We start from the raw sequence: 230,686 nt of genomic DNA, 5'->3' as shown, positions 1-230,686 counted from the left end.
CCCCAAATGCGCACTGGCCGAAGACGGCGACAGGCCCGCCAGCAACGCCAGCTCCTCGGTATGCCGTGCCGAGCCGTCCATCAAGGCCCACATCATTGCGCTGCGCTTTGGGTCAGCCAGCAATGTGGCGATCTGGCTGATGCAAGGTGCATGTTCCATGTATTCACTCCCTGTTGAATCGTTTCGTCTACTGCTCAGAGACATCTTGACCAGTAATGTGTCTTCGGCCAAGACGCGGAAACCGCCATAAGCCGGGCAAAGTCACCCACTCACCCAGACCATTGCTTCGCGGGTGCAGCGAAGGTCCGGTGATGACCATGGGTCTGACCGACTCGAACGTGGACTCGCCATTGCGAGATCGACGGTGCGTACATGAGGCGGGCGCTAGTATAAGCGGGTTAACCGCCGGTTCCTGCCCTCGGGAATCCCTTGATGGTGATAGTTCCTGACAGAAATTTCGCTATTTGCCTGCGACTAATGATCGACACCCGATATCAACGGAAATTGACTGCTTATTCGAGCGCATCGGCTGGCAAGCATTTCCCGCAAAAGGTTCACCGGCTTACTCAATTGTGCGCGATGGGCGCACAGCAAATTCAGCGGTGCGCGCTCGCAGAGCAGCTCAGGCATCAGCACTTTCAAGCGGCCGGCGAGCACATCGGCGGCGACATCGAGCCAGGACTTGTACGCAATCCCCGACCCCGCCACCGCCCACAGCCGCACCACATCGGCATCGTCACTGAAGCGATCGCCGCTGACGGTCAGGCTCACTTCGCGTTTACCATCGTGGAAACTCCAGTGATCGTGGACCCGGCCGCCGAGCATGAATAACAGGCAATTGTGCTGAGCCAGTTGCTCCAGATGCCGTGGTTCGCCATATCGCGCCAGATAACTTGGCGCAGCACAGAGCACGCGACGGTTGTGCGGGGCGATGGGCAACGCCACTAGGCTCGAGTCTTCCGGCTCGCCGTAACGCAAGGCAATGTCTACCGGTTGGCGGAACAGGTCGGCGATGCGGTCGCCCAGCAGCAACCGTACGGTGAGTTTCGGATGCTCGCGCTGAAACTCGTCGAGCCATGGCAACAGCAGGTTGCGCCCGAAATCCGAAGGCGCCGACAACTGCAAGATCCCGCTGACCTGATCCTGACCGCTGGCCAGCAAACGGCGGCCCTCATCGAGATTGCTCAAGGCGGCCCGGGCGTATTCCAGAAAGCCCTCGCCTTCAGCCGTCAGGCGCAGGCTGCGGGTGGAGCGGGCGAGCAAGCGCGCGCCGAGTTGCTGTTCGATGCGCTTCAACGCCGCGCTGGCCACCGCCGCCGACATGTCCATCACCCGTGCCGCCGCTGACAAACTGCCCAGGTCCGCCGCCCGAACGAACAACTGCAAGTCATCGAAACGCAACATCGTCAGCCCCGATTATCAAAAAAACATTGAAAGAGACTGCTCTTTTAGCGGGTTTTATCTTGCCGAGAAATAACCAATCATCTGTGCCATCGAAATCTTTCCCTTTCCAGGAGCCCACGATGAAAGCCATTGCCTACTACGCCTCCCTGCCGATCAGCGACGAAAAGTCCCTGCAAGACATCGAACTGCCAGAACCGGTCGCCGGCCCCCGCGACCTGTTGGTCGAGGTCAAAGCCATTTCGGTCAACCCGGTGGACACCAAGGTGCGTCAGAACGTCCAGCCTGAAGGTGGCGTGGCCAAAGTGTTGGGCTGGGACGTGGCGGGTGTGGTCAAGGCTGTCGGCAGCGAAGTGACCTTGTTCAAGGCCGGCGACAAGGTGTTCTACGCCGGCTCCATCGCCCGTGCCGGCGGCAACAGCGAACTGCATGTGGTGGATGAACGCATCGTCGGCCATATGCCGAAGACCCTCGGGTTCGCCGAAGCCGCCGCCCTGCCGCTGACCGCCATTACCGCGTGGGAACTGCTGTTCGAACGTTTGCAAGTGCGCGAAGGCAAAACCGACGAGGGCCAGAGCCTGCTGATCGTTGGAGCCGCCGGTGGTGTGGGCTCGATCCTCACGCAATTGGCCAGCCAGCTCACCGGGCTTAGAGTCATCGGCACCGCTTCCCGGCCACAAACCCAGCGCTGGGTGCGTGACCTGGGCGCCGATCAAGTGATCGATCACAGCCAGCCACTGAGTGAAGCACTCAAACGTGCCGGGTTCGAACATGTAACCCACGTTGCCAGCCTGACCCAGACCGACCAGCATATGGATCAATTGGTGGAGGCATTGGCGCCGCAGGGCAAACTGGCGCTGATTGATGACCCGAAGGCGCTGGACGTGACCAAGCTCAAACGCAAGAGCCTGTCGCTGCATTGGGAGTTCATGTACACCCGCTCGCTGTTCGAAACCGCAGACATGATCGAGCAGCACAAACTGCTCAACCGCGTCGCCGGGTTGATCGATGCGGGCACATTGAAAACCACGGTCGGCGAGCACTTCGGAACCATCAACGCCGCCAACCTACGTCGCGCCCATGAACTGCTGGAAAGCGGCAAGTCCAAGGGCAAGATTGTGCTTGAAGGGTTCTGACCCGAAGATCAAAAGATCGCAGGTGCGCCAGCGATCTTTTGCCGTCAGTCCGAGAGTTGACCGTTGTCACAATTGCGATCGTATTCGGGTCTACAATCGAAAACTCTGCGAACAATCTTTTACGTGATGTCTTTTACGAGACGTCTTTCACAAGAGGAACTCAGCAATGAAGATCCTGATAAAAGAATTGGCAACATCCCGCTGGCAGGTTCGCCTGGATCAACACGCTGTGACGTTCCGCAGTGAAGCCGAAGCCCTGGCCTTCACTAAAACGCTTGAAGCGCGCTTGCACGCGCCCCATCAGATTCCCGGCCGTCAGCAGCGTGCTGCTGGCTGAGTCCGTCCTCAGGCCTGGGCTTGTTCCAGCGCCCGGGCATTGTGCAAACGCCGGGTGAGCATCGCCACGCTCACCACCACAATTGCGCACAGGCTGATGACCATGGCCATCGGCATGGCACTGCCATCGTGCAAAACACCCACCAGCGCTGCGGCCCCGGCGGCGACGCTGAATTGCAGGCATCCAAGCATCGCCGAGGCACTGCCCGCCCGCGCGCCCTGCCCGTTCATGGCGCAGGCCGAGGCATTGGGCACAATACAACCCAGGCTGGCGATGCAGACAAAAAGCGGAATCAGCAACGGCCACAAATGCACGGTGTGCAACGAGCTGACCGCCAACAGGGCCAGACCGCCCGCCAGGTAGAGCCAGACGGTACGCGACAGTAGAAAGGCAGGACCGCGCTTTGCCAGCAGCCGGGCATTGAGCTGGGCCACCAGAATGAAACCCGCCGCGTTAATGCCGAACAACCAGCCGAAATGCTCGGCCGGCACGCCATAGAGTTTGATGAAGACGAATGGCGAGCCCGCGATATAGGCAAACATCCCGGCGATGGCAACGCCACCGGTGAGGGCATGGCCGAGGAATATCGGGTCCGCCAGCAACCGACCGTACTGGCGCAGCGCGCCCGACAACGGTTGGCGCGGAATATGGGCCGGCAGACTTTCCGGCAGCCCGAGGGCCACGGCCAACCCTGCCAGCGCACTGAAACCGGTCAGCACGATAAAGATCGACTGCCAGCCTGTGGTGTTGACCAACAACCCGCCCAGCATCGGCGCAAGAATCGGCGCCAGGCCCATCACCAGCATCAGTTGCGAAAAGACCTTCGCCGAACCCACCGCATCGCATTTATCGCTGACCACCGCCCGAGCGATCACCATGCCCGCGCAACCGCCCAGCGCCTGAACGAAGCGTGCGCCGATCAGCCACTCCAGATTCGGCGCATAGGCACAGGCCAGTGAAGCGGCAGTGAACAAACCGACGCCGGTCAGCAAGGGAATCCGTCGCCCAAAGCGGTCCGCCACTGGGCCGTACGCCAGTTGGCCGATGGACAAGCCGAGGAAATAAGCGGCGAGGGTCAGTTGAACGTGTTTTTCGTCGGTGCCGAAAGCGAGCGCCATGGCCGGGAATGCCGGCAGGTAGAAATCGATCGCCAGCGGACCGAAAGCGCTCAAGGCGCCGAGAATCAGGATTGTACGGAAGTTCATCAGGCGTCCAGGTTGGGCAGGCAGGTTAGCCATGGATCGGCAGGCTGACAGTCTAGCCGGGCGTGGACGCCTTGAACATTCAGTTAGGTCGCTAACTATTAAAAATAGCTCAGGCCTGTTTTACCTCGTAACCCTCTTCAGTGATGGCGGCGATCACCTGATCGGCTGTCAGCGCACTTTCTACGCCGACTTCTTTTGCCGCCAGGTCGATGCGCACGCTGGCTGCCGGATCCTTGGCTTGCAGTGCCTCGGTAATGGCCTTGACGCAGTGACCGCAGGACATGCCTTCAACGTTGAACACTTGCATGGGACGTCTCCTTTAATGAAGCCCTTACATGAGGGTTGCGCGCAGTCTCGAGCTTGCCACCATGGCAAGGTCAAGTTCTGAAGCAAACTGCCGGGCTGGCAATCGGCGTCGTGCTCGGCCAAGCTGCGCCCATCAATGACTCGACATCAGGAGATTCAGCCATGCGCTGGTCAGCTCTCAGCCTGTTTGGCTTCCTCAGCCTATTTGCCGCGACACCTTCGGTTCAAGCCGCCGGGGAGGACTACGGCGTGCTGATCATTTCCCGCGAGCGCCTGGAAGTGTCGACTTCCTGCGAAATTGGCGTGTACCTCCAGGATCAGCTCTCGGGGCGGCTGTTCCAGGAACAGAGCATCTCGTTCAACCTGCCGCCGGGCAATGTGTCCCTGCGCCTCAAACTGCTGCCGGGCCAGGCGCCGGGTTGCAACCCGGGCATGCTCGCGCCGGGCTCGCAAAACATCACAGTCAAGGCCGGGGACGTGTTGAAGTTCCGGATTGCGATGACGCAGGAAGGGATGTATCTCAAGCCGGCGGCTTTGGAGTACTGATCTTTTGATCTGAGACATGGCACTTGACCTTGCCTGCATGGCAAGGTTGATCCTGTAGGTAATTTCTACAGGGAGCGTGACCGATGTCCGAATCCACCACTTTCGATCTGCCGATTGCCGGCATGACCTGCGCCAGTTGTGCCGGGCGTGTCGAGCGTGCCTTGAGCAAAGTCATCGGCGCCACGGCCGTCAGCGTCAACCTGGCCACCGAACAGGCCCGGGTGCAAGCACCCAGTGACAGCCTGCCGGCCTTGATGGACGCGGTGCAGCAGGCCGGTTATAGCGTGCCCCAGCAGACCCTGGAATTGAGCATCGACGGCATGACCTGCGCCTCCTGCGTCGGCCGCGTCGAACGGGCCCTGGCCAAAGTGCCGGGGGTGAAGCGTGTCAGCGTCAACCTGGCCAACGAACGAGCGCACCTCGAACTGCTCGGGGAGGTCGATCCGCACACCTTGATCGGCGCCGTGACCAAGGCCGGATATTCCGCCCGCGTCTGGGAAGTCGAACACCCGCAAGCCGACAATCAGCAACAACGCCTGCACCGTGAACGCTGGGCCTTGCTGGCGGCCATCGCCCTCGCTTTGCCGCTGGTGCTGCCGATGGTGCTGCAACCCTTCAGCGTGCACTGGATGCTCCCGGCGTGGGTGCAGTTCGCGTTGGCTACACCGGTGCAGTTCATCTTCGGCGCACGCTTCTATGTGGCGGCGTGGAAAGCCGTGCGTGCCGGCGCCGGCAACATGGATTTGCTGGTCGCCCTGGGCACCAGCGCCGGCTACGGCTTGAGCGTTTACGAATGGGCCTTCGCCGTCGGCCGCCTGCCGCATCTGTATTTCGAAGCCTCGGCGGTGGTGATCGCCTTGGTATTGCTGGGCAAATACCTGGAAAGCCGCGCCAAGCGCCAGACCGCCAGCGCCATCCGCGCCCTTGAAGCCTTGCGTCCGGAGCGAGCCATTCAGGTGATCGACGGCCGCGAGCAGGAGGTTGCGATCAGCGCTTTGCGCCTCAACGATCTGGTCATGGTCAAACCCGGCGAACGCTTCCCGGTGGATGGCGAAGTGGTGGAAGGCCAAAGCCATGCCGATGAAGCACTGATCAGCGGCGAGAGCCTGCCAGTACCGAAACAACCAGGCGACAAGGTCACCGGCGGCGCCATCAATGGCGAAGGTCGGTTGCTGATTCGGACCTTGGCGCTCGGCGCGGAAACCGTGCTGGCGCGGATCATCCGCCTGGTCGAAGACGCGCAGGCAGCGAAAGCACCGATCCAGAAACTGGTGGATAAAGTCAGCCAGGTGTTCGTGCCGGTGGTTCTGCTGATCGCGCTGGCGACCCTGGTCGGTTGGTGGCTGTACGGCGCGCCGCTGGAAACTGCATTGATCAACGCCGTCGCGGTGTTGGTGATTGCCTGCCCTTGCGCACTCGGGCTAGCCACGCCGACGGCGATCATGGCGGGCACCGGTGTCGCGGCACATTATGGAATTCTGATCAAGGATGCCGAAGCCCTGGAACGCGCCCATGAGGTCAGCTCGGTGGTGTTCGACAAAACCGGCACCCTGACCTCGGGCACTCCGCGCATCGCACATTTGAGTGCCATCGAGGGTGACGAAGCCGCTTTGCTGCAAATGGCCGGCGCCCTGCAACGGGGCAGTGAGCACCCGCTGGCCAAGGCGGTGCTGGATGCCTGCGCCGAACGCGGCTTGACCGTGGTCGATGTCAGCGACAGTCAATCACTGACCGGGCGCGGCATTGCCGGCAGCCTTGATGGTCGACGGCTGGCCCTGGGCAATCGGCGTCTGCTGGAAGAAAGCGGTTTGAGCGCCGGGTCATTGGCCGACGCCGCAACCGTCTGGGAAACCGAAGGCCGGACATTGTCCTGGCTGATCGAACAAAACCCGAAATCTCGGGTGCTGGGCCTGTTCGCTTTCGGCGACACGCTCAAACCCGGCGCCCTGCAAGCAGTGCAACGCTTAAGCGCACGCAACATCAGCAGCCACCTGCTGACGGGCGATAACCGCGGCAGCGCCAAAGTCGTCGCCCAAGCGCTGGGCATCAAGGATGTGCACGCCGAAGTACTGCCGGCGGACAAAGCCGCCACCGTCGCCGCCCTGAAAAAGACCGGCGTGGTGGCAATGGTCGGCGACGGCATCAACGACGCCCCGGCCCTCGCTGCGGCAGACATCGGCATCGCCATGGGTGGCGGCACCGACGTCGCCATGCACGCTGCCGGGATCACCCTGATGCGCGGTGATCCTCGGCTGGTACCAGCGGCGTTGGAGATCAGCCGCAAGACTTACGCGAAGATTCGCCAAAACCTGTTCTGGGCCTTCGTCTATAACCTGATCGGCCTGCCGCTGGCGGCATTCGGTTTCCTCAATCCGGTACTGGCCGGAGCGGCCATGGCGCTGTCGAGCGTCAGCGTGGTCAGCAATGCGTTACTGTTGAAAACCTGGAAACCCAAAGACCCGGAGGACAATCGATGAACATTGGCCAAGCGGCCCGCCAGAGCGGTCTGAGCGCGAAGATGATCCGCTATTACGAGTCCATCGGCCTGCTCAAGGCGGCCCATCGCACCGACAGTGGCTACCGGGTCTATGGCGACGATGACCTGCACACGCTGGCGTTCATCAAGCGCTCTCGGGACTTGGGCTTTTCGCTGGAAGAGGTCGGCAAACTGCTGACCCTCTGGCAGGACCGCCAGCGCGCCAGTGCCGATGTGAAGGCCCTGGCCCGTCAGCACATCGACGAGTTGAACCAGAAGATTCGCGAACTTGGCCAACTGCGCGACACCCTGCAAGATCTGGTGGAACATTGCCAAGGCGATCACCGCCCGGACTGCCCGATCCTCAAGGAGCTGGCGTCGGGTTGCTGCGCCGAACCCGCTCATTCCTGAGCGCCAGCCCCTTCACCACGCAGGATGTCGCAGAAAAAACCCGGCCAAAGCCGGGTTTTGGGTCAACCGATCACTGCATCCACGGTGGAGGCGGTTCTTCGGTTTTGCCCGGTGGCGCATCGTCCGCCGCCCGAACCGCTTGGCGACGCTCTTCATCGAGACGGGCCGCCTCGATCTCGCGCATGATCCCGCCGACGTCCGCCAGTTCTTCCGGTTCGTCGAACTCGCCGGTCAATACACTGGCCGGGTGCAAGGTGCCGGCTTCGTACAACGCCCACATTTCCTTGGCGTACCGGGTGTGTTTCAACTCCGGTGCAAAGCGACCGAAGTAGGACGCCATATTGCCCACGTCCCGCTCCAGCATGCTGAACGCGTGGTTGTTGCCCGCCGCATCCACTGCTTGCGGCAGGTCGATGATGACCGGGCCGGTCGGCGTCAGCAGCACGTTGAACTCGGACAGGTCACCGTGCACCAGACCGGTACACAGCATCAGCACGATTTGCGAAATCAGGTAGGCGTGATATTCGCGCGCCTGGTCCGGCTCCAGCACCACATCGTTCAGACGCGGCGCGGCATCGCCGTACTCGTCGGCTACCAGCTCCATCAGCAGCACGCCTTCGAGGAAGTCATACGGCTTGGGCACCCGCACACCGGCATTGGCCAAACGGAACAGCGCCGCCACTTCGGCGTTCTGCCAGGCGTCTTCGGCCTCTTTACGCCCGAACTTCGAACCCTTGGCCATCGCCCGAGCCTGCCGGCTATTGCGCACCTTACGGCCTTCCTGATACTCGGCCGCCTGACGAAAACTGCGTTTGTTCGCCTCCTTGTAGACCTTGGCACAACGCAGCTCGTTGCCGCAGCGCACCACATAAACAGCTGCTTCTTTACCACTCATGAGTGGGCGCAGCACCTCGTCGACCAGACCGTCCTCGATCAGGGGTTCAATGCGTTTTGGAGTCTTCATCAGCTTTTATTGTGGGTCCTTTATTACCAAACACGCGAAAGTCATTCGTTATACGGCAATCCTCTCATTCGGGGGAGGGGTTGCCGACCTATGAACGTTCCCATGAACATCAAGAAGCACACAATGTGCCGGATTAATCAGGCAAAACTCATCGACCGCTCAGGATCATAGCTGAGCGAGAACCACTTGTTGACGAAGGAATGCCAAGGCATTTGCGACAGAATCTAACCTCGAGCCCTGGCTTTCGCAGGATTTTTCTCAACAGCCCTCAATTTCCCCGCGCCCCCGCCGAAGTCCTTAGAGAGAAAAGGAATTGTCTGACCAACGCCTCGACAACAATCAAGAAGGCGCGCTCAAGGATCGGGGCATATCAAACGTTTTCGGCTGCCAATAATCCGCGAGTCATCTGCACTGCGTGGGTCTACAAGAAGAACTGGAGCGCGCGGATGAACATCAAACAGAAGCTGACCTGGGCGTTTGCAATCATCGCCTGCTTGCCCGTGGTGCTGGTCGCCACCCTCGTGGTGCTGAACTTGCGCGGCGATGCCAAGGATAATTTTGTCGATGGCAGTGGCCGCGAGATTCGTCAGGTCAGCAATGCCATGCAGGTGTTTTTCGACGGCATCAGCCAGAACGTCGACTATATGGCCACCCAGCCATTGGTCAAAGCGGGCGACGCCAGCGTGAAGAGCCGGGTCAGCGCCGACGCCGCGCAACTTCCCGAAAGCGAGATGGATACAAAGCTGTTGGAGTTGTTCACTGGGATAGCCGCCAGCCACCCGGCTTATTCCTATGTGTACTACGGCTTGTCCAGCGGTGGTTATGCCGTATGGCCAGCTGACCCGAAATTGGCCAACTACGATCCACGTGTTCGCCCCTGGTACAAGACGGCCATGGCCAACCCTGGCAAGACGCTGCGCACTGCGGCCTATTACTGGGCCGGTGATGACTCCGTGCTGGTCAGTTCCGTGCGCACCGTGGCCAATCAGTTGGGGGCCCAGGGCGGTGTGGTCGCCATTGATGTGTCCCTCAAGCAGCTCACCGAAATCGTCAAACAGATCAAAGTCGGTGAAACCGGCTACCTGATGCTGGTGGAAAACACCGGCACGGTGCTGGTCGATCCGAAGCAACCGGAANCACGGTGCTGGTCGATCCGAAGCAACCGGAACACAACTTCAAAGCCTTGAGCAGCCTCGGCGACGGCTACGCGCAACTGGCCAAGGCCGGCAAAGGGCTGGTGGAAATCGAGCTCAATGGCGAGCGCTATATGGCCAACGTTTGGCCGTCAGAACAACTGGGCTGGACCTTTATCGGCCTGATCAAGCAGACCGACGTGATGAGCCCAGCCACCCAACTGACCTGGCTGATCGCGATCATCGCGGCGGTACTGGCGGTGCTCTTTGCCATCGTCGGCGCCAGTTTCGCCAGCCTGATCGTGCGGCCGATCCGCAGCGTGGCCAGCGGTCTGGAAGGCATCGCCCAGGGCGAAGGCGACCTGACCCAGAACCTGCACATCCGTGGCAGCGACGAAACCGCGCAACTGGCCAACTGGTTCAACCAGTTTCTGGCGGCGATCCGCAACCTGATTCAAAGCATCGGCGGCGCCGCGACCAAGATCCTCGCCACCTCCCAGAGCTCGACCCAGGTGTCCAGCGACATGGCCGAAGCCGCCGGGCGCCAGCGTGAAGCGGTGGACATGGTGTCCACGGCGTTCCACGAAATGGTCGCCACCGCCAACGAAGTCGCGCGCTCTTGCAGCCAGGCCGCCGAGTCGGCCGACAGTGGTCAGCGCCAGGCCCGTGAAGGTCAGCAGCAGATCGATGCCGCGGTGAGCAGCGTCGATCGCTTGAGCCAGGAAATCGAACAATCGGCGCAATCGATGCAACAGCTTGAGCGCGACAGCAACGACATTCAGTCGATCCTCGGGACCATTCGCTCGATCGCCGAACAAACCAACCTGCTGGCGCTGAACGCCGCCATCGAAGCGGCGCGGGCCGGTGAACAGGGTCGTGGCTTTGCGGTGGTGGCCGATGAAGTTCGCGCCCTGGCCAAACGCACGGCCGACTCCACGGCGGAAATCGACGGCCTGCTCGGCAACCTGGCCAAGCGCACCAGCCAGGTGACGCAGCAGATGCATGCGAGCCTGGAAGTGTCTCAGCAATCGGTGACCCGCATCGGTGAGGCGCGCAACAGTTTCGGGCAGATCCGTGAGTCGGTGGATGTGATTCGCGACATGAACACCCAGATCGCCACGGCGGCTGAGCAGCAGCATCAGGTGGCGGAAGACATCAATCGCCATATCAGCCAAATTCATGGCGATGCGCAATTGGTGGCGGAATTGGCGAACTCGGCGCGGCTGGACTCTCAGAGCCTGGCGGGGTTGTCCAATGAGCTGGATGGGTTGGTGCGCCGCTTCAGGACTTGAGTGCGCGATCGTTCCCACGCTCCGCGTGGGAATGCCTCAATGGACGCTCCGCGTCCGCTTCGGCAGGGACGCGGAGCGTCCCGGGCTGCATTCCTTTGCTGCGCGTGGGAACGATCATTGCCTAAACAGTTCGCCGGGGGTAAACCCGAACAGCCCCTTGAACGCGGCAATAAATGCCGACGTCGAGTCATACCCGCAAGACAGCGCGGCATTGGTCACGCTGTCCCCCTCCTCCAGCAAGCTCAATGACGACAGCAGCCGCATGCGCTGCCGCCAGCCGCGAAAGCTCAGCCCGGTCTCGCGCTGAAACAAGCGCATCAGGGTTTTCTGCGACGTGCCCAAACGCTCGGCCCATTCCTGCAAAGTCACCGTGTGCTCGGGGTTGTCGATCAGCTCGTTGCACAAGCCCAGCAGCCGCTCATGCCGGGGCAGCGGCAAGGAAAATCCCACCTCAGGCAGACTCGCCAACTGATCCAGCAGCACGCCCACCAATCGCGTCTCCTGGCTGTCGCCCTGTGGATATTCCACGGGAAGCAGGCAAAAACGCTTGATCAGTTCCCGCGCCAATGGCGTGACTTCCAGCACCCGGCAACGCCCGCCCGCCCATGGGCAGTCCTCGCGGCGCACGTACAGGCTGCGCATCTCGGCGCGCATCGAGGTCACGACCTGATGCTCCAGATCCGCCGGAATCCAGATGCCCCACTGTGGCGGCGCAAAGAAACTGCCCTCGGCGGTGTGTACGCCGAGAACGCCGCTGATGGCGTAGGAAAACTGCACCCAATCGTGACGATGAGGCGCCGTCCACGAGCCGGCGTTCAGGCTTTCCGCCCGCGCATACAACGGGCGCGGCAACGACGTTAGCGCCGGGATGGCTCGCTCGAGGGAACGTTGTCCGTTAGTCGGCATTGATTGGCCTTATGTCGCAAGACGGCTGATGGGAGCGACGTTAGGCTAAGTCATCAATTCTTACAATGTATTGGGTGCCCGGTCATGCATGCCTTCAAACACCTCAAACGCGTGGTTACCGACTGGTTCTTGTGCGGCATGCTGATCGCCACGCTGCTGGCGTATTTCTTCCCGGCCTTCGGCGCCACCGGCGGCGGGATGCATGCGGAGTACATGATCAACATCGGCGTGTTTCTGGTGTTCTTCCTCCATGGGGTCAACCTCTCCAGCGAGCAGATCCGCCATGGGTTGAAAAACTGGAAGCTGCACGTGATGGTTCAGGTCTTCACCTTTGCGGTGTTTCCACTGATCTGGCTGCTGAGCGACAAACTGCTGGGTTCGCACATTCCGTCACTGCTGATGCTCGGGTTCCTCTACCTCTGCGCCCTGCCCTCGACCATTTCCTCGTCCGTGGCCTTGACCGGCAGCGCGGGCGGCAACGTACCGGCAGCGATTCTCAACGCGAGCCTGTCCAGCGTGCTGGGGATTTTTCTGACACCGTTGCTGGTAAGTTTCGTGGTCGGCAGCGGTGCTGGCGGTATCGACCTGGGCTCAACCCTGCTCGACCTGTGCGCCATGCTGCTGTTGCCGTTGGTGCTCGGGCAATTGCTGCGGCCGTGGCTGGGCAAGTTTTTCGCTCGGCACAAGCGTTACACCAACATCGTCGACAAACTGGTGATCCTGCTGTTGGTGTATTCGGCGTTCTGCAACTCGATGGTCTCGGGGATGTGGCAGCAACAGGGCAACAGCGTGATTCTCATGGCGCTGATCGGCAGTGCGATTCTGCTGGCGGTCATCCTGTGGATGACCACCCGCACCGCTCGCGCGTTGAAGTTCGGCCACGCCGATGAAATTGCCGCGGTGTTCTGCGCCAGCAAAAAATCCCTGGCCGCCGGCGCGCCGATGGCGGCGCTGATCTTCGGCGCCAACCCCGGCCTTGGATTGATCCTGCTGCCGATCATGATCTACCACCCGTTGCAGTTGATCGTGTGCTCGGTGATGGCCGAGGGTTACGCCAACCGCAAACGGGAACTGGCTGCGCAGCTAAACGCGGCTCAACCCACAATAATCAGCGCTCGATAATCGCCGTCACACCCTGACCGCCGGCGGCGCAGATCGAGATCAACCCTCGGCCCTTGCCCGCCGCGTCCAGCAGCTTCGCCAGGTTGGCGACGATGCGCGCACCGGTGGCGGCAAACGGATGCCCGACAGCCAATGAGCTGCCTTTGACATTGAGGCGGCTGCGGTCGATGGAACCCAGCGGCGCATCGAGGCCGAGGCGGGTTTTGCAATACTCCGAATCTTCCCAGGCCTTCAACGTGCACAGCACCTGGGCGGCGAACGCTTCGTGGATTTCGTAGTAATCGAAGTCCTGCAAGGTCAGGCCATTGCGCGCCAGCAAACGCGGCACCGCGTACACCGGCGCCATCAGCAGCCCTTCGGCCCCCTTGACGAAATCCACCGCCGCCGCCTCGCCGTCACGCCAATAGGCAAGCACCGGCAAGCCGCGCGCCTTCGCCCATTCCTCACTGCCCAGCAGCACCACCGACGCACCATCGGTGAGTGGCGTGGAGTTGCCTGCGGTCAGGGTGCCCTTGGCGCTTTTCTCGAAGGCCGGTTTCAGTGAGTTGAGCTTTTCCAGGGTCAGCTCCGGGCGCAGGTTGTTGTCCCGGGTCAGGCCGAGGAACGGCGTCATCAGGTCGTTGTGCCAGCCTTCGGCGTAGGACGCCGCCAGCTTCTGATGGCTTTCGAGGGTCAGCCGATCCTGTTCATCACGCGGGATGCTCCAGGTCTGGGCCATTAACTCACAGTGTTCGCCCATCGACCGGCCGGTGCGCGGCTCGCCGATGCTTGGAAAATCGGGCATCAAGTGTCGGGGACGCAGTTGCAGGAAGGTTTTCAGTTTGTCGGCGGTGCTTTTGGCGCGGTTGGCTTGCAAGAGGATCTTGCGCAGACTTTCGTTGACGCCGATCGGCACATCGGAGGCCGTGTCGACGCCGCCGGCAATGCCACACTCGATCTGACCCAGGGCGATTTTGTTCGCCACCAGCAACGTCGCCTCCAACCCCGTACCGCAGGCCTGCTGGATGTCGTAGGCCGGCGTCATCGGCGACAACCGCGAGCCCAGCACGCATTCGCGGGTCAGGCCGTAGTCGCGCAAATACTTGAGCAATGCCCCGGCCGCCACTTCGCCCATTCGCACACCGTGCAGGTTATAGCGCTCGATCAGGCCTTCCAGCGCTGCGGTGAACATCGCCTGGTTACTGGCAGTGGCGTACGGCCCGTTGGACCGGGCGAAGGGGATACGGTTACCGCCGATAATCGCGACGCGGCGCAGCTGAGTCATGAAAAACTCCTTTAATCAAATGTGAACACCAAACCTGTAGGAGCGGGCTTGCCCGCGAAAGCGGTGTGTCAGTCAACAAAGATGTTGAATGGGCCGGCCCCTTCGCGGGCAAGCCCGCTCCTACAGGGGCTGCATTTCCTGAAAGACCTGCTAAACCCAAGCTCAAACCAACCTGCAATGTTCAAGCGTAGGCCTTATCTCGTGGATCGAAGGACTAATTGCCAATCATGGTCCACACTTTCAACCCCAGCCGCTGGAGCGTGATTCATGTCTGACCGCTATATCGACTTCGCCAATTCGTCCATCGGCCATCGTGTGGTCGGTGCCCTGGGTCTGCCGTCGCCGGTACGACTGGAACGCTGGCAAGCAGGTCGGCTGCGGCCTGTCGAGGGGGCGCTGTTGATAGGCGGTGGCCCGCTGACGGAAAAAATCAGCACCCTCGCCAACCGCTTGACCGACACGATTTACAGCTACGGCACCGACCCGACCCTGGCCACCGCGTGGATTCCCGGCCACGGTCAGAAACTCAAAGCCGTGGTGTTCGACGCCAGCGACCTGGTGCAGGTCGATCAGTTGAAACAGCTGCGCGAATTCTTCCAGCCACTGATGAAAAACCTCGATCACCATGCGCACCTGGTGATTCTTGGCCGGGCGCCGGAGACCTTGGGCGACCCGTTCGCTGCCAGCACCCAGCGTGCGCTGGAAGGTTTCAGCCGTTCGCTGGCCAAGGAACTGCGCGGCGGCGGCACCTTGCAGCTGATTTATGTCGGTGAAGGGGCTGAAGACCAACTGGAAGGCCCGTTGCGGTTTTTCCTCTCGCCCAAAAGTGCCTTCATTTCCGGGCAGGTCATACGCTTGAAGGCGTGCGATACGCAGGTGATGGACTGGACTCGCCCCTTGTCGGGACGCAAGGCACTGGTGACGGGCGCGGCCCGGGGCATCGGCGCCTCGATCGCCGAAACCCTGGCCCGGGACGGCGCCGAGGTGATCCTGCTCGACGTGGCACCGGCCAAAACCGATCTCGACGCCCTGGCCGCGCGCCTCGGCGGGCGCGGCATCACCCTGGACATCTGCGCCGAAGACGCCGCCACGCAACTGATCGAACAGTTGCCCGACGGCATCGACATCGTGGTCCACAACGCAGGCATCACCCGGGACAAAACCCTGGCCAACATGACCCCGGAATTCTGGGACGCGGTGCTGGCGGTCAACCTCAAGGCGCCGCAAGTGCTGACCAAGGCGCTGCTCGACAGCGGCACCTTGCGCGACAACGGCCGAGTGATCTTGCTGGCCTCCATCAGCGGCATCGCCGGCAATCGCGGGCAAACCAATTACGCCGCGAGCAAGGCCGGGCTGATCGGCCTGGCCCAGGCCTGGGCGCCGCTGCTGAGTGAACGCGGCATCAGCATCAACGCGGTGGCGCCAGGATTCATCGAAACCCAAATGACCGCGCACCTGCCCTTCGGTGTGCGCGAAGCCGGGCGACGCTTGAGTTCGTTGGGTCAGGGCGGCCTGCCGCAAGACGTCGCCGAAGCAGTAGCCTGGCTGGGGCAACCGGGCACCGGAGCGTTTACCGGCCAGGCGCTGCGCATTTGTGGGCAAAGCGTTTTGGGAGCCTAGCCATGAGTACTGACTGGCACATACTCTCTCGCGAACCCAACCTGCAGACGTTGTACGTGAAGGCGGCGATGCGCCGCAAAATCACCGGCACCGCATTGCCCGACCTGGGTTATCACTGCTGGGTCAATGTCGATGCGAAACGCCTGGCGGCTTATCGTCAGGTGTGTGGTTTCGCCGACAACGGCCTGCTGCCACCGACGTATCCCCACATCCTGGCGTTTGCCTTGCAGATGCAATTGCTTACGGCCAAGGCATTTCCCTTCCCGCTGCTGGGGCTGATTCACTTGAGCAACCGCATCCGCATCCTGCGCCCCATGGGTGGCGTGAGCCGCGTACGGGTCAGCGTGAAGGTGCAAAACCTGCAACCCCATGCCAAGGGGGCGACCTTCGAGTTAGTGACGATGCTCGACGACCAGTTGGGGCCGCTGTGGGAAGCTGAAAGCCAGATGCTCTGTCGCGGCGTCAAACTGGAAGGTGAACCCGTCGAGCAAGCGTTTGCCTCGACGCTGTCGCTGACCGAAGTGGCCCACTGGCCAGCGCCGGCGGACATTGGCCGCCGATACGCCAAGGTGTCCGGAGACTACAACCCGATTCACCTGAGTGCGATCAGCGCCAGACTCTTCGGTTTCCCCAGCGCCATCGCCCATGGCCTGTGGAACAAGGCGCGCACGCTGGCGGCTTTGGCCGATCACTTGCCGACGGCAAACGTCGAGATTGCGGTGCAGTTCAGAAAACCGGTGCGTTTGCCCAGCGAGGTGACGCTGATGTCGAGCGCGGCAGGGTCCAGCGGTGATTTCCAGTTGATGGGTGCGGGGGAGATTGAGCATATGGTCGGGCAGTGGCGGCCGGTTGCCTGATGGGTTGTGGCGAGGGGCTTGCCCCCTCGCCACAGGCCCACTCCCACAATGGATCAGCTGTGTGGCGCGGGTTTGGGTACGTCGACGTTATCCAGCACCCGATTCACCGCCAGCTCGGCCAGCATGATGACCTGCTGAATCGCCAGGAGCGCATGCCGCTGCGGGGCGTCGACATACGCGGCAATGTCGCTGGTCATGACGCTGGCCGAGGCCAGTGATTCGACTTCCGACGGACAACCTGAAAAAGGCGCGGGAAAGATCTGCACTCCGACACATCAATTAAACATTCAAAAACGGAACGCGGAGCGTCCCTGGCGGCGTTCCCACGCGGGAGCGTGGGAACGATCATTCAGGTACAGACGAAAGAGATGGGTCGGCTGCCAAGCCGCCATCGCGGGCAAGCCCTCTCCCACAGTGAAGCGGCGTACACCCACCAAACTACAGGCCGAGCGTTAGCTCGCCTGCCGCGCTTTTGATCTTGATTCACCCGCCCCTTCGGGAGGCTGAGTGGAGGTGTTCATCTGGGGATTGGCGCGCAGCGCCGTTCGACGCAGTCGAACACATCGCATGTAGGTTGAAGCGAAGCCAACCGTAGGGCGATGCCCCCAGATGGATACCGGAGCGAAGGAACCCCGAGCCTAGGCGAGGGGCCGTACGTTCGGGGCGAGACCTTTTGGTTACTTTTGGGGCGTTTGCCAAAAGTGACCCGCTGTAAGAGCGGAACCATAAGAGGCCGTTACCGCAGCAACGGATATGTACTCAATCAACAAGAGCATGGTCGGCTACAAGGCCGCCAAGATCAGTGCGCCGTAATTCGCCGACCGCCAGCGTTCCCGGGCGACAACGCCAACGCCACCTGCGTGCGATTATGCATATGCGTCAACCGCAACACCTGCGACACATAAAGCTTCACCGTGTTCTCGGTAATCCCCAACTCACAGGCAATCTGATAATTGGTCTGCCCCTTGCCCACCAACTGCGCCACCTCCAACTGCCGCGGCGACAGCTGATTGAACACCGCCGGCATCGCCACCCGCACCGTCTCACTGAGCACAGTGTCAACCGAACCTGACGCAAGCTCCGGGGATGCCCCCCGACGAACCTTGTCCAGATCCTGATAAAGCTCATCGATCGACTCACACAGGTACTGCAGCTTCCGACTCAAATGCCCCAACTGCAGGTTTCTCTGCCGCTCCTGCAAGGCCACCTCCTGACGCTGCAAACCTTCGAGCAACTCAGCCAGATCGATCGGCTTCTGATAGTAATCGGCGAACCCGGTGCGCAAAGCCTTGATCACATCTTGCTTGTCCGCATGCCCGGTGAGCATGATCGCCTCGAACGCCCGGTGCTTGCCGGACAACCGTTGCAGCGCCTGGACCATCTGGATGCCATCCATGTCGGGCATCTGCAAATCACACAGTACCAGACCGATATTCACGTCTTCGCTGAAACGCTCGATCGCCTGATGGCCGCACTGGCAAGGCACACAGCGATAGCCATTGCGCTCGATGAACTCGCAAAGCTCTTCGACAATCAACGGCTCATCATCGACCACAAGGACTTTTATTGCCGAGGTAAGCTTGTTCACATGCCACTCCATGCCTGGTCAGGCTTGACTGCTCCTGTACCGACAGCCACAGGTTGTGCAACTACTGTGTTGAAAGTAGACGCTCTTTCCAACTAATGCATCCAGGCCAGTGTGAGCAACATGCCCACCCGCACGAACGGCGCAAAGGGCTGTTTTTTTGACGTTCCAGGCCCCAGGTAGCGAAGACGTTCCCTAAGCCTCTGGCTCATATACAGCCAGAGGCTTGGCGCCAGCAGCAACCCGAGCGCACTGGCCATCCCGGCATCGATGAAACCGCCGAGCAGGTGCATACCGTCCGTCGCAAGGCCCAGCGTCGCCCGCTCTCGGGCATCCTGTGCTGCGCAAAGCGTCAGCCAGAGGAGTAGGACAACGCTCGGCATCCGGTTAAAAAACGTCCGTTTTAGCTGAATGATTCTATGCTGACATTACGCAGTAAATTGTCAGGGTAGACGCACTCATGAAAACAGGCCTCCCCCGCACCGCCCGATCGAGCCTGCAGTTTTGAGCTCCGGGGACAAACTCTTCGGGCGTCTGCTCAATCGCCATCCGCCGCAGCCCCCGAACACGCCAGACCCTGCGAGCGTGCAGCGTGTCGGTTTGCAGCTGCACCTGGATGACGAAGGTCGAGTGATTCACCTGAGCGGCCCGCTGTGGCATCTGCTGGCGCAGCAAATACCCGATGCGCAGTCACCGCACCTGCTCGATTACCTCATACCCCATAGCGCCCTGTCGGTCGAAGGCTCGCCGGCCGACTGGCAAGGGCAGATCCTGGACCTGGACTTTTTCACCCTCGTCGGACAACCGCTGCATCTGCGTGGCTGGGTGCAGCCGTTGGGCGAAAAATGGCTGTTGCAGTTGATCGACATTGGCGACCTGTTACTCGAACGCCGACAAGCGCGCAGCCGTGAACAATGCCAGTTGCTCGCGGCGCAGGTCAGCGAACAGTTGCGCCTGTGCAGCCTGACGCGCCTGCCCGAGGTGTTGGCGGAGCAACTGCAGGGGCTGGCCCTGCGTTTTCAGATCCCGTGCATGGCCATGGCCTTGCTCGACGAACAGGCGGAAGGTTGGCTGATCCACCAGCAGTACGCGGCCTTCGATGCGCCCCGATTGTGGGAAACCAATCAACGCCTGGGCTCCGGCCTCGACAGTTTGAATGGCTCTGTCCCCCAACAACTGACACCCAGCGAGCATCCGCGCCTGCAAAGCAGCTTCGGCAATGCCGAAGGCTTCGTGGTGCCTTATCACAATGCCCAAGGCGTGGTCGCCTGGTTGCTCTGTGGCTTCTGCCGGGTGCAAGAGCGTGCCCCGGATCTGAGCGAGCGCGACTGGCTGCAACTCACCGCGGCCTTGGCCGGGCCGCTGCTTGAGCGCCTGCGTGAGCATCAGCACCACCTGCAACTGGAGCGGCTGGAATTTCTGCAAGCCTTGCTCGACACCGGCTGGTGGGAGGTCTTCAGTGACGATGCCCAGGTGCAATTGGCGCCGTCGCTCGCCAATACGCTGAACCTGACAAGCGCCCGTATGCCGCTGCACGACTGGCTCGAACAGATCCACCCCGCTGACCGTGAAGAGCTGACGATTCGCCTGCAAACCTTGCGGGACGAGGGCACGCCTCTCCTGCTGTGCGTGCGCCTGCATCGCCCCGACATGGCGCAAACGCCGATCTGGTATCGCCTGCAAGGGCAGGCCCTGGGCATCGGCAGAAACCGGCGGCTGGTGGGCTTCATGCTCGACATCAGCGACATCAAAAACCAGCCTACCGCCCCGACCTGACTGTGACGATGAAGCTCCTGTAGGAGCGAGGCTTGCCCGCGAAGAACGATAACGCGTAATGCCTGAAAAACCGCGGTGTTTTCTTCGCGGGCAAGCCTCGCTCCTACAGGGTCGGTGGTGTTGAATCGTTCAGCGTTCAGCGCGGTGGATAGTTAGCCATTATCCGCCCGACCGTCTGGCGTATCGTATTGCTGCGGTCCTCTGGCTTGGGTGTGCGGCTGAGCGTCTGCTCGTCGCTGCCGCGCCACACCAGTTTGCCGTCCTTGCCGTCGAGCAGGTCGACCTGGATGGTCGCCACCTTATAGCTGACGTTGCGGGTTTCGGTGTACATCGGCCCGCCCCAGTAGCCGTACCATGGGCCGCCATAACCGCCGCCATAGTGGGTGGTCACTTGTTGCTGGCGATCTTCGACGATCAGGTAGGCCTGCACCTTCAGATCCGACCGGGCCCCGGCGGCGGCCGGACGCAAACCACGCTGATCCAGCTGATCGGCAACGGCTTGGCGGATGCGTTGTTCGGTCAGGTCACTCTTGATCCGTGGGTCGTCGGGACGGTATTGCACGGCGGGCTCTTTCCAGCTCCAGCTACGATAAGCGGCAAAGTCGCGGCTGGCATCGAAGTCATGATTGACCTGGTTGGCGGCGCAGGCTGTGAGCAGCGCGGCCATGGCCAGTAAAACGAGACGGCGGAACATGATTTTTCTCCGGTAGAAGACATGCACCTGCGGGGCACTCCCTTTACAGGGGAGCTAACTGGGAGGATACGCCGACATGGCCTTTTCGACAGCTTCGCGTAGGGCATCGGTACGCTCGCGCTGGTTGCCCTGGCTGGTGGTTTCGGCGCTGGCGCTCCACACCGGTTGACTGGTGCTCGCGTCGAACAGATCGACCCGCACCACCACGACTTGCACCTGATATGTACGGATGACCGGCACCGTGTTGTACAGGCCGTAACCGCTGCCGTAGCGGTTGTAACCACCGCCGTAATACCCTGCGCCGTAACCATAGTCGTCCTGAACCTGACGCAAGCGGGTTTCCAGATGCAGGTCGGCGCTGACCAGCAGGTCCGCCGGGCGATTGTCGTGCAACGGGCGCAAGCCGCGTTGGTCGAGGGCATTGCTGACGGCTTCGGCCACCTGCGCCGAGTCGGCCCAGGCCGTGCCCTGTGGCAGGTGCCCGTTGAGCCAGGCCCAGCTGCGGTAGCGGCCGTAGTCCCGTGGCGGCGCCGGGTAGGCGCTGCGATCGAAGGTGGTGGCGGCCTGGGGCGGTGCCGGAGGCAAGGGGTTGGACGTCGCGACATAAGGGTTGCTGCCCTGACAGGCCGCCAACCCAAGACAGATCACCAGTAGCCCTGAACGACTTTTCATTGCGCGCTCCGGTCAGATCGGCCGACAGATCCAGTGCAAGTAGCGCCCAAGCCCGGCGAAGCTTGGGTGCCGGCGGTGAGCCAGTTCCATTTCCAGCAAGTCCAGCAGTTCGGCGCGGGCCTGGAATTCCACCGGCATGTAGTCGTGAAAAACCCGCACTCCACTCTGGGTTTCGACTCGCCACAAGCCTTCAAGTTGCGCGGCGAGTTCCCGTGGATCAAGCGGTTGCTGCGGGGTCAGGCTCTGCTTCTCGCCGGCCATGTCGTTCTTGCGCATTTTGCGGAAATGGCCCTTGAGCAGGTTGCGGTAGATCAATGCGTCGCGATTGTAGAACGCCAGGGACAACCAGCCGTCCTGCTTCGTCAACTGATGCAATACCGGCAAGATTGCATGGGGTTCGGCCAGCCACTCCAGCACCGCGTGGCACAGCACCAGGTCGTAGGGTTCGGTGAGTTGACCGAGCAAATCCTGCCACGGCGCCTGAATGAACGTCGCCGTCTGCCCGGCTTCGGCGAAGCGCTGGCGGGCACCTTCAAGCATCGGTTCGGCGGGTTCGGCCAGGGTCACCTGATGACCGCGCTGGGCCAGCCACAACGACATGTGGCCCAGACCGGCGCCAATGTCCAGTACACGCAACGGACGGTCCGGCAAGGTTTCGGCCAGGTCCGCCTGCAGCACCGCGAGCCGGATCGCACCTTTGGCGCCACCGTAGATTTTTTCGGCGAAGCGGGTCGCCAGTTGATCGAAATGACGGTCGCTCATCAGCTGAACCGCCGTTCGCTGTCCGCGAGCTTGTTGCGCACCACTTCATTCATGTCCAGCCCCAACTCGCTGCACAGCAGCAATAGGTACAGCACGATGTCACCGATTTCCTGCCCGGCGTGGGCGAGTTTGTCCGCCGGCAACTGGCGCGACTGGTCTTCGCTCAGCCACTGGAAGATTTCCACCAGCTCGGACATTTCCACGCTCGCGGCCATGGCCAGGTTTTTCGGGCTGTGAAATTGCCGCCAGTCATTGCGGTCACGAATGGCGTGCAGGCGTTCGGTCAGTTCAACAAGGTTCATCGGGCTCTCCTGAAGGCGTATAGCTTCAGGGGGATGGCGGGTGAAGGCAAGTGGCAGCGTTGTGCCTGCGCACTTGCGCCATACTCAAAAAGATTGCAGCCTTCGGCAGTTCTTACGGGAACCCGGTAGCACGATCAACAGCCCAAGGCTCGGCTCCGCCAACCACGCACCACTCCATCAGGACGTACACATGCAGGTAGAAAGCTTTTTCGAATGGCTCGGCCAGGTCATCGGCTCGGCCATCCGCTTTATCATTGACGCCCTCAGTGGGCTGTTCAATCTGTTGAGCAACGCCGGCAGCAATTTTGTCGAAGGGTTGGCCCAGGCACTGGGCATGGACACTTCGATCATCAGCATCATCACGTTGATCCTCGGGCTGATGCTGCTGTGGGCGGCGATCCGCGCTTTCATGAACGCGTCGATCATCATGGGGATAATCTGGCTGCTGCTGGGGTTGTGGTTGCTGAGCTGGATCATTCACTAGCCCCATCCCTCCTGCCCTGATCGTTCCCACGCTCTGCGTGGGAATGCAGCCCGGGACGCTCCGCGTCCCTTCGCGATCATGACGCAGAGCGTCACAGGAGGCATTCCCACGCAGAGCATGGGAACGATCATACGGTGCAGATTCCGAGTGTGTCGCTACAATGCAGGCGCCCCCAAGGAGCCTGCATGCCCAACCTGATTGCCGACTGGCGCGACCGTCCGACCCATCGTCGCGTCTGGGCGCTCGCCGCCCCGATGATTCTCTCGAACATTTCCGTACCGCTGGTGGCGCTGGTCGACAGTACCGTCATCGGCCACCTGCCCCATGCCCATCAACTCGGTGCCGTCGCGGTAGGCGCCAGCCTGTATACCTTTCTGGCCTGGGCCATGGGCTTTCTGCGCATGGGTTCCACCGGGTTCGCCGCCCAGGCGGCCGGGCGCGGGGATGGCGCGGCGTTGCGGCAGATTTTGCTGCAAGGCCTGTTGTTGGCCGTGGGCCTGGCCATTCTGTTGGGCGCGTTGGGCGTGCCGTTGAGCGGGGTCGCGCTGCACTTCATGCAACCGTCGGCGGAGCTGGATCAACTGACCCGCGAGTTCTTCCACACGCGACTGTTCGGCCTGCCGGCGGCACTGGCCAGTTATGCGCTGGTCGGCTGGTTCCTCGGCACCCAGAACGCCCGGGCTCCGCTGGCGATTCTGCTGAGCACCAACCTGGTCAACATCGCGCTCAACTTGTGGTTCGTGCTCGGCCTGGAGTGGGGCGTGGTCGGTGCGGCGCGGGCCTCGGTGATCGCCGAGTGGACCGGCGCCCTGATCGGCCTGTTCATGACCCGCAAGGCCCTGCGCGCCTATCCCGGCCATATCGCCTGGGCCGCGCTGGCGTTGTGGCAGAGCTGGCGCCCACTACTGGCGGTCAACCGCGACATCTTCATCCGCAGCCTGGCGTTGCAATCGGTGTTTTTCCTGATCACCGTGCAAGGCGCGCGGCTGGGCGATGCCACGGTCGCCGCCAATGCGTTGCTGCTCAACGGCCTGCTGCTGACCGCCCACGCGCTGGACGGTCTGGCCCACGCCGTGGAAGCCCTGTGCGGACACGCCATCGGCGCTCGCGACCGCCAGGCCCTGCGCCGCTCGCTGGTGGTGGCGTGCGGTTGGTCGTTGTTGGCGAGTCTGGGGTTTGCCTTGCTGTTTCTGTTCGCCGGGCACCTGTTCATCCAGATGCAGACCAACATCCAGAGCGTGCGCGACACCGCCTTCATCTATCTGCCGTACCTCGCCGCGCTGCCGCTGATTGCGGTCTGGAGTTACCTGCTCGACGGCCTGTTCATCGGCGCCACCCGCGCCCGGGAAATGCGCAACGGCATGCTGTTGACCGTGATCCTGCTGCTGCCCTTCGCCTGGATGCTGCAAGGCTTGGGCAACCATGGACTGTGGATAACCTTCCTGTTGTTCATGATGCTGCGCAGCCTGACCCTTGGCACATTCGCCTGGTACTTGCGCAAGAACGACGGCTGGTTAAAAGGATGACGAGCGACACATCTACAACTCATTCAGGGTTGATCGTTCTGCCACAGATTGCGCAGGCTATCGAGACGCTCCTGCTGGGTGATTCCCGTCAACGGCTGCCCGGGCACTGCATCGGGGTGCTGCAAGCGCAGCCATAACCAGCCATCGAGCACCGGGCGTTCGCTGAAACCCAGCGCCAGCCCTTCCTGCAGGTGAGCCCACAAGCTGTTGTAGTCGGTGCCGGTGGATCGGCTCCAGCGCCAGGCATGCTGCTCCAGCAGGCAGGTCTGCAAGGTGTCTCGCTGACGCGGGCTGAGGTTTTCTTCGATGGCCAGCGGCCTGACGGCAAGCCGCGGATTGAATAACTGCTGCCAGCCCTGACAGCCAATGGCCCGGTCGGCCCAGGTACCGCCGAACCAGCGCAACTGATCGATCGGACCGAGCCAGCGACTCAGCTCCTGCGCATCGCAGGCATCGAAAAAATAGCTCGCTGTATGTGGATTGTAGTAACTCAACAAGGCCCGGTGATGCAGACCCAGGGTAACCGTGAGCATGCGCCGCAAATGCTCCAGCAGCTGCGATGACGTTGCTTCACTGACCAGCAGCAATCCGCCCCAGGCGCGCGGTTCATTCTGGTACAACTCAGCCAGTACCGGGCATTCGCGAAGGTCGACCAACGCCGGCCCGTGTTCACGCAACGGGTGAAACTCGGTGCCTTCGAACAGCCAGAACCATCGGGCATGAGCAAACTGTTGCCGCAGCCTCGCACCGGCCTGAGGCACGCCCGGCACATCGAGCAACAGCCATTGCGGAGTCGGGTCAGGCGCCTGAACGGCGATCATGCCGCACCGCTCTGGTCAAGCTGCGTCGCCGCCCGGCAGGTGCAGAAGGACTGCGCACAATGACTGAAACTCCCCCCACCAGGCAGCAGGCACAAAAGCACCAAGGGTTCGCTGGATTGCAGCAAGCCCGATAAACCATCGATTGCGCGGCTGGTTTCAGTCGTCGAGGCCGATAGCAGGTCGGGCATGACTGACTCTGTGCTGGAAAGTGGTCCAGGAAGAAATCCGCTGATCAAGGGTTGATCCGGATCGCCTTCGATAAAACTCACCAGCACCTGTGCGCCGTCACTCAACGGCATGGCGCCCGTGCCTTCCAGCCCGGGAGCCAACGGCAACCAGCAGTGGCTGGGCGCCGCGCCTTCGCCCTGGTAAAGCCAGTCAAACTGCACGGCAACCGGTCTGGAGGGATCGGGTCGAGATTCACCGACGTCGACCACCCACGCCCGCTGCACGCTGTGCATCCTGGGCTTCCCCACCGAATGAGCCGCCATGAAAGGCACCTCCTGTGCAACGACACGCAACTGATTGCGATAAAAAAACGCGGGCTCTTGCCCGCCCTGGTGCTCGACATGGGTCAATAGCCAGAGACGATTCCAGTCCGCACACGGATGGCCGGACAGCGGCATCAGTTGCCCGCTGCGCAGCGTCGCCAGGTTCGTCTGGCCTTCGGCAACCTGCCCGCAGCCGTGCAGCTTGAACCGATGCACTCCCGGCCGTTCGCTCTCGCCCTCGAAGACGCTCTCTTCGCCACGACGAAACTGCCCCAGGCCATCGCCGAAAACCAGACAGTGCCCGCGGACGCGGTGCTCAAAGTAATAATGAAGCCGTTCCTGGGCGCACAGACGCTGGAGAAACTGCAGATCCGATTCCCGGTACTGCGTACAAAAATCACGGGGCGGGTAATCGCCGCTCAGGTCGAAGCGGCGATCCTTGCCGGCGATGCCGTGCTCCTTGAGTACCTGCGCGAGAATCTGCGGCACCGAGCGATCACTGAAGATTCGCTGATTGAAGCGCTGGGCCAGACACGCCAGCCTGGGTCCCAGACGCGCACGACATAGTCTGGGTTCGACGCCATGGCCAAGCTGAACGAGGCCAAGCAACTGCCCGTGAATACCCTCCCCCTGCGGCCCGAAGTGCAAAAAGGCCGAGCGGTACAGCAGGCTTGCAAGGTCCAGGGTCGGGTCATCGTTCAGCAGATCCACGTCGAACGCAAAAGGCTCGCTGATCGCTTCACTACCGGTAAAGGCCAAGACCTCAAAGGAGTCGGGAAGACCCGCTATATCCAGACGAAATGACGGCTCGTTGACTGGATCGAACATTGGCGATTCTCTACAGGAGGGGCGGCCGGGGATTCTCGCTGAGAGACATGGCCGAGTAGAGTGCCGAAGTACAACTTAGGAAATGACCTACGCGAAAAGAAGACCACATCGCTTGGATAGCCCGGTCTGTGGGTCATTTCGCTTGAAAAAAGAGAAGCCCCGCACCAGGTCATCTGAAAATTCCGCAACGTGCAGAGAATTTTCAGACAACCTGATGGGCGCGGTGTCTTACCTCAAGAAGACAGGTAAGACGAACGGGTCAGGCCCAGACGCAAGGCGTCGAGGAACTGGGTGCGCTCGGCGGCGCTGATGCGGGCACTGGCGCACTTGTCACGGTAGTGGGTCATCAGCTCTTCCGGCGACAAGTGCACGTAACGCAGCATGTCTTCGATGGTGTCATGGGTTTCGATACCGGCGTGGTACACGCTGCCGTCGGCATTCTGGTAGATGTTCACCGAGTCGGTGTCACCGAACAGGTTGTGCATGTCGCCGAGAATTTCCTGGTAGGCGCCCACCAGGAAGATCCCCAGCAGGTAGTCCTCGCCATCATTCAGACCGTGTACCGGCAGGCTGGTCTCGATGCTCTGCTCGTCGACGTACTGCTTGATTTTGCCGTCGGAGTCGCAGGTCAGGTCTTGCAGCACGGCACGGCGCAGCGGCTCTTCGTCGAGACGGTGCAGCGGCAGAATCGGCAGGACCTGGCCGATGGCCCAGGTGTCCGGCAGGCTCTGGAATACCGAGAAGTTGCAGATGTACTTATCGGCCAGCTTGTCGTTGAGTTCGTCGAGCACCTGACGGTGGGAGCGCTGACGCGCCTTCAACGAGTTATGCAGGCGGCGGCACACGGCGAAGTAGCATTGCTCGGCCAGGGCTTTTTGCGCCAGGGTCAGCTTGCCATCGGCGTATTGGGTGGCCACGTCGCTCATGTAATGCGTGGCGCGCCAATAGGTCTCGGTGACCATTTCGATGTCGGTCGGGCCGAGCAGGTCAACCAGCCACTGCACGGTTTCCGGCAGCTCTTCCTTGTTATCGATCTTCGGCACGTCGTCGTTGTGTTTCTCGACGTCGGTCACCTGCACCACCAGCATGGCGTGGTGAGCAGTCAGGGAGCGGCCGCTTTCAGAGAAAATGTTCGGGTGCGGCAGGCTCTGCGCGTCGCAGAACTCCTTGAGCATCCCGACCACGACACCGGCGTAATCGTCCATGTCGTAGTTGATCGAACTGGCGTTACGCGAGTGAGTACCGTCGTAGTCCACGCCCAAACCGCCGCCGACGTCGATGTGATCCACCGGCAGGCCAAGGTTGCGCAACTCGCCGTAGTAACGGATCGCTTCCTTGAAGCCGTGCTGGTAGTCCGCCAGGTTGGCGATCTGCGAGCCCATGTGGAAGTGCAGCAGGCGAATGCCCTGATCCAGACCGGCAGCGCGGAAACGCTCGACCACCGACAGCAGTTGCGCCGCCGACAGGCCGAACTTGGATTTTTCGCCACCGGTGTCTGCCCACTTGCTCGACGCCAGGGACGACAGACGCACACGCAGACCGACCTGCGGCTTGACCTTGAGCGACGCCGCTTCTTCGATCACCAGGCCGACTTCGGATTCTTTCTCGATCACGATGAATACGTTGTGGCCCAGCTTCTGGCCCATCAGCGCCAGACGGATGAACTCACGGTCCTTGTAACCGTTGCAGACGATGGTGCCGCCCTTCGGCGCCAGGGCCAGTACCGCCAGCAGCTCCGGCTTGGAACCGGCTTCCAGGCCGATCGATACGTTCTGGGTGGCGATGATGTTTTCGATCACCGCTTCCTGCTGGTTGACCTTGATCGGGTACAGCGCGGTGTACTTGCTCTGGTATTCCAGGCGCTCGATGTTGGCGTCGAACGCGCCGGTCAGCTGACGCACGCGGTCTTGCAGGATGTCGGGGAAACGCACCAGCAACGGCAAGGACAAACCGCTTTTGCGCAGTTGGTCGACTTGCTCGAACAGGTCGATAGGCGAACTGGTCGGGCCGTTCGGACGAACTTCGACGCGACCGGCGTCATTGATCGCGAAATACCCGGCCCCCCAATGGCGAATCCCGTAAACACTGCGGCTGTCCGCAACTGTCCATTGGCTGCCATCGTCTTTGCGTGTGCGTCGTACGGACATCGAAGTCCCCTATAAAGAAGTCATAGAGCGTCGCCTTGAGTTCAGGCCGGCGCAGTCTAAAGAATGAAAATGACGGTTCGTCAACGAGGGGGTAGACCTCGCTGACTGCAGTGAGTTTAGAAACCGGTCATGAACAGGCTCTGTGAAAACCATGGTGACGACGCCAGCCCCGAATGAAATCGGGACTGGATCAAGCCGCGGGTGGTTTTCACAGAGGCTGCTAGCCGCCGGACTTCTTCGCTTTGAAACCGTGTTTGATCAGCTCGGCCAAGAGTAGCTCGACATGATCGCCCTGGATTTCGATGATCCCGTCTTTCAACGCCCCACCGGTCCCGCAACGTTTCTTCAACGTGGTGGCCAGTTCCTTGAGCGCGTCTTCGGCCAACGGCACACCGGTGATGGTGGTCACCGTCTTGCCGCCGCGGCCCTTGCTTTCGCGACGCACGCGAGCGATGCCGTCGCCGGCCGGGATGACGGTTTGTTTGCAGATGCAGGCATCCACCGGTTGACGGCAATCGGGGCAATGACGACCTGCGTCGGTGGAAAATACCAGGCCACCAAGGGCGGCGAAGGATGCGGCTTTTTTGGCCACCGGCAATCCTCTTGGGAGGACAAAGACTGGTCGCGGCACCCGGTGCCATCGACCGCGAAGCCCCACTCAGGCAGGGGCAGCGCTACTGAACCGCTCCTACATGGGGCACTGCCGGTTCAGTTTGAAAAGGTCGCGCAGTGTACCGGCAAAAAGCCGACTTGCTAAGAGCCAATCGGCGCCAATTTATACCTTCTTTGCGACGTTGCTTTGCTGAGCCTTCAGATAGCGCTTCAACGCCGCCAGAGAGTCCGGGCAGTAAGGCTTTTGCTCGATTTCCAGCATCACCTGTTCAACGGAAATGAAGCGCGCTTCGAGCACTTCTTCCGGCTGCAGGATCAACGGACCATCCCACACCGCCGAAAACGCTGAACACCAGAGCCGGTTGCCGGTGTCCTCGAAGAAAAAGTGATCATGGGCGGTCAGCTCCACACCGCTCACACCCAGCTCTTCCTCCAGCTCACGGGCCGCCGATTCGGCGTAGGTCTCGGTGGCCAGCACCATGCCGCCGGCCGCCACATCCCAATAACCGGGATAGATCGCTTTGCTCAGGGTGCGCCGGTGCACGCACAGCTCACCGGCAGAATTGAACAGCATGATGTAGGTGCCGCGCCCGATCAGCCCGCGTTCACGCAGGTCCGAGCGCACCAAGGCGCCGAGCAGGTTGTCCTGCTCGTCGACCCAGGCGATCTGTTCGGCATCGGAGGCCGCGCGATGGGCGGCCTCCCGCTTGCCATCGAGGGAGTTATCAACCATGACTCAGCCCTGATTGAGCAACTGACGCAAGTCAATCACCGCGGCGTTGGCCCGGGAGATGTAGTTGGCCATGACCAGCGAGTGGTTAGCCAGCACGCCGAAGCCGCTGCCGTTGAGGATCATCGGGCTCCAGACCGGCTCTTGCGAGGCCTCCAACTCACGGATGATCTGGCGCACGCTGACCGTGGCGTTTTTCTTCGCCAGCACATCGGCGAAGTCGACCTCGATGGCGCGCAACAGATGGGACAATGCCCAGGCCTGACCGCGGGCTTCGTAGAACACGTTGTCGATCTGCAGCCACGGGGTTTCGACGACTTCTTCGTCAACCTGCGGCACCTGGCCGAGCGCCGGGACTTCGGTTTTCAGCGCGGTGTTGAGCTTGACCCGGCCAACGCTGGCCGACAGCCGTTGCGACAGCGAGCCCAGACGGGTCCCCACATCACCCAGCCAGTTGTTCAGGTTGTCGGCGCGGGCGTAGAACAGCGCGCTTTTCTGGTCTGCCCCCGACAGGCGTGCCTGATAGCGGCTCAGAGAATTGATGCCTTCCAGGTACTCGGACTCACTGGATGGCAGCACCCAGCTCTTGTTGTCGAAGTTGAAGCGCGGCTCGGCCTTGGCCAGGTCGGCGTCTTCGGCGGACTGCGACTGGGAACGGGCGAAGTCTTTACGCAACGCACGGCTCAGGTCGCGGACCTGGACCAGCACGCCATATTCCCAGCTCGACATGTTGTCCATCCACAGACCCGGCGGGAAACGGTCGTTGGAAATATAGCCACCCGGCTTGGTCAGCAAGGTACCGGCGACGGTTTTGAGGGTTTCCACCGTGGTGTACCCGACCACCATCTGCTTGCCTTCTTTCTCGGCCGCCACCTGGGCATTCTGCTGAACCGGGAACAGCGCCGGCTCCTGGCTCCAGTACCAGCCCAGCGCGATTGCCACCAACAGGTAAAGGCCAATCAGGGTGGCCAACGCCCGACTGAACAACAGGCCGCCGAAATAACTGCGGGTGGCCGATTTTGGTTCAGCGGCGCGCTCAGGCGCGCTGCCCGTGCGGTTCTTCCAGTCCAGCATGGCGATATCCTTTCAATCACTTGAGTTCATCGGTTCGACCACAACCCTACGCCATCGTGCCTCATTTGCCGCGCATTAAATCCAGCGGGGCACAGCGAACCACGCAATGACTGCAATCGAGCCGCCACTATAAATGAAGCACAGCGTTGAGCCTATGCGACCAGTCGGTCAGAAACTGAATGAAGTCGCTTTGCAGATTATTGACATACGACACTCGTGCAATTGAAAAGAGGTGCTAGCATAGAGCCACCAGTCGATCTCAGCATGCACCCTAACTAGTAGTCAGGATATGACCGAGCCAGCAGACCCCAGCCGTGAGCGCCTCAAGCACCACTTTGCCCAGCGGGTCATTCATCAGGCTCGTCAGATACTTGAGATATGGCAACGCCTGCAACGCAACGAATGGTCCACCACCGACCTGTCGGAGCTGAGCGAGGCCAATCTGCGCCTGCTGCGCTTTGCCGAACGTTTCGAACAACCGGAACACACCCAGTTGGCGCGCCACATCGGGCAGTCGCTGGAAGCGGTGGATGCCAATCGCGGACGCCTGAGCAGCGATCTGATCACCGACCTCAATCGCCTGATGCAGCGCTTGTCCCGCACCGGCCTGCGCCATGGCGATCAGCTCGAACAAACCTTCCTGCCGCCGCTGCGCAAGCCGATCTACGTGATGCTGCAGGATCACGACCGGGCCGAGCGGCTGGCCAAGCAACTTGAATTCTTCGGGCTCAGCGCCCAATCCCTGGACAGTGTCGCCGCGTTCCGCTCCTCTATGGTCGAGCGCTTGCCGGCGGCGATTGTCATGGACGTCGACTTCGGTGGCGCCGGCATTGGCCTGAAACTGGCGGCCGAAGCCCAGGAAGGCCTGGACCAGCCCTTGCCGCTGTTGTTTTTCAGCCTGCACGAAACCGATACTCCGACCCGCCTCGCCGCCGTGCGCGCCGGCGGCCAGGAGTTTCTCACCGGCACCCTCGAAGCTTCGAGCCTGCTGGAAAAGATCGAAGTGCTGACCTGCGTCGCCCAGTACGAACCTTATAAAGTGCTGATCATCGACGACTCCCGTGCCCAGGCTTTGCACACCGAACGCTTGCTCAACAGCGCCGGGATCGTCACCCGAACGTTGATCGAACCGATCCAGGCCATGGCCGAACTGGCGGATTTCCAGCCGGACCTGATCATCCTCGACATGTACATGCCGGCCTGCACCGGTACGGAACTGGCCAAGGTGATCCGGCATAACGACCGCTATGTCAGCGTGCCGATCATTTATCTGTCGGCCGAAGACGATCTGGACAAACAGCTCGACGCCATGAGCGAGGGCGGCGACGATTTCCTGACCAAACCAATCAAGCCCCGGCACCTGATCACCACCGTACGCAACCGCGCGGCGCGGGCGCGTAATCTGAAAGCGCGGATGGTGCGCGACAGCCTGACCGGCTTGTACAACCACACCCACATTCTGCAATTGCTCGAAGACTGTTCATTCCGCGCCCGTCGCGAAAGCAAACCGCTGAGCTTTGCGATGCTCGACATCGACCACTTCAAACGGGTCAACGACAGCCACGGCCACCCCATGGGCGACCGGGTGATCAAGAGTCTGGCGTTGTTCCTCAAGCAACGATTGCGCAAGACCGACTTCATCGGCCGCTACGGCGGTGAAGAGTTCGCCATCGTCATGCCGGACACCGATCTCGAATCGGCCTACAAGGTGCTCGATGAAATTCGTCAGCGCTTTGCCGAAATTCACTACCCTGCTCAGCCCCAGGACCTCTGGTGCACCTTCAGCGCCGGCGTTGTCGAACTGCGCGAAGGCTCCGACAGCCTGCTGATGGCCAGCCAGGCGGACGAGGCGCTATACCGCGCCAAGGACGCCGGACGCAACCGCGTGCAAGCCGCGCGGGAATCAAAGCAAAGTGCCACCTTTTCATCGGAATCGACCGATTCAGTCATAACCCTGTAACACAAACGCAATAACTTCAGGCACTTACCATTCTGCCGTTGGTAGCCCGCAATGCGTCTGAAGCTGTTGACCAACCTCAATACCCTCCTTCTGGTCGCCGTGTGCGTGGCCCTTGGTGCCACGCTCTGGTGGTCGCAAAAAGCCCTGGAACGTCCCTATCTGTTGATGGAGCGTTACCTGGGACTGTCTCAGCAGTTTCAAAATGAAGTGGCGCGCAACGTCGAGGATTACCTGGCCAGCGGCGATGCCCTGCGCCTGAGCAGCGCCAGTCAGGCCATCGACAGCCTGCAAAAGGAGCTCGCAGAGTTGCCGCCGCCCCTGGCCGAGACCTTGCGTCCCAGCCTGTCGAACCTGGAAGAGTTCAGCAAGACGGACCTGCTGGCCGCTGGCAAACTCGCCGGCGATCCACAAGCCCTGTTGCTGCAAGCCGAACGCGAACTCGGCGCCAGCCTCGATCAGCTCAGCCAGTACGCCAGCAGCAATGCGTCGTACCTGACACCTTTGCTCGCGGCTTCCCTGCATCTGGGCAAGCTGTCTCTGGCCCGGGACAAGCTGGTCAGCAGCGGACGTAGCGAACTGGCCGCCGATGTCGAGCGCGAAGTCGCCAACATCCGCGTTCAGGCTGAACAACTGGACACCTTGCCATTGCTGGGGGTAACCACCAGCAGTGAATCGAACACCGATGATTTCGCCGCGATGATGGGCCTGGAGAACACCGAGAAAGCCGTCGCCGAAGATGCCGGCGTCAGCCTCAAGCGTGAACTCAACAGCCTGCTCACCCGCTACCCGGCTGAACTGGCGCGTACTCGCGAACAGATCCAGAAACGCGCCGACCTCAGCGCCGCGACGCACCTGAAAATCACCGCCGTGCAACAGGCCATCGCCGGGTTGGAGCCAGTGGTGCGGGCCCAGCACGGGCAAATCCAGGGCGAAGTGCGGCTGATGCAGGGGGTGATGATCGGGCTGATCCTGCTGATCGCCTTGCTCATCGACACCTTGCAGCGACGCCTGGCCCGAACCCTGACCAACCTGGCGCCAGCGCTTTCGACCTGGGCCGAGGGTGACTTCAGCCAAGACATTGAATTGGGCAAGACCAACCGCGAGTTGCATGACATTCAAGCCTCGCTCAATCGCTTGCGTGCCTATCTGGTCGACCTGGTGGGGACCATTCGGCTCAACGCCGAGCAGGTCGCCGACAGCAGCCGGACACTGGCCGAGTTGAGCAATGACCTGCACAGCGGCGCCGAGCATCAGGCCGGCGATACCGCGTTGATCCGCGACTCTCTCGGTGAACTCGAGGCGACGATTCAACAAGTCGCCGGTGACGCCAGCCAGGCCGCCGATGCCAGTCGCCATGCCGGACTGGCGGTGGAGCACGGTCAGCAAGTCATCGGCCTGAGCCTCACCGGGCTGCATGCGCTGGTGGGTGAAGTGCAGGGCAACGCGCAGATGATCGAACATCTGGCCGAAGAGTCGGCAACCATCGGCGGCGTACTGACGGTAATCCGCTCGATTGCCGACCAGACCAACCTGCTGGCCCTGAACGCCGCCATCGAAGCGGCCCGCGCTGGAGAAATGGGCCGAGGGTTTGCGGTGGTGGCTGAAGAAGTACGCTCACTGGCGCAACGCACCGCCGGTGCCACCGCCGAGATCCAGACCCTGATCGCCGGCCTGCAAACCGCTGCGCGGCAATCGGTCGAAGGCATGCGCGCCCAGGTCGAACACGCCGAGGCCACGGCCAGCCAGGCCCAGGCGGCCGACGGCGCGCTGGATAAAATCGTCGGAGCGATCCAGACCATTTCCGACACAGCGGTGCGCATCGCTGATGTCACCGCCCAGCAGAGCGGCGCTGTCAGCGAAATCCGCGATCACAGTGAGCGGATTCACCAATTGGGTGGGGATAACTTGCTGAGGATTGGTGAAGGGCGCAGCCAAGGCGAACATTTACTGACATTGGGTGGGCAGTTGCATACAGCGGTGCAGGCATTTCGGGTTTAAGGGCTCGGGCCTGAACGCTACCAACGAGCAAGATTATCGACACCTGAGTTCTTGTATGAAAACTCCTGTTTATCTATACGGTGCTTTTAGTCATCGTTTTGATGCTAGAGTTTAGCGCTTCAATCAATCGAGCGTGCACAGGAGTGCCCCGTGATAGTTCCAACGTCGCCCCCAGGCGTATCTGTGGAGGAAAACATGGCCATTGCCTTCCACAAGAAAAAAGTTTTGAAAGAGGGATCCGCATTCATTTACTCCTGGTTCTATAGCCAAGTCAGAAATCGCGGCCCTTGGGACTACAAAAACTATCCCCTGACTATGAAGCCTTTGGCAATTTCAATTACGGCGCGACCGGGATTGCTGCGGGGTTTTCCGAGAATGTTCTGTTACGTGCCGCCGGCCTTGCCCAGACACAGGCAAAAACGACAAAAGTAGAATTTGGAAGCTGGTGGAGCGAGGCTCCTTTTGGCGATGATCCTGCGGATCAGGAATGGATCAAGAAGGGAGTCAGGTATGCCCGTTTCAGGAACTACTAAAAACACTGCATACACAATCGTCGCCTCCTCCCTGCTAGCTGTATGCTTGGCTTACATCGGCTGGACATGGCTCATGTCTTCCGGCAACCCAGTGCTGACCGATGTAGTACTTAAACTACCCCTTGGCGAAAACGGCTTCATCTACGGCGTCAAAGATGATCGAGGCGGAGCAACAGTACCGTTCAGCTATCGATACTATGTCTATCGCGAACTGACATCCAACGAGCAAATAGCGTCTGAACTCAAGACCGCTGGTCCGTTTTTAGTCACCCGAGATCCAGCCATAAAGGTCGATATCCAAGGTTCAACTATCAATGTATCGACCAACCAGGAAGTCTATGAGTATCACAGCAGCACGCTGTTTCGACATACCAACAGTAACCACTACACCCCTATAACAATCAACTTGTGTAAACACTCCAGCGATCAACCAACAAAGTAAGCCCGAAGCCTGACTGAAACACCTCCCTGCAGGAGCTGCCGAAGGCTGCGATCATTTGATGTTGATCCTGGCGACGGATCGAGAGTTGAAGATCAAAGTCAAAATATCGCAGCCTTTGGCAGCGCCTACGGGAGATCGGCGTAGTCGCATACATTGCACACTCAGCTATCATGCCCCCACCTCCAATACGCGAGATTGTCATGCGCCGCTTGCTTTGCCTGCTGATTTTAGTGCTCGCCCTGCCGGCCTCCGCCGCCGGGTTGCTGGACAGTCGGCCCAGTTCCACCCTGGGCTCGATCAACAACAGCGCCGACTTCCTGCCGGTGCGCGAAGCCTTTCAGTTGAGCCTGGTAGAAAGCACGCCGCAATCGATCAAGCTGCGCTTTGTCGCCACCGAGGGTTACTACCTCTACCGCCATCGCTTCCAGTTTCGCGCCGATCCGGCCGACGTTGGCCTCGGCGCGGCTCAACTGCCCAAGGGCGAACAAAAGCACGATGAGTACTTTGGCGATGTCGAGGTTTACTACGGCATTCTCGATGTAGAACTGCCGCGTACCGATTCCCGCGCCTTTACCCTGGCCGTGACCTATCAAGGCTGCGCCGACAAAGGCCTGTGCTACCCGCCCGAGACTGAGCGCCTGAGCATTAATGGCAGCGGCGGCGCGACCACTACCTGGAGCTGGCGCGAACTGGCGCTGTTCTTCCTCGCCGGCCTCGGCCTGACCTTTACTCCCTGCGTACTACCGATGTTGCCGATTCTCTCCGGCGTGGTCTTGCGCGGGCAGGCCGGCGGTTTGCGCGGTTTCAATCTGTCGCTGGCTTACGTGTTGCCAATGGCCGTCTGTTTTGCGCTGCTCGGGGCTTTGATGGGCATGTTCGGCGCACAACTGAATCTTCAGGCGCGCCTGCAATCGGCCTGGGTGCTAGTACCGTTCGCGCTGTTTTTCGCGGTGTTTGCCTTGGCGATGTTCGGGGTATTCGAACTGAAACTGCCCCACGCCATCAGTAGCCGTCTGGACCGGATCGCCGGGCGCACCGAAGGCGGTTCATTGTGGGGCGCGGCGGTGCTGGGCGTGGTGTCGAGTCTGCTGGTTTCGCCTTGTGTGTCGGCACCACTGGCAGGCGCGCTGCTGTACATCAGCGCCAGCGGCGATGCGCTGGGCGGTGGTTTGAAATTGTTCATGCTCGGCCTGGGCATGGGGGCGCCACTGTTGCTGGTGGCGACCGGCGGCGCGGCCTGGCTGCCGAAAAGCGGTCCGTGGCTGATCTACGTGAAAAACGCGATTGGGGTGCTATTGCTGGGATTGGCGATCGCGTTGCTCAGCCGCGTGTTGCCGGGCCAGGTCACCTTGTTGCTGATCGGCCTGCTCGCCGGTGGCGTCGGGTTATTCATGGGCGCGCTGGAATTCGTCTACAAACCGCCACGGGAACGCCTGGGGCAATTGCTGGGGATGTTCCTGCTGTTTTACGCGCTGGCCTGTTGGTACGGCGCCTTCAGCGGTCAGACCGATCCGTTCAACCCCATCGGCCAGCCGCGCATCGTCACGGGCAATGAGCAAGCGCAATCCACCAGCGCCTGGCAAACCATCACCACTCCAGCCGAGCTGGACCGCGTCCTCGCCCAAGCCAAATCCTCCGGCACGCCGCTGCTGCTCGACTGGTACGCCGACTGGTGCATCAGTTGCAAAGTGATCGAACATGAAGTCCTCAACGATGCCAACGTCGTCGAGCGCCTCAAAGGCTATCGATTGATCCGCTTCGACATCACCGCCAGCAACGCCGAACAGCGTGCCCTGCTCGACCGCTACAAGCTATTCGGCCCTCCGGCGCTGATGTTTTTCGGCAAGGACGGGGTCGAACGCACCGATGTGCGAGTGATCGGTGAGATCAACGCCAAAGACTTCGCCGAACGTGTTGCGAAAGCAAATGACCGGATTTAATCACCCGGTCACATATTTCGCGCAAACATCGGCCATCGTGCCGGCTATTGCATAGAACTGGACAGTCACAAAGGCTTTGCGGCATAGTCGCCGGGTTCTGACAATTGCACACGGATAACAAAGGAGCAGCAGATGGCGACCCTATTGGTTTTGCACGGCCCTAACCTGAACCTGCTCGGCACCCGGGAACCGGGCGTCTACGGTGCAACCACCCTGGCGCAAATCAACCAGGATCTGGAACAGCGGGCGCGCAACGCCGGCCACCATTTGCTCTACCTGCAAAGCAACGCCGAGTACGAACTGATCGACCGCATCCACGCTGCTCGCGGCGAAGGTGTGGACTTCATTCTGATCAATCCAGCAGCTTTTACGCACACAAGTGTCGCATTACGTGACGCGCTGCTGGCGGTGAGCATCCCATTCATCGAAGTGCATTTGTCCAACGTGCACAAACGCGAACCTTTCCGCCATCACTCTTACTTCTCCGATGTAGCGGTGGGAGTGATCTGCGGCCTTGGCGCCAGCGGTTATCGACTGGCCCTGGAGGCCGCCCTAGAGCAGCTTGAAAGACAGGCAACAGCTTGAACAACAAGCTTAAACGCCCCTGACCGACCCTTGGGAGTTGATGATTCATGGATATCCGTAAAGTTAAGAAACTGATCGAACTGCTGGAAGAGTCCGGCATCGACGAGCTCGAGATCAAGGAAGGCGAAGAGTCCGTACGCATCAGCCGTCACAGCAAGACACCGGCTCAGCAGTACTACGCCCCGGCTCCGATGCACGCTCCGGCACCTGCGCCTGTCGCTGCAGCTCCGGTTGCTGCCGCCGCCGCTCCTGCGGCTCCGGCTGCCCCAACGCTGAACGGCAACGTTGCCCGTTCGCCGATGGTCGGCACTTTCTATCGCAAATCTTCGCCGTCCTCGCCGTCCTTCGTTGAAGTCGGCCAGACCGTGAAGAAAGGCGACACTCTGTGCATCGTCGAAGCCATGAAGATGATGAACCACATCGAAGCTGAAGCCAGCGGTGTGATCGAATCCATCCTCGTCGAAGACGGCCAGCCGGTTGAGTACGACCAACCGCTGTTCACTATCGTTTGAATCGCGGAGAGCCTTTGATGACTGCGAAGTTGGAAAAAGTTCTGATCGCCAACCGCGGTGAGATCGCCCTGCGGATTCTGCGCGCCTGCAAAGAGATGGGCATCAAGACTGTCGCCGTTTACTCCAAGGCCGACAAAGAGCTGATGCACCTGGGCCTGGCAGACGAATCCGTCTGCATCGGTCCGGCCTCGGCCGCGCACTCTTACCTGCACATTCCGGCCATCATCGCCGCGGCTGAAGTGACCGGCGCTACCGCCATTCACCCAGGCTACGGCTTCCTTGCGGAAAACGCCGACTTTGCCGAACAGGTCGAGAACTCCGGCTTCGCCTTCATTGGCCCGAAAGCCGAAACCATTCGCCTGATGGGCGACAAGGTATCGGCCAAGCACGCCATGATCGCCGCAGGCGTTCCAACCGTTCCGGGTTCCGACGGCCCACTGCCTGAAGACGAAGAAACCGCTCTGCGCATCGGTCGCGAAGTCGGTTATCCGGTGATCATCAAAGCCGCTGGCGGCGGTGGTGGTCGTGGCATGCGCGTGGTGCACAAGGAAGAAGACCTGATCTCCTCGGCGAAACTGACCCGTTCCGAAGCGGGCGCAGCGTTCGGCAACCCGATGGTTTATCTGGAAAAATTCCTGACCAACCCACGTCACGTGGAAGTTCAGGTGCTTTCCGATGGCCAGGGTCACGCCATCCATCTGGGCGACCGCGACTGCTCGCTGCAACGTCGTCACCAGAAGGTTCTCGAAGAAGCGCCGGCACCGGGCATCGACGAGAACGCGCGTGAGGAAGTCCTCGCCCGCTGCGTCAGGGCTTGCATCGATATCGGCTACCGTGGCGCCGGCACTTTCGAGTTCCTGTACGAGAACGGCCGTTTCTACTTCATCGAGATGAACACTCGTGTCCAGGTAGAGCACCCGGTATCGGAAATGGTCACCGGCATCGACATCGTCAAGGAGATGCTCAGCATCGCCGCCGGCAACAAGCTGTCGTACACCCAGGATGACGTGGTCATCCGCGGTCACGCGCTGGAATGCCGGATCAACGCCGAAGACCCGAAAACCTTCATGCCAAGCCCAGGCACGGTCAAGCATTTCCACGCCCCAGGCGGCAACGGCGTTCGCGTCGATTCGCACCTGTACAGTGGCTATGCCGTTCCGCCGAACTACGATTCGTTGATCGGCAAGCTGATCACCTACGGCGCAACCCGTGACGAAGCCATGGCGCGCATGCGCAATGCGCTGGACGAGATCGTTGTCGACGGGATCAAGACCAACATCCCGCTGCACCGTGATCTGACCCGTGACGAAGGCTTCTGCAAAGGGGGGGTGAACATTCACTACCTCGAGCACAAGCTGGCCGGCGACAAGCACTAAGCTTCAGCCGGAACATGACAAGGCCGCTTTCGAGCGGCTTTGTTGTTTCTGCGATCTTTTCGGCTTATACCCTATGGTCGTCTTCTGCCTCGCGCTCGCGTAAACTTGCGCGCTTCTCGCAGCCCGCTAGGCTGCAATCAATATTTTTCAAAGGTGCCCGCCATGCCTTGGCTGCAAGTCCGTCTCGCCATCAGCCCAGAACAAGCCGAAACCTACGAAGACGCTTTCCTTGAAGTAGGCGCTGTGTCGGTGACCTTCATGGACGCCGAAGACCAGCCGATCTTCGAACCGGAACTCAACACCACCCCGCTGTGGTCGCATACGCACCTGCTGGCGCTGTTCGAAGGCGGCACCGACGCTGCCAGTGTGCTGGCCCATCTCGAGTTGCTGACCGGCAGCCCGTTGCCCGAGCATCACAGCGAAGTGATCGAAGATCAGGACTGGGAACGCAGCTGGATGGACGGTTTCCAGCCAATGCGCTTCGGTCAGCGCCTGTGGATTGTCCCGAGCTGGCACGCAGCCCCTGAGCCTGACGCGGTGAACCTGCTGCTGGACCCGGGCCTGGCGTTCGGCACCGGCACTCACCCGACCACCGCACTGTGCCTGGAATGGCTCGACAGCCAGGACCTCAAGGACTGCAACGTGCTGGACTTCGGCTGCGGCTCGGGGATTCTGGCGATTGCTGCCCTGCTGTTGGGCGCCAAGCAAGCCGTCGGCACCGATATCGACGTGCAGGCCCTGGAGGCCTCCCGCGACAATGCCGGGCGCAACAACATTGCCGAAGAGCTGTTCCCGTTGTATCTGCCGGAAGATCTGCCGCAGGTTCAGGCCGATGTGCTGGTGGCCAACATTCTGGCCGGCCCGCTGGTTTCGCTGGCGCCGCAACTGTCCAGCCTGGTCAAGCCGGGCGGTCGTTTGGCGCTGTCGGGCATCCTCGCCGAACAGGGTGAAGAAGTCGCCGCAGCCTACGCTCAGGATTTCGATCTGGACCCGATCGCCAATCGTGATGGCTGGGTACGCATCACAGGCCGTCGGCGCTAGAATGGGCGCCTGCATAAACCGGATTGCCGCATGACCGACAGCTTCGTCACCCAGTGCCCTCATTGCCAAACCAGCTTCCGTGTCAGCCATGCCCAGTTGAGCATGGCCCGTGGGGTGGTTCGTTGCGGCTCATGCCTGCAGGTATTCAACGCCGCCAAACAGCTGCTTGAGCAACGGGCCGGCAAGGCCGCGGTCAAACCGGTTGCACCGCCTCCCGTGGAACCACCCGTGCAGCGAGCCATCAGCCAAAAGCAATGGACCGCCGCCGAAATGGATCTGGACAGCCTGGACCTGGATGAAGAACTCGCCCGGCTCGAACAGCGGGAAATCCAGCCAACGACGGAATTCGGTCGCCCCCGCGAGGACAGCCTCAGCGCTCGCCGCGATAGCGCCGAGCACGACGAAGCCCCCTGGTCCGACAGCCTCTTCAGCGAATCGGCCGCCGATCGCGCGCACGTGGCTGAAGAGCCCACGCCAGAACCGACGATCGAGCCGGGCAAACACTCGCGCACTGAGCCTTCGCTGTCCCTGGAACCCGTGGATCCGGGCGACGAACCCGAGATACAACAGCTGCGCCTACACGACCCGCTCGACGCCCCGATCCCCTTTGCAAGCCTGTCGGCGACCACCGATGACGATGAAATCGACGACGATCTACCCTCGGTCGAGCCCCTGCGCAAGCGACGCGAACGCAATGAACCGGCCCTGCGCGCCGAAGTGCTACAGGACCTGAGTGACGACCCGTTGCAACTGGATTGGCAAAGACGCCGTTCACCCTGGGGTCGGCGCTTCTTCTGGCTGCTGCTGATCCTGCTTGGCGCCGCCGGCCTTGTCGGCCAATACGTCGCCTATCACTTCGACGAACTGGCGCGTCAGGACCAGTACCGTCCGTGGTTCCAGCAACTGTGCCCGCACATCGGCTGCACCGTGCCATCCAAAGTCGACATCGCGAAGGTCAAAAGCAGCAACCTGGTGGTCCGCAGCCACCCGGACTTCAACGGCGCCCTGGTGGTCGATGCCATCATCTACAACCGTGCACCCTTCTCCCAGCCCTTCCCGCTGCTGGAACTGCGCTTTGCCGACCTCAACGGCCACCTGATCGCCAGCCGTCGCTTCAAGCCCGGCGAGTACCTCAACGGCGATCTCGAAGGCCTGGCGGAAATGCCGCCACAAACGCCGATCCATATCGCGCTGGACATTCTCGATCCGGGTCCCAAAGCGGTGAACTACAGCCTGAGCTTCCACTCCCCCGAGTGAAACGGCTCACCGTTACAGGCTTGATGGCGGATTTCTGACTTTGACCGTTCAAACCAAACCGCTGGCGATAACAGAATAGCTGTTCAGATTTTGTTCAATTCAGCCTTTATCCAGTCATCGAGCTCGGGTATCATGCCAACCCTTTTTCGAACTCTCATGATCCGGCCCCACAACAGGGAAGTCCTATGTCGGCGGTACGCATCGGTCCATATACATTGCACAACGGCTTGATTCTCGCCCCCATGGCGGGCGTCACCGACCAGCCCTTTCGTCAGCTGTGCAAGCGACTGGGCGCGGGTCTTGTAGTCTCGGAAATGGTCACCAGCGACATGAGCTTGTGGAACACCCGCAAATCGCGGATGCGCATGATCCACGAAGGCGATCCCGAGCCCCGCTCGGTACAGATCGCCGGTGGCGATGCACAGATGCTGGCGGATGCGGCCCGAGCCAACGTTGAGCTGGGCGCACAGATCATTGACATCAACATGGGTTGTCCGGCGAAGAAGGTCTGCAACAAGGCCGCAGGCTCCGCCCTGTTGAAGGATGAAGCATTGGTGACCGAGATCCTGCAGGCCGTGGTGGCCGCAGTCGATGTGCCGGTCACCCTGAAGATCCGCACCGGCTGGGACCGGGAGCACAAGAACGGCCTGACGGTGGCGAAGATCGCCGAACAGGCAGGCATTACGGCGCTGGCGGTGCATGGCCGCACCCGCGCCGATCTGTACACCGGCGAAGCCGAGTACGACACCATTGCCGCGATCAAGCAGGCGGTGTCGATTCCGGTCTTCGCCAATGGCGATATCGATTCGCCCGAGAAGGCCCGGTACGTGCTCGACGCGACCGGTGCCGATGGCCTGTTGGTGGGTCGGGCTGCCCAGGGGCAGCCGTGGATTTTTCGTGAAATCGACCATTATCTGCGTACCGGCGAAAAACTCCCGGCACCGGAACTGATCGAGGTGGAATGTATTCTGCTTGAGCATCTGGCCGCGCTGCATGCCTTCTATGGCGACGTCATGGGCGTGCGCATAGCTCGCAAACATGTGGGCTGGTATCTCGCAACCTTGCCGGGCGCCAGGGAGTTTCGCGCCCACTTCAATCGTTTGGAAGATACGGAAGCACAATGCGCCTACGTTCGGGCCTTCTTCGCCGAACGTTACAAGAGCCTGACAGGGGACGGAGAAGGGGTGGCCGCATGACGATGATGACCGAGACTTTAGTGAGTGGAACAACACCCGTGAGCGACAACGTGAATTTGAAACAGCACCTCAACACACCGAGCGAAGAAGGTCAGACCCTTCGCGGGAGTGTCGAGAAGGCGCTGCACAATTATTTCGCCCACCTTGAGGGCGCTGCCGTCACGGATGTGTACAACCTGGTGCTCTCCGAAGTCGAGGCTCCCCTGCTCGAGTGCGTGATGAACTACGTCAAGGGCAACCAGACCAAGGCCAGTGAGCTGCTCGGGCTGAACCGGGGCACCCTGCGCAAGAAACTCAAGCAGTACGATTTGCTGTAAGCATTCAATCAAACCAGAAAGGCGCCCGCGTAAAACCGGTCGCCTTTTTTGCTGACTCCTTTGCTTTTGATGGAAATTGAGATGACCGACCAGACCACCCGCCTGCCGATCCGCCGCGCCTTGATCAGCGTTTCCGACAAGACCGGGATCCTTGAATTCGCCAAGGAGCTCGAAGCCCTGGGCGTCGAGATCCTTTCCACCGGCGGGACGTTCAAGCTGCTGCGCGATAACGGCGTGGCCGCAGTGGAAGTCGCGGACTACACCGGCTTCGCAGAAATGATGGATGGCCGGGTGAAAACCCTGCACCCGAAAATCCACGGCGGGATCCTCGGTCGTCGCGGTATCGACGATGCCATCATGAACGAGCACGGCATCAAGCCGATCGATCTGGTCGCGGTCAACCTGTACCCGTTCGAAGCCACCATCAACAAGCCTGGCTGCGACCTGCCGACTGCGATCGAAAACATCGACATCGGCGGCCCGACCATGGTTCGTTCGGCGGCAAAAAACCACAAAGACGTGGCTATCGTGGTCAATGCCAGCGATTACGCCAACGTCCTGGAAAATCTCAAGGCCGGCGGCCTGACCTACGCTCAGCGTTTCGACCTGATGCTCAAGGCCTTCGAACACACCGCCGCCTACGACGGTATGATCGCCAACTACATGGGCACCGTGAACCAGGCGGCTGAAACCCTCAGCACAGAAGGTCGCAGCGAATTCCCGCGCACCTTCAACAGCCAGTTCATCAAGACCCAGGAAATGCGCTACGGCGAGAACCCGCACCAGAGCGCGGCGTTCTACGTTGAAGCCAAACCTGCCGAAGTCGGCATCGCCACCGCGACCCAACTGCAAGGCAAAGAGCTGTCGTACAACAACGTGGCCGACACCGACGCCGCGCTGGAATGCGTGAAGAGCTTCGTCAAACCGGCCTGCGTGATCGTCAAACACGCCAACCCGTGCGGCGTGGCCGTGAGCCCGGACGCCGAAGGCGGCATCCGTCAGGCCTACGAACTGGCCTACGCCACCGACACCGAATCGGCGTTCGGCGGCATCATCGCGTTCAACCGCGAGCTGGATGCTGAAACCGCAAAAGCCATCGTCGAGCGTCAGTTCGTCGAAGTGATCATCGCCCCGTCCGTCAGCGCCGAAGCCCGCGCCATCGTGGCCGCCAAAGCCAACGTACGCCTGTTGGCCTGCGGCGAGTGGTCGGCGGATCGCGTTCCGGCCTGGGACTACAAGCGCGTCAATGGCGGTTTGCTGGTGCAGAGCCGCGACATCGGCATGATCGGCAGCGAAGACCTGAAAGTGGTGACCAAACGCGCCCCGACCGAACAGGAAATCAACGACCTGATCTTCGCCTGGAAAGTCGCCAAATACGTCAAGTCCAACGCCATCGTCTACGCCAAGAACCGTCAGACCATCGGTGTCGGCGCCGGCCAGATGAGCCGCGTGAACTCCGCGCGTATCGCCGCGATCAAGGCTGAACACGCAGGTTTGCAGGTGCAGGGCGCGGTCATGGCGTCGGATGCGTTCTTCCCGTTCCGCGACGGCATCGACAACGCGGCCAAGGTCGGTATCACAGCAGTGATTCAGCCAGGCGGCTCGATGCGTGATAACGAAGTGATTGCGGCCGCCGACGAAGCCGGCATCGCCATGGTCTTCACCGGCATGCGCCACTTCCGTCACTGATTTCTTCTTGATCGTACCCACGCTCTGCGTGGGCACGCAGCCCGGGACGCTCCGCGTCCCTCGGACGCAGAGCGTCCGTAGAGGCATTCCCACGCAGAGCGTGGGAACGATCAGCCCCCACAGAATTAGCGTCATCCGAGGTTTTTGAAATGAATGTTTTGATCATTGGCAGCGGTGGCCGTGAACACGCCCTGGCCTGGAAAGTGGCTCAGGATCCGCGCGTGCAGAAAGTGTTCGTTGCCCCGGGCAACGCCGGCACCGCCATCGAAGCCAAGTGCGAGAACGTCGCCATCGACGTGCTGGCCCTCGAGCAGCTGGCTGACTTTGCCCAGAAGAACGTTTCCCTGACCATCGTCGGCCCGGAAGTGCCGCTGGTCGCTGGCGTTGTCGATCTGTTCCGCGCCCGCGGCCTGGATTGCTTCGGCCCGACCGCGGGCGCCGCGCAACTGGAAGGTTCGAAAGCCTTCACCAAGGACTTCCTGGCACGCCACAAGATCCCGACCGCCGACTACCAGAACTTCACCGAGATCGAGCCCGCCCTGGCTTATCTGCGTGAAAAAGGCGCACCGATCGTCATCAAGGCCGACGGCCTGGCCGCCGGCAAAGGCGTGATCGTGGCCATGACCCTGGCCGAAGCCGAAGACGCGGTGCGCGACATGCTCGCTGGCAACGCATTTGGCGATGCCGGTTCTCGCGTGGTCATCGAGGAGTTCCTGGACGGCGAAGAAGCCAGCTTCATCGTCATGGTCGACGGCAAGAATGTGCTGCCGATGGCCACCAGCCAGGACCACAAACGCGTCGGCGACGGCGATACCGGTCCGAACACCGGCGGCATGGGCGCTTACTCCCCGGCACCGGTCGTCACGGCCGAAGTCCATCAACGGGTCATGGACCTGGTGATCTGGCCGACCGTGCGCGGCATGGCCGAGGAAGGCAACGTTTACACCGGTTTCCTCTATGCCGGCCTGATGATCGACAAGGCTGGTAACCCAAAAGTCATCGAGTTCAACTGCCGTTTCGGCGATCCTGAAACCCAACCGGTGATGCTGCGTTTGCAGTCGAGCCTGGTATTGCTGGTCGAAGCGGCCCTGGCACAAGCGCTGGACAAGGTCGAAGCGCAATGGGATCCACGTCCGAGCGTCGGCATCGTATTGGCCGCTGGCGGTTACCCGGGTGACTACACCAAAGGCGTTGCCATCAACGGCCTGGATGCAGCCGCGGCACTGGAAGGCAAAGTCTTCCACGCCGGCACCGCACTCAAGGACGGTCAGGTGGTGACAGCCGGTGGTCGGGTGCTGTGCGCAACCGCCATGGGCACCAGCGTCGACGCAGCCCAGCAGCAGGCTTACAAGCTGGCAGCTAAAATCGACTGGGAAGGCTGCTTCTACCGCAAGGACATTGGCTACCGCGCCATTGCCCGCGAGCGTGGCGAAAATCAGGAATAAGCCATCCATTCGGCCAGGCAAGGGCTTGCGGCCCTTGCCTGACTATTCCGGCACCGCGCATAGTTATATTCTGGCATCAACCTACGAAGGGATTTCGCCGTGCGCTGGCTCAGGATTGCCATAGGCTTCACCGTCACTCTGCTGACCTTGCTCTGCATGCTCCCGGCCCAGGCCACGCAAGGCAGTGGCTGGGCGGTATTGCTCGACGAACAGGGCGACCTGCAGCTGAGCGACATCCGCTCCAGCCGCTACACCAATCAATTCAGCCCCATCGAACTCGAGCGCCTCACCGCGGCCGGGCCCGAGGGTGCGTTATGGCTGCGTTTCAGGCTCGCGCCTGGCAAACACGAACAGTTACTGCGGGTGTTCGCACCAGACCTGTCGCACCTCAATCTGTATGTGCTCGACGGCGACCAACTGATCGATCAATTGAATACCGGTACCGGGCAGCCTCAGGCTGAGCGCCCCCTGCCCAGCAGCGACTTCATGTTGCCGCTGCCACAAAGTGACAAAACCCTCGACGTTTATATGCGACTGGTCTCAGAACACCAGTTGCGGCCATACATCACCCTGCAATCGGCGGTCATGACCGCCGCCACTCAGAACCAGACGCTGATCTACGGCCTGCTCTTCGGCTGTATCGGGATGCTGATCCTGCATAACCTGACCCGTTACGCCTACACCCGCTCGCGCAGCAGCCTCTGGCTGGCGGCGTGCGAAGGGCTGCTGCTGCTCAGCCTGGTGTTGTTGCTGAACCTGGCGCGTCCATGGTTGCCGAACTGGTCCGCCGTGCAGACCCCCGGCACCTACCTCGCCTTGCTACTGACCGCGCCTTGCGGCCTGATGTTCGCCTACCGTTTCTTCGCTCCGCTAGGCCCGCACCCGCTGAACAAACTGCTGCTGGGGGACATCCTGCTCATCGTGGTCTGCGGCCTGCTGTTGCTGTTCGTCAACACACTGCCACTGAACCTGATCACCTATGGGCTGGTTGCTCTGGCCGGCCTGAGCATGTTGTTCGTCAGCGCCCATCACTGGCAAAAAGGTTATCGCCCGGCGCGTCTGTTCGTGGCGGCCATGGTGGTGTTCAACCTCGGCACATTGATTATCCTGCCGGCGCTGCAGGGGCTGACCCTTGTCGCCCCGCAAGGCTTGATCATCACCCTGCTGGTGTTTATCTGTATCAGTGGCCTGTTGATGAGTATTGCCCTGGGCGAGCGACAGCGCAGTATCACCGAAGACCGTTTCAGCGTCAGTCGCGACCTGGCCGCCAGCAACGCCGAGATAAACGCCAAGGCCGAGTTTCTGGCGAAAATCAGCCACGAAATCCGCACGCCCATGAATGGCGTGCTGGGCATGACCGAACTGCTGCTGGGCACACCGCTGTCGGTCAAGCAGCGCGACTATGTGCAGACCATCCATAGCGCCGGCAACGAATTGCTGACACTGATCAACGAAATTCTCGACATCTCCAAGCTCGAGTCCGGGCAGATCGAGCTGGACGACGTGCAGTTTGACCTCAATGCCCTGATCGAAGACTGCCTGAACATCTTCCGCGCCAAGGCCGAACAGCAGAACATCGAGCTGATCAGCTTTATCCAGCCGCAGGTACCGCGCGTCATCAGCGGCGACCCGACACGCCTGCGCCAGACCCTGCTGAGCCTGCTGGAAAACGCCCTGAAGAAAACCGACGAAGGCGAGATTCTGATCGTCGTCGCCCTGGATGAGCGCAGCGCCAAACCGCGGCTGCGCATCGCCGTGCAGGACAGCGGCCAGCCGATGGAGGCTGAAGAACGTGACGCGTTGATGCACGCCGAACTGCACAGCAAGCACTTCCTCTCGGCCACCAGCCTGGGGGGCAATCTGGGGTTGGTGATTGCCCGTCAACTGATCCGTTTGATGCAGGGTGAGTTCGGGATCAAGAGCGGCGCCAATCAGGGCAGCACATTGTGGCTGACCTTGCCACTGGATCCGGACCGTCTCGAACATCCGACTTCGGACCTGGACAGCCCGCTGCAAGGCGCGCGCGTCCTGGTCGTGGATGACAACGATACCTGTCGCAAGGTGCTGGTGCAGCAATGCAGCGCCTGGGGCCTGAACGTCAGCGCCGTGCCGTCCGGCAAGGAGGCCCTGGCACTGCTGCGCACCAAGGCCCACCTGCGCGATTATTTCGACGTGGTCCTGCTGGACCAGAACATGCCCGGCATGACCGGCATGCAACTGGCCGCCAAGATCAAGGAAGACCCGAGTCTGAACCATGACATTCTACTGATCATGCTCACCGGCATCAGCAACGCGCCGAGCAAGATCATCGCGCGCAACTCCGGGGTCAAACGCATCCTTGCCAAGCCAGTGGCCGGCTACACCCTCAAGACCACCCTGGCGGACGAACTGAACCAGCGCAACAAAGGCCCGACCACCTCGCAGAACCCACCCTCCGGCCCTGCCCTTCCGATCAAGGTGCCCAGCGATTTCCGCATCCTGGTGGCCGAAGACAACAGCATCTCGACCAAGGTCATTCGCGGCATGCTGGGCAAGCTCAACCTGCAGCCGGACACCGCCAGCAATGGCGAGGAAGCCTTGGTGGCGATGAAGGCCCAGCGTTATGACCTGGTGCTGATGGACTGCGAAATGCCGATCCTCGACGGCTTCTCCGCCACCCAGCAACTGCGTGCCTGGGAGGTCGGTAACCAGCGGATTCGCACCCCCGTGGTCGCGTTGACCGCGCACATCCTCGCCGAGCACAAAGAGCGTGCGCGTCAGGCGGGCATGGACGGACACATGGCCAAACCGGTCGAACTGTCGCAGTTACGCGATTTGATCGAGCATTGGGTTGCCCAGCGCGATCAGCAGAACCGGGCGGTTCAGACTTCCTGAGCCGACAGTCCCTACAGCGCCTGATAGACTCCCCCCTCGACTTCCCTCGCCAGTGAGCTTGCCCCATGCTCCACGTGTTGTTCAGCGTTTACCTGAAGATGCTGGTGCTCTACAGCCCGTTCTTCGTATTGTCCTGTTTCATCAGTCTGACCCGCGGCTATTCGCGCAAGGAGCAGCGACGCCTGGCCTGGAAAGTGGCAACCGCCACGCTGGTTTCCAGCGTCTTGCTGTACCTGTTCGGGCGGGTGATCTTCGACGTGTTCGGCATCACCGTGGATGCCTTCCGCATCGGCGCCGGCAGTGTGCTGTTCATCTCGGCCCTGGGCATGGCCCAAGGCAAGTCGGTGGTGCAGACCGACAACGTGCAGCAGGACGTGACCATCGTTCCGCTGACCATCCCGCTGACGGTCGGCCCCGGGACCATCGGTGCGCTGCTGGTCATGGGGGTGAGCCAGCCTCACTGGGATGACAAACTCACCGCGATCATCAGTATTGCCCTGGCCAGTTTTACCGTCGGCGTGGTGCTTTACTTGTCCAGCCGGATAGAACGGATTCTTGGCGACCAGGGCTTGCAGATTGTCAGCCGGCTGATGGGGCTGTTCGTCTGCGCGTTGGCTGCACAGATCATCTTTACCGGGGTAAGGGGCTATCTGGTGCCTTGAAACCGGAAAGAAAAAGACCGCCGACGGTAGCGTCGGCGGCCTTTTCGATCAATGACAATGAGTACCGAGACTCAACGGCATTCGTGCCGTCAACCGGCCACGCCGGCTTTCTCATTGACCGCCGACTGATCGATCAACGCCTTCAGCGTCATACTGTCGGTTTCTCCCTTGCGCCCCTGCAACCATTGCACCAGCTTCGACACTGGCCAACGCCGCAGTCCCTTGACGTCGAGAATCACGTCACCGCGCAATGCCGGATCGGTCGAACAAACATCCCGCAGAATCAGGCAGTGCTCACTGTCCGGGTCAACCAATACCAAGTGATCCTGAACAATGCCTAGCTCCAGCTTTTGCGGCTCGTCCAGCGACCAGAGCAATCTGCCCATGACAGCGGGAACCTCACCCAACGGGAACCGACAATCGACGATCACCGAGTCCAGCTTGCGCGTGACAGCCTGCGACAGGTGACACTTCACACTGCCCTGTCCCATCCGCAGCACCAGCGTGTGTACATCGTCGGGAATCAGCGGCATGAGGTCGTCCGTATCCATCTCCCCCTCGACCACCAATACCTCACCCTCGCGCTGGATGTAGTCGAATGGCCCCAACTGACGTGTGCCCGGGTAAATCTGAACAACACCTTCGCGCCGTTCATGCAACAGGACATCGGCGTATTGGCGTGAGCCGAGCAACTCAAAGTCCTCTGGTACCGTCGCGGCAGCAACGCTGATCAGACGCGCGCTGTGCGCGATGAACCACTGCAGGCTGCCAGAAGTCGAGCCCACCGACACAAACGGCCGATGGGCCTCTGTTTCCAGTAGAGACTGAAGATGTTCGATCAGGTGGTTGCTGTGAGCCGTCACCCAATCACCGCTGACTCCGGTAATCACCACCGGTTCCTGAAAACGCAACTCCAGTACGATGCCGTCGCGGGTTATCGCGCGCAGACCGACACCGTCGATCCAGGCATCGGAAAACCGCCAGGGCGCCCATTCGCGCTGTGCCTTGGGCAACAAGTCGACGGACAACAGTTGCGCTGCGCTGCCGAATGCCTGGTCAAGTGTCTGCGCAGCGATGAAGGGCTGACGCCAGATCTCTGCGCTCGACAGGTCGAACAGCCAGACCGACTGATTGTCCGGGGTGACACCGAGCAAACGGACCTCCTGTCCAGCACCGACCTCACTCAGCAGCAAACGATTGTCCACATACCAGGCAGACAGTCGTGCGTCGCCGGTAGCATTGCGTACACCGACAATCGCGAACTGATCAGCCTCGTATTGACGGGCTATCGACGCCAGCGCCAGCCACCATTGGGCACGGGTTGTGATCCATTGCTCATCGAGGCCGCCGAGCCGCACGTCACCGCCCTGGGTGATGTTGAAAAACAGCCCGTCCGTCGTGAGTGCCAGGTAACCACCCTCGACAGCCGTTACCTGCTTCAGGTTCTCTGGCTGCACCCAGCGACGGGACCAGCTCAGCTTGCCCTCGGCCCGCGAGCATTCGAGGCGACACAGCTTTTGCCAATGACGGTCGTAAACGACAAACACGTCGCTGTCATCGGCCATCGTCAGCAACATCAAGTCGCTCAGGTTCTGGATCGAGTCTGCCCAGCCACGCTCGTGATGGCGGCGTGGCTCTGGGCGGACCACCAGATTGTCACGGGTGCGAACCCAGGCCATGTCCCGAACTGGCTCCGCGATTTTCCAGCAGACAGAAACGTAGGGCGCGAATTGCCAGTCGACCACCGAAGATTCGCTCTTACCCTCAAGCTGCGGGCGCATATGGAAATCGCCCATCACCTTCGCCCAGTCCGTCAGGGGGACGCTGTTATCGAAGAGCGCCTCGAACTGCGGCTTCAAATCATGAGTGACCGAGCTGAGCAACAGTTTCCCGTCATGGATGAGGTAACTGAAACGCTCAACGGTCCCATCCTCTGCCACGTACTCCTGCATCACATGAATCACACCATGATCATCGGCCTCCACGCTGCGAATCGTGCTGTCGCCCTTGTACTTGAGCAGCAAACGATAGCGATGACTGAGCAAGCCAGTAACGGCATCGACCTGCCAGATATCGAACCCTTTGGGGTCATGGAAAAAAGCGGAGCCGCCGATCACTGCGGACAATACCGCATCATCGACCCACTCATTTTCATTGCGGATGTACAGGATCCGGTCCTCTCTGGCGTCATACCATCCGGTGGTGTAGCGCGGCGCCTCGGGATCCTCGAACGGAACCAGGTAATTGTGCACAGGCGTGTAACGCAATGCCAGTCGATGAGCCTTTGCCAGGTCTTGCAGGTGATCCTGCAAGAGTTGCCCGCCCTTCTCGCTGGAGCCGGATGCTTCGACGATCAGCAAGTGGTGGCTGGCGCCGATGTCGACCTCAAACATCGAACCATCAGCAATGCGCAGGAATACCTCATGCCGGCCTTGTCCGGAAAAAGTGAGCTTGACGCCCCCCACGAAGAACTCCCCGGCCGCTCCGAAACGCAGATCGGTTTCTTTCGCCCAGGTGGCGGACAGTACCCACCGGTTTGTCTGCCTCACCGGTGAATCCAGAACACAGCTGACACCGGGATTGAGTGCCAGCCAGCAGGCGGAACCCGCGCCGCGAATCCGGTAGGAGATCTTGTCGTGCCACGGCTTGGGCACCACCGGGACGGCCAGCGTACGCTCGCGGGCGTCGAGCGTGACACTGATCTCGATTGGCCGGTAATCGGGATACATGCGGTAGACGATGTAGTGGCTCGGAAAAGAATAAAAAGAAAACAGAAACAGCCACTGGCCGTCCGGCTTCTTTTTTTCCAGGCGCCGGGCGATATCGAAGCCTTTGTCGTGGCGTTGCGAGGCAAACGGCAATGCCTGGTACTCGTAGCGATAACAGGTGGGTGGCGTACACGGCAATACGATGAGTTGCCTGGGAGGCGGCGCGAAGTTCATCTCGCTGGCGAACCCCAACTCGTGGCTGATGTTGATGGCACGGGAATAATCAACGTCGTAATCCGGCACACCGAAATGATCGCGCAATGGGTATAGCTTCGTGCTGTCCAGCAGCAGTTTGCCCGTGCTCAGATCAATACTCTGGATGATCAGGGACGTTTGCGGCAGCCAGGCCCCCTGGCTGCCATCGTACCGATAGCCCTCCCCGCGATGAGCCTGCTCCTGCTCATCGAAAAACAGACCGACCGCTTTCGCCTCTTCGGCGATGATCGCATACGCCCGCGCAAGTGCAGCCGCGCCGATGGCCAGTCCGCCCAATATCACCCCGGCACCGCCCATGACGGCAGCGGCAGTGCCCGCGCCTGCCAGTGCAGCCCCCAAACCGGCACCACTCAACAGCAAGCTCGCGGAGTCGAATCCCAGTTGGGTGCCGAATTCAGCCTCTTCGACATCGTTCTGCGCCGTCGTCAACTGATAGATATCAAAACCGACGTTGGCCAGCCCCAGCACCGCTCCGACACCTTCGTTGGCCACGTGTCCCGCCACCGTGCCGATCGTTTTGCCGGTTAACGGCGCCAGCGCCTCGCCAACCACCGGAGCACAGGTGCGGGCAATGACTTTTTCTTCGCTCAGCGCGTTTCTGACCAGACCGATCAGACCGGCCACATCCACCGCGTTGCCGTGCACCAGTTGCGCATAATTGACATAGGCATGCCACCGCACGGCAGTGGTCAGGGTCCGGCCTTCCCCTTCGCGTCCACGCAGGGCGTTCATCAGGGCCTGGACCGCGAACCCGGCATTGAGGGTGTGGACACCTGCGACCTCGGTCGGATCTACCGGGGCACCCGTCTGGGGACGTTTGCGCGCCAGCGTCGAAAAAAGCTCGGACAGGTAGTTCTTGATCCGCAGCAGACGGCTGTCGCGACTGACGACCGTTACCACTTGCTCGGCGTTCTTCGGATTGATCATGCTCAGCCGATACGTCCCCTCGAGGGTCATCTCCAGCGAGTCGAACAATGGCACCAGTGGCGTCACCGACTCATGCCCCTCCTGCAATTGGGCCGTGGTCTGTGCGATCTGCTGCGCCCACCAATGGTTATCGAGCTGCATCAGAGAACTGCCCAACTGCGGATTCTCAACCAGCGAGCGCCCATGGGCACTGTTCAGCCGCTGGCGTACCCGCTCCAACGGCAAACCTGGCAGGGCATCGGCCTCAAGCAAATTCGCGACCTTGAACCCGGGCATCAGGTTCAGATCTGCAACCTTTTCCCCCTGTACATCAATCAGATCGAACATCGGCCTCTCAGGCTCGCCGTAGGCGACGTAGTACTTCGCCATGCCCGCTTCCTGGAAGAACTGCTCCAGTGCCGTTCGGAAAACGGCCGGCCCATCAAACTCGAACAAGCCAAAATTCGGATCGTAAAAGTGGTATTTGACCGTCCCCCCTCGCAGAGTCCTGGCCACCAGCATGGAGTGGTTGTCAGAGTTGACCATCAGCGTCCGGGTGCCAGTGGATTGCTCCAGGGTCGAGACGACCTTTGCCAGATCCCCCCGCCCGATGACCTCACCCGACTCGCCAATCTGCACACCCCGCAACTGCTCCAATGCATTCAAGAACGTGCCCGAATCCGATTGCGCCGGATCAAGTACCGCCAGATAGAAACGCTCGCGCAGTTGCCGGATGGCCGCGTCCCCCTGAGAAAGCGCCGCGCTCATCACCAATGCCAGGGGATAACAGCGTCCTGCGGCGGCGTCGCCCGGTCTGTGCATCAACAAGTCCTGCGGCACCTGCCCGAAGCCGCTGGCCTCGATCAGGTCAACGATCTGTTCCGTCCGTTCCTGTACCTGCTCGCGATGTTCAACCGTGGCGACATGCTGAATCCGCGCCATCAATTGTCCCCAGGCAAACTGTGTAGAGGCCTCGGAAAGCGCGGTTTTCTTCAGCCCCAGTGCGCTCGCCGATTGCGCCGGGAACTCATCGCCACGACTGGCCAGGCCAGCCATGAACGCCGGTGTTCGACGTTGGTACAGAAGCCTTTCGATCACTGCATAACGTCCCGAGGTCCCGTGCTCCTTTATGTTGTTGGCGAGGTTATCCATGTCGGTGGAGAGGGTCGTCATACTCACTGAATCGAGTGAACCGGCCCCCAGCAGGGCACCGAGCGTCAGGCGCTGCAATGGACTGAGGTGATCGAGCTGCATCGAACCACTGGCCAAGCGGATCAACACTTCATCAATCGGCAGGTTGCGGGTCTGTTCATTGCTCAAGGATTTCGGCGGTCGCAGTTTGATGTCTTGCTTGCCAATAGCCTGTCGATCGTCGAAGTTCAACGGCAACCTGTCTTCGAAAACCAGAGGGCCATCGTGGCCGTTCATCATCGCCTCGGTGAACCGTTTGCCGAGGCCATCAGCCATGCGCTGCAACAGATCGGTTTGCAATACATGGCGCCCTTCGATCACCGGCCAACCCAATTCGAACTCTACGGTCGAATGCTTGAGCAGTTCACCGATATCTCCGGCGTAACGGGTCTTGTATTGACCCTCGTGCCAACGCTGCTTTTCGTTTTCGACCCACTTTTGCAGATCGGCTGCGTTTTCTTTCCAGGAGTGGTCCAGCTCTTCTTCGCTCGAGCGGTTGACCGTGCCCAGGGGCTCGATGGCCGACTCCTCACGGGATGCTTGAGCGCCCCTCGGCGTGAAATGCGACCGCTCGTAATCACCCATGCCCTGTCGCATCGCAGCCGGGCCGGTCAGATAGATCGTCCCTTCGCTTTCAGGACGGATGCCGTCGCTGTAGTAACCGGCGACAGCGACCGCCAACTGGTGCATGGCAATCTCATCGGTATCCGACAGTTCGCCCAAGGGCCCAAGGCGTTTCTCCAGCGCTTCGAGCGCCAATGCATTCATCGATTCGAAGTCTTCAGGAGCAACGCCTTTGCTCGCAGCCGCCCTGGCCACGGCGTCAATCAGTTCATAGTTGAACCGAAAACGCTGCTTCACCGTCTGGAGCATCCCGGAGCCGGCATGAGCCATCAGATAAGCGTTGCTCAGCGAATTGCCTTCGGCTACGGCGCGCAACATATAAGGTCGGGCCAACCGGTCGGCCGGAACCTGGAACACCTGGTTCAGGGTCGGCCGACTTTTGGCGAACGCCTCCAGCGCCGCGCGATGCTCCTGGGGGATGCTGCTGGCGTAATCGCTGTATCGGCTGCGCAACGCCTGACGGCCTGGCATCCAGTGCGGGTTGTGGTCCAGCAACAGTTGCAGTATCCCCCGGTGGGCATCGCCCTTGAGGACACTCATGTCGACGCCTCCAACGACCTTCAACAAGGGCGGAAGGTTGTCGACGTCCGAATACATGCCGCCTTCGCTATCCAGGGCTTCGGCGCGCACCACATCGGACGCGGCGGCAAGATTGCCGCGCAAGCGCATTTCCCGATCGTAGATTGCCTGCAACGGCAAGGGTTGTGCGGCACCGGCCAGATCGCGCAATTGGAGATCCCCTCCGGCCAGCGTACGCAGGCTCTGCAGGTTCCTCTCCTTCAGTGCATGCAGATCCGGCGCTTGCTGACCGTAGGCTCGGCTCAACAGCTGCACCCTGGCCTCGTCGGCCGACGTGCCGCTTGCCAGTGCCTCGTCGATGTGCGCGAACATCTGCTGTTTCAGAACAATGGCACGCGCCTCATACATTTCACCCAGTTGCTCTTCGGAAGCACTATCGACTCCACCGTGTTGCATGGCGTGCGCTTTGGCGGCTTCGACAATGAGCCGGTTGGTTTGATAAGCCAGCAGTGCATCACTGTCATACCAGAGATTGATCTTGTATCCCTGCCCGGCCAGCACTTGTTTCCAAAGATTGATGTAATCGCGCTGAATGTCACCGACGCCACCGCCGAGCCAGACGAAGTGCAGGATTGCGGGCACTTCCGTGGCCGGGATTTTCATTTGTTCGACGCTGTAATGCAGACGCGACTCAAAGAGCCCGACTCTATCGCTGATTTGTAAAAGAGTGGGGGGCGTTTCTTTGTCAGGGCTCTGCGCTGGTTCCTTTTCCACTTCGCGCCGCACTCGACGCTTGCTCAACTCTCCCAACGCCTGCTTGAACAACGCCAGCGGTTGCAACAATCGCGGCGAATCAAGTAAACCGATGCAGGCAAAGTAGTAACGGATCACCGCGTCATATTGCTTGGTATTCTTGTATGGCAACAAAGCCTGTTCAAGATCGGACAACTTGAACAAATTGACAAACCTCACATAACCGTCATCGACGCCTTTAACTTTTGCTTCCTGCATAAAAATACCTTCCTTGAAACAATCAATCACATAAATAGGCCACTCCTGATCCAAACTAGAATAAAAAAACAACTCACACAAACACAAAGACATTCAAACAATGTCAAAAGCAACATCAAATAACATTTAACCGCTCAACCGAACAAGTTTGAAATATAAATCAGTGCCTATTACGCCGATATAAAAAAAACACTAGGCCGCGAATCAAAAATTCGCGGCCTAGTGTCTCATCTCGATATTTGAATGTGGCATCGGTACAAAACCGGGATATCAGCCAACAGGCTTTTCACCGTACCAGCGCGGTGTGTACACCCAGTCACGGCCATCGATGCGAGGAAAGGTGCAAGTGGTGGAGGATCCGATCAGCACCATCGTGCGCATGTCCACTTGATCCGGGGTCAACGCGCCCAGCGTAGTGGTGCGCAGGGTCTGGCCCGGCCGACCGATATCGCGCCCCAGAACCACCGGAGTTTCAGGGATACGGTGCTGTGCGACGATCTCCAGCGCTCGGCCCAACTGCCACGGCCGGGAGCGGGAAATCGGGTTGTAGAAGGCCAGCGCCAGGTCGGCTTCGGCGGCCAGGTCCAGACGCTTCTCGATGATCGACCAGGGTTTGAGGTTGTCCGACAGGGACATCACGCAGAAGTCATGACCCAGCGGCGCACCGGCCTGGGCGGCGGTGGCGAGCGAGGCGGATACCCCCGGCAAGATTTCCAGATCGACGTTGTGCCAGGCCGGATCGCTTGACTCGTGCAACGCTTCAAGCACCGCCGCCGCCATGGCGAACACGCCCGGATCGCCAGACGACACCACGATGACCGAACGGCCTTGGGCCGCGAGTTCGAAGGCGTGGCGAGCGCGCTGCATTTCTTCGCGGTTGTCGGTGCAATGCAGCACTTGATCTTCGCGAAACGGGCCGGCCATGCGCACGTAGGTTTCGTAGCCCAGCACATCGGTGGCCCGCGCCAGTTCGGCTTTGACGGCGGGCACCATCAGTTCAGCGGCGCCAGGCCCGAGGCCGATCACCGCCAGACGCCCGCGTGGGCGACCGATCCGGGTGACATCCAGCGGCCGTTCGGCCACGGCGATCGCCACGTCGTGAGCCGTCGCCATAATCGTCGCTTCAGGCACAGCGCTGAGCGCCATATCAGTGATGTTTTCCGCCGCCGCAACAAAACGCAACGGCACGCCCAACTCGAGCGCCGCTTCACGGAGCGCCGGGCTGGCCATCTGCTCATCAGCCGCCACGAGACAGGCCAACGCCTGCACCGCCACTTTCGCCTGCTGCAACGCCGCACGAATGGTGTCCGGCAAATCCGCCACCCCGGCGCTCACCGCCACCGCGACACTGCGTGGATAGATCAGCAATTCGTTGGCGCTCGATTCACGTTCGGCACAGCCGACATGAATCAAACGCTGCGCCTGCGGATCTTCCGGCAGTTGCGCCTGCTCAAGCCACGGCGCCGCGCCTTCGATGCGCACGCGGTGCCCGGCCAGCAGGTCGGAAACAAAACGCTTGCCCAGCTCCAGATCGCCCAAGGCATAGCCGCTGGGCGGATTGAGCAGGCAGGTGCCGAAACGCAGTTCGCCGCTGGTGGTGATCGCCGCCGCGACGTCGAGGCTGGCGGCAATCTCGCGCGCCATGACATTCACCCCACCAAGGCCACCGAGCAACGGCACCACCGCGCTGCCGTCTTCGGCCACCGCCAGCACCGGCGGCTCGGCGCCTTTTTCCAGCAGCACCGGCGCCAGGGTGCGAATCACGATCCCGGCGGCGCACAGCGCGATGATCGGCGTGTCCTGTTGATAAAGCTCACGCAGGGTCGCGCCGAACTCGTGATAAACACGATCCGCGCCCTCGACCCGTTCGGCCAGTCCATGGATCAGCGCACCGGGGTATAGCTGCGCAATCTTGCGTGCGGTCGCGAGGCTGCCATTGCCGAGAATGACAATGGCTGGAGTGGGATGGGCCATCAGCCTTGCCACCTTTCACCGGGAACGATGATCAGCGAGAAATACGGCGAGGACATCGGCTCAACCTGATCCAGCGGCACGATCTTCTGATTGGCCATGGTCGCGCGCTCCACGTACAGCGCACGCTGCGCCAGACCGAGTTCTTCCAGCACCTGGCGGACCTTGGGAAAATTGCGCCCCAGTTTCATGATCACCGCCGCATCGGCATCGGCCAGGCGCCGCTTGAGGTCTTCGTGGGGCAGCACTCCCGACAACACCGACAGGCTCTGATTGCGATACACCAGTGGCGCACCGAGTACCGACGCACCACCGAGCATCGAGCAGACACCCGGCACGACTTCGGCTTCGTAGCGCTCGGCCAGACGATCGTGCAAGTACATGTAGGAACCGTAGAAGAACGGATCGCCTTCGCAGATCACCGCCACGTCACGGCCCGCATCCAGATGCGCAGCGAGCTCTTCGCCAGCGGCATCGTAGAAATCGCTGATCACTTGTTCGTACGACAACGGCGCCGGCAGGGCTTCGGTGGTCACCGGGTAGACCAGCGGCAGCAGGGTTTGCGCGTCCTGCAAATGCGCTTCGATGATGCCGAAGGCGTTGCCCTTCTTGCCCTTGGCGACGAAGTACGCCACCACCGGCGATTCGCGCAGCAGGCGCAGGGCTTTGACGGTAATCAGTTCCGGATCACCGGGGCCGACGCCCAGGCCAATCAAACGTCCAGGTTGCTGCATCATTCGATCTCCGTGGCGAGGGCGTTGACGGCGGCGGCGGCCATGGCGCTACCGCCGAGCCGGCCTTGCATGATGACGAAAGGCACGCCACGGCTGTCCGCCGCGAGCATCGCCTTGGATTCGGCGGCACCGACGAAGCCCACCGGGAAGCCAAGGATCAGCGCCGGCTTCGGCGCACCGGCGTCGAGCATTTCCAGCAGATAAAACAGCGCGGTCGGCGCATTGCCGATCACTACCACGCTGCCCGCCAGGTGTGGGCGCCACAGCTCCAGCGCGGCGGCGGAACGGGTATTGCCCAACTCGCGGGCAAGTTCCGGCACGCTGTCGTCGCGCAGGGTGCAAATCACCGGGTTGTTGGCGGGCAAACGCGCGCGGGTCACGCCTTCGCTGACCATCCGCGCGTCGCACAGAATCGGCGCACCGGCGGCCAGCGCATCACGCCCGGCCTTGCCGGCGCCTTCGGAAAATTGCAGACCGTCGATGGCCTCGACCATGCCGCAGGCGTGGATCACCCGCACGGCGAGTTTCTCCAGATCGGCCGGAATACGCGCAAGGTTGGCCTCGGCACGAATGATCGCGAAGGAGTTGCGATAGATCTCCTGACCGTCGCGGATGTAATCAAGCATCAAGGGGGCTCCGTGAGCGGGCGTCGAGCAAGGCCGCGACCGCTTCAATAGTAAGGTTGTGTGCGTGCAGCGCGCCGAAACCCGGCTGCGCTGCATCGCGAAGATAGAGGTCGTAATGACCGGGGGCGACGGCAAGCAGCGTGACGGGCGCCACATGGGCGGCGGCGCAGGAACGCCGGCAGCCGGACAAATGCACGGTTTGATCGTGACGCGGCAACAGCGCGGCCAATTGCACAGCGTCGCGCTTGGTATCGGCCTGGCCTTTGCCGCAGCCAGCGGAACCGGTGCAGGCGATCAACCGAGAAAGAGGCTGATCAGTGTCACATAGCAGGCCCAGTGGTTCCAGGCGCCGAATGACTTCAAGCGCTCGCTCTTTGCGAATGTTGGGCAGCAGCAGACTTTGCCATGGGGTGAAACGCAGGCTCGCGTCGCCGAACTCGCGCGCCAGTTGTGCCGCGCCTCTGAGCATGGCGGGATCGAGCCGTCCCAAAGGAGGGACGGCCCCGATGTAAACGTGTTCCACTTCACGTTGCGGATGAACGCCGATGTGCAGAGCGTCCGGGGTCAACGAGCGCTGCCAATCCGTAATCGACTTCAAGGGCACACGCTCGGCCAGGCGAGCGAGAAATGCTGCGAGCGGATATTCGGCCAGCAAATGACGCATCCGTGTTTGATCGGGACGCGCCAGGTCGAGAAACAGTTCCAGCACCGCAACCACCAGCCCGTGCCCCTGCTCAAGTGACACCGCGCCGGCGGGCCTGTCCGAGGGACAACCCGCCAGACCGAACGCCAGCAATAACTCGCCGTTTCGTTCAACAGCAGACAACCACAGATCATGCGGGTGTTCGAGCATCGCCAACGCCTCGCCGCCATCGAGTTGCACGGCAAACTTGGCGCTGAGTTCGTGGAAGCGTTCGTGGCTTTGCAGGGTGACGAGGATCTGTTCGGCCAGCGCACGCGTGTCGAAGCGCATCTGCCGGTCAATCCCGGCGCTCGGGCTGAGCATCAGGTTGCGCACATCGTCGCCCGCCGCGGTACGCGGGCCCAATCCGGCGGCGAGCAGGCTGTCGATCAAGGCTGTCTGCTCACTGCCAATCCCGCGAATCTGCAGGTTGGCGCGGTTGGTCGCCTCGATCACGCCCCCGGCAAACCGTTCGGCCGCGCTGGCCACCGCTTCAGCCTGGGCCGCGCTGATCGAGCCGCCGTTCAATTTGATCCGGCAGATGCCGCCATCCAGCGCCGGGACGATACGTAGCAACCCCGGGCAGGCCGAGGGGCGTAAGGCGGTGGACATCGGACGTTCGTTCAAAAGGGTGGCCGGCTGTGTGGGAAAGGCGCTTCGCGGGCGAAGGCGCGGTATTATGCCTGCTTTGTCCGACGGCATGAAAAGCCTGCCCGTCGGAACAACCCCTTTGTGACATTTTTTTGAGGATTGCAGATGTCGCCCTGGCTGACAGTAGTAGGTATCGGTGAAGACGGCTTCAAGGGCTTGGGCAAGAACGCCCGTCGCGCCCTGCTGGGCGCTTCGCGGATCTTCGGCGGCCAGCGGCAACTGGATTTGTTGCCCATGTGCATTCGCGGCGAGCGCCAGCTCTGGCCCAGTCCGTTTACCCTTGAGCCGTTATTGGCACTGCGTGGCGAGCCGGTGTGCGTGCTGGCCAGCGGCGATCCGATGTTCTTCGGCGTCGGTGCCAGCCTGGCGCGGCAACTGCCGGGTACAGAAATGCTGATCCTGCCCGCCCCCTCTTCCGTATCGCTGGCAGCCGCTCGCCTGGGCTGGCCGTTGCAGGAGGTGGTGACACTGTCGGTGGTCGCCCGCCCCGTCGCCGCGCTCAACGCTCATTTGTTCAGTGGTGTGCGTCTGCTGGTGTTGAGCAACGACGGCCAGAGCCCGGCGGCTATCGCGGCGCTGCTGCGTGAGCGCGGTTTCGGACCGAGTCGCATTACCGTGCTGGAACATTTGGGCGGTGAGGCCGAACGTTGTATTGAGGGCGTCGCCAACGACTGGGGCGATCCGGTGATCGCCGATCTGAACCTGATCGCCATTGAATGCATCGCTGAACCGAACACGCCGCGCCTGTCCCGACTGGCCGGCCTGCCAGACTCCGCCTTCCAGCATGACGGCCAACTGACCAAACGTGACGTACGCGCCATTACCCTCGCCCGCCTCGCACCGACACCCGGCGAACTACTGTGGGATGTCGGTGCTGGCAGCGGTTCCATCGGCATCGAATGGATGCGCGCTCACCCGAGTTGTCGGGCGCTGGCCATCGAAGCGGATGAGGGACGGCAGTCGTTGATCGAACACAACCGCGATGCCCTGGGAGTTCCCGGCCTGCAACTGATTCGCGGCAGTGCGCCGCAAGCCCTGAACGGGCTCGAACGCCCGGACGCGATTTTCATCGGCGGTGGCGTCACTCGTGAGGGCGTGCTCGATACCTGCTGGGCGCAACTCAAACCCGGCGGTCGACTGGTGGCCAACGCCGTGACCCTGCAAAGTGAAGTGACCCTGATGGCCTGGCGCGAACAGCATGGCGGTGAGTTGACCCGCATTCACGTCGCTCAGGCGCAACCACTCGGCGAGTTCGACACCTGGCGTCAGGCGCTGCCGATCACCTTGCTGGACGTGACGAAACCCCTCGATGCGTGACGAAACCGCCGAACAACCCGCCCCGCTGCGCAGCGGCCTGACCACCGGCAGCTGCGCCACCGCCACCAGCCTTGCGGCGGCACGCCTGCTGCTCAGTGGCGTCGAAGCAGACGCCGTCGAAATCATTCTGCCCAAAGGCAAACGGGTGCAGATGCGCCTGGAATTCTGTCGGCTGACGGAAAACGGCGCCGAAGCCGGAACCATCAAGGACGCCGGCGACGACCCGGACGTGACCCACGGCGCCCTGCTCTTTTCCCAGGTGCGCCTGCACCGCGAACCGGGCATCCGCTTCAGCGCCGGCCGTGGCGTCGGCACCGTCACCCGGCCCGGGCTGGTGCTGAACGTCGGCGAACCGGCGATCAACCCCGTGCCGCGCAAGATGATCACCGATCACTTGACGTTGCTGGCCGAGGAGCTGGATTACCCGGGCGGCTTCGAGGTCACGGTGAACGTCGAGGACGGCGAAGCCCTGGCGCTGAAAACCATGAACCCGCGACTGGGCATTCTCGGCGGTTTGTCGATCCTCGGCACCAGCGGCATCGTCCGGCCGTTCTCCTGCGCGGCTTACATCGCCTCGATCCACCAGGGCATCGACGTCGCCAAAACCAACGGTTACCTGCACATCGCCGCGTGCACCGGCAACGCCAGTGAAGACACCATGCGCCGGGTCTACGACTTGCCGGAAATCGCCCTGATCGAAATGGGCGACTTCGTCGGCGCGGTGCTCAAGCACTTGCGCAAAGTGCCTGTGGATAAACTCAGCCTGTGCGGCGGCTTCGGCAAGATCAGCAAACTGGCGGCCGGGCACATGGATTTGCACAGTCGGCATTCGAGCATCGACCTGCCGCAACTGGCCGAATGGGCCGCAGCGGTCGGCGCCGATGCGGCGTTGCAACAGGCGATCCGCGAGGCCAATACCAGTCAGCAAGCGTTGGCGATGGCCAGCGCGGCCGGGATCGCCCTTGGCGACGCGGTGTGCCAGCACGCCCTGGATTTTGCCCGCAGCGTGGTGCCGGCGCAGGTTCAGGTCGAAGTGTTCGCCATCGATCGCCAGGGCGGGATTGTCGGCCATGCGGGAGTTCTTCAATGAAGCGCGTGTTGTTGCTCGGCGGTGTCACTGAGGCATTGGCCATCGCCCGAACCCTGGGGCTGGAGCACATCTACAGCCTGGCTGGCGTCGGTCGTGTGCCGACGGATCTGAACTGTCAGGTCCGCGTTGGCGGCTATGGCGGCGCCGAAGGTCTGGCGCAGTTCATCCGCGATGAAGGCATTGACCTGCTGCTGGATGCGACCCATCCCTACGCAGCGCAAATCAGCCAGAACGCCGCCACCGCCGCGAAGTTGAGCGGCATTGCGTGCTGGGCTTTGCGGCGTCCGGCCTGGCAACCACAAGCCGGGGATGACTGGCGCGAAGTCAGCGACTGGGCCGAGCTGATCGAAGCGCTGAAACCCTTTCGCCGACCGCTGTTCACCCTTGGGCGGGAGCCATTGCAGCACCTGCACGAAATCTCGCCGGAGCAATTCTGGACGTTGCGTGCACTGGATGTTTATCCGGGCAACGAGCGTTGCGAAGTGATCGGCGCGCGTGGGCCGTTTCTGATCGAGGATGAACGCGCATTGTTCGAACGGCGGCAGATCGACGTGCTGATCAGCAAGAACAGCGGCAGCACCGCCACCGAGCCGAAACTGGAAGTGGCGCGGGAACGTGGAGTGCCGGTGCTGGTGTTGAAGCGGCCGGTGTTGCCGGGGGTTGAGCGGGAGTTTGGGGCGGTGACTGAGGTTTTAACGGCCCTCACACAAAACTGGTAGCAGCTGGCGAAGCCTGCGTTCGGCTGCGCAGCAGTCGTAAAATCAAACACCACGGTCTGCCAGGTTGACTGCGGCGCATGGGATCACGACTGCTACGCAGCCGAACGCAGCCTTCGGCAGCTGCTACAGAGAATGTGCAACGCCCTACATATCCGTCGGACCTCACGCACAACATTATCCAAATCGGCTGACTTGTGGGCTCATAACCCCATCCCTATATTTCAGAGCTCCACGAATGTAGCGAGAAGTGCCGAATGCCCGAGAAATTCACACGCTTCGATATCACTGAGTTTCTCCTGGCACCTGCCGACTTGCGGAACTACATCAAGGCCTGCGAAGAGGAAGACCTGGGTGATGGGAGCTTCAATCGTGTAGCGCTCAGAGATGTCAAACACACAATCCGGGCAAGAATCCAAATCGACCCTCAATTCGCTCAGGCATTAAGAATCGAAGTCGCTACACTCTTTCAAAACGGCGAGGCTGAGCTTGCACGTCGGCTGCTCGACATGTTGACTGACGCACTGCGACACCAAACCGCACGCGGCCTTTTTACTTATCGCCCCTGATCAGGCTAAATAGCCGCGCCTGATCGCCCACTCAAACGGATCTGCCCCATGTCCCGACAACGGCTCGCATTTGCCTGGATCGCCTGCTTTGCAGTGCTGTTCAACATGCTCGCCATGCCGATGTCCGGAGCGATGGCGCAGACGGCGAAATCGCCGGCCGAGCAGTTGTTGTGGGGCAGTTTCTGCTCGTCCAGCGGCACAAAAATGGTGGCGATTTCCCTGGGCGACATTGAGCAGAAAGCCCCGCAGAACGACGATCATTCCAACATGCAGCATTGCTGGTGTTGCTCGGGGTCCGCGCCGTTGGTGGCGTTGCCGGGGCATGCGCCGCAGTTGTATTACGCGCGATTCGAGGCCAATCGAAGCGTGCCGCCTGCCACGCTCGACACACCGACACCGCGCCAGCAATGGCCCAGTCTCAACCCCCGCGCGTCCCCTCTGGTGTGATTCCTTCTCGCAATTGACCTGCGTTTTGAATCGTTCTGGAGAACTGCCATGTTGAACAAACTCATCGTCCTGGCTGTGTTGCTGCTGCCTGCCTGTTTTGCCAATGCCCACGAATACAAGGCTGGCGAGCTTGAGATCGCCCACCCGTGGTCGCAAGAGTTGCCGCCCAACGCGCCCACCGTCGCGGCGTATTTCGTGATTCACAACAACGGCAAAACCGCCGACCGGCTGCTCAGCGTCGAATCGCCAATTTCCGGTAAGGCCGAGTTGCACGAACATGTGATGCAACACGATCTGATGAAAATGCAGCCAGTGCCCAGCGTCGAGGTTCCGGCTGGCGGCGAAGTCACCTTCGCGCCGATGGCGTACCACGTGATGCTGCTGGAACTCAAAGACCGCAGCCTGTTGAGCGATGGCAAACGCTTCCCGCTGACGATGCACTTCGAGAAATCCGGTGATGTGACGGTCGAGGTTTCGGTGCAGAAAAAGGCGCCGGACAGCATGCAAGCGCACATGCACGCCCAGTAATCGCCCCCGTTGAAAACGCCTATGCACCCGCATAGCGCCAGGTCATCCGTGCGCCGCCGTCAGCCAATGAGCCTGACCCGCGGCAGCTGGATCAGCCTGTTCGCCATGCTGATGATCTTTATCGGCCCGCTGATTTCTCAGTCGATGCCGATGGATTCGCGCGCGGCTGCTTCTACAAACATGGCTACCAGCATGTCCATGAGCATGTCGATGGACATGGGCACGGACATGGCGGCGCTGGAGCACGCCGACCACGATGCACAAACCGCCGCCGAGCACTGCGCGCCAACAACCGAACATCACGCGCTGTGGGAAAAATGCGGCTATTGCAGCCTGCTGTTCAATTGCCCGGCACTCACCGGTGGCACTTCATTCACCGCGTTCGACACCCCGTCCGCCACCACCTTCACCACACCCGCCACCCGCCTGGGCCACGCCCGGCAAACCTTCTTCCCCGGCGCCCGCACCCGCGCACCGCCCCTCGTCGCGTAAACACCCACCTCCGATCTCACACGGTTTAGAAGACAGCCGCAGGCTGCCGGCCGTGTCGTTTACGACTGTTCGATGGAAATTGTCATGTCCAGGTTTTCTGCTGACACACGTTTGGGCGCTGCCCAGGCTTCTTTTGCGCTGAACGAATCGCGCGTTCGTTTCAGGCAGGCCACCGCCGTCCTTTGCGGCTTGTTGCTGACACCGCTGGTGCTCGCCGATGAACACGCCGGCCATACCGAAGAACTGAGCCCAACGGTAATCACCGCCATCGCGCCGAGCTCGCCGCTGACTGTCGTCACCAACCCCAAGGACCCGCGCCAACCGGTTCCGGCCAGCGACGGTGGCGATTATCTGAAAACCATCCCCGGCTTCGCCCTAGTGCGCAACGGCGGCACCAATGGCGATCCGGTGCTGCGCGGCATGTTCGGCTCGCGGCTCAACATCCTCACCAACGGCAGCATGATGCTCGGCGCCTGCCCCGGCCGGATGGACGCGCCGACCTCCTACATCTCACCGGAAACCTACGACAAACTCACCGTCATCAAAGGCCCGCAAACCGTGCTCTGGGGCCCCGGCGCATCAGCCGGCACCATCCTGTTCGACCGGGAGCCGGAAAGCTTCGGCGAACTCGGCACCCGGGTGAATGCCAGCGTATTGGCCGGTTCCAACGGCCGCTTCGACAAGGTAGTAGACGCCGCTGCCGGCGGGCCGCTGGGTTACGTGCGCGTGATCGGCAACACTGCGCATTCCGATGACTACAAGGACGGCAACAACGACACCGTGCCCTCGCGCTACGACAAGTGGAACGGTGACGTCGCAGTCGGCTGGACCCCGAACGCCGACACCCTGCTGGAGCTGACCGCCGGCAAGGGCGACGGCGAAGCCCGTTACGCCGGGCGCGGCATGGACGGTTCGCAGTTCCTGCGCGAAAGCCTGGGGCTACGCTTCGAACAGTCAAACATCGGTGAGGTGCTGGATAAGGTCGAGGCGCAGGTCTACTACAACTACGCCGATCACGTGATGGACAACTACACCCTGCGCACGCCGTCCGGCACCGGGATGATGGCCGGCCCCATGGCCTCCAACGTCGACCGCCGAACCCTCGGCGCGCGGATCAAAGCCACCTGGCGCTGGGCCGATGTACAACTGATCAGTGGCCTGGATGCGCAGACCAACGAACACCGCCAACGCAGCGCCATGGGCGTCGACACCTACAAGGGTCTGCCACGCAACAAGGACGCCGACTTCCACAACTACGGCGTGTTCAGCGAACTGACCTGGTACGCCGCCGACCGTGATCGATTGATCACCGGCGCACGCCTGGATCGCGCGTCGGCCAAGGATTATCGGCAGACCATCGGCTCCGGGATGATGGCCCGCCCGAACCCGACCGCCGACGACACCCGCGCCGACACCCTGCCCAGCGGTTTCGTGCGTTACGAGCATGACCTGGCCGACAGCCCGACCACCCTGTATGCGGGCCTGGGTCATGCCCAACGCTTCCCGGATTACTGGGAGCTGTTTTCGCCCAAGTCCGGCCCTGCGGGTTCGGTGAATGCGTTCGACTCGATCAAACCGGAGAAAACCACCCAACTCGACTTCGGCCTGCAATACAAGACCGCAGACCTCGAAGCCTGGGCCTCGGGTTATGTCGGGCAGGTGCGCGATTACATCCTGTTCAACTACACGCCGGGAATGATGGGCACGACCTCGCAAGCCGAGAACATCGATGCGCGAATCATGGGCGGCGAACTCGGCGCGGCCTACAAGCTGACGGCCCACTGGAAAGCCGATGCGACCCTGGCCTATGCCTGGGGCAAGAACAGCAGCGACGGCAGCGCCCTGCCGCAGATGCCACCGCTGGATGCGCGTTTCGGCCTGACCTACAGCGCAGACAACTGGAGCGCCGGCGCCTTGTGGCGGGTGGTCGCGGCGCAGAACCGCATCGACCAGAACAAGGGCAATGTGGTCGGCAAAGACTTCGACACGAGCTCGGGTTTTGGCGTGTTCTCGCTCAACGGCGCATACCGGGTCAATAAGCACTGGAAGGTCAGCAGTGGCGTCGACAATTTGTTCGGCAAGGCTTACGCCGAACACTTGAACCTGGCGGGCAACGCCGGTTTCGGCTTCCCGGCCAATGATCCGCAAGCCATCAACGAACCGGGGCGCACGCTCTGGACCAAGGTCGACATGAGCTTTTAAGAGCTTCGCGGGCAAGCCTCGCTTCTACAGGGATCGCGTCGTTTCGTTGATCGACACAAAACCTGTAGGAGCGAGGCTTGCCCGCGAACGACTGCGCAGCAGTCACCAGACAACAACAAAAGACCCAAGCCTAGCGGAGCACACAAATGCAACAACCCAAACCGAATTTCTACAACCTGGCCTGGCGTTGGCATTTCTATGCCGGCCTGTTCGTCGCGCCGTTCATGGTGATGCTGGCCCTGACCGGCATCGTCTACCTGTTCAAACCGCAACTCGACCCGTTGATGTACGGCAGCCTGCTGAACGTCCCCGCCGGTCATCACACCGTCGCCGCCGATGACCTGCTCAAACGGGTAAAAGAGGCGTATCCACAAGGCCGGATCAAACAATATTTACCGCCAGTGAATGCCGAACGCAGCGCGCAATTTGTGGTGATCAATGAAGGCCATGAACTGAACGTGTTCATCGATCCGTACCACGGCGACATCCTCGGCGAGCAGGATGCGAAGAACAATCTGCAAGCGCTCGCACGCTCGATTCACGGCGAGTTGATGATCGGCACCGTCGGTGATCGGCTGGTGGAACTGGCCGCCGGTTGGGGCGTGGTGCTGGTGGTCTCCGGAGTATTTTTGTGGTGGCCCCGTGGCCAGAGCGCCGGCATTCTCTGGCCGCGCCTGAACAGTCGCGGTCGCGTGCTCTGGCGGGACCTGCACGCGGTAACCGGGTTCTGGGGCGCGGCCTTGCTGCTGGTGATGCTGCTCAGCGGCATGACCTGGACCGGGTTCTGGGGCAAGCAATACGCCGACCTCTGGAACCGCTTTCCGGCAGCGATGTGGAATGACGTGCCCAAGTCCGACGTCGAGGCCCGCAGCCTCAACAGCGCCACGCGCCAGACCGTGCCGTGGGCCATGGAAAACACGCCGATGCCGATGTCTGGCGACCATGCCGAACACATGGCTCACACCAGCACGCAAACCGGCCCGGCGGCACCGACCATCAGCCTGCAAGACGTGCAAAACATCGCCGTGCAGCGCAAGGTCGAGCCCGGCTACAGCATCACTTTCCCCACCACATCCACTGGCGTGTTCACCATCGCCGTGTTCGCCGACGACCCGCGTAACGACGCCACCCTGCATGTCGACCAGTACACCGGCGACGTTCTCGCCGACGTGCGCTGGCAGCATTACAGCAACGTCGCCCGCGCCACGGAAGTCGGCGTGATGCTGCACGAAGGCAAGATGTTCGGCCCGTTCAATCAAATCATCGTGCTGCTGATCTGCCTGATGATTCTGCTCAGCGCCGTCAGCGGCGTGGTGATCTGGTGGAAACGCCGGCCACTGGGCAAGTTCGGTGTGCCGCCATTGCGTCACGACCTGCCGAAATGGAAAACCGCGATGGTCATCATGTTCGGGCTGGCAGTGATGTTTCCGTTGGTGGGGGCTTCGCTGGTCGTCGTGTGGCTATTGGATTGGGTGCTGCTGTCGCGCTTGGGCCGGCAAACTGAATCCACCTCACCTTCATCATGAAACAGGCGAGATACGCGTACGCGCAAAGCCAATACAATGCGGGCCGCGATCTTTCTTCGTCACCGCCGATTGATCGATTGATCGTTCCCACGCTCTGCGTGGGAATGCAGCCCGGGACGCTCCGCGTCCCAAAAGCGGACGCAGAGCGTCCATTGTGGCGTTCCCACGCGGAGCGTGGGAACGATCGTTGGGAATGAAATGACCTCGCTGAACCTCACCAACCTCGCCTGGACACCCCTGGGCCATGGCCACTGCCATCACCAGTTCCAGCTGCGTGACGCCTCCTTGCACGTGGCCGCCGGTGAGTTCGTCGGGTTGATCGGCCCCAACGGCAGCGGCAAGACCAGCCTGCTGCGGTGCGCTTATCGCTTCAGCAAACCGGAAAGCGGCGAAGTAAAACTCGACCATCACAACGTCTGGAAGCAGTCCTCACGCTGGTGCGCGCAACGCATCGCCGTGGTGCTGCAGGAATTCCCCGACGCCTTCGGCCTGACCGTCGATGAAGTGGTCGCCATGGGCCGCACGCCGCACAAAGGCCTGTTTGATGGCGACACCCTTGAAGACCGAAAACTCGCGACCCGAGCCCTCGAATCGGTCGGCCTCAAGGGCTTCGAAGACCACGCCTTCGCCACCCTGTCCGGCGGTGAAAAGCAGCGCGTGATCCTCGCCCGCGCCCTGACCCAGCAACCGCAATTGCTGATCCTCGATGAGCCGACCAACCACCTCGACCCGCGTTATCAGCTGGAACTGCTGCAGCTGGTCAAGCGCCTGCAGATCGGCACGCTGGCGAGCATCCACGACCTCAATCTGGCGGCGGCTTTCTGCGACCGGCTGTACGTGATCCATCACGGTCGCATCGTCGCCAGTGGCACCCCCAAAGAAGTCCTGACCACACACCTTCTGCACAACGTGTTCGGCGTCGACGCCCTGATCGATGACCATCCCTTGCACGGCTACCCACGAATCACCTGGATAACCCAACCATGACTTTGCGTTCCCTGCTTTGCGCCGCACTGTTGCTGGGCACCGCCCAAGCCTTCGCCGAGGCCACGAAATACCCGCTGACCGTCCAGAGTTGCAACCGCGCCGTCACCTTCAAGCAAGCGCCGAAACACGCGGTCAGCCACGACATCAACATGACCCAGATGATGCTCGCCCTCGGTCTCAAACCGAGCATGGCCGGCTACAGCGGCGTGACCGGATGGAAATCGGTGACGCCCCAGATGCAGACCATCCTCGACGGTTTGCCGGAACTGGCGGCCAAGTACCCATCGGTGGAAACCCTGCTCAACGCCAACGTCGATTTCTTCTTCGCCGGTTGGGACTACGGCATGCGCGTGGGCGGTGACCTCACGCCGCAAACCCTGCAACCGCTGGGCATCAATGTCTACGAGCTCACCGAGTCCTGCGCCTTCGTGATGAAGCGCCCGCCGGCCAGTCTGGAAGACACCTACAACGACCTGCGCAACCTCGGCAAAATCTTCGACGTGCAGGATCGCGCCAACGCCGTGATTGCCCGGATGCAGGCGCAAGTCGCCGACGTGCGCAAGGATCTGCCGGCGGACAAGCCGCGCGTATTTCTGTACGACAGCGGTGAGGACCGGGCCATGACCTCCGGACGCCTGGGCATGCCGCAAGCGCTGATCGACGCTGCCGGCGGGCGCAACATCCTCGATGACGTCGAGGCGAGCTGGACGCGGGTCAACTGGGAGAACGTGGTCGAGCGCAATCCGCAGGTGATCGTGATCGTCGATTACGGCGAAGTCAGCGCCGAGCAGAAGGCGCAATTTTTGCTGAACAACCAGGCCCTGCAATCGGTGGATGCGATCAAGAACCAGCGCTTTATCGTCATTCCTTACGTGCAGGCCACGCCCGGGATCGATAACGTGCTGGCGGTCGAAACCCTGGCCAAGGGTTTCCACGGCGAATGATCGACCGTCGCTATGCCTTGTTGCTGATGGCCCTCGGCGCGCTGTTGCTGGTGTCGTGCGTGGTGTCGCTGGGTTTTGGCCCGGCGCGGGTGCCGGTGGACGTGGTGTGGCGGATTCTGCTGCACAAGGCCTTCGGTCTTGGCGAGCAGAGCTGGGCGGCTGGCCAGGAACACATCGTCTGGCTGATCCGCGTGCCGCGCATGTTACTCGGCGCACTGGTGGGCGCCGGCCTGGCGCTGATCGGCGCGGTGCTGCAGGCGGTGACGCGCAATCCGCTGGCCGATCCGCACTTGTTGGGCGTGACCTCAGGCGCCACCCTCGGCGCGGTGATCGTGGTGCTGCATGTCGGTGAAATCGTAGGCCTGCTGACCTTGCCGATTGCCGCGTTTATCGGCGCGCTGCTGAGCATGTTGATCGTGCTGATGATCGCCAACCGTCATGGGCGACTGGACAGTGATCGGCTGCTGCTGTGCGGGGTGGCGGTGTCGTTCGTGATGATGGCGGTCGCCAACCTGCTGCTGTTTCTCGGTGATCATCGCGCCAGTTCGGCGGTGATGTTCTGGATGCTCGGCGGCCTCGGGTTGGCGCGCTGGGAATTGCTCGCCGTGCCAGCTGCCAGTGTGTTGCTGGGGTTGGTGTTGCTGCTGGGCATGGCCCGTCCGTTGAATGCGTTGATGGCGGGCGAACAGACCGCCGTGACCCTCGGCCTGAATGCCCGCACCGTACGCCTGCGGGTGTTTTTGATTGCCTCGCTGATGACCGGGGTGCTGGTGTCCATCAGCGGCTCGATTGGTTTTGTCGGGCTGATGGTGCCGCACATTGCCCGGCGATTGGTGGGTGCCGAGCATCGGCGGTTGCTGCCGGTGTGCGTGTTGTTGGGCAGCCTGTTCCTCGTCTGGGTCGACGTGGCCGCACGAACATTGATCGCCCCGGAAGACCTGCCCATCGGCGTCGCCACCGCCGCGATTGGCGGCCTGTTCTTCATCGGCCTGATGCGCCGGCGCTGACTCACCGCTCCCACAGGGTGATCGTTCCCACGCTCCCGCGTGGGAATGCCGCCAGGGACGCTCCGCGTTCCGCTTGATCGTTCCCACGCTCCCGCGTGGGAATGCCGCCAGGGACGCTCCGCGTTCCGCTTTTGAATGTTTAACAGATGTATCAGAACTCAGACCTTTCCCACGCATCTTTCAGGTTGTCCGTCGGAAGCGGGCTCTCTAGTCTTTGGCTGTCGCTGACAACTCAGCGATCGGGTGTGAGAAGCCCGGCAACTTATGGTCATCCAGTGTCTGTACACGCATAATCGCCGCCAGCTTGTTAGCTGCCTGCAAATGCGTTATGGCGGCTGTGTGCGGGCGGACCTCGGTCCGGCCGGGTGTCCATAACCGGTCTTCTCACCTCGCACATAGCTGCCACCTCTTCCCGTGTGAGAAGCGGCAAGTGGAGGCTCCAACGCTGGAGAATTTTTTCAATGGACAAATTAATTCCTGACCCACCCTTCAACACCACCACCCCCAACGCCGAAGCCTCGCGCAACGAAGAATTACTCAAGGATCGCGAAGCCATCAAACGCGCCCTCGACTACTACCTCGATCCCCCGGCGCCCTACACCGAAAAACCCCGCCGCCCCAGCACCATGTTCATCGTCGCCCCGAATATGGATACCGAAAGCCTGCTGGCCCACGCCTGTGAATCGTTGGCTACAGCGAGTGTCCTGGCCAGCGACTTCGCCAACAACCTGACCGGCCCGCAGCGCTACACGGCGCTGGCGATTCAACAGAGCATCATGCTGGCGGAGCTGGCGGTGAACCGGGCGCTGGATAACGTCGACCCGGCGTAAACCGCGTTATCAATCATCGCGGGCTTGCCCGCGATGGCTGCGTCGCCCCAATGTGGCGCATCTTCTCGCACCAACGCGCCAGCCCCGTCCCTTCATGGTGCGCCGCTCAAACCCCGCAACCGCTCAAATACGACATTTGCTTGCCCTTCCCCGACCGGGCACAGCCCTTGCAAAACAGCCTTCAGTCGTCCGCATCTGCCAACCATAAAAAACTTTAACGTTCATGGAGATCGCACAATGAAGCGTCGCAGTTTGATCAAGGCTTTCACACTATCGGCAAGCATTGCCGCGATGGGCATGGCCTGGACGGTCCAGGCCGCCGAGACCATCAAGGTCGGTATTCTGCATTCGTTGTCCGGGACCATGGCGATCTCCGAAACCTCGCTCAAAGACATGGCGTTGATGACCATCGACGAAATCAACGCCAAGGGCGGTGTGAACGGCAAGATGCTGGAGCCGGTGGTGGTTGACCCCGCATCGAACTGGCCGCTGTTTGCCGAAAAGGGCCGGCAGTTGCTGACCAAGGACAAAGTGGCAGTGGTGTTCGGTTGCTGGACCTCGGTGTCGCGTAAGTCGGTGCTGCCGGTGTTCGAAGAGCTCAACGGCCTGCTGTTCTACCCGGTGCAATACGAAGGCGAAGAGATGTCGCCGAACGTGTTCTACACCGGGGCCGCGCCGAACCAACAGGCGATTCCAGCAGTGGAATACCTGATGAGCGAAGAAGGTGGCAGCGCCAAGCGTTACTTCCTGCTGGGCACCGACTACGTCTACCCGCGCACCACCAACAAGATCCTGCGCTCGTTCCTGCACTCCAAAGGCGTGGCGGACAAGGACATCGAAGAGGTCTACACCCCGTTCGGCCACAGCGACTATCAAACCATCGTGGCCAGCATCAAAAAATTCTCTGCCGGTGGCAAAACCGCCGTCATCTCCACGGTCAACGGCGACTCCAACGTGCCGTTCTATAAAGAGCTGGCCAACCAGGGCCTGAAAGCCACCGACGTACCGGTCGTGGCGTTCTCCGTGGGCGAAGAAGAATTGCGCGGCATCGACACCAAACCGCTGGTGGGCAACCTCGCGGCGTGGAACTACTTTGAGTCGGTGGAAAACCCGGTGAACAAGAAGTTCGTCGATGACTGGAAAGCCTACGCCAAGAAACACAACCTGCCGGGCGCCGACAAAGCGGTGACCAACGACCCGATGGAAGCCACCTATGTCGGCATCCACATGTGGGCGCAAGCGGCGGAGAAAGCCAAATCCACCGACGTCGACAAAGTCCGCGAAGCCCTGGCCGGCCAGACCTTCGCCGCGCCGTCCGGCTACACCCTGACCATGGACAAGACCAACCACCACCTGCACAAACCGGTGATGATCGGCGAGATTCAGGCTGATGGTCAGTTCAACGTGGTGTGGCAGACCGAAGGGCCGATCCGCGCCCAACCGTGGAGCCCGTTCATTCCGGGCAACGACAAGAAGCCGGAGTATGCGGTGAAGAGCAACTGAGCCCAGCGATGCCGATCCCGGACGGACACCCGGGACCGACACAACCCCTGTAGGAGCTGGCTTGCCAGCGAAGCTTTTGACGTCAGTCAGTACGCCTTCGCTGGCAAGCCAGCTCCTACAGGGTCCGCGCATGACCAGGACATTTGACATGCCCACTGCCTTTTACCGCTTGATCCTCGCCATCACGCTGTTATTGCCGATGGCCGCCCACGCCGGCGACGCCGAAGACTTCGTCGCGGCCAATCCTGTGCAGCAAGCCAAGCTGCTGGAAACCTGGGCCGCGCAGCCCGATCCGGCCCGTATCGAACTGATCAACGCCTTGCAACAAGGTGGGTTGACCATCGATGGCCAAGCCAAAACCCTGCGCCTGAACAATCGCCTGCGGGGTCTGATCGACACCGCGTTGGCCAGCCACCAATTGCTCGCCGCCGACGCCAAAATCCGTCTGGCCGCTGCGCAGCAATTGCAAAAAAGCGCCAAACCGGCGCAGCTGAAATTCCTCGACCAGCAACTGGCGGGCGAACAAGACGAAACCGTTCATGCCGCCCTGAGCCTGGCGTTGGCCAATCTGCAACTGGTCGACAGTGACCCGACCGTGCGCCTCGCCGCCGTGCGTTTGCTTGGCGAAACCGGCGACCCGCTGGCCCGCACCCGCCTCGAAGGCTTGCTCGAACCCGGCGTTGAAGCCGACGCCAGTGTGCGCACCGCCGCCGAAACCAGCCTGGCCCAGGTCAAACGCAAACTGCTGATCGGCGAAATGCTCGGCCAGGCTTTCAGCGGTATGTCCCTGGGTTCGATTCTGCTGCTGGCCGCCCTCGGGCTGGCGATCACCTTCGGCCTGCTGGGGGTGATCAACATGGCCCACGGCGAGATGTTGATGCTCGGCGCGTACTCGACGTACGTGGTGCAGTTGATGTTCCAGCGTTTCGCCCCGCAAGCCATCGAGTTCTATCCACTGATTGCGCTGCCGGTGGCGTTTTTCGTCACCGCCGCCATCGGCATGGCGCTGGAGCGCACGGTGATTCGTCATCTCTACGGCCGCCCGCTGGAAACCCTGCTCGCCACGTGGGGCATCAGCCTGATGCTGATCCAGTTGGTGCGTCTGGTGTTCGGTGCGCAGAACGTTGAAGTGGCCAACCCGGCGTGGTTGTCGGGCGGAATTCAGGTGCTGCCCAATCTGGTGCTGCCGTACAACCGCATCGTGATCATCGCGTTTGCCTTGTTTGTGGTGGTGCTGACCTGGCTGCTGCTGAACAAGACGCGCCTTGGCTTGAACGTGCGCGCCGTCACCCAGAACCGCAACATGGCCGCCTGCTGCGGCGTACCCACCGGGCGCGTCGATATGCTCGCCTTCGGCCTGGGCTCGGGCATCGCCGGGCTCGGTGGCGTGGCGCTCAGCCAGATCGGCAACGTCGGCCCGGACCTGGGCCAGAGCTACATCATTGATTCGTTCCTGGTGGTGGTGCTCGGCGGTGTCGGTCAACTGGCCGGCAGCGTGTTCGCCGCCTTCGGCCTGGGCATCGCCAACAAGATCCTCGAACCGCAGATCGGTGCGGTGCTGGGCAAGATCCTGATCCTCGCGCTGATCATTCTGTTCATCCAGAAACGTCCGCAAGGCCTCTTCGCACTGAAAGGACGGGTGATCGACTGATGAATCAGCCTCTGATGCTCACAGCCAGCCAAAAGGCCGGCCCCAAAGTCACGATTGCCGTTGGTGCGGTGATCCTTGTTTTACTGTTGGCGCTGCCACTGCTGTCGCTGTTATCGCCCGACAGCACGTTTCACGTCTCGGCCTACACGCTGACATTGATGGGCAAAATCCTGTGCTACGCCATCGTTGCCCTGGCCCTCGATCTGGTCTGGGGTTACGCCGGTTTGCTGTCCTTGGGTCACGGTCTGTTCTTCGCCCTCGGCGGTTATGCGATGGGCATGTACCTGATGCGCCAGGCCTCGGGCGACGGCTTGCCGGCGTTCATGACCTTTCTGTCGTGGACCGAGTTGCCGTGGTACTGGACCGGCACCAGCAGCTTCCTCTGGGCCCTGTGCCTGGTGGTATTGGCGCCGGGTCTGCTGGCGCTGGTGTTCGGTTTCTTCGCCTTCCGCTCGCGGATCAAGGGCGTGTATTTCTCGATCATGACCCAGGCCCTGACCTTCGCCGGGATGCTGCTGTTTTTCCGTAATGAAACCGGATTTGGCGGCAACAACGGCTTCACCAATTTCCGCACCATTCTCGGTTTCGGCATCACGGAACCGGGGACTCGCGCGGTGCTGTTTTTCGCCACGGTACTGCTGCTGGTGGCGAGTCTGTTCATCGGTTGGCGGCTGGCGCAAAGCAAGTTCGGCCGGGTGCTGACCGCGTTGCGCGATGCCGAGAACCGCCTGATGTTCTGCGGCTACGACCCGCGCGGCTTCAAGCTGTTTGTCTGGGTGTTGAGTGCGGTGTTGTGCGGCCTGGCCGGCGCCTTGTATGTGCCGCAAGTCGGGATCATCAACCCGAGCGAAATGTCGCCGACCAACTCGATCGAAGCGGCTGTCTGGGTTGCCTTGGGTGGGCGCGGCACGCTGATCGGTCCGCTGCTGGGTGCTGGCGTGGTCAACGGCATGAAGAGCTGGTTCACCGTGGCGTTTCCGGAATACTGGCTGTTCTTCCTCGGCGCGCTGTTCATCATCGTGACGCTGTATCTGCCCAAAGGCGTGATCGGTCTGCTGAAGAAAAGGGGTGAATCATGAGAGTTACAGCAACGGCAGAGTTCATGCTCGAACCGGCCTTTTTTCCACCGCAGCCCAACAAGGACGCCGGCAGCAGCCGCGACGCCATCGGCCTCGGCCAACGCGTCGGCCCGGGCCTGAATACGCGCCACGGCACCATCCTGACCCTGGAAGACATCAGCGTCAGTTTCGATGGCTTCAAGGCCCTGAACGATTTGAACCTGTACATCGGCGTCGGCGAATTGCGCTGCATCATCGGCCCCAACGGCGCGGGCAAGACCACGCTGATGGACGTGATCACCGGCAAGACCCGCCCCAGCCACGGCAAGGCCTGGTTCGGTGAAACCCTGGACCTGACGCAGATGAGCGAAGTGCAGATCGCCCAGGCCGGTATCGGTCGCAAGTTCCAGAAGCCGACCGTGTTCGAAGCGCTGAGCGTGTTCGAAAACCTGGAGCTGGCGCAAAAAACCGACAAGTCGGTGTGGGCCAGCTTGCGGGCTCGCCTGAGCGGCGAACAAAGGGATCGCATCAGCGAGGTGCTGGAGACGATTCGCCTGACTGCCTCGGTCAATCGCCCGGCGGGTTTGTTGTCCCACGGGCAGAAGCAGTTTCTGGAAATCGGCATGCTGCTGATGCAAGACCCGCAACTGCTGCTGCTCGACGAGCCAGTGGCGGGCATGACCGACGCCGAAACCGAATTCACCGCCGAACTGTTCAAGCGCCTGGCCGGCCAGCATTCGCTGATGGTGGTGGAACACGACATGGGCTTCGTCGGCTCGATCGCCGACCACGTCACCGTGTTGCACCAGGGCAGCGTGCTGGCCGAAGGGTCGCTTGCACAGGTGCAGGACAATGAGCGGGTGATCGAGGTCTACCTCGGCCGATGATGATCGTTCCCACGCTCTGCGTGGGAACGCCGCCCGGGACGCTCCGCGTCCCGCTGACAATGCAGGGCTCAAGTCCTGTGCACGAGTGACGCGGAGCGTCACGGGATGCATTTCCACGCAGAGCGTGGGAACGATCACAGGGGGGAATTTTGAAGATGCTGCAAGTCGACAAGCTGCACCAGTACTACGGCGGTAGCCACATCCTGCGGGGCCTGACGTTTGAGGTGAAGGTTGGCGAAGTCACCTGCCTGCTCGGGCGCAATGGCGTGGGCAAGACCACCCTGCTCAAATGCCTGATGGGTTTGCTGCCGGCCAAGGAAGGGGCGGTGAACTGGGAAGGCCAACCGATCACCACGTTCAAGCCACACCAACGGGTGCATGCCGGCATCGCCTACGTGCCCCAGGGCCGGGAAATTTTCGGCCGGCTGACCGTGGAAGAAAACCTGCTGATGGGCCTGTCGCGCTTTCCCGGCTCCGAAGCCAAGGAAGTCCCGGCATTCATCTACGAGTTGTTCCCGGTGCTGCTGCAAATGAGGCAACGGCGCGGCGGTGATTTGTCCGGGGGCCAGCAACAGCAACTGGCGATCGGTAGAGCACTGGCCAGCCGGCCACGGTTGCTGATTCTCGACGAACCCACCGAAGGCATCCAGCCGTCGGTGATCAAGGAAATCGGCGCGGTGATCAAAAAGCTCGCAGCACGCGGCGACATGGCGATTTTGCTGGTGGAGCAGTTCTACGATTTCGCCGCCGAGCTGGCCGATCAGTACCTGGTGATGTCCCGGGGCGAGATCGTGCAGCAAGGTCGCGGCGAAAATATGGAAGCCGAAGGTGTGCGTGGACTGGTTACGATCTAACCTGCAGCCTCCTGACGATAATTAGACAATATGAATTCAGCTCTCCCCACTGCGCTGTTTACCCCGAGCTGGCATGCCGAGCTGGACCTGGGCTACGCCCGTTTCGGCGACAGCACACGCCCGGTGCAGCGCCGCCACAAAGGTCCGCTGAGGGTGCAAAAGCACCTGTACGCCGAAGGCCCCGAGGTGTGTCAGCACATCATCGTCCACCCGCCGGGCGGGATTGCCGGCGGTGATCGGCTGGACATCTCGGCCCGCGTCGGCGCAAACGCCTGGGCGCAAATCACCAGTCCCGGTGCCGCCAAGTGGTATCGCGCGGCCGGGCCGGCTTATCAGAAACTCGACTTGCGCGTTGGCGCCGGTGCTACGTTGGAGTGGCTGCCGCAAGAGACGATTATCTTCAGCGCTGCTCAGGCGGAACTCAGCACAAGCATTGATCTGGAAGGCGATGCGCGGCTGTTCTACTGGGACGTGGTGGCGCTGGGTCGCCCGGCCAGTGGCGAGCGTTTCGACCTCGGGCACTTTCAGGCGCACCTGGATATCCGCCGCGACGGGCAGTTGCTCTGGCACGAACGCCAGCGCATTGTCGGGGATGACGGCTTGCTGGATTCGCCGATCGGGCTGGACGGGCAACCGGTGTTTGCGACGTTGCTGGTGACCGGGGAGATTGATAGCCAATTGCTGGAGAGGTGCCGATCGCTGCCCAACGAGGTGCGCGGGGATCTGACCCAGTTGCCGGGGCTGTTGGTCGCTCGGTGCCTGGCCAGTGAGGCGCTGTTGGCGCGTGGTTGGCTGATCGATGTGTGGCGTTTGCTCAGGCCTGCATTGCTTGGTCGCGAAGCCGTACCACCACGAATATGGAGCACCTGAACACCGAACCCCGTAGGAGCTGGCTTGCCAGCGAAGCTTTCGTCGTCAGTAAGTACGCCTTCGCTGGCAAGCCAGCTCCTTCAGGGTTATGCATTCACAGATCCGAATACCTTTTTATCTGCCCGGATGGATTTCTACGATGGACCTGACCCCACGCGAAAAAGACAAGCTGCTGATCTTCACCGCCGGCCTCGTGGCCGAGCGGCGTTTGGCTCGCGGCGTGAAGCTCAATTACCCGGAGGCCATGGCCTATATTTCCGCGGCGCTGCTCGAAGGCGCCCGTGACGGCCAGACCGTGGCCGAGCTGATGCACTACGGCACCACCCTGCTCAGCCGTGAACAAGTGATGGAAGGCATCCCGGAAATGATCCCGGAGATCCAGGTAGAAGCGACGTTCCCCGACGGCACCAAACTGGTCACCGTTCACCAACCGATCGCCTGAGGCCGCGCCATGACTTACCACATCCGCGATGCGTTGCACGCCGATCTGCCGGCGATCCGCGACATCTACAACGACGCCGTACTCAACACCACGGCGATCTGGAACGATAAGACCGTAGACCTGGACAACCGCCAGTCCTGGTTCAGCGCCCGGCAGGCTCAAGGCTACCCGGTGTTGGTGATCGTCGACGGCGACGACAGCGTACTCGGCTACGCTTCATTCGGTGACTGGCGGCCGTTCGACGGGTACCGCCACACGGTCGAGCACTCGGTGTATGTGCGCAACGACCAGCGCGGCAACGGCCTCGGCCCGCAACTGATGGACGCGCTGATCGAACGCGCCAAAGGCTGCAACAAGCACGTGATGATCGCCGCCATCGAAAGCGGTAACGGCGCCTCGATCCGGCTGCACGATCGGGCCGGTTTCGTCGTCACCGGCCAAATGCCGCAGGTGGGTACCAAGTTCGGCCGCTGGCTGGACCTGACCTTCATGCAACTGATCCTCGACCCGGGCGCACTGCCACCCGGTCCCCACAAGGAGTGATACCCATGAACGCCGCCCAACTGCGCCGTGTCAACGTTGAAAGCTTTGCGCACTATCGTCAGGGTTTGATTGATCTGCTGCTCGACGCCGTCGGCTATGGCGCCAGCGTCGGCTTCATGGCGGATCTGGACGCCACCCAGGCCCGAGCCTATTTCGATGAGGTCCAGGAGAACCTGAACAAAGGCAACGTGCTGCTGTGGGTGGTGGTCAAGGACGAACAGGTACAGGCCAGCGTGCAACTGACGTTGTGCCAGAAAGCCAATGGGTTGAACCGCGCCGAAGTGCAGAAACTGCTGGTGCGTGAGCACGCCCGTCGTCGCGGCCTGGGCCAACAGATGATGCATGCCCTTGAGCTCGCCGCCCGCCAGCACAAACGCGGCATGCTCTACCTCGACACCGAGGCCGGCTCCCCCGCTGAAGACTTCTACAAGGCGATGGGTTACACCCGCGCCGGCGAAATCCCCGACTACGCCTGCGACCCGCACGGGCGCTACAAACCGACTGCCCTTTACTACAAGATTCTCCAAGGAGCCCAGTGATGATTCCCGGTGAATACCAGATCCAGCCCGGCGACATCGAACTCAACGTCGGCCGCCGCACCCTCAGCCTGAAGGTGGCCAACAGCGGCGACCGGCCAATCCAGGTCGGCTCGCATTATCACTTCTTCGAAACCAACGACGCCCTGACCTTCGACCGCGCCGCCAGCCGCGGCATGCGCCTGAACATCCCCGCCGGCACCGCCGTGCGTTTCGAACCGGGGCAGAGCCGCGAGGTCGAGCTGGTGGACCTGGCCGGGCATCGCCGGGTGTTCGGGTTTGCCGGCAGGATCATGGGCGACCTCGACTGACTGATCGTTGACTGATCATTCCCATGGTCCCCGTGGGAATGCATCCCGTGACGCTCCGCGTCACATAACGGCGGACGCAGAGCGTCCATGGCGGCATTCCCACGCAGAGCGTGGGAACGATCAAATACGCGATTTACGGGGAAACACGATCCCCCTGTAGGAGCTGTCGAGCGGAGCGAGGCTGCGATAGCGAGCGACGCGAGCGGTCTCAAACCCAATTGAATCCCAAGGCAAGCGCATGAAAATCTCAAGACAAGCCTACGCCGACATGTTCGGCCCCACCGTCGGTGACAAGGTCCGTCTGGCCGATACCGAACTGTGGATCGAAGTGGAACAGGACTTCACCACCTACGGCGAAGAAGTGAAATTCGGCGGCGGCAAAGTCATTCGCGACGGCCAGGGCCAAAGCCAACTGCTGGCCGCCGAGGTGGTCGACACCCTGATCACCAACGCGCTGATCATCGACCACTGGGGCATCGTCAAAGCTGACGTCGGCCTCAAGGACGGACGCATCGCCGCCATCGGCAAGGCCGGCAACCCGGACATCCAGCCGAACGTAACCATTGCCATCGGCGCCAGCACCGAAGTGATCGCCGGTGAAGGCATGATCCTCACCGCTGGCGGCATTGACACCCATATCCACTTCATCTGCCCGCAGCAGATCGAAGAAGCGCTGATGAGCGGCGTCACCACCATGATCGGCGGCGGCACGGGGCCGGCCACCGGCACCAACGCCACCACCTGCACTTCAGGGCCGTGGCACCTGGCGCGCATGCTCCAGGCCGCCGATGCCTTCCCGATGAACATCGGCTTCACCGGCAAGGGCAACGCCAGCCTGCCGGAACCGTTGATCGAGCAGGTCAAGGCCGGCGCCATCGGCCTCAAGCTGCACGAAGACTGGGGCACCACCCCGGCGAGCATCGACAACTGCCTGAGCGTGGCCGACCAGTACGATGTGCAGGTGGCGATTCACACCGACACCCTCAACGAGTCCGGTTTCGTCGAAACCACCCTCGCCGCCTTCAAGGGCCGCACCATCCACACCTACCACACCGAAGGTGCCGGTGGCGGTCACGCGCCGGACATCATCAAGGCCTGCGGTTTCGCCAACGTGCTGCCCAGTTCCACCAACCCGACCCGGCCGTTCACCCGCAACACCATCGATGAACACCTCGACATGCTGATGGTCTGCCACCACCTGGACCCGAGCATTGCCGAAGACGTGGCCTTCGCCGAAAGCCGCATCCGCCGTGAGACGATTGCCGCCGAAGACATCCTCCATGACCTGGGCGCTTTCTCAATGATCAGCTCCGACAGCCAGGCCATGGGCCGGGTCGGCGAAGTCATTACGCGCACCTGGCAGACTGCCGACAAAATGAAAAAACAGCGCGGCCCGCTGGCCGGTGACGGCGAAGGCAACGACAACTTCCGCGCCAAACGCTACATCGCCAAGTACACCATCAACCCGGCGATCACCCACGGCATCAGCCACGAAGTGGGTTCGGTCGAAGTGGGTAAGTGGGCGGATCTGGTGCTCTGGCGCCCGGCGTTCTTTGGGGTCAAACCGACGCTGATCCTCAAGGGCGGTGCCATTGCGGCCAGCCTGATGGGCGATGCCAACGCGTCGATTCCAACGCCGCAACCGGTGCACTACCGCCCGATGTTCGCCAGTTACGGTGGCTCGCTGCACGCCACCAGCCTGACCTTCATCAGCCAGGCAGCGCAGGAGGCCGGTTTGCCCGACGCCTTGGGCCTGAAGAAGAAAATCGCCGTGGTCAAAGGCTGCCGCGATGTGCAGAAAACCGATTTGATCCACAACGATTACCTGCCGGACATCGACGTCGATCCGCAAACGTATCAGGTCAAGGCTGATGGCGTTTTGCTGTGGTGTGAACCAGCGGATGTGTTGCCGATGGCGCAGCGCTACTTCCTGTTCTAGATTTTTCCGATAACCGGAGCGGGCAAGCCCGCTTCCACAGGGTCCGCGCCTTACTGGCCTTTGGGTAAGCCCCTCGCCACAAATGCATACAGCCCCGCGCATCTGCCCGAGTATTTGCTATCGTCCATAAGGGGCTAAGATGCGCCCCCAGCCCATTGCGCTCAAGGTAATCGCCCATGCGCCTCAGTGACTTCATCGTTCAGAACGTAAGCCGTATCGTCGATGAATGGGAGCAATTCGCCAAAACCATTACCCCCGCCGCCGAGTACATGGACAGCGGGGCCCTGCGTGATCACGCAAAAGCAATCCTGCTGGCCGCCGCCCGGGACATGACCAAGCCCCAGTCCGACAGCGAACAACAGGCCAAAGCCAAGGGCGAAGGCCCGGAAAAGACCCCGAGCCTGGACCAGGCCGGTGCCAGCCATGGCGAGCTGCGGCATACCGTGGGTTTTGACCTGGTGCAGATGACCAGCGAATTTCGCCATTTGCGCGCCTGTGTGATTCGTTTGTGGGTCGATAATCTGGAATCTCCCGACATCGCCTATTTTCAGGACATGATCCGTTTCAACGAAGCCATCGACGAAGCCTTGGCCGAATCCACCGCAGCCTATGCCGAGCAGGTCAATCATTCGCGGGATATCTTCCTGGCGATCCTCGGTCACGACCTGCGCGCCCCGTTGCAAGCGGTGAGCATGTCTACCGAAATGCTGATGCGCAAAACCACCCTTGAGGGCGATGCATTGACCTGTGCGCTCCATATCAAGCGTGGCACCCGCCACATGGCAGTGATGGTCAGCGACTTGCTGGAACTGGTCCGCAGTCGTCTGGGCAAGCGCTTGCCGATCGAACCGGCGCCCATGGACCTGGCCGATACGGCGCGTGAGGCGATTGCCCAAGCCTGCGCCGCTCATCCTCAATGCGATCCGACACTGAGCGTTGAAGGCGATACCCAGGGCGTATGGGATGGCCGAAGGCTCGCTCAAATGCTGCAGAACCTGATCGGCAATGCATTGCAACACGGTTCGAACCACAGCGCGGTCAAACTGACCCTCAGGGGCGAAACCGACAACGTTCGCCTCACCGTGCACAACGACGGTGCGCCGATTCCACCCGAGGCGCTCGGCACCATCTTCGATCCGCTGGTACGCAGTGCCGACGAAGAACTCGGCGGGCCGACCACCAGCCTCGGTCTGGGGCTGTTTATCGTCAAGGAAGTGGTTGATGCCCATGAAGGGACGATCGAGGTCAGTTCCAGCGCCGAGCAGGGCACGCTGTTTACCGTGGTGTTGCCACGCAAGATCTTAAGTCGACACTCTGTGTAGGAGCAGCCTTTGGCAGCGCCTACAGGATCACCAGCCGCCCCAACCGCTGCTTGAGCATGCGGTTCTCGGCCCGCAGTTGCCGGACTTCTTCAAGCAGGTCCAGCGCCAGCGCGACGCCTTCCCATTCCAGCTCCAGGTCGCGCCGCAGCTTGGCGGCGCGCTTGGCCAATGTCAGTTCATAGTCGGTGAAACGCCAATCCTTGGGCTCTGTCCCCTGTGGTTCGAGGATGCCGTGTTCGACGATCTCGATCACATGCACGTCCGACAACTCGGTCGCCTCACAGAATTCTGCCAGGTCCAATAGAACGATCACGGGCTCGCTCATGATTGGCTTCTCCTTATCTCTCAATCAAAAATTCTCTCGCGGGTCGAAAGCGGCTTTTTTCGCCAGTTCCTCCCACAACGCCTTGACGTCATGGTCGAGTTTTTTCGGCATCACCACCTTAAGCTGCACGAACAGATAGCCACGGTGACCGGCCTTGTGCAGCAGGCCGTGGCCCTTGGCGCGCATGCGCTGGCCATTCTGGCTGCCGGCCGGCACCTTGAGGTTGATCTTGCCGGTCAGGGTCGGCACCGCGACTTCGGTCCCCAGCGCCAGCTCCCACGGTGCCAGCGGCAAGGTGATGATCAGGTTCTCGCCTTCGACGTCGAATTTGGGGTGCGGCGCAAAACGAATGGTCAGGTACAAGTCGCCATTGGCCCCGCCACCGATGCCCGGTGCGCCCTGGCCCTTGAGGCGGATGCGCTCGCCGTCGGCCACGCCGGCGGGGATCTTCACGTTCAGGCTTTTGCTGGTGTTGCTGACATGCTGGCCGGCCGCGTTGTAATGCGGCACCTGAAAGCTGACCTTTTTTGATTCGGTCGACAGGGTTTCTTCCAGAAAAACAGGCAATTCCATTTCCACGTCTTGTCCCCGACGTCCGGCGCTGCGACGCGACTGTCCACCTCCAAAACCAGGCCCACGGTTGCCGAAGATCGAACTGAAGAAGTCCGAGAAATCGCCCGTGTCCTGACCACCGCCACCGAAACCACCACGACTCTGCCAACCCGGCGGGCCCTGGAACGGCTGGCCGTGGTGACCGTATTTGCGCAAGTTGTCGTATTCGGCGCGTTTGTCGGCGCTTTTCAGCGCTTCATAGGCTTCCGACGCGTCCTTGAATTTGGCCTCGGCGTCCTTTTCCTTGCTGACATCGGGGTGGTACTTGCGCGCCAGCTTTCGATAGGCGGCCTTGATCGCCTTGTCGTCCGCGGTCGGCTCCACACCGAGAATCTTGTAATAGTCTTTGAAGTCCATCGAGGGAATCACCATCCATTATCGAAATCGCGCCACTGGGTACAGCATGCTCTGGTTTACAGCGTCTTGATTGATCAATCTCAACTTTGTGACCGGGCAGCGCATCAGTAGTTTATCGGCAGCCGGGCGCAGTTCTTGCTGTCGCCCAAGGATTGCCAAACCTATGCAGGGAAGTTTGGGGGTGATGGCGCATCTTTCAAGCGCAGATCAATGTGATTTAACAGATAGTCGGCCTTCGAATCTGCGCCGCACTGACATACACTGCGCGGCCGTTTTTTAACCGGAACTTGAAAGACATGAAAAACGCATCTCCAGCCCGTGCCTGTGGTATCGACTTCGGCACGTCCAACTCCACCGTCGGCTGGCTGCGCCCCGGCATGGAAACGCTGATCGCGCTGGAGGACGACAAGATAACCCTGCCCTCGGTGGTCTTCTTCAATATGGAAGAACGCCGCCCGGTATATGGCCGGCTGGCGCTGCACGAGTACCTGGAAGGTTACGAAGGCCGGCTGATGCGCTCGCTCAAGAGCCTGCTGGGCTCCAAGCTGATCAAGCACGACACCAGCGTCCTGGGCACGGCGATGCCGTTCAAGGACCTGCTCGGGCTGTTCATCGGCCAGTTGAAAAAGCGCGCCGAAGCCGCCGCCGGTCGGGAGTTCGAGGAAGTGGTGCTGGGCCGTCCGGTGTTTTTCGTCGATGACGACGAGGTGGCCGACCAGGAAGCCGAGAACACCCTGGTGGACGTGGCCCGCGCCATCGGTTTCAAGGAAGTCTCGTTCCAGTACGAGCCGATTGCCGCGGCGTTCGACTACGAGTCGACCATCGAAAAGGAAGAGCTGGTACTGATCGTCGACATCGGCGGTGGTACGTCGGACTTCTCGCTGGTGCGCCTGTCCCCTGAGCGTCGCGGTCACGACAACCGTCACGACGACATCCTCGCCACCGGCGGCGTGCACATCGGCGGGACCGATTTCGACAAGCAGTTGAGCCTGCAAGGCCTGATGCCGCTGTTCGGCTATGGCAGCCGGATGAAAAGCGGTGCCTACATGCCCACCAGTCACCACATGAACCTGGCGACCTGGCACACCATCAACTCGGTGTACTCGCAAAAGTCGACCCTGGCTCTGGGCAGCATGCGTTACGACATCGAAGACACCGGCGGCATCGATCGCCTGTTCAAGCTGATCGACCAGCGCGCCGGGCACTGGCTGGCGATGGAAGTGGAAGAAACCAAGATCCAGCTGACCCACGCCGACAGCCGCCAGGTGCCGCTGGATCGCATCGAGTCCGGTTTGAGTGTGGAACTGACTCGTGCGCTGTTCGAATCAGCCATCGACAACTTGCTGGAGCGGGTGCGCACCAGCGTGACCCAGTTGCTCAGCGACGCCAACGTGCGGGTCGATCAAGTGGACACGGTGTTCTTCACCGGCGGTTCGAGCGGGATCCCAGCACTGCGCAACAGCGTCTCGGCGATGTTGCCGAATGCGCAGCATGTGGAAGGGAACATCTTCGGCAGCATCGGCAGTGGGTTGGCGATCGAGGCGGCCAAGCGTTACGGCCCGATGGATTGACCTGAAACCCTGTGGCGAGGGGGCTTGCCCCCGTTGGACTGCGCAGCAGTCCCTTCTTTTGGAGATAAGGGGGGCCGCTTCGCGACCCAACGGGGGCAAGCCCCCTCGCCACAGTAGATAATGATCGTTCCCACGCTCTGCGTGGGAACGATCGGGCGGGGTTACACCATCCCCGCCAGCTTCAACTCACTCTTCAGGTACGCGTAATAAATCGGCCCCGCCACCACCCCCGGCAGGCCGAACGCGGCTTCGAACACCAGCATCGCCAACAGCAACTCCCACGACTTGGCACTGATCTGCCCGCCGACGATGCGCGCGTTGAGGAAGTATTCGAGCTTGTGGATAACAATCAGGTAACCGAGCGCCGCCACTGCCACCCAGATCGACAGCGACAGGCCAACGATGGTGATCAGGGTGTTTGACATCAGGTTGCCGATCACCGGCAGCAGGCCGAGCAGGAAGGTCAGTACGATCAGGGTTTTGGTCAGCGGTAGCTTGATCCCGAACATCGGCAGGACCACCGCGAGGAATATTCCGGTGAAGAAAGTGTTGAGCAGGGAAATCTTGATCTGCGCGAAGACGATGTTGCGAAAGGCCTGGACCAACAGGTGCAAGCGATCGAACAGCGCCGCGGCCAAGGGCTTGCGTTTGGTCACGTCCGGCGCTCGCTGCAAGGCGATGATCGCCCCCAGCACCATGCCGATCAGCAGCGTCACGAACATGTGCGCCGCATCCTTGCCCACCAGTTGCAAGTCGCTGAGGTGCTTGCTCATCCACTCGCCGATCGCCACCCGGAACTCGGCGGCACTGGCCGGCAGATAAGCGTCGATGAACGGCGGCAACTGCCCGCGCGCGCGGTCGACCACGCCCATGAATTTGTCGAGAGAAGCGCCGGGGTTTTCCGCCTCGTGCAGCAGAAAACTGATTGCACCGGCGAAGATCAGCGCCAGCACACTGACCACCAATGTCCCCAGCAACGCCACCGCCAGCCAACGCGCACGGCGGCCTTCGATCAGGCGCTGCAGTTGCGGCGTGAGCATGTTGACCAGCTCGAACACCAACAACCCGGCCAGCAGGCTGGGCAGTAATCGAAGGGGGATCACCAGCAGCAATCCACCAAAAATGATGACCCAACTGATGAGCAACAAAACGTGACGCTGAGAAAACGCTGACATACAGCCTCAAAACGAACGACGTAAAAGGATTGGCAGTCTGCCAGCGTTCCGGCGCCGAAGCGAGCGATGGCCCGCAAGCGGCGTCGCGGTAACAAGATCGCAGCCTGCGGCGGCTCCTAAAGGGATCGCGATCTGTTGATGTTTATTTTTTCTTCAGGCACTCGCTCATAAAGGCTTTGCGCGCATCGCCCTTGAGGGCCTGGGTAGCGGCGTCGGCGTTGCAGGTCTTCATCTTTTCCTGCTGAGGGGTCAGAGGCTTGGCGGCATCGGCGGCCGGCGCGGCTTTGAGGCAGGTGCTCATGAAGGCTTTACGCTCCTCGCCCTTGAGGCTCTTTGCGGTGGCGTCGGCATTGCAGGTGGTCATTTTGTCCTGTTGGGCAGTGGCGGCGAAACCCTGGGAGCAGAGCAGCAAACCGATCATCAACAACGGGGCACGCAACATCTTCATGGAGTTTTCTCCTTGTTGCCGCACCGATGAGTACGGCCTCGCTCTGGAGTGTAGACAAAGCCTGTTACACGTTCACCTGCTATTGAGGGGTCTAAACCCCGGCCGCCTTCAACCGCGCCGCATGCTCGACAAACAACCGCACCGGCTCCGCGCCCTTGCCCACCAGCCCCAGGGATTGGTTAACGCTATCGAAGTGGTCCATCGGGTATTGATCGCCAATCACCGTCCCCAGATGCGAGCTGTAACGCCCGACCATCCCGTCACACTGCCCCGCTTCACGCACGAAGGTTCTGGCAAACAACCGGCAACTGCGGTTGGTCCCGTCGAACAGGTTGCAGCCGCGATTGGTCTTGCCCGGCTGCAAGGTGCCGGACCAGGAGTAATAGCGCACGCCATTGACCACTTCCGGACCGTGCCCACCCCAGGTGTCAGGCAGCCCCTGTGGATAACGCTGATTGAACAGCGCCACGCCGGCCGTGGTCAGCGACTGGTGCGAAGCCGGGATATCCACCGGCAGTCTCGGCCCGCGATAACCGGTTTCCAGCAGGCACATCAACGCGCTGATCAGCCACAGCAGAAAGCTGAGCAAACGGCCCCTGGCGCTGTCAGCCGGATAGTGATCGTGCAGGTAGTCCGCCAGCTCCGAACCGTGATTCGGTCCGGCCACCGAGGTCACCGAAGCGACCTGATCCGGGCGTTTGGCTGCGGCATAACGGGCGGTCAGCGAGCCCTGGCTGTGGCCGATCAGGTTGACCTTCTCGGCCCCGGTATCGCGCAAAATTTCCTCGATCCGCGCCAGCAACTGTTCGCCACGCACCTCAGTGGAGTTGAGCGGCGAGACCTGCACCGCGATCACCGTCGCCCCATCCCGGCGCAACGCCGGAATGATTCCGTACCAATAAGGGTAAAGCAGCAGACGGATGAACCCGAGCATCCCCGGAACCAGCACCAACGGGTAACGCGTGGCGGAGCCTTGCGACATGGATGAACATCCTTGCGGTCGGTGAGATGAAGCAAGGCTGGATGCAAGGCCTCAGCCAAGCATCGCCACCCAAGATGACAACTCGACGACCAGTCTATGACATCCCCTACTTCAACCCCACCACGCCCGCCACAATCAGCCCGACCGACACCAGCTTGAGCGCGGTCAGGCTTTCACCCAGCAGCGCAAAGCCGAGAAACACCGTGCCCAGTGAACCGATGGCGGTCCAGATCGGGTAGGCAATGCTCACCGGCAACTCGCGCATGGCCAGGGTCAGGAAGTAAATCCCGCCCACTGCAGCGATCACCGTCATCACCGAAGGCCAGAGCCGGGTGAAGCCTTCGGCGTATTTCATGCCCATGGCGAAGGTGACTTCAAACCCGGCGGCGATCAGCAAGAACAGCCAGGCCATCTAGAACTCCCTGGCCAGCGCCAGCAAACGCTGCTCGGCCTCGGCCACGGAAACCTGGAAGGTGCGCTCGGCGGACTCTTCGCCCTCGGCCGCGACCACCGTGACGTCGGTGATGCCGATGAACCCCAGTGCCGTGCGCAGCAACGGATCGGCATGGTTCATCGCTTCAAGTTCACCGCCGGGACCAAAACCGAACCCGCCGCGGCTGGTGACGATCAACGCCTTCTTGCCCCGCACCAGCGGCTCGTACTGAGCGATGCCGTTGTCCAGGGTGTGGTTGAACGTCAGCCCGAGCCGCACAATCTGGTCGATCCAGGCCTTGAGGCCGCTGGGCACGCTGAAGTTGTACATCGGTGTAGAAATCACCAACAGGTCATGGCCGAGTAATTCCCCCACCAACTCATCGCTGAGCGCCAGGTCGGCCTGCATCGACAGCGGTCGCGCTTGAGGCTGCGGATGAAAAGCGGCCGCCACAAACGCTTCGTTGACAGCCGGGATCAACGCCCGGCCGACTTCACGGCGGGTCAGTTGCGACTGCGGGTTGCGGTGCTGCCAGGCCGAAAGAAACACCTCGGCCAAGCGCCGCGAATGAGAACGTTCGCCACGGGGGCTGGCGTGAATGGCAAGAATTGTGCTCATCTGAATCTCCTTAAAGGCTAAACTGAAACGGCTTGTGCTTGCAGCTTGAAGCGCGTAGCCGCTCGTCTTCAAATGAGAAAAAATCAATCTGGATGAATTTATTTCATCCATGGAGTTTTAAATGTTTGCCTCGTTGCCGCTGACCGCCCTGCGATCCTTCGAATCCGCCTCGCGCCTGCTGAGTTTCAAGGCCGCCGCCGAAGAGCTGTCCGTGACGCCGACGGCGGTTTCCCATCAAATCCGTTCCCTGGAAAACTGGCTCGGCGTACCGCTGTTCGAACGACTGCCACGGCAGGTGCGCCTCACCGAGTGCGGCGAACGGCTGTTCCGCAGCCTGCATGGCGCCCTGCTGGAAGTAGCACAGAGCGTCGATACCTTGCGCCCGCAACGCAGCGGCACGAACCTGACGATCTCCACCACCGCCGCTTTCGCCGCCCTCTGGCTGGTGCCTCGGCTGGGACGGTTTTATGCCCGGCATCCGAACATCAACGTGCGGCTGGACACTCACTGCGAAGTCATCGATTTGCATCAGGACGCCAGTGTCGATCTGGTGCTGCGTTACAGCCTCGACGATTACCCGAACTTGTATGGGCTGTGCCTGTTCGACGAATCCTTCGGGGTTTATGGCTCGCCTGAACAAGTGGCCCTGGCGGCCAGTCGGGTGCCGACCCTGATCAGCGTGCGCTGGCACAATTCCAAACTGTATGCCCATGGCTGGGAGGCCTGGTGTGCGCAGTCCGGCGAAACCTGGCTGACCGGGCAGCCGGCGGTGCGCGAATACGACGAAGAGCATTACGCCCTGCAAGCCGCCATCGCCGGGCAAGGCCTGGTGCTGGCGAGCAATATTCTGGTGTCGGAGAGTGTGGCCAGCGGTCTGTTGCGGCCTTACCGGGGCGAGATTCAGGTCGACGGGGCCGGATACAGCGCACTGTGCGTACCGGGCCGTGAACGGCATCCGCCGGTGCGGGCGTTTTTTGCGTGGTTGCAGGAGGAGGCTCGATTGTCTGGTCTGTTGCCAAGATCGCAGGCTGCGGCAGCGCCCACAGAGGCTGCGATCCTTTGATCTACCGGGTAGGCTTGACCGTCACCGGTGCCTTGCCCGCCTTCATCTGCTCCAGCAACGGCGCACACTCATTCGGCGCCCCATTGCTCGGCGCTATCAGCGCCAGCAACCCCGCCGCCGGCGCGGCAATCACGCCCAGCGCCACCATTCCGGCCCCGCGCAGCATCAGCGGCACCGGTTTGACCCCCGCTTCCGGCTTGATGAACTTGCCCCGCACATACAGCGGCGAACGCAACGAAATCAAGCGCCATCCCTTGGATTCCGGGGTGATGGTCAGGTCCAGTTGCTCGGTCGCTATGTTCGCGGTGCCATCGACATAGACGATTGCGGTCTCGGTATCGAAGACAAACAACTGCGTGGTCGCCAGACCCGACTTGATGTCGAAACTGGCCGCCGCGCAGTTGATCCTCACTTCCTTGTCGCCAAAGATTTTGCCCACCACATAGTTGCCAACGTTGAGCCCGGCCAGCTCCATCAACTCGCGACTGATCGCGCCGTCATTGATCAGCATCTTCAAGTTGCCGTCGGCGGTGCCCAGCAGCTTGGCCACCGAGTTGCCACGACCTGTCAGGTCAGCGTCGCCATTGAGCTCGCCGAAACTGGTTTTCATCCGCTCGATGGAAGGGAACAACTGTTTGAGCTTGAACTTGCGCGCGGTCAGTTTGGCCCGGCCTTCCAGCGGCTCGGCACGCCCGTTGAGACGAATCTGCGCATCCAGATTGCCGCCCGCCACGCCGAAACGCAGGGGCTCGAGATTGAGCACACCGTCGGTCAGCACCAAATGGGTGTAGAGATCGTTGAACGGCAGTTTTTCGCTGTGGACAATGCGCTTGCCGGTGAATTCGACGTCGGCATCCATATCACGCCAGCGCTCGGTCTTGAACTCCTCGACCGGCAACACCTTGTCCGCCGGCTGCTTGCTTTCACCGCCACGGACCCTTTGCTTGGCATTAGAGTCGGCGCCGATCAGCGGGGCCAGGTCGGTAAACAACAGTTGATTGGACACCAGCGCCCCACTGAGCTTGGGCCTTGGCTGACTCGCGACATAGGCCAGGTTGCCGTGGATGTCACTCTCGCCGATCGTGCCGTTGAAGTCCTCATAGCGGTACAGCGCCCCGCCCGGCTCCTGCAGCTTGGCCATCAAGTGCCCGTCGGTGGCGTACGGCGGGGTGTCCGGAAGCGTCACGCCGATCAGCGGATAGAGATTGCCCAGGCTGGCACCGGCCAGTTTCAGGCGCAAATCCAGGGCGCCGAGGTTCAATGGATCGGTGAGCGTGCCGGCCAGTTCGACGCGGGTGTCGGCGATTTTCATTTGCGCCTGAAGCGGGAACGGCCGGGTGGCGTCCTGTAATGCCAGCAGGCCGCCCACCTTGCCCTGCCCCGCAAGATTCTGACCGTGGTATAGGCCTTTGACCTTTAACCCAAACGCATAATCCTGCGGCGAACCGCCCTTCTCAAGCGTGGTTTTCGCTGCTTTGTCGCCGACGATATCGCTGAATGGAATCGGTTTGCCCAATGGATCGATGAGCAGATCAAGCTGAGTCTTCAGGCGCTGGTCATCGAGCATGACGCGGCCCTTGTCGAAACCAATGGCACCGATGTCCAACACCCAGTTCGAAGGCTCGGCGTTCGGGTCTTTGGGGTCGAACTTGAACGTCCAGTTGGCGCGGCCGTCGGCCAGGCGCTGCAGGTCGGCATTGGGCTCGGTCAGGTCAATGCGCGGGATCACCACCCGCTGCGTCAGCAAGGCCAGCGGCGAAATGCGCAGTTCGACGCGTTTGAGGGTGGCCATCTGCGGTTGCTTCGACCAATCCGGGTTGCCCAGGCTCAGGTCCTCGGCCACCACATGCGGCCACGGCACCCAGGCCCGCCAGCCGCCCTCGTCGGGCTCGCGCTGCCAGACCACCGCGAGGTTGCCATTGATGGCGAACGGACGGTGCAGTTCTTCGGAGACTTTGGCGTTAAGGGGCGGTTTGATCCGGTTCCAATCGAAGAACGCGATGAGCAGCACCAGGATGGCCAGCAGCACAACGAGGCTGGCGAAGATCCATGCGAGAACTTTACGAGTGCGCGTCATTGCACAGGGCTCCTGAAAAACGACTGAGCGCCCGGACAGCGACGCACCTGATGAAACGTTAGGCCAGAACCGGCCTGCCATGAAATGTAGGACTGGAAAATGGTCCGCAAGGTTTAATCCGTTCGAACGCAAATAACCAGGGGCGCACTCTTGTAGCAGCTGGCGAAGCCTGCGTTCGGCTGCGCAGCAGTCGTGAATCCGGCTGATGTGGTCTGTCTGACGCACCGCGAGTTCTGGTTTTACGACTGCTGCGCAGCCGAACGCAGGCTTCGCCAGCTGCTACAGATCGCATTTCGGCCCCGCGCTTTTGCGAGGCAAAAATGGGTCGAAACTACCCACCTCAGTGCAGAAACGCTCGCCGGAAACGCCCGCTCTAGAGCCTCTCAGCGAAACAATCAATTCCGTTGATTATTACCATTGCGCTTATGAACTTTTATATCGACTTATCGAGAGTAGCATTGCCTCCGTACCCACTTTATCGCCCTCCCAAGGAGCAACCATCATGAAACGCGAATTACTGCTTAGCCTGACCCTCTCGATGTTAGCCAGCACCGCTTTTGCTCTGCCGGCCGCCGATCAGGCCACTCCACAAGTCAAAGACAGCCACTCGGTGTTCAGCCAGACCGTTGCCGCTGATGGTTCCGCCCGCACCCCACAGGGTCAGACCCTGGCCGAAGGTGGTAATGACCGCCTGAAAGAAAAAGGCCTGATCACTCAGGATGGTTCGGATCGCACTCCACAAGGCCAAACCCTTGCCGCTGACGGTACCGACCGTACCCCACAAGGCCAAACCCTTGCTGAAGGTGGCGGTGACCGTGTGATCGAACGCAACAGCGCTGTGAGCTAAGCCCATGGCGGCCTGGAAAAAAAGCCCAATCTCCGGATTGGGCTTTTGACTTTATAGAAGCTGCATTTTCCCCGCGTGATCCCCGATAGTCGTTCGACGCCAGCGAAGCCGATTTGTTAGAGTGCGCCGCTGTCCCTGTCTAGAAAACACCCTTGCGATGCTGCCCCGCGCCGAACAGAAACAACAAACCCGCAACGCCCTGATGGACGCCGCCCGACACCTGATGGAAAGCGGCCGAGGATTCGGCAGCCTGAGCCTGCGCGAAGTGTCCAGAACCGCCGGGATCGTGCCCACCGGTTTCTACCGGCATTTCGCCGACATGGATGAACTGGGCCTGGCACTGGTGAGCGAAGTCGGTCAGACCTTCCGCGAAACCATCCGCCTGGTGCGCCATAACGAATTTGTCATGGGCGGCATCATCGACGCCTCGGTGCGGATCTTTCTCGACGTGGTCACCGCCAATCGTTCGCAGTTCCTGTTTCTTGCCCGCGAGCAGTACGGCGGTTCGCTGCCGGTGCGCCAGGCCATCGGCCGATTGCGCGAAGACATCAGCTCGGACCTGGCGGCCGACTTGTCGCTGATGCCAAAACTGCAGCATCTGGACATCGCTGGTTTGAGTGTCATGGCTGATCTGATCGTCAAAAGCGTGTTCGCGACCTTGCCGGACATCATCGATCCGCCGGCTGAGGCGTTACCTGAACATCTGACGCCACAAGCGAAGATTACCCAGCAGTTGCGGTTCATCTTTATTGGTTTGAAGCATTGGCAGGGACTCGGCAGTACCGAGTGAGAAAAGATCGCCACAAATTGGTGCGGCAAACCCACCCTCGCACCAACTTCAATCAAATCCCTGCAACATCCTGAGTCTCCCCCGTCGTTCCGACAGGCATTTCCCACGTCTCACCCGATTGGCAAGCCCCTTGCTCTAGCCTGAGCATTGTCCCTTGCTGGAAGCCTTCCGATGCTGGTGATTCATCGCAGAATCGACCCTCAACCCGTCTGGGCCGCCGAGTTGCACCTGGCCTTCGAAGCCAGGAGCAAAAGCCGCTTGCGCTGTTTCAGTGCCGAGGGTGAAGACGTCGGCTTGTTTCTGGAGCGCGGCCAGCCGCCGCTGTATGACGGCGAATGCCTGCAAGCCGAAGACGGGCGTGTCGTTCGCGTCTGTGCTCGTTCCGAGCAACTGCTGCACGTCACCTGCGCTAATGCGTTTGAACTGACCCGCGCCGCCTATCACCTGGGCAACCGCCACGTGGCCCTGCAAGTCGGCGACGGCTGGTTGCGCCTGCTCGACGATTACGTGCTCAAGGCCATGCTCGAACAGCTGGGAGCCAGGGTCGAGAGCATCGAAGCACCGTTCCAGCCGGAACATGGCGCCTACGGCGGCGGCCATCACCATTCGCGGCATGGCGACGAGGATTTCAACTACGCGCCGAAACTGCACCAGTTCGGCGTGCGTTTATGAATCCAGCCTGGGCGCTGCTGCGTCTGGCCAGCCCGCAGCTCCCTATCGGTGGCTACAGCTATTCCCAGGGTCTGGAAATGGCGGTGGATAACGGCCGGGTCAATGATCCCGACAGCGCGCGCCGCTGGATCAGCGATCAGTTGCTGCTGAACCTGGCACGTTTCGAAGCGCCACTGCTGCTCGCCCACTGCACCGCCGCGGCAGAGGAAAACTGGGGCGAACTGTTGCAGCGCTGCGAAGAGCATCGCGCCAGCCGCGAAACCCGCGAGTTGCATCAGGAAAGCCGGCAGATGGGCTATTCGCTGCAGCAATTGCTCAACGGCTTGCCGGAGCTGGACGCGCCGGCCCGGGCCTTTCTCGAGCAACGTCCCGAACCGCACCTGGCCCTCGGCTGGGCGCTGGCCGCTCGCGCCTGGCAGATCAGCCCGCAGGATGCGCTGGCCGCCTGGCTCTGGAGCTGGCTGGAAAACCAACTGGCGGTGTTGATGAAAACCCTGCCGCTGGGCCAGCAAGCCGCCCAACGCCTGACCAGCGAACTGCTGCCGTTGCTGCAACAAGCTCAGCAAGACGCCACCCGAATCAACCCCGAACACGTTGGCAGCGCCGCTTTCGGCCTGTCGCTGGCGTGCATGGCCCATGAGCGCCAGTACAGCCGTCTGTTCCGTTCCTAGGGCCTTTTAATTTGGAGAATCACATGAACACACAACCCCTGCGCGTCGGCATCGGCGGCCCGGTCGGCTCCGGCAAAACCGCCCTGACCCTGGCCCTGTGCCTGGCCCTGCGCGAGCGCTACAACCTGGCCGTCGTGACCAACGACATTTACACCCGCGAAGACGCCGACTTTCTGGTGCGCAACGAAGCCCTGGCGCCAGAGCGGATCATCGGCGTGGAAACCGGCGGCTGCCCGCACACGGCGATCCGCGAAGACGCCTCGATCAACCTCGAAGCCGTGGACCAACTGAACCGGCGCTTTCCGGGGCTGGACCTGATTCTGGTGGAGTCCGGGGGTGACAATCTCTCGGCGACCTTCAGCCCGGAACTGTCCGATCTGACCATCTACGTGATCGACGTTTCAGCCGGCGACAAGCTGCCGCGCAAGGGCGGGCCCGGCATCTGCAAATCCGACCTGCTGGTGATCAACAAGATCGACCTGGCGCCGCTGGTGGGCGCGTCGCTGGAAATGATGGACAGCGACACCCAACGCATGCGCAACGGCAAGCCGTTCGTCTTCAGCAACCAGAAAACCGGCCAGGGTCTGGAAGCAATCATCGCCTTCATCGAGCGTCAGGGCCTGCTGACTGCGGCCTGACCCTACTTATCAACAAGGAAGCTTATCCATGACACTGAAACGCATTCTGGGCGCCATGGCCCTGCTGCTGACTCCGGCCATCGCCTTCGCCCACCCGGGCCATGGCGACAACGGTTTGATCGCTGGCATCAGCCACCCGATCGGCGGCCTCGATCACTTGCTGGCGATGCTTGCCGTGGGGTTATGGGCGGCGCAGCAAAAAGGTGCCGCGCGCTGGGCGCTGCCGTGCACATTCGTGGGCTCCCTGCTGATCGGCGGCTTGCTGGGTTTTGAAGGGTTGAACCTGCCGGCGCTGGAAAGCGGCATTGCGGCATCGGTATTGGCGCTGGGCCTGGCAGTGGCTTTGGCGGTGCGTCCGCCGTTGAGCCTGGCGGTGGCGGCGACCGCGTCGTTCGCGTTGTTTCATGGCGTGGCCCATGGTCTGGAATTGCCGGACATGTCGAGTCCTTGGGCGTATGCCACAGGGTTTGTGGTAGCGACAGCGGCTTTGCATGCCGCGGGTTATGCGGTGGTTCGCGTCTTGCCTCAGGCCGCGGCGCCGCTGGTTCGGCTGGCGGGTGCGGCGTCGGCGGCGACCGGGGTTTGGTTGTTGGCGGGTTGATTCTCTAGCGTCTGAACTGGCCCCTTCGCGATCCGACTTGCCCGCGAAGGCGGCCTGACAGACACCGCATCTCTAAGGCCTGCTAACATGTCGCGCAATTAACCCTGCCGTGACGACGCCAGCCAATGCCACCTGTTTCCCGCTCTGCCTTCCAGCCTGAATTGACCGCCCTGTTCGCCTCGGTGCAACAGCACTTCCAGGACGTGATCGTGCCGCTCTGGCAAGGCCCCGGCTGGAACGCCGACATGGCGCTGCCTTATGAGGCGCTGGATGCCGAGCATCGACCGCTGCCCCCTCAGCGCTATCGGGCCATGGCCTGCGCCCGGCAGTTGTATCTGTTTTCCAGCCTGATCGGCCAAGTGCCCCAGGCCGACGCGCGTGCGGCGGCACTGTTCCGTTCCTTGCAGCGACATTTCCACGATGCCGAGCATGGCGGCTGGTTTTACAGCATCGACCCGCAAGGTTCGCCACTGGATCAGCGCAAAGATCTCTACACCCACGCCTTCATCCTGTTCGCCTGCGCCCACTATTGGGACAAGGTTCGCGAACCGCTGGTGGAGTCGGTACTCAACGCCGCGCTGGAAGTGGTGGCGCAGCGTTTCGCCACGGGCGACGGCCTCTACGAAGCCAGTCTGGATCGTGATTGGTCTTCGCTCGACTCTGGGCCACTGCAGAACCCTCTGATGCATTTGGCCGAAGCCTTCCTCGCCACTCTTTCCGTACGTGAAGACGCGGCTGTGCAGAACGTGCTCATCGAGTTATGCACAGCCATGCAAAAGCGTTTCATCGACCCGCGACATGCGGTGTTGATGGAGAAGCCGCTGGGAGCTGTGGATAACTGGTTCGAGCCGGGCCATCAGTTCGAATGGTATTTCCTGTTGCAATCCTCGCCATTGCTGCGCGGCTCGACACTGCATGCCTCGCTGGAGCGCGCGTTTGCGTTCACCGAGCAACGGGGTGTCGATCAGCAGACCGGTGCCGTGCGAGCGATGCTGGAACTGGATGATCACCCTCGCGACGCAACCCAACGCATCTGGGCTCAAGCCGAATACTTGCGCGCCCTGACCTTGCGCCCGGGCAGCGAAGCATCGGTGCAACGCCAATTGCAGGCGTTGCAACAGCGCTTTCTGCACGCGGACGGTTGGTATGAGTGTCGCGATGAGCAGGGCGAAGTAAGCCGCAAGGACATGCCTTCGACCACGCCTTATCACTTGGCAACCTGCTATCGCGGGCTGGCCGAGTATTTGCGCTGACTGAAAAATTGTTTTCGCGGGCAAGCCTCGCTCCTTGTATGTTGAATCGCGACTCTGCGAACAACACATAATCCGTAGGAGCGAGGCTTGCCCGCGAACAGCCGTTACTCGGTCTTACACCTTGGCATTACGCTCAATGGCAAACCCACTCCAGGTCTGGCTCACCGGCATCAGCTCAAGGCTGTTGATGTTGATGTGGGCCGGCGTGTTGAGCACCCAGAAAATGGTCTCGGCGATGTCTTGCGGCTGGATCGGATCGGCACCGGCGTAAGTGGCGTTGTAACGCTCCTGGTCACCGGCGAAACGCACCAGCGAGAACTCGCTCTCGCACAGGCCCGGTTCGATGTTGCTGACCCGCACACCAGTGCCTTGCAGGTCGCAGCGCAGGTTCAGGGAGAACTGTTTGACGAACGCCTTGCTCGCGCCATACACGTGGCTGCCCGGGTACGGGTAGTTGCCGGCAATCGAACCCAGGTTGACGATGCTGGCGCCACGACCATGAGCGATCAAACGCGGCAGCAACAGGCGGGTGCTGTACATCAGGCCTTTGATGTTGGTGTCGACCATGGTGTCCCAATCATCGAGATCGCACTTGGGCGCCGGATCCACACCCAGGGCCAGGCCAGCGTTGTTGATCAGCCCACGCAGCTTGGCGAAGGACGGCGGCAGGTTGGCAATCGCCTCCTCCATGGCCTTGCGATCCCGTACATCGAGCACCAGGCCATGGACTTCGGTCTGCTTCGACAACTCGGCGCACAGGGCATTGAGGCGCTCTTCACGACGACCTGTCAGCACCAGTTTCCAGCCGGCCTCGGCAAAACGACGGGCACAGGCTTCACCAAAACCGGAAGTCGCGCCGGTAATAAACAGGGTGTTGGACATCGAGTTCTCCTTGCTTGGGCCGACCGTCAGCCCTTGGAATAGAAAATCAACCGGCAGCATGCCCGGCCTTCTCCACAGCGGCAACCATGGCAAAAACCGTACAAAAAACGATCAATGCTGGCAACACCCCGTGTCCCGTGGCCTGCAGCCATGTACGCGCATCTTATCCACAGGCCGGTCCACAGTTTCCGGGGGCAAGTGGAAAAGCTGCAAGCCGCTGTCCACAAGGCTTTGCAGGCAGATTAGAAAGTTTTTTGCTTGACCCTCGGGTGCCAGCCATGTAGCCCCGGGCAATTTGCACGACCGAGCGGTCAAACCGGCAATGGCTCCAAGCCAGTAACCACGGCCCTCAGCCAAGTCTTTCCAGAGTTTAATCACAGACTTATCCACAGGCTTGCCCACCTCGATTCATGCCATGTTCGTCCATAACAAAAAGGTTGACAAAGCCGGGTCGACGCTCGGCAAAAACACCTGATCAAAAAACCACCACACCTCTGCAAGCCGCGGATTCAAAGGCTTGTAGCCAGCTACTCCCACGTTATTCACAGCCAGTTCCACAGCAAACGGGGACAAGTCAAAACCGTGACAAAACAGCAATTTGCAGCGGCTTTATGTCGCGCTTTGAGAGGTCATGAATATTGTTTTCCACAATTTCCCTTTACCTCAAACCACAGCCTCGTGTAGGGATTGTGCCAGGCATAAAAAAACGCCCTGAGGTTGAATTCATCAGGGCGTTTTCCGGGCTCTTGGTTTTAGTGGCCGCCGAGGTAGGCGTTACGCACCTCATCGTTCACCAGCAGCTCCTTGCCGGTGCCGCTGAGGCGGATCTCGCCGTTGACCATCACGTACGCCCGGTCCGACAGCTTGAGGGCGTGGTTGGCGTTCTGCTCCACCAGGAAAATGGTCATGCCAGTCTTGGCCAGTTCCCGCAGGGTCGCGAAGATCTGTTTCACCACAATCGGCGCCAGCCCCAGGCTTGGTTCATCGAGCAATAACAGCTTTGGCCGGCTCATGAGTGCCCGGGCGATGGCAAGCATTTGCTGCTCGCCGCCAGACATGGTCATGGCCCGCTGGGTACGCCGCTCTTCGAGCCGCGGAAACAGCTCGAACATGCGCTGCATATCTTCCTTGGCGTACTTGTCACCGATCGGGATGGTGCCCATCAACAGGTTTTCCTCGACGGTCATGTCGGGGAAAACCCGTCGGCCTTCCGGCGACTGAGCGATACCGTTGGAGGCGATGTAGTGGGACGATTTGTGAGTGATATCCACACCCTGATAGACGATTTGCCCGTCAGCCGCCCGTGGCTGGCCGAAAATCGACATCAGCAGGGTGGATTTGCCGGCACCGTTGGAGCCGATCAGGCTGACGGTTTCACCTTCATTGATGTGCAACGAGACTTTCTTCAGGGCCTGGATCGGTCCATAGAACACGTCCAGTTCCTTGAGTTCGAGGATGGGTGCACTCATACCACCTCCTCTTCTTCAGCGCCCAGATAGGCGGCAATCACTTTTGGATCGTGTCGAATCGCGTCGGGCCCGCCCTCGGCGATGACAACGCCGTGGTCCAGCACCACGATGTGGTCGGAAATACTCATTACCATGCCCATGTCGTGTTCGATCAGCACCACGGTCAGATCATGCTCGTCGCGCAGCAGCCGGATCATCGCGCTCAACGCTTCGGTTTCCTGAGGGTTGAGGCCGGCGGCCGGTTCGTCGAGGCAGATGATTTGCGGCCGGGTACACATGGCCCGGGCGATTTCCAGACGGCGTTGCTGACCGTAGGACAGTTCACCGGCCAGACGGTTGGCGCAGTCCACCAGGTCCACCACTTCCAGCCAGTAGAACGCGTGGTCCAGTGCATCGCTTTCGGCCTTGCGGTAACCCTTGGTGTTGAGGATACCGGCCAGCATGCCGCGGTTGACCCACATGTGCTGGGCCACCAGCAGGTTTTCCAGCACCGACATTTCCCTGAACAGGCGAATGTTCTGGAAAGTCCGCGCCAGACCGGCACGGTTGATCAGGTGCGTACCACCGAACATCTTGTAGTGAAGTCGGCCGATGAAGCTTTTCGGCGAAACGAAATCGGTTGCCTTGAACGGCTCACCGAGCATCTTGATGACGTCGGTTTTCACCCCACGGGTGTTGAGCTCGATATGCCCGCCGGATGCTTTGTAGAACCCGGTCAGGCAGTTGAACACGGTGGTCTTGCCTGCGCCGTTGGGGCCGATCAGCGCGAAGATCGAGTTGCGCTTGACCTTCAGGCTGACGTCACTCAGCGCCTTGATGCCACCGAAATGCATCATCAGATTCTCGACCGAGAGTACGACTTCGCTCATGGCGCTACTCCTTTACGCGGGGTCACACCGGTACGGCTGATCCGAATCAGGCCGCGCGGTCGCCAGATCATCATCAACACCATCAGGATGCCGAACAGCAGTACGCGGTATTCAGCAAAGCCGCGCAGCAATTCCGGGGCTACCGTCAGCACGAATGCCGCGATCACCACGCCAATGGTCGAGCCCATGCCACCGAGTACCACGATGGCGAGAATCAGTGCCGATTCGAAGAAGGTGAACGACGTCGGGTTCACAAAGCCTTGATAGGTGGCGAAGAACACACCGGCCAGACCCGCCGTCGATGCACCGATGGTGAACGCCGACAGCTTGACCAGTACATGATTCAGCCCCATGGAGCGGCAGGCGATTTCGTCTTCACGCAAGGCCTCCCACGCGCGACCGACCGGCATGCGGGTCAAGCGGTGCTTGATGTACAGCACAGCCAGCACCACCAGGAACAACACCGCGTAAATGAAGTAGAACTTCACATCCGGGTTATAGGCGATGCCGAAGAACTCATGGAACGGAACCCCGCCCTCTTTCGCTCGCTTGCCGAACTCGATGCCGAAGAACGTCGGCAACGGTGCCGCCATCCCGTTCGGGCCACCGGTCAGGGACAACCAGTTGTTGAGGATCAACCGGATGATTTCACCGAAGCCCAAGGTCACGATTGCCAAGTAGTCGCCGTGCAGGCGCAGTACCGGGAAACCGAGGATGCACCCGGCAAGCCCGGCGATGATTGCCGCCAGTGGCAGCACCGTCCAGAAGCCCAGCCCCAGGTATTGGTAACCGAGCGCCAGCCCGTAGGCACCGATGGCGTAGAACGCCACGTAACCCAGGTCGAGCAGCCCGGCCAGGCCGACCACAATGTTCAGCCCCAGGCCCAGCAGCACGTAGATCAGCCCGAGGATGACCACGCCCAGCAGGTAGGAGTTGGAGAAGAACGGAAACACTACGGCGATGACGATCATCACCGGAATGATCCAGCGCAGCCGCGACTTGTAGTCAGGCGCCAGTACATGCACCCCGGAACCGGTGCTTTCAAAGCCTTCGAGGATACTCAGGCCCTTGGGGGTTTGCAGGAACAGGCTCAAGGCAAAGCGACCGGCCATGACGATGGCGACAATCCACGCCACCCGGGTCGCTTCCAGATTGAAGCCATAGCCATCGAGGACCACGCCGACAATCGGGCCGAACACAATCAGGGCAACAAGGCCGGCGAGAATCGCATCAACCAGGCTTCTTTTGAGATCAATGGTTTTTTTAGTGGTTGAAGACATCGCTTACACCTTCGACACAAGAGGACGGCCGAGCAGGCCTTGAGGCCGAAAGACCAGAACAAGAACGAGCAGCGAGAAGCTGAAAACGTCTTTGTAGTCCGAATTGACCAGCCCGGAGAACAGCGACTCGGAAATCCCGAGGATGATCCCGCCGAGCATGGCACCCGGCAGCGAGCCGATCCCACCGAGTACTGCGGCGGTGAACGCCTTGATGCCAATGATGAAGCCCGCATAGAAATCGAACGTGCCGTAGTTCATGGTGATCAGCACGCCGGCCAGGGCCGCCATCGCCGCACCGATGATGAACACGTAGGAAATGACACGATCGGTATTGATCCCAAGGATCGAAGCCATCTTGCGGTCTTGCTGGGTGGCGCGGCACATGCGGCCGAGCTTGGTGTACTTGATGACATAGGTCAGCAGGGCCATACCGACGAACGCAGCAACCAGAATGAAGATCTTGGTGTAGGTGAGCTGGACGAAGCCACTCCCGACTTCAACTCGCCATGCTCCGGTCAGCAGTGTCGGCACACCCTGTTGACGGGCGCCCTGACTGATCTGTGCATAGTTTTGCAGGATCAGCGAAATCCCGATGGCGCTGATCAGCGGAGCCAACCGGGTGGAGTTACGCAAGGGTTTGTAGGCGACGCGTTCGATGACCCAGCCATACACCGCTGTGACAACGATGGTGAAGATCAGGGTACCGAGCATCAGCAGCGGGAAGGATTCAATACCGAAGTATGCCAGCAGAGCCAGACTGATTGCCGCGAGGTAAGCGGAAATCATGTAAACCTCGCCGTGGGCGAAGTTGATCATGCCGATGATGCCGTAGACCATTGTGTAGCCGATGGCGATCAGGCCATAGACCGACCCGAGGGTCAGGCCGTTGACCAGTTGCTGCAGGAAAATACCATCCATAACGCAATCTCACGCATTTGAGAGACTGCACAGAAACCGGGTGCAGCGGACTGGGGTTCAGCCACCGATGCAACACGGTTGTGTGCAGCTCTACGAGAAAAGACAGGTACTGCACGGACATGCACTTTGATTGCCCGGCGCACAACGCGCCGGGCAATCAGCAAGTCATATCACTTCTGTTTTTCCAGCTGGTGGTATTTGCCATCCTTGTCCCACTGATAAACCACGTAGTCGGAGACTTTCAGGTCGCCCTTGGCGTCCCAGGTCTTCTCGCCCATCACGGTTTTGACCGGGTTTTTCTTCAGCCACTCTGCGGCTTTCTCGCCACTGTTGGATTTGGAGCCATTGAAGGCTGCGGCCAGGGTCTGGACCGAAGCATAGGCGTACAGGGTGTAGCCTTCAGGCTCGGTACCTTTCTTGCGGAACTCGTCCACTACGGTCTTGCTGTCTGGCAGCAGGCGTGGGTCGGCGCCAAAGGTCATCAGCACGCCGTCGACGTATTGCGGACCGCCAGCGGTGGTCACCAGTTCGTCGGTCACGATGCCGTCATCGGACATGAATTTGACGTCTTTGAGACCTTGCTCACGAAGTTGACGAACCAGCGGACCGGCTTCCGGGTGCAGGCCACCGAAGTAAACGACGTCGGCGCCAGCGCCGCGGATTTTGGTAACAATGGTGCTGAAGTCTTTTTCGCCACGGGTCAGGCCTTCATACAGCACCGGCGTTACGCCGCGCTTGGCCAGTTGGGCTTTGGTGGCATCCGCCAGACCTTGGCCGTAGGTGTCCTTGTCGTGCAGAACCACGACTTTCTTGCCCTTGAGCACGTCGACGATGTAATCGCCAGCGACGATGCCTTGCTGATCGTCACGCCCGCACATACGGAACATGGCGCCCAGGCCGCGTTCGGTGACCGCTGGATTGGTGGAGCCTGGAGTGATCGCAATGATGCCCGCTTCGTCGTAGATCTCGGAGGCCGGAATGGTCGACGAGGAGCAGAAGTGACCGACGACGCCGGCGACTTTCTGGTTGGTCAGGTCCTTGGCGACCGTCACAGCCTGTTTCGGTTCGCAGGCGTCATCGCCTTTGACCAGTACGATTTTTTCCCCGTTGACGCCGCCCGCTGCGTTGACCGCATCAGCGGCTGCCTGTGCACCCTTCATGTACTGCTCGCCAAATGCCGCGTTGGCGCCTGTCATCGGACCCGCCACTCCGATTTTCACATCAGCCTGTGCAAACGCAGAAACACCCAACGCAGCGGCTACTGCGAGGGCCAGAAAGCCTTTCTTGTAAAACGTCTGGGACATGAGGTGGTGCTCCAAGGTTTTTTTAGTTGGCACTGCGACTTCACTGAATGCTCAGAGCAAGGGCCGTGCCATCGGTTTTTTATTCTGAAAAAAGTCGCTGCCTTATTGTTATTTCGACTGTTTCGATCCCATTTTCATTGGGCGTGCAACCGTCTAAACCGCCAGAGGTGAAACCATTTATTTAACAAGGCGCAACCCATACGCGCCATCATTGCAACCGCATCGCCAAACGATGTGCAACCTACCTGTAACAGCCCGCGTCACCGAACTGCACACTGCTGGTGCGCAACTGCTACAACCCGCACCATTACAGGCTAGCCGCTTCGCTGAAAAGCGCTGCTTCCAGCAACATATTTCAACAATCAGATCACGATCCGCAGGCACTGGCCCGCGTGATACAGCGAAAATCCGGCCTCATACAGGCAGCTTCGCAGCCCCACGCCCGCCAATGGCTGCATGGGTGCGAAGGGAATCGGCAGGGCTTGAGGATTTCCGTTACACAAGTAATCGGCAAAGGCTTTGCCGACCACTGTGCCGGTGGTCACGCCGCGTCCGTTGTAACCGGTGACAGCCACCAGACCCGGCGCCGGCTCGAACAGGCGCATCAAATGATCAGGGGTAAAGGCAATGCAACCGGTCCAGGTGCACTCCCATTCCACCGGTTTGAGGTAGGGGAAATAATGTTGCTGCACCCGGTCGGCCCAGGCTTTAAGGAACCAGATCGGCTTCTGATTGCCATTGCCGAGGCTGCCGAGCAGCAATCGTCCTTCGGCATCGCGACGAATACTGCTGAGCACCTGCCGGGTGTCCCAGGAACCCTGGCCACCGGGCAGGATCTGCTGTGCAGCATCTTCGGTCAGCGGCACCGAGGCCACTTGATAGTAATAACCGGGGAAGAAATTGCGCCGCAGCTCTGTCCAGTCGCCTTCGGTGTAGGCATTGGACGCGATCACCACCTGCTCGGCCAGCACCGAACCCTGGGCAGTCTGCACCGACCAGCGCTGGCCCTGACGTTCGAGTCGGGTCACCGGGGAATGATCGAACAACTGACCGCCCAGGCCGATGGCCGCATTGGCCAGCCCCGTGATGTAGGCCATCGGGTTGATCGTGCCGGCACGTCGATCGAGTAACGCTGCTGCGATCTTTTTGGTGCCCGTGGCTTGTTCGCAGGCGCCCCCGGTCAGCAATTCCACCGGTGCTCCGCGACGTTTCCATTGTGCTTCGCGACTGCGCAGATCCGCTTCGCCACGGGCGTTGTGCGCCATGTGCAGCGTGCCTTCACGGCGTAACTGGCAATCGATGTTGTATTTGTCGACCAGGCTGAATACCAGCGACGGCGCCGCTCCCAACATGCGGTTGAGCTGACTGCCGACCGCCTCGCCAAACCCGGCTTCGATTTCGTCTGGAGGGATCCACATCCCGGCGTTGACCAGCCCGACATTACGCCCCGAACCGCCATGCCCGGCGCGATGCGCTTCCAGCACGCAGACACTTTTGCCTTGCTCCAGCAGATGCACCGCCGCCGACAGCCCGGTGAAACCGGCACCGATGACGCAGACATCCACCGTCACCTCGCCCTTCAGCGCCGTATTGTCAGGCCTTTGCGGCGTCAGTTTTTCCCACAGACACTCTTCGCGTAACGGCATTGCCAGACTCCGAAAATGAAACCTAACCAGCCCGATCGTTCCCACGCTCTGCGTGGGAATGCAGCCGGGACGCTCCGCGTCCCACAAGCGGACGCAGAGCGTCCATAGAGGCATTCCCACGCAGAGCGTGGGAACGATCAACAGGCTGCGATCTTTTGAGGCGCCCCCATCAGTCGAACGTAATCCCTTGAGCCAACGGCAACTCCAGCGAATAGTTCACGGTATTGGTCTGACGGCGCATGTACCCGCGCCATGCATCCGAACCGGATTCACGGCCACCACCCGTCTCCTTCTCGCCGCCAAACGCACCGCCGATTTCCGCGCCGCTCGGGCCGATGTTGACGTTGGCGATGCCGCAATCGCTGCCCACTGCCGACATGAATCGCTCGGCTTCACGCACGTCGGTGGTGAAGATGCACGACGACAGGCCTTGGGGCACGGCGTTGTTCAGGCGCAACGCCTCTTCGAAATCGCTGTAACCGATCACGTACAGAATCGGCGCGAAGGTTTCGCTGCGCACCACATCGCTCTGCTCCGGCATTTCGACGATGGCTGGCGAAACGTAGTACGCGTTGGGGAATTTGTCTTCCAGCTGACGCTGACCACCGAACACCCGGCCGCCTTCGCTCAAGGCCTGCTCCAGCGCGTCCTGCATGTTGTCGAAGCTGTGTTTATCGATCAGCGGCCCAACCAGATTGCCTTCCAGTGGATGGCCGATGCGCACCTTGGAGTAAGCGGCTTTCAGGCGGGTGACGATTTCTTCTTTCACCGATTCGTGAGCGATCAGACGACGCAAGGTGGTGCAACGCTGACCGGCAGTGCCGACGGCGCTGAACAGAATCGCCCGCACAGCCATGTCCAGATCGGCGCTTGGGCCGAGGATCATCGCGTTGTTACCGCCCAGTTCCAGAATGCTGCGGGCGAAACGTGCGGCGATTTTCGGCGCCACTTCACGACCCATGCGGGTGCTGCCGGTGGCGCTGACCAGCGCGACACGCGGGTCATCGACCAGGGCCTCACCGGCATCGCGACCACCGATGATCACTTGACTCAGGTGCGGTGGGGCGTCGCTGAAGTTCTTCAGGACGCGGTCGAACAGCGCCTGGCAAGCCAGTGCGGTCAGTGGGGTTTTCTCCGACGGTTTCCAGATCACCGGGTTACCGCAGACCAGCGCCAGCGTCGCGTTCCAGGCCCAGACGGCGACCGGAAAGTTGAACGCGCTGATCACGCCAACGATGCCCAGCGGGTGCCAGGTTTCGCGCATGTGGTGGCCCGGACGCTCGGACGCGATGGTCAAACCGTACAGCTGACGGGACAGGCCGACCGCGAAGTCGCAGATGTCGATCATTTCCTGAACTTCACCCAGGCCTTCCTGAGTAATCTTGCCGGCTTCCCAGGACACCAGCTCACCGAGATCGGCCTTGTACTCGCGCAGGATGTCGCCCAATTGGCGCACCAGTTCGCCACGGCGCGGTGCCGGGACCTTGCGCCACAACTCGAACGCATGATCTGCGCGACTGATGTGCTGCTCGACTTCAGCGGCACCTTCCCAGTTCACGGCGGCAATCCGGCTACCGTCGATGGGCGAATGCACCGGCACTTTGCCGTTCTGGTACAGGGCCGGGTTTACACCAAGACGATCAAGCAATGCGGCAACCATGGGTCACTCCTCGAGCAGAAAGCAGAAACGTGCAGCCGGATTGATTCGGCTGATCAGACCTGTAGTTTTAGCGCTCCCGAGGTTCTCCAACAAACGACGATTAAGCGAGATATCATTCCGTTTATTCATGCTGTGAATCTGCCGGCAACGTAAAGTGCTGACAGAGCGACAAGAACAAGGAGAACCGATGCTGAATAAACGCTATCTGCCGTCGATCACTGCGCTGCAGTGTTTCGAAGCCGTGACCCGGCATCTGAGCTTCACCCGTGCCGCCGAAGAGCTGAACCTGACCCAGAGCGCCGTGAGCAAACAGGTCGCGCAACTCGAAGAGTTGTTGCAGCACCTGCTATTCCGCCGGGTGCGTCGACGCCTGCAAATGACCCCCGCCGGCGATTTGTATTTGGTGGAGGTGCGAAAAATCCTCACCCAAGTCGAAATGTCGACCCACTACCTGCGCTCCTATGGCGGTGACACCGAAGTCTTGCGTGTCTCGACCCCGCCGACCTTTGGTGCACGCTGGCTGGTGCCACGCTTGAAAGGCTGGCGCCTGCGCCATCCCTCGATCCATCTGGACCTGTGCAGCGAACAGGAAGCCGACGACCTGTTGCAAGGTCGCAGCGACCTGGCGTTCTACTTCGGCCAGGGCTCACGGCCCGGCACCGAATGCCTGAAACTGTTTGGCGAGGAGCTTGTTCCTGTGTGTGCGCCGGGAAGCTTGCCGGACACGCCGTTCACCGATCCTACGCAGCTCACTGACCTGGTCCTGCTGCAAAACGCCTCCCGCCCCCAGGCTTGGCATGACTGGTTCGACAGCCAGGGCTACCACACCGAACACAGCTACCACGGCCCGCGTTTCGAAACATTCTATATGTGCATCCGCGCCGCCCAGGTCGGCTGCGGCGTGGCGCTGCTGCCGAAATTTCTGGTGGAAGAGGAATTGGCTGACGGCAAACTGATCATTCCCTGGCAGCATGCTATGCCCAGCACCGACGCCTATTACCTGGCGTATCCGGAGCATTCTGCGGAAGTGCCCAAGGTGCGGAATTTTGTGAAGTGGATGCTGGAGCAGATTGGTAGCCCGGGCACACCGCAAATTTAGCATTGCCCTCGCTCCCACACGGATCGGCTGCGATCCAAAAAATCGCTGGCAATCCTCACCACTGATATGCGCCACTAGCCCCATTCATTGGAAACAGCTGCAACGTCGCTGCCACGGCCAGCCTGGAGAACCCCGTTATGAGCGAGAGCGTGTTTGCCGATCGCATCGTGCAGAACCTGCTCGACACCGACTTCTACAAACTGACGATGATGCAGGCGGTGCTGCACAACTACCCTAACGTGGAAGTCGAATGGGAGTTTCGTTGCCGTAACAGTGAGGATCTGCGCCCGTACCTGGCGGAGATCCGGTTCCAGATCGAGCGCCTGGCCGAGTTGAGCCTGAGTGCCGATCAGTTGAGCTTTCTGGAGCGCATCAGTTTCCTGAAACCGGATTTCCTGCGCTTTCTCGGGCTGTTCCGCTTCAACCTGCGTTATATCCACACCGGCATTGAGAATGGCGAGTTGTTCATCCGCCTGCGCGGGCCGTGGCTGCACGTGATCCTGTTCGAAGTGCCACTGCTGGCCCTGGTCAGTGAAGTGCGCAATCGCTATCGCTACCGGGAAATCGTCCTGGAACAGGCTCGCGAACAACTCTATCGCAAGTTCGACTGGCTGGCCGCCAACGCCAGCGCGGACGAATTGTCCGAGTTGCAGGTAGCCGATTTCGGCACTCGCCGTCGCTTCTCGTTCCGTGTCCAGGAAGAAGTGGTGAACGTGCTCAAGCATGACTTCCCCGGTCGTTTCGTCGGCACCAGCAACGTGCACCTGTCCCGGGAGCTGGACATGAAACCGCTGGGCACCATGGCCCACGAATGGATCATGGCTCACCAGCAGCTCGGGCCACGGCTGATCGACAGCCAGATAGCCGCCCTCGACTGTTGGGTCCGCGAGTACCGTGGCCTGCTGGGGATTGCCCTGACCGACTGCATCACCTTCGATGCCTTCCTCGGCGATTTCGATCTGTTTTTTGCCAAGCTCTTCGACGGCTTGCGCCACGATTCCGGTGACCCGGTGCTCTGGGCAGAAAAAGCCATCGCCCACTACCATAAGCTGGGCATCGACCCGATGAGCAAAACCCTGGTGTTTTCCGACAGCCTGACGCTGCCCAAGTCTCTGGAGATTTTTCGGGCATTGCGCGGTCGGATCAATGTCAGCTTCGGCATCGGCACTAACCTGACGTGCGATATTCCGGGTGTCGAACCGATGAGCATCGTGCTTAAAATGACGGCATGCAACGGCCAACCGGTGGCCAAAATTTCTGATGAGCCTGGCAAGACTCACTGCAAAGACCCGAATTTCGTCGCTTATTTGCGACATGTTTTCCAAGTACCTGCCGCCCTTTCCAGCACAGCTGGCCCATCTAGCAAGGAGTGAATTCATGCAAGCCGTACAGCGTGAGATTGCCGAACAGCTCAAGGTCCAACCGCCCTTCGCGGATCAACTCGCCCTCGAGGCTGAAGTCGCCCGGCGGATCACCTTCATTCAGGACTGCCTGGTCAATGCCGGGCTCAAGACCCTGGTGCTCGGCATCAGCGGCGGCGTCGACTCCCTCACCGCCGGCCTGCTGGCCCAGCGCGCCATCCGTGAACTGCGCGAGCGCACCGGTGACGACAGCTACAAGTTCATCGCCGTGCGCCTGCCGTACCAAACGCAGTTCGATGAACACGACGCCCAGGCCTCGGTGGATTTCATCGCCCCGGACGAACGCCACACGGTGAACATCGGCCCGGCAGTCAAATCCCTGGCCAGTGAAGTGGCAGCCTTCGAAGGCAAGCAGGCGGTCTCGGTGGATTTCGTATTGGGCAACACCAAGGCGCGGATGCGCATGGTCGCGCAATACACCATCGCTGGCGCGGCTCATGGCCTGGTGATCGGCACCGACCATGCAGCGGAAGCGGTGATGGGCTTCTTCACCAAGTTCGGTGACGGTGCCTGCGACCTCGCACCGCTGAGCGGCCTGGTGAAAAATCAGGTCCGGGCGATTGCCCGCAGCTTCGGCGCGCCGGAGTCGCTGGTGGAAAAAATCCCGACCGCCGACCTCGAAGACCTGTCGCCGGGCAAACCGGACGAAGCGTCCCATGGCGTGACCTATGCCGAGATCGATGCATTTTTGCATGGTGAGCCGGTGCGGGAGGAAGCGTTCAGGATCATCTGTGAGACGTACAAGAAGACCCATCACAAGCGGGTGATGCCGTTTGCTCCTTGATTCTGCCCTCTGTAGAAACGAGCACAAAAAAAGCGTCCCGAGTGGACGCTTTTTTTATGCGTTTGATTCGATTACTTCAGGGTAACCGTACCTTTCATCATCGAGATGTGGCCAGGGAACGAGCAGAAGAACCCATACTTTTCAGCCGCATTGAGCTTCGACACGTCGAACGTCACCGAGTCGGTTTCCTTCGCGCCGATGACTTTGGTGTGAGCGATAACGCGGGTATCGCCTTCTTTCAGGTAGTTCTTGTCGATGCCAGCCGACAGGCCGTCGGTGGCGATCGGCTGCATGTCCGCCTCTTTGCTGATCACCAGGTTATGACCCATGACGTTTTTCGGCAGGCTGCCGGAGTGGGTCAGCTCAACGGTGAAGGTCTTGCAGCTTTTGTCGATTTCAATGGCCTTGGTGTTGAAGGACATCTGATCGGTGGAGTCGATGGTCGTTTTGCACTCGGCAGCCATCAATTGGCTGCTGGCCAGTGTCAGCAGGGATACCGCAACAAGTTTGGCAAACATGGTGAATCTCCAAGGCAGGGTTAACAAACGTGCGAGTGGACAGAAGACTGCCTGAAATCTTCGCAAGTTCCTATGACCTGAATCAAAAATTGTATACAACTTTCGGGCTATGAGACTCATCGAAACAATCTACCAGCCAGACGTCTGGGACGGCCCTATCATCAGGGCCATCATTACTCACCTGGAGCGTCTGTCATGTCTTTCAACAGCTTGTTGAGCAGTTTGCTGGCCGCCTATGCCTGTGGCGCCAGTGGCACTTACGAAACACCTGAACGCGCGGTTTAACCCTTGGAACGACGCAAGCCTGCCTTTACTCTGTGGTCCTGATTGACCATGGAGTAAGGCATGTCTTTAACGTCCGTTTGTGTATTTTGCGGTGCCAGCACCGGCACCAATCCGGCTTATCGTGAAGCGGCTGTCGCCTTGGGGCGAGCATTGGCCGAGCGCAAGCTGACTCTGGTCTATGGCGGCGGCGCCGTCGGGTTGATGGGGATCGTGGCCGACGCCGCGCTGGCGGCCGGCGGTGAAGTGATCGGGATCATCCCGCAGAGCCTCAAGGACAAGGAAATCGGCCATAGCGGTCTGACTCGCCTGGAAGTGGTTGACGGCATGCATGCGCGCAAGGCGCGAATGGCCGAACTCAGTGATGCCTTCATCGCCCTGCCTGGCGGCCTGGGCACGCTGGAAGAGCTGTTCGAAGTCTGGACCTGGGGCCAGCTCGGCTATCACGGCAAACCGCTGGGTTTGCTGGAAGTGAACGGTTTCTACAGCCAGTTGACGTCTTTTCTCGATCATATCGTCGGCGAAGGCTTCGTTCGTGAAGCGCACCGTGACATGCTGCAAATGAGCGAATCGCCGCAAACCCTGCTCGACGCACTGGACGCCTGGCAACCCTCGGTACCGCCAAAATGGACCGAGCAAAAACCCGGCTAACGGCTCCACGCCGATACAGGGCAGAATACGCGCCGCTCAACCTCACCTTCGACCCCAGAGGATCGCCCATGGCTAAACCTAATTATTCCTTCGCCAAACGTCAGAGAGACTTGGCCAAGGAGCAGAAGAAAGAGGAAAAGCTTCAGCGCAAGAAAGCTACAGCTGAAGAAGAAGCAGCCGCACTGAACCCGGATGCAGAAGGTGAAGTGGCCGCAGAAAGTGATGTTGAAGCACCGAAAGATCAGGCGCCCGACGCCTGAGACCCCCAGGGCCCGATGATCTGATCAGGCCCACCGGATCTGTGTCCAGGGTCGGCAACACTGTTGCTGACCCTCGCAGGCCAGTCTGAAATCCCTCAAAACTGCCCGTTCCCACACTCGATCTGCGCTACTCCAATGGCATCACGGTAACCCGAACCTCCGGGTCATGACTGCCACCGCCCAGAATCACCCCGCGCAACGGCGACACATCGGAAAAATCCCGGCCCCAGGCCAGGGTAATGTGCTCCAGCGCCGGTTGCACATTATTGGTCGGGTCGAAATCCACCCAACCCAGCACCGGGCAAAACACCGAAACCCAGGCATGCGACGCATCGGCGCCAATCAACCGTGGCTGGCCCGGTGGTGGCTGGGTCAGCAGGTAGCCGCTGATGTACCGCGCCGCTAATCCACGGGAGCGCATGCACGCCAGCATCAGATGCGCAAAGTCCTGGCAAACCCCACGTCGCCTCTCCAACACCTCCACCAGCGGCGTCGCCACCTGGGTCGCTTCGGCATCGAAGGTGAATTCGCTGAAAATCTTCTCCATCAATGCCTGAACACCCAGCAGCAATGGCTGGCCAGGAGGAAAACAACTTTCCGAGAACTCGACGAAGCTGCGCTTCAAATGCACATAGGGTGATTCGAACCGGTAACGGCAGGCTTCCAGCAACTGAGGTGAAAGTGGCTGACTGCTATAGGTCAGCGCGTTGCGGGTATTTTCCCAGGCCGGCGATTGATTGAAGTCCAGCGGCGGCCGGGCCAGCACTTCGACGGAGAGCCGAGCATTGACCAGCAATTCATCGTGAGGCCGCTCGAACGCCAACCGGGTCAGCGGATTGCCGAACACATCCAGCTCATCCCGGCGTGAAGTCGGCTCGGGACTGATCTGCAATTGTTGCTCGGTGCAGCGCTGCCAGGCACAGGGCCGTGGCCACAGATGCGCCAGCTGCTGAGCCAGGGACACCGGGCTGTCATAGTGATAATGGGTATCGTGGAAAATCTGGTAATGGGCACTCATCAGACGGACACCGTGCGCTGGCTGACATCATCGACATGGGCGAAATGACGCAAGGCCAGGCGATCCGACACCTGTCCGCTGGCATCGGCGATCGCTTGCAGCAGATCGGCCAGCCCCTCTACGGCGGCGCGAACACTGTCCTCGCCAAACAACGAGTTTTCCAGGCAGCTCAGATCGAAGCGCGCCAGCCGCTCCACCCACTGTGGCAGACCTGTTTCGCGCGGCGCGCCAAAGTCGTCGTTCAAGCGCTTCAACGTGCGGGTCACCAGTTTCAACTGGAACAGCACCGCGTGAGGGTTCTGTTCATCCAGCAGCAACAGGTCGAGCACCGGGATCAATTGCGCCACCGCCAGGTACCGCGAGCGGTAGGTGATGCTGCTGTTGCCCAGCTCCAGCAGCCATTCCAGCCCGGCCTGATCGAAAGCCCCGGCGCCGCGCAGAAACGCTGCCAGACTGCCGCTGAGAAATTGCAGCCGTTCGATCCGCCGACCGATCATCAGGAAGCGCCAGCCTTCATCCCGGGTCATGTCGTCCAGAGCAAAACCGGACAGTGCCGCCAGCGACATCACCAACCGGTTGAGGAAGTCCAGCAACTCGCCGAAATCCGGCTCTTCGCTTTCCAGCTCCATGGCTTCGCGCTGCAATTCCACCAGTGCCTGCCAGTTTTCCCGGGAAAGCTTGCCGCGCACTTGCGAGGCCGCCCACTGCAAGCGTTGCAGGTTGGAACGCAAGCTGAACGGCCCATCGCCGAGCAGCGCCGCCAGCAATCGCTCCGGCAATTCGCCCTCCTCCGGCAACAGATTCAGGCGCTCGCCGAGATCGACCGCCGCCTCCAGGGCTTGCGGGTCATCGCCATCGATATAGCGCGCCAGCATGATCCGCAGCAGCCGCGCGCTGTCATCGCAGCGCTCGCAGTAACGGCCGAACCAGAACAGGTTCTCGACCACCCGCGATGGCAGATACGGATCGCGTCGCACCAGATCGTGAACGCCGATGTTGCGCTGGGCTTTCCATTGTTCGCCGCTGGGCGGGCGATCGCCCAATACCCAGGTGTCCTTGCTCGCGCCGCCGCGTTGCATGGACACCGCTTCGGCGTCAGCCTCGGCGGCAACCCGGGTCAGCCCGCCGGACAGCACCCGATAGCCGTCCTGACCGGCTACCGCATACACCCGCATGCCGATGGCTCGCGGTTGCAACTGACCGCCCTCGGCCTGCCAGATCGGCGCCTGGGACAGTTGCGCCAATTCTTGCGCAACATAAGCGTAAGGCCGTGCCTGCATGCGCTCAGCCAGGGACTGGCGCTGTTTTTCACTCAGATCACGACCCAACACCGGTGCGAAGCTCTGCGACGGAAATGCCGGTTTGATCAACAGTTCCGGCAGTTTTTCCAGGGCCTGGGCCAGTACCGGCGCTTCGCCGCACCACCAGGTCGCGATGGATGGCAGGATCAGCTCTTCACCGAACAGGAATTGATTGATCTTTGGCAAGAAGCCCAGCAACCCCGGCGACTCCAGCACGCCGCTGCCGAGGGCGTTGGCCACCAGCACCCGGCCCTGACGCACGGCTTCGAGCAGCCCCGGCACGCCAAGAGCCGAGTCGGTGCGCAACTCCAGTGGGTCGCAGAAATCGTCGTCGAGCCGACGCATGATCGCGTGAACCCGACGCAGCCCGCTCAAGGTCTTCAGAAATACCGTGGCATCCCGGACGGTCAGGTCGCCGCCCTCCACTAACGGATAACCGAGCTGACGAGCCAGGTACAAATGCTCGAAATAGCTTTCGTTGAAACGCCCCGGCGTCAGCAGGACGATCAGTGGCGCATCGTCATCGCTCGGCGCCTGACGGGTCAGGGTTTCCTGAAGCGTGCGGAAGAACCCGGCCAGGTGCCGCACTTTCAAATCGCGGTACAACTCGGGGAAGGCCCGGGACACGATGGTGCGGTTTTCCAGGGCGTAACCGGCACCGGATGGCGCTTGAGTCCGGTCCGCGGTCACCCACCAGCGACCGTCCGGCGTGCGCGCCAGATCCACGGCATACAGATGCAGAAAGGCCCCGTCGGGCGGTGCAATGCCCTGGCAAGGCCAGAGGAAGTTGTTGTGACCGAACACCAATTCAGCCGGCAGCAGGCCTTCGGCGATCAAACGCTGAGGACCGTACAAGTCCGCCAGCACGGCATTGAGCAGGCGCGCCCGTTGGGCGATCCCGGCCGATAACTGCTGCCATTCATCGGCGGCAATCACATGAGGCAGCAGGTCCAGCTCCCAAGGCCGGTCGGCCCCCTTGGGATCGGCATAGACGTTGTAGGTCACGCCGTTTTCCTGGATCTGCCGGGTCAACAGCGCCTGACGCTGCGCCAGTTGCGCTGGCGTGCTGCGTTGCAATTGATCGAACAGCCGCCGCCAGTGCGGGCGCACGGCACCGCTGTCGTCGAGCAGTTCGTGGTAAGTGCCCGCGGTCAGCGGGTAGCGGTCAAGCAGGTCAGGCATGGAAAGCTCGGCAGACAGCAAAGAACGGTCAGACTAACGCAGGCACATGACGCCCGGATAGACGAAAAATCCGAGCGTCGCGTACGGTTTAGAAACGTCGCAAATCGAGCGTCATCGGCAGCTCGTCGTTAATTTCCAGATTGGGTATAGGAAGTTTCCCAGGCGTGTGTCCGACGCGGAAGAAACGCGCCATCCGCCGGCTCTCGGCCTCATTGGCGTTCACCGGCAGGCTGTCATAGTTGCGCCCGCCCGGATGGGCGACGTGGTACTGACAGCCGCCCAGCGAACGCCCCATCCAGGTGTCGAGCAGGTCGAACACCAGCGGCGCGTGGACCGGGATGGTCGGCTGCAGGCAGTTGTACGGTTGCCAGGCACGGAAACGTACACCGGCGACGAACTCACCGACCCGACCGGTAGGTTGCAACGGCACCGGAATGCCGTTGCAGGTCAGCAGATAACGCTGGGGCGGCAGGCCGCTGAGTTTGACCTGCAAACGCTCCAGCGACGAATCCACATAACGCACCGTTCCGCCCGCGCTGCCCTCCTCGCCCAACACATGCCAAGGCTCCAGTGCCTGACGCAATTCCAGCTCGATGCCGCTGACGGCGTAGTCGCCGACCTTGGGAAAACGGAACTCCAGATGCGCCGCAAACCATTCGGCTCGCACCGGATAACCGGCGGCATTCAGATCGACGATGACGTCGGCGAAATCCTGCTCGATAAAGTGCGGCAACAGGAATCGGTCGTGCAGTTCGGTGCCCCAACGCGCCAGTTTCGGCGGTGCATAAGGCTCGCGCCAGAACCGCGCCACCAACGCCCGCAGCAGCAACTGCTGAGCCAGGCTCATGCGTGCATGGGGCGGCATTTCAAAAGCTCGCAGTTCCAGCAAGCCGAGGCGTCCGGTGGCGCCATCCGGCGAATAGAGTTTGTCGATGCAGAACTCGGCGCGGTGGGTGTTGCCGGTCACGTCGATCAGCAAATTGCGCAACAAGCGATCCACCAGCCATGGCGGGCATTCTTCGCCCGGTTTCGGCATCTGTGCGAAGGCGATTTCCAGTTCATACAGCGAATCGTTGCGCGCTTCGTCCACCCGTGGGGCCTGGGATGTCGGGCCGATGAACAATCCGGAAAACAGGTAGGACAAGGACGGGTGGTTGTGCCAGTAGCTGATCAGGCTGCGCAGCAGATCGGGACGGCGCAGAAAAGGTGAGTCAGCCGGGGTCGCGCCACCCAGTACGAAATGGTTACCGCCGCCGGTGCCGGTGTGCCGGCCGTCGATCATGAATTTCTCGGTGGTCAGCCGGGTCTGGCGCGCCTCTTCGTAAAGAAACTCGGTGCGTTCCACCAACTCATCCCAAGTGGCGGACGGCTGGACGTTGACCTCGATCACACCCGGGTCCGGGGTAATGCGGAAGTTGCCAAGGCGCGGATCGCTCGGCGGCTCATAGCCTTCCAGCAGTACCGGGCAATGCAATTCCTCGGCGGTGGCTTCGATGGCGGCGACCAGTTCCAGGTAGTCCTCGGCCCGCTCCAGAGGCGGCATGAACAGGTACAACCGACCTTCGCGCGCTTCGGCGCAGAACGCGGTGCGGGTCAGCCAGTCGGCGGATTGGTCGATCTCGGGCACACGTTCGTCGGCCGTTTTCGGTTGAGCGTGATTCTGTAGCTGGTCGGTGTCCGGCAGCTCCGGGAAATCCTGATTCGGGTCCGTGGGGTGAATGAACGGGTACTCCGCGGCGTTCACCCAAGGCTGCGAACCGAGCGGCAAACGATAACCCAGTGGCGAATCCCCCGGCACCAACCGGCAGTGTTCCTCGCGCAGGTACCAGCGACCGCTCTGCCATTGATCGCCCTTGGCGGTGCGCGCCAGCGGCAGGACCTGACCGATCACCTTGTCCAGACCCTGGCTGAAGACTTTGCGCAGTCGCGCCCGCTCCAGAGGTTCTTCCAGACGTGAGTCTTCGGCGCTGACGTTCTGCGGCAACGCGCCTTCGCGCCATAGGTAATAGAAATTGTCTTCGTAGGCCGGAAACACGAAGCGCGTCGGAATCTTCAAGCGCTCGGCGACACTCGCCAGAAAGCGCCCGGCCAGTTCGCCATCGGCACCGTAGTCTTCCTGCTCGTCGGCGATCAGCGCGCTGTTGTGCCAGATAGGCACACCGTCGCGGCGCCAGTAGCAGTTCAGCGACCAGCGCGGCAGCTGCTCGCCGGGGTACCACTTGCCCTGACCGAAATGCACCAGACCCTTGGGCGCGTAATGCTTGCGCATGCGCTGGAACAGTTCGGCTGACAGCCGACGCTTGTCTGGCCCGAGCGCGGCGGTGTTCCACTCGGCGCCGTCCGGGTCATCGATGGAAACGAACGTCGGCTCGCCGCCCATGGTCAGGCGCACGTCGCCTTCGAGCAAGTCGGCATCGATCTGTCGGCCCAACGCCTGAATCGCCAGCCATTGGTCTTCGGTGTAGGGTTTGGTAACCCTTGGTGCTTCCCAAATCCGCTCCACGGACATGTCGTGGGTGAATTCGCACTCGCACGGTTCCACCAAGCCGCTGATCGGTGCCGCAGAGGACGGATCGGGACTGCACGCCAACGGAATGTGTCCTTCACCGGCAAACAACCCTGAGGTCGCGTCCAGGCCGATCCACCCGGCACCGGGCAAATAAACTTCGCACCAGGCGTGCAGGTCAGTGAAATCCACTTCGGTGCCCGAGGGGCCATCAAGGCTTTTCACGTCGGCGGTTAGCTGGATCAGGTAACCGGAAACGAATCGCGCCGCCAGGCCGAGATTGCGCAGCAACTGCACCAGCAACCACGCCGAGTCACGGCAGGAGCCGGAGGCCTGTTCGAGGGTGTATTCCGGGGTCTGTACCCCCGGCTCCATGCGAATCAGGTAGCTGATGTCTTCGCTCAAGCGCTGGTTGAGCGCGACGAGGAAATCCACGCTGGGCAACGGCGTGCGGTCAATGCCGTCCAGATAAGCCTTGAATGCCGGCGTCAAGGGCAAGGTTTCCAGATACGGCGCCAGCTCTTTGCGCTCATCCGCGGCGTAGGCGAAAGGGATCTTCTCGGCGTAGGGCTCGAGGAAGAAATCGAACGGATTGAACACCGCCATCTCGGCCAGCAGATCGACCTCGATCCGCAGTTCATCGGTTTTCTCCGGGAACACCAGCCGCGCCAGGTAATTGCCCTGGGGGTCCTGCTGCCAGTTGATGAAATGCTGCTCGGGCGAGACTTTCAGCGCATAGGACAGTATCCGCGTGCGGCTGTGGGCAGCCGGGCGCAGGCGAACGATCTGCGGACCGAGCTCGACGGCGCGGTCATAGCGGTAATGCGTGACGTGATGCAATGCGACATGTATCGACACGGCGGCCTCCTGCGAGCCAGGGCATGGACACAAAGCGCGCAAGACTTATGCCAGAGCGGCGGTCACTGCGCTTTATCAACAGACCCGGTGCAGTACAGCACCAAAACGGCGCCGTGGCTGCGGTTATGGTGCGAGGGCCGCACATATTTGTGGCGCACGTGTGAGGGGCGGGTGCTGAATCTACCCAATTAACGGGCTTTGTGCTTTGCAATAACAGCTTGGCGCAAGTGACGTACTTCAAGCAGCTTCTGGCGCATCTCGCGGTGACGCTTGCTGTTGAGCAACAATAGCGCCAGCAGTGGGAACAGCAACGTCACAGCATAAGCCAGGGGATGCACCTCATATGCAATGGTGGGCAATACCCCAAGAAAACAAAGGGCCAGAAGCACGACCAGAGGCCGCACCCATTGCGGACGACCGCGCGCGACCATGAAATGGCAGTGCACGACGATGAGGGTCAGCGCGATCCCCCCGAAAAAAGAGTACTTGGCGTTGTCAGCCAACGGAAGGTTTCGAAAATAGCTTTCGAAAAACAAAGGCACCGCAAAGACCAGGGTAAAAATTGACGCGAATATTGCCCCCATGAAGACCGGGAAATACTTCGATAGAAAACTGCGAATGCTGGGCAGCTCATTCATTGCTCAGCCTCCTCGTACAGGCCTACGGCAATGGTGCGGACATTCCCCGAAATTGCACTGCCGGTAAAACCGATAGCGGCGCCCAAGGCGTCTTTTATCTGAGTGACCGTTGCATGCTTGACCTCGGTGGGCGTGAAACGCTTGGGCAATTCACCCGACAACTGCTTCAACTTGATCATCTTCGACGTCAAGCGCGGGTCGTTGATGCTCAATAGTTCTTTGGTCAGTTTGGCACGTTCCTGTCGATTCAGACCCCTGAGCACTTCCCTGACACTTTTCCCGGTCGTGGCCTTATTCAGCCTGACCAGTTTGAGCGTTGTCAGCGTGGATGCGCCTACCCCGACCAAGGACGCAGCATCCAGCGCAATCATGGTGTACTGGTACCACTCTTCGCTGTCGAGCTCATCGTTACGGGCAGGGTTGACGATCTCATTGCGGGTCCGATAGCCGCTGGCAAAACACTGCACTGAGCTGGCAGCCGCAGCGGTATAACCGAGCGCAGCGACCACAGTACTTGCCCCTGCCGAAAACGGAATAGCCACGGAGCCACTGAGCACTACGATCCAGCCGATCACTGCACCCGCGCACGATAAGGTGGTGTTGACTGCCTCACCAACCAGGCGCGATTCGCGCGGATTGTCCTGCACCTGCTGGGCAAACTGAGCCGGCGCGATGTACTTCTGCGCCTCGCGCAAAATGATTCGCTTGGGCCGGACACTACAAATCGGCTTGAACTCACGCAGGGTCACCACGTTGAATTCGGCGTCGATGTACACCACGCCCGCGCCGACGATTCCGGGGGCGGCGTCGATGGCGGCGAACAGGCGCGGCAGGTTGATCTGGCTTTCGATGCGTTGACGGGCCATGAACTGGGAGCGGCTGTAGTCCATGCCGATACTGGCGAGCGGGTTGGTCATGCGGTTCATCCCTGGAAGTGCAGTCGGAGTTCCGATCCGGAACCGGTATTGATCAGGCGCGGGCAAGCCCGGCTCCCATACTTGATCGGCGTGGGACGCGCATTTTGTGCACCCTCACATCCAATGTGAGAGCGGCGGTGCAGCGATCCGACTTGTCCGCGCTGGCGATTTATCAGGCACCAACCTTAACAAACGAGTGTTACACCCGCCAGAACGCAAAACGCCAGCCCAAGGGCTGGCGTTTTATTAGCTGACTCTACGATTAACGCGGCACGACCGGCTTGCGCGCGGGCTTGGGCCCCTTGCCTTTGGCCGCGTCCTTGCGTTCCTTGGCCGCCTGCTGGTTGCGGGCGAATGCCGCCGCCTTGGCCTGTTCACGCTTGTCCCACGGGTTGCCGCCATCGCTGGCGCGCGGTGGCAGACCGGTGTGCTGGGTCAGGATCTTGGTGGTCTTTTCCCCCGCCACTTTATGGCTACCGGCCGGTGTCGAGTTCTTGCGACGAGCGCTCTGGTAGCTGTCGGTCGCTGGCTGATGCAACGGGATCAACTGGTTCTTGCCCGGCCCGATCAGGTCGGCACGGCCCATGCGGGTCAGCGCTTCACGCAGCATCGGCCAGCCTTTAGGGTCGTGATAACGCAGGAACGCCTTGTGCAGGCGACGCTGCTCTTCGCTCTTGACGATGGTCACGCCGTCGCTCTTGTAAGTGACTTTGCGCAACGGGTTCTTGCCCGAGTGGTACATCGCGGTGGCGGTGGCCATCGGCGACGGGTAGAACGCCTGCACCTGATCGGCGCGGAAGCCGTTGCCCTTGAGCCACAGGGCCAGGTTCATCATGTCTTCGTCGGTGGTGCCCGGGTGAGCGGCGATGAAATACGGAATCAGGTACTGCTCTTTCCCGGCTTCCTTGGTGTACTTCTCGAACATGCGCTTGAACTTGTCATAGCTGCCGATGCCCGGTTTCATCATCTGATTGAGCGGACCTTCCTCGGTGTGTTCCGGGGCGATCTTCAGGTAACCGCCGACGTGGTGGGTTACCAGTTCCTTGACGTACTCCGGCGACTCGACCGCGAGGTCGTAGCGCAGGCCAGAGGCAATCAGAATCTTCTTCACACCCGGCAAGGCACGGGCACTGCGATACAGCTGAATCAGCGACGAGTGGTCGGTGTTCAGGTTCGGGCAGATGCCGGGGAACACGCAGGACGGCTTGCGGCACGCGGATTCGATTTCCGGGGTTTTGCAAGCGATGCGGTACATGTTCGCGGTCGGGCCGCCGAGGTCGGAAATGACGCCGGTGAAGCCCGGGACCTTGTCGCGGATCTCTTCGATTTCGCGAATGATCGACTCTTCGGAGCGGTTCTGGATGATCCGGCCTTCGTGCTCGGTGATCGAGCAGAAGGTGCAGCCGCCGAAGCAGCCACGCATGATGTTCACCGAGAAACGGATCATTTCGTAGGCCGGGATCTTTTCCTTGCCATACGCCGGGTGCGGAACGCGCGCGTAAGGCATGCCGAACACGTAGTCCATTTCTTCGGTAGTCATCGGAATCGGCGGCGGATTGAACCAGACGTCTACCTCGCCGTGCTTCTGCACCAATGCACGGGCGTTGCCCGGGTTGGTTTCCAGGTGCAATACGCGGTTGGCGTGAGCGTAAAGCACCGCGTCGCCACGGACTTTCTCAACCGACGGCAGACGAATCACGGTCTTGTCGCGAGTCATCTTCGGGCTGGCCAGGATCTGCACGACTTTGGCTTCGCTCGGATCTTCAACCGGCCCTTTTTCCTGCTCGATGGCACAAGCGGCAGTGTCCTGGGTGTTGACGTACGGGTTGATGATCTTGTCGATCTTGCCCGGACGGTCGATGCGCGTGGAATCGACTTCGTACCAGCCTTGCGGCGTGTCACGGCGGATGAACGCGGTGCCGCGCACGTCGGTGATGTCTTCGATCTTGTGGCCATAGGACAGGCGCTGGGCGACTTCGACGATCGCACGCTCGGCGTTGCCGTAGAGCAGGATGTCGGCGCAGGCGTCGATCAGGATCGAGTTGCGCACCCGGTCCTGCCAGTAATCGTAGTGGGCGATGCGGCGCAGGGACGCTTCGATGCCACCGAGCACGATCGGCACGTGCTTGTAGGCTTCCTTGCAGCGCTGGCTGTAAACCAGACTCGCGCGGTCCGGACGCTTGCCCGCCAGGCCACCGGGGGTATAGGCGTCGTCGGAACGGATTTTCTTGTCGGCGGTGTAGCGGTTGATCATCGAATCCATGTTGCCGGCCGCGACGCCAAAAAACAGGTTCGGCTCGCCGAGCTTCATGAAGTCGTCTTTGGACTGCCAGTTCGGCTGCGCAATGATCCCGACGCGGAAGCCCTGGGCCTCCAGCAGCCGGCCGATGATCGCCATGCCGAACGACGGATGGTCGACGTAGGCATCACCGGTGACGATGATGATGTCGCAGGAATCCCAGCCGAGCTGATCCATCTCCTCCCTGCTCATCGGCAGGAATGGCGCTGGTCCGAAACATTCGGCCCAGTACTTGGGATAGTCAAATAACGGCTTGGCTGCTTGCATGTCGATAACCGGTGTTGGCTTTCATTGAATTTCGCGGGCGCGGAATATAGCACAAATTTTGACCAATTCCGACGGCTATGGTCGGAAATCGGTGGCCCGCGAAGAGGCCCGAACAGGCGCTAAATAACTTATTCGTCGTCGTCGAAGTTATAGCTACCCGGCGCCAGGTTCTCGAATCGGGTGTATTTGCCGATGAAGGCCAGGCGGATAAAGCCGATCGGGCCGTTCCGCTGCTTGCCGATGATGATTTCGGCAATGCCTTTGTGTTCGGTTTCCGGGTGATACACCTCGTCGCGGTAAACGAACATGATCACGTCGGCGTCCTGCTCGATCGCTCCCGATTCGCGCAAGTCGGAGTTCACCGGGCGCTTGTTCGGGCGTTGTTCCAGGGATCGGTTGAGCTGGGACAGTGCCACCACCGGGCAGTTGAATTCCTTGGCCAGGGCTTTCAGGGACCGGGAGATCTCAGAAATCTCGTTGGTCCGGTTGTCGCCGCTGGAGCCCGGGATCTGCATCAGTTGCAGGTAGTCGATCATGATCAGACCGATGTCACCGTGCTCACGCACCAGACGACGAGTCCGGGCGCGCATTTCCGAGGGGCTGATACCCGCCGTGTCATCGATGAACAGCTTGCGATCGTTGAGCAGGTTGACCGCCGACGTCAGGCGCGGCCAATCGTCGTCTTCCAGCTGACCGGAACGCACCTTGGTCTGGTCGATACGACCCAGGGACGAGAGCATACGCATGATCAGCGATTCGCCTGGCATCTCCAGCGAGTAAACCAGAACGGCCTTCTCGCTGCGCAACACGGCGTTCTCCACCAGGTTCATCGCAAAGGTGGTTTTACCCATCGACGGACGGCCGGCGACAATGATCAAGTCGGCCGGCTGCAGGCCGCTGGTCTTCTCGTCGAGGTCGGTGTACCCGGTGGAGAGCCCGGTAATGGCGTTATCGGTATTGAACAGCGTGTCGATACGGTCGATGGCCTTGGTCAGCAGGTCGTTGACACTCACCGGGCCACCGGTTTTCGGCCGGGCCTCGGCGATCTGGAAGATCTGCCGTTCGGCTTCATCGAGGATTTCTTCGGCGGTACGGCCTTCGGGGTTGAACGCGCTGTCGGCGATTTCGGTACTGATGCCGATCAGTTGGCGCAGGGTCGCGCGCTGACGAACGATCTGCGCATAAGCCTTGATGTTGGCGACCGACGGCGTGTTTTTCGCCAGTTCGCCCAGGTAACCCAGGCCACCGACCTGGGACGTCTGGCCTTCCTTGTCCAGTTGCTCGGACAGGGTCACGACGTCGATCGGCATGTTCTGATCGGCCAGTTTGGCGATCGCACGGAAAATCAGGCGGTGGTCATGCCGATAGAAATCGCCGTCGGAGACTTGATCGAGCACGCGTTCCCAGGCGTTGTTGTCCAGCATCAGGCCACCGAGCACGGCCTGTTCGGCCTCGATGGAGTGCGGCGGCACCTTCAGGGCGGCGGTTTGCAGATCGTATTGCTCGGGAGCGGAGATATCGTTCATGGCCACTTGTGTTTTGGGTGATGAAAAGCAGGGGTTCAGAAAGACAAAGGGCACGACCTGTAAACAGGATCGTGCCCGATGTTACCGGCAAGCACCCGAGGGTGCCAGCCGACAAGTGCTGCTTAAGCTGCTACCACGACAACGCGTACGGTGGCTTCAACTTCGGCGTGCAGGTGCACAGCCACGTCGAATTCACCCACGTTGCGGATGGTGCCGTTCGGCAGACGAACTTCGCTTTTCGCAACTTCAACGCCGGAGGCGGTCAGTGCGTCAGCGATATCGTGAGTACCGATCGAACCGAACAGCTTGCCTTCGTCACCGGCGGTGGCAGTGATGGTCACTTCCAGCTCAGCCAGTTGGGCAGCGCGGCTTTCAGCCGATGCTTTACGGTCAGCAGCTGCTTTTTCCAGCTCAGCACGACGCTCTTCGAACGCAGCCAGGTTGGCAGCGGTCGCAGCGGTGGCTTTGCCGAAAGGCAGCAGGTAGTTACGGCCGTAACCGGCCTTAACGTTTACTTTGTCGCCCAGGTTGCCCAGGTTGGCGATTTTTTCCAGAAGGATCAGTTGCATGTGGAAATCCTCTTAACTTTTAACCTTCACCGTTCGCGTTATCGGCGTCTTTCGACACATGACGACCGCGAAAATCAATCAGGCTGTCGACAATGGCCAGAACCACGAGCAACGGATAGATCAGCTGCATGAACAGCAACAGCGTCACGTACAACCCCACCAGCCAGAAACCGGCCAGTCGCTTTTGCGCCACCAGCCCGTGAATCAGGGCCAGCCCGGCGAACACCAGCGGTACACTGCACAACGGCGTCAACATGGCCATCTGCGCGCCCAGATTGGGGCCCAGAAGCATCAACGCCAGCAGCAACATCGCCGGTCCCAGCGGGATCCGGATGGCGCGAAACTCGCGACCAAAACCACCCGGGTTGTACAACAACGCCTGCCAGTAGCGCCCGACAATCAGGCTCAGCACACTGACGATTTGCAACAAGGCCGCAATCAGGCCGGTCAGGACCGGTGCAATCAGGGACGCAAAGCGCGCTTGCTCGTCTACCGACAACTGCTGGTAGACATCACCGAGTAGCGACGGCATGACTTTTATCAACGCCTGCGCCAGCATCTCGATCTGGGGCGCAAAAACCGCCCCCAGCACCCCTGAAAACACCAGCCCCATCGCTATGCTGACCAGCAGCACGCGGTTCCAGGACTCGCTTGCGCGCAAAACCAACGCAAGGCTCGAAGACCCCAGCAGCACCAGAAGTGCCCGTGGGTCGTCGAAGAAAAGCCACCAGATCAACGCCGGCAGCAGTCCCAGAGCAAGTACGCCAACGGCGTCCTTCAATCCGCGCCGCAAGAGCACAAGGCATCCGGCGGCAGCACCCAACCAATACAACAACGGCAATGTTGCGCATCCGGCCACTACCAGAGTGGCCTGCATACGGCCGCGCATGATGAACTCAGCTAAGGCGCGCATGCATTCAATCCTTTGCTACGTGTCGACTGCCCGGTCTCAGCGGCCGTGGCTGTCGGTGTAGGCCAGCAGGGCCAGGAAGCGGGCGCGCTTGATAGCGGTGGCCAGCTGACGCTGATAACGAGCTTTGGTACCGGTGATGCGGCTTGGAACGATTTTGCCGGTCTCGGATACATAAGCTTTCAGAGTGTTGAGATCTTTGTAATCGATCTCTTTCACGTCTTCAGCGGTGAAGCGGCAGAATTTACGACGACGGAAGAAACGTGCCATGTAATTGGCTCCTCAAAAGGTCCGTGGATTACTCGTCAGCGTTATCGCTGTTGTCGCTGTCATCACTGTCAACGCCTTCAGCGTCGGAGTGCTCAGGACGGTCGCGACGCTCACGGCGCTCACTGCGGTTTTCTTCAGCCTTGAGCATCTCGGATTGGCCGGTAACGGCTTCGTCGCGACGGATGACCAGGTTACGGATCACTGCATCGTTGTAGCGGAAGTTGTCTTCCAGCTCGGCCAGAGCCTTGCCAGTGCACTCAACGTTCAGCATCACGTAGTGAGCCTTGTGAACATTGTTGATTGCGTAGGCCAGTTGACGACGGCCCCAATCTTCCAGACGGTGGATTTTGCCGCCGTCTTCTTCGATCAGCTTGGTGTAACGCTCAACCATGCCGCCGACTTGCTCGCTTTGATCCGGGTGGACCAAAAAGATGATTTCGTAATGACGCATGAATGCTCCTTACGGGTTGTAGCCTGCCGCTCAAAAGCGGTCAGACAAGGAGTGAATGACACTTATGGACTTGCTTGCGATAGACACATGCGTGCCTGCCGTCACAGCAAGGGGCGCAATTGTAGAGAAGGGTCGAGAGAGGTGCAAGGCAATTGGTGATTATTTGAACAACCACCACATCATCCCTGTAGGAGCGAGGCTTGCCCGTGATCGGAGCTCCGCGATCTTTCAGGAATACCGCGTTATCGTTCTTCGCGGGCGAGCCTCGCTCCTACAGAAGCAAGGCTGCCGCGATGAATCAGGACTTTTTGGCGGTCCCGGCGGCTTTGACGCCGCGCTGGCGCAGCGCTTCGAACAGGCAGACGCCGGTGGCGACGGACACGTTGAGGCTGCTGACACTGCCGGCCATCGGCAGGCGTACCAGATAATCGCAAAGATCACGAGTCAGGCGACGCATGCCACTACCCTCCGCCCCCATGATCAAAATGGTCGGACCGGTCAGATCCTGCTGATACAGATCCTGCTCAGCCTCACCCGCCGTACCGACGACCCACAAGCCGCGCTGCTTGAGTTTTTCCAGGGTGCGCGCCAGGTTGGTCACCGCAACCAACGGAATCACTTCCGCCGCGCCACAGGCCACTTTGCGCACCGTCGGGGTCAGGGTCGCTGACTTGTCCTTCGGCACAATCACCGCCAGCGCGCCGGCCGCATCGGCCGAACGCAGGCAAGCACCGAGGTTGTGCGGATCGGTCACGCCATCGAGCACCAGCAGCAACGGTGCGCCTTCGGTGCGATCGAGCAACTCGTCGAGCATTGCCTCGCCCCAGACCTGACTCGGGCTCACGTCCGCCACCACACCCTGGTGCACGCCTTCGACCCAGGCGTCCATTTCGCGACGCTCGGCCTGACCGACGGCCACGCGATTTTCGGCAGCGAGCTCGATCAGCGTCTGGACCCGCGGATCACTGCGCCCTTCAGCCAGCCAGATCTGCTTGACGCGTTTCGGGTGGTGACGCAGCAATGCTTCTACCGCATGCACGCCGTAGATCTTTTCCAACTGACTCATGACTTGGCCTTAGGTTTACGCGCCCCGCCGCTTCTGGCGGCCGGAGCGGAGCCCGCTTTTGGCGGGCCTTTACGATGTTTGCTTGGTTTTGCTGGCTTGCCGCCGGAGGCCTTGTCAGGCGCCGACCGCCCGGTCTTTCCCCCAGACGCCGCTTTACCGCCGCTTTTCGCTTCAGCCAGCAACGCCTGTTTCATTTCGCGACTTTTGCGCAGCTCGGCATTTTTTGCCGCCGCATCGCTCGGGCGATAGGCTTCGACGGCCTTTTCCTTGGCAGGACGACGACCGGTTTTCGCTGGTGCCGGCTCGGCAGCTGCTTTTGTAGAAGGCGCGGCAGGAGTAGCGGCTTCAGTACCACGCTTCTTGCGACCGATCGGTGCGCTGATGGTTTTTTCGGCCATCTCGAAGTCGATCTTGCGCTCGTCGAGGTCGACGCGCATCACGCGCACCTCAACGGTGTCGCCAAGACGGAAACTGCGACCGGTACGCTCACCAGCGAGGCGGTGGTGCACAGGGTCGAAGTGGTAGTAATCGCCCGGCAGCGCGGTGACGTGCACCAGGCCTTCGACGTAAATATCGGTCAGTTCGACGAACAGGCCAAAACCGGTCACGGCGGTGATCACACCCGGGAACGATTCGCCCACGCGGTCTTTCATGAACTCGCACTTGAGCCAGTTCACCACGTCGCGGGTGGCTTCGTCGGCACGGCGTTCGCTCATCGAGCACTGCTCGCCGAGCTGCTCCAGGATCGCTTCGTCGTACGGATAGATCCGCGCCTTCGGAATGGTCATCGCGCCGGCACGGCGAACGTGCGGGGTGTCCATTTTCGAATGGATGACGCTGCGAATCGCCCGGTGCGTGAGCAAGTCCGGGTAGCGGCGAATCGGCGAAGTGAAGTGGGTATAGGCTTCGTAATTCAGGCCGAAGTGACCCTGGTTATCGGCGCTGTACACCGCCTGACTCAACGAACGCAGCATGACGGTCTGGATCAGGTGGAAATCCGGACGGTCCTTGATGCCTGCCAGCAAAGCCTGGTAATCCTTCGGCGACGGGCCGTCCTTGCCTTTGTGCAGGGACAGGCCGAGCTCGCCGAGGAAGGCGCGCAGTTTTTCCAGACGCTCCGGTGGCGGGCCGTCGTGGACGCGATACAGCGCCGGGATTTCGTGCTTTTTCAGGAATTCGGCGGTAGCTACGTTGGCCGCCAGCATGCATTCCTCGATCAGCTTGTGGGCGTCGTTGCGAACGGTCGGACGGATTTCGGCAATCTTGCGCTCGGAACCGAAGATGATCCGCGTTTCCTGGGTTTCGAAATCGATCGCGCCGCGCACGTGACGGGCCGCCAGCAGAACCTTGTACAGCGAGTACAGTTGCTTGAGGTGCGGCAGGACGTCGGTGTATTCACCACGCAACTGACGCGCCTCGGTGATTTTCGGCGTTTCCAGCATGGTGCTGACCTTGTTGTAGGTCAGGCGGGCATGGGAGTGAATCACCGCTTCGTAGAAGCAGTAGTCGGTCATCTCGCCGGTTTTGGAGATGGTCATCTCGCAGACCATGGCCAGGCGATCGACGTGCGGATTCAGCGAGCACAGGCCGTTGGACAATTGCTCAGGCAGCATCGGCACGACACGCTCGGGGAAGTACACCGAGTTGCCGCGAACCTGGGATTCGTTATCCAGCGCCGAACCGATTTTCACGTAGCTGGAAACGTCGGCGATCGCCACGTACAACTTCCAGCCACCGGAGAACAGGCGCAACTTGCCCGGTTTGGCTTCGCAGTAGACCGCATCATCGAAGTCGCGCGCATCTTCGCCGTCGATGGTCACGAACGGCAGATGGCGCAGGTCGATGCGCTTCTCTTTGTCCTTCTCTTCGACTTCCGGCTTGAGCTTGGCGGCTTCTTTCAAGACTGCTTCAGGCCAGACGTGCGGAATATCGTAAGTGCGCAGGGCGACATCGATTTCCATGCCCGGCGCCATGTAGTTGCCCACGACTTCGACCACATCGCCTTGCGGCTGGAAGCGTGGCGTCGGCCAGTGAGTGATTTTCACTTCGACGAACTGGCCGATCTGCGCGTTGGCGTTGCGGCCCGGTGTCACCAGCACTTCTTGCTGGATCTTCGGATTGTCCGCGACGACGAAGCCGATACCGCCCTCTTCGAAGTAGCGACCGACGATGCTCTCGTGGGCACGGGACACCACTTCGACGATCATGCCTTCGCGACGACCGCGACGGTCGAGACCGGAAACACGCGCCAGGGCACGGTCGCCATCGAACACCAGGCGCATTTGCGCCGGGCTCATGAACAGGTCGTCGCTGCCATCGTCCGGGACCAGGAAGCCGAAGCCGTCACGGTGACCGCTGATGCGGCCCAGGATCAGGTCGAGCTTGTCCACCGGCGCATAGGTGCCGCGACGGGTATAGATGAGTTGAGCGTCGCGCTCCATGGCGCGCAGGCGGCGGCGCAGGGCTTCGATCTGGTCTTCTGTGGTCAGACCAAACTCTTCGACCAGTTGCTCGCGGGCAGCAGGCGAACCCCGGTCAGCAAGGTGCTGAAGGATCAGTTCGCGGCTGGGAATAGGGTTTTCATATTTTTCCGCTTCACGAGCGGCCTCGGGATCGAGGGACTGCCAATCGGCCATTAGAGAGTTTTCACCTTGTCTATATGCGGGTTAGTTTGGCATAGGCGTAATGAAACGGGAAATTTCAGGCTGTGACGGCCCATCTAAAGCCCTATATCGACACCGCAAAGCTGATTTGAATGCCGCCGGTAAAATTTTCCAGGTTTTTTTGATGACAGGGGTTTACAGTTAAAAAGACGCTCCGTATAGTGCGCGCCATCGACAACGCAGACGCGCTGCCGATACTGCCCAGATGGTGAAATTGGTAGACACGCCAGCTTCAGGTGCTGGTGACCTTACGGTCGTGGAAGTTCGAGTCTTCTTCTGGGCACCAATTTCGAGCTTGAGATTAGTTCAATTTCAAGACTCACACAAAACCCGCGAAAGCGGGTTTTTGCATTTCAGACATCTGATTCATTGCATCCCAAGCATTTGATTTATTAAATCTAAATCAGGGGTTTACAGATCAAAACGCGCTCCGTATAGTGCGCCACATCAACAGCGGCAACGCTGAAGATGCTGCCCAGATGGTGAAATTGGTAGACACGCCAGCTTCAGGTGCTGGTGACCTTACGGTCGTGGAAGTTCGAGTCTTCTTCTGGGCACCAATTCAAATTCAAGATCACGGTCTTGAATTTCACAGAAACCCGCGAAAGCGGGTTTTTGCGTTTTGTGGCGAGCAAGCCCATCAAGCCCTGAACTGCCCCAGGCTCGCCTTCAACTGCGCCGCCAACCCATCCAGCACCTTGCCACTGGCCGTTGTTTCCACCACCGCCTGAGCGGCTTTTTCAGCTTGAGCATGGATCGTCTCAACCCGCCCACGCACTGCCTGCGCACCTTGCGCCTGATGCGCCGCGGCCTGGGTCGCCAGACCGATCGCCGCATGCACCTGCTCGACCGACGCCTGCACCGACTGCTGCAACCGCGCGCTGTCGCGCAGCACCAGCAGGCCTTCGCTGGCCTGACGCCCCGCCTGCCCAATGGCCGCGACAGCCTCGCGTGCACCTTGCTGCAACGCAACGATGTGCGCCTGAATATCGCCGGTGGAACTCTGGGTCTTGCTTGCCAGCGCCCGCACCTCATCCGCCACCACGGCAAACCCGCGACCGGTCTCCCCGGCGCGCGCCGCCTCAATGGCCGCGTTCAACGCCAGCAAGTTGGTTTGCTCGGCAATCCCGTGAATCACCGTCAGCACCACTTCAATCTGCTCACTCTGCTGCGCCAGACGCTCGATGACTTTCGCCCCAGTGTCGACTTGCCCAGCCAACGCCTCGATGAGACTGCCGACTTTCGCCGAAGTCCGGGTGTTCTCATCCGTGGCCTGACGAATGTCCACCACCTGCTGCAAAGCGGCCTGCATGGCGTGGCTTTCAGACTGGGCCTCGTCAGCCATTTGTGACAACGCACGCAAGCTTTCGGCCACTTCATCGCGCTGCATGCCAGCCGCCGCGTCGGCACCGGCATTGCGCAGGCTCATGGCACCGATTTCCACACCGGTACGCTGGGCTACATCGCCCGCCTCACGCACGATTGGCTGCAACTTATCCACAAAGCGATTGACCGCCGAGGCCATGTCGCCGATTTCATCCTGGCTGCTGATCTGCACGCGCTTGGTCAGGTCACCCTCGCCCGCCGCCAAGTCATCCATCGCAGCTATGAGCATTTTCAGGCGATTGACTACTCGACGCCCCAGCACCACTGCCAGCAACAGCAGCACACTGAAGCCCACCACTGCCAGCCCCATGCCAATGCGCCAGCGCAAAGTTCCTGCCGCTTCCTGCACGGTAGTGGTGGTATTGGCTTTCATTTCAGAGGCGGTGGACTGCGCCGACTGCAGACGCCCGCGCATCGCTGTTGCGCTGTCAGCTGCCGCGCCCTTGAGGCTGTCACCCACCAATTGATCGCCGCTGGCGATCAGCGCCGAGAAGCGCTTGTCCAGCGCTGCCAGATCGGTTTCCACGGAGGCAGTCGAGACCCCCATCAAGACCTTGCCGATCTCCACCCCATTGGGGCTGATTGAGGCTTCGAGATAGTAGACCGAGGAATCGCTCTTCGCCGCATCCAACACCTTGTCCAACGCACGCTCGCCCTGGCCTTTCTCCAGAAGCGCCTTGTTGATCGGATTATCCCGATTGAGGTAGCGCGTCAGGTGCTGGCCCGTGGCGTCGTCATAGACCACGAACAACACGTTGGGATTGCGCTGGGCGCGGCGAGCGAATTCAGACAAGGTAGGAATGTCGCTGTCCCACATGGCGCGGGGTGCGACCGAGGCCAGAAGCTGCGCCATGTCGCTGGCCGACTCCTTCAGGTCCTTCTCCAGCGTCGCACGCAACTGTGCCTGCTCGTCCTTCAGACGCGAAGACAGTCCGGCGGTCAGGCGCTGACGGGTACTGGAGGACAGGTTATCCAGGCTCGACGTGACTTCACGCCCCGCCTGCTCAAGCTCACCGGAGAGTTTTTGACTATCGGCATCCAGCCGCACACCCAGATCGGCCTCCAGCGCAGTCACCGTGCTCCGGGTCAGAGCGACAGCCACCAGCACCTGCACCAAAAGGGCGATACCAAGGGTAACGAACACAGGCCGCAAGAGACGGCTTTGTAACAGTGAGAGAACGGCCGACACAGAAAATCCCTCTACTTAAACGCCATTAAATTGATGGCACTCTGAAGGAGATATTCACAGCAAAGGTCATGCCGTCCAACAGGCATAAACGACAAAGGGTCCAATTAAGGACCCTTTGTGTTTTACATCAATGACTTATTAAGCGAACGGATGACGCAGAACGATGGTTTCGTTGCGGTCCGGACCCGTCGAAATAATGTCAATCGGCGCGCCGACCAGCTCTTCGATGCGTTTGATGTAGTTGCGCGCAGCCTGAGGCAGCTCTTCCAGGGTCTTGGCACCCAGGGTCGATTCGCTCCAGCCCGGCATTTGCTCGTACACCGGCTCCAGGCCGATGTAGCTATCGGCGTCGGTCGGTGCATCGATCACTGCGCCGTCCTGATTCTGGTAACCCACGCAGATGTTGATGGTTTCCAGGCCGTCCAGCACGTCCAGCTTGGTCAGGCACAGGCCCGAGATGCTGTTCACATCGATAGCGCGACGCAGGATGACGGCGTCGAACCAACCGCAACGACGGGCACGACCAGTAGTGGCGCCGAACTCATGACCACGCTTGGCCAGGAACGCACCGACGTCATCGAACAGCTCAGTCGGGAACGGACCCGAACCCACGCGGGTGGTGTAGGCCTTGGTGATGCCGAGGATGTAGTCCAGGAACATCGGACCCACGCCCGAACCGGTGGCGATGCCGCCAGCGGTGGTGTTGGAGCTGGTGACGTACGGGTAGGTACCGTGGTCGATGTCCAGCAGGGAGCCCTGGGCGCCTTCGAACATGATGTCCTTGCCGGCACGACGCAGGTTGTGCAGCTCTGCGGTGACGTCGAGCATCATCGGCTTGAGCAGCTCGGCGTATTCCATGCACTCGTCGAGTGTCTTCTGGAAGTCGATCGCTGGCTCTTTGTAGTAATTGACCAGCACGAAGTTGTGGTAATCCAGCAACTCGCCCAGCTTGGCGGCGAAACGCTCGCGGTGGAACAGGTCACCGATGCGCAGACCGCGACGGGCCACCTTGTCTTCGTAAGCCGGGCCGATACCGCGACCGGTGGTGCCGATCTTCAGCTCGCCACGGGCCTTTTCACGGGCCTGGTCCAGCGCTACGTGGTAGGACAGGATCAGTGGGCAGGACGGGCTGATGCGCAGACGCTCGCGCACCGGTACGCCTTTTTCTTCCAGCTTGTTGATTTCCCGCAGCAGGGCGTCGGGTGCAACCACCACGCCGTTACCGATCAGGCACTGCACGCCTTCGCGCAGCACGCCCGACGGGATCAGGTGCAAGACGGTTTTTTCGCCGTCGATCACCAGGGTGTGGCCAGCGTTGTGGCCACCTTGGTAGCGCACTACGGCGGCGGCATGTTCGGTCAGCAGATCAACGATCTTGCCTTTGCCCTCATCACCCCATTGGGTGCCCAGGACTACGACATTCTTACCCATAACACTTGTCCTCATTCGCGCAAACTTGGTGCCGGCGGCGGCCGGCAGGAAAACTCAAGAAGCCAGTGGCGATACTTGCCAAAGCCCGTTCTGCTGAATCAATTGCCGGTCGCAGTCCGCTTCACGGGCGGCGGCCAAAGGTTGCCCAGGCAATGCCTGAACAACACGCTGACCCTCACTGCGCAACTGGCAAACCTGCTGCCAGAGTGCTGCATCCGTACTGTCAGGCATCCAGATACCGCCAGACGGTAACTCGATCTCAGCACGCCCCAGGGTCACCAGGGTTTTCAAATCGGTAGAGAAACCGGTCGCCGGACGGGCGCGACCGAAGTCGGCGCCAATATCGTCGTAACGACCACCCTGAGCGATGGACTGACCGACGCCAGGCACGAACACGGCGAACACCACACCGGTGTGGTAGTGGTAACCGCGCAGTTCGCCCAAGTCGAAGTACAGCGGTAATTCCGGGAACCGCGTGGACAGACGCTCGGCAATCGCCAGCAAATCGTCCAGGGCCGCCAGCACGGGCGCCGGCGCATTGGCCAGGCGCTCGCGAGCAGCACTCAACACTTCACGACCGCCACACAGGTCGACCAGCGCCCGCAACATGCCCGACAGATCGGCAGGCAGGCCTTCGGTCAAGGTAATGACCTCGTCGATCGCTTTACGTTGCAACGCATCGAACAACTGCTGCTCGACTTCGCCAGACAAGCCGGCGGCGCGGGCCAGGCCGCGGTAGATGCCGACATGCCCGAGGTCCATGTGCACATCCGGCACATCGGCCAGTTGCAGCATGGCCAGCATCAGGCTGATGACTTCCACGTCGCTGCTCGGGCTGGCATCGCCATACAACTCGGCGCCCAGTTGAATGGGGCTGCGCGAGGACGACAAGGCGCGCGGCTGAGCATGCAGCACGCTACCTGCATAGCACAGACGGCTCGGACCTTCGTGACGCAGGGTGTGTGCATCGATGCGCGCCACTTGCGGCGTGATGTCGGCACGGAAACCCATCTGTCGGCCCGATTGCGGGTCGATGACCTTGAAGGTACGCAGATCGAGGTCCGAGCCCGCGCCGGTCAGCAGGGATTCCAGGTACTCGATATGGGGGGTCACGACAAACTCGTAACCCCAGCTCTGGAACAGATCCAACACCTGACGACGCGCAACTTCAATGCGCGCCGCTTCCGGTGGCAATACTTCTTCGATGCCATCTGGCAGCAGCCAGCGGTCTACCGTTGCCATAACGCCATTCCCCTATGGTCCGGGCAGCAAGCCCTCGGGCGAGCCTTGAGTGAAGCAGAAAATGATCGGCTCATGCACACAAACCACGCGCATGAACAACGGGGCGAAAAGCCTGAAACCGGCTTCGCCAACCACTTTCCTCGAAAAACCTGTCGAGTCATTCAACTCGGGGCGCCTGCATAAAAACAGCAATCAAACATGCAGACGCAAAAAAGCCGGGAATTTCCCGGCTGCCGCATCATACACACGTTTTCCCAAAGGATCACCCCGCCCGAGGCTTTAGCCGCCAGGCGGGGATGATTCAGGTTAACGTCGTATCAAGGCTTGGCTTTTTCCAGGTAACGGAAGAAGTCGCTGCCCGGGTCCAGGACCATGACGTCGGATTTGTTCGCGAAGCTTTCACGGTAGGCACGCAGGCTACGGTAGAACGCGTAGAACTCCTGATCCTGGCCGTATGCCTTGGAGTAGATCGCCGCTGCCTGGGCATCACCGTCACCGCGAACCTCTTCGGATTCACGATAGGCTTCAGCCAGCAGCACGCGGCGCTGACGATCGGCGTCGGCACGGATGCCTTCGGCCAGCTCGTTACCCTTGGCGCGGTGCTCGCGGGCTTCACGCTCACGCTCGGTGCTCATACGTTCGAATACGCTGCGGTTCACTTCCTTCGGCAAGTCGATGGCTTTGACCCGCACATCAACGACTTCGATGCCCAGCTCTTTTTCAGCCATCTTGTTCAGCGAAGCGGTGATATCTGCCATCAGCGCATCCCGTTCACCGGACACTACTTCGTGCAGGGTGCGTTTACCGAACTGGTCACGCAGGCCCGACTCCAGACGACGGGAAAGTCGCTCGTCGGCAATCTGCTTGAGGCCGGAAGTCGCGGTGTAGAAGCGCTCGGCATCTTTCACGCGCCACTTGGCGTAGGCATCGACCATCACGGCTTTCTTTTCCAGCGTCAGGAAGCGTTGCGTCGGTGCATCCAGCGTCATCAGGCGTGCGTCGAATTTGCGCACCTTGTTCACGTAAGGCACTTTCACATGCAGGCCCGGCTGAACATCGGTCTGGACCACGCGACCGAACTGCAGCAACACCGCGCGCTCGGTCTGAGCCACGATGTAGAAGCAGTTCCAGGCAACGATCGCCACGACAACGCCGACAATAAGGGCGATCAGCGATTTATTGCTCATCAGCGACTCTCCCTGGTACGTGCCTGCTGTTGCTGCTGATCAGCTGCCGCACGAGCACTCACTTCATTGCTGCTGGCTGCCGCGCCGGTCACCGGAGCGCCGGGGCTGCGACCACTGTCGATCATCTTGTCCAGCGGCAAGTACAGCAGATTGTTCTGGCCTTCCTTGTTGCCGGTCACGAGAACCTTGCTGGTGTTGCTGAAGATTTCCTGCATGGTGTCCAGATACAGACGCTGGCGGGTGACTTCAGGCGCCTTGCGATACTCGGCCACCAGTTTGGTGAAGCGGTCGGCCTCACCCTTGGCGCGGGAGACGGTCTCGTCGCGATAACCGTTGGCATCCTCGAGGATGCGCTGGGCCTGACCACGGGCTTCCGGCACGACGCCGTTGGCGTAGGTTTCAGCCTGGTTGCGCGAACGCTGCTCGTCTTCACGGGCGCGGATCACGTCATCGAAGGCCTCTTGAACTTCACGCGGTGCAGCTGCGCTCTGTACGTTGACCTGGGTGACGGTGATACCGGTGCGATAGGTATCGAGGAAACGTTGCAAACGCTCCTTGATTTCGCTGGCCATCAATTCACGACCTTCGGTCAGCACCTGGTCCATGGCGGTAGAACCCACCACGTGACGCAAGGCACTTTCAGTCGCGTGCTGCAGGCTGATTTCCGGCTGATCGACGTTCAGCACGAAGTCCTGCAGGTTGCTGATCTTGTACTGCACGGTCAGCGGCACTTCGACGATATTTTCGTCTTCAGTGAGCATTTGACCCTGCTTGGTATAGGCACGCTCACGCGTGACGTTTTCCATGTACTTGCGATCGATCGGCGGGAAATAGATGTTCAGACCCGGGCCGACGGTTTCATAGTATTTGCCGAAGCGCAGCACCACGGCCTGCTCCTGCTCGTCTACCACGTAGACCGCGCTGTACAGCCACACGGCCGCCAGCACGAAAAGGCCGATGCCGAGCAGGCCGCCAAAGCCGCCACTCTTGCCCGGACCACCGCCCTCGTCACTGCGTTTCTTGCCACCACCGAACAACCCGTTCAGGCTTTCCTGCAGCTTTCGGAAGGCCTCGTCGAGATCCGGTGGCCCCTTGCGGTCGCCGTTATTACGGCGCTTGCCACCCCAAGGATCCTGATTATTCGAGTTGCCACCCGGCTCATTCCAAGCCATAGCGCTCTCCATCTGATAAAGCAAAGACGCACCCACGGCGCGCCGACCAATGCTACAGAATGCCTGTCACCGCGGCACAACCGCTTTCTCAGGCTTTTATTGCAAAGTGTGTTGCTCGATGAATTCCATCGGTTGCAGACCTTCGCGACTCACGAGTCGATTCAATTCGATCCGTGGCAAGCGAACGGCCAGCAGGCTGATGCCTTCTTCGTCATGTTCTTCTTTTTGCACCGCACCGAGTTCGAAAAACTGCGCACGCAGTCGAGCAAAACGTTGTGGCAAGCGCAAGGTGCCAACGAACAAATCACTGCCCAACAGTTCCGCCACAGCCTGCTTGAGCAGGTCCAGGCCGGTACCGTCCTTGGCCGACAACCAGACCCGCTGCGGCTTGCCATCGGCATCGCGTTGGATCTGCGGTTCAACACCCTCGAGCAAATCGAGTTTGTTGTATACCTCAAGGATCGGCAAGTCTTGTGCGCCGATCTCCCCGAGCACCACCATGACCTGTTCAATCTGAGCCATCCGATCAGGCTCATGCGCATCGATCACGTGCAGCAGCAGGTCGGAGTTGCTCGACTCTTCGAGCGTAGCCCGAAATGCCTCGACCAGTTTGTGCGGCAGGTGGCGAATGAAGCCCACGGTGTCAGCCAGCACGATCGGCCCGAGGTCATCGAGTTCGAGTCGGCGCAAGGTCGGGTCGAGGGTCGCGAATAACTGGTTGGCGGCGAAGACGTCGGAATCGGTGACCGAGTTGAACAGCGTCGATTTGCCGGCGTTGGTATAACCCACCAGTGAAACCGTCGGAATGTCAGCACGTTTACGCCCGCGACGAGACTGCTCACGCTGGCTACGAACCTTTTCCAGGCGCCCCTTGATCTGCCGCAGGCGAATCCGCAACAGGCGCCGGTCGGTTTCCAGCTGGGTTTCACCCGGGCCGCGCAGACCGATACCGCCCTTCTGCCGCTCAAGGTGAGTCCAGCCGCGAACCAGTCGCGTACTCATGTACTCAAGCTGGGCCAGTTCGACCTGGAGCTTGCCTTCATGGGTGCGGGCGCGTTGGGCGAAGATATCGAGAATCAACCCCGTGCGGTCGATCACGCGACACTCGAAAATACGTTCGAGGTTACGCTCCTGACTGGGCGTGAGGATGTGATTGAAAATCACCAGATCGACCTGTTCGGCTTTGACCAGGTCGCGTAATTCTTCGACCTTGCCGCTGCTGATCAGAGTTTTGGCGGTTGGCCGATGACGCGGCACGTTAAAAAACGCGACGGTCTCGGCGCCAGCCGAAATTGCCAACTCCTGAAACTCCTGCGGATCTTCGCGCGCCTCAGGGTCCTGACCATCCAAGTGAACGAGAATTGTCCGCTCACCACCACCGTGGCGCTCAAAGAACAAAGGAGACTCCTATCAGGCGTTACCTGGCTCAGCGTCACCTGCTTCGGATTCGGTTGCGCTAGGCAGACGAATTGGACGAACCGGCACCACTGTAGAGATAGCGTGTTTGTAGACCATCTGGCTAACGGTATTTTTCAGCAGGATAACGAACTGGTCGAAAGATTCGATCGTGCCTTGCAGTTTGATCCCGTTGACCAGGTAGATGGAAACCCCCACTTTCTCTTTACGTAAAGTATTCAAGTAAGGGTCTTGTAGCGAATGCCCTTTTGACATGTGCCGCACTCCTTTAAGGATTCAATATAAAAAATAGGTAAACAGGTGGCTTGGGCCGTCACACCCCCAAGGATAGACGGCAATTGCAAGGACTCAGCTCAATATGGAGATGGTCCCCAGGTATTTCAAGGCGCGTGGCAGATTGTCGCAATCGAGGCTGTCCAGCCAGTGTAAATCAGCCCAACTGCGCAGCCAGGTGAACTGGCGCTTTGCCAATTGGCGCGTGGCAATGATTCCACGCTCCTGCATCTCGGCTTGCGTCAGCTTGCCATCCAGGTAATCCCAGACTTGTCGATAGCCTACAGAACGTATAGACGGCAACCCTGAATGCAGGTCACCTCTATCTCGCAGGGCTACGACCTCGTCGATGAATCCCTGTTCCAACATATTTGTGAATCTTTGTTTAATGCGCTCGTGCAGTACCTGACGATTTGCCGGAGCGATGGCCAAGTTCGCGACAGTATAGGGCAATTGTTGCAGTCCCGAAGCGGCTGCTTCAGTACTTTGCGCAGATTGTCGCAAGCGTAGCTCAGTCATGCTCTGACCGCTGACGCGATAAACTTCCAGTGCGCGACTGAGGCGTTGCGGATCGTTCGGATGAATACGCGCCGCCGATTGCGGATCGATCACCGCCAATTGATCGTGCAGGGCTTGCCAGCCAAGGCGTGCAGCCTCTTCTTCGATTTGCGCGCGAATGACCGGATCGGCCGCCGGCATGTCTGCCAGACCTTCGAGCAACGCCTTGTAATAGAGCATTGTGCCGCCCACCAGCAGCGGAATGTTGCCCCGCGCGGTGATCTCGGCCATGGCTTGCAACGCATCGCGGCGGAAATCCGCGGCCGAATAACTTTCTGCCGGGTCGAGAATATCGATCAGACGGTGCGGGAATTCGGCGAGAATTTCCTTGGAGGGCTTGGCGGTACCGATGTCCATGCCACGGTAAACCAGCGCCGAATCGACGCTGATCAGCTCGCAGGGCAGGACCTTGGTAAGTTCGATGGCCAGGTCGGTCTTGCCGGCGGCCGTCGGCCCCATCAGGAAAATCGCGGGAGGGAGCTGGCTCATCAACGACCGCGCAAAAACAGTTTGTCCAGATCGTCCAGGCCCAGCTGGGTCCAGGTCGGTCGGCCATGGTTGCATTGACCGCTGCGTTCGGTGTTTTCCATGTCCCGCAGCAGACCGTTCATTTCCGGCAGGGCCAGACGCCGATTCGCCCGAACCGCGCCGTGGCAGGCCATGGTGCCGAGCAATTCGTTCAGGTGCGCCTGAATCCGGTCGCTGGTGCCATATTCCATCAAATCCGCCAGGACGTCGCCGACCAGTCGATTGGCTTCAGCTTGTTTCAGCAACGCGGGGATTTGCCGGATCGCCAGCGTTTCCGGGCCCAGACGCTGCAATTCAAAGCCCAGCCGCTGGAACCAGGCGGCGTTTTCTTCGGCACAATCGGCTTCGCGCTGGCTGACCGCCAGGGACTCCGGCACCAGCAACGGTTGACCGCTCAGGCCTTCGCTGGCCATGGCGACTTTCAGGCGTTCGTACATGATCCGCTCGTGGGCGGCGTGCATGTCCACCAGCACCAGGCCCTGGGCGTTTTCCGAAAGAATATAGATGCCCTTGAGCTGCGCCAATGCGTAACCCAACGGCGGAATGTCGTCCTGGCCGGCCGGGAGCGCTACCGCATTGGCTTCGGGCAACGGCGCGAAGAACTCGCGATACGCAGCCTGGGCTTCAGCGACGGGCACGCCGGATTGCGGTCGCGGCGTGTATTGATACTGATAACCGGCGCCAACGCCCGAGCCGGCCGGGGTGTTGAACGATGGTTGTGCCTGAGGCTGCTCCAGCAACGCATTGGCCGCCAGACGCATCTCGCCCTGAGGCCCGAACTCGCCGGCTTCGATACCCGTCGGCCGGACCACGGCAGTCGCGACCGGTGCAGCCAAATGGTCTTCCGGCCGCACATCGCCGAGGGCGCGGTGCAAGGTGCCATAAAGGAAATCGTGAACCATGCGCCCGTCACGGAAGCGCACTTCGTGCTTGGTCGGATGCACGTTGACGTCGACGCCCGCCGGATCGACTTCGAAAAACAGCACGAACGTCGGGTGCCTACCGTTGAACAGCACGTCGCGATAAGCCTGACGCACCGCGTGGGCCACCAGTTTGTCGCGCACGGCACGGCCATTCACAAAGAAATACTGTAAATCCGCCTGGCTGCGGTTGAAGGTCGGCAACCCGACCCAGCCCCACAAATGCAAGCCATTGCGCTCGATTTCGATCGGCAGCGCCTGCTCCAGAAAACCCGCCCCGCAGATCGCCGCCACACGCCGGGCGCGGGCCGCGTCATCGTGAGCTTCATGCAGGCTGAGGATGGTTTTGCCATTATGGCGCAGATGGAATGCCACATCGAACCGCGCCAGCGCCAGACGCTTGATCACTTCTTGCAGGTGATCGAATTCGGTTTTTTCGGTCTTGAGAAACTTGCGGCGCGCCGGGGTATTGAAGAACAAATCGCGCACTTCCACCGAAGTACCCACCGGATGGGCCGCCGGTTGCACACGGGGCGCCATGTCCCGACCTTCGGTTTCCACCTGCCAGGCCTGATCAGCATCGCGAGTGCGGGAAGTCAGGGTCAGGCGCGCCACGGAACTGATGGACGCCAGCGCCTCACCGCGAAACCCCAGGCTCATGACCTGTTCGAGGTCTTCGAGATTGCGAATCTTGCTGGTGGCGTGACGGGCCAGGGCCAAAGGCAGGTCATCGGCGGAAATGCCGCTGCCATCGTCACGCACCCGCAGCAACTTGACGCCGCCCTGCTCCACATCGACATCGATGCGTCTGGCACCGGAGTCGAGGCTGTTTTCCAACAACTCCTTGATCACGGAGGCCGGGCGCTCAACCACTTCACCGGCGGCAATCTGGTTCGCCAGTCGTGGGCTGAGCAGCTCGATGCGAGCGCTATTGATCACCACCTGGTTCATTCTTTGGCCGCCAGTTCAGTGCCGGGAATGGTCAACGTCTGACCAATCTTCAGCTCGTCACTTTGCAAGTTGTTGGCACCGCGCAAGGTGGCCGCGGACACCTGATAACGCACAGCGATCATCGCCAGGGTTTCGCCGGGGCTCACGCGATGGTCACGTGGGCCTTGGGCAATTTTGCCGGAATCGCGCAGCCAGGCAATGTAGGTGCCCGGCGGTGGATTCTGCTGGAAGAACTGCCGCACGCCGCTGCTGATGGAGCGCGCCAGCGCCTGCTGGTGGCTCGATGCCGCGAGTTTCGAGGCTTCGTTGGCGTTGGATATGAAGCCGGTTTCCACCAGGATCGACGGGATGTCCGGCGACTTCAATACCATGAACCCGGCTTGCTCCACGCGCTGTTTGTGCAGCGGCGTGACGCGACCGATGTTGCTCAAGACTTTCTGGCCAACGTTCAGGCTCGAAGTCAGGGAAGCGGTCATCGACAGGTCGAGCAGCACGCCGGCCAGCATCCGGTCCTTGTCGTCGAGGCTGACGTTGCCGGCACCGCCGATCAAGTCGGAACGGTTTTCGCTGTCGGCCAGCCAACGGGCAGTCTCCGACGTAGCACCACGGTCGGACAGGGCGAACACCGACGCACCGAACGCAGCGGCCGAAGGCGCGGCGTCGGCGTGGATCGAAACGAACAGATCGGCGCCTTTCTTGCGGGCGATTTCGGTACGGCCGCGCAACGGGATGAAGTAGTCGCCGGTACGGGTCAGTTCGGCGCGGAAGCCTTTCATGCCATTGACCTGACGCTGCAGCTCACGGGCGATGGCCAGCACCACGTCTTTTTCACGCTGGCCGCGAGAGCCCGAGGCGCCCGGGTCTTCGCCACCGTGGCCGGCATCGATCACCACAATGATGTCGCGTTTGCCAGCCGGAGCGGGTGGCAGTTTGATCGAAGGCTCGGATGGCGGCGTGACGGGCACGGCGGGCACCGTAGCCACGGACGGCGTCGGTGCAGGCGGTGGCGCGGCGTCGGCCGGGTTGTCGAACAAGTCGACCACCAGACGATTGCCATACTGGGCGTTCGGCGCCAGGGTGAAGCTTTTCGGGGTGACGGCTTTTTTCAGGTCGATGACCACCCGCAAATCGGTCGGCGTGCGCTGAGCCGAGCGCATCGCGGTAATCGGGGTGTTGGCGGTGGAGAGATTCAGTGGCGAACCGAGCGTCGCGCCATTGATGTCGATCACCAGCCGATCCGGTGCGGTCAGGGTGAAGACGCTGTGCTGCACAGGTCCTGTCAGGTCGAACACCAGCCGCGTGTTGTCCGGCGCCCGCCACAGGCGAACACTGTTGACCTTCGTCTCGGCCACAGCGTCGACGGTCACCGCCAAAAACAACATCCCTACGGCAGCAACCAACGCGCGAAAGCGCATACCTAACCCCATCATTTAATTGGATTCCAATGCCAAAACGGCACACCAGTCCTCGCCGCGCGAGCCCTGGGACAAAATTTTCAGCGAACGTCCGCTGTCATGCGGGCTAATGGTAATGGTCAGGTCGGGCTTTGGCAAAAAGCCTGCACCCTTCTGGGGCCATTCAATAAGACATAATGCGTCGTCTTCGAAATAGTCGCGGATGCCGAGGTACTCCAGCTCCTCGGGGTCGACCAATCGATACAAGTCAAAATGGAAGGCACGGATGGCGCCGATCTCGTAAGGCTCGACCAGGGTGAAGGTCGGACTTTTTACCGCGCCTGTATGCCCCAGGCCACGGATGATGCCCCGGGACAGCGTGGTTTTCCCCGCGCCCAAATCCCCCTCGAGAAAAATCAGACCGTGCCCTTGGGTGGTTTTGGCGATTCGTGCGCCAAAATCGCTCATGGCCTGTTCATCGGCCAGGTACAGGGTTACTTCAGACACGGTGCTTGCTCCTCCAACAACTGACGAATGGCTGGAATCAGATCACTGGCCGCCAGCCCGCGGCCGAATTTACCTTGTTGCTCACCGGCATTGGCGTGTAGCCAGACCGCCAGGCACGCCGCGCCATACGCGTCCATGCCCTGAGCGAGCAAGGCGCCGACCAGACCGGCCAGCACATCGCCCAAGCCTGCGCTGGCCATGGCCGGATGGCCCTGATGACACAGCGCCAGTCGCCCGTCGGGGCTGGCGATCAAACTGCCAGCCCCCTTGAGAATCACCACCACTGTGTATTTTTTGCTCAATGCATGGGCAGCAGCCGGACGGTCGGCCTGAACGTCGGCCGTCGATATCCCCAACAATCGCGCGGCCTCGCCCGGATGCGGCGTGATGACACTACCCGCGGGCACGCTCACGCCACCTTCGGCCAACAGGTTCAACGCATCGGCGTCCCAGACTTGCGGCAGCGGCGCATTGGCCGCGGCCGACAACAGACTGCGCCCCCAGGCAGCCTGTCCCAGCCCGGGGCCGACGACCAGCACGGTGGCCGTCTCAAGCAGCCCCATCAATTGATTGGCCGACGAAGTGCCAAGCACCATGGCTTCCGGCAAACGCGCCAGAGCGGCCGGAACATGCTCGCTGCGCGTGGCCACGGACACCATGCCGGCACCGCTGCGCAGAGCACTTTGGGCACTGAGCAGGATGGCGCCGCCATAACCGCGATCACCACCGATGAGCAGTACATGGCCGAACTTGCCTTTGTGGGCGGTTCGAGCTCGACCGGCTGGACGCGGCACATTACCTGCCATCAGGCGACGCGCACTAATTTCGGCCCCAATAAACGTCTCGGGGGCGGCCTGCAGATCGTTGAAGACCAGATCGCCCACCACATCCGCCGCGTCACCGGTGAACAGCCCCAGCTTCAAGCCGATGAACGTCACCGTCAGATCGGCTCGAACCGCGATGCCGAGCTGGCGCCCCGTATCGGCGCACAGCCCCGAGGGAATATCCACCGCCGCAACCGGGAGCCCACTGGCATTGATCGCAGCGATGACGCTGGCGAACGGCTCGCGTACCTCACCAGTCAGGCCGGTGCCGAGCAAGGCATCCAGCACGATGCCGCGCAATTCCGAGTGTGCGCTCCAGCTTTGAATGGCGACGCCCTCGGCGACCGCCTCGGCATGGGCCGACGCAGCATCGCCCTGCAAACGCCCAGGATCGCCGGCAACCAACACCCGCACATGCCAGCCGGCCCGTCGGGCCAGCACGGCCACCAGGTAACCGTCACCCGCGTTATTGCCGTGGCCGGCCACCACGCTCAGTTCGTGCCCGGTTGGCCAATGGCGAACCAGCGCACGCCAGGTCGCCCGCGCCGCACGCTGCATCAATTCAAAGCCCGGCGTGCCAGCCGCGATCAGGCTGGCATCGAGCCCTCGGACTTGCGCGGCGCTATACAGCGCGTCGGGTAATTCATCTTTAGTGTGCGGCATGCGTCTTCAGGCTCCGATGTCTGGCAGAATTATACGCATCTCAGCTCCGGTTTCTCTCGCCTCATGCCCGCTATTACTACAGACCTGCCCGCCCTCGCCCAATCCATCAAGGACTGGGGCCGCGAGCTGGGCTTTGCGCAAGTCGGCATTAGCGGCCTCGACCTGGCCGAGCATGAGCAGCACCTGGAGCGCTGGCTCGCGGCCGGCTACCACGGCGAGATGGACTACATGGGCGCCCACGGCAGCAAACGCTCCCATCCGGAAGAACTGGTGCCGGGCACCCTGCGGGTGGTTTCCCTGCGTATGGACTACCTGCCGGGCGACACGCAAATGGCGCAACGGCTGGCCCAACCGGAAAAAGCCTACGTCTCGCGTTATGCCCTGGGCCGCGATTACCACAAATTAATTCGTAAACGCGTGCAACAACTGGCGGAGAAAATTCAGGCGGTGATCGGCCCGTTCGGCTACCGCGCCTTTGTCGACAGCGCCCCGGTGCTGGAAAAGGCCATCGCCGAACAGGCCGGCCTGGGCTGGATCGGCAAAAACACGCTGGTCTTGAATCGCAAGGCCGGCAGCTACTTCTTCCTCAGCGAACTGTTCGTCGATTTGCCGCTGCCGGTGGACCCGCCCCACGCCAGCGAACACTGCGGTCGCTGCACGGCCTGCCTGGACATTTGCCCGACCAACGCCTTCGTCGGCCCGTATGTACTGGACGCCCGGCGCTGCATTTCGTACCTGACCATCGAACTGAAAAGTGCGATTCCCGAAGATTTGCGACCGCTGATCGGCAATCGGGTGTTCGGTTGCGATGACTGCCAGATCGTCTGCCCGTGGAACCGCTTCGCCCGGCCGTCCGGGGAAAGCGACTTCAAACCCCGACATAACCTGGACAACGCCGAACTGGCCGAACTGTTCATGTGGGATGAAGAAAAATTTCTCAGCAGTACCGAGGGCTCGCCGCTCAGACGCGCGGGTTATGAGCGCTGGTTGCGCAATCTGGCGGTCGGCCTGGGCAATGCGCCGTCGAGCATTCCGGTGCTGGAAGCGTTGAAGGCCCGGCGGGACTATCCGTCGGAATTGGTGCGCGAGCACGTCGAATGGGCGCTGAAACAACACGGCATTGTGTGAGCTGCCGCAGGAATCGTGGGGATCAGGCTTCGTCGTTGTAAACAAACTTGGGCATTTCCCAGTGAAAACGGATCGCCAGCAAGCGCAGCAGGAAGCCACCGAACAGGGTGATCAGGATTGCCTGTTCACCGGGTAATTGCAGGTAAATGCAGAGCAGATAGCACCACGCCGCGGCAAACGAGACGCTGGCGTAGAGCTCGCGGCGGAAGATCAGCGGAATGTCGTTGCAGAAGATGTCCCGCAGGATGCCGCCGAACACCCCGGTGATCACCCCGCTGACCGAGGCCACCAGCATGCCGTGGCCCATTTCCAGGGCAATCATGCAGCCGATCAGGGTGAACGCCACCAGCCCCACCGCGTCGAGCACCAAAAATAGCGAACGCAGATGGCGCATCCAGCGGGCGATGAAGATCGTCAGCATCGCCGCGACGGAGGTCAGCACCAGGTATTCCGGGTGTTTGACCCAGGTCAGCGGGTAGTGACCGAGCAACACATCGCGCACCGAACCGCCGCCCAACGCCGTGACGCATGCAATCAGCACAACGCCAAACCAGTCCATGCCGCGACGCCCCGCAGACAAGGCGCCAGTCATGGCTTCGGCGGTAATGGCAATCAGGTAGAGCATCAGCAACATGGTGGCGGTCCTTACAAGAAGGCGCGCAGTCTACTCAGATCGCCGAGGCACCAAAAGGGGGCAAGTTCCATCGCCACAAAAGCGCCCTCTATTCCCCATCAGAACTTGATGAAGTTCTTGCGATAGTGCTGCAGCTCGGCGATCGATTCGCGGATGTCGTCCAGGGCCAGGTGGGTGCTGCCCTTTTTGAAGCTGTCGCGCACGTCCGGCGCCCAGCGCGCGGCCAACTCTTTGAGGGTCGACACGTCGAGGTTGCGGTAGTGGAAGTAGCTTTCCAGGGATTTCATGTGGGTATAAAGGAAGCGACGGTCCTGGCAGATGCTGTTGCCACAGATCGGCGACTTGCCCTTTGGCACCCATTTTTCCAGGAAGGCAATGGTCTGGGCTTCGGCTTCGGCCATGCTGATGCGGCTATCGCGAACCCGCTGGGTCAGGCCGGAGCCGCCGTGCTGACGGGTGTTCCACTCGTCCATGCCGGCGAGGATCTCGTCGCTATGGTGGATAGCGATCACCGGACCTTCGGCCAGGGTGTTCAAATTACTGTCGGTAACGATAGTGGCCATCTCGATGATGACATCGGTATCAGGGTTAAGACCGGTCATTTCCAGGTCGATCCAGATCAGATTCTGCGGGTTTTGCATTGTGTCGACTCCTAGGCAATGATGCGCAGTTTAGCCTAGGCCGGCGGCCGGGCGTGCTAAACTCGCGGCCGTTTTACCTAATCGCTGCATTCTCGATACGGAACACCCATGGCCAAACGCCAACTCAATCGTCGTCAAAACTGGCGCATCGAAAAGATTCAGGGCGAGCGCGCTGCCCGCGCCGCCAAACGCGAGTCCTCGGCTGTCGAGGCACTCGAAGGTGGCGACCTGGGGCCTGAACAGCATGGCCTGGTGATCGCGCACTTCGGTGTACAGGTCGAAGTCGAGGCCCTCGATGGCGAATTGGCTGGCCAGGTATTCCGCTGTCACTTGCGCGCCAACCTGCCAGCGCTGGTGACCGGCGACCAGGTCGTGTGGCGTGCCGGCAACCAGGGCATCGGCGTGATCGTGGCGCAACTGCCGCGTAACACCGAACTCTGCCGCCCTGACAGCCGCGGCCAGCTCAAGCCGGTGGCGGCTAACGTCGACCTGATCGTCATTGTCTTCGCCCCATTGCCCGAGCCTCACGCCAACCTGATCGACCGTTACCTTGTCGCGGCAGAACACGCAGGCATTCGGCCGTTGCTGCTGCTGAACAAATTCGACCTGATCGACGAGCAGAACGCCCCGGCGCTGAATGCCTTGCTGGCGGTTTACCGCACCCTGGGTTACCCGGTGCTGGAAGTGTCGGCCCACCACGGCAACGGCATGGAGCAACTTCAAAAACTGTTGGACGGGCACATCAGCGTGTTCGTCGGCCAGTCCGGCGTCGGCAAGTCGTCGCTGGTCAACAGCCTGCTGCCGGAAGTCGATACCCGCGTCGGCCCGCTGTCCGAGCTGTCGGGCCAGGGCACTCACACCACCACCACCGCGCGATTGTTCCACTTCCCCGGCGGCGGTGAGCTGATCGACTCCCCGGGCATTCGCGAATTCGGCCTGGGCCACGTCAGCCGCGCCGACGTCGAAGCTGGTTTCATCGAGTTCAACGACCTGCTCGGCACCTGCCGCTTCCGCGACTGCAAACACGACCGCGAGCCGGGTTGCGCCTTACTCAAGGCCTTGGAAGACGGCCGCGTTCAGCAGCAGCGGATGAACAGTTATCGCTCGATCATCGCCAGTTTGCCGGAAAGCAGCTACTAAGTAGTCCTGATCATTTTCGTGACGCTACGAAAATGATCAGCAGCCTGCAGAGACAAAAAAGCCGCGAATATCGCGGCTTTCTCATTTTCAGCGTACAGCTTTTTCCAGCTTCCAGCCCAGCGCATCCAAGGCGTCACAGCCGTCCTGAATCAACACGTGTGCCGCGTTGGCGAAATGCTCCAGGTCATGACCTTCGGCGTCTTTGATGCACAGGCGGGTGATGCTGTTGAGCAGATTGCGCGCAGCTTTGATTCGGTGAGTAGCGGTTTCGAGGAGATCCGAGACTTTGGCTTCGGTGTCGATGTACAGCGTCGGGCCGATGCTGAAATTGCCTTGCAGAGGATGGTACTGGGTCATGTTTCTATCTCATCTGATAAGTGAAACTCCCACCCTTCCGCGGCTAAACGAATTGGGGTGGTAGCTGTACGCGGGTTAGCCGACCGGACAGATGCACCCGGCACACCCGAAGGTGTCCCACGCACAGCCACCATAGACATGCAGATGTCAGGCAGCAAAAAGCGCCGCGATTATACGGGCGCTTGTGCATCATCTGTTACGACCGGCTAAAGTCGATCACCGATTCATCGGCGACGGACGAACTATAGGCGAGGTTCCGGCGAAGTAAAACCCGGTTTATGGGTCTCGGAGCCGTCCTACACCATTCTCCGAACAGTCCTCATTCCTTGATTTTTATCGCCGGTGGCTCAGTCCCATTGTGGGTATAAATCAACTCGCCTTCGATAGGTCAACACCTTGCTCGTGCTCCAGATCAACAAGGCGTGTGATGGGGCCATTTGCTTTCAGGCGTTCAGTGACAACTTTTGGCCACAGGTTGCGAGAGCGGCGCTTGGCGAGGCTGTAGGTGAGTTCCTGAATGCGAAACCATGGATAAAAGAGAAAAGTCAGAACGAGCATGACCACATCGCTGCCGCCCAAGTAGTTCCTCCCGCCACTTTCCATCCTTCTTTTTTTTATGTCGTTGAAGGTGTCCTTGAACCATCCGCTCATGTTTGGCTGCACCGCCAGTTGGCTTTTTACGAAAGCATCCGACTCACTGTGATTACCCTGCTCGTCGAAATACGGACCATTGTTCATGTAAGAGCGGATGTATTCCCAAAAGCCTTTCTGCATCGCCAATGATTTTCCGAAGGGAGGGCCGAGACTGACCATCAATGCAACTTCCGGTTTTTCAAACTGCCACATGCGTATTTCCAGCGAGGCACTTTGCATGCCGCCAATGTGGGTGCCAACGAGCTGGTATTCATTAGCCACGGCGGTTATGCCATCCCATGGAGAGTGGAGCAGTTCACCTTCGTGGTCGAAATACACTTCGCGAGTGCGGCGATTGAACAGGATGGGCAACGGTAAGGGACGAAGGGTTTCCCAAAAAAAAGGAACAAGGAAAAAAGCTGCAGACATGATCAGGCCCATCGGAACGCTTTCCCACTTTCCATTGATCATTAACAAAAAAGCCATTCCTAGCCCACCCAACCCTATCCACCCGCCAAGCCCCGTAAATTGACCCCTATCCGAATCTCCGCCTGCCTGCAAAGCCAAATAGTGTTCAGTGTGCTCATCAGTAATGAACAGCTCCATTGGCTGCTCACCAGTGGGCTTATCCGCTTCCAGCAGTACAGTGGGGATAGCGCTGTATCGCGGCTGTTCCAGCGTTTTCATATCCATGCCCAGTCCTTGATTTTTACCGCCGGCAGCGTCAGTCCTTCACGCGGCGAATAGATCAATTCACCCTCAATGCTCCACAAATCCCGCACGCCGTCCTCATGGTAGACGCGTCGGTATGGGGTTATGCCGGCTTGTACAGTAATCCGACTGCCGCTATGCCGATCAAAACTTTCACCTGTCCATTCGACCTTTTTGACCCGCTCGGGGTGATATCCGAGTGTATCGCGCCAGACTTCATGGCCCTTGAAGTGGATCATCCCATTCGTCATCTGAATGTTTTCCCCCGGCAGGTTCAGCATCAAGTAGGTGGAGGTGACTTGCCCTTGATAGGGGTGCAACTCTCTCAGTCGGAAGACTTCAAAACTGACGGGAAACAGAATGGGATATAGACGTTCCATTGACAGGGTGTAGTTATTTGACCAACCGCTGTCCGGACGGATACCGAAATGACTGTTTTTTGCCCATTTTTCCAGCGGTGAGTCAGTCGTATAGAGCCGGGCAATGACCCCGCCTACAATCACCACCGCGAGCCCCAAAAGCTTGACGCCCAAGTGAGGCACGACATCCAGTCCTTTAGAAATAGCCGCCACATCCCCTGCTATCACGGCCGCTCGCGCAATGCGCAGTGCTCGAAACGCTTGAGCCTGGAGCCTGATACTCGCCACCGAAGCCCCGATAAGTCCCAGACTAGCGGAGAAGGTATCGAAGTCACCTGACTGGAACGCTTCAAAGGCTTCGAAACCATAAACCACCACATCAAAACAGAGGAAAGCTGATTGCAACAAAGAAGAACCTGCGGCCATTCCCATGGCTCGAACTAACGCGAGCCTCACTGGAATAGAGTTTTTGCCGCCCTGGCTAATAGCAGAAGTCCAGTTAACCTCTGCTACCCGCTGACCAACTGCCGCGCCTGCTGCTCCAACTCCAGCCAAAGCGCCGAAAGCACCAACCCATTTTTTGGTAGTTCCGCTATCTACTAACTGATCCATTGACCAATAAAAATTCAGCCCCGCCATAAACGTCACCAAAACCTTGATCGGCGCTTTATCCCAAGACCCTTTCAGATCCAGCACGCTACTCAAGTCCATTCCTGATGCCAGATTCACCGGCAACGGTGGCAATTTGGTGCTGGCCGGCACCAGATGCATAAACGGCACGCTCTGCCCCACCGCCCCGACCAGCGGAGCGACACTCAAATGGGCTGGCGCCGTTGGGCGCGTTCCCATCAAGTCGCTATACCACTCGCCCAACTGACGCGACGTAACGCCCAAGGTCTGGATGCGCTGGTCGCTACGGGCCAGGGCCGCAGCCATGTACAAACTCCCCGCTGTGCTGGCCGAATTTTGCGCCTGATGCAGTTGCAATCCGGCCATCGGAGCGATGGCCAGAAACAAGGCCTCCACGCCCGCCGCTGGATTGTGATGCTTCAGTTTGTCGGCGGTCTTGTTCAGTGCGTCGGCATAGCCGAAAGCGCTGGCGAGCTTGCTAGCACCTTCCTGCAACGCCGTCGTGTTGTCGTTGAACGCATCGCCCAGATCGACGAGGTATTTGATCTCGCCTTTGCCAAGCCGTGCGGGTAATCCGAGCAAAGCCCAAAGCAGCCAGGGTTTACCCGGCGAGTTGCCGTCCAGATTCTGGGTAATTGCCTGAGCGCCGATGCTGGTCGTGGCCGGCCCGAGGCAAGCCGCCGCGAAATGCAATTCCAATGCCTCACGGGCAATGGGTTGGGTAATGTCGAAATGGCCGCAAGCCGTGTCCATGCTCGAAGGGCCGACCACTTGCAGAGTGTTGAACCACGCCACCCAGAGTTGGGCCAGACGCCGTAGGTCGGCGGTATATCGGTCGTTCTGGGTCTCCTGATCTTTCCACGCCCGCTGGAGCTCGTCATAGCGGGTAATGGATGGCAGTTGTGCCCTCAGTTGACGATCGCCTTCGCTCAGTGACTTGATGACACTGGCCATCGCCCACTCTTCAGCGTGATGTTCCTGGTAACTGTCAAACGCTTCTTTACGCACACGCATCAGCGCGGCAAGGTCGAGCAGCACGCCCCAGGCGTCATCAATGACCGCGTAGGTTTGTTGCTCGCAAGCCTTCATCTGCTTTAGCACTTTCAACCAGTCGGGTGCGTGCTCCGTCTCGGGCTCCGCGCTCCAGCCATAGCTCGTCGCATCGTTGTATTCGCCAATTAGCTTGGTGATGGTGTCAACCTTGCCACTGAACGGCGCAACACCCGGAACAAAACTGCGCATGATGCGTTGACGCACCGTTGGGTCTTTTCTGGCGGCCTGGTATTGCGCATCACTCCAGCGAACGGGCGACCAGACCAATCCGGCAGGGTCGCCGGCTCTTAACACCAGGTGGGGTTTGCCCCGGGTGTCGATTACCCGGCCCGCACGCGGGGTTTGGGTCAGCTGAGCTTTATCGACCTGATACTCCACCAACTTGGGTGGACTGCTCTCCCAGACGTAAAGCCAACCGTCGCGCAACAGACGCGAGGTGTAGCTTAATGAATGCCCGGTCAAGTCCGGATGACGAGGCCCAAACTCGGGAAACGAGCCGCTCAACGCCGGCAAGTCGTAGGCATCGGTATCGGCCGCAACGGTTGGGCCGAGGGCGTATCGCAGGGGCAAAACGGCAACGAACAACGGGCACGTTCCAACGCGGATTTTACTCTGGGCACTCATGCATTTTTCTCCGGGTTGGCTGGAAGGCTCAGTGCATGCAGAAGCAGTTCAGGCAGGGTGATTTGCGCGACAAGACCTTTATTGGCCGGTGCTGAGTCGAATTCAGGGGTCTGGTTTTCCCATGCGCACACTGTCGCGTTGCCATGGCGTAGCCAGACGCTTTCCACGCCGTACCAAAAGCCTGTTGGCCATTGCATGCCGGCCAACCAAGCGCGCCGCAGAACCGAGCCATCTGCCAGTCGCAGCCATAGCTCTCGCTGGTGTTCATCAAAAATGCGAAGGCGACGTTGCAAGATCGGGAGCAATTGCTGAGCGCTCAGTGGAGAAGCCAGCCAAACACCGTGTTGCAAATCAGTGCCGCTCCGCCACGCGGCATACGATGCGCTACCAAGCGAGGCGTTCAGCAGAAAAGGCCCCGCTGCGCCAATCGGCTCGTAGGCGGTCCCCTTGAAAAGCGATTGAGGAGCGTCTGCGCCGTAGTGCTGGTGAAGCCAATCGATAGCGTCTTCATACTGAGCACCATCAAGCAAGAGCAGTCCTTTGTTCGGGGTGACCGGGGTCATGCTTCACCCCTCTCGGCTTCCTGGGATTCCTGGGCGACGTTGCATACCGGACAAACACCGGAATCGGCCTCGCGAAAGACGATGTTCTGTTTGAGTAGCGCTTCCATGGGAAGGGTGTCGATAACCACAGCTTCGGCGGCTTGGGGAGTTGCTGACAGTGCCGCCTGCCCGGGTAGGCCAGTTAGCGGTGAACCACCCACGACAATGGCCACGCTGCTGAAGATCCCGCTTGCGTTGATGATGATGTGGTGACCGCCACATTCCCACGTCAAGCTCTGGTCACCCTTTATCACCACATTGGCGGCAGTGACATGAGCGTGCGGTCCAGCCTGAATCACCAGCGTGCCATCCGCTGTTGTGCTGCTGTTGCCGGTAATAGAGATCACCTCGTTGCCGCCGATCACTGTGTTGCGAGCACCTTGGGTGGTGTGCAATTCGTCGCCCTTGATCAGACTGGCGCTGTTGTGGTCCACCTGTTCAAAGCGGTCGTTGTTGATCAGGCTGTGGCTGTCGCGAGTAATCTGTTCACGGCGGTCGTTGCCAATTTTGGTATCGCTGTCATTGAGGATCAGTTGTTCCAGGTCGCGTTCGGCCCGCAGGTAGATTTGTTCCTGCCCGGCGCGGTCTTCAATCGACAGTTCGTTGTAACCCCCGGTTTGCGGGGAGCTGTGGCTGCGCAATACAGTTTTGGTCTTGTGCTCGGGCAAGGGATAGGGCACCGCATTAACTTTGTTCGGCACGCACCCGGTAATGAGCGGATTATCGGGATTGCCGTCCAGAAAGGTGACGGCGACTTCCATGCCGACACGCGGAATGGTCATCGCACCAAAATTTTTACCTGCCCAGTGGGTAGATACCCGCAGCCAGCAGCTGCTTTTTTCACTGTTGAGTTCGGCCCGGTCCCAAGGGAACTCGACTTTGACGCGACCATACTCATCGCAATAGATTTCTTCGCCAACAGGCCCGGTGACGCGGGCGGTCTGGCTGACCAACGCCGGTCTTTGTGCAGGCATCGGCGGCCGGTAAAACACATCCCATGGAATGACGCTGAAGCTGTTGCGGTAACCCTGGGTGAAGCCGTCCTCGGGTTTGGTGTCGCTATTGATTGTCTCTTCCAGTGACTGAGGCTGCTTCCCAGCGTGCGTCACACTGAGCAGCAGCCACAAATCGTTGCAAGTTTTATCCGGGTGTTCCGTCAGGTCGAAGAAGTGACCGCTGCGCAGGCTTGGCTGATCGCTTTTACCCTCGCCCAACTGGTAATCGGCACGGTGCCGTTCCAAGGCCTGGCGGGCCAGCTGTTTGCCGCGCTTTTCGTTCTCGATAAAAACTGGATAGCGATAGTCTTCAAGCTCAGGGTGAAACTCAGCGGTGAAGCGGCTTTCCAGCAACAGACTCGGGCGCTGGAAGTCGTAATGCCGACGCGTGGTGGTGCTGGGGCGGGTGCTGAAACGCGTGGAGAACTGGCTGACCACCGGGTGCTCGGCCACCATGCCGGAGTTTTGCCGATAGGGGGTTGTACCCAGTTTGGGAAACCAGGTCTGGTCGTCGGTGAACACCAGCACATGGCCTTCCGGCGAATGCTGGTGATGCCAGGCGATACCGTCCTCGGCGCACAAGCGCTGGACGAATTCGAAATCACTTTCCCCGTACTGGGTGCAGTATTGGCGCGCGGGGCTGGTGCTGACATGGAAGGTAAACGCATCAGCCTGAATGCCGTGACCGTTGAGCACCTGAGCGATAATTTTCGGGACCGTCAGGTTCTGGAAAATCCGCTGATTGTGGCTGAACTGCAGGTAGTGCAGCGTCGGCACGAGGGTCAGGTGATAACGGGTCAGGCGTTCGCCGGCTTCCCCCCTGAACGCATCTTCGATACGACCGTGAAGACCTTCCCCGTTGAGGCCGAACTGGAGAAAAGCGGGCTGGCTGAGCAGGCTCTCTAGATCGAAAGCAGAGTGTTCACTGACCAGTTCAATCTGGATCGCATACAAGGCACTGATTGCCTCAGTACCTTCAAAGGCGAGGACTTTGAAATCGTTACGAACAGTCGGGATCAGTATCGCGAAGTGAACAGCATTGGCGGGTGCGAACATGCGCTTATCCTTTTGCTTTTCCGTGGCTCGTCCTTAAGCCGAATGAGGATACGAATCGCGACGCCCGTGCCATCCCCGGCGTGAGCAAACGCAAACTGCCGAACACGCTAACAAGGGGGAAAAAGGATTTATGTAGGAAGCATCTTGATATCCCATCCGAACCTTCTGACGTTTCAGAATGTTACGTCTGCGAACGAGGGGGGAGTGAATACTGATGTGGAGTAGCGTGCAGGCACAAAAAAGCCGACATCACTGTCGGCTTTTCTGTGCTCACTACTTGGCTGGCACCGCCGGCTTCGGCGCCGGATCATCAAACAGATTCAAACGCTCGCGAAGCTCATGGGCCGGCAGCGGTTCCTTATCCGCCGGCAAGGCATTCGGATCGGCGGGCGGCGTAGGCACTTCGCCCGGCCCGCCCAGCCCTTGCGTCGGCACTGGCGCCGGTTCGGCACCTTGTTCGCCTTCGATGGCACGCTGGGCTTTTTTGGTCAGCACCACGATGTCGATGCGGCGGTTGACCGGGTTGAACGGGTTCTCCCGGTCGAACAGCGCCGACGAGGCATAGCCCACGACGCGCGCCACCTGAGCGTCCGGATAGCTGCCGGCGACCAACGCACGACGAGCCGCGTTGGCGCGGTTGGCCGAGAGTTCCCAGTTGCCGAAATCGCCGGTGCCCGAGTACGGCTTGGCATCGGTGTGGCCGCTGATGCTGATCTTGTTCGGCACCGCTTTGATGGTGTCGGCCATGGCCAGCAGGATGTCTTCGAAGTACGGCTTCAGGCGCGCACTGCCGGAGTCGAACATCGGGCGGTTTTCGGCGTCCATGATCTGGATGCGCAAACCGTCCTGGGTAATTTCGAAGAGGATCTGGTCCTTGAATTTCTGCAACTGCGGGTTTTCATCGACCTTGTTCTGCAACTCTTGCAGCAACAATTCCAGGCGCTCCTTCTCGACCAGCTCGGCCATGCCTTCGACCTGTTCGGCGTCGACCGTCACCTTGTCCGGCTGAGGCTGGGATTTCACCTCGGGGTTGAGGGTGCTCTCCGGCGCCAGGGTCGGCGAGCCGCCCAGATCGATGATGTACGGCGTGCCGCTTTCGGTAAAACCGACCGGGTCCTTGAAGTAACCGGCGATGGCGATCTTCTGCTCCGGCGTTGCCGTGGACAACAGCCACAGCACCAGGAAGAACGCCATCATCGCCGTTGCGAAGTCCGCGAAGGCGATTTTCCAGGAGCCCCCGTGATGCCCGCCCGCGTATTTCTTTACGCGCTTGATGATTATCGGCTGGTTATTTTCCATGACTTAGCGACCGCGAACCGCTTGTTCCAGCTCAGCGAAGCTAGGGCGGTGCGCCGGGTACAGAACCTTGCGGCCGAATTCCACCGCCAGCGATGGCGGCATGCCGGAAGCCGAAGCCACCAGCGAGGCCTTGATGGCTTCGTAGACGTTCAGTTCTTCCTTGGCATCGTGGCCCAGGGCATGGGCCAACGGACCAAAGAAACCGTAGGCGGCGAGAATACCGAAGAAGGTACCTACCAGCGCCGCACCGACGTGCAGGCCGATCATTTTCTGGTCGCTTTCACCCAACGAAGCCATGGTCACCACGATACCCAATACCGCCGCGACGATACCGAAACCGGGCATGGCATCGGCGATGCCGTTGACGGCGTGGGAGGGGTGATCCAGGTCTTCCTTGAGACTGGTCAGCTCCATGTCGAACAGGCCTTCAAGCTCATGGGGAGCCATGTTGCCGGAGGACATGATGCGCAGGTAATCGCAGATGTACGCGGTCATGCGTTCATCTTTCAGAACCGCCGGGTACTTGGCGAAGATCGGGCTCGCGGCGGCATCTTCGATGTCGCCTTCGATCGCCATCATGCCTTCGCGACGGCTCTTGTTGAGGATCTCGTAAATCAGCCCCAGCACTTCCAGGTAGAACGTGTGGTTGAAACGCGAAGTGAACATGCCCAAGGCTTTTTTGAGCACATGCATCGTCATGTGGCCGGGGTTGGCCTGCAGGAACGCGCCAAGGGCGGCGCCACCAATAATCATCACCTCGAAAGGCTGGATGAGGGCAGCAATTTTGCCGTGGGAAAGCACGTATCCGCCGAGCACGCTCGCGAATACGACGATGATGCCGATAATTTTAGCCATAGGTAGGAGAGCACTTACTGAGTCGGGTTCAAGGTCATATTCGGAAGTTAAAAAATCTCTTCTTCTACTTATCGGCAAAACTGCGCCAGACTATAGCCAGTTCAGGCGAAAAGCTAATTTGACCCGCGCAGGGATAGGTAAAGCAGACGATGATCGCGTCCAGACATGGCTAACGAAACGAACGTCCCAATGCCAAAACCGACCACGCTCGAAGGCTGGGTCAAGCTTCTCGATGGCGTGCGCCTGCCGATTCCGCAAGCCAGTCACGACCGGGTCTGCAAAGCCATCCGCGATAGCCGCAGCTCGCTGCGCGACATTGCCGAATTGATGCAGGACAGCCCGGCCCTGGCCTTGAGCGTCATTCGCGAAGCCAATCGCCACACCCATGGCAGCATGGCCACGCCGGCTGAAAACCTTGAGGTGGCGATCAATCGCCTCGGTTTGAAACGCACCGAAGAATTGCTCGAGCGCTTGCCCGCCGCCCCCCAATCGGAAATCCCCGCCGCCCTGCGCCAGCTTCAGTTGATCAGCCAGCACGCCACTCAACAGGCCAACGGTTTTTTTGCCAGTCGCCTGGCGCGGTTGTGGCAAGACATCCACTGGGGCAGCCTGCTGTTTCTCTCGCCACTGTGGCCCATGGCGTTGACCCATCCACAGTTGCTTGAAGAGTGGGAGCTGCGGGTCATCCATAAAGGTGAGTCGGCACGCACAGTCGAAAAGCAATTGTTCGGCGTGCGCCTGCTGGAAATCTGCCTGGCGCTGGTGGATACCTGGCACCTGCCGATCTGGGTGCAGCAAGGTTATCGACTGCTGCGCAGCGAGCAACGTGAACTGGTGAAAGTCCTGCGCATCGCGCGTGACAGCGACCACCCATTGCGCCAACAGAACCGTCTCGACGACGACCCGACGCTACGGCGCTGGCTTAATCAACCCGCCAACACCGTGCTGCTGGCCAATGGTCTGGCGTTGTCGGCACAACAGGCCTGGGACAGTCCTCACTGTGAACGCTGGCAGTTCCTGACCAGCCTTTACCTTCAAATACCGATGGATGAGGTGCAACAACAATTGCACCAGCAAGCCGCCAACAGCGCCCGCCAACACGCCATGCCGGACCTCTGGCACCCGGCCGAAGCGCTGATCTGGCCGTCGGGCATCAATCGTGTTCACGGCGGTCTGCTGCCGGCCCCGGCACCGACTGCAGAAGATCTGGCGAAGTGGCGTAAACAATGCGCCGAGTTGCTGGTGGAGCCGAGCCGTTTTACCAATGCCATGCACTTGACCACATCGGCCCGAGACGCCCTGGTGGCGTGCGGCATGCGGCGGGTGATGATCCTGATGGCCGACCGCACGCACGCTAATCTGCGTGTGCACCAGACTGCCGGGCTGCCCAAAGAAGTGGCCGGCCTGAACCTGGTGGTCAGCCAAAGCACCGTACTGCAGCGCCTGCTCGCGCAACAGGCCCAGGTGCGCCTGACGCCGGCCAACAACGCACAATTCTCGGCCCTGCTACCCGCCAGTCTGTGCGCGCTATTCAGTGGCGAACACCTGTTGTTACGCTCACTGGTCAACAACGGCCGGGTGATCATGATCGTGGTGGCGGATCAGGGTGGCGGGCCGTTCTCGGAAATCACCGTGCAGGCATTCGGCAAAACTGCGCAGTGCATCGAGAAAGCCCTGCACAGCTTTAGTCACCGCTAGAGTCCGATGCCGGTGTAGCCAGCCTCGCAAGCTCGACAGCTGCTACGGCCCGGTATTAACCATCAGGGCCTGCCATCCGTTATTTCCTGCCCCAAAATAACTGATAACTGGCCTTCATGACGCTGCGCTACAATCCTCCCCTTTGTGCTCTGGAGACCTCACATGTCTGACTTCTCTGGCTTGGCGCTGGTGATCGAACCGAGCGACCTGCTCCCGCGTCTCGACTCCCGCGAACTGATTCTGGTGGACCTGACCAGCAGCACCCGCTATGCCGAAGGGCATATTCCCGGCGCACGCTTTGTCGATCCAAAACGCACTCAACTGGGTCAGGCGCCCGCGCCAGGCCTGCTGCCGACCCACGCCGCACTTGAAGCATTGTTCGGCGAACTGGGACACAACCCCGATGCGGTCTACGTCGTTTATGACGACGAAGGCGGCGGTTGGGCCGGGCGCTTTATCTGGCTGCTGGATGTCATCGGCCACAACAAGTATCACTACCTCGACGGCGGTCTGCCGGCCTGGCTGGCAGAAGGCATGCCCATGTCGATCCAGATCCCGCCAGCGGTCGGCGGCCCGGTCGCCCTGACCCTGCACGACGAACCCACCGCCACCCGCGAATACCTGCAAAGCCGTCTCGGTGCCGCCGACCTGGCAATATGGGACGCACGCGGGCCGCTGGAGTACTCCGGCGAGAAAGTGCTGGCGGCCAAGGGCGGGCACATCCCCGGCGCGGTCAATTTCGAATGGACTGCCGGCATGGATCAGGCACGCAACCTGCGCATCCGCACCGACATGCCGAAAATCCTGGAACAACTTGGCATCACCAAAGACAAAGAAGTCATTACCCACTGCCAGACTCACCATCGTTCTGGCTTCACCTATCTGGTGGCCAAGGCGCTCGGTTATCCGCGGGTCAAAGGCTACGCCGGCTCCTGGGGCGAATGGGGTAACCATCCCGACACGCCCGTAGAGATTTAAGGTTTTTTAAGGACAGTTATGAATAAGCGTTTGTTTATCCTCAGCCAATACCTGCTGCCCCACCACTTGCTCTCGCGACTGGCCGGCTGCATTGCCGAATGCCGCGTGCGCTGGTTCAAGAACGCCCTAACCGCCTGGTTCGCCAAGCGTTATCAAGTGGACATGTCCCAGGCGCTGGTCGAAGACCTGACGGCTTACGAGCACTTCAATGCGTTCTTTACCCGCGCCTTGAAAGACGGCGCTCGTCCGCTGGATCAAACCCCGGGCGCGATCCTCAGCCCGGCCGACGGCGCCGTCAGCCAGCTCGGCCCGATCGAACACGGCCGTGTCTTCCAGGCCAAGGGCCACAGCTTCAGCGTGCTGGAATTGCTGGGCGGTGACGCGGCCAATGCCGCGCCATTCATGGGCGGTGATTTCGCCACCATTTACCTCTCGCCCAAGGATTACCACCGCGTGCACATGCCGCTGGCCGGCACCCTGCGCGAGATGATCTACATTCCTGGCCGCATTTTCTCGGTCAACCAGACCACCGCTGAAAACGTACCGGAGCTGTTCGCGCGCAACGAGCGTGTGGCGTGCATTTTCGACACCGAGCGCGGACCGATGGCCGTGGTGCTGGTGGGCGCGATGATTGTGGCGTCGATCGAAACCGTCTGGGCCGGCCTGGTCACACCGCCAAAACGCGAGCTGAAAACCTTCCGCTACGACGAAGCGGCCCGCGCGCCGATTCACTTGGAAAAAGGCGCGGAACTGGGGCGTTTCAAACTCGGCTCCACGGCGGTCGTGCTGTTCGGGCCGGATCAAGTGAAATGGGCTGAAGGGCTGGGCGCTCTTTCGCCTGTGCAGATGGGCCAGGGCATCGGCCTGCCAACTGCCTGATCCCTCGATCCGATCCCACGAACACCTTTCGTGGGATCGGACATTTCCTCCCTCTGCGCCCCCTCCTCCAGCGTTCATAGCTGCTACAGTCAAAGTCATTCGTTGCCCATTTCCCGGTCGGAGTTTGTCCACGGCATGAATGAGACCAATCCTGCCCTGCTGCTGCGCGCACCGATCCCGATACAGTCGCGCCTGTCTTTCTGCGAAGCCACGCCACGCGACCTCAAGCGCTGGATCGCCAACCTGCCCAAAGCCAACATTGGCGAAACCGCTCGCCAGTTGTATCAAGGCTTGAGCGAACTCAACCAACTGTTCACACCCAGCGACAGTCGCCTGCAAATGCTCGAACTGCTTCGGCCCGAGGTGTATTACGTCTGCAAGCACCTGGAACGGCATTTCCTGCATCAGGCGATTGTGCTCGACGAGCGTTCGCGCAAAATCGCCAACCTTTGCCAGGCGTTGCAGAGCCACTTGGCGATTGGCTACAAACAGATCGTCATCCGCATTACACAGTGTTTCAGCAAGGACCGTGCGCCGCTGCTGACCCAGGCGTTGCAACGGGCGATCCATTGCCTGAACGGCGCGCTGATCCGCGCCACTCAGCTCTATTGTCCAGTGCCCGAGGGCTTGTGGCTGGAACTGCATCAGCTGTATCGGATCGGCTGTCAGTTTCAGCTGCAACATAAAAGTGTGCGCGACGACCTGGCCAGCCAGACGCAAAACCTGACCGTCGAACAAACCTACGTCGTCGCCCTTCTGCTGGGTGCTTCACGCTGCAATCAACTGCGCCAGAACCAGATCGCCCGGCTCGCCGGGGCGCTGGAGTCCTGGAGCCAATGGATCAGACTGCAACCGGCCAAACCGGACAACGGACTGTTTGCCGTTGCCCCGGATTTCGACACCGGACCGCGTTACCGTTCCAAGTTCCTGGCCGAGCAACAGGAGCGTTTGCTGGGAATCGACCCGCGGCCTCTGGTCGCGGCCATCGAAACCCATCTGCAACAGTCGGCCGACCAGGCATCGTCGCTGCCCGTTCCGGCGGGGCTGAGCCTGGACACGCTGCAACACCTGCATGCCGCCTGGGGCCAGGCCGCCGAGCGCAGTTTCCGGCGTACCGTCGGTCACGGCACGTTGACCCTGTGCGTGGGCATGAGTGCCTTGCACTTTTATCTCAGCGGCAAACGCTCGTTCAGCGACATCCTGAAAAAGCCGGGCGCCCGTCCCGCGCAGTTCTCGGCTGCCGCACCGGCAGGTCGCGCCAAAGACCAATGGAACAAGGCCTTCGACGCCGCCCCTCACGGTACGGCAGACACGTTGCTGCCTTACGAGGAGATCGAATACCCGCACCCTCAGAACGATGACAATCACAAGGCGACCGACCAGCACTTCCCGACCTATACGCTGCCGGTGATCAATCACAGCCCTGGCGGTTATTGCCTGGCCTGGCCCGGCGCGGTGGCCGCCGAGCTACAGGCCGGCGAGATGGTCGGCATCGAAGATACTGCCAGTCAAGGCTGGAGCATTGCCGTGGTGCGCTGGATTCGTCAGGTGCGGGGCGGCGGAACACAGATGGGGATCGAACAGGTGGCGCCTTGCGCCGAACCCTGTGGCCTGCAGCTGGTGCGCACCCGTGATGAGCGCAGCCAATATCTGCGCGGCCTGCTACTGCCCGCCATCAGCGCCATTGACCTGCCGGCCACCCTGCTCACTCCGCGCCTGCCGTTCCAGGAAGGCAACGAGGTGTTAATCAACACCAACGGCCAGGAGTGCCGGGCCGGGCTGGAGCGACGGGTGGCGAGCACCAACAGTTTCAATCAGTTCGCCTACCGATTGCTGGAAGCGACCAGAAACGAAAACGCCGCACAAGGCGGCGTGGTCGGTGCAGCGCAAGAGTTTGATTCGTTGTGGAAGTCGCTTTGAGTGTCGGGCATTTAATCGGCGGTGATGCCTTCGCGGGCAAGCCTCGCTCCTACGGATCCGCGCAAATCCTGTAGGAGCGAGGCTTGCCCGCGAAGAGGCCCGCCCAGACAACCTGAAACTCAGAGCTGCCCGTCGCGATCCCGGAAACCCAGCAGGTACAGCACGCCATCCAGCCCAAGGGTGGAAATCGCCTGCTTCGCCGATTGCTTGACCAGCGGTTTGGCGCGGAACGCCACGCCCAGCCCGGCAATCGCCAGCATCGGCAGGTCGTTGGCACCGTCACCCACGGCAATCGTCTGCTCCAGACGCAAACCTTCCTTGTGCGCCAATTCACGCAGCAAATCCGCCTTACGTTGCGCATCGACAATCGGCTCGACCGCCACGCCAGTGACCTTGCCGTCGACCACTTCCAGTTCGTTGGCGAACACATAGTCGATGCCCAGCTTGGCCTGCAGTTGCTTGGCGAAGTAGGTGAAGCCGCCCGACAGAATCGCGGTCTTGTAGCCAAGACGCTTGAGTTCGGCGAACAGGGTTTCGGCGCCTTCGGTCAGGCGCAGGGAAGCGCCGATAGAGTCCAGCACGCTGACGTCCAGCCCCTGCAGCAAGGCCAGGCGCTCCTTGAAGCTGGCGCGGAAGTCCAGCTCGCCGGCCATCGCCCGCTCAGTGATCGCGGACACCTGGTCGCCCACGCCGGCGGCCTTGGCCAGTTCGTCGATGACTTCGGCTTCGATCAACGTCGAGTCCATGTCGAACACCGCCAGACGGCGGTTACGGCGGAACAGCGAATCTTCCTGGAAGGCGATGTCGACGTTCAGCTCTTGCGCGACGCTGAGGAATTCGGCCCGCAGCGCTTGCGGGTCAGCCGCCTCGCCGCGCACGGAAAACTCGATGCAACCCTTGCCCTTGTCGGCCGGGGTGTCCAGCGGCATGCGCCCGGACAGACGATCGATATGGTCGATGTTCAGACCATATTTGGCGGTGATCGAACTCACTCGCTGCAATTGCTCGGCGGTCACTTTGCGGGTCAGCAGGGTGACGATGTGGCGTTTCTTGCCCTGATTGCCGACCCACTGCTGGTAATCCTCTTCGGACACTGGCGTGAAACGCACCTGTTGCTCAAGCTCATAGCCTTTGAACAGGATGTCTTTGAGCACCGAGTTGCCTTGCTCGGTGTCGGGAATTTCAACCAGGATGCCGAACGACAGGGTGTCGTGGATCACCGCCTGACCGATGTCGAGAATGTTCACACCACCCTGGGCCAGAACGCCGGTTATGGCCGCAGTCAGACCCGGACGGTCGACTCCCGTGATGTTTATCAGGACGATTTCGCGCAAGGCGCACCCCCGCAGGTGGAAAAAAACCGCATTCTACCCATTTTCAATGACCATCGGGCACCGCGAGCGCTTTGACGGTCTATGGCCTGTCGCTATACTGCGCGTCAACTTCACGGACTAAAGAGCCGAGCTCAAGTGAACCGGCCCACGCCAGTAAAAACCGATAACTTCTTTCTGCTGATCTTCCGGGCACTGCGTCATCGCCGTGTACCGATCGCATTGCGCATTGCCAGCCATAACGTGATCCTGGTCGCCCTGGCCCTGGTGATCTATGCCTGTGTGATGGGTTTGCAATTCAAGCAGGCCATGCACGAGCAGGCGGATGCCCTGGGCGAAAGCCTGACCACCCAGACGGCTACGTCGGCCACGGAGCTGTTGGTGTCCAATGACATCCTCAGCCTGAACGTGCTGCTCAACAACCTGACCAAGAACAAGCTGGTGGCCCATGCCGCCATCTACAGCGTGGATAACCGCATCCTCGCCGAAGCCGGTCAGCGCCCCAAGCACGGCCTGCTGGGCGAAGCCGAAGGCATGTACCAGAGCAAGATCACCTTCCAGGACGTGACCGCCGGGCAACTGCGCATCAGCCTGGACATGGATCAGTTCCAGCAGCCGATGACCATCAGCCTGCAAAGCATGGGCATTCTGAGCGCGATTCTGCTGGCGCTGTCCCTGGCCTTGAGCCTGCGCCTGGGACGCAATATCTCCACGCCGCTGCTGCAATTGCGGGTATGGCTGCGCAATATCGACGAATACACCCCGGCCACCGAGCGCCAGGACGAGGTCGGCGACCTCGCTCGTCAGTTGCACGCCAATTTCGCGCCGGAGCCGGCCGAGCCTGAACCTGCGCCGGAACCCGAGTTCGACGACAGCGACGACGATGAAGACGCCGATCCGGCTTTCGAAGTGCGTAACCTGCGCGATCCGGGTTTCGATGAAGCCAGGCCTGTGGCCGGCCTCAAGCCTGCGTCACGGCGGATTGTCAGCACCGTCGAAGACGATGAGGACGACGAAGATCCGTTTGCCGATTTGCGTGATGAGTCGGCCGACAGCGCGCCGAAACCCGTCGCAAGGCCGCCGGTATCAAACGTACCTCAACACAGCGCGGTACTGGCGGTACAACTGGGCGCCCAGGATCAACTGCGCCGCCTGCCCCGCGCACGCCTGGAAGAGCTGCTCAAACGCTACCGCGATTGCCTCGATCAGGCCGCGTCGCTCTACCAGAGCGAACTGCACACCCTGAACGATGGCAGCACGCTGATGCTGTTCCACACCGAAGACAGCGGCGATGACTACCTGACCAACGCCATTTGCTGCGGTGAGTTGCTGCGCGCCCTGGGCCATCAGTTGCAGATCGAAGTCGCCGACAGCGGCATCACCCTGCAATTGCAGCTGGGCCTGACACTGGGTGACGAACTGTTCGGCTTGAGCCAGATTGATCTGCTGCTGACTGAAACCGCGCAGGACGCCCTGGCCCTGTCACAACACAGCCGCAACTTGTTGCTGGTGGAGCGCAAGATCAGTGACGACGCGCTGATTCGCCAGCGTGCGCGGATCCGGCCCATTGCAAGCCCTGAGGGTGCGTGCTGCGTAGAACGCTTGATGGAGCCGTATCCATCGATGCTGGAACGGCAACTGGCGCGGATGCATGAGCGCCGGGCATAAGCCTTAGCCCTGCTGTAAAAAATCCCGCAGATGAGTGATCGTCTGCGGGCTGATCGCTCCCATGCGCCGCGTGGGAATGCCTCCAGGGACGCTCCGCCGTTCCAGCCCCACCTCATACAGAACCTGGCACCGATGTGACGCAGAGCGTCACGGGCGGCATTCCCACGCAGAGCGTGGGAATGATCAGTACGCGCCACAAACAACAAAGCCCGCACAAGGCGGGCTTTGTTCTGGACTCAATCCAGGCTCAGAACCTGAACACTTCCATGTCCGTACGAATCGGTGAAGCCATCGGGATCTTCTGTTGCTTCTCCGGCTCTGCTGCCGGGGCCACAGGCTTGGCGGCCGGTTTGCGCGGCGCTTCGGCGATCGGTGGCTGGTTGGCCAGCGGCTTGAGCGCTGTCGACAGTTGCTCGGCCAGACGCTGCAGCAACACACCCTGAGCCTGAACCTGAGCCGCCGTGCCGCCGGTGTGCTGCTCTTGCAGATGAATGATGCGGTTATCACGCACCTGACCACGACGATCGATCAGACGCCATTGCGCATCAAGAATCGCCGGCTGCGACTTCCCCGAGTCCAGACGGGTGATCGTCAGCAGAACCTGAACATCCGGCGTGAAGCCCACTGTCGCAGGCGCCAGGACAACGCGTTGGCTGTCCAGATGACCGGCGACCTGACGCAGCAACAGCTGATCGATGTCCGACGACAGGCTGCCCGCCCAACGACCGTCGGTCGATGCTTGAAGGCTGCCATCCGGTTGACGCTGCAACAAGGTTTCGCGTTGCAGGTAGTCCGCAACCGTTACCGGGCCCAACAATACCGCCATGCCCGCGCTTTGCGCAGGCTGAGCCGGACTTCCGCTGTCCAGTTGATACAGCGACACCGGCCGGTGCACGCTGCAACCCGCCAGGCCAAGAACGCCGGCGAGCATCAAAATAAAAGGAAGGCGCAGAGCAGTCATCGTCCCATCCAGGTGGCTGCCACAAGGCTCACCACAGTGAAAATACTCAAAAAATATGAAGAACACTCGGCTACGCCGGCGCTTGAAAGGCCATATCATCCGTGAATATGCGTTCCGACTCCAGCGCCAAAGCGTCGATCTACGCGTTAAATCGTAGATCGAGCGCTCTAGGACGCTTAGTTGAGGTTTTCGACGAACAGCGCATCCACCCTCTGAAAGCCACGTGGCAGTTTGTTACCGCGACGTCCACGCTCACCTTTGTAGTGTTCAAGGTCGTCCGCCTTCAGTGACAAGGTACGTTTCCCGGCCTGCAGCACCAAGGTGGCACCGTCCGGCAAAACGGCGATGTCCGTGACATATTCTTCGCGACTGGCAACACGTTCACCGGAAATTCCGATGATCTTATTACCTTTACCTTTACCCAATTGTGGCAGATCGCTGATTTTGAAGATCAACAGGCGACCTTCGGTGGTCACCGAGGCCAGCCAGTTGTGCTCACGATCGGCCACCGGACGCGGCAGGATCACCTTGGCGTTGTTCGGCAAGCTCAACAGGGCCTTGCCCGCCTTGTTCTTGGCTTGCAGGTCTTCGCCCTTGACCACGAAACCGTAACCGGCGTCGGACGCGATGACGTACAGCGCATCGTCTTCAGGCATCAGCACGCATTCGAAGCTCGCCCCTGGCGGCGGCGTCAGGCGGCCGGTCAGCGGTTCGCCCTGGCCACGGGCCGATGGCAAGGTGTGGGCCGCGACCGAATAACTGCGGCCGGTGGAGTCGATAAACACCGCAAACTGGTTGGAGCGCCCGGCTGCCGAGGTCTTGAACCCATCCCCGGCCTTGTAGGAAAGACCGGTGGCGTCGATCTCGTGGCCCTTGGCGGAGCGAACCCAGCCTTTTTCCGACAGCACGACCGTCACTTTCTCGTTCGGCAGCAGATCGTGCTCGGTCATCGCCTTGGCTTCAGCGCGCTCGACGATGGGCGAACGACGGTCATCGCCGTAGGTTTCGGCGTCCTTGATCAGCTCGCTGCGTACCAGTTTCTTCAGCTTGGCTTCGCTGCCCAGCAGGGCTTGCAGCTTGGCCTGCTCCTTGAGCAATTCATCCTGCTCGGCGCGCAGCTTCATTTCTTCCAGTCGCGCCAACTGACGCAAACGGGTGTCGAGAATGTAGTCGGCCTGGATTTCGCTCAGGGCGAAGCGCTCAATCAGGCTGGCCTTCGGCTGCTCCTCGGTACGGATGATGTGGATCACTTCATCCAGGTTGAGATAGGCAATCAGCAAACCGTCCAACAGGTGCAGGCGACGCTCGACCTTGTCCAGGCGAAATTGCAGGCGTCGACGCACGGTGCGCACGCGGAACTCCAGCCATTCCACCAGCAATGCACGCAAGTTCTTGAGCTGCGGCTTGCCGTCCAGGCCGATGATGTTGATGTTGACCCGGTAGCTGGACTCCAGCTCGGTGGTCGCGAACAGATGCTGCATCAGCGCTTCGTGATCGACCCGGCTGTTGACCGGAATAATCACGATGCGGCAAGGGTTCTCGTGGTCCGACTCGTCGCGCAAGTCCGCGATCTGCGGGGCTTTCGACGGTTTGGCCTGCATCATCGCGGCAATCTGCTCGAGCACTTTGGCACCCGACACCTGATGCGGCAGCGCCGTCACGATGATGTCGCCGTCTTCGACGTGGTACACCGCGCGCATGCGCACAGAACCGCGACCGGTTTCGTAGATTTTCAGCAGGTCGGCGCGCGGCGTGATGATTTCCGCTTCGGTCGGATAATCCGGACCCTGAATGTGTTCGCAGAGTTGCTCGACCGTGGCTTTGGGCTCATCGAGCAAGCGCACGCAAGCGGTCGCGACTTCGCGCAGGTTATGCGGCGGGACGTCAGTGGCCATGCCCACGGCGATCCCGGTGGTGCCGTTGAGCAGGATGTTCGGCAAACGGGCCGGCAACACCAAAGGCTCTTCCAGGGTGCCGTCGAAGTTCGGGCCCCAGTCCGCGGTGCCCTGGCCCAGTTCGCTGAGCAGCACTTCGGAATAACGCGACAACCGCGCTTCGGTGTAACGCATGGCCGCGAAGGACTTCGGATCGTCCGGCGCACCCCAGTTACCCTGGCCGTCGACCAGCGTGTAGCGATAGCTGAACGGCTGGGCCATCAGCACCATGGCTTCGTAGCACGCCGAGTCGCCGTGAGGGTGGAATTTACCGAGCACGTCACCGACGGTACGCGCCGACTTCTTGTGCTTGGAATCGGCGTCCAGCCCCAACTCGCTCATCGCATAGACGATGCGTCGCTGTACCGGTTTCAGGCCGTCGCCGATATGCGGCAAGGCACGGTCCATGATCACGTACATGGAGTAGTTGAGGTAGGCATTTTCGGTGAAGTCAGCCAGTGACCGGCGTTCTACACCGTCCAGGCTGAGATCAAGGGAGTCGCTCATGCGGGCCTCATTATTTCGTGGTCTGGCGCAGCAGCATGGTGCCACCGCGCTGGGTAAATTCAAGTTTGTTCAATGCGCTCATGCCGAGCAGCACTTGATTGCCGTGCAAACCGGGCGCCACCAGCGCGCGAACGTCACGCAGCACGATGGCGCCCAGTTGCAGCCGGTCGAGGCGGGTTCGATAGCCCTCGCTCAAGCCATTGGCCGTGCTCAGGGTCACCCCGAAGCCTTTTTCCAGTTTCAACCGCTCGGCCACTTCGGCCGGGATCGACACATCGGTCGCGCCGGTATCGAGCATGAACTCCACGGGCTGGCCGTTGATCTGGCCGGTGGCGACAAAATGCCCCTGGCTGTTGCCGATCAGTTTCACTTCGATAAAACCCTGGCCTTGCTCAGAGCTGACGACGGTATTGGGATTGTGTTGACGCGCCTCCCACTGACCGAAGAACCGCGTCGCCAGAAACAGCGCGGCGCACCAGGCCAGTATCATCAACACCCGACCGGCGCGCTTGCCCGGGGGCTGCTGGCTCATGACTTGGCACTCCAGCCACCTTCAGGCGCGGCAAAGCGCCAGACAATCGGGCGCTTTTCACCGTCGTTACGTGCGCCGTCGTTGTTATCAATGCCGATCCAGGCACCGCCGGCGTCCACGACCAGCGCTTCCGCCAGCCCATAGGCCTGTGAATAACGACGATTTTCCTGCAAGGCTTCGGCGGCAAACGACCAGCAGCGCTCGACCCTGGCCGTCATCGCGTCACGGCGACAGATCTGGAAGGCATTGCGCTCAAGGGTAAACAGCTTGCCGTCGAACAATGACAAATCGGCAAAATCCCGCGAGACCGCTTTGGCCTTGGGAAATTGCGCTGGCTGCATCTCCACACCCGCTTCGCTGAGCAACACACAACCACCGTCGCAATCCCACACCGTTTGCTGGCGCTTGATCAGCAGCAGACCGCGGCGCTCGCGCTCGGCGGCAAGCCACAGCGTGTCACCGGCCGGATTGATCGTCAGCCCTTCGAACAACGCATTGAAGTGCAGCAACATACCGCTGGCCCGTGCTTCGCGTACCAGCATCGGCGAGATTTTCAACCAGGACGCCGGCCCGATTGGCGGTACTTGCAGCACCGCGGCGTGGGCTTCGCTGACGATGTAACGGTTACCGGCGCTGTCGCAGGTGATGCCTTCGAAATCCAGGTCGCCACCGCGCACAAACGATGCCGCCCAGGTCCGCGAACGCAAGCCCCAGGGCAAACCGCTGTCGGGCGTCAGGGGTACGTCGATGCGCACGGTTTCGGCTTGCCAGGTGCTGTTGCGGGTGTCGAGGCGATAGATTTGATCATCGTCGCGATCCGAAACGGTCCACAGCTCCTTGCCACACTGGGCCAGCCCTGACAGATTGCCGCCGCGCATGCCGTCGACGGCATGTTCGGACAACAGGCGCAGCTCTGGCGCAGGCTCGGCAGAAACCGTCACCGAAGTCAGCAGCAACGCACACGCCAGGGCCCAGCCAAAGCGCATCAGCCCAAAACCTCGGCCAGGTTGCCTTTGGATTCCAGCCAGGTCTTGCGATCGCCGGCGCGTTTTTTCGCCAGCAGCATGTCCATCATTTCCGAGGTCGCGTCGAAATTCTCGCCCAGCGTCAGTTGCACCAGACGCCGCGTGTTCGGGTCCATGGTGGTTTCGCGCAACTGCGGCGGGTTCATTTCACCCAGGCCTTTGAATCGGGTGACCTGCGGTTTGCCGCGTTTTTTCTCGGCCACCAGGCGGTCGAGAATGCCATCGCGCTCGGCCTCGTCCAGGGCGTAGTAGATCTCTTTGCCCAGGTCGATCCGGTACAGCGGTGGCATGGCGACGTAGACGTGACCGGCATCCACCAACGGGCGGAAATGCTGGACGAACAAGGCGCAGAGCAAGGTGGCGATGTGCAGACCGTCGGAGTCGGCGTCGGCGAGGATGCAGATTTTGCCGTAACGCAGCTGGCTCATGTCCGCCGCGCCCGGATCGACACCAATCGCCACGGCGATATTGTGCACTTCCTGGCTGGCCAGCACTTCGCTGCCATCGACTTCCCAAGTGTTCAGAATCTTGCCGCGCAACGGCAGGATCGCCTGAAACTCCTTGTCCCGCGCTTGCTTGGCCGAACCGCCGGCGGAGTCACCTTCCACCAGGAACAGCTCGGAACGCATCGGGTCCTGCCCGGCACAGTCGGCGAGCTTGCCCGGCAATGCCGGCCCTTGGGTAATGCGTTTACGCTCGACCTTCTTGCTGGCCTTCAGGCGACGGCCGGCGTTGTTGATCGCCAGTTCCGCCAGCAGCATGCCGGTTTCCGGGTTGGCGTTGAGCCACAGGCTGAAGGCGTCCTTGACCACACCGGAAACGAAGGCGGCCGCTTCGCGGGATGACAGGCGTTCCTTGGTCTGACCGGAGAATTGCGGCTCCTGCATCTTCATCGACAGCACGAACGCGATACGCTCCCAGACATCTTCCGGCGCCAGCTTCACACCGCGTGGCAGCAGGCTGCGGAACTCGCAGAACTCGCGCATGGCGTCGAGCAGGCCCTGACGCAGACCGTTGACGTGCGTACCGCCCTGGGCCGTCGGGATCAGGTTGACGTAGCTTTCCTGAACGCTGTCGCCGCCCTCGGGCAACCACAGCAGCGCCCAGTCGACCGCTTCCTTGTTACCGGCCAGGCTGCCGCAGAACGGCTCGTCCGGCAGGCGCTCGAATTCGCTGACCGCGTCCACCAGGTAGGAGCGCAGGCCGTCTTCGTAATGCCATTCGACTTTCTCGCCGGTGGCCTTGTCTTCAAAACTGACCAGCAGCCCCGGGCACAGAACGGCCTTGGCCTTGAGCACGTGCTTGAGGCGACTGATGGAGAATTTCGGCGAATCGAAATACTTCGGGTCCGGCGCGAAGAACACGCTGGTGCCGGTATTGCGCTTGCCGACGGTACCGATCACTTCCAGCTCGGTTTTCTTGTAACCGTCAGCGAAGGTCATCTGGTATTCGTTGCCGTCACGTTTTACACGCACCCGGACTTCGGTCGACAAGGCGTTGACCACGGAAATACCCACCCCGTGCAAACCGCCGGAGAACTGGTAGTTCTTGTTGGAAAACTTGCCGCCCGCATGAAGCTTGGTGAGGATCAGCTCGACACCCGACACCCCTTCTTCAGGGTGAATGTCCACCGGCATGCCCCGGCCGTCATCGCAGACTTCCAGGGAGTGATCGGCGTGCAGGATGACCTGCACCGATGTCGCATGCCCGGCCAAGGCTTCGTCGACGCTGTTGTCGATGACTTCCTGGGCCAGGTGGTTCGGCCGACTGGTGTCGGTGTACATGCCGGGGCGTTTGCGCACCGGGTCGAGGCCCGAGAGGACTTCGATGGCGTCTGCGTTATAAGAGCTAGCGCTGGGAGTGGCCATGGGGTCTCGTCGTCAGTGTCAGTCAAAAAAAGAGGCGAGCAATCACAGTGCTGTGAAATCGATCGCCTGATACAAATCTGCGCCGATGCCGGCAAAACTCAACATTGCCGGCAGGTGCGCGGCAAAACCCTGGAAACTATGGTCGCCGCCGGCCTGAATGCGCAAGGCACAGGCCCGGTAATACTGTTGGGCGAGGCGATAGTCCAGCGTTTCGTCGCCGGTCTGCAACCACACCTGAAACCGCTGCGGATCCCGGGGCGCCGGCACTTCCAGCTCGGCCAGGGCCGTCACGTGGTCGTGGGTCATTTCCCAGGCCTCATTGGTATACAGGTTTTTCTGCGTCCCCAGAAATCCGTCAAACATCCGATGCGGGCTGACGGCCGGGTTGATCAGCAGGGCTTTCAAGCCATGGCGCTCGGCCAGGTGAGTCGCATAGTAGCCGCCGAGGGAGCTGCCGACCAGCAGTGGCCGCCCCAGTTCGGCAATCGCTTGTTCCAACTGAGCGATCGCCTCGCGAGGATGGTGATGCAGGGCCGGCACGCGCCACTGATCGCTCAAGCCCAGCCGCTCCATCACTGCGATCAACTGACAGGCCTTTTTCGACGCCGGCGCGCTGTTGAAACCGTGGATATAAAGGATCGAACCAGACATTTGAGCTCCCTGTGCGTCGGGTAAAGAAGGCGGAGTTTACAGGGTGTCGGGATGTGTTGGGTGCAGTGAAATCGGCACATCCGCAGGAAAAGTGTCAGTAGCCGTTGGAACCGTAATCGATCTTGAAATCGAAACCGGTGACACGCTCCACGCCCGTTTCCAGCCTGCCATCCGGCAACAGCCGCAACCACCGATACCCCGGCGCCTGCTCACTCACCTTGAAATCGTCGCTGCCTGGTTCGAACTGGATGCAGGTCGAGGGCGATGCGATCAGGCGAACACCGTTGCGCTCTTGATCAATTTCCTGATGCACATGCCCCCACAGCACTGCACGCACCTGAGGAAACCGATCCAGCACCGCGAACAACGCCTCTGGATTGCGCAAACCAATGGGCTCCATCCACGCACACCCGATCGACACCGGATGATGATGGAAACACACCAGATGATGCCGCTGCGGCGCCTCGCTCAACGAGCGCACGAGCAACTGCAACTGCTCATCTTGCAAATACCCCGGCACCGAACCTGGCACTGCCGAATCGAGTAACGTAATTCGCCAGTTACCGATGTCCACCACCGGTTCCAGCAATGCACTCTGTACCGCTGCCTCGGCCATGATCCGCGGCTCGTCGTGATTACCGGGAATCCAGCGTGCCGGCGCATCGATTTGCCGGGTGAGGTCGCGAAACAGCTGGTATGACTCCAGCGTCCCGTCCTGGGACAGATCGCCAGTGGCAATCACCAGATCGATCTGCGGTTGCTGCTGCAACACCAGCTCGATCACCTGTTGCAGGCTGTCGCGGGTATTCATGCCCAGCAACGTCTCGTGCCCCTCGGCAAACAGATGACTGTCGGAGAGTTGCACCAGCAACGCCGGATCGGCGGTGGTCAATGTGGATACGCTCGGCAAGGCGTTCTCCCAGGGCGTGATCACGGAATTGGATAAGTGCCGCAATTATGCTGGGGGACGATCAAAAGAGGAAACCTGTGAACCGGACGCAGTTCACAACTGCACGGGACTCTTAGCGCACAGCGGCGTACTCGTGCCCGCAAGCCAGGCAATGACTCAGCCATTCCCCCAGAAACAGATTGAGCTGAGCCTTTTCGTCCGGCTGATGCATCGCGGCGTTCGGGTAAGGATAGATGCCGCGAAAGCGTCGTGCATGTTCGGCGCTGATGACTTCGGCCATGCGCGCGTCGTGATACACCTGCACTTCCAGTTGCGGTATCGGCAACCAGGGCAGGCTGTGTTCCTGGCGTACTTGCAGGGTGGTGGTGTACGGACAGGCTTGCAGCACTTCCAGGGCCAGCACGCCCAGCATCTGGTCGCCCTGGGTCACGGCAATGCGCCGCGCTGCCGGATCGTTGCGCATGTCCGGCAACAGTCGCATCAGGCGCGCGTAGTTGGCCTCGCAGGATGCTTGCAGCCCCACGAGGTCGACCCGATAGCGATCGCGCAGCTTGTTTACGACCATAACCCCCTCACTTCAACGCGATTCAAAGCCAGCCACTGCAAGGCAATGATGCTTGGCGCGTTGGCAATACGTCCATCGCGCACGGCTTGCAGGGCATCTTCGAAAGCCCAGACCGTGACGCGAATATCTTCTGCCTCTTCCTCCAGCCCATGCAGGCCGCCCACCCCGGTGCTGTCGCAACGCCCCAGATACAAATGCACGAACTCGTTGCTGCCACCCGGCGATGGAAAATATTTGGTGATCGGCCAGAGTGCCCCGAATACAAGCCCAGCTTCCTCCTGCGCTTCGCGGTGAGCAACTTCTTCCGGCACTTCATCCTTGTCGATCAGACCGGCGACCAGTTCGATCAGCCACGGATTGTCAGTCTTGCCCATGGCGCCGACACGAAACTGCTCGATCAGCACCACTTCGTCGCGCTGCGGATCGTAAGGCAGCACGCACACCGCATCGTGGCGGACAAACAATTCACGATTGATCTCGCGACTCATGCCTCCGGCGAACAATTCGTGGCGCAAGTGCACGCGGTCGAGCTTGTAGAAGCCCTCGTAGCACTTTTCGCGCCGAACGATCTCTACGGCGGTCGGAATGGCGTTGGCAACATCAGTCATGACTATCCTCTTTACTGCAAATCCGTTACGAGGCTCCTTTTTGTGACTTGCAACCTCGACTTCGCGCCATCCTAACGCGCCCGCGATGTTTGATGCAGCCCCTTTACAGTCAGCGGGATAGACGGTGGGGACGAAACCAACTCTAATTAGCTTAGTGGCGAACTGATTGCTTGGTTGAGAGTCGAAGCGGGTAACTTTTCGCCTTCCCCTGCTTCATTAAGGACGCCCATGTCGCTTTTCAAGATCGCCTCCGTGGCCGCCATCGCCCTGACCCTGGGGGCGTGCCAGAGTCTGTTCCAGCCCAATTACCGGACGCCGCTGGAAACCACCCGCGACGCTTCCGAACAGCTGAAACCGGGCTGCGCCAACCCTGAATGCCCGCTGGTGAACATCGATACGCTGCACTTCCCGGCTGAGCCAGCCCTTGATGGCATCATCGAAAAACGCCTGCTGCAAATGACCCGCACCTCGCCCGACGCCCCCGTAGCGCCAACGCTGGCGGCGTATCGCGAGCAGTTTTTGAACAGTGCCGAGCCACGCTACAGCAGCTACTTGCAAGCCAAGGTACGTGAGCAGCATGACGGCTTGGTGATTATTGAATTGTCCAGCTACCTGGACACCGGCGGCGCCCATGGCAAGCCGGGCCGCGGGTTCATCAACTATTCACGCCAGCAGCATAAAGTGCTGACCCTGTCGGACATGGTGATCCCGGGTCAGGAAGAGGCGTTCTGGAAAGCGGCCCAGGTGGCGCACAACAGCTGGTTGATCAGCACCAAACTCGATCAGGAGCCGGAGTTCGTCAAGAGCTGGCCCTTCGTGAAAACCCAGAACGTGGCGCTGACGTACGGCGGGGTGATCCTCAAGTACGAAGTGAGCACCCTCGCGCCTTACGCGCTGGGTCACGTCGAACTGAAGATCCCCTACCCACGCCTGAACGGCATTCTCAAGCCTGAGTTGTTTCCCGGCCGTAGCTGAAGGCTCGACCTGTAGGAGCGGGCTTGCCCGCGAAGACGTCGGTACAGTCAACATTGATGTTGCCTGACACACCGCTTTCGCGGGCAAGCCCGCTCCTACAAGAGCTGCACCAGCCTCGAAAGACTGGCGCTGCGGGTCAGATCAAACCTTCTTGTACAGCTGACTGCCTTCCTGCTTGAACCGCTGCGCCTGTTCCGCCAGTCCCTGGGCGACTTCCGCATCGATGGTTTCGATCCGCTGGTTGGCCGCGTATTCACGGACTTCCTGGGTGATTTTCATCGAGCAGAATTTCGGCCCGCACATGGAGCAGAAGTGCGCGACCTTGGCCGAATCCTTCGGCAGGGTTTCGTCGTGGTACGAGCGCGCGGTGTCCGGATCGAGGCCCAGGTTGAACTGGTCTTCCCAACGGAATTCGAAACGCGCCTTGCTCAAGGCGTTGTCGCGAATCTGTGCCCCCGGATGTCCCTTGGCCAAGTCAGCAGCATGAGCGGCGATCTTGTAGGTGATGATCCCGGTCTTCACGTCATCCTTGTTCGGCAGGCCCAGGTGCTCCTTCGGCGTCACGTAGCAGAGCATGGCGCAACCGAACCAGCCGATCATCGCCGCGCCGATACCGGAGGTGATGTGGTCGTAGCCTGGGGCGATGTCAGTGGTCAGTGGGCCGAGGGTGTAGAACGGCGCCTCGTCGCAGCACTCCAGCTGCTTGTCCATGTTCTCTTTGATCAATTGCATCGGCACGTGGCCCGGGCCTTCGATCATGCACTGCACGTCGTGCTTCCAGGCAATTTTGGTCAGCTCGCCCAGGGTTTCCAGTTCACCGAACTGCGCTTCGTCGTTGGCGTCGGCAATCGAACCCGGACGCAGGCCGTCGCCCAGCGAGAAGCTGACGTCGTAGGCCTTCATGATTTCGCAGATGTCTTCGAAATGGGTGTAGAGGAAGTTCTCTTTGTGGTGCGCCAGGCACCACTTGGCCATGATCGAACCGCCACGGGAAACAATGCCGGTCACGCGCTTGGCGGTCAGCGGCACGTAACGCAGCAACACGCCGGCGTGGATGGTGAAGTAGTCGACGCCCTGCTCGGCCTGTTCGATCAGCGTGTCGCGGAACAGCTCCCAGGTCAGGTCTTCGGCGACGCCATTGACCTTCTCCAGTGCCTGGTAGATCGGCACGGTACCGATCGGCACCGGCGAGTTACGGATGATCCATTCGCGGGTTTCGTGAATGTGCTTGCCAGTGGACAAGTCCATGACCGTGTCCGAACCCCAGCGAATGCCCCAGGTCAGTTTCGCCACTTCTTCTTCGATGGACGAACCCAAGGCACTGTTGCCGATGTTGCCGTTGATCTTCACCAGGAAGTTACGGCCGATGATCATCGGTTCCAGTTCGGTGTGGTTGATGTTGGCCGGAATGATCGCGCGACCGCGGGCGATCTCTTCACGGACGAATTCGGGGGTGATGACTTTCGGTACGCTGGCGCCGAAGCTGTGGCCGGCGTGTTGCTGGTCCAGCAGACCGGCGGCGCGGGCCACTTCGAGCTTCATGTTTTCGCGGATGGCGACGTATTCCATCTCGGCGGTAATGATGCCTTTGCGGGCGTAGTGCATCTGGCTGACGTTGGCCCCCGGCTTGGCGCGGCGCGGGTTGTTGACGTGGGCAAAACGCAGCTTGGTCAGCTCCGGATCGGCGAGGCGTTCCTGGCCGAAGTTGGAGCTCAGGCCGGACAGGCGCTCGGTGTCGCCACGGGACTCGATCCACGGTGAACGCACATCGGCCAGGCCTTTGCGCACGTCGATGATGACGTTGGGGTCGGTGTACGGGCCCGAGGTGTCATACACCACCACCGGCGCGTTGATTTCACCGCCGAAGTCGGTCGGGGTTACGTCCAGGCTGATTTCGCGCATCGGCACGAGGATGTCCGGGCGTGTGCCCTGAACATAGATTTTTTGCGAGCGGGTAAACGGCTGAACCGATTGCTGATCGACCTTGGCCGAGTCACTCAGGTTGGTTGCGATTTTTGATTTTGTAGTCATCACGGGCTCTCCAGACACACATCCAGGCAGTGGATTTTTGTCGGAGCGAACCTGTAAACGAATGGACGCACGGGCGCTGGAAATTCCAGCAGGTGCTGTGCTCGATGCTCGAGGGGTGTTCGATTGTCGAACAACATCCCGGACGAAGCACAAGAGGACTCGCCGGGTGACGAGAAATCTTGTTCCCTACGCAGGCGCTAACCTGATCAGGTTCAACGGGATCCGAAATTATTCGATCTCAGCCTCATAGCAAGGCACCCCGACAAGAACCCGGCCAGTCTAGACATAACCGGCAAAGAACGCCAACACCGCGGCAAACACCATGATGAATGGCGCTATTAACGGATTGTTGCCGTACGTGCGTGCAACTACACTCGCTACGCCCTGCCGCGCCTTGACGCTCTGTCTTGACGCTGCAGGGCGCCGCGCCGTAGCCTTGGCGATCAAATTATCAGCGTAATTTTTAGGGATGGCCTCATGCTGCGCAAACTCTCACTGGCCCTTGCCGTGTCTTGTGCGTCCAATGGAATGGCTTGGGCAGCAGAAGCGCCCTTATCGACCAAGACCGACCTGGTCAGCGTCTATCAGGAAGCGGTGGACAACAACGCCGATATCGCCGCCGCCCGCGCCCAATACGGCGCCCAGAAGGAAGTCGTGCCCCAGGCCCGCGCCGGGCTGTTGCCCAACCTCTCGGCCGGTGCCGACCTGAACAACACCCGCACCGCGCTCGATCAGCCATCGGTGACCTCGACCCGCAGCGGCACGGTGTATCAGGCGACCCTGGCGCAACCGATTTTCCGCGCCGACCGCTGGTTCCAGTTCCAGGCCGCCAAGGACGTCAATGAACAGGCCGCCTTGCAACTCTCGGCCACTGAACAGAACCTGATCCTGCAAAGCGCCGAAAGCTACTTCAACGTACTGCGCAGCCAGGACAACCTGGCCTCGACCAAGGCTGAAGAAGCCGCCTTCAAGCGCCAGCTCGACCAGTCCAACGAGCGCTTTGACGTCGGCCTGTCGGACAAGACCGATGTACTGCAATCCCAGGCCAGTTACGACACGGCACGGGCCAACCGGATTCTCGCTCAGCGCCAGGTGGATGACGCGTTCGAAGCGCTGATCACCCTGACCAACCGTCAATACAACTCGATCCAGGGCATCGTCCATACCTTGCCGATCCTGCCGCCGGCACCGAACGACGCCAAGGCCTGGGTCGACACCGCCGCCAAGCAGAACCTCAATCTGCTGGCCAGCAACTACGCGGTGAGCGCCGCCGAAGAAACCCTCAAGCAGCGCAAGGCCGGGCATGCGCCAACTCTGGACGCGGTCGCGCAATACAAGAAAGGTGACAACGACGCCCTCGGTTTTACCAACCCGAGCGCGACCGGCGTGCATTACGGCGGCGATGCGGAACAACGCACCGTCGGCCTGCAATTGAGCATCCCGCTCTACAGCGGCGGGCTGACCAGTTCCCAGGTACGCGAGTCTTACTCTCGACTGGACCAGACCGAGCAACAACGCGAGGCGCTGCGTCGCCAGGTCGTGGAAAACACCCGTAACCTGCACCGCGCCGTGAACACCGACGTCGAGCAGGTGCAGGCACGTCGGCAGTCGATCATTTCCAACCAGAGCGCGGTGGAAGCGACCGAAATCGGTTATCAGGTGGGGACGCGCAACATCGTCGACGTGCTCGATGCCCAGCGCCAGCTGTACACCTCGGTACGCAACTACAACAACACGCGCTACGACTACATCCTCGACAACCTGCGCCTGAAACAGGCCGCCGGCACCTTGAACCCGGGGGATTTGCAGGACCTGACCCGTTATCTCAAAGCGGACTACAACCCGGACAAGGACTTCCTGCCCCCGGATCTGGCTAAAGCTGCGGCCGACCAGCTCAAAGCCAGACCTTAAAAAGCAATAGATCGTCCGAAGGCTTGGGCCGCGTTCGGACGATCTTTTTTGTTCGCGCGACTCGGTCTATCGCTCGATCAACCTGCCCAACCCATCCAGCAACCGCTGCAACGCGCCCTGATTGGTGCGCATCACCTTCAGCCCCGCCTCGGCCATCCGCTGCGCATCGCGCGGCAATTCGAACAGCCGCTGCACCGCCAGCGCCAAACCTTCGGCATCATCAACCTCGGCCAACGCCCCGGCGCCGCGCAACTGCGCGGCGATTTCAAGGAAGTTGAACAGGTGCGGTCCGCTGAGCACGGGTTTGGCCAGGGCCGCCGGCTCGAGCAGGTTATGGCCGCCATTGGGCACCAGACTGCCGCCGACGAAGGCGCTGTCGGCCAAGGCGTAGAGAAACAGCAACTCGCCCATGGTGTCGCCCAGCAGCACCGAAGTGCCGGCAGTAACCGGTTCGCCCGTCGAGCGCCGCACCGTGGCGAAGCCTTGCTGCCGGCACAACTCGAACACCGGGTTGAAGCGTTCCGGATGGCGCGGCACCAGAATCAGCAAGGCATCGGGATGATTGATCAGCAGCTGACGATGGGCAGCCAGCACCACCTCGTCTTCGCCTTCATGGGTACTCGCGGCGATCCATACCGGACGTTCTTGCGCCTGCCATTGCCCACGCAATTGGGCGGCACGCTGCAGCAGTTGCGGGTCGATGGTCAGGTCGAACTTGATCGAACCGGTCACTTCGACGGTTTCCGGGCGTGCGCCCAGATCGCGGAAGCGCTGCGCCTCGGCTTCGGTCTGCACGGCGAACAGGCTCATCTCGGCGAGCATCGGCCGGGTCAGTTTATGGAAGCGGCCATAACCTTTGGCCGAGCGCTCAGACAGCCGCGCATTGGCCAAGGCCACGGGAATCCCGCGTTTGGCGCATTGGTGGATATGGTTGGGCCAGAGCTCGGTTTCCATGATCACCGCCAGTTTCGGCCGGGCCCGATCAAGGAATCGCTTTGCTGCGCAGGGCAAGTCATAAGGCAAATAGCAGTGCTGAATGCGCGGCTCGTTGGCGAACAGCGCCTGGATGCGCTCGGAGCCGGTCGGGGTCATGCAGGTGACGGTGATCGGCAACGTCGGATAGCGTTGCAGCAAGGCCCGGATCATCGGCGCCGCAGCGATGCTTTCACCCACCGACACCGCGTGCACCCAGAGGCCGTCCGGCTTCATTGCCGGCAGCGCGAGGGAGAAACGTTCGCCGATGCGCTTGGCGTACGCCGGCGCCTTGCGCGCCCGCAGCCAAAGCCGAATCGCTACCAATGGCAGTCCCAGGTAAAACAGCGCGGTGTAGAGAGTTCTATTCATGGCGGCGGAGTTTATCGGTTTTTTAGCCGATCGCCTGCAAGTGCACGGCAAAACGTTCCGCCAGCCAACGGGCCGCCGGGCCAAGGGGCTCGTCGCGGCGCCAGACCAGCTCCACAATCAATGCTGGCGGCGTCCATTCGCTCGACAGTTCGACCATCAGATTCTGGTACGCCGGGTACTGCACCACATGGCGCGGCAGCCAGGCCCAGCCGAGACCGCGCATCACCCATTCGGCCATCACATAGAAACTGTCGGCGCGCCAGACTTGTGGGCTGGCGGGCTCACTGCCGGGATAGACGCTGGACTGCGTAGACATCAGCAGCTGTCGATGCTGCGCCAATTGCTGGCAATCGACCTGCGTCTGCTTGGCCAATGGATGCCCCACGCCGCACACAGTGACCATTTCAACGCTGCCCAGCACTCGGCGTTCGAGGGCTTCGGGAATCTGCTCGTGATAAAACAGCAAGCCCAGGTCAGCCCGGCGCTCCACCAGTTTGCGCGCGACATCCCCTTGGGCGGCGCTGGTCAGCTGCACTTCGAGACTGGGAAATTGTTCGGCCAGGGCTTCGAAGCTTTCAACCACTGCCTGATAGGGCATCGCCTCGTCCTGAGCCACCCGCAGGCTCGCTTCCTGGCCGCGCATCATCGCCAGTGCCCGGCCGTTGAGGCGCTCACATTGGCGCAGCACTTCCCGCGCCTCCTCAAGCAGCGCGGTGCCGGCTTCGGTGAGTTTGGGCTGACGACCACTGCTGCGATCGAACAGGCTGACGCCCAGGTCCTCTTCCAGCAGCGCAATCGAACTGCTGACCGCCGACTGCGCCTTGCGCTGATCCCGCGCCACTGCGGAGAACGAACGCTGTTCCGCCACGCTGACAAACAGGCGCAGCTGCTCCAGATTCCATTGCATGTTCATGGCTCAACCCATCTTCAGAACAGATAGGTAATGACTTTACCGCATCTGGCGGATCTCTAGAATGCCGACCTCAGAAAGCAACACTTCACACGAGGATTGACCCATGACCGCTTACTACTACCTGGCCATCGCCATCTGCGCCGAAGTGATCGCCACCGTTTCGATGAAAGCGGTCAAAGGTATTAGCACGCCACTGCCGCTGTTGCTGGTCATCGTCGGTTACGGCATTGCTTTCTGGATGCTGACCCTGGTGGTGCGCAGCGTTCCGGTGGGCGTGGCCTACGCAGTGTGGGCCGGCATGGGCATCGTGATGGTCAGCGTCGCGGCGCTGTTTATCTACGGGCAGAAGCTGGATGTGCCGGCGATGCTGGGGATGGCGCTGATTGTGCTGGGGGTTGTGGTGATTCAGCTGTTCTCCAAAACAGCAGGGCACTGAAGCAGCGCAAGCTGCAAGCTGCAAGCTGCAAGCTGCAAGCTGCAAGCTGCAAGCAAAGGCGACACCCTCTCGCTTGTAACTTGCAGCTTGAAGCTTGAAACTTGCCGCTTCATTCCCTCTGAGGTCGCTGCATGCCATCCGTTATTTCCACCGACGTTCTGATTGTCGGCGCTGGTGTCGCCGGCCTCTGGCTGAATGCGCGCCTGCGCCGCCAGGGTTTTTCGACCGTGCTGGTGGAAAGCGCCAGCCTCGGCGGCGGGCAGAGCGTGAAGTCCCAGGGCATCATCCACGGCGGCGCCAAGTACGCGCTGCATGGCGCCCTGACCGGCGCTTCGGAAGCCATCGCCGACATGCCGCGGCGCTGGCGTGAAGCCCTGGCCGGTAACGGCGAGCTGGACCTGTCGGGCGTGCGTCTGCTGTCCGAAGCGCACTACCTCTGGTCCCCCGGCACCCTCGCCGGCAATCTCACCAGTTTTTTCGCCAGCAAAGCTGTGCGCGGGCGGGTCGATCAGGTCAAGGGCGAGCAACTGCCGCCAGCCCTGCAAGACAAGCGTTTCAAGGGCAAGGTCTATCGTCTGGCAGAACTGGTGGTCGACGTGCCGAGCCTGATCCGGCGCCTGGCCGATCTGGCCGGCGACGGCTTGCTGGCCGGCCAACACATCGAGCCGCTGCTGGAAAACGGCGAACTGGTCGGATTGAAAGTGGATGAGCGCGAGATCCGCGCCCAGCGCATCGTCCTCAGTGCCGGTGCCGGCACCGCCGACCTGCTCACGGCACTGGGCTTGAGCCAGCCGGCCATGCAGCGCCGTCCCCTGCACATGATCATCGTCAAAGGCCCTGGCCTCAAACCGCTGTACGCCCATTGCCTGGGTGGTGGGCCGAAGCCGCGCATCACCGTGACCACTCACCCCGCCGCCGATGGCCAATGGGTCTGGTACCTGGGTGGCGATATCGCCGAAGCCGAAGGCGTGGCCCGCGATCCTGCCGCGCAGATCGCCACCGCCCAGAAAGAACTGGGTCAACTGCTGCCATGGATCGACCTGAGCACCGCGCAGTGGGCGACCTTGCGGGTCGACCGCGCCGAGCCGCTGCAATCGGGCCTGACCCGCCCGGACAATGCCTTCCTCGCCGAGCAGGATCGTCTGCTGGTGGGCTGGCCAACCAAACTGGCCCTGGCGCCGGACTTCGCTGACCGCGTCATCGCCTCGCTGCAACGCGATGGCATCCAGCCGAGCCATCCGGCGCCACTGCCGGACCTGCCGAAACCGCCGATGGGCGAGCCTGCCTGGGAGCAACTGCTGCCATGAGCCAACCGACCCTGCACGACTTGCATCGCCCGTTGGGCAGCACCGGCCTGCTGGTATCGCCCCTGGGCCTGGGCACGGTCAAACTTGGCCGCGATCAAGGGGTGAAGTACCCCAATGGCTTCCAGATTCCCGGCGATGACGAAGCGCGCCGGCTGCTCAAACTCGCGCGCGACCTGGGCATCAACCTGATCGACACTGCGCCAGCCTATGGCCGCAGCGAAGAGCGTCTTGGCCCGTTGCTGCGGGGTCAACGTCAGGATTGGGTGATCGTCAGCAAGGTTGGCGAAGAGTTTGCCGACGGCCAGTCGCGCCATGACTTCAGCGCCGCGCATACGCGCCTGTCGGTGGAACGTAGCCTGCGACGTCTGGAAACGGATGTTATCGATCTGGTGTTGGTGCATTCCGACGGTAACGACCTGGCGATCCTCAATGACAGCGAGGTCTATGCGACCCTTGCCGAGCTCAAGGCCGAAGGCAAGATTCGCGGCTTCGGCTTCTCCGGCAAAACCGTCGAAGGTGGTTTGAAGGCTCTGGAACAAGGTGATTGCGCGATGGTCACCTACAATCTGAACGAACGGAACGAGAAGCCGGTCATTGACTATGCTGCTGCTCACGGCAAAGCGATTCTGGTCAAAAAAGCCTTGGCCAGCGGCCATGTTTGCCTGAGTCCGGGCGTGGATCCGGTGCGCGCCAGCTTCGAGTTGTTGTTTGAACACCCGGGCGTGGCCAGTGCTATTGTCGGCACCATCAATCCGCTGCACCTCGCCCACAACGTCGCGACCGTTGCCCAGGTCCTTCACAGGGCCTGTTGACGCTTGGTGGCGACCGCGACGCCGAACGTCAACAGACCCTAGCCATTGATGCCGCCCACACGGCCTTAAGCAGGAGCCGACATGTCGCGTATGCTGATCAGAAAGAACCCGAGCAACTTCAAGACTCTGCCGTTATTCGTCGAAGCAACGCCCGAAGGCTTGAGTTATCAGAGCGTCGGGATGCCGCTGAATTTCTCCCAGACCCTGCAACGTCGCCGCCCGGTGACGGTGGCCAACAGCGAGCGGTTTGCCCTGGAGCTGGCGAACCTCGGGGTCTCGGTGCGCCTGACCCTGCATTGGCAGAATCGCGATTACTGGGTGCTGGTGCGTCAGCGTCGGCAGGACCGTGGCGATGTGGTGCTCAAGCTGATCTCCGGTTACGTGCCGGCCCATGAGCTGAACCTGCCGCTGCACACGGCGACCCAGGAGATTGCCGAAGAGTGCCTGTTGGAAACCCCGGAAGGCTGGCTCAGCGGGCGCTTCAACGACACCTGGCTGCCAGCGCCCTACTCCTGCGCCCTGCATTACCGCGAGGCCTTGCCCTTTCGCCTGACGCCATTGTCCGGCTCGGCGCGCCCGGTGCGCTGCGCCAACATGCCGCTGATCGAACGCCCGCAGGCCTATGTGCATTTGCCGACCGCGTCGCTGCAACTGATCTACGATTTGCGCCTGGACGTGCCCAGGGAAGCCAAGTCCCTGAGCCTGTTTCATGTGGATGAACGACTGGAAGGCGATCAACTGGTGGCCCGGCTCGATCGCAAACGTCCTGACTTGTATCTGATGCCCTTGCAGGACGGTCAGCCGATGGCCGAGCTCTATACCCTGAAAAAGGATCAGCTATCCCCGGCGAGTACCCGGGGGTTGTATCTGGCGGAGAGTTTTGCCCGACAGGAAGGCTGGCTGGTGAAGGACGAGCGGATTCGCTGGAAGGATTGGGTGCGGCAACAGGGCTTGAGCCCACCGGGGAAGGATTCCGGCTTGGCCCGCTTGCACGGAAAAGCAAAGCAACTGCTGAAAAGAATCGTGCCGCGCAAAGCCGCACGCCCCTGATCGTTCCCATGCTCTGCGTGGGAATGCCTCTATGGACGCTCTGCGTCCGCTTTGAGACGCGGAGCGTCTCGGGCTGCGTTCCCACGCAGAGCGTGGGAACGATCAGACAATGACCGCGCCGCGTCAGTGATTTCGGATCTTCTCGACAATCGCCGTGGTCGAGCTGTTTTCCACCAGCCCGAGCACTTTCACGGTCCCGCCATAAGCGGTGACGATGTCCGCACCGACCACTTGGTCGATCCCGTAATCACCGCCCTTGACCAGTACGTCCGGCTTGACCTCGCGCAGCAGGTTTTCCGGGGTGCCTTCAGAGAAGCTGATCACCCAGTCCACTGCACCCAGACCTGCCAGTACCGCCATGCGACGGTCGACGCTGTTGATCGGACGCCCTGGCCCTTTCAAGCGGCTCACCGACGCATCATCGTTCACCGCCACGATCAGACGATCGCCTTGGGCCCGCGCCTGTTCGAGGTAGGTCACGTGGCCGGCATGCAGGATGTCGAAGCAGCCGTTGGTGAAGACGATTTTTTCTTTGTGCGCACGCGCGTCGTCAACCGCCAACAGCAACTGCTCGAGGCCCAGCACACCGCGCTCGGAGCCCTCTTCACGCTGGATCGCGCGACGCAGTTCCGGCGCGCTGATGGCCGCGGTACCGAGCTTGCCGACCACGATGCCCGCCGCCAGGTTGGCCAGGGCCACCGCGTGGGGCAGTTCTTCGCCAGCGGCGATCGCCGCCGCCAGGGTAGAAATCACCGTGTCGCCGGCGCCGGTCACGTCGAACACTTCACGGGCACGGGCCGGCAGGTGCAACGGCGGATGATCCGGGCGCAACAGCGTCATGCCGTGTTCGCCACGGGTCACCAGCAACGCGCCGAGGTCCAGGTCGTGCATCAATTGCGCGCCCTTGCTCACCAGTTCGTGCTCATCGGCGCAACCGCCGACGATGGTTTCGAACTCGCTGAGGTTCGGGGTGATCAGGCTCGCGCCACGGTAGATCGAGAAATCCTTGCCCTTGGGATCGGCCAGCACCGGAATGCCACGGGCACGGGCGGCCTGGATCAGCACCTGATGGTTTTTCAGCGCGCCTTTGCCGTAGTCGGACAGCACCAGCACCTTGATGCCTTCGAGCAATTCGTCGACCTGCTCGCCCAGCGCCAGGGCGTCGGTTGCGAAGGACTCTTCGAAGTCGATACGCAGCAATTGCTGGTGACGGCTCATGACCCGCAGCTTGACGATGGTCGGCTGGTGCGCAATGCGCTGGAACAACGCTCGTACACCAGCGCCCTCGAGGCTATTGGCCAGGCTGTCGGCCGCTTCGTCGTCACCGGTCACGCCAACCAGCGAGGCCGGCGCACCGAGTGCGGCAATGTTCAGGGCAACGTTGGCGGCACCGCCCGGGCGGTCTTCGATGTGCTCGACCTTGACTACCGGTACCGGCGCCTCAGGGGAAATCCGTGAGGTACCACCATGCCAGTAACGGTCGAGCATGACATCGCCGACCACCAAGACAGGGGCTTGATTGAATCGCGGCATGGACAACTTCATGGAGCAACCCACATACAAAATGAACAAGGGCGCGATATTAGCACAGGGTTGGCGCTGGCTTGCGTGACGGCTGCAACCGGATGAATCGGCTGAGATTTCTGTTCATTTATTGAGCAGAGATTGCGATAAACATATGGATACAGACCACCGGACGCGTTGCACGCCGGTAAATGCGAGGGTGAGCCAGACTCACCCTCGCATCGAAGTCAGGCGATGTCTTCAGCCGGGGCGTCGAGGCCCATGGCGTTCAGGCGGGCGTAGTAACCATTCTGCGCCAGAAGCTCGGCATGGGTGCCGCGCTCGACGATCCGCCCCTGATCCATGACCAGAATCAGATCGGCCTTCTCGATCGTCGATAACCGGTGAGCGATCACCAGGGTGGTTCGGCCTTTCATGACCTGATCCAGTGCGGCCTGAATATGCCGCTCGGATTCGGTATCGAGGGCCGAAGTGGCTTCGTCAAGGATCAGCAACGGCGCGTTCTTGAGCAGGGCGCGGGCAATCGCCAGACGCTGGCGCTGACCGCCGGACAGCAACACGCCATTCTCGCCGACCTGGGTGTCCAGGCCTTCGGGCAGCTGCGCGATGAAGTCCATCGCGTAGGCGTCTCTTGCCGCTTTCTCGATGTCTTCGCGGGGTGCGCCGGCCAGATCGCCATACGCAATGTTGTTGGCCACGGTGTCGCTGAACAGCGTCACATGCTGGGTCACCTGGGCGATGTGCTTGCGCAGGTTCAACAGTTTGTACTGTTCCACTTCAACGCCATCGATCAGGATCTCGCCCTTGTCGTGGTGATAGAAGCGCGGAATCAGGTTGGCCAGGGTCGACTTGCCGCTGCCCGAACGCCCCACCAACGCCACCATTTGCCCCGGCTCGACCGAGAAGCTGATGTCATCGAGCACCTGACGCTCGGTGCCCGGGTAGGTGAAGCTCAAGTGACGCACGTCCAGCCGACCGCTGACGGCATCGCGCTCGATGGTGCCGGTATCGACTTCGGGCTCGACGTCCAGTTGCTCGAAGATACTCTCAGCGCCGGCCACACCTTTCTGGATGGTCGAGCTGACTTCGGACAATTGGCGGATCGGCTTTGGCAGCAGGCCCGCCAGAGTGATGTAGGCCACCATGTCACCAGCGGACGCATCGCCGCGCAGGAACAACACCAGGAACATCAGCACCGCCATGGCGCTGTAGATCACCAGTTGCAGCAGCGGCGTATAGATGGCGCCGGTACGGGTCATGCGCAGTTGCTTGTCGGTATTGCCCTGGCTGGCGTTGAAGAAACGCTTTTCTTCATAGACTTCGCCGCCGAAGCTGCGCACCACGCGATAGCCCTGGATCGTTTCCGAGGCCACGTGGGTCACGTCACCCATGGCTGCCTGGATCTTTTTGCTCTGTTTGCGGAATTTCTTGCTGGCGGTACCCACCATCAAGGCGATCAACGGCAGGATCGCAACCATGACCAGCGTCAGGCGCCAATTCATGAACAGCAGCGAGGCGAACAGGAAGATCACTGTCATGCCTTCACGGATTACGACCTTGATCGCATCTGTAGCCGCCCCCGTGACCATGGTCACGTTGAAGGTGATGCGCGAAATCAGATGACCCGAGTTATGCTTGTCGAAGTAACGGTTGGGCAAGACCAGCAAGTTGTTGAACAACTGCACACGCAAGTCGTGGACCAGTCCGAGGGAAACCTTGGCCAGAAAGTAGTTGCCCAGATAAGATCCGAGCCCCTGCCACGCTGCTATCAGGATGATCAACAGAGGCACGGCCTGCAGCAGTTGCAGGTCACGCAGGTACGGTACGGTTGGAAACAGCACCGCTTCGGGGTTGGACAGTCCGTCGACAAAATACTTGAGGATGTACCCGAGCATTGGCTGAGTCGAAGCGAAAATCAGAAAACCGACAATGCTGATCAGGAACAGGCTGATGTACGGCCGGACATAGCCGAGCAGGCGGAAGTAGATTTTCAAGCTCGATGGGCTTGCGGAGAGACTGGAGTCGGTCATATCACGCGAATGTCGATAAAAAGGACGCTGACTTTAGCACAGCTTCTTCAGGGTTCTGGCAATCGCATAAAGGCTGTTATTGTTAAGCGTCATATTCAACATCAAATAGCCATCACTCCGAATGGCCGATCAACTTCAGGATTGAATTTTTCAGCATGCAACTCAGTGGTTTCAACAGCACGTCCAATCGAGCCTTCGATTTCATTTGCCTCTGGATTCTTCCACTCGGCTACTTCTTGCTCTTGTGCGCTCTGTTCTTTCTGCCGGGCCGCAGCCTGCATCACAAGCTTTTTTATGGCCTGTTCAGCATTCCATCGTTTATTGCCCTTTGCCTGCGTCCCCGTGAATTCAAAGAGTTGCTGCGCGAACCGATCTTCGTCGCGGCACTGCTGTTCGCCGTCTGGGCCTTGCTCAGCCTGAGCTGGGGGCCGCCGATGGAGCACAGCGTCGCTGGCCAGTTCAAACCCTCGTTGCACACACTGTTGCTGTTCGCTGGTTGCTACCTGCTGGTGCGCTACCGAAGCGAGATCGTCCAGCCCTTACTGTTCAGTGCCGCGATGGTCGGGCTGATTGCTTCAGTCTACAACCTGTTCATGTTTTCCCGCATTTACGAGCCGGGCATGCGCCTGATCGGGGGTGGCGCATTCGACAATCCACTGCTCAGTTCTCATGTATTCGGCTTCTTTTGTACCTACTGGCTGAGCTTGAGCATGACCTGCAAGCGTCGCAAAGTGCTCTGGCTGAGCATCCCGGCGATGGCGATCATGTTCGCCGCGGTGATCGCCACCGGCTCCAGAACCCCACTGGTTGCATTGACACTGGCTGCGCTCTGGCTGAGTTTCATCAGCTGGAACCGTCGCTCCTTTGTATTGCTGGGTGCCCTGTTGATCAGCGGCGCAGGGGTTGCCGTACTGTTTTCGCGGATGATCATCGAACGCGGCGACTCCTATCGCTTTGAAATCTGGCAGTTGGTCCTGGACAGAGTTGCCGATCACCCCTGGATCGGTCATGGCTACAACGCCAGCCTGACCCTCGACCCCGGCATCGGTTATACCTTGCAGGAGCCTCATAGCTTCGCCCTGGGTGTGCTCTATTACGTCGGTATTTTCGGTTTGCTGCCGTGGCTGTTCTTCCAGGTCTGGGGCTTGCTGAACAGCTGGCGGTATCGCCTGCAACCGCTGTTCATTATTGCCTCGACCTGGCTGGTATTTGGCATTGGCGCCGGTTTGACCGAAGGCGGCGGAATCATCTCCCGCCCCAAGGAGCACTGGTTCCTGCTGTGGATTCCGCTGGCGCTGATCGCGGCGTTGAGCATCAACCAGCGTGCCAGACGCCTGTTGGCCATGCCGGTCAAGACGTTGACGCCAACGGCCCTGCAACAGCTGACCGCCAGCGCCCAAGTGATCGAAGAGGACGGGCTCGGACCAAAAGTCCTGCGCCTGGTCGATGGCAGTTTCCTCAAGTTGTTCCGTCGCCGCCGCTGGTACACCTCGGGCAGCTTCAACCCCTATTCCGAACGTTTTGCCGCCAACAGCGAGCAATTGCGCAATCTGGGTATCCCGACCCCGCAAACTCTGGACTTGTATCGACTCAAGGACGGTAGCAGTGCCGTGCACTATTCACCGCTGCCGGGCAGCACTTTGCGTCAGGTTCTTCAAGGCATCACCGCGCCCGCGGTGCGTCAGGCGCTGGTTGAGCGTTTCGGCAAGTTCATGGCGCAGCTGCATGAACAAGGTGTCTATTTCCGGTCACTGCACCTGGGCAACGTACTGGTACTGGATGACGGCGAGTTCGGCCTGATCGATCTGGCGGACATGCGCATCTATCCGTCATCGCTGAGCCTGTCCCTGCGCAAGCGCAATCTGCGCCATATGCAGCGTTACACCGTGGATCGACGCTGGCTGTTCGAAGACCACTTTGACGCGCTACTTCAGGGCTACGCCGTGATGGCGTCGAAATCTGCCGTGGATAACCTGCACAGGCAAGTGCTGACTGGAAGTCATCCCGCCCGGGCTCATTAATGGTCGAAACCAACCCGCTCATTGCGCTGGCGGCCTACCTGCTGGCCATCGTGACCGCCGCCCTGTTGTTGCGCGCCGTTCCGAGAATTGCCCGACACCTCAGGCATTCCGGTGAAAGCCGCTATGCCAGCATTGATGGCTTGCGCGGTTACCTGGCTTTCGGCGTGTTCGTGCACCACTCGATCATTACCTGGATCTTCCTGCGGACCGGCGTGATCGCATTTCCGCCGAGCAATTTCTACTCGCAGCTCGGACAGGGCTGCGTCGCACTGTTTTTCATGATCACCGGTTTTCTGTTCTGGAGCCGACTGCTCAGCCAAGGTCGTCAATACGACTGGCTGGCCTTTGCCGTATCGCGGCTGTTTCGCCTTTACCCGCTGTACTTGCCGCTGATGCTGATCGTGTTTGTCACGGTGTTCTATCTGCAGAACTGGGAACTCAAGGAGCCGGCGAGCCGACTGCTCGGCCAGACACTGGCCTGGCTGACCTTCGACCGGCCGGACGTCAACCAATATCCGCAGACCGGCATGCTAATCTCCAACGTCACCTGGACGCTGGGCTACGAAGTATTCTTTTATCTGGCCCTGCCACTGGCCGCCATGGTGTTCATCTATCGCGGCAGCTGGCTGCAAGTGGGGTTGTGCCTGATCGGCATTTACGCCTTGTATCAATTGGTCGGCTGGGAGCACTCGCTGAAAAAACACTTCCTGGCCAGCTTCCTTGGCGGCATCGGCGCCGCGTACTGGATTCGCCGACCGCCTCTGGTGGCCTGGAGTCAGACCCGACTGGCAGGGATCATCGCACTGATAGCGCTGGCGATTGCATTTACAGCCTTCAACCGCGCGTTCAGCCTGATGCCGTTACTGCTGCTCTCGCTGTTTTTTGTGGTCGTGGCGTCTGGCAACACGTTATTCAGTGCCCTGAAACCACGCAGCATCCGCTGGCTCGGAGAAATCAGCTACAGCACTTACCTGTTGCATGGTTTCGTCCTCTGGATGATGGTGCAGCGCCTGCCGCCAGTGCTTGGGCTGGACGTTCGTGACACCTGGACCTTCCTGCCGGTGCTCGCCCTGTGCAGCTGCCTGCTGATTGTCGTCAGCAGCCTGACATTCCTGTACATCGAACAGCCGGGCATGACTGCCGGCAAGAACGTCTTGCAGTGGTTGCGCCAGCATAGAAAAGGCGAAAAGCGTCTGGCGCAGAAGATCGCTCGCTGAACCTGAGCGATCTTCCAGAGCGAATTCAGTCTTTTTCCAGCGGCGAGAAATACAGCCGCCCCAGACCGCGCCAGGTCTTCTTGTTCCAGGCCTTGAGCGGTATCTGCGCCAGCAGTTCGCGCGCCAGCTTGCGGTCGCGATTAGAGGTTTTCAGGAACATCGAGCTGAGGAATTTGTAGCGTACCTCGTCATACAGCGGATGATCGCTGAACAACGCGTAGGAGCGCAGGATGTTGTCGATCATGAAGCGGTTATTCTTGTAGGAGTTGGTGGCGTGCTTGCGATAGCGCGCCATCAGCACATTCAGGCCATCGATGAAGTAACCGGCGCGGGTCACCTTCAACTCAATCAGCAAGTCCTCCAGGCGAATGTTCGGATCGAAGCCACCTACCTTGTCCAGCGCTTCGCGGCGGATCATCAGGGTTGGCGCCGGCGGATAAGGCTTGCGCTCCAGGAACATGTCATCGAAGTCCAGGCGACGGAACGGTACATCGCGGCGCTGGCGCTTCTCCGGGTAGAGGTTGCCGTCGGCGTCGATCAGTTCGATGTTGCCGGCGCAGATCCCGACTTCGGGTTTGCCATCCATATATGCTACCTGGGTGGCTATGCGCTCCGGCAGCATGATGTCATCGGAGCCGAACGGCACGATCAAACTGCCCTTTGAGCGCGCAATCGCGCCATTGAGGGTGTTGGTCAGCCCCTGGTTCCGCTGGACCCGAAAATCGAAGCCGTGCTGCGCCTGCAAGGCATTGATCCGCTCGACGCTGTCATCGCTGGAGCCGTCATCGATGACCAGCAACTCGATATTTCTATAGGTCTGGTTGAGGACGCTGAGAATGCTTTCCTCGATATAACGACCGTGGTTGTACGACGCGATGATGACCGTGACGAGGGGTTGCGCGTCGCTCATGGTTGTTCCTTGCGGGCTTGGCTCAAGCCGGAGTCGATCAGGTTCAGGTACTCCTGACGGAACACCTCGATGTCATGTTGTTCCTGGAGATAACGGTAGGCCTGTTCACCCTTGGCCTTGAGCTCGTCGTCCGACAGCCCGAGGTAGTTGTCCAGTGCCGTGACCAGCGTCGGCACGTCCGCCGGGGTAATTGCCAGACCGCCCGCGCCCTGAATCAGCGGCAACATGGCCGGCACGTTCGAGGCGATCACCGGCAGGTGCCCGCTCATGCCCTCGAGCAATGCCAGTCCCAGGCCTTCGGCCAGGGATGGCATGGTCCAGATGTCGAACGCACGAACATATTGCAAGGCGTTTTCCTTGAAACCCAGCAAATGCGCGCGACCGCTCAGCCCCAGGCGTTCGATCTCGGCGGCCAGGCGCGATTCTTCACGCCCCGCGCCGATGATTGCCAGTTGAGTGTTCGGGTATTTGTCCTTGAGCGTGGCGAAGGCCTGCAACAGATAGGTGTGGCCCTTGACCGGCACCAATCGGCCCAACGCGCCGATCAGCCGCACCGACGGATCGATGCCCAACAACTCGCGGGCACGCTCGCGGCTGTGCTGCAAACCTTCAGCCTGTTCGATGTCGATGGCATTGGTGATCGCGTAGGTATTCTGGTCGGTAAAGCCGCAGTCGCAATCGAGCAGGTACTGTTTGACCGCTGGCGACACGCCGACGAAACGCCAGTGGCGATCGATCAGGCGTTGGGTCTGGCGGCGCCGGTAAAACCGGTCGTACTCGCCAAAACCGTGGGAGATGCCGATGCACAGCGGAACTTTCAACCAGCGGTTGAGCGCCAGCATCATGTTCACCGGTTTGAACCGGTTGCAAATCACCACGTCGAATTTTTCTTTGCGGCAGAGCTTGTACAACTGCCACATCGCGCGCAGGCGCATGCCCTTGAGGGACTTTTCGGAAAACTCGAAATACACCGAACGGTCGGCGCGACTCACCGCCTCGCCAGGCCCGGGCTTACCGCGCAGGAACGCTGCGGTCACCTCATAGCGATCGCTCGGCAGAGCTTTGACGATTTGCTCCGCAAGGTCGGCAAAATCATGGGCTTTGACGTTGTAGTCAGGCTGCAATTGCAGAACCTTTGACCGTTGACTCATAACTCTCCCCGGTGAAAACCAGTCGCATCGATGACCCAGGCCGGCTCGGCGGCGATGCGCCTGATCTCGGCCGGATCGGGTGGGGGCAACCGTGACCATTCGTTGCGTTTCCAGCAGACGAAGTGGAAATACGGAAACAGGCGATCGCCATCGCGATCGTTACTCAGGCAGCCATTGCGCCAATACCAGCGATGCGGAAAATCATCCGTGCCGTCGTGCCACTTGATGCAACCACCCGGGGTACTGAATGCCTCGGTGAATTCGCTGCGACGACGCCAGGGATTGAACTTGCCCACCAGTGAGAACAACGGTTCGGGGAAATTCTTGCGCCAGAGGAAGATCCGGCTGAATGCGCCTTCGTCCAGGGCGTGATGCGCCTGATCGGTAAAGCGTGCTTGCCAGTCTTTGATCTGCATGAACAACTCACGCTTGCGAGCAGTGTTGCGCATCAGGCAGAGATGGCCCGCCACCCGCCGTTCGTGGGTGGAGAACAGGTCATAACTGGCCAGCCGATCAGCGGTGAAATATCTTCGCAGGTCACCAAATACCAGATCGATATCGCCGAACGCCCAGAAATCATAGCCTTGCAGACGGTCGACATGAATATGCCCCAGCGCCGGCTTGATGTCGCAGAGCTTGTAAGGCGCATGCGGCGCAAAGTCGATGTTCAGTCGCCGCGACACCAGCGCGCAGTACTCGCGAAAGCTCATGGCTTCAACAGTCACGTTGGGCGGCAGATTCTCGGGAGTGCCACAGTCACTGAACAGCAGCCAGTCGATATCGGGGTTGCGTCGGCAACTCTCGAGGAAAAACGGCATCCAGAACGGCCAATGACCGAAATACGGGATCAGGAACAGAATACGCGGGCATGGATTGATCACAGAACTACTCACTGCTGCTTGGATACGCCGCCATGCTAGGGGACGTGGCGCTTCACTTCTGCCTCACAGATGTTTCATCATGCTTCAGAACCCAAAACAACTCATGGCGTCTAACCGCCTTGCGAAAAAACTCATTCTCTCCATAGATGGGTGGCACTCTACGGGCCAACAGCCACTGTATCAACCGCCGCAAACGGCGCTTGAACGGCATGGGCGGTTGCAGGTCGTGCATCATACCCAACGCCATGGCTTTATCACGCTGACGCGCCAAAGGCATCGGCAGGCAGCAGGGCTGCATCGGCGCTGTCGAATCGAACACCGGCGGCAGCGCGATGCCATGACCCGCATCCCCCATTGGCCAACGATCATTGTCATGCAGATGGTTGGCATAGCCAAGCACGGTGGTCGGCTGCCACTCCAGCCCGCTCAATGCTTCGAGAACCGCTGCCTGGGCACAGATGTGATCCGGGTGCGGGTCGAGGGTCGGGTGCGGCAGCACGATCACTTGCGGACGCGCCTTCAGCAGCAGTTCACGCAGATCGGCCAGTAAATTATTCCAGGTCGGCGCACCGTCGACATCGCCCGGCAGGGTAAATGGATTCAACTGACGAAACAGTCGGGTATCGCTCAAATCCGCTTCCCGCGACCCCACCGGTTGAGCGGGCGCAGCCTGCATCGTCGCCAGTTGCAGACAGAAGTACCCCAACTGCACGCAATGAGCCTCGGGCACCCCGGCCCATCGCGGCACAGCGATGCTGTCCCAGGCCCGCAAACGGCCCTTGAGACGAGCCGCCTCGACCGTGTTCAGGCCCATCTGTTGATAATGTCCAGCTTCGATTTCACCGGCGGTCAGGGTGACGATCCAGGCTTCGTCGGCCTGGCTGTACAAACCGTAGGCGGCCAATTCGGCGTCGTCGGCGTGAGGCGCAATGACCATCACTCGCTGACGACGGTAATCCGGTTGCTCGAACGCCCAGAGCACGGGCTCGCCAAGCAATCGGCAGAAACGCCCGCGCACCCGCAGTTCACCTTGCGACAGAGCGTGCGCCTGACCACTGAGATTGAGGTAACGCAGGCCGTTTACACCGCGCTCGAAGGTTTGCCGGTCGGGATTATCCCCCCCCACCAACTCGACCACCGGATCGATAAAACGCCCCAGCCAAGTGCTTTTCACCCGCAACGCCAGCACCAGGGTCGCGTCATCGACCAGCATCACGCCCTCATCCAGCCGCAACCGTTCACCGTCCAGATGAATTTTCGGCTGCGGTGTGTACGGCGGGAAGTTGTATTGGTAATCGTCTTTGGGCGAATAAAACAGATGGTCGGCGAACCACGCCTCGTGGGCGATCCAGCCCAGCACCGCCAGCACCAGCGGCAGCCACCAGGCCACCAGCACGCCGATCGAGATCAGCAGCATCAGCGCAATCAACAGACCGATGCGTTTGTTGCGCCGATGGCGCTTGAGCAGTTGCTGTTTGCGGCTCATGGGTGGGCTCATACGGTGAAGACCGGCACTGAGTTGCACCAGCGGTCCTTGTACTCACGGTCGGTTCGACCGAAGGAAAACCGCAGGGGTTTATCCAATGCGCGTGCATGCTCCCAGGCACTTTGGGTGTTAAGGAAACTCAGCACGCTGCCAGGGCTGAAGTCGCGGGTCTCGGGATCGACACCGCCATTGACGTACTCGACGCTGATCCATTGCGGCGCCTCGACGCGGTACACCAGTTGAGTCGCAATTGGCGCACCGTTGAGGAAAATCACCGAGCCGATCATCAACTCGCGCAACAGCTCGATCACCTCGCCCATGCGCGCGGCGCCAGTGGCCGCAAAGCCCCAGCGACGCTGGAACAGGTCGCAATAGATCGCCGCCAGTTCACTGCTGGAAAACTCGGTAACCGGCCTCACCACGCCGCCCGCCTCTTCCAGCAGGCGCAACTCGCGGCGCTGGTTGTAGCGAAACTTCTTCGACAACTCTTCAGGGGTGCGGGCCAGCGCCAGTTGTTCAGCCTGCAGCTTGATGCCGGTGAAACGGCCTTCGCTCAGTGCCGACAGGTAACGCCCGCGATGGCGCAGCGGCGCCTGGGCATCAGCGGCGGCCGGCAGGATCAACTCGGCATTGCCGAGGTCGAACAGGCCCTTTTTACCCGTGCGCTTGAGCACGTCCTTGGACAGCGCCAGGTCGCGCCCCCAGGTCGGGATGGCGGCTTTCACTTCGCCGTCCTGCTCCCAGGCCAGGTAGCGCACCGGAATGTCGGCCAACTGTGCCAGACGTTCGACCACCAGAGGATGAGTCGCGACGCTGCCGCCAAAACGTTGCCAGGCCTGTGCATAAGTCGAGGCGTCGACCTGCACCCAGCCACGTTCGCGCCAGCCTTGAAATCGGTTGAGCATCAGCCCCTCGGTGCCAGTTCGGTGACGTGCGGCAAATGCCAGAAAGCATCGCGCACCGCGCGATCGGAGAAGCGCTCACGCAAGCGGTCGAACATCAGCTCGGCACACTGGCGACGCTGCTGCTCGTCCATCGCGGCCAGATGTTGCAGCCCTTGAGCCAGGTGCCCGGCATCGCCCAGCGGAAACAGAATGCCTACGCCTTCGACCACTTCCCTGGCCCCACCGCACGCAGTGGAGAGCAACGGCACACCGGCGGCCATGGCCTCCAGCAATACCATGCCGAACGGTTCGTGATCGGAACTCAAGGCAAACACATCGAAAGCGCGGAAGTAACGACGCGCCTCGGGCACCTGGCCGAGGAACAGCACGCGATCGCCAATACCCAATTCGCGCGCCAGGGCCTTGAGGTCCTGTTCCAGCCGACCGCTGCCAAGGATCACCAACTGACTGTTGGCCGGCAACCCCGGCAATGCCGTGGCAAAACCATGCAGCAGGGTCGTCTGATCCTTGTCCGGATGCAGGCGCCCGACGTTGCCGACAATCCAGGCATCCATCGACAGACCCAGGGTTTCCCGGGCCTCGCGGACCGACACCTGACTGGTCTGCAAGGCCTGCACATCGATACGGTTATAAAGCGTCTGAATCCGCCCCTGCGGCCATTTCGGCAAGCAACGGCGCATGTCGTCACGCACCGCATCGGAAACCCCGAGCAGGCTCAGGCGCTTGCGGAAAATATGCGCGAACAGTTTGCGGCTGCCGCGCTGATAATCGCCAAACGCGTGATGCACGCCAATGACCGGCAACGAAGTGCCGAGCAAGGCGATGTAGATCGGTTTGAAACGGTGAGCGATGCAGAAACTGAAATTGCGCGAGGCGGCGATCTTGCGCAGATCGCCGATGGCGCCCAGCTTCAGGCCACGAATGGCCTTGGAGCTGTATTCCATGAACAGCACTTCATCGGACGCACAGTTCGCGGCGACTTCGGCATCTGCGGCCCCGGTCAGAAACACCGTGGTCACTCGATAACCGGTCCCCGCGAACAGGCTGGCGTACTGCCGGGCGCAGTCCAGAAACGGCCCGTCATAGCCGTGACAGAACTGCAGCACATGGCGTTCAGCCGAGCGAGTCATAAGCGTCCGCGCCGTCTTTGACCACCAGAATGTCTTCCATGATCAGGTACTGCAGGTCGGAACCGAAGAACATGTTCAAGGCGTCGGTCGGCGAGCAGATCATCGGCTCGCCACGACGGTTGAGCGAGGTGTTCAGCGATACACCGTTGCCGGTCAGCACTTCCAGCGCCTTCATCATGTCGTAGTAGCGCGGGTTGTATTCGCGCTTGAGCACCTGGGCCCGGGAGGTACCGTCTTCATGGACGACTTCCGGCACGCGGGTTTTCCACTCTTCAGCCACTTCGAAGGTGAAGGTCATGAACGGTGCCGGGTGATCGATCTTGATCATTTGCGGCGCAACGGTGTCGAGCATCGACGGGCAGAAAGGCCTCCAGCGCTCGCGGAACTTGATCTGATGGTTGATACGGTCCGCCACGCCGGCCACGCTCGGGCAGCCAATGATCGAACGACCGCCCAAGGCACGCGGACCGAACTCCATGCGGCCCTGGAACCAGGCCACCGGGTTGCCATCGACCATGATTTTGGCGATCTGCTCCGGCATGTTGTCGAGCTTGCGCCACTTTGGCTTGTCGGCGTGACGGGCGCAGGCCGCGATCACGTCTTCATTGCTGTAGGACGGGCCGAGGTAGACGTGCTCCATCTTCTCGACCGGTACACCACGAGCATGAGACACGTAAGCGGCCGCACCCACCGCGGTACCGGCATCGCCGGACGCTGGCTGCACGAACAGCTCTTTGATGTCGTCGCGGGCAATGATTTTCTGGTTGAGCTTGACGTTCAGCGCACAGCCACCGGCGAAGGCCAGTTTGCCGGTTTCCTTGAGCACATCGCCCAGGTAGTGGTCGATCATCTGCAACGCCAGTTTCTCGAACAGCGCTTGCATGCTCGCGGCGTAGTGAATGTACGGCTCGTCGGCGATGTCGCCTTCGCGCTTGGGGCCCAGCCATTCGATCAGCTTCGGCGAGAAGTAGAAACCCTTGCCCTTCTCTTTATAACGACGCAGGCCGATGACGTTGGCGTAGTCGGTATTGATCACCAACTCACCGTTCTCGAACGAGGCCAGGCGCGAGAAGTCGTATTTGCTGGCGTCGCCGTACGGTGCCATGCCCATGACCTTGAACTCACCGTCGAGCATCTCGAAACCGAGGAACTCGGTGATCGCGCCGTACAGGCCGCCGAGGGAGTCCGGATCGAAGAATTCCTTGATCTTGTGGATCTTGCCGTTTTCGCCGTAACCGAAGAAGGTCGTGGCGTACTCACCCTTGCCGTCGATCCCCAGGATCGCGGTTTTTTCTTTGAAACCGGAGCAGTGATAGGCGCTGGAGGCGTGAGCCAGGTGGTGCTCGACCGGCTCGATCTTGATCTTTTTCGGATCGAAGCCCAATTGCTCGAGGCACCAGACAATTTTGTTGCGATAGCGCTTGTAGCGACGATTGCCCATCAGGATCGCATCGAGGGCGCGGTCCGGGGCGTACCAGTAACGCTTGGCGTAGTGCCAGCGAGCCTTGCCGAACAGGCTGATCGGTGCGAATGGAATCGCCACCACGTCAACGTCGGACGGCTTGATGCCCGCCTGCTCGAGGCAGAACTTCGCCGATTCGTAAGGCATGCGGTTCTTTGCGTGTTTATCGCGCACGAAGCGCTCTTCTTCAGCCGCCGCGACCAGCTTGCCGTCGATATACAGGGCTGCGGAAGGATCATGGCTAAGGGCGCCGGACAGGCCAAGAATCGTCAATGCCACAGGGGTCTAGCCTCTTTAGTCTGCATGCAGGCGCAACGCGCCTCAAAAATTAATGTGCCCTCGCAAGGGGCGAGAGACAGCTAAAGGGCGGGATTATAGCTTAAAAGCGGCGGCAAGCCTCTAGCGGGAAGTGGCAGGCTGGCGCGTTGACAGATCAAGGACCTCGACATAGACTCCTGCGCAAATGGACTGGGGGATCCCGGTCGGCGTTGTGGCCTCGGTGAGTTTCACCGGGGCTTTTCGCTTTCTGAGAGAGGGAAAATCTTTAAACCCCAGTTCTCGAAACCCTCCCCCACATTGCGGCGTCCACCACTGCAGTAGAACTTGCGCTTGAGTACGTCAAAGGCACGATTTTCTTGCCCTGACCGCAAAACGCTCATACCAATGGGTCTTGCAACAAGATCCGCTAGCTGTAACCCCGTAGAATTCACTTGCTTGGTTGCAAAGACGATATCGAACGGCAACTGAATGCCCAATCGGTTCGCACCATCGCACATGCGACGAAACTCCAGCTCAAGCTCGTTATCCTCCCGCTTCCCCCGGCGTTCGACAATCACATGAGTCAAAACGCGCTGTTGATTCTTTTCCTGTAAATACTCATAAAGCGTTTCCAGACAGAAGCCGAGTGCGACGTGATAAGGATTGTGGACAGGACCTTGTTTTTCGCGAAGGGCAGCTTTGTCGATAACACAACTGATCAGGACGAAATTGCTGGCTTCAATGATTCCCGTCAACTCATCGAGAAAGGCATGTTTGTGTTGCCTCGACGTGAACAGACTAGAGAACGCTCCTTTTTCCTTTCGAATTTCCAATTCATGCAGACCGATCAGGTCGTGCCCCATATGATTAAATTTAAACTTCTGAAGGGCAGGAATAACCTTCTCGCAATAATGTCTTTTATGAAACACACAAAATGCCAGCACAAACATTGGATAGTTTGGATCTAATGTTTGCATCCCATGATCGCCACTCTCATCCACATAGATTATGAAATCGCTGTATCTCCCGAGCGGAGGTAAAAGCTTTTCCGCCTCAGCATTGGTTTCAGCTTCGTTTTCAAAAAGAAAAAACTGTTGAGAGGGCAAAATCGGGATCGAGACGAGCTATTCACCCTTTGCTTTTTTAGCCGGCTGCGTTAGGTGTAGCACTGACACGCCGGAATACAAAAGAGTTACCCGCGACCCGGCCGCCAGTAAATCCTGATATTGCCGTCCGCAGCCTGCCGGTAAACCGTATAGGGCAAGGAAACCGTGTCGAAGACACCCGAAAGGGTCAGATCCAGCAATACGAACGGCACCAGAATACCGGTGGGATCGGGCGGCGCGTGCAGGAGGCAGAAGTCGTGAGCCAGGCCGCTGTAGATACGAGGGATGGACTGGCAATAGGTCTTTTGTTTCCTGAGGCTGCGGGCGGCCGCTTCTTCTCTCTGCAGCACCGTGACAGCGGTCCCGCAGCCGGGTAGCGCCAGTGAGAAAGCGCTCAGCAACATAGCCATTTTTATCGTCACAATCTGCCCTCCGGAAACATCAGGCAAACTAGCATCGTGGCTATTCAGGGCACAGTTCATGGGGTCTGTCGATCATGTAGGACGGTTCACAAGAACCTGTCCTCCTGATCTCGGGAGATTGATCTGGTGCCATCGCGGGCAAGCCCGCGATAGGGTCGAAGACCCGATTCAGGCAGCGCTGGAAATATCCTTCGGAAGACGCTGATCAATCACTTGGTACAGCGCACTGCTCTCGGGCCAGTTGCGCATGAACCGCGCCCGATCCCGCGCATAGGCCGGGGCAAAGCTGCTGAGCGAGCCATGCTGACACATCGAATCCAGGTCGATCAGTGCCCAGCGATCCTGTTGCCAGAACAGGTTATGACCCTTGAAATCGCCATGGCTGATCCGCTCGCCAATCAGCTCGGCGAACAAATAATCCAGGGCCTGCAGCTCGGCCTCTGGCGCATCCCCACTCTCAACGTATGGCGCGAAGCGCTCGATGATGTCCGGCCCCGGTAAATACTCGGTCACCAGGTACGCCCGGCTGCGCAACCAGAGAAAACGCTTCTCCAGCAACGCCAATGGCTTGGGCGTGGCGATGCCGAGGAACGCCAGGCGATTGCCTTCACGCCACGAGTGCCAGGCGCGGCTCGGGCGCCAGAAGCGTTTGAGCCAATGGGCAAAGCCTTTGATGTTGTAACGCTTGACCACCAACGTGCGCCCGGCCACGTCGACCTTGCCGACACTCGCCGCGCCGCCGGTCTTGTACAGGTGGCCCTGATCGAGCAAGGCATCGGCCTGCTCCAGCACCGGCAGCATCGCGGCCTCTTCCTCACGGCGAATCGCCCGCAAGCCGAACGCCCCGCGCTGGACGCTGAACAGCGTGCATTCGCGGCCGACCTTGATCAGAAAGTCCTTCAATCGCCAGCGACGGACCTTGTCGATCTGCGTCTGCAACGCCTCCATCGGCAAGGCATGCTCGCCGTTGCTCAACAGGTAATACACCAGCAACTCTTCGGTGAAGGGTTCCAGCACTTTGGGCAACTGGGCGAAAAACACCCCGAGGTTTTCCAGGACTTTGTGTTGCGACAGCGGCTTGCCCGCCGTCTCGACACAGATCCCGGCACCATCGATCAAATACAGCTGACCGCCATGGCGCAGCAGGTTGTCCAGGTGCAGGTCTTGCTGCCACAGGCCCTTGCTGTGCAGTTGGCCAATGGCGCCCAAGGCCTCGGCCAGCACGGCCGATTGTTCATCCGCCAACGCAGGCAAGTGCTCGACCTGTTTCCAGGCATCCCCCAGGCTCTGCGCGCCTTCAAGGAAATCGAACAACAACCAGCCGCCCTCGCCGTCCTTCAGGCCATCAGCCAATAACAACGGCGTGGTCAGTCCCTGGGCGGCGAGCAAACGCACACCGTCCAGTTCACGCTGAAAATGCCGCGCCGCTTTGCCACCGACCAGCAACTTGGCCAGCACCGGCCGGCCGCGCCAGACGCCAGCCCCCACATAACGTTGCCCCGGCAGCACCCGCAGCAGACTCAGCAACTGCAACTCGGCAGGCCCCGCGGCATCGGCCAGCGCAATGTTCAGCGGCAGGCTCGGGCTGCGGCCGGCGCTCTTCAGTTCGGACAACCGCATCAACGCGTCTCCTTGTGACTGCGCCGCGCGCTCAGGCGCGATTCCCAACGGTCCACCAGCGAACTGTCCAGCGGCTGATCCAGATAAACCGCCAACAATTCGCGCACCTGACTTTCGCTCCATTCCGGCGCCCGACGCAGCAACGGCTCCAGGTCCTTGATCCGATCACGCTGGCCGAAAAACAGCGGCCGGGTTTTTTCCAGATCGATCAACTGAGCCTGATAACCGTCACCGGTGGCGTGGAGAAATATGTGCTTGGGGTAGAAGCAACCGTGGACCTGACGCATCCCGTGCAGGCGTCGCGCCAGTTGCCCACACGCCTTGAGAATGGCCGAGTGCTGTGCCGCGCTCAGGTCCGACCAGCGCTGCAGCAGCGAATCCAGGTCATCCCAACCGTCCAGCGCGCGGGTCAGCAGAATCGCGCGAACTTCGCCGTCGACCTTGCGCTCGCCGAAGAACGCCGCCTGCAGCGCCGGAATACCCAGTTTCCGGTAATGACTGATGTTGCGAAATTCACGGGCAAAACTCGGTTCGCCAAAGGGCGAATGCCAGGTGCGCATCAGGTAGTTGCTCTGGCGCTTGAGGTAGTAGCCATGACCCTCCAGATCCAGCCGAAACACACTGCTCCAGCCACCCCGGCCGGTGTTGGGTTCGTCCACCGCGTCGAGTCGCTTGGCCCAGAGCGCGTCGAAGGTAGCGAGGCCATGACGCTCGAGCAGCGCACGGTCTTCAGCCGCCAGAAAATCAGTCATTCGCGTCCCTCGAAAAATCTCACAACGTGCCGGATCCGTTTTTTGTCGGCGGCATTGAGCCGGCCGCTCTGGCGGTATTGCAGGTAAAAGCGCAGGCGCTGGGTGGCCGACAGATGGTACTTGGCGACCTTGTCGAGGCAGGCCAGGTCTTTGGTGATCCGGTACTTGAGCCAGAAGCCGTGCCAGAAATCGCCATTGGGGCAATCGATCAGGAACAGCCGCGCCTCATCGTCGATCAGCAGGTTGCGCCACTTCAAATCGTTATGGGTAAAACGGTTGTCGTGCATGGTCCGGGTGAAACCAGCCAATTGGCGACTGACAGTGTCGACCCAGGCGCGGTCCGCCAGTTTCGGATCATGCCGATTGGCCAGGGCCGACAAGTCTTCGGTATGCGGCAGTTCGCGGGTGATCATCGCCCCACGGGCGTACGCCGCACCGTGCCGCTCCAGCCCCCAGGCCACCACTTCGGCGGTGGGAATGCCCCACTTGGCGAAACGCTTGAGGTTCTGCCACTCGGCTTTCACCCGGGGTTTGCCCAGGTAGCGGCGCAGGCCTTTGCCAGCAGCGACGTAACGCTTGACGTAATAGTTGACCCCATTGCGCTGGACACGAATGACCTCGGACAGCGGATCACGGGTCAGTTGCTCGCCCTTGAGGGCAAACACCGCATCGAGACTGCCGAAGTCTTCTGCCAGATCGCTATAAGCCGGCTCCAGTTTCCAACCCGACATCAGAGCGCATCCCCATATCGCTGTTTACGCTCATAGAGTTTGTTGGCCTTGCCTTCGAGCCACGCCAGCAACCCGGCTTCTTCAGCCAGAATCTGGCGCAGGGGCTGCTGGAAGTAACCCTTGAGGAAACGCAGTTTGTCGCGACGGGTCAGGCCGATGTCCAGCGCCGAAAAATACAGGGCCGCCAGGTCCTTGTTGCGCCAGCGCGTGGTAATCGTCGGGCGGGTCTGGGCGCGGTGCAGGTCGATCACCGACAACTTGAAATCCTCGGCTGTCACCGGTTTGTCGGTGTGCAGCAGGAAGTGGCAGATGTAGCAATCGCGGTGGTTGACCCCGGCGCGGTGCATCATGCCGGTCATGCGCGCGACTTCGGCGATCAGGGCACGCTTGAGCTTGGGCTCGGGTGGATTCTTGATCCAGTCGATGCTGAAATCTTCAAGACTGACGGTGGGCGCCAATTCTTCAGTGACGATGAACGAATGCTGGTCCGCCGGGTTGCTGCCCTTTTCGCCGTAAGCGACGGCCGTCATGGTCGGCACACCGACTTCTTGCAGGCGCTCAATAGCCTTCCACTCCTGCCCCGCGCCCAGCACCGGCAGCTTGGCGGTCAGCAGGTTCTTGAAGATTTCGCCCCAGCCGATACCCCGGTGGATCTTCACGAAGAACCCGTGGCCATCAACGATGGTTCGCAGTGTCCGGCGGGCTTCGAGCTCGCGGTACACCTCGCCCTTGAGACCCTCGACTTCAACGAACGGGTCGCGTCCGGCCCAGAGGCTCTTGAACGGTTCAGCCAGCATCAACTTCATTAAGCGTGCTCCGCCAGAATCACATCGGCCGCGTGCTGCGGCATGCTGTAGAGGTCGGCCGTCTCAGCGAAGGCCAGACCGTTGCGGCTCCAGGCCGCCCGTGCATCTGCGTCGTTCAACATGCCGGTCAGGTACTGAGTCAGTTGTGCCTGATCGAAGGGTTCGTCCAGCACCAGACCCGCGTCAGCCTCGGCGATGTAATGGGCATACCCGCACACCGCGCTCACCAGCACCGGCAAACCGGCTACCAGGGCTTCAAGCAATACCGTCCCGGTGTTTTCGTTGTACGCCGGGTGGATCAGCAGATCGGCACCGAGCAGGAAACGCGGGATATCGCTGCGTCCCTTGAGGAACTGCACGTTGTCGCCGAGCCCCAATGTGGCGCTCTGCAATTGGAATACTTTGGGGTCGTCCTGACCAATTACAAACAGTCGGGTGCGTTTTTTCAGCTCGGCGGGCAATGCAGCCAGCGCCTTGAGGCTGCGGTCCACGCCCTTGGTCTTGAACCCGGAGCCGATCTGCACCAGCAGCAGTTCATCGTCCTTCAGGTTGAACTCGGCGCGGAACCCGGCGCGAATTTCATCCGCGTTCGCGGGGCGACGACGGTCCTGGGCGATGCCCGGTGGCAGCAGATGGAAACGTTCCAGCGGCGTGGCGTAATGCTTGATGAACAGCGGCTGCTGGACTTCGGAAATCATCAGCACGTCGGTTTTGGCATCCCTGGCGAACACCGCGCGCTCGTACTCGGCGAAGTGCCGGTAGCGGCCCCAGCGCCGGTACAGCGAGTTGCGCAGGTTTTGCGCCTTGTCTTCGAAGCAGCCATCGGCGGCGTAGTAAACGTCCAGGCCCGGCATCTTGTTGAAACCGATCAGGCGGTCCACCGGACGCTTGGCCAGATCAGCCTCCATCCACTCGGTGAGCTTCTCGTTGCGCCGATGATTGAAGAACGCCTTGACCGGCACCACCAACACTTCGAACCCCGGCGGGACGTCGCCTTCCCAGATCAGCGTGTAGACCCGAATTTGATGGCCGCGCTGCTGGCATTCAAGGGCGATGCGCATGAAGTCGCGCTGCAAGCCGCCAAACGGAAAGTACTTGTACAGGACAAATGCCAATTGCATCAGCGCAGCTCCTCAGCCAGTAACAACGTGCTCAGTCGGCTCGCGACACGCTCGGGATTCAGACGCGTGAAGCACAGGGGCCACTCGCGTTTCAGGTCGAACCGACGGGCATCATCGGCCGTCGGTTGATAGGTGCATTTCTTTTGCAGACACGGCGCGCAGGGGAAGTCGCTGGCCATGTGAATCTGCGATTTGCCGTACGCGCCGGTCAGGCCCGGATTGGTCGGACCGAACAGCGACAGGGTCGGCACGTCCAGCGCCGCGGCCAGATGACCGAGGCCAGTGTCCACCGCCACGCAGGCTTGCGCCCCGGCCAGGACTTTGCCGACACCCGCCAGGTTCAGTTTGGGCAGCACTTCGACGTGTTTCATGTCTTGGGCGATGCGCTCGGCGCGGGCCTTTTCGACCGGGTTGCCCCACGGCAGCTTCACTGCCACACCGAGATACCCCACCCGCTCGGCCAGCTCGCGCCAGTAGGCTTCAGGCCAGTGTTTGGTGTCCCAGGTGGTGCCGTGGAGAAACACCACGTACGGATTCTTGCGCGGCAGCTCCACCAGCCGTTCGACGTTCAGACCGTAGTCGCCCAGCCCTTTGGGCAAGTCGTAACCCAGGGCCAACGCGAACAACTGACGCACTCGTTCAACCGCGTGCTGCCCACGGGCCACGGCCAGACGTCGGGAATAGAAACGCGCGGCGATCGGTTCGCGGGCCGAGTTCTTATCCAGCCCGGCCACCGGCGCTTTGGCATAGCGAGTCAGCAAGGCGCTTTTCAGCAAACCCTGGGCATCGATCACCAAGTCGTATTTCGTCGCGCGAACGCTTTGCTTGAAGCGCTTCCACTCGCCACTCTTGAGGGTCTGCCAGATGTTCTTGCGCCAGCGACGGATCGCCACCGGAATCACCTTGCCCACGGCCGGGTGCCAGGTCGGGATCTCGGCGAAGCCTTCTTCCACCACCCAGTCGAACGTGATGCCGGGGATCGCCCGCGCCGCGTCGGTCAACGCTGGCAACGCGTGAATCACGTCGCCCAGCGAAGACGTCTTGATCAACAGTACCCGCAAACTATTTGACCTCGACCACAGTGCCCAGCAACCGCTGCAAGGCTTCGTTCACCGCTTTGGGCATGAGCTGGCGCAAGCAGTTGTAATGACCGAAACGGCAGGTGCGATCGAAGCATGGGCTGCATTCGATGCCCAGGCGCACGATCTCGACGTGTTCGGCCAACGGCGGCGTGAAGCCTGGCGACGTTGAGCCGTACACCGCCACCAATGGGCGGTTCAGCGCGGCGGCCACGTGCATCAGGCCGGAGTCGTTGGAGACCACTGCATCGGCGCAGGACAGCAGATCGATGGCCTCGGCCAGGGAAGTGCCGCCACTGAGGTTCACCGACTCTTCACGCAGCCCCGGAATCAGCCGCGAACGAATGTCTTCGCCCACCCCGTGATCGTTTTTCGAGCCGAACAACCAGACTTGCCAGCCCTCACGAATCTTCGCCTCGGCGACCTTGGCATAGTGCTCGGACGGCCAGCGCTTGGACTCGCCGAACTCGGCGCCGGGGCACAGCACCAACACCGGACGGTCGAGGGCCAGACCGAACTTGGCCAGGGCGGCGTCGCGGGTCACCGGGTCGATCTGCAGGCTTGGCCGCGGATACGGCTTCGGCAAATCAGCGCCGGGTTCATAGGCCAGGGCCATGAAGCGCTCGATCATCAGCGGATAACGTTCTTTGTCCAGCGTGCGCACGTCATTGAGCAGGCCGTAGCGAAACTCGCCACGCCAGCCGGTGCGTTTGGGGATGCCGGCAAAAAACGGCACCAGTGCCGACTTCAGGGAGTTGGGCAGCACAATGGCTTGGTCGTATTGACCGGCCAGGGATTTACCAATGCGCCGACGCGTTGCCAGCTCCAGCACGCCATGGCCGAGCGGGAAGCTCAAGGCCTGGCGCACTTCGGGCATGCGCTCGAGGATCGGCCGACTCCACTCGGGGGCCAGCACGTCGATCTCGCACTGCGGGTGGCGCTGCTTGAGACACTGAAAAAGTGTCTGCGCCATCACCATGTCACCGACCCAACTGGGCCCAACGATCAGAATTTTCATTGTGGTTTCCAAAAACGAACCGGGGAGGCATACGCCTCCCCGCCTCGAGAATCCAGCACCTGCGGGGTGAGCCGCCAGGGTCATTTGGACGAGCCGGCTGGGGCTCGTCGGATCAATTTAATACACATCCATGTCAGTTTCAGCTCAACCCCAGCTCACGCCAGATCCGCATGACCTGCCGTCGCTCATCGACGAACTGGTCACCCGGTATCACGCCGGCGTCCTTCTGCAAGGCCTCCCGGTGAGCGGCGGAGCGGTAGGCCTTATAGACCTCACGCAACAGGCTGGCGTCTTCGGCGGGTATCAACCCTTCCTCCTCCAGCCCTTCCAGAATGCGGATATTGTCGGTATAGCGCAGCAATGACGAATGCGTTTCAGACCACGCCAGAGCCGCGTATTGCACCATAAATTCAATATCGACGATACCTCCAGCATCCTGCTTGAGATCGAACGGCGCCGCGGCCTCGAAGGCATTTGCCGCCGTGCCCGCAGCAGTGCTCTTGCTGCCCAGATTATCGCGCATCTTGGCGCGCATCTCGCTGACCTCCTGGCGCAAGGTCGAAAGATCCCGCGATTTGGCCAATACCGCCGCGCGAACCTTCTCGAACGCCTGGCCGACATCCTGACTGCCCACCAGCACCCGCGCCCGCACCAGCGCCTGATGCTCCCAGGTCCAGGCCTCGTTTTCCTGATACCGGGCAAACGCCCCCAATGAGCTCACCAGCAAACCGGATGCACCGGATGGCCGCAGGCGCATGTCCACTTCATACAGCTGACCGGAGTTGGTCTGCGCCGTCAGCAAGTGGATGATTCGCTGTCCCAGACGGGTAAAGAACTGGGCACCGTCGATGGGTTTCGGGCCGTCGGTTTCCGCTTGCGGATCCGCGTCATGGATAAACACCAGATCCAGGTCCGAACTATGCCCCAGTTCCAGGCCGCCGACTTTCCCATAACCGACAATGATGAAGCCGGGGTCGCACAAAGTGCCGTCGGAGCGCAGCGGTGTACCGTACTTGGCCACCGTCTGGCGCCAGGCCAGGGCCAGCACTTGCTCGAGGATCGCTTCGGCGAGCCAGGTCAGGTAATCGCTGACCTTCATCAACGGCAGGCTGCCGGCGATTTCCGAGGCAGCGACGCGCAAACGGTGCGCCAGCTTGAAATGCCGCAAGGCTTCCATTTGTTGTTCGAGGTCGTCTTCGGGGATCCGCGTCAAACGCTCGCGCAGCTCGGCCGCCAGTTCCGGCGCCAAGGGCGGCTTGAACAACCGGCCTTCGTTGAGCAATTCGTCGAGCAGCAACGGGAAGCGCGTGATCTGTTCGGCGATCCATGGGCTCGCCGCGCACAGCGTCAGCAAGCGACGCAGGGCCCCAGGGTTCTCGGTCAACAACACCAGATAAGCGGAACGACGCGCCACCGCTTCCACCAGCGGCAGCACCCGCTCCAGCACCAGATCGGGATTGGCGTGCTCCACGGCCTGAGCCAGCAAGCGCGGAATAAACGCATCGAGGCGTTCGCGCCCCAGGCGTTGCATGGCACGCAATTGCGGACTGCCGCGCAGACTGGCCAAGGCTTTCAGGGCCTTGGTGGCATCGGCGAAACCACCCTCTTCGAGTTGGCGGCAAGCGGCTTCTTCGTCCTGGGCTTCTTCCCACAGTGGAAGCCATTCCCCGCCGACCACCACTTCACTCTCGGTGCCTTCCTCTTCATCAGGATCGGCAATCACCTGACCGAAGTGCCAGGCCACCCGGCCACGCCAGAACATCAGCTGTTCGTGGAACGCCGTCCAATTGGCAAACCCGAGCATAAAGGCAATGCGCGCCTGATCATGTGCGCCGTCCGGCAACATCTGGGTCTGGCGGTCGGCAATCGCCTGAATCGCGTGCTCGGTGTAACGCAGGAATTCGTAACCTTCGCGCAGTTCGCTGACCACCGCCGCCGGCAAGTAGCCCTGACCTTCCAGAGTGCCGAGTACTTTTAATAGAGGACGTTGCTGCAGGCTCAGGTCGCGACCACCGTGAATCAGCTGGAAGGCCTGGGCGATAAATTCGACTTCACGGATGCCACCGGAGCCGAGCTTGATGTTGTCGGCCATGCCCTTGCGCCGGACTTCCTGCTGAATCAACTGCTTCATGGTGCGCAGCGCTTCGATGGCCGAGAAGTCCAGGTAACGCCGGTAGACGAACGGCCGCAGCATGTCGAGCAAACGGGCGCCGGCCACCTGATCGCCGGCCACGACCCGCGCCTTGATCATCGCGTAGCGTTCCCAGTCGCGGCCCTGATCCTGGTAATACTGCTCCAGCGCATTGAAGCTCAGCACCAGCGCGCCGGACGAGCCGTAAGGCCGCAGGCGCATGTCGACGCGGAACACGAAGCCGTCGACGGTCATCGGGTCCAGCGCCTTGATCAAACGCTGGCCAAGACGAATGAAAAATTCCTGGTTATCCAGCGAGCGCTTCACGCCGACGGTTTCACCGCCCTCGGGGTAGGCGAATATCAGGTCGATGTCCGACGACAGGTTCAGCTCCACCGCGCCGAGCTTGCCCATGCCGAGAATGACCATCTGCTGCGGCTCGCCGCTGCGCCGCCCGGTGGGCGTGCCGAACTGTTGGCAATGGCGCTGATACAACCACTGATAGGCCTGATCGATACTGGCATCGGCCATGTCCGAGAGGTCGCGACAGGTCTGGACCAGATCCGCCTGGCGGGTCAGGTCGCGCCAGATGATCCGCACTTGCTGGCGGGCGCGCTGACGACGCAGGGCACGGCCAAGCTGGTCATCGGTTTCGGCGGCGCTCACCGCCGTCGCAATCTGTGCGCACAACTCGCCCGGCGCCAAGGCCCGGTCCAGTTCGCCGGACTGCACCAGCTCCAGCAACATCACAGGGTCACGCAGGCTCTGTTCAATCACAAAGTCGCTGGCCGCGGTGACGCGGGCAAATTGCGCCCAGCGTTCTGGCGTCCAGGCAGACAGGCCATGATCGTCGGGAAGAACCCCGACGGTCGTACGGAACGACTGCTCGGCGCGGGTGACAAACGGCTGGAGCCCGTCGGGCAGTTCGGCAAGCGAAGGGAGGCTCATGGTCTATCCTTGATCGGCGTGCGAAGGGCTGCATGTAGTGATTCGTGAAAACACGCTACGCGACTGACTGTCGAACAAAGGTTAGAAATAGCTGAAATTTCTTTATTTTTGGCAGCGGTCATCAAGCTTCCACCTTTTTCGATTGGCAAAAGACCAACCTTAACGATTATTCTCACAACGCAGCCGGAGGCCACAAGCCAATCATCTGTAGTTTTACTACTCGTCTATACATTCGAAAGGCTGAAATGCCCGATGATTTGTAGTAAAACTACACGCCGCCGGAACAACCTATCGGCAATCCAAGAATTTATATCGTCTGCCCACAAGGCCAGTCGCAAACTCAGGCAACCGATTCTGGAAGCCTTTCCGCCCTGGAGCAAGCCATGCAAGACCTCGATCCCGTCGAAACCCAGGAATGGCTGGACGCCCTGGAATCGGTTCTCGACAAAGAAGGCGAAGACCGTGCTCACTATCTGATGACCCGTATGGGGGAACTCGCGACCCGCAGCGGCTCGCAACTCCCTTACGCCATCACCACGCCTTACCGCAACACGATCCCCGTCACCCACGAAGCACGCATGCCTGGCGACCTGTTCATGGAACGCCGCATTCGCTCGTTGGTACGCTGGAACGCGATGGCCATGGTGATGCGCACGAACCTGAAAGATTCTGACCTGGGCGGTCACATCTCCAGCTTCGCCTCCAGCGCAACCCTGTACGACATCGGCTTCAACTACTTCTTCCAGGCCCCGACCGACGAACACGGCGGCGACCTGATCTACTTCCAGGGCCACACCTCGCCAGGCGTCTACGCCCGTGCGTTCATGGAAGGCCGCATCTCCGAAGACCAGATGAACAACTTCCGCCAGGAAGTCGACGGTCAGGGCCTGTCGTCCTACCCGCACCCGTGGCTGATGCCTGACTTCTGGCAGTTCCCGACCGTATCCATGGGCCTGGGCCCGATCCAGGCGATCTACCAGGCACGCTTCATGAAGTACCTGGAGCACCGTGGCTTCATCCAGCCAGGCAAACAGAAAGTCTGGTGCTTCCTGGGCGACGGCGAGTGCGACGAGCCGGAATCCCTGGGCGCGATCTCCCTGGCCGGCCGCGAGAAGCTGGACAACCTGATCTTCGTCATCAACTGCAACCTGCAGCGCCTCGACGGCCCGGTTCGCGGCAACGGCAAGATCATCCAGGAACTCGAAGGCGTGTTCCGCGGCGCTCAGTGGAACGTGACCAAAGTCATCTGGGGCCGTTTCTGGGACCCACTGCTGGCCAAGGACGTCGACGGCATCCTGCAGCGCCGCATGGACGAAGTCATCGACGGCGAGTACCAGAACTACAAAGCCAAAGACGGCGCGTTCGTGCGTGAACACTTCTTCAACACGCCAGAACTCAAGGCGATGGTTGCCGATCTGTCCGACGACGAGATCTGGAAACTCAACCGTGGCGGCCACGACCCGTACAAGGTCTACGCGGCGTACCACGAAGCGGTCAATCACAAAGAACAACCGACCGTCATCCTGGCCAAGACCATCAAGGGTTATGGCACCGGTGCCGGCGAAGCGAAAAACACTGCGCACAACACCAAGAAAGTCGACGTCGACAGCCTGAAGTTGTTCCGCGATCGTTTCGACATCCCGGTCAAGGACGAAGAGCTGGAAAACCTGCCGTTCTTCAAACCGGAAGAAGGCAGCGCCGAAGCCCGTTACCTGGCCGAGCGCCGTACCGCACTGGGCGGTTTCGTGCCTCAGCGTCGCGCCAAGAGCTTCAACATCCCGACCCCTCCACTGGACACCCTCAAGGCGATCCTGGACGGCTCGGGCGACCGTGAAATTTCCACCACCATGGCCTTCGTGCGGATCCTCGCGCAACTGGTCAAGGACAAGGAAATCGGCCCGCGCATCGTACCGATCATCCCGGACGAAGCTCGTACCTTTGGTATGGAAGGCATGTTCCGTCAGTTGGGCATCTACTCCTCCGTCGGCCAGCTCTACGAGCCAGTCGATAAAGACCAGGTGATGTTCTACAAGGAAGACCAGAAGGGCCAGATCCTCGAAGAAGGCATCAACGAAGCGGGCGCCATGAGCTCCTTCATCGCTGCCGGTACTTCGTACTCCAGCCACAACCAGCCAATGCTGCCGTTCTACATCTTCTACTCGATGTTCGGCTTCCAGCGTATTGGCGACCTGGCCTGGGCCGCCGGCGACAGCCGCACCCGTGGTTTCCTGATCGGCGGCACCGCCGGCCGTACCACCCTGAACGGTGAAGGCCTGCAACACGAAGACGGTCACAGCCACCTGCTGGCTGCCACCATCCCGAACTGCCGCACCTACGATCCAACCTACGGCTACGAGCTGGCGGTGATCATTCAGGACGGCATGAAGAAGATGACCGAAGAGCAACAGGACGTCTTCTACTACATCACCGTAATGAACGAGTCCTACCAGCAGCCAGCCATGCCGGCCGGTGCCGAAGAAGGCATCAAGAAAGGCATGTACCTGCTCGAGGAAGACACCCGCGAAGCGGCGCACCACGTTCAGCTGATGGGCTCGGGCACCATCCTGCGTGAAGTCCGTGAAGCGGCGAAAATCCTGCGTGAAGAGTTCAACGTCGGCGCCGACGTGTGGAGCGTTACCAGCTTCAACGAACTGCGTCGCGATGGCCTGGCCGTTGAACGCACTAACCGTCTGCACCCTGGCCAGAAGCCTAAGCTGAGCTACGTCGAAGAGTGCCTGAACGGCCGTAAAGGTCCGGTCATTGCCTCTACTGACTACATGAAACTGTTCGCTGAACAAATTCGTCAGTGGGTCCCGTCCAAGGAATTCAAAGTCTTGGGCACCGATGGTTTCGGCCGCAGTGACAGCCGCAAGAAGCTGCGTCACTTCTTCGAAGTCGACCGTCATTTCGTGGTGTTGGCAGCCCTGGAAGCCTTGGCTGACCGTGGTGACATCGAACCTAAAGTGGTGGCTGAAGCCATCGCCAAGTTCGGCATCAACCCGGAAAAACGCAACCCACTGGACTGCTGAGGAGACACTCTGTGAGCGAACTCATTCGCGTACCTGACATCGGCAGCGGTGAAGGTGAAGTAATTGAACTGTTTGTGAAGGTCGGCGACCGTATCGAAGCCGATCAGAGCATCCTGACGCTGGAATCGGACAAGGCCAGCATGGAAGTGCCTGCGCCGAAGGCCGGTATCATCAAGAGCCTGAAAGTGAAGCTGGGCGATCGCCTGAAAGAAGGCGACGAACTGCTGGAACTGGAAGTCGAAGGTGCCGCTGCGCCAGCCCCTGCGGCTGCTGCGCCAGCTGCCAAAGCTGAAGCCAAACCGGCTGCCGCACCTGCGCCGGCGGCGCCTGCTGCCGCGCCTGCTGCTGCCAGCGTTCAGCAAGTACACGTGCCGGACATCGGTTCGTCGGGCAAGGCCCAGATCATCGAGATCCAGGTCAAGGTCGGCGATACCGTCGAGGCTGATCAGTCGCTGATCACCCTGGAATCCGACAAGGCCAGCATGGAAATCCCTTCGCCCGCCGCTGGCGTGGTCAAGGCCATCAACGTCAAGCTCAACGACGAAGTTGGCACGGGCGATCTGATTCTGGACCTGGAAGTGGCGGGCGCTGCGGCCCCTGCCGCCGCTCCTGCCCAGGCTGCCGCGCCTGCTGCCGCTGCTCCGGCGCCAGTCGCCGCGGCTCCGGCTGCACCGGTTGCCGACAGCGTTCAGGACATTCACGTCCCGGACATCGGTTCGGCGGGCAAGGCCAAGATCATCGAAGTACTGGTCAAGGCTGGCGACACCGTTGCCGCCGACCAGTCGCTGATCACCCTGGAATCCGACAAGGCGAGCATGGAAATCCCATCGCCTGCCGCTGGCGTGGTGGAAAGCGTTTCCATCAAGCTGGATGACGAAGTCGGTACCGGCGACCTGATCCTGAAGCTGAAAGTCCAAGGCGCGGCACCTGCCGCAGCCCCGGCTCCGGCTGCCGCTGCCGCGCCGAGTGCTCCAGCGCCTGCCGCTGCTGCTCCGGCTGCCGCTGCACCTGTTGCGGCCCCGGTTGCTGCTCCTGCCAAGCCTGGCGCGAAAGTTCACGCCGGCCCGGCCGTGCGTCAACTGGCCCGCGAGTTCGGCGTCGAGCTGAGCGCTGTCGGCGCCAGCGGTCCGCACGGTCGCATCCTGAAGGAAGACGTGCAGGTTTACGTCAAGGCCATGATGCAAAAGGCCAAGGAAGCCCCGGCCGCTGCGGCTGGTGCAACCGGCGGCGCGGGCATCCCACCGATTCCGGTCGTGGACTTCAGCCGCTTCGGCGAAATCGAAGAAGTGCCGATGACACGCCTGATGCAGGTCGGCGCTGCCAACCTGCACCGCAGCTGGCTGAACGTGCCGCACGTGACGCAATTCGACTCGGCGGATATCACCGAGCTGGAAGCGTTCCGCAACGCGCAGAAAGCCGTTGCAGAGAAGGCCGGCGTCAAGCTGACCATCCTGCCGCTGCTGCTCAAGTCCTGCGCGCACCTGCTCAAGGAACTACCGGACTTCAACAGCTCGCTGGCTCCAAGCGGCAAGGCGATCATCCGCAAGAAATACGTGAACATCGGCTTCGCCGTCGACACCCCGGATGGCCTGCTGGTACCGGTCATCAAGAACGTCGACCAGAAGAGCCTGCTGCAACTGGCCGCCGAAGCCGCTTCCCTGGCTGAAAAAGCCCGGACCAAGAAGCTTTCGTCGGACGAGATGCAAGGCGCCTGCTTCACCATTTCCAGCCTCGGCCACATTGGCGGCACCGGCTTCACGCCGATCGTCAACGCGCCGGAAGTGGCGATCCTCGGTGTTTCCAAGGCAACCATTCAGCCAGTCTGGGACGGCAAAGCCTTCCAGCCGAAACTGATGCTGCCGCTGTCGTTGTCCTACGATCACCGTGTGATCAACGGCGCCGCTGCCGCACGCTTCACCAAGCGTCTGAGCGACCTGCTGGCGGACATCCGCACCATCCTGCTGTAACACCGACCGGCCCTCCCCCTGGGAGGGCCAGTCGCGTTCCACGTTTTCCGAGCGCCACGCTCGTACCTCAACCCCGCCAATTTGGCGGGGCTTTTTTTTGCTTTGAAAATGGCGCGTCAGCCTTCCATGTAGCAGCTGCTACAGGCCGCTCATCCGCGCTTTATTCCTACATCCACGGCTTATGCCACCTACGACTCAAGTCCACTTTTGCCCGATATTTTTTGCCGGTCAATAACTAGGCTTAGTTGCGAGGCTTTCCAATAGAAACCTCGACTACTTAATCTGCTTAGTTAGCATTACTTCGAATGGATTCGAACATGTTCAAACCGACCGTCGGCCCTATTATTGGCCACACCACAACTAACCATGCCCGCATTTTCTTGCGCGGCGAATTACAAAATAATGCGCTGGTATTTGCAGGCATCCGCTATCGACGCACCGGTGAGAAACACTGGTCCAAAGGCGTATTTGCAAAACTGTCCGTCTTGCGTGACATGTCCGATGTGATTGCACTCAACGATCTGGCCACCGATACCGACTATGAATACCAGGCCGGTTGGTTCAGCCCCATGAGCCCGGTGCATACCGTGGAGACGATTGAGGAGTTGCCGCTGCAATGGCCGCGGGAAACCTACCGCTTTCGCACGCAGTCCAGCAAAACCACCCAACCACGGGCCTATGTGGTCGGCTCATGCCGTTACCTGCGCATGACTGCCGGCATTGCGTCGGCGCCACATTTGGGCGACCGTATTTTTGCCTCGATCACAAGCCTGGCCGAACGCGCCGAACCGCCCATCAGCGCGATGCTGATGACCGGCGATCAAATCTACGTCGATGACCTGAACATCGTGGCCCCTGACCGGGAATACAAGGACATTCTCAGCAAGTACCGCACGGCTTTTTCGCAACCTCATATCTCGAAGTTAATGTCCAACATACCGACTTACATGATCCTCGACGATCATGAGATTGAAGACAACTGGCCCGCCAACAAAAGCAAGAACGATATTTTTTTATACAAAAATGCCATGGCAGCGTATGAGTTATATCAAGCCAGCCACAGCCCCGCACATGAGCTACTTGCTAACGGAAAAGTAAGCAGAACACTGGAGCAGTATTGGTATCAGTTCGCCGAGGGCGATATCGAGTGGTTTATCACCGACAGTCGAACCCGACGCAATCTGTCGGCCAACGACCGTCGCATCCTTGATGAAGAACAGGAACAGGCGCTGCTCAAATGGCTGATCAACAGCCCGGCCCGGGTCAAGTTCGTGGTCACCAGCGTCATGTTCTACCCCGACCGCAAACTTCACGGCGATGACGCCTGGAAAGCCTTCCCGCAGCAGCGGCTAAGGCTGCTGGAGACGATTCGTGCCCACGGCATCAAGAACGTCTTGTTCATTTCCGGCGATGTCCACGGCTCCCTGACCAGTCGCCTGACCCACAGCGAGGACCCGGATTTCGAAGTTCATACCATCGTCTCCTCACCGCTGTGCAACAGCAAATGGCTGCCCTATGCCAAGGCCTCGACCTTTATCCTCGATCAAGCGCTGGCCCGAACAGCGACAGGCGAGTATCGGCATGAGCTGACCAGTGAGGTGATCAGCCAGGACAATTTCGCGCATCTGATCGTCGATGCAGAGCAGGTTCGCGTCGATTATCACGATCGGGATGGCAAGCCATTGCAATCGATCAGCATCAAATTGCGTTGAGCCCTGGAAAAGATCGCAGCCTTCTGGCTGCGATCTTTTTGGCCAAACACATGACTTCTGCACACTCGCTGAAGAAATCTTCGCCCCTGCCGACATATTCTTATAGCACTTGGCCTTCATGTCTCTTGTCAGTCAGTGTCGCAATGATGCAACCTTGCCGCAGGCAACAGTAAAGAGGGCGTGAGCCCGGCGCGATCAGCATATTCGAAGCGAGTTTCCCTCCATGAAAAGCCAACCCGATGCCGCCAGCCGTATGGTGGCCGAGGTAGTGACGCAGTTGCCGGTGCCCTCGCGGCTCGGCATGCTGCGTTTCGAACGGCTGAATGAACCGAGCTGGGCGCTGCTGTTTCTCGACCCCAATTGCGAACGACAGTTCGGCCTGCCGGCGGTGGAGCTTTGTGCTCTGGTCGGTTCCCCCTACGCCAGTCTGATGGAACCCGAAGCACGCTATAAACTGCACGACACGATCCAGCAGCAACTCACCGAAAGCCCGCATTACCTGATCCGCTACACCTTGCACACCGCCGCTGGCGTGCTGAGCCTGCTGGAACTGGGCGAAGCTTACAAACAACACAATCGACACCTGCTGCGTGGCTACCTGATGGTGGTAGACGGTCTGTTCGACGGCGAACCGTTGCTGCCGGCGCTGGATCTGGAAACCCAGAACTCACGCCTGCAAATCGCCCTGGAACTCAATCAACGCGCCCAGCAGGAACAACTGCAGCACCTGGACCGGGTGCGTGCCCAGCAAGACCTGATCCTGCTGCTGACCCGCCAGCGCTACAGCACCAACAATTCCCTGCAAGAAGCCGCCGAGCTGATCACCCGCAGTGCCTGCGACATCTATGAAATCGACTGCGCCAGCCTGTGGAACCTCGACGGCTCGCGACTGACGCCGATATCGGCCTACCATCGCGCCACCCGGAATTACCAACTGCCGGACCCAATCGACGCCAGTGGTTTTCCCGATTACCTTGACGCCTTGCACACTGGCCGCGCCATCGACGCCCACAACGCCATGCGCGATCCGCGCACCCGGGAAATCGCCGAACACCTGCGCCCGCGCGACGTCAACGCCATGCTCGACGCCAGCATCCGCGTCGATGGCCAGGTGGTCGGTGTGCTCTGCCTGGAACAGATCGGTGCGACCCGCGCCTGGCAGTCGGACGAAATCGCCTTCGCCGGCGAACTGGCGGATCAGTTCGCCCAAGTCATCAACAACCACAACCGCCGCACCGCCACCAATGCCCTGCACCTGTTCCAACGTGCGGTGGAGCAAAGCGCCAACGCCTTTCTGCTGGTCAATTGCGACGGCGTGGTGGAGTACGTCAACCCAAGCTTTACCGCGATCACTCAGTACACCACCGAAGAAGTCCACGGCCAGCGGCTGTCGGAATTGCCGGCGCTGGAAAATCTCAGCGAACTGCTGTTCGACGCACCATCGGCGCTGGCCAAGAGCAACAGCTGGCAGGGCGAGTTCAAGAGCCGGCGTAAAAACCTCGAACCCTACTGGGGCCAATTGTCGATTTCCAAGGTCTACGGCGACAACCGTGAACTGACGCACTACATCGGCATTTACGAAGACATCACCCAGACCAAGCTCGCCCAGCAGCGCATCGAGCGCCTGGCTTACACCGACAACCTGACCAACCTCGGCAACCGCCCGGCGTTCATCCGCAACCTCGACGAACGCTTCGCCCGGGACAGCGATACGCCGATCAGCCTGTTGCTGGTAGACATCGACAACTTCAAGCGGATCAACGACAGCCTCGGTCACCAGACCGGCGACAAACTGCTGATCAGCCTGGCCCGGCGCTTGCGCAACAGCCTGAGCCCGAGCGGTAGCCTGGCGCGCTTTGCCAGTAACGAATTCGCGGTGCTGCTGGACGACACGGACCTCACCACTGGCCAGCAGGTCGCCAACCAATTGCTGGCGACCCTCGACAAACCGATGTTCGTCGACAACCAGTTGATCAGCGTTACCGGCTCCGTGGGCCTGGCCTGCGCGCCACTGCACGGCCGTGACCCACAGACGTTGATGCGCAACGCCGGCCTGGCGCTGCACAAGGCCAAGGCCAACGGCAAACACCAGGTGCAAGTGTTCACCGAAGCGCTGAATGCCGAGGCGAGCTACAAACTGTTCGTCGAAAACAACCTGCGCCGCGCCCTGACCCAGAACGAACTGGACGTGTTCTACCAGCCCAAGCTGTGCCTGCGCAGCGGTCGCCTGCTGGGCATGGAAGCGCTGCTGCGCTGGAACCATCCGGAAAAAGGCATGATCCGCCCGGACCAGTTCATCAGCGTGGCCGAAGAAACCGGGCTGATCATCCCGATCGGCAAATGGATCGCCCGCCAGGCCTGCCGTATGAGCAAAGACCTGACCGCCGCTGGCCTGGGCAAGCTGCAAGTGGCGATCAACCTGTCGCCCAAACAGTTCTCCGACCCGGACCTGGTGGCATCCATCGCCAACATCCTCAAAGAGGAAGCGCTGCCGGCGAACCTGCTGGAGCTGGAACTGACCGAAGGCCTGCTGCTGGAAGCCACCGAAGACACGCACTTGCAGCTCGACCAGCTCAAGCGCCTGGGCCTGACCCTGGCCATGGACGACTTCGGCACCGGTTACTCGTCGCTCAGCTACTTGAAAAAATTCCCGATCGACATCATCAAGATCGATCGAAGCTTCATCCACGAAATCCCGGACAACCAGGACGACATGGAAATCACCTCCGCCGTGATCGCCATGGCCCACAACCTGAAACTCAAGGTCGTGGCCGAAGGCATCGAGACGGCCGAGCAGTTGGCCTTCCTGCGCCGCCACCGCTGTGATGTCGGCCAAGGCTACCTGTTTGACCGACCGATCCCGGGCTCCGAGCTGATCGAAAAGCTCAAACGCTACCCGCGTGGCCCAATCGCCTGACCGCCTGCCCCCATAGAGGTAGTGCGTAACTGGACGGCATTGGGCAAACTGAAGGTCTGACTATCGACATCCCAACCTGACTGAGAGGACTGATCATGGTTCTGCGCTCGGAAATACTGGTGAACAAAAACGTGCTCCCGACTAAAGAACAAGCTCTGCCTGGCCGCGAAACCCCAATGACTGTGCCGGAAAAACACTTCGTCCACGACGCCCCGCTGCTGGGCCCATTCGCGATGGACGTGGATTTCGCGATCTTCGGCCTGGGCTGCTTCTGGGGCGCGGAGCGCAAGTTCTGGCAGCGTGAAGGCGTGGTCAGCACGGCAGTGGGTTACGCTGGCGGCTTCACGCCGAACCCGACTTACGAAGAAGTCTGCTCGGGCCTGACCGGCCACAGCGAAGTGGTACTGGTGGTCTACGAGCCGGCCAAAGTCAGCTATGAAGAGCTGCTGAAGATGTTCTGGGAATTGCACAACCCGACGCAAGGCATGCGTCAGGGCAATGACATTGGCACTCAGTATCGCTCGGTGATCTATGCCACCAACCCGACTCAACTGGCTGCAGCCGAGCACAGCAAGCAAGTATTCCAGGCCGAGTTGACCAAGGCTGGCAAAGGCACCATCACCACCGAAATCGAAGAGGCACCGACGTTCTACTTCGCCGAGGCGTATCACCAGCAATACCTGGCGAAAAACCCTGAAGGGTATTGCGGGATTGGCGGTACGGGCGTGACTTGCCCGATCTAAACTTCGGGCCCACTGATCGTTCCCACGCTCCGCGTGGGAATGC

192 protein-coding genes, 2 tRNA genes, 3 pseudogenes and 1 riboswitch (1 of these 198 cut by a window edge) are annotated in these 230,686 nt (G+C 60.7%); of the genes and pseudogenes, 89 read left to right on the top strand and 108 right to left on the bottom strand.

Annotation, left to right across the window (positions count from 1 at the left end; all coding sequences use genetic code 11):
- Together HCU66_RS06395 and HCU66_RS06390 are read right to left on the bottom strand one after the other, a co-directional pair.
- Positions 1-159, bottom strand: partial view of an ArsR/SmtB family transcription factor gene (locus HCU66_RS06395; protein ID WP_205887676.1) — the beginning only. It extends 576 nt beyond the left edge of the window; only the first 159 of its 735 coding nucleotides appear in the window; the start codon lies at positions 157-159; its stop codon lies beyond the left edge, outside the window.
- A 315-nt stretch (positions 160-474) separates the two neighbouring features.
- Positions 475-1,404, bottom strand: a complete 930-nt coding sequence (locus HCU66_RS06390) for a LysR family transcriptional regulator (RefSeq protein WP_205887675.1) — start codon at positions 1,402-1,404, stop codon at positions 475-477.
- A 119-nt stretch (positions 1,405-1,523) separates the two neighbouring features.
- Here HCU66_RS06390 and HCU66_RS06385 point away from each other — a divergent pair, with 119 nt between their 5' ends.
- Together HCU66_RS06385 and HCU66_RS06380 are read left to right on the top strand one after the other, a co-directional pair.
- Positions 1,524-2,537, top strand: a complete 1,014-nt coding sequence (locus HCU66_RS06385) for a zinc-binding alcohol dehydrogenase family protein (RefSeq protein WP_205887674.1) — start codon at positions 1,524-1,526, stop codon at positions 2,535-2,537.
- A gap of 166 nt (positions 2,538-2,703) precedes the next feature.
- On the top strand, positions 2,704-2,874 hold the full coding sequence (locus tag HCU66_RS06380; protein WP_205887673.1) for a hypothetical protein: 171 nt from the start codon (positions 2,704-2,706) through the stop codon (positions 2,872-2,874).
- An 8-nt stretch (positions 2,875-2,882) separates the two neighbouring features.
- On the opposite strand, the gene HCU66_RS06375 is transcribed toward HCU66_RS06380, so the two are convergent.
- Positions 2,883-4,079, bottom strand: coding sequence for a multidrug effflux MFS transporter (locus tag HCU66_RS06375; protein WP_205887672.1), 1,197 nt, complete (start codon positions 4,077-4,079; stop codon positions 2,883-2,885).
- A 109-nt stretch (positions 4,080-4,188) separates the two neighbouring features.
- Complete coding sequence (locus tag HCU66_RS06370; protein WP_205887671.1) at positions 4,189-4,386, bottom strand: heavy-metal-associated domain-containing protein; 198 nt, start codon at positions 4,384-4,386, stop codon at positions 4,189-4,191.
- Between the two features lie 161 nt (positions 4,387-4,547).
- Between HCU66_RS06370 and HCU66_RS06365 the strand changes: the two genes are divergently transcribed.
- The 3 genes from HCU66_RS06365 (at position 4,548) to cueR (ending at position 7,818) form a co-directional block, all read left to right on the top strand.
- On the top strand, positions 4,548-4,931 hold the full coding sequence (locus HCU66_RS06365) for a hypothetical protein (protein ID WP_205887670.1): 384 nt from the start codon (positions 4,548-4,550) through the stop codon (positions 4,929-4,931).
- Between the two features lie 83 nt (positions 4,932-5,014).
- Positions 5,015-7,408, top strand: a complete 2,394-nt coding sequence (locus HCU66_RS06360) for a heavy metal translocating P-type ATPase (RefSeq protein ID WP_205887669.1) — start codon at positions 5,015-5,017, stop codon at positions 7,406-7,408.
- Entirely contained in the window at positions 7,405-7,818 is a 414-nt protein-coding gene (gene cueR, locus HCU66_RS06355; RefSeq protein WP_205887668.1) for a Cu(I)-responsive transcriptional regulator, read from the top strand. The genes HCU66_RS06360 and cueR overlap by 4 nt, the downstream gene beginning before the upstream one ends.
- Before the next feature lie 70 nt (positions 7,819-7,888).
- On the opposite strand, the gene HCU66_RS06350 is transcribed toward cueR, so the two are convergent.
- Positions 7,889-8,782 (bottom strand): PA4780 family RIO1-like protein kinase, encoded by an 894-nt coding sequence (locus tag HCU66_RS06350; protein WP_205887667.1) that lies wholly within the window; start codon positions 8,780-8,782, stop codon positions 7,889-7,891.
- 446 nt (positions 8,783-9,228) lie between these two features.
- Here HCU66_RS06350 and HCU66_RS06345 point away from each other — a divergent pair.
- Positions 9,229-11,207 (top strand): annotated as a pseudogene (locus HCU66_RS06345) (methyl-accepting chemotaxis protein).
- 114 nt (positions 11,208-11,321) lie between these two features.
- Here HCU66_RS06345 and HCU66_RS06340 read toward each other — a convergent pair.
- Positions 11,322-12,113, bottom strand: coding sequence for an AraC family transcriptional regulator (locus HCU66_RS06340; protein ID WP_205887666.1), 792 nt, complete (start codon positions 12,111-12,113; stop codon positions 11,322-11,324).
- A gap of 84 nt (positions 12,114-12,197) precedes the next feature.
- Here HCU66_RS06340 and HCU66_RS06335 point away from each other — a divergent pair, with 84 nt between their 5' ends.
- Positions 12,198-13,235, top strand: coding sequence for a bile acid:sodium symporter family protein (locus tag HCU66_RS06335; protein WP_205887665.1), 1,038 nt, complete (start codon positions 12,198-12,200; stop codon positions 13,233-13,235).
- On the opposite strand, the gene HCU66_RS06330 is transcribed toward HCU66_RS06335, so the two are convergent.
- A complete protein-coding gene (locus HCU66_RS06330) occupies positions 13,222-14,499 on the bottom strand; it encodes an acetyl-CoA C-acetyltransferase (RefSeq protein ID WP_205887664.1) in 1,278 nt (425 codons plus the stop codon). The genes HCU66_RS06335 and HCU66_RS06330 overlap by 14 nt on opposite strands.
- A gap of 267 nt (positions 14,500-14,766) precedes the next feature.
- Between HCU66_RS06330 and HCU66_RS06325 the strand changes: the two genes are divergently transcribed.
- Both HCU66_RS06325 and HCU66_RS06320 read left to right on the top strand, forming a co-directional pair.
- Positions 14,767-16,119: a 3-oxoacyl-ACP reductase gene (locus tag HCU66_RS06325; RefSeq protein ID WP_205887663.1), complete on the top strand. Its 1,353-nt coding sequence runs from the start codon at positions 14,767-14,769 to the stop codon at positions 16,117-16,119.
- A 2-nt stretch (positions 16,120-16,121) separates the two neighbouring features.
- Positions 16,122-16,976, top strand: a complete 855-nt coding sequence (locus HCU66_RS06320; RefSeq protein ID WP_205887662.1) for a MaoC family dehydratase — start codon at positions 16,122-16,124, stop codon at positions 16,974-16,976.
- 53 nt (positions 16,977-17,029) lie between these two features.
- Here the strand turns inward: HCU66_RS06320 and HCU66_RS06315 are convergent.
- From HCU66_RS06315 to HCU66_RS06305, 3 genes and pseudogenes are all read right to left on the bottom strand, one after another.
- Positions 17,030-17,197, bottom strand: a pseudogene (locus tag HCU66_RS06315) (DUF6124 family protein); the annotation flags it as partial.
- Positions 17,198-17,775: 578 nt separating this feature from the next.
- Positions 17,776-18,564, bottom strand: a complete 789-nt coding sequence (locus HCU66_RS06310; RefSeq protein ID WP_338136413.1) for a response regulator — start codon at positions 18,562-18,564, stop codon at positions 17,776-17,778.
- Positions 18,565-18,656: 92 nt separating this feature from the next.
- A complete protein-coding gene (locus HCU66_RS06305; RefSeq protein ID WP_205887660.1) occupies positions 18,657-18,944 on the bottom strand; it encodes a hypothetical protein in 288 nt (95 codons plus the stop codon).
- A gap of 121 nt (positions 18,945-19,065) precedes the next feature.
- Between HCU66_RS06305 and HCU66_RS06300 the strand changes: the two are divergent.
- Positions 19,066-20,319 (top strand): annotated as a pseudogene (locus tag HCU66_RS06300) (PAS domain-containing protein); the annotation flags it as partial.
- 154 nt (positions 20,320-20,473) lie between these two features.
- On the opposite strand, the gene HCU66_RS06295 reads toward HCU66_RS06300, so the two are convergent.
- Genes HCU66_RS06295 through HCU66_RS06280 form a run of 4 tightly spaced genes read right to left on the bottom strand, consistent with a single transcriptional unit; the run spans position 20,474 to position 22,767 of the window.
- A complete protein-coding gene (locus HCU66_RS06295; protein WP_205887659.1) occupies positions 20,474-21,031 on the bottom strand; it encodes a DUF4136 domain-containing protein in 558 nt (185 codons plus the stop codon).
- Between the two features lie 54 nt (positions 21,032-21,085).
- Complete coding sequence (locus HCU66_RS06290; protein ID WP_205887658.1) at positions 21,086-21,703, bottom strand: DUF4136 domain-containing protein; 618 nt, start codon at positions 21,701-21,703, stop codon at positions 21,086-21,088.
- Between the two features lie 12 nt (positions 21,704-21,715).
- On the bottom strand, positions 21,716-22,465 hold the full coding sequence (locus HCU66_RS06285) for a methyltransferase domain-containing protein (protein ID WP_205887657.1): 750 nt from the start codon (positions 22,463-22,465) through the stop codon (positions 21,716-21,718).
- Positions 22,465-22,767, bottom strand: a complete 303-nt coding sequence (locus tag HCU66_RS06280) for a MazG-like family protein (RefSeq protein WP_205887656.1) — start codon at positions 22,765-22,767, stop codon at positions 22,465-22,467. Before HCU66_RS06280 ends, HCU66_RS06285 begins: the two co-directional genes overlap by 1 nt.
- Positions 22,768-22,957: 190 nt before the next feature.
- Between HCU66_RS06280 and HCU66_RS06275 the strand changes: the two genes are divergently transcribed.
- Positions 22,958-23,251 carry a hypothetical protein gene (locus tag HCU66_RS06275; RefSeq protein ID WP_205887655.1) on the top strand — a complete coding sequence of 98 codons (294 nt, stop codon included), beginning with the start codon at positions 22,958-22,960 and terminating at the stop codon, positions 23,249-23,251.
- Between the two features lie 185 nt (positions 23,252-23,436).
- Positions 23,437-24,777, top strand: a complete 1,341-nt coding sequence (locus HCU66_RS06270) for an MATE family efflux transporter (RefSeq protein WP_205887654.1) — start codon at positions 23,437-23,439, stop codon at positions 24,775-24,777.
- A gap of 23 nt (positions 24,778-24,800) precedes the next feature.
- Here the strand turns inward: HCU66_RS06270 and HCU66_RS06265 are convergent, their stop codons facing one another.
- From HCU66_RS06265 to HCU66_RS06240, 6 genes are all read right to left on the bottom strand, one after another.
- Positions 24,801-25,598 (bottom strand): DUF4123 domain-containing protein, encoded by a 798-nt coding sequence (locus HCU66_RS06265; protein ID WP_205887653.1) that lies wholly within the window; start codon positions 25,596-25,598, stop codon positions 24,801-24,803.
- Positions 25,595-26,917 carry a contractile injection system protein, VgrG/Pvc8 family gene (locus HCU66_RS06260; RefSeq protein WP_205887652.1) on the bottom strand — a complete coding sequence of 441 codons (1,323 nt, stop codon included), beginning with the start codon at positions 26,915-26,917 and terminating at the stop codon, positions 25,595-25,597. Before HCU66_RS06260 ends, HCU66_RS06265 begins: the two co-directional genes overlap by 4 nt.
- 233 nt (positions 26,918-27,150) lie before the next feature.
- A complete protein-coding gene (gene speA, locus HCU66_RS06255) occupies positions 27,151-29,064 on the bottom strand; it encodes an arginine decarboxylase (protein WP_205887651.1) in 1,914 nt (637 codons plus the stop codon).
- 220 nt (positions 29,065-29,284) lie between these two features.
- Positions 29,285-29,656, bottom strand: a complete 372-nt coding sequence (locus HCU66_RS06250; protein WP_105340398.1) for a translation initiation factor Sui1 — start codon at positions 29,654-29,656, stop codon at positions 29,285-29,287.
- Positions 29,657-29,839: 183 nt separating this feature from the next.
- Complete coding sequence (locus HCU66_RS06245; protein WP_205887650.1) at positions 29,840-30,409, bottom strand: NUDIX hydrolase; 570 nt, start codon at positions 30,407-30,409, stop codon at positions 29,840-29,842.
- Positions 30,410-30,412: 3 nt separating this feature from the next.
- Complete coding sequence (locus HCU66_RS06240) at positions 30,413-31,480, bottom strand: DUF2333 family protein (protein ID WP_205887649.1); 1,068 nt, start codon at positions 31,478-31,480, stop codon at positions 30,413-30,415.
- 289 nt (positions 31,481-31,769) lie between these two features.
- Between HCU66_RS06240 and gcbA the strand changes: the two genes are divergently transcribed.
- The 16 genes from gcbA to HCU66_RS06160 all read left to right on the top strand — a co-directional run bounded on the left by gcbA (position 31,770) and on the right by HCU66_RS06160 (position 51,307).
- A complete protein-coding gene (gene gcbA, locus HCU66_RS06235; RefSeq protein WP_205887648.1) occupies positions 31,770-33,440 on the top strand; it encodes a diguanylate cyclase GcbA in 1,671 nt (556 codons plus the stop codon).
- A 51-nt stretch (positions 33,441-33,491) separates the two neighbouring features.
- A complete protein-coding gene (locus HCU66_RS06230; protein ID WP_205887647.1) occupies positions 33,492-35,438 on the top strand; it encodes a methyl-accepting chemotaxis protein in 1,947 nt (648 codons plus the stop codon).
- Between the two features lie 287 nt (positions 35,439-35,725).
- Complete coding sequence (locus HCU66_RS06225) at positions 35,726-35,971, top strand: polymorphic toxin type 44 domain-containing protein (protein WP_241015380.1); 246 nt, start codon at positions 35,726-35,728, stop codon at positions 35,969-35,971.
- Positions 35,949-36,413 carry a hypothetical protein gene (locus HCU66_RS06220; protein ID WP_205887646.1) on the top strand — a complete coding sequence of 155 codons (465 nt, stop codon included), beginning with the start codon at positions 35,949-35,951 and terminating at the stop codon, positions 36,411-36,413. The genes HCU66_RS06225 and HCU66_RS06220 overlap by 23 nt, the downstream gene beginning before the upstream one ends.
- 200 nt (positions 36,414-36,613) lie before the next feature.
- Entirely contained in the window at positions 36,614-38,353 is a 1,740-nt protein-coding gene (locus HCU66_RS06215) for a protein-disulfide reductase DsbD (protein ID WP_205887645.1), read from the top strand.
- A gap of 132 nt (positions 38,354-38,485) precedes the next feature.
- Positions 38,486-38,938 carry a type II 3-dehydroquinate dehydratase gene (gene aroQ, locus HCU66_RS06210; protein ID WP_007937215.1) on the top strand — a complete coding sequence of 151 codons (453 nt, stop codon included), beginning with the start codon at positions 38,486-38,488 and terminating at the stop codon, positions 38,936-38,938.
- A gap of 47 nt (positions 38,939-38,985) precedes the next feature.
- Positions 38,986-39,450 carry an acetyl-CoA carboxylase biotin carboxyl carrier protein gene (gene accB / locus HCU66_RS06205; protein ID WP_205887644.1) on the top strand — a complete coding sequence of 155 codons (465 nt, stop codon included), beginning with the start codon at positions 38,986-38,988 and terminating at the stop codon, positions 39,448-39,450.
- Positions 39,451-39,467: 17 nt separating this feature from the next.
- Positions 39,468-40,826 carry an acetyl-CoA carboxylase biotin carboxylase subunit gene (gene accC / locus HCU66_RS06200; protein WP_205887643.1) on the top strand — a complete coding sequence of 453 codons (1,359 nt, stop codon included), beginning with the start codon at positions 39,468-39,470 and terminating at the stop codon, positions 40,824-40,826.
- A gap of 162 nt (positions 40,827-40,988) precedes the next feature.
- Entirely contained in the window at positions 40,989-41,867 is an 879-nt protein-coding gene (prmA, locus tag HCU66_RS06195; protein ID WP_205887642.1) for a 50S ribosomal protein L11 methyltransferase, read from the top strand.
- 30 nt (positions 41,868-41,897) lie between these two features.
- Positions 41,898-43,124, top strand: coding sequence for a DUF3426 domain-containing protein (locus HCU66_RS06190; RefSeq protein ID WP_205887641.1), 1,227 nt, complete (start codon positions 41,898-41,900; stop codon positions 43,122-43,124).
- A gap of 185 nt (positions 43,125-43,309) precedes the next feature.
- Positions 43,310-44,320 carry a tRNA dihydrouridine synthase DusB gene (dusB, locus tag HCU66_RS06185; RefSeq protein WP_205887640.1) on the top strand — a complete coding sequence of 337 codons (1,011 nt, stop codon included), beginning with the start codon at positions 43,310-43,312 and terminating at the stop codon, positions 44,318-44,320.
- The gene (fis, locus tag HCU66_RS06180; RefSeq protein ID WP_007907419.1) at positions 44,317-44,637 is read left to right on the top strand and encodes a DNA-binding transcriptional regulator Fis; all 321 of its coding nucleotides are present in this window, start codon (positions 44,317-44,319) and stop codon (positions 44,635-44,637) included. The genes dusB and fis overlap by 4 nt, the downstream gene beginning before the upstream one ends.
- Before the next feature lie 81 nt (positions 44,638-44,718).
- The gene (gene purH / locus HCU66_RS06175; RefSeq protein ID WP_205887639.1) at positions 44,719-46,326 is read left to right on the top strand and encodes a bifunctional phosphoribosylaminoimidazolecarboxamide formyltransferase/IMP cyclohydrolase; all 1,608 of its coding nucleotides are present in this window, start codon (positions 44,719-44,721) and stop codon (positions 46,324-46,326) included.
- A 149-nt stretch (positions 46,327-46,475) separates the two neighbouring features.
- The gene (gene purD, locus HCU66_RS06170) at positions 46,476-47,771 is read left to right on the top strand and encodes a phosphoribosylamine--glycine ligase (protein WP_205887638.1); all 1,296 of its coding nucleotides are present in this window, start codon (positions 46,476-46,478) and stop codon (positions 47,769-47,771) included.
- A 99-nt stretch (positions 47,772-47,870) separates the two neighbouring features.
- A complete protein-coding gene (locus tag HCU66_RS06165) occupies positions 47,871-50,645 on the top strand; it encodes a response regulator (RefSeq protein ID WP_205887637.1) in 2,775 nt (924 codons plus the stop codon).
- Between the two features lie 65 nt (positions 50,646-50,710).
- Positions 50,711-51,307, top strand: coding sequence for a MarC family protein (locus HCU66_RS06160; protein ID WP_205887636.1), 597 nt, complete (start codon positions 50,711-50,713; stop codon positions 51,305-51,307).
- An 89-nt stretch (positions 51,308-51,396) separates the two neighbouring features.
- Here HCU66_RS06160 and HCU66_RS06155 read toward each other — a convergent pair whose 3' ends face one another.
- From HCU66_RS06155 to cobG, 5 genes are all read right to left on the bottom strand, one after another.
- On the bottom strand, positions 51,397-58,542 hold the full coding sequence (locus HCU66_RS06155; protein ID WP_205887635.1) for a TcdA/TcdB pore-forming domain-containing protein: 7,146 nt from the start codon (positions 58,540-58,542) through the stop codon (positions 51,397-51,399).
- A 270-nt stretch (positions 58,543-58,812) separates the two neighbouring features.
- Positions 58,813-60,516 (bottom strand): precorrin-3B C(17)-methyltransferase, encoded by a 1,704-nt coding sequence (gene cobJ, locus HCU66_RS06150; protein ID WP_205887634.1) that lies wholly within the window; start codon positions 60,514-60,516, stop codon positions 58,813-58,815.
- Complete coding sequence (locus HCU66_RS06145; RefSeq protein ID WP_205887693.1) at positions 60,516-61,247, bottom strand: precorrin-2 C(20)-methyltransferase; 732 nt, start codon at positions 61,245-61,247, stop codon at positions 60,516-60,518. The genes cobJ and HCU66_RS06145 overlap by 1 nt, the downstream gene beginning before the upstream one ends.
- Positions 61,247-61,873 (bottom strand): precorrin-8X methylmutase, encoded by a 627-nt coding sequence (locus HCU66_RS06140; protein WP_205887633.1) that lies wholly within the window; start codon positions 61,871-61,873, stop codon positions 61,247-61,249. Before HCU66_RS06140 ends, HCU66_RS06145 begins: the two co-directional genes overlap by 1 nt.
- A complete protein-coding gene (gene cobG, locus HCU66_RS06135; protein WP_277397049.1) occupies positions 61,866-63,167 on the bottom strand; it encodes a precorrin-3B synthase in 1,302 nt (433 codons plus the stop codon). Before cobG ends, HCU66_RS06140 begins: the two co-directional genes overlap by 8 nt.
- 144 nt (positions 63,168-63,311) lie before the next feature.
- On the opposite strand from cobG, the gene cbiE reads away from it, so the two are divergent.
- From cbiE to HCU66_RS06010, 25 genes are all read left to right on the top strand, one after another.
- Positions 63,312-64,523 (top strand): precorrin-6y C5,15-methyltransferase (decarboxylating) subunit CbiE, encoded by a 1,212-nt coding sequence (gene cbiE, locus HCU66_RS06130; protein ID WP_205887631.1) that lies wholly within the window; start codon positions 63,312-63,314, stop codon positions 64,521-64,523.
- Positions 64,516-65,613 carry a cobalt-precorrin-5B (C(1))-methyltransferase gene (locus tag HCU66_RS06125; RefSeq protein WP_205887630.1) on the top strand — a complete coding sequence of 366 codons (1,098 nt, stop codon included), beginning with the start codon at positions 64,516-64,518 and terminating at the stop codon, positions 65,611-65,613. The genes cbiE and HCU66_RS06125 overlap by 8 nt, the downstream gene beginning before the upstream one ends.
- Positions 65,610-66,332, top strand: coding sequence for a cobalt-precorrin-6A reductase (locus HCU66_RS06120; protein WP_205887629.1), 723 nt, complete (start codon positions 65,610-65,612; stop codon positions 66,330-66,332). The genes HCU66_RS06125 and HCU66_RS06120 overlap by 4 nt, the downstream gene beginning before the upstream one ends.
- A gap of 254 nt (positions 66,333-66,586) precedes the next feature.
- Positions 66,587-66,898 (top strand): hypothetical protein, encoded by a 312-nt coding sequence (locus tag HCU66_RS06115; RefSeq protein ID WP_105340416.1) that lies wholly within the window; start codon positions 66,587-66,589, stop codon positions 66,896-66,898.
- Between the two features lie 48 nt (positions 66,899-66,946).
- The gene (locus tag HCU66_RS06110; RefSeq protein ID WP_205887628.1) at positions 66,947-67,345 is read left to right on the top strand and encodes a DUF2946 domain-containing protein; all 399 of its coding nucleotides are present in this window, start codon (positions 66,947-66,949) and stop codon (positions 67,343-67,345) included.
- Between the two features lie 48 nt (positions 67,346-67,393).
- Positions 67,394-67,873, top strand: a complete 480-nt coding sequence (locus tag HCU66_RS06105; protein WP_205887627.1) for a copper chaperone PCu(A)C — start codon at positions 67,394-67,396, stop codon at positions 67,871-67,873.
- Positions 67,874-67,894: 21 nt separating this feature from the next.
- Complete coding sequence (locus tag HCU66_RS06100) at positions 67,895-68,365, top strand: DUF2946 domain-containing protein (RefSeq protein WP_205887626.1); 471 nt, start codon at positions 67,895-67,897, stop codon at positions 68,363-68,365.
- An 84-nt stretch (positions 68,366-68,449) separates the two neighbouring features.
- Positions 68,450-70,567, top strand: coding sequence for a TonB-dependent copper receptor (locus tag HCU66_RS06095; protein ID WP_205887625.1), 2,118 nt, complete (start codon positions 68,450-68,452; stop codon positions 70,565-70,567).
- Positions 70,568-70,713: 146 nt separating this feature from the next.
- A complete protein-coding gene (locus HCU66_RS06090; protein WP_205887624.1) occupies positions 70,714-72,093 on the top strand; it encodes a PepSY-associated TM helix domain-containing protein in 1,380 nt (459 codons plus the stop codon).
- A 198-nt stretch (positions 72,094-72,291) separates the two neighbouring features.
- Positions 72,292-73,080: an ABC transporter ATP-binding protein gene (locus HCU66_RS06085; RefSeq protein WP_205887623.1), complete on the top strand. Its 789-nt coding sequence runs from the start codon at positions 72,292-72,294 to the stop codon at positions 73,078-73,080.
- Positions 73,077-74,024 (top strand): ABC transporter substrate-binding protein, encoded by a 948-nt coding sequence (locus HCU66_RS06080; protein ID WP_205887622.1) that lies wholly within the window; start codon positions 73,077-73,079, stop codon positions 74,022-74,024. The genes HCU66_RS06085 and HCU66_RS06080 overlap by 4 nt, the downstream gene beginning before the upstream one ends.
- Positions 74,021-75,031, top strand: coding sequence for a FecCD family ABC transporter permease (locus HCU66_RS06075; RefSeq protein ID WP_205887621.1), 1,011 nt, complete (start codon positions 74,021-74,023; stop codon positions 75,029-75,031). The genes HCU66_RS06080 and HCU66_RS06075 overlap by 4 nt, the downstream gene beginning before the upstream one ends.
- Positions 75,032-75,492: 461 nt before the next feature.
- Positions 75,493-75,861 (top strand): DUF6124 family protein, encoded by a 369-nt coding sequence (locus HCU66_RS06070; RefSeq protein WP_205887620.1) that lies wholly within the window; start codon positions 75,493-75,495, stop codon positions 75,859-75,861.
- 237 nt (positions 75,862-76,098) lie between these two features.
- On the top strand, positions 76,099-77,364 hold the full coding sequence (gene urtA / locus HCU66_RS06065) for an urea ABC transporter substrate-binding protein (RefSeq protein ID WP_205887619.1): 1,266 nt from the start codon (positions 76,099-76,101) through the stop codon (positions 77,362-77,364).
- A gap of 148 nt (positions 77,365-77,512) precedes the next feature.
- Complete coding sequence (gene urtB / locus HCU66_RS06060; protein WP_205887618.1) at positions 77,513-79,015, top strand: urea ABC transporter permease subunit UrtB; 1,503 nt, start codon at positions 77,513-77,515, stop codon at positions 79,013-79,015.
- On the top strand, positions 79,015-80,094 hold the full coding sequence (gene urtC / locus HCU66_RS06055) for an urea ABC transporter permease subunit UrtC (RefSeq protein ID WP_205887617.1): 1,080 nt from the start codon (positions 79,015-79,017) through the stop codon (positions 80,092-80,094). Before urtB ends, urtC begins: the two co-directional genes overlap by 1 nt.
- Positions 80,091-80,960 (top strand): urea ABC transporter ATP-binding protein UrtD, encoded by an 870-nt coding sequence (urtD, locus tag HCU66_RS06050; RefSeq protein ID WP_205887616.1) that lies wholly within the window; start codon positions 80,091-80,093, stop codon positions 80,958-80,960. Before urtC ends, urtD begins: the two co-directional genes overlap by 4 nt.
- Before the next feature lie 155 nt (positions 80,961-81,115).
- The gene (gene urtE, locus HCU66_RS06045) at positions 81,116-81,814 is read left to right on the top strand and encodes an urea ABC transporter ATP-binding subunit UrtE (RefSeq protein WP_205887615.1); all 699 of its coding nucleotides are present in this window, start codon (positions 81,116-81,118) and stop codon (positions 81,812-81,814) included.
- 30 nt (positions 81,815-81,844) lie between these two features.
- The gene (locus HCU66_RS06040; RefSeq protein ID WP_205887614.1) at positions 81,845-82,684 is read left to right on the top strand and encodes an urease accessory protein UreD; all 840 of its coding nucleotides are present in this window, start codon (positions 81,845-81,847) and stop codon (positions 82,682-82,684) included.
- 139 nt (positions 82,685-82,823) lie between these two features.
- Positions 82,824-83,126, top strand: coding sequence for an urease subunit gamma (ureA, locus tag HCU66_RS06035; RefSeq protein ID WP_007937143.1), 303 nt, complete (start codon positions 82,824-82,826; stop codon positions 83,124-83,126).
- 9 nt (positions 83,127-83,135) lie between these two features.
- Positions 83,136-83,669 (top strand): GNAT family N-acetyltransferase, encoded by a 534-nt coding sequence (locus tag HCU66_RS06030; RefSeq protein ID WP_205887613.1) that lies wholly within the window; start codon positions 83,136-83,138, stop codon positions 83,667-83,669.
- 5 nt (positions 83,670-83,674) lie between these two features.
- Positions 83,675-84,208, top strand: a complete 534-nt coding sequence (locus tag HCU66_RS06025; protein ID WP_205887612.1) for a GNAT family N-acetyltransferase — start codon at positions 83,675-83,677, stop codon at positions 84,206-84,208.
- Positions 84,208-84,516: an urease subunit beta gene (locus HCU66_RS06020; RefSeq protein ID WP_008011171.1), complete on the top strand. Its 309-nt coding sequence runs from the start codon at positions 84,208-84,210 to the stop codon at positions 84,514-84,516. Before HCU66_RS06025 ends, HCU66_RS06020 begins: the two co-directional genes overlap by 1 nt.
- Before the next feature lie 238 nt (positions 84,517-84,754).
- Positions 84,755-86,455, top strand: a complete 1,701-nt coding sequence (gene ureC / locus HCU66_RS06015; protein WP_205887611.1) for an urease subunit alpha — start codon at positions 84,755-84,757, stop codon at positions 86,453-86,455.
- 176 nt (positions 86,456-86,631) lie between these two features.
- Positions 86,632-87,777, top strand: coding sequence for a sensor histidine kinase (locus tag HCU66_RS06010; RefSeq protein ID WP_205887610.1), 1,146 nt, complete (start codon positions 86,632-86,634; stop codon positions 87,775-87,777).
- A gap of 19 nt (positions 87,778-87,796) precedes the next feature.
- Here HCU66_RS06010 and HCU66_RS06005 read toward each other — a convergent pair whose 3' ends face one another.
- Both HCU66_RS06005 and HCU66_RS06000 read right to left on the bottom strand, forming a co-directional pair.
- A complete protein-coding gene (locus HCU66_RS06005; RefSeq protein WP_205887609.1) occupies positions 87,797-88,102 on the bottom strand; it encodes a chaperone modulator CbpM in 306 nt (101 codons plus the stop codon).
- Positions 88,103-88,126: 24 nt separating this feature from the next.
- Positions 88,127-89,071: a DnaJ C-terminal domain-containing protein gene (locus HCU66_RS06000; RefSeq protein WP_205887608.1), complete on the bottom strand. Its 945-nt coding sequence runs from the start codon at positions 89,069-89,071 to the stop codon at positions 88,127-88,129.
- A gap of 296 nt (positions 89,072-89,367) precedes the next feature.
- Here HCU66_RS06000 and HCU66_RS05995 point away from each other — a divergent pair, with 296 nt between their 5' ends.
- Positions 89,368-90,642 carry an Hsp70 family protein gene (locus tag HCU66_RS05995; RefSeq protein WP_205887607.1) on the top strand — a complete coding sequence of 425 codons (1,275 nt, stop codon included), beginning with the start codon at positions 89,368-89,370 and terminating at the stop codon, positions 90,640-90,642.
- Positions 90,643-90,803: 161 nt separating this feature from the next.
- Here HCU66_RS05995 and HCU66_RS05990 read toward each other — a convergent pair whose 3' ends face one another.
- The 5 genes from HCU66_RS05990 to HCU66_RS05970 all read right to left on the bottom strand — a co-directional run bounded on the left by HCU66_RS05990 (position 90,804) and on the right by HCU66_RS05970 (position 94,298).
- Entirely contained in the window at positions 90,804-91,817 is a 1,014-nt protein-coding gene (locus HCU66_RS05990) for an AI-2E family transporter (RefSeq protein WP_205887606.1), read from the bottom strand.
- A 142-nt stretch (positions 91,818-91,959) separates the two neighbouring features.
- A complete protein-coding gene (locus HCU66_RS05985; RefSeq protein ID WP_205887605.1) occupies positions 91,960-92,265 on the bottom strand; it encodes a PsiF family protein in 306 nt (101 codons plus the stop codon).
- 91 nt (positions 92,266-92,356) lie between these two features.
- Positions 92,357-93,247, bottom strand: a complete 891-nt coding sequence (locus HCU66_RS05980; protein ID WP_205887604.1) for an esterase/lipase family protein — start codon at positions 93,245-93,247, stop codon at positions 92,357-92,359.
- Between the two features lie 106 nt (positions 93,248-93,353).
- On the bottom strand, positions 93,354-93,659 hold the full coding sequence (locus tag HCU66_RS05975) for a DMT family transporter (RefSeq protein ID WP_007937074.1): 306 nt from the start codon (positions 93,657-93,659) through the stop codon (positions 93,354-93,356).
- On the bottom strand, positions 93,660-94,298 hold the full coding sequence (locus HCU66_RS05970) for an FMN-dependent NADH-azoreductase (protein WP_205887603.1): 639 nt from the start codon (positions 94,296-94,298) through the stop codon (positions 93,660-93,662). It lies immediately after the preceding gene.
- Positions 94,299-94,419: 121 nt separating this feature from the next.
- Between HCU66_RS05970 and HCU66_RS05965 the strand changes: the two genes are divergently transcribed.
- Entirely contained in the window at positions 94,420-95,361 is a 942-nt protein-coding gene (locus tag HCU66_RS05965) for a LysR substrate-binding domain-containing protein (RefSeq protein WP_205887602.1), read from the top strand.
- Position 95,362: 1 nt separating this feature from the next.
- Here the strand turns inward: HCU66_RS05965 and HCU66_RS05960 are convergent, their stop codons facing one another.
- Entirely contained in the window at positions 95,363-97,438 is a 2,076-nt protein-coding gene (locus HCU66_RS05960; protein WP_205887601.1) for an AsmA family protein, read from the bottom strand.
- Between the two features lie 502 nt (positions 97,439-97,940).
- On the opposite strand from HCU66_RS05960, the gene HCU66_RS05955 reads away from it, so the two are divergent.
- From HCU66_RS05955 to HCU66_RS05925, 7 genes are all read left to right on the top strand, one after another.
- Positions 97,941-98,285, top strand: coding sequence for a hypothetical protein (locus tag HCU66_RS05955; RefSeq protein WP_205887600.1), 345 nt, complete (start codon positions 97,941-97,943; stop codon positions 98,283-98,285).
- Between the two features lie 157 nt (positions 98,286-98,442).
- The gene (locus tag HCU66_RS05950) at positions 98,443-99,075 is read left to right on the top strand and encodes a TetR family transcriptional regulator (protein ID WP_205887599.1); all 633 of its coding nucleotides are present in this window, start codon (positions 98,443-98,445) and stop codon (positions 99,073-99,075) included.
- Positions 99,076-99,246: 171 nt separating this feature from the next.
- Positions 99,247-99,747 (top strand): urease accessory protein UreE, encoded by a 501-nt coding sequence (gene ureE / locus HCU66_RS05945; RefSeq protein ID WP_205887598.1) that lies wholly within the window; start codon positions 99,247-99,249, stop codon positions 99,745-99,747.
- A complete protein-coding gene (locus HCU66_RS05940) occupies positions 99,744-100,418 on the top strand; it encodes an urease accessory protein UreF (RefSeq protein WP_205887597.1) in 675 nt (224 codons plus the stop codon). Before ureE ends, HCU66_RS05940 begins: the two co-directional genes overlap by 4 nt.
- A gap of 23 nt (positions 100,419-100,441) precedes the next feature.
- Entirely contained in the window at positions 100,442-101,056 is a 615-nt protein-coding gene (gene ureG / locus HCU66_RS05935; protein WP_007939066.1) for an urease accessory protein UreG, read from the top strand.
- Between the two features lie 28 nt (positions 101,057-101,084).
- A complete protein-coding gene (locus tag HCU66_RS05930; protein WP_205887596.1) occupies positions 101,085-101,657 on the top strand; it encodes a HupE/UreJ family protein in 573 nt (190 codons plus the stop codon).
- A gap of 125 nt (positions 101,658-101,782) precedes the next feature.
- Positions 101,783-102,910: an AGE family epimerase/isomerase gene (locus HCU66_RS05925; protein WP_205887595.1), complete on the top strand. Its 1,128-nt coding sequence runs from the start codon at positions 101,783-101,785 to the stop codon at positions 102,908-102,910.
- Between the two features lie 114 nt (positions 102,911-103,024).
- Here the strand turns inward: HCU66_RS05925 and HCU66_RS05920 are convergent, their stop codons facing one another.
- From HCU66_RS05920 to amaB, 8 genes are all read right to left on the bottom strand, one after another.
- Positions 103,025-103,792, bottom strand: coding sequence for an SDR family oxidoreductase (locus tag HCU66_RS05920; RefSeq protein ID WP_205887594.1), 768 nt, complete (start codon positions 103,790-103,792; stop codon positions 103,025-103,027).
- 752 nt (positions 103,793-104,544) lie between these two features.
- Positions 104,545-105,261 (bottom strand): ABC transporter ATP-binding protein, encoded by a 717-nt coding sequence (locus HCU66_RS05915; RefSeq protein WP_205887593.1) that lies wholly within the window; start codon positions 105,259-105,261, stop codon positions 104,545-104,547.
- Complete coding sequence (locus HCU66_RS05910) at positions 105,258-106,130, bottom strand: ABC transporter ATP-binding protein (RefSeq protein WP_205887592.1); 873 nt, start codon at positions 106,128-106,130, stop codon at positions 105,258-105,260. Before HCU66_RS05910 ends, HCU66_RS05915 begins: the two co-directional genes overlap by 4 nt.
- Entirely contained in the window at positions 106,127-107,410 is a 1,284-nt protein-coding gene (gene livM, locus HCU66_RS05905; protein ID WP_205887591.1) for a high-affinity branched-chain amino acid ABC transporter permease LivM, read from the bottom strand. Before livM ends, HCU66_RS05910 begins: the two co-directional genes overlap by 4 nt.
- A 3-nt stretch (positions 107,411-107,413) precedes the next feature.
- On the bottom strand, positions 107,414-108,328 hold the full coding sequence (locus HCU66_RS05900; RefSeq protein WP_205887590.1) for an ABC transporter permease subunit: 915 nt from the start codon (positions 108,326-108,328) through the stop codon (positions 107,414-107,416).
- A 170-nt stretch (positions 108,329-108,498) separates the two neighbouring features.
- Positions 108,499-109,632 (bottom strand): branched-chain amino acid ABC transporter substrate-binding protein, encoded by a 1,134-nt coding sequence (locus tag HCU66_RS05895; protein ID WP_205887589.1) that lies wholly within the window; start codon positions 109,630-109,632, stop codon positions 108,499-108,501.
- 362 nt (positions 109,633-109,994) lie between these two features.
- Positions 109,995-111,278, bottom strand: a complete 1,284-nt coding sequence (gene amaA, locus HCU66_RS05890) for an L-pipecolate oxidase (protein WP_205887588.1) — start codon at positions 111,276-111,278, stop codon at positions 109,995-109,997.
- Between the two features lie 169 nt (positions 111,279-111,447).
- Positions 111,448-112,938, bottom strand: a complete 1,491-nt coding sequence (gene amaB, locus HCU66_RS05885; RefSeq protein WP_205887587.1) for an L-piperidine-6-carboxylate dehydrogenase — start codon at positions 112,936-112,938, stop codon at positions 111,448-111,450.
- A gap of 187 nt (positions 112,939-113,125) precedes the next feature.
- Between amaB and HCU66_RS05880 the strand changes: the two genes are divergently transcribed.
- The 3 genes from HCU66_RS05880 to nadE all read left to right on the top strand — a co-directional run bounded on the left by HCU66_RS05880 (position 113,126) and on the right by nadE (position 116,242).
- Positions 113,126-114,037, top strand: coding sequence for a LysR family transcriptional regulator (locus HCU66_RS05880; RefSeq protein ID WP_205887586.1), 912 nt, complete (start codon positions 113,126-113,128; stop codon positions 114,035-114,037).
- Positions 114,038-114,174: 137 nt separating this feature from the next.
- Positions 114,175-115,410 carry a nicotinate phosphoribosyltransferase gene (gene pncB / locus HCU66_RS05875; RefSeq protein ID WP_205887585.1) on the top strand — a complete coding sequence of 412 codons (1,236 nt, stop codon included), beginning with the start codon at positions 114,175-114,177 and terminating at the stop codon, positions 115,408-115,410.
- Between the two features lie 4 nt (positions 115,411-115,414).
- Complete coding sequence (nadE, locus tag HCU66_RS05870) at positions 115,415-116,242, top strand: ammonia-dependent NAD(+) synthetase (RefSeq protein ID WP_205887584.1); 828 nt, start codon at positions 115,415-115,417, stop codon at positions 116,240-116,242.
- Between the two features lie 71 nt (positions 116,243-116,313).
- On the opposite strand, the gene azu is transcribed toward nadE, so the two are convergent.
- Positions 116,314-116,760 carry an azurin gene (azu, locus tag HCU66_RS05865; protein ID WP_205887583.1) on the bottom strand — a complete coding sequence of 149 codons (447 nt, stop codon included), beginning with the start codon at positions 116,758-116,760 and terminating at the stop codon, positions 116,314-116,316.
- A 345-nt stretch (positions 116,761-117,105) separates the two neighbouring features.
- On the opposite strand from azu, the gene HCU66_RS05860 reads away from it, so the two are divergent.
- Both HCU66_RS05860 and HCU66_RS05855 read left to right on the top strand, forming a co-directional pair.
- Positions 117,106-117,693 (top strand): LOG family protein, encoded by a 588-nt coding sequence (locus HCU66_RS05860; RefSeq protein ID WP_205887582.1) that lies wholly within the window; start codon positions 117,106-117,108, stop codon positions 117,691-117,693.
- A 68-nt stretch (positions 117,694-117,761) separates the two neighbouring features.
- Positions 117,762-117,953 carry a hypothetical protein gene (locus HCU66_RS05855; RefSeq protein ID WP_201115125.1) on the top strand — a complete coding sequence of 64 codons (192 nt, stop codon included), beginning with the start codon at positions 117,762-117,764 and terminating at the stop codon, positions 117,951-117,953.
- A 127-nt stretch (positions 117,954-118,080) separates the two neighbouring features.
- Here the strand turns inward: HCU66_RS05855 and HCU66_RS05850 are convergent, their stop codons facing one another.
- The 13 genes from HCU66_RS05850 to rnr form a co-directional block, all read right to left on the bottom strand.
- Entirely contained in the window at positions 118,081-118,971 is an 891-nt protein-coding gene (locus HCU66_RS05850) for a transglutaminase family protein (protein WP_205887581.1), read from the bottom strand.
- A complete protein-coding gene (locus HCU66_RS05845) occupies positions 118,971-121,454 on the bottom strand; it encodes a circularly permuted type 2 ATP-grasp protein (protein WP_205887580.1) in 2,484 nt (827 codons plus the stop codon). The genes HCU66_RS05850 and HCU66_RS05845 overlap by 1 nt, the downstream gene beginning before the upstream one ends.
- Before the next feature lie 88 nt (positions 121,455-121,542).
- Positions 121,543-124,818 carry a transglutaminase family protein gene (locus HCU66_RS05840; protein ID WP_205887579.1) on the bottom strand — a complete coding sequence of 1,092 codons (3,276 nt, stop codon included), beginning with the start codon at positions 124,816-124,818 and terminating at the stop codon, positions 121,543-121,545.
- Positions 124,819-125,006: 188 nt separating this feature from the next.
- Positions 125,007-125,456: a hypothetical protein gene (locus tag HCU66_RS05835; protein ID WP_205887578.1), complete on the bottom strand. Its 450-nt coding sequence runs from the start codon at positions 125,454-125,456 to the stop codon at positions 125,007-125,009.
- Positions 125,453-126,373, bottom strand: coding sequence for an Ssp4 family T6SS effector (locus tag HCU66_RS05830; protein ID WP_205887577.1), 921 nt, complete (start codon positions 126,371-126,373; stop codon positions 125,453-125,455). The genes HCU66_RS05835 and HCU66_RS05830 overlap by 4 nt, the downstream gene beginning before the upstream one ends.
- A gap of 262 nt (positions 126,374-126,635) precedes the next feature.
- Entirely contained in the window at positions 126,636-128,939 is a 2,304-nt protein-coding gene (locus HCU66_RS05825; protein ID WP_007939575.1) for a YgiQ family radical SAM protein, read from the bottom strand.
- Positions 128,940-129,067: 128 nt separating this feature from the next.
- Complete coding sequence (dnaB, locus tag HCU66_RS05820; RefSeq protein ID WP_205887576.1) at positions 129,068-130,465, bottom strand: replicative DNA helicase; 1,398 nt, start codon at positions 130,463-130,465, stop codon at positions 129,068-129,070.
- A gap of 122 nt (positions 130,466-130,587) precedes the next feature.
- Positions 130,588-131,034: a 50S ribosomal protein L9 gene (rplI, locus tag HCU66_RS05815; RefSeq protein WP_003186385.1), complete on the bottom strand. Its 447-nt coding sequence runs from the start codon at positions 131,032-131,034 to the stop codon at positions 130,588-130,590.
- 19 nt (positions 131,035-131,053) lie between these two features.
- Complete coding sequence (locus HCU66_RS05810) at positions 131,054-131,947, bottom strand: hypothetical protein (RefSeq protein WP_205887575.1); 894 nt, start codon at positions 131,945-131,947, stop codon at positions 131,054-131,056.
- A 36-nt stretch (positions 131,948-131,983) separates the two neighbouring features.
- The gene (rpsR, locus tag HCU66_RS05805) at positions 131,984-132,214 is read right to left on the bottom strand and encodes a 30S ribosomal protein S18 (protein ID WP_002551829.1); all 231 of its coding nucleotides are present in this window, start codon (positions 132,212-132,214) and stop codon (positions 131,984-131,986) included.
- 28 nt (positions 132,215-132,242) lie between these two features.
- The gene (gene rpsF, locus HCU66_RS05800) at positions 132,243-132,665 is read right to left on the bottom strand and encodes a 30S ribosomal protein S6 (protein ID WP_062379020.1); all 423 of its coding nucleotides are present in this window, start codon (positions 132,663-132,665) and stop codon (positions 132,243-132,245) included.
- 298 nt (positions 132,666-132,963) lie between these two features.
- On the bottom strand, positions 132,964-133,731 hold the full coding sequence (gene rlmB, locus HCU66_RS05795) for a 23S rRNA (guanosine(2251)-2'-O)-methyltransferase RlmB (RefSeq protein ID WP_205887574.1): 768 nt from the start codon (positions 133,729-133,731) through the stop codon (positions 132,964-132,966).
- Positions 133,728-136,367, bottom strand: a complete 2,640-nt coding sequence (gene rnr / locus HCU66_RS05790; protein ID WP_205887573.1) for a ribonuclease R — start codon at positions 136,365-136,367, stop codon at positions 133,728-133,730. Before rnr ends, rlmB begins: the two co-directional genes overlap by 4 nt.
- Positions 136,368-136,593: 226 nt before the next feature.
- Here rnr and HCU66_RS05785 point away from each other — a divergent pair.
- Together HCU66_RS05785 and HCU66_RS05780 are read left to right on the top strand one after the other, a co-directional pair.
- A tRNA-Leu gene (locus tag HCU66_RS05785) sits at positions 136,594-136,680 on the top strand.
- Between the two features lie 187 nt (positions 136,681-136,867).
- Positions 136,868-136,954, top strand: a tRNA-Leu gene (locus HCU66_RS05780).
- Positions 136,955-137,034: 80 nt separating this feature from the next.
- Here the strand turns inward: HCU66_RS05780 and HCU66_RS05775 are convergent.
- From HCU66_RS05775 to HCU66_RS05720, 12 genes are all read right to left on the bottom strand, one after another.
- Positions 137,035-138,969: a methyl-accepting chemotaxis protein gene (locus HCU66_RS05775; protein ID WP_205887572.1), complete on the bottom strand. Its 1,935-nt coding sequence runs from the start codon at positions 138,967-138,969 to the stop codon at positions 137,035-137,037.
- A gap of 138 nt (positions 138,970-139,107) precedes the next feature.
- Entirely contained in the window at positions 139,108-140,400 is a 1,293-nt protein-coding gene (locus HCU66_RS05770) for an adenylosuccinate synthase (protein ID WP_007939587.1), read from the bottom strand.
- A 54-nt stretch (positions 140,401-140,454) separates the two neighbouring features.
- Positions 140,455-141,642, bottom strand: coding sequence for an ATP phosphoribosyltransferase regulatory subunit (locus HCU66_RS05765; RefSeq protein WP_205887571.1), 1,188 nt, complete (start codon positions 141,640-141,642; stop codon positions 140,455-140,457).
- 317 nt (positions 141,643-141,959) lie between these two features.
- Positions 141,960-142,829, bottom strand: a complete 870-nt coding sequence (hflC, locus tag HCU66_RS05760; protein WP_205887570.1) for a protease modulator HflC — start codon at positions 142,827-142,829, stop codon at positions 141,960-141,962.
- On the bottom strand, positions 142,829-144,001 hold the full coding sequence (gene hflK, locus HCU66_RS05755) for an FtsH protease activity modulator HflK (RefSeq protein ID WP_205887569.1): 1,173 nt from the start codon (positions 143,999-144,001) through the stop codon (positions 142,829-142,831). Before hflK ends, hflC begins: the two co-directional genes overlap by 1 nt.
- 96 nt (positions 144,002-144,097) lie before the next feature.
- Positions 144,098-145,399, bottom strand: a complete 1,302-nt coding sequence (gene hflX / locus HCU66_RS05750) for a ribosome rescue GTPase HflX (protein WP_205887568.1) — start codon at positions 145,397-145,399, stop codon at positions 144,098-144,100.
- 12 nt (positions 145,400-145,411) lie between these two features.
- Positions 145,412-145,672, bottom strand: coding sequence for an RNA chaperone Hfq (gene hfq, locus HCU66_RS05745; RefSeq protein ID WP_007902656.1), 261 nt, complete (start codon positions 145,670-145,672; stop codon positions 145,412-145,414).
- A gap of 93 nt (positions 145,673-145,765) precedes the next feature.
- Positions 145,766-146,737 carry a tRNA (adenosine(37)-N6)-dimethylallyltransferase MiaA gene (gene miaA, locus HCU66_RS05740; protein WP_205887567.1) on the bottom strand — a complete coding sequence of 324 codons (972 nt, stop codon included), beginning with the start codon at positions 146,735-146,737 and terminating at the stop codon, positions 145,766-145,768.
- Positions 146,737-148,647: a DNA mismatch repair endonuclease MutL gene (mutL, locus tag HCU66_RS05735; protein WP_241015379.1), complete on the bottom strand. Its 1,911-nt coding sequence runs from the start codon at positions 148,645-148,647 to the stop codon at positions 146,737-146,739. Before mutL ends, miaA begins: the two co-directional genes overlap by 1 nt.
- Entirely contained in the window at positions 148,644-150,029 is a 1,386-nt protein-coding gene (locus HCU66_RS05730; RefSeq protein WP_420908042.1) for an N-acetylmuramoyl-L-alanine amidase, read from the bottom strand. The genes mutL and HCU66_RS05730 overlap by 4 nt, the downstream gene beginning before the upstream one ends.
- Positions 150,030-150,077: 48 nt before the next feature.
- Positions 150,078-150,548 carry a tRNA (adenosine(37)-N6)-threonylcarbamoyltransferase complex ATPase subunit type 1 TsaE gene (tsaE, locus tag HCU66_RS05725; RefSeq protein WP_205887566.1) on the bottom strand — a complete coding sequence of 157 codons (471 nt, stop codon included), beginning with the start codon at positions 150,546-150,548 and terminating at the stop codon, positions 150,078-150,080.
- On the bottom strand, positions 150,536-152,035 hold the full coding sequence (locus tag HCU66_RS05720; RefSeq protein WP_205887565.1) for an NAD(P)H-hydrate dehydratase: 1,500 nt from the start codon (positions 152,033-152,035) through the stop codon (positions 150,536-150,538). The genes tsaE and HCU66_RS05720 overlap by 13 nt, the downstream gene beginning before the upstream one ends.
- Positions 152,036-152,098: 63 nt before the next feature.
- On the opposite strand from HCU66_RS05720, the gene queG reads away from it, so the two are divergent.
- Positions 152,099-153,163, top strand: coding sequence for a tRNA epoxyqueuosine(34) reductase QueG (gene queG, locus HCU66_RS05715; protein WP_205887564.1), 1,065 nt, complete (start codon positions 152,099-152,101; stop codon positions 153,161-153,163).
- A 22-nt stretch (positions 153,164-153,185) separates the two neighbouring features.
- Here queG and HCU66_RS05710 read toward each other — a convergent pair whose 3' ends face one another.
- Positions 153,186-153,797, bottom strand: coding sequence for a trimeric intracellular cation channel family protein (locus tag HCU66_RS05710; RefSeq protein ID WP_205887563.1), 612 nt, complete (start codon positions 153,795-153,797; stop codon positions 153,186-153,188).
- Between the two features lie 98 nt (positions 153,798-153,895).
- Positions 153,896-154,438, bottom strand: a complete 543-nt coding sequence (gene orn, locus HCU66_RS05705; RefSeq protein ID WP_018928509.1) for an oligoribonuclease — start codon at positions 154,436-154,438, stop codon at positions 153,896-153,898.
- Positions 154,439-154,546: 108 nt separating this feature from the next.
- On the opposite strand from orn, the gene rsgA reads away from it, so the two are divergent.
- A complete protein-coding gene (gene rsgA, locus HCU66_RS05700; RefSeq protein ID WP_205887562.1) occupies positions 154,547-155,578 on the top strand; it encodes a small ribosomal subunit biogenesis GTPase RsgA in 1,032 nt (343 codons plus the stop codon).
- 87 nt (positions 155,579-155,665) lie between these two features.
- Here rsgA and HCU66_RS05695 read toward each other — a convergent pair whose 3' ends face one another.
- The 7 genes from HCU66_RS05695 to motA all read right to left on the bottom strand — a co-directional run bounded on the left by HCU66_RS05695 (position 155,666) and on the right by motA (position 164,752).
- The gene (locus HCU66_RS05695) at positions 155,666-155,935 is read right to left on the bottom strand and encodes a hypothetical protein (RefSeq protein WP_205887561.1); all 270 of its coding nucleotides are present in this window, start codon (positions 155,933-155,935) and stop codon (positions 155,666-155,668) included.
- Between the two features lie 369 nt (positions 155,936-156,304).
- Entirely contained in the window at positions 156,305-157,261 is a 957-nt protein-coding gene (locus HCU66_RS05690; RefSeq protein ID WP_205887560.1) for a hypothetical protein, read from the bottom strand.
- On the bottom strand, positions 157,252-159,945 hold the full coding sequence (locus tag HCU66_RS05685; RefSeq protein WP_205887559.1) for a toxin VasX: 2,694 nt from the start codon (positions 159,943-159,945) through the stop codon (positions 157,252-157,254). The genes HCU66_RS05690 and HCU66_RS05685 overlap by 10 nt, the downstream gene beginning before the upstream one ends.
- A complete protein-coding gene (locus tag HCU66_RS05680; protein ID WP_205887558.1) occupies positions 159,942-160,508 on the bottom strand; it encodes a DUF4123 domain-containing protein in 567 nt (188 codons plus the stop codon). Before HCU66_RS05680 ends, HCU66_RS05685 begins: the two co-directional genes overlap by 4 nt.
- Positions 160,505-162,598, bottom strand: coding sequence for a type VI secretion system Vgr family protein (locus HCU66_RS05675; protein WP_205887557.1), 2,094 nt, complete (start codon positions 162,596-162,598; stop codon positions 160,505-160,507). The genes HCU66_RS05680 and HCU66_RS05675 overlap by 4 nt, the downstream gene beginning before the upstream one ends.
- A gap of 273 nt (positions 162,599-162,871) precedes the next feature.
- Positions 162,872-163,897: a flagellar motor protein MotB gene (gene motB, locus HCU66_RS05670; RefSeq protein WP_205887556.1), complete on the bottom strand. Its 1,026-nt coding sequence runs from the start codon at positions 163,895-163,897 to the stop codon at positions 162,872-162,874.
- A gap of 3 nt (positions 163,898-163,900) precedes the next feature.
- On the bottom strand, positions 163,901-164,752 hold the full coding sequence (gene motA, locus HCU66_RS05665; RefSeq protein ID WP_205887555.1) for a flagellar motor stator protein MotA: 852 nt from the start codon (positions 164,750-164,752) through the stop codon (positions 163,901-163,903).
- 165 nt (positions 164,753-164,917) lie between these two features.
- Between motA and HCU66_RS05660 the strand changes: the two genes are divergently transcribed.
- From HCU66_RS05660 to HCU66_RS05645, 4 genes are all read left to right on the top strand, one after another.
- Positions 164,918-166,450: an HDOD domain-containing protein gene (locus tag HCU66_RS05660; RefSeq protein WP_205887554.1), complete on the top strand. Its 1,533-nt coding sequence runs from the start codon at positions 164,918-164,920 to the stop codon at positions 166,448-166,450.
- A gap of 162 nt (positions 166,451-166,612) precedes the next feature.
- Positions 166,613-167,428: a thiosulfate sulfurtransferase gene (rhdA, locus tag HCU66_RS05655; protein ID WP_205887553.1), complete on the top strand. Its 816-nt coding sequence runs from the start codon at positions 166,613-166,615 to the stop codon at positions 167,426-167,428.
- A gap of 18 nt (positions 167,429-167,446) precedes the next feature.
- Complete coding sequence (asd, locus tag HCU66_RS05650; RefSeq protein WP_205887552.1) at positions 167,447-168,307, top strand: archaetidylserine decarboxylase; 861 nt, start codon at positions 167,447-167,449, stop codon at positions 168,305-168,307.
- 135 nt (positions 168,308-168,442) lie between these two features.
- Positions 168,443-170,227 carry a molecular chaperone gene (locus HCU66_RS05645; protein WP_205887551.1) on the top strand — a complete coding sequence of 595 codons (1,785 nt, stop codon included), beginning with the start codon at positions 168,443-168,445 and terminating at the stop codon, positions 170,225-170,227.
- A gap of 119 nt (positions 170,228-170,346) precedes the next feature.
- Here the strand turns inward: HCU66_RS05645 and serB are convergent, their stop codons facing one another.
- Positions 170,347-171,561, bottom strand: a complete 1,215-nt coding sequence (gene serB / locus HCU66_RS05640; RefSeq protein ID WP_007939616.1) for a phosphoserine phosphatase SerB — start codon at positions 171,559-171,561, stop codon at positions 170,347-170,349.
- A gap of 135 nt (positions 171,562-171,696) precedes the next feature.
- Here serB and HCU66_RS05635 point away from each other — a divergent pair, with 135 nt between their 5' ends.
- The gene (locus tag HCU66_RS05635) at positions 171,697-173,226 is read left to right on the top strand and encodes an AhpA/YtjB family protein (protein ID WP_205887550.1); all 1,530 of its coding nucleotides are present in this window, start codon (positions 171,697-171,699) and stop codon (positions 173,224-173,226) included.
- A gap of 247 nt (positions 173,227-173,473) precedes the next feature.
- Here the strand turns inward: HCU66_RS05635 and HCU66_RS05630 are convergent, their stop codons facing one another.
- From HCU66_RS05630 to HCU66_RS05590, 9 genes are all read right to left on the bottom strand, one after another.
- Positions 173,474-174,187 carry a PqiC family protein gene (locus HCU66_RS05630; RefSeq protein ID WP_205887549.1) on the bottom strand — a complete coding sequence of 238 codons (714 nt, stop codon included), beginning with the start codon at positions 174,185-174,187 and terminating at the stop codon, positions 173,474-173,476.
- Between the two features lie 176 nt (positions 174,188-174,363).
- Positions 174,364-176,628, bottom strand: a complete 2,265-nt coding sequence (parC, locus tag HCU66_RS05625; RefSeq protein ID WP_205887548.1) for a DNA topoisomerase IV subunit A — start codon at positions 176,626-176,628, stop codon at positions 174,364-174,366.
- A 10-nt stretch (positions 176,629-176,638) separates the two neighbouring features.
- The gene (locus tag HCU66_RS05620) at positions 176,639-177,160 is read right to left on the bottom strand and encodes a retropepsin-like aspartic protease family protein (protein ID WP_205887547.1); all 522 of its coding nucleotides are present in this window, start codon (positions 177,158-177,160) and stop codon (positions 176,639-176,641) included.
- The gene (locus tag HCU66_RS05615; protein ID WP_205887546.1) at positions 177,157-178,146 is read right to left on the bottom strand and encodes an esterase-like activity of phytase family protein; all 990 of its coding nucleotides are present in this window, start codon (positions 178,144-178,146) and stop codon (positions 177,157-177,159) included. Before HCU66_RS05615 ends, HCU66_RS05620 begins: the two co-directional genes overlap by 4 nt.
- Positions 178,146-180,053: a DNA topoisomerase IV subunit B gene (gene parE / locus HCU66_RS05610; protein WP_205887545.1), complete on the bottom strand. Its 1,908-nt coding sequence runs from the start codon at positions 180,051-180,053 to the stop codon at positions 178,146-178,148. Before parE ends, HCU66_RS05615 begins: the two co-directional genes overlap by 1 nt.
- A 42-nt stretch (positions 180,054-180,095) precedes the next feature.
- The gene (locus HCU66_RS05605; RefSeq protein WP_205887544.1) at positions 180,096-180,704 is read right to left on the bottom strand and encodes a YqiA/YcfP family alpha/beta fold hydrolase; all 609 of its coding nucleotides are present in this window, start codon (positions 180,702-180,704) and stop codon (positions 180,096-180,098) included.
- Positions 180,705-180,798: 94 nt separating this feature from the next.
- Entirely contained in the window at positions 180,799-181,614 is an 816-nt protein-coding gene (gene cpdA, locus HCU66_RS05600; RefSeq protein ID WP_205887543.1) for a 3',5'-cyclic-AMP phosphodiesterase, read from the bottom strand.
- 112 nt (positions 181,615-181,726) lie between these two features.
- Entirely contained in the window at positions 181,727-182,179 is a 453-nt protein-coding gene (locus tag HCU66_RS05595; protein WP_205887542.1) for a DUF1249 domain-containing protein, read from the bottom strand.
- The gene (locus HCU66_RS05590; protein ID WP_205887541.1) at positions 182,170-182,787 is read right to left on the bottom strand and encodes an NUDIX domain-containing protein; all 618 of its coding nucleotides are present in this window, start codon (positions 182,785-182,787) and stop codon (positions 182,170-182,172) included. Before HCU66_RS05590 ends, HCU66_RS05595 begins: the two co-directional genes overlap by 10 nt.
- Before the next feature lie 228 nt (positions 182,788-183,015).
- On the opposite strand from HCU66_RS05590, the gene HCU66_RS05585 reads away from it, so the two are divergent.
- Complete coding sequence (locus tag HCU66_RS05585; RefSeq protein WP_205887540.1) at positions 183,016-183,762, top strand: RsiV family protein; 747 nt, start codon at positions 183,016-183,018, stop codon at positions 183,760-183,762.
- A 141-nt stretch (positions 183,763-183,903) separates the two neighbouring features.
- Here the strand turns inward: HCU66_RS05585 and thiC are convergent, their stop codons facing one another.
- Positions 183,904-185,793, bottom strand: coding sequence for a phosphomethylpyrimidine synthase ThiC (gene thiC, locus HCU66_RS05580; protein WP_205887539.1), 1,890 nt, complete (start codon positions 185,791-185,793; stop codon positions 183,904-183,906).
- Positions 185,794-185,959: 166 nt separating this feature from the next.
- A riboswitch (TPP riboswitch) is annotated at positions 185,960-186,065 on the bottom strand.
- Between the two features lie 205 nt (positions 186,066-186,270).
- Between thiC and HCU66_RS05575 the strand changes: the two genes are divergently transcribed.
- Positions 186,271-187,704 carry a TolC family outer membrane protein gene (locus HCU66_RS05575; protein ID WP_205887538.1) on the top strand — a complete coding sequence of 478 codons (1,434 nt, stop codon included), beginning with the start codon at positions 186,271-186,273 and terminating at the stop codon, positions 187,702-187,704.
- Between the two features lie 66 nt (positions 187,705-187,770).
- On the opposite strand, the gene waaA is transcribed toward HCU66_RS05575, so the two are convergent.
- Complete coding sequence (waaA, locus tag HCU66_RS05570) at positions 187,771-189,048, bottom strand: lipid IV(A) 3-deoxy-D-manno-octulosonic acid transferase (RefSeq protein ID WP_205887537.1); 1,278 nt, start codon at positions 189,046-189,048, stop codon at positions 187,771-187,773.
- Between the two features lie 22 nt (positions 189,049-189,070).
- Positions 189,071-189,961, bottom strand: coding sequence for a LysR family transcriptional regulator (locus HCU66_RS05565; protein WP_205887536.1), 891 nt, complete (start codon positions 189,959-189,961; stop codon positions 189,071-189,073).
- A gap of 103 nt (positions 189,962-190,064) precedes the next feature.
- On the opposite strand from HCU66_RS05565, the gene HCU66_RS05560 reads away from it, so the two are divergent.
- The 4 genes from HCU66_RS05560 to HCU66_RS05545 all read left to right on the top strand — a co-directional run bounded on the left by HCU66_RS05560 (position 190,065) and on the right by HCU66_RS05545 (position 193,566).
- Positions 190,065-190,397: a DMT family transporter gene (locus tag HCU66_RS05560; RefSeq protein ID WP_007902582.1), complete on the top strand. Its 333-nt coding sequence runs from the start codon at positions 190,065-190,067 to the stop codon at positions 190,395-190,397.
- A 131-nt stretch (positions 190,398-190,528) separates the two neighbouring features.
- Positions 190,529-191,704, top strand: a complete 1,176-nt coding sequence (locus tag HCU66_RS05555) for an NAD(P)/FAD-dependent oxidoreductase (protein WP_205887535.1) — start codon at positions 190,529-190,531, stop codon at positions 191,702-191,704.
- Positions 191,701-192,516: an aldo/keto reductase gene (locus HCU66_RS05550; RefSeq protein WP_205887534.1), complete on the top strand. Its 816-nt coding sequence runs from the start codon at positions 191,701-191,703 to the stop codon at positions 192,514-192,516. Before HCU66_RS05555 ends, HCU66_RS05550 begins: the two co-directional genes overlap by 4 nt.
- Positions 192,517-192,597: 81 nt before the next feature.
- Positions 192,598-193,566 (top strand): metal ABC transporter ATPase, encoded by a 969-nt coding sequence (locus HCU66_RS05545; protein WP_205887533.1) that lies wholly within the window; start codon positions 192,598-192,600, stop codon positions 193,564-193,566.
- A 123-nt stretch (positions 193,567-193,689) separates the two neighbouring features.
- On the opposite strand, the gene hldE is transcribed toward HCU66_RS05545, so the two are convergent.
- Both hldE and msbA read right to left on the bottom strand, forming a co-directional pair.
- The gene (gene hldE, locus HCU66_RS05540) at positions 193,690-195,111 is read right to left on the bottom strand and encodes a bifunctional D-glycero-beta-D-manno-heptose-7-phosphate kinase/D-glycero-beta-D-manno-heptose 1-phosphate adenylyltransferase HldE (RefSeq protein WP_205887532.1); all 1,422 of its coding nucleotides are present in this window, start codon (positions 195,109-195,111) and stop codon (positions 193,690-193,692) included.
- Between the two features lie 206 nt (positions 195,112-195,317).
- Positions 195,318-197,120, bottom strand: coding sequence for a lipid A export permease/ATP-binding protein MsbA (msbA, locus tag HCU66_RS05535; protein ID WP_205887531.1), 1,803 nt, complete (start codon positions 197,118-197,120; stop codon positions 195,318-195,320).
- A 155-nt stretch (positions 197,121-197,275) separates the two neighbouring features.
- Here msbA and HCU66_RS05530 point away from each other — a divergent pair, with 155 nt between their 5' ends.
- Complete coding sequence (locus HCU66_RS05530) at positions 197,276-199,141, top strand: bifunctional O-antigen ligase/aminoglycoside phosphotransferase family protein (RefSeq protein ID WP_205887530.1); 1,866 nt, start codon at positions 197,276-197,278, stop codon at positions 199,139-199,141.
- The gene (locus HCU66_RS05525; protein ID WP_205887529.1) at positions 199,141-200,358 is read left to right on the top strand and encodes an acyltransferase family protein; all 1,218 of its coding nucleotides are present in this window, start codon (positions 199,141-199,143) and stop codon (positions 200,356-200,358) included. Before HCU66_RS05530 ends, HCU66_RS05525 begins: the two co-directional genes overlap by 1 nt.
- 25 nt (positions 200,359-200,383) lie before the next feature.
- Here HCU66_RS05525 and HCU66_RS05520 read toward each other — a convergent pair whose 3' ends face one another.
- The 17 genes from HCU66_RS05520 to glnE form a co-directional block, all read right to left on the bottom strand.
- The gene (locus tag HCU66_RS05520; protein WP_205887528.1) at positions 200,384-201,268 is read right to left on the bottom strand and encodes a glycosyltransferase; all 885 of its coding nucleotides are present in this window, start codon (positions 201,266-201,268) and stop codon (positions 200,384-200,386) included.
- A complete protein-coding gene (locus tag HCU66_RS05515; RefSeq protein ID WP_205887527.1) occupies positions 201,265-202,419 on the bottom strand; it encodes a glycosyltransferase family 4 protein in 1,155 nt (384 codons plus the stop codon). Before HCU66_RS05515 ends, HCU66_RS05520 begins: the two co-directional genes overlap by 4 nt.
- Positions 202,416-203,300, bottom strand: coding sequence for a DUF6625 family protein (locus HCU66_RS05510; protein WP_205887526.1), 885 nt, complete (start codon positions 203,298-203,300; stop codon positions 202,416-202,418). Before HCU66_RS05510 ends, HCU66_RS05515 begins: the two co-directional genes overlap by 4 nt.
- A 52-nt stretch (positions 203,301-203,352) precedes the next feature.
- The gene (locus HCU66_RS05505; RefSeq protein ID WP_205887525.1) at positions 203,353-204,786 is read right to left on the bottom strand and encodes a PIG-L deacetylase family protein; all 1,434 of its coding nucleotides are present in this window, start codon (positions 204,784-204,786) and stop codon (positions 203,353-203,355) included.
- Between the two features lie 8 nt (positions 204,787-204,794).
- Complete coding sequence (locus HCU66_RS05500; protein WP_205887524.1) at positions 204,795-205,691, bottom strand: antimicrobial resistance protein Mig-14; 897 nt, start codon at positions 205,689-205,691, stop codon at positions 204,795-204,797.
- Positions 205,691-206,821: a glycosyltransferase gene (locus HCU66_RS05495; RefSeq protein WP_205887523.1), complete on the bottom strand. Its 1,131-nt coding sequence runs from the start codon at positions 206,819-206,821 to the stop codon at positions 205,691-205,693. The genes HCU66_RS05500 and HCU66_RS05495 overlap by 1 nt, the downstream gene beginning before the upstream one ends.
- The gene (locus tag HCU66_RS05490) at positions 206,805-208,562 is read right to left on the bottom strand and encodes a carbamoyltransferase C-terminal domain-containing protein (RefSeq protein WP_205887522.1); all 1,758 of its coding nucleotides are present in this window, start codon (positions 208,560-208,562) and stop codon (positions 206,805-206,807) included. The genes HCU66_RS05495 and HCU66_RS05490 overlap by 17 nt, the downstream gene beginning before the upstream one ends.
- A gap of 227 nt (positions 208,563-208,789) precedes the next feature.
- Positions 208,790-209,656: a DUF3800 domain-containing protein gene (locus tag HCU66_RS05485; RefSeq protein ID WP_205887690.1), complete on the bottom strand. Its 867-nt coding sequence runs from the start codon at positions 209,654-209,656 to the stop codon at positions 208,790-208,792.
- Positions 209,657-209,733: 77 nt separating this feature from the next.
- Positions 209,734-210,069, bottom strand: coding sequence for a YceK/YidQ family lipoprotein (locus HCU66_RS05480; protein WP_205887689.1), 336 nt, complete (start codon positions 210,067-210,069; stop codon positions 209,734-209,736).
- Positions 210,070-210,237: 168 nt separating this feature from the next.
- On the bottom strand, positions 210,238-211,689 hold the full coding sequence (locus HCU66_RS05475) for a lipopolysaccharide kinase InaA family protein (protein WP_205887521.1): 1,452 nt from the start codon (positions 211,687-211,689) through the stop codon (positions 210,238-210,240).
- On the bottom strand, positions 211,689-212,441 hold the full coding sequence (locus HCU66_RS05470; RefSeq protein ID WP_205887520.1) for a lipopolysaccharide kinase InaA family protein: 753 nt from the start codon (positions 212,439-212,441) through the stop codon (positions 211,689-211,691). The genes HCU66_RS05475 and HCU66_RS05470 overlap by 1 nt, the downstream gene beginning before the upstream one ends.
- Positions 212,438-213,172 carry a lipopolysaccharide kinase InaA family protein gene (locus tag HCU66_RS05465; RefSeq protein ID WP_205887519.1) on the bottom strand — a complete coding sequence of 245 codons (735 nt, stop codon included), beginning with the start codon at positions 213,170-213,172 and terminating at the stop codon, positions 212,438-212,440. The genes HCU66_RS05470 and HCU66_RS05465 overlap by 4 nt, the downstream gene beginning before the upstream one ends.
- Entirely contained in the window at positions 213,172-213,978 is an 807-nt protein-coding gene (gene rfaP, locus HCU66_RS05460; RefSeq protein ID WP_205887518.1) for a lipopolysaccharide core heptose(I) kinase RfaP, read from the bottom strand. The genes HCU66_RS05465 and rfaP overlap by 1 nt, the downstream gene beginning before the upstream one ends.
- Positions 213,978-215,099, bottom strand: a complete 1,122-nt coding sequence (locus tag HCU66_RS05455; protein WP_205887517.1) for a glycosyltransferase family 4 protein — start codon at positions 215,097-215,099, stop codon at positions 213,978-213,980. Before HCU66_RS05455 ends, rfaP begins: the two co-directional genes overlap by 1 nt.
- Positions 215,099-216,160, bottom strand: a complete 1,062-nt coding sequence (gene waaC / locus HCU66_RS05450; RefSeq protein WP_205887516.1) for a lipopolysaccharide heptosyltransferase I — start codon at positions 216,158-216,160, stop codon at positions 215,099-215,101. The genes HCU66_RS05455 and waaC overlap by 1 nt, the downstream gene beginning before the upstream one ends.
- Before the next feature lies 1 nt (position 216,161).
- Complete coding sequence (gene waaF, locus HCU66_RS05445; RefSeq protein WP_205887515.1) at positions 216,162-217,196, bottom strand: lipopolysaccharide heptosyltransferase II; 1,035 nt, start codon at positions 217,194-217,196, stop codon at positions 216,162-216,164.
- A gap of 139 nt (positions 217,197-217,335) precedes the next feature.
- Positions 217,336-220,275: a bifunctional [glutamate--ammonia ligase]-adenylyl-L-tyrosine phosphorylase/[glutamate--ammonia-ligase] adenylyltransferase gene (glnE, locus tag HCU66_RS05440; protein ID WP_205887514.1), complete on the bottom strand. Its 2,940-nt coding sequence runs from the start codon at positions 220,273-220,275 to the stop codon at positions 217,336-217,338.
- A gap of 383 nt (positions 220,276-220,658) precedes the next feature.
- Between glnE and aceE the strand changes: the two genes are divergently transcribed.
- The 5 genes from aceE to msrA all read left to right on the top strand — a co-directional run bounded on the left by aceE (position 220,659) and on the right by msrA (position 230,643).
- Positions 220,659-223,304, top strand: coding sequence for a pyruvate dehydrogenase (acetyl-transferring), homodimeric type (aceE, locus tag HCU66_RS05435; protein ID WP_205887513.1), 2,646 nt, complete (start codon positions 220,659-220,661; stop codon positions 223,302-223,304).
- Positions 223,305-223,315: 11 nt separating this feature from the next.
- The gene (aceF, locus tag HCU66_RS05430; RefSeq protein ID WP_205887512.1) at positions 223,316-225,271 is read left to right on the top strand and encodes a dihydrolipoyllysine-residue acetyltransferase; all 1,956 of its coding nucleotides are present in this window, start codon (positions 223,316-223,318) and stop codon (positions 225,269-225,271) included.
- 317 nt (positions 225,272-225,588) lie between these two features.
- A complete protein-coding gene (locus HCU66_RS05425; protein WP_205887511.1) occupies positions 225,589-226,983 on the top strand; it encodes an alkaline phosphatase D family protein in 1,395 nt (464 codons plus the stop codon).
- Positions 226,984-227,206: 223 nt separating this feature from the next.
- The gene (locus HCU66_RS05420; RefSeq protein ID WP_205887510.1) at positions 227,207-229,900 is read left to right on the top strand and encodes a putative bifunctional diguanylate cyclase/phosphodiesterase; all 2,694 of its coding nucleotides are present in this window, start codon (positions 227,207-227,209) and stop codon (positions 229,898-229,900) included.
- Between the two features lie 95 nt (positions 229,901-229,995).
- Complete coding sequence (msrA, locus tag HCU66_RS05415; protein ID WP_205887509.1) at positions 229,996-230,643, top strand: peptide-methionine (S)-S-oxide reductase MsrA; 648 nt, start codon at positions 229,996-229,998, stop codon at positions 230,641-230,643.
- The last annotated feature ends 43 nt before the right edge of the window (positions 230,644-230,686 follow it).

The sequence above is a fragment of the Pseudomonas frederiksbergensis genome (genome assembly GCF_017114915.1).
Lineage (GTDB): Bacteria > Pseudomonadota > Gammaproteobacteria > Pseudomonadales > Pseudomonadaceae > Aquipseudomonas > Aquipseudomonas frederiksbergensis_I.
The sequence above is the reverse complement of the archived record's forward strand: the minus strand, read 5'-3'. Positions and strand labels throughout refer to the sequence as shown.

Excerpts from the sequence above, each read along its gene's own strand:
- HCU66_RS06390 (WP_205887675.1), bottom strand. The coding sequence starts at position 1,404 with ATGTTGCGTTTCGATGACTTGCAGTTGTTCGTTCGGGCGGCGGACCTG.
- HCU66_RS06385 (WP_205887674.1), top strand. The coding sequence starts at position 1,524 with ATGAAAGCCATTGCCTACTACGCCTCCCTGCCGATCAGCGACGAAAAG.
- HCU66_RS06380 (WP_205887673.1), top strand. The coding sequence starts at position 2,704 with ATGAAGATCCTGATAAAAGAATTGGCAACATCCCGCTGGCAGGTTCGC.
- HCU66_RS06375 (WP_205887672.1), bottom strand. The coding sequence starts at position 4,079 with ATGAACTTCCGTACAATCCTGATTCTCGGCGCCTTGAGCGCTTTCGGT.
- HCU66_RS06370 (WP_205887671.1), bottom strand. The coding sequence starts at position 4,386 with ATGCAAGTGTTCAACGTTGAAGGCATGTCCTGCGGTCACTGCGTCAAG.
- HCU66_RS06365 (WP_205887670.1), top strand. The coding sequence starts at position 4,548 with ATGCGCTGGTCAGCTCTCAGCCTGTTTGGCTTCCTCAGCCTATTTGCC.
- HCU66_RS06360 (WP_205887669.1), top strand. The coding sequence starts at position 5,015 with ATGTCCGAATCCACCACTTTCGATCTGCCGATTGCCGGCATGACCTGC.
- cueR (WP_205887668.1), top strand. The coding sequence starts at position 7,405 with ATGAACATTGGCCAAGCGGCCCGCCAGAGCGGTCTGAGCGCGAAGATG.
- HCU66_RS06350 (WP_205887667.1), bottom strand. The coding sequence starts at position 8,782 with ATGAAGACTCCAAAACGCATTGAACCCCTGATCGAGGACGGTCTGGTC.
- HCU66_RS06340 (WP_205887666.1), bottom strand. The coding sequence starts at position 12,113 with ATGCCGACTAACGGACAACGTTCCCTCGAGCGAGCCATCCCGGCGCTA.
- HCU66_RS06335 (WP_205887665.1), top strand. The coding sequence starts at position 12,198 with ATGCATGCCTTCAAACACCTCAAACGCGTGGTTACCGACTGGTTCTTG.
- HCU66_RS06330 (WP_205887664.1), bottom strand. The coding sequence starts at position 14,499 with ATGACTCAGCTGCGCCGCGTCGCGATTATCGGCGGTAACCGTATCCCC.
- HCU66_RS06325 (WP_205887663.1), top strand. The coding sequence starts at position 14,767 with ATGTCTGACCGCTATATCGACTTCGCCAATTCGTCCATCGGCCATCGT.
- HCU66_RS06320 (WP_205887662.1), top strand. The coding sequence starts at position 16,122 with ATGAGTACTGACTGGCACATACTCTCTCGCGAACCCAACCTGCAGACG.
- HCU66_RS06305 (WP_205887660.1), bottom strand. The coding sequence starts at position 18,944 with ATGCCGAGCGTTGTCCTACTCCTCTGGCTGACGCTTTGCGCAGCACAG.
- HCU66_RS06295 (WP_205887659.1), bottom strand. The coding sequence starts at position 21,031 with ATGTTCCGCCGTCTCGTTTTACTGGCCATGGCCGCGCTGCTCACAGCC.
- HCU66_RS06290 (WP_205887658.1), bottom strand. The coding sequence starts at position 21,703 with ATGAAAAGTCGTTCAGGGCTACTGGTGATCTGTCTTGGGTTGGCGGCC.
- HCU66_RS06285 (WP_205887657.1), bottom strand. The coding sequence starts at position 22,465 with ATGAGCGACCGTCATTTCGATCAACTGGCGACCCGCTTCGCCGAAAAA.
- HCU66_RS06280 (WP_205887656.1), bottom strand. The coding sequence starts at position 22,767 with ATGAACCTTGTTGAACTGACCGAACGCCTGCACGCCATTCGTGACCGC.
- HCU66_RS06275 (WP_205887655.1), top strand. The coding sequence starts at position 22,958 with ATGCAGGTAGAAAGCTTTTTCGAATGGCTCGGCCAGGTCATCGGCTCG.
- HCU66_RS06270 (WP_205887654.1), top strand. The coding sequence starts at position 23,437 with ATGCCCAACCTGATTGCCGACTGGCGCGACCGTCCGACCCATCGTCGC.
- HCU66_RS06265 (WP_205887653.1), bottom strand. The coding sequence starts at position 25,598 with ATGATCGCCGTTCAGGCGCCTGACCCGACTCCGCAATGGCTGTTGCTC.
- HCU66_RS06260 (WP_205887652.1), bottom strand. The coding sequence starts at position 26,917 with ATGTTCGATCCAGTCAACGAGCCGTCATTTCGTCTGGATATAGCGGGT.
- speA (WP_205887651.1), bottom strand. The coding sequence starts at position 29,064 with ATGTCCGTACGACGCACACGCAAAGACGATGGCAGCCAATGGACAGTT.
- HCU66_RS06245 (WP_205887650.1), bottom strand. The coding sequence starts at position 30,409 with ATGGTTGATAACTCCCTCGATGGCAAGCGGGAGGCCGCCCATCGCGCG.
- HCU66_RS06240 (WP_205887649.1), bottom strand. The coding sequence starts at position 31,480 with ATGCTGGACTGGAAGAACCGCACGGGCAGCGCGCCTGAGCGCGCCGCT.
- gcbA (WP_205887648.1), top strand. The coding sequence starts at position 31,770 with ATGACCGAGCCAGCAGACCCCAGCCGTGAGCGCCTCAAGCACCACTTT.
- HCU66_RS06230 (WP_205887647.1), top strand. The coding sequence starts at position 33,492 with ATGCGTCTGAAGCTGTTGACCAACCTCAATACCCTCCTTCTGGTCGCC.
- HCU66_RS06220 (WP_205887646.1), top strand. The coding sequence starts at position 35,949 with ATGCCCGTTTCAGGAACTACTAAAAACACTGCATACACAATCGTCGCC.
- HCU66_RS06215 (WP_205887645.1), top strand. The coding sequence starts at position 36,614 with ATGCGCCGCTTGCTTTGCCTGCTGATTTTAGTGCTCGCCCTGCCGGCC.
- aroQ (WP_007937215.1), top strand. The coding sequence starts at position 38,486 with ATGGCGACCCTATTGGTTTTGCACGGCCCTAACCTGAACCTGCTCGGC.
- accB (WP_205887644.1), top strand. The coding sequence starts at position 38,986 with ATGGATATCCGTAAAGTTAAGAAACTGATCGAACTGCTGGAAGAGTCC.
- accC (WP_205887643.1), top strand. The coding sequence starts at position 39,468 with ATGACTGCGAAGTTGGAAAAAGTTCTGATCGCCAACCGCGGTGAGATC.
- prmA (WP_205887642.1), top strand. The coding sequence starts at position 40,989 with ATGCCTTGGCTGCAAGTCCGTCTCGCCATCAGCCCAGAACAAGCCGAA.
- HCU66_RS06190 (WP_205887641.1), top strand. The coding sequence starts at position 41,898 with ATGACCGACAGCTTCGTCACCCAGTGCCCTCATTGCCAAACCAGCTTC.
- dusB (WP_205887640.1), top strand. The coding sequence starts at position 43,310 with ATGTCGGCGGTACGCATCGGTCCATATACATTGCACAACGGCTTGATT.
- fis (WP_007907419.1), top strand. The coding sequence starts at position 44,317 with ATGACGATGATGACCGAGACTTTAGTGAGTGGAACAACACCCGTGAGC.
- purH (WP_205887639.1), top strand. The coding sequence starts at position 44,719 with ATGACCGACCAGACCACCCGCCTGCCGATCCGCCGCGCCTTGATCAGC.
- purD (WP_205887638.1), top strand. The coding sequence starts at position 46,476 with ATGAATGTTTTGATCATTGGCAGCGGTGGCCGTGAACACGCCCTGGCC.
- HCU66_RS06160 (WP_205887636.1), top strand. The coding sequence starts at position 50,711 with ATGCTCCACGTGTTGTTCAGCGTTTACCTGAAGATGCTGGTGCTCTAC.
- HCU66_RS06155 (WP_205887635.1), bottom strand. The coding sequence starts at position 58,542 with ATGCAGGAAGCAAAAGTTAAAGGCGTCGATGACGGTTATGTGAGGTTT.
- cobJ (WP_205887634.1), bottom strand. The coding sequence starts at position 60,516 with ATGGCCCATCCCACTCCAGCCATTGTCATTCTCGGCAATGGCAGCCTC.
- HCU66_RS06145 (WP_205887693.1), bottom strand. The coding sequence starts at position 61,247 with ATGCAGCAACCTGGACGTTTGATTGGCCTGGGCGTCGGCCCCGGTGAT.
- HCU66_RS06140 (WP_205887633.1), bottom strand. The coding sequence starts at position 61,873 with ATGCTTGATTACATCCGCGACGGTCAGGAGATCTATCGCAACTCCTTC.
- cobG (WP_277397049.1), bottom strand. The coding sequence starts at position 63,167 with ATGTCCACCGCCTTACGCCCCTCGGCCTGCCCGGGGTTGCTACGTATC.
- cbiE (WP_205887631.1), top strand. The coding sequence starts at position 63,312 with ATGTCGCCCTGGCTGACAGTAGTAGGTATCGGTGAAGACGGCTTCAAG.
- HCU66_RS06125 (WP_205887630.1), top strand. The coding sequence starts at position 64,516 with ATGCGTGACGAAACCGCCGAACAACCCGCCCCGCTGCGCAGCGGCCTG.
- HCU66_RS06120 (WP_205887629.1), top strand. The coding sequence starts at position 65,610 with ATGAAGCGCGTGTTGTTGCTCGGCGGTGTCACTGAGGCATTGGCCATC.
- HCU66_RS06115 (WP_105340416.1), top strand. The coding sequence starts at position 66,587 with ATGCCCGAGAAATTCACACGCTTCGATATCACTGAGTTTCTCCTGGCA.
- HCU66_RS06110 (WP_205887628.1), top strand. The coding sequence starts at position 66,947 with ATGTCCCGACAACGGCTCGCATTTGCCTGGATCGCCTGCTTTGCAGTG.
- HCU66_RS06105 (WP_205887627.1), top strand. The coding sequence starts at position 67,394 with ATGTTGAACAAACTCATCGTCCTGGCTGTGTTGCTGCTGCCTGCCTGT.
- HCU66_RS06100 (WP_205887626.1), top strand. The coding sequence starts at position 67,895 with ATGCACCCGCATAGCGCCAGGTCATCCGTGCGCCGCCGTCAGCCAATG.
- HCU66_RS06095 (WP_205887625.1), top strand. The coding sequence starts at position 68,450 with ATGTCCAGGTTTTCTGCTGACACACGTTTGGGCGCTGCCCAGGCTTCT.
- HCU66_RS06090 (WP_205887624.1), top strand. The coding sequence starts at position 70,714 with ATGCAACAACCCAAACCGAATTTCTACAACCTGGCCTGGCGTTGGCAT.
- HCU66_RS06085 (WP_205887623.1), top strand. The coding sequence starts at position 72,292 with ATGACCTCGCTGAACCTCACCAACCTCGCCTGGACACCCCTGGGCCAT.
- HCU66_RS06080 (WP_205887622.1), top strand. The coding sequence starts at position 73,077 with ATGACTTTGCGTTCCCTGCTTTGCGCCGCACTGTTGCTGGGCACCGCC.
- HCU66_RS06075 (WP_205887621.1), top strand. The coding sequence starts at position 74,021 with ATGATCGACCGTCGCTATGCCTTGTTGCTGATGGCCCTCGGCGCGCTG.
- HCU66_RS06070 (WP_205887620.1), top strand. The coding sequence starts at position 75,493 with ATGGACAAATTAATTCCTGACCCACCCTTCAACACCACCACCCCCAAC.
- urtA (WP_205887619.1), top strand. The coding sequence starts at position 76,099 with ATGAAGCGTCGCAGTTTGATCAAGGCTTTCACACTATCGGCAAGCATT.
- urtB (WP_205887618.1), top strand. The coding sequence starts at position 77,513 with ATGCCCACTGCCTTTTACCGCTTGATCCTCGCCATCACGCTGTTATTG.
- urtC (WP_205887617.1), top strand. The coding sequence starts at position 79,015 with ATGAATCAGCCTCTGATGCTCACAGCCAGCCAAAAGGCCGGCCCCAAA.
- urtD (WP_205887616.1), top strand. The coding sequence starts at position 80,091 with ATGAGAGTTACAGCAACGGCAGAGTTCATGCTCGAACCGGCCTTTTTT.
- urtE (WP_205887615.1), top strand. The coding sequence starts at position 81,116 with ATGCTGCAAGTCGACAAGCTGCACCAGTACTACGGCGGTAGCCACATC.
- HCU66_RS06040 (WP_205887614.1), top strand. The coding sequence starts at position 81,845 with ATGAATTCAGCTCTCCCCACTGCGCTGTTTACCCCGAGCTGGCATGCC.
- ureA (WP_007937143.1), top strand. The coding sequence starts at position 82,824 with ATGGACCTGACCCCACGCGAAAAAGACAAGCTGCTGATCTTCACCGCC.
- HCU66_RS06030 (WP_205887613.1), top strand. The coding sequence starts at position 83,136 with ATGACTTACCACATCCGCGATGCGTTGCACGCCGATCTGCCGGCGATC.
- HCU66_RS06025 (WP_205887612.1), top strand. The coding sequence starts at position 83,675 with ATGAACGCCGCCCAACTGCGCCGTGTCAACGTTGAAAGCTTTGCGCAC.
- HCU66_RS06020 (WP_008011171.1), top strand. The coding sequence starts at position 84,208 with ATGATTCCCGGTGAATACCAGATCCAGCCCGGCGACATCGAACTCAAC.
- ureC (WP_205887611.1), top strand. The coding sequence starts at position 84,755 with ATGAAAATCTCAAGACAAGCCTACGCCGACATGTTCGGCCCCACCGTC.
- HCU66_RS06010 (WP_205887610.1), top strand. The coding sequence starts at position 86,632 with ATGCGCCTCAGTGACTTCATCGTTCAGAACGTAAGCCGTATCGTCGAT.
- HCU66_RS06005 (WP_205887609.1), bottom strand. The coding sequence starts at position 88,102 with ATGAGCGAGCCCGTGATCGTTCTATTGGACCTGGCAGAATTCTGTGAG.
- HCU66_RS06000 (WP_205887608.1), bottom strand. The coding sequence starts at position 89,071 with ATGGACTTCAAAGACTATTACAAGATTCTCGGTGTGGAGCCGACCGCG.
- HCU66_RS05995 (WP_205887607.1), top strand. The coding sequence starts at position 89,368 with ATGAAAAACGCATCTCCAGCCCGTGCCTGTGGTATCGACTTCGGCACG.
- HCU66_RS05990 (WP_205887606.1), bottom strand. The coding sequence starts at position 91,817 with ATGTCAGCGTTTTCTCAGCGTCACGTTTTGTTGCTCATCAGTTGGGTC.
- HCU66_RS05985 (WP_205887605.1), bottom strand. The coding sequence starts at position 92,265 with ATGAAGATGTTGCGTGCCCCGTTGTTGATGATCGGTTTGCTGCTCTGC.
- HCU66_RS05980 (WP_205887604.1), bottom strand. The coding sequence starts at position 93,247 with ATGTCGCAAGGCTCCGCCACGCGTTACCCGTTGGTGCTGGTTCCGGGG.
- HCU66_RS05975 (WP_007937074.1), bottom strand. The coding sequence starts at position 93,659 with ATGGCCTGGCTGTTCTTGCTGATCGCCGCCGGGTTTGAAGTCACCTTC.
- HCU66_RS05970 (WP_205887603.1), bottom strand. The coding sequence starts at position 94,298 with ATGAGCACAATTCTTGCCATTCACGCCAGCCCCCGTGGCGAACGTTCT.
- HCU66_RS05965 (WP_205887602.1), top strand. The coding sequence starts at position 94,420 with ATGTTTGCCTCGTTGCCGCTGACCGCCCTGCGATCCTTCGAATCCGCC.
- HCU66_RS05960 (WP_205887601.1), bottom strand. The coding sequence starts at position 97,438 with ATGACGCGCACTCGTAAAGTTCTCGCATGGATCTTCGCCAGCCTCGTT.
- HCU66_RS05955 (WP_205887600.1), top strand. The coding sequence starts at position 97,941 with ATGAAACGCGAATTACTGCTTAGCCTGACCCTCTCGATGTTAGCCAGC.
- HCU66_RS05950 (WP_205887599.1), top strand. The coding sequence starts at position 98,443 with ATGCTGCCCCGCGCCGAACAGAAACAACAAACCCGCAACGCCCTGATG.
- ureE (WP_205887598.1), top strand. The coding sequence starts at position 99,247 with ATGCTGGTGATTCATCGCAGAATCGACCCTCAACCCGTCTGGGCCGCC.
- HCU66_RS05940 (WP_205887597.1), top strand. The coding sequence starts at position 99,744 with ATGAATCCAGCCTGGGCGCTGCTGCGTCTGGCCAGCCCGCAGCTCCCT.
- ureG (WP_007939066.1), top strand. The coding sequence starts at position 100,442 with ATGAACACACAACCCCTGCGCGTCGGCATCGGCGGCCCGGTCGGCTCC.
- HCU66_RS05930 (WP_205887596.1), top strand. The coding sequence starts at position 101,085 with ATGACACTGAAACGCATTCTGGGCGCCATGGCCCTGCTGCTGACTCCG.
- HCU66_RS05925 (WP_205887595.1), top strand. The coding sequence starts at position 101,783 with ATGCCACCTGTTTCCCGCTCTGCCTTCCAGCCTGAATTGACCGCCCTG.
- HCU66_RS05920 (WP_205887594.1), bottom strand. The coding sequence starts at position 103,792 with ATGTCCAACACCCTGTTTATTACCGGCGCGACTTCCGGTTTTGGTGAA.
- HCU66_RS05915 (WP_205887593.1), bottom strand. The coding sequence starts at position 105,261 with ATGAGTGCACCCATCCTCGAACTCAAGGAACTGGACGTGTTCTATGGA.
- HCU66_RS05910 (WP_205887592.1), bottom strand. The coding sequence starts at position 106,130 with ATGAGCGAAGTCGTACTCTCGGTCGAGAATCTGATGATGCATTTCGGT.
- livM (WP_205887591.1), bottom strand. The coding sequence starts at position 107,410 with ATGTCTTCAACCACTAAAAAAACCATTGATCTCAAAAGAAGCCTGGTT.
- HCU66_RS05900 (WP_205887590.1), bottom strand. The coding sequence starts at position 108,328 with ATGGATGGTATTTTCCTGCAGCAACTGGTCAACGGCCTGACCCTCGGG.
- HCU66_RS05895 (WP_205887589.1), bottom strand. The coding sequence starts at position 109,632 with ATGTCCCAGACGTTTTACAAGAAAGGCTTTCTGGCCCTCGCAGTAGCC.
- amaA (WP_205887588.1), bottom strand. The coding sequence starts at position 111,278 with ATGCCGTTACGCGAAGAGTGTCTGTGGGAAAAACTGACGCCGCAAAGG.
- amaB (WP_205887587.1), bottom strand. The coding sequence starts at position 112,938 with ATGGTTGCCGCATTGCTTGATCGTCTTGGTGTAAACCCGGCCCTGTAC.
- HCU66_RS05880 (WP_205887586.1), top strand. The coding sequence starts at position 113,126 with ATGCTGAATAAACGCTATCTGCCGTCGATCACTGCGCTGCAGTGTTTC.
- pncB (WP_205887585.1), top strand. The coding sequence starts at position 114,175 with ATGAGCGAGAGCGTGTTTGCCGATCGCATCGTGCAGAACCTGCTCGAC.
- nadE (WP_205887584.1), top strand. The coding sequence starts at position 115,415 with ATGCAAGCCGTACAGCGTGAGATTGCCGAACAGCTCAAGGTCCAACCG.
- azu (WP_205887583.1), bottom strand. The coding sequence starts at position 116,760 with ATGTTTGCCAAACTTGTTGCGGTATCCCTGCTGACACTGGCCAGCAGC.
- HCU66_RS05860 (WP_205887582.1), top strand. The coding sequence starts at position 117,106 with ATGTCTTTAACGTCCGTTTGTGTATTTTGCGGTGCCAGCACCGGCACC.
- HCU66_RS05855 (WP_201115125.1), top strand. The coding sequence starts at position 117,762 with ATGGCTAAACCTAATTATTCCTTCGCCAAACGTCAGAGAGACTTGGCC.
- HCU66_RS05850 (WP_205887581.1), bottom strand. The coding sequence starts at position 118,971 with ATGAGTGCCCATTACCAGATTTTCCACGATACCCATTATCACTATGAC.
- HCU66_RS05845 (WP_205887580.1), bottom strand. The coding sequence starts at position 121,454 with ATGCCTGACCTGCTTGACCGCTACCCGCTGACCGCGGGCACTTACCAC.
- HCU66_RS05835 (WP_205887578.1), bottom strand. The coding sequence starts at position 125,456 with ATGAATGAGCTGCCCAGCATTCGCAGTTTTCTATCGAAGTATTTCCCG.
- HCU66_RS05830 (WP_205887577.1), bottom strand. The coding sequence starts at position 126,373 with ATGACCAACCCGCTCGCCAGTATCGGCATGGACTACAGCCGCTCCCAG.
- HCU66_RS05825 (WP_007939575.1), bottom strand. The coding sequence starts at position 128,939 with ATGCAAGCAGCCAAGCCGTTATTTGACTATCCCAAGTACTGGGCCGAA.
- dnaB (WP_205887576.1), bottom strand. The coding sequence starts at position 130,465 with ATGAACGATATCTCCGCTCCCGAGCAATACGATCTGCAAACCGCCGCC.
- rplI (WP_003186385.1), bottom strand. The coding sequence starts at position 131,034 with ATGCAACTGATCCTTCTGGAAAAAATCGCCAACCTGGGCAACCTGGGC.
- HCU66_RS05810 (WP_205887575.1), bottom strand. The coding sequence starts at position 131,947 with ATGCGCGCCTTAGCTGAGTTCATCATGCGCGGCCGTATGCAGGCCACT.
- rpsR (WP_002551829.1), bottom strand. The coding sequence starts at position 132,214 with ATGGCACGTTTCTTCCGTCGTCGTAAATTCTGCCGCTTCACCGCTGAA.
- rpsF (WP_062379020.1), bottom strand. The coding sequence starts at position 132,665 with ATGCGTCATTACGAAATCATCTTTTTGGTCCACCCGGATCAAAGCGAG.
- rlmB (WP_205887574.1), bottom strand. The coding sequence starts at position 133,731 with ATGAGTCAGTTGGAAAAGATCTACGGCGTGCATGCGGTAGAAGCATTG.
- rnr (WP_205887573.1), bottom strand. The coding sequence starts at position 136,367 with ATGGCCGATTGGCAGTCCCTCGATCCCGAGGCCGCTCGTGAAGCGGAA.
- HCU66_RS05770 (WP_007939587.1), bottom strand. The coding sequence starts at position 140,400 with ATGGGTAAGAATGTCGTAGTCCTGGGCACCCAATGGGGTGATGAGGGC.
- HCU66_RS05765 (WP_205887571.1), bottom strand. The coding sequence starts at position 141,642 with ATGGCAACGGTAGACCGCTGGCTGCTGCCAGATGGCATCGAAGAAGTA.
- hflC (WP_205887570.1), bottom strand. The coding sequence starts at position 142,829 with ATGAGCAATAAATCGCTGATCGCCCTTATTGTCGGCGTTGTCGTGGCG.
- hflK (WP_205887569.1), bottom strand. The coding sequence starts at position 144,001 with ATGGCTTGGAATGAGCCGGGTGGCAACTCGAATAATCAGGATCCTTGG.
- hfq (WP_007902656.1), bottom strand. The coding sequence starts at position 145,672 with ATGTCAAAAGGGCATTCGCTACAAGACCCTTACTTGAATACTTTACGT.
- miaA (WP_205887567.1), bottom strand. The coding sequence starts at position 146,737 with ATGAGCCAGCTCCCTCCCGCGATTTTCCTGATGGGGCCGACGGCCGCC.
- mutL (WP_241015379.1), bottom strand. The coding sequence starts at position 148,647 with ATGAACCAGGTGGTGATCAATAGCGCTCGCATCGAGCTGCTCAGCCCA.
- HCU66_RS05730 (WP_420908042.1), bottom strand. The coding sequence starts at position 150,029 with ATGTTGTTTTTGGCGGTGACCGTCGACGCTGTGGCCGAGACGAAGGTC.
- HCU66_RS05720 (WP_205887565.1), bottom strand. The coding sequence starts at position 152,035 with ATGCCGCACACTAAAGATGAATTACCCGACGCGCTGTATAGCGCCGCG.
- queG (WP_205887564.1), top strand. The coding sequence starts at position 152,099 with ATGCCCGCTATTACTACAGACCTGCCCGCCCTCGCCCAATCCATCAAG.
- HCU66_RS05710 (WP_205887563.1), bottom strand. The coding sequence starts at position 153,797 with ATGTTGCTGATGCTCTACCTGATTGCCATTACCGCCGAAGCCATGACT.
- orn (WP_018928509.1), bottom strand. The coding sequence starts at position 154,438 with ATGCAAAACCCGCAGAATCTGATCTGGATCGACCTGGAAATGACCGGT.
- rsgA (WP_205887562.1), top strand. The coding sequence starts at position 154,547 with ATGGCCAAACGCCAACTCAATCGTCGTCAAAACTGGCGCATCGAAAAG.
- HCU66_RS05695 (WP_205887561.1), bottom strand. The coding sequence starts at position 155,935 with ATGACCCAGTACCATCCTCTGCAAGGCAATTTCAGCATCGGCCCGACG.
- HCU66_RS05690 (WP_205887560.1), bottom strand. The coding sequence starts at position 157,261 with ATGGATATGAAAACGCTGGAACAGCCGCGATACAGCGCTATCCCCACT.
- HCU66_RS05685 (WP_205887559.1), bottom strand. The coding sequence starts at position 159,945 with ATGAGTGCCCAGAGTAAAATCCGCGTTGGAACGTGCCCGTTGTTCGTT.
- HCU66_RS05680 (WP_205887558.1), bottom strand. The coding sequence starts at position 160,508 with ATGACCCCGGTCACCCCGAACAAAGGACTGCTCTTGCTTGATGGTGCT.
- HCU66_RS05675 (WP_205887557.1), bottom strand. The coding sequence starts at position 162,598 with ATGTTCGCACCCGCCAATGCTGTTCACTTCGCGATACTGATCCCGACT.
- motB (WP_205887556.1), bottom strand. The coding sequence starts at position 163,897 with ATGGAAAATAACCAGCCGATAATCATCAAGCGCGTAAAGAAATACGCG.
- motA (WP_205887555.1), bottom strand. The coding sequence starts at position 164,752 with ATGGCTAAAATTATCGGCATCATCGTCGTATTCGCGAGCGTGCTCGGC.
- HCU66_RS05660 (WP_205887554.1), top strand. The coding sequence starts at position 164,918 with ATGGCTAACGAAACGAACGTCCCAATGCCAAAACCGACCACGCTCGAA.
- rhdA (WP_205887553.1), top strand. The coding sequence starts at position 166,613 with ATGTCTGACTTCTCTGGCTTGGCGCTGGTGATCGAACCGAGCGACCTG.
- asd (WP_205887552.1), top strand. The coding sequence starts at position 167,447 with ATGAATAAGCGTTTGTTTATCCTCAGCCAATACCTGCTGCCCCACCAC.
- HCU66_RS05645 (WP_205887551.1), top strand. The coding sequence starts at position 168,443 with ATGAATGAGACCAATCCTGCCCTGCTGCTGCGCGCACCGATCCCGATA.
- HCU66_RS05630 (WP_205887549.1), bottom strand. The coding sequence starts at position 174,187 with ATGACTGCTCTGCGCCTTCCTTTTATTTTGATGCTCGCCGGCGTTCTT.
- parC (WP_205887548.1), bottom strand. The coding sequence starts at position 176,628 with ATGAGCGACTCCCTTGATCTCAGCCTGGACGGTGTAGAACGCCGGTCA.
- HCU66_RS05620 (WP_205887547.1), bottom strand. The coding sequence starts at position 177,160 with ATGAGCCAGCAGCCCCCGGGCAAGCGCGCCGGTCGGGTGTTGATGATA.
- HCU66_RS05615 (WP_205887546.1), bottom strand. The coding sequence starts at position 178,146 with ATGCGCTTTGGCTGGGCCCTGGCGTGTGCGTTGCTGCTGACTTCGGTG.
- parE (WP_205887545.1), bottom strand. The coding sequence starts at position 180,053 with ATGGCCACTCCCAGCGCTAGCTCTTATAACGCAGACGCCATCGAAGTC.
- HCU66_RS05605 (WP_205887544.1), bottom strand. The coding sequence starts at position 180,704 with ATGTCTGGTTCGATCCTTTATATCCACGGTTTCAACAGCGCGCCGGCG.
- HCU66_RS05595 (WP_205887542.1), bottom strand. The coding sequence starts at position 182,179 with ATGGTCGTAAACAAGCTGCGCGATCGCTATCGGGTCGACCTCGTGGGG.
- HCU66_RS05590 (WP_205887541.1), bottom strand. The coding sequence starts at position 182,787 with ATGACTGATGTTGCCAACGCCATTCCGACCGCCGTAGAGATCGTTCGG.
- HCU66_RS05585 (WP_205887540.1), top strand. The coding sequence starts at position 183,016 with ATGTCGCTTTTCAAGATCGCCTCCGTGGCCGCCATCGCCCTGACCCTG.
- thiC (WP_205887539.1), bottom strand. The coding sequence starts at position 185,793 with ATGACTACAAAATCAAAAATCGCAACCAACCTGAGTGACTCGGCCAAG.
- HCU66_RS05575 (WP_205887538.1), top strand. The coding sequence starts at position 186,271 with ATGCTGCGCAAACTCTCACTGGCCCTTGCCGTGTCTTGTGCGTCCAAT.
- waaA (WP_205887537.1), bottom strand. The coding sequence starts at position 189,048 with ATGAATAGAACTCTCTACACCGCGCTGTTTTACCTGGGACTGCCATTG.
- HCU66_RS05565 (WP_205887536.1), bottom strand. The coding sequence starts at position 189,961 with ATGAACATGCAATGGAATCTGGAGCAGCTGCGCCTGTTTGTCAGCGTG.
- HCU66_RS05560 (WP_007902582.1), top strand. The coding sequence starts at position 190,065 with ATGACCGCTTACTACTACCTGGCCATCGCCATCTGCGCCGAAGTGATC.
- HCU66_RS05555 (WP_205887535.1), top strand. The coding sequence starts at position 190,529 with ATGCCATCCGTTATTTCCACCGACGTTCTGATTGTCGGCGCTGGTGTC.
- HCU66_RS05550 (WP_205887534.1), top strand. The coding sequence starts at position 191,701 with ATGAGCCAACCGACCCTGCACGACTTGCATCGCCCGTTGGGCAGCACC.
- HCU66_RS05545 (WP_205887533.1), top strand. The coding sequence starts at position 192,598 with ATGTCGCGTATGCTGATCAGAAAGAACCCGAGCAACTTCAAGACTCTG.
- hldE (WP_205887532.1), bottom strand. The coding sequence starts at position 195,111 with ATGAAGTTGTCCATGCCGCGATTCAATCAAGCCCCTGTCTTGGTGGTC.
- msbA (WP_205887531.1), bottom strand. The coding sequence starts at position 197,120 with ATGACCGACTCCAGTCTCTCCGCAAGCCCATCGAGCTTGAAAATCTAC.
- HCU66_RS05530 (WP_205887530.1), top strand. The coding sequence starts at position 197,276 with ATGCAACTCAGTGGTTTCAACAGCACGTCCAATCGAGCCTTCGATTTC.
- HCU66_RS05525 (WP_205887529.1), top strand. The coding sequence starts at position 199,141 with ATGGTCGAAACCAACCCGCTCATTGCGCTGGCGGCCTACCTGCTGGCC.
- HCU66_RS05520 (WP_205887528.1), bottom strand. The coding sequence starts at position 201,268 with ATGAGCGACGCGCAACCCCTCGTCACGGTCATCATCGCGTCGTACAAC.
- HCU66_RS05515 (WP_205887527.1), bottom strand. The coding sequence starts at position 202,419 with ATGAGTCAACGGTCAAAGGTTCTGCAATTGCAGCCTGACTACAACGTC.
- HCU66_RS05505 (WP_205887525.1), bottom strand. The coding sequence starts at position 204,786 with ATGAGCCGCAAACAGCAACTGCTCAAGCGCCATCGGCGCAACAAACGC.
- HCU66_RS05500 (WP_205887524.1), bottom strand. The coding sequence starts at position 205,691 with ATGCTCAACCGATTTCAAGGCTGGCGCGAACGTGGCTGGGTGCAGGTC.
- HCU66_RS05495 (WP_205887523.1), bottom strand. The coding sequence starts at position 206,821 with ATGACTCGCTCGGCTGAACGCCATGTGCTGCAGTTCTGTCACGGCTAT.
- HCU66_RS05475 (WP_205887521.1), bottom strand. The coding sequence starts at position 211,689 with ATGCGGTTGTCCGAACTGAAGAGCGCCGGCCGCAGCCCGAGCCTGCCG.
- HCU66_RS05470 (WP_205887520.1), bottom strand. The coding sequence starts at position 212,441 with ATGACTGATTTTCTGGCGGCTGAAGACCGTGCGCTGCTCGAGCGTCAT.
- HCU66_RS05465 (WP_205887519.1), bottom strand. The coding sequence starts at position 213,172 with ATGTCGGGTTGGAAACTGGAGCCGGCTTATAGCGATCTGGCAGAAGAC.
- rfaP (WP_205887518.1), bottom strand. The coding sequence starts at position 213,978 with ATGAAGTTGATGCTGGCTGAACCGTTCAAGAGCCTCTGGGCCGGACGC.
- HCU66_RS05455 (WP_205887517.1), bottom strand. The coding sequence starts at position 215,099 with ATGCAATTGGCATTTGTCCTGTACAAGTACTTTCCGTTTGGCGGCTTG.
- waaF (WP_205887515.1), bottom strand. The coding sequence starts at position 217,196 with ATGAAAATTCTGATCGTTGGGCCCAGTTGGGTCGGTGACATGGTGATG.
- glnE (WP_205887514.1), bottom strand. The coding sequence starts at position 220,275 with ATGAGCCTCCCTTCGCTTGCCGAACTGCCCGACGGGCTCCAGCCGTTT.
- aceE (WP_205887513.1), top strand. The coding sequence starts at position 220,659 with ATGCAAGACCTCGATCCCGTCGAAACCCAGGAATGGCTGGACGCCCTG.
- HCU66_RS05425 (WP_205887511.1), top strand. The coding sequence starts at position 225,589 with ATGTTCAAACCGACCGTCGGCCCTATTATTGGCCACACCACAACTAAC.
- HCU66_RS05420 (WP_205887510.1), top strand. The coding sequence starts at position 227,207 with ATGAAAAGCCAACCCGATGCCGCCAGCCGTATGGTGGCCGAGGTAGTG.
- msrA (WP_205887509.1), top strand. The coding sequence starts at position 229,996 with ATGGTTCTGCGCTCGGAAATACTGGTGAACAAAAACGTGCTCCCGACT.